Annotated in this window: 209 protein-coding genes, 1 other RNA gene and 2 pseudogenes (2 of these 212 cut by a window edge); 128 read left to right on the top strand and 84 right to left on the bottom strand. The window is 61.4% G+C overall.

Translation table 11 applies throughout. The features are described from left to right. The 5 genes from GTP45_RS03905 to GTP45_RS03885 form a co-directional block, all read left to right on the top strand. Nucleotides 1–1268, top strand: partial view of an efflux RND transporter permease subunit gene (locus GTP45_RS03905; RefSeq protein ID WP_161012544.1) — the 3' end only. 1921 nt of this gene lie to the left of the window's left edge; only the last 1268 of its 3189 coding nucleotides appear in the window; the start codon falls outside the window, past its left edge; the stop codon is at nt 1266–1268. Continuing rightward, entirely contained in the window at nt 1258–2382 is a 1125-nt protein-coding gene (locus GTP45_RS03900; protein WP_161012543.1) for an efflux RND transporter periplasmic adaptor subunit, read from the top strand. The genes GTP45_RS03905 and GTP45_RS03900 overlap by 11 nt, the downstream gene beginning before the upstream one ends. Continuing rightward, nucleotides 2379–3788 carry an efflux transporter outer membrane subunit gene (locus tag GTP45_RS03895; RefSeq protein WP_217363291.1) on the top strand — a complete coding sequence of 470 codons (1410 nt, stop codon included), beginning with the start codon at nt 2379–2381 and terminating at the stop codon, nt 3786–3788. Before GTP45_RS03900 ends, GTP45_RS03895 begins: the two co-directional genes overlap by 4 nt. Before the next feature lie 88 nt (nt 3789–3876). Next, on the top strand, nt 3877–5982 hold the full coding sequence (locus GTP45_RS03890; RefSeq protein WP_161012542.1) for a M56 family metallopeptidase: 2106 nt from the start codon (nt 3877–3879) through the stop codon (nt 5980–5982). A 27-nt stretch (nt 5983–6009) separates the two neighbouring features. Continuing rightward, complete coding sequence (locus GTP45_RS03885) at nt 6010–8310, top strand: UvrD-helicase domain-containing protein (RefSeq protein ID WP_161012541.1); 2301 nt, start codon at nt 6010–6012, stop codon at nt 8308–8310. On the opposite strand, the gene GTP45_RS03880 is transcribed toward GTP45_RS03885, so the two are convergent. The 3 genes from GTP45_RS03880 to GTP45_RS03870 are packed head-to-tail and all read right to left on the bottom strand — an operon-like array spanning nt 8307 to nt 10450. Next, the gene (locus GTP45_RS03880) at nt 8307–9083 is read right to left on the bottom strand and encodes a BPSS1780 family membrane protein (protein WP_161012540.1); all 777 of its coding nucleotides are present in this window, start codon (nt 9081–9083) and stop codon (nt 8307–8309) included. The genes GTP45_RS03885 and GTP45_RS03880 overlap by 4 nt on opposite strands. After that, nucleotides 9083–10039, bottom strand: a complete 957-nt coding sequence (locus GTP45_RS03875; RefSeq protein ID WP_161012539.1) for a homoserine kinase — start codon at nt 10037–10039, stop codon at nt 9083–9085. The genes GTP45_RS03880 and GTP45_RS03875 overlap by 1 nt, the downstream gene beginning before the upstream one ends. Nucleotides 10040–10069: 30 nt before the next feature. Continuing rightward, nucleotides 10070–10450, bottom strand: coding sequence for a hypothetical protein (locus GTP45_RS03870; protein WP_161012538.1), 381 nt, complete (start codon nt 10448–10450; stop codon nt 10070–10072). A 108-nt stretch (nt 10451–10558) separates the two neighbouring features. Here GTP45_RS03870 and polA point away from each other — a divergent pair, with 108 nt between their 5' ends. Further along, nucleotides 10559–13324 carry a DNA polymerase I gene (gene polA, locus GTP45_RS03865; RefSeq protein WP_161012537.1) on the top strand — a complete coding sequence of 922 codons (2766 nt, stop codon included), beginning with the start codon at nt 10559–10561 and terminating at the stop codon, nt 13322–13324. Nucleotides 13325–13500: 176 nt separating this feature from the next. Next, a complete protein-coding gene (locus tag GTP45_RS03860) occupies nt 13501–14208 on the top strand; it encodes a ZIP family metal transporter (protein WP_371874411.1) in 708 nt (235 codons plus the stop codon). A gap of 5 nt (nt 14209–14213) precedes the next feature. Here GTP45_RS03860 and GTP45_RS03855 read toward each other — a convergent pair whose 3' ends face one another. Continuing rightward, entirely contained in the window at nt 14214–17354 is a 3141-nt protein-coding gene (locus GTP45_RS03855) for a S8 family peptidase (protein WP_229258319.1), read from the bottom strand. Between the two features lie 320 nt (nt 17355–17674). On the opposite strand from GTP45_RS03855, the gene GTP45_RS28520 reads away from it, so the two are divergent. Both GTP45_RS28520 and GTP45_RS03845 read left to right on the top strand, forming a co-directional pair. Continuing rightward, nucleotides 17675–18568: a PEPxxWA-CTERM sorting domain-containing protein gene (locus GTP45_RS28520; RefSeq protein WP_229258318.1), complete on the top strand. Its 894-nt coding sequence runs from the start codon at nt 17675–17677 to the stop codon at nt 18566–18568. A 27-nt stretch (nt 18569–18595) separates the two neighbouring features. Further along, entirely contained in the window at nt 18596–19474 is an 879-nt protein-coding gene (locus GTP45_RS03845) for a PEP-CTERM sorting domain-containing protein (RefSeq protein ID WP_161012536.1), read from the top strand. On the opposite strand, the gene GTP45_RS03840 is transcribed toward GTP45_RS03845, so the two are convergent. From GTP45_RS03840 to GTP45_RS03830, 3 genes are read right to left on the bottom strand one after another with little or no spacing between them, the layout of a single operon-like run. Beyond that, nucleotides 19471–20322: a sulfurtransferase gene (locus GTP45_RS03840; RefSeq protein WP_161012535.1), complete on the bottom strand. Its 852-nt coding sequence runs from the start codon at nt 20320–20322 to the stop codon at nt 19471–19473. The genes GTP45_RS03845 and GTP45_RS03840 overlap by 4 nt on opposite strands. Nucleotides 20323–20333: 11 nt before the next feature. Then, nucleotides 20334–21257, bottom strand: a complete 924-nt coding sequence (locus tag GTP45_RS03835; RefSeq protein ID WP_161012534.1) for a DMT family transporter — start codon at nt 21255–21257, stop codon at nt 20334–20336. Between the two features lie 9 nt (nt 21258–21266). Next, nucleotides 21267–22367 (bottom strand): aromatic ring-hydroxylating oxygenase subunit alpha, encoded by a 1101-nt coding sequence (locus GTP45_RS03830; protein WP_161012533.1) that lies wholly within the window; start codon nt 22365–22367, stop codon nt 21267–21269. Between the two features lie 230 nt (nt 22368–22597). Here GTP45_RS03830 and GTP45_RS03825 point away from each other — a divergent pair, with 230 nt between their 5' ends. The 4 genes from GTP45_RS03825 (at nt 22598) to GTP45_RS03810 (ending at nt 26453) form a co-directional block, all read left to right on the top strand. After that, nucleotides 22598–22861 carry an exodeoxyribonuclease VII small subunit gene (locus GTP45_RS03825; RefSeq protein ID WP_161012532.1) on the top strand — a complete coding sequence of 88 codons (264 nt, stop codon included), beginning with the start codon at nt 22598–22600 and terminating at the stop codon, nt 22859–22861. Beyond that, nucleotides 22858–23748 carry a polyprenyl synthetase family protein gene (locus tag GTP45_RS03820; RefSeq protein WP_161012531.1) on the top strand — a complete coding sequence of 297 codons (891 nt, stop codon included), beginning with the start codon at nt 22858–22860 and terminating at the stop codon, nt 23746–23748. Before GTP45_RS03825 ends, GTP45_RS03820 begins: the two co-directional genes overlap by 4 nt. Further along, nucleotides 23749–25620 (top strand): 1-deoxy-D-xylulose-5-phosphate synthase, encoded by a 1872-nt coding sequence (gene dxs, locus GTP45_RS03815; protein ID WP_161012530.1) that lies wholly within the window; start codon nt 23749–23751, stop codon nt 25618–25620. Nucleotides 25621–25706: 86 nt separating this feature from the next. Continuing rightward, nucleotides 25707–26453, top strand: a complete 747-nt coding sequence (locus GTP45_RS03810; protein ID WP_161012529.1) for a M48 family metalloprotease — start codon at nt 25707–25709, stop codon at nt 26451–26453. Here GTP45_RS03810 and GTP45_RS03805 read toward each other — a convergent pair whose 3' ends face one another. After that, nucleotides 26454–27008, bottom strand: coding sequence for a cob(I)yrinic acid a,c-diamide adenosyltransferase (locus tag GTP45_RS03805; RefSeq protein WP_161012528.1), 555 nt, complete (start codon nt 27006–27008; stop codon nt 26454–26456). 6 nt (nt 27009–27014) lie between these two features. Beyond that, a complete protein-coding gene (locus GTP45_RS03800; protein WP_161012527.1) occupies nt 27015–27572 on the bottom strand; it encodes a suppressor of fused domain protein in 558 nt (185 codons plus the stop codon). 103 nt (nt 27573–27675) lie between these two features. Between GTP45_RS03800 and GTP45_RS03795 the strand changes: the two genes are divergently transcribed. The 3 genes from GTP45_RS03795 to glcF are packed head-to-tail and all read left to right on the top strand — an operon-like array spanning nt 27676 to nt 31431. Further along, nucleotides 27676–29154, top strand: coding sequence for an FAD-linked oxidase C-terminal domain-containing protein (locus GTP45_RS03795; RefSeq protein WP_161012526.1), 1479 nt, complete (start codon nt 27676–27678; stop codon nt 29152–29154). A gap of 2 nt (nt 29155–29156) precedes the next feature. Beyond that, nucleotides 29157–30215: a glycolate oxidase subunit GlcE gene (gene glcE / locus GTP45_RS03790; RefSeq protein WP_161012525.1), complete on the top strand. Its 1059-nt coding sequence runs from the start codon at nt 29157–29159 to the stop codon at nt 30213–30215. After that, complete coding sequence (glcF, locus tag GTP45_RS03785) at nt 30205–31431, top strand: glycolate oxidase subunit GlcF (RefSeq protein ID WP_161012524.1); 1227 nt, start codon at nt 30205–30207, stop codon at nt 31429–31431. The genes glcE and glcF overlap by 11 nt, the downstream gene beginning before the upstream one ends. Here glcF and GTP45_RS03780 read toward each other — a convergent pair. The 4 genes from GTP45_RS03780 to GTP45_RS03765 all read right to left on the bottom strand — a co-directional run bounded on the left by GTP45_RS03780 (nt 31423) and on the right by GTP45_RS03765 (nt 36755). Next, complete coding sequence (locus tag GTP45_RS03780; RefSeq protein ID WP_229258317.1) at nt 31423–33918, bottom strand: putative bifunctional diguanylate cyclase/phosphodiesterase; 2496 nt, start codon at nt 33916–33918, stop codon at nt 31423–31425. The two genes, glcF and GTP45_RS03780, sit on opposite strands and share 9 nt — an antisense overlap. Nucleotides 33919–34080: 162 nt before the next feature. Next, nucleotides 34081–34566 (bottom strand): glutathione peroxidase, encoded by a 486-nt coding sequence (locus GTP45_RS03775; RefSeq protein ID WP_161012522.1) that lies wholly within the window; start codon nt 34564–34566, stop codon nt 34081–34083. Continuing rightward, nucleotides 34566–35702: a PilT/PilU family type 4a pilus ATPase gene (locus GTP45_RS03770; RefSeq protein ID WP_161012521.1), complete on the bottom strand. Its 1137-nt coding sequence runs from the start codon at nt 35700–35702 to the stop codon at nt 34566–34568. The genes GTP45_RS03775 and GTP45_RS03770 overlap by 1 nt, the downstream gene beginning before the upstream one ends. 9 nt (nt 35703–35711) lie before the next feature. Further along, nucleotides 35712–36755, bottom strand: coding sequence for a type IV pilus twitching motility protein PilT (locus tag GTP45_RS03765; RefSeq protein ID WP_161012520.1), 1044 nt, complete (start codon nt 36753–36755; stop codon nt 35712–35714). Between the two features lie 49 nt (nt 36756–36804). On the opposite strand from GTP45_RS03765, the gene GTP45_RS03760 reads away from it, so the two are divergent. Beyond that, the gene (locus tag GTP45_RS03760) at nt 36805–37509 is read left to right on the top strand and encodes a YggS family pyridoxal phosphate-dependent enzyme (protein ID WP_161012519.1); all 705 of its coding nucleotides are present in this window, start codon (nt 36805–36807) and stop codon (nt 37507–37509) included. Between the two features lie 3 nt (nt 37510–37512). After that, nucleotides 37513–38334, top strand: a complete 822-nt coding sequence (gene proC / locus GTP45_RS03755) for a pyrroline-5-carboxylate reductase (RefSeq protein ID WP_161012518.1) — start codon at nt 37513–37515, stop codon at nt 38332–38334. On the opposite strand, the gene GTP45_RS03750 is transcribed toward proC, so the two are convergent. Then, a complete protein-coding gene (locus GTP45_RS03750; protein WP_229258316.1) occupies nt 38331–39470 on the bottom strand; it encodes an SO2930 family diheme c-type cytochrome in 1140 nt (379 codons plus the stop codon). The genes proC and GTP45_RS03750 overlap by 4 nt on opposite strands. Next, entirely contained in the window at nt 39467–40729 is a 1263-nt protein-coding gene (locus tag GTP45_RS03745; RefSeq protein WP_161012517.1) for a parallel beta-helix domain-containing protein, read from the bottom strand. Before GTP45_RS03745 ends, GTP45_RS03750 begins: the two co-directional genes overlap by 4 nt. Before the next feature lie 110 nt (nt 40730–40839). On the opposite strand from GTP45_RS03745, the gene GTP45_RS03740 reads away from it, so the two are divergent. Together GTP45_RS03740 and GTP45_RS03735 are read left to right on the top strand one after the other, a co-directional pair. Further along, complete coding sequence (locus GTP45_RS03740; protein WP_217363289.1) at nt 40840–41070, top strand: addiction module protein; 231 nt, start codon at nt 40840–40842, stop codon at nt 41068–41070. Beyond that, nucleotides 41067–41357: a type II toxin-antitoxin system RelE/ParE family toxin gene (locus GTP45_RS03735; protein WP_161012515.1), complete on the top strand. Its 291-nt coding sequence runs from the start codon at nt 41067–41069 to the stop codon at nt 41355–41357. Before GTP45_RS03740 ends, GTP45_RS03735 begins: the two co-directional genes overlap by 4 nt. Before the next feature lie 5 nt (nt 41358–41362). On the opposite strand, the gene GTP45_RS03730 is transcribed toward GTP45_RS03735, so the two are convergent. The 4 genes from GTP45_RS03730 to GTP45_RS03715 form a co-directional block, all read right to left on the bottom strand. After that, nucleotides 41363–41845, bottom strand: a complete 483-nt coding sequence (locus GTP45_RS03730) for a hypothetical protein (RefSeq protein WP_161012514.1) — start codon at nt 41843–41845, stop codon at nt 41363–41365. A gap of 81 nt (nt 41846–41926) precedes the next feature. Further along, the gene (locus tag GTP45_RS03725) at nt 41927–42265 is read right to left on the bottom strand and encodes an ElaB/YgaM/YqjD family protein (protein WP_161012513.1); all 339 of its coding nucleotides are present in this window, start codon (nt 42263–42265) and stop codon (nt 41927–41929) included. Nucleotides 42266–42290: 25 nt separating this feature from the next. Further along, nucleotides 42291–43145: a 4-hydroxybenzoate octaprenyltransferase gene (gene ubiA, locus GTP45_RS03720; protein WP_161012512.1), complete on the bottom strand. Its 855-nt coding sequence runs from the start codon at nt 43143–43145 to the stop codon at nt 42291–42293. A gap of 55 nt (nt 43146–43200) precedes the next feature. Next, nucleotides 43201–44136: a hydrogen peroxide-inducible genes activator gene (locus GTP45_RS03715; RefSeq protein WP_161012511.1), complete on the bottom strand. Its 936-nt coding sequence runs from the start codon at nt 44134–44136 to the stop codon at nt 43201–43203. A gap of 109 nt (nt 44137–44245) precedes the next feature. On the opposite strand from GTP45_RS03715, the gene GTP45_RS03710 reads away from it, so the two are divergent. The 5 genes from GTP45_RS03710 to GTP45_RS03690 are packed head-to-tail and all read left to right on the top strand — an operon-like array spanning nt 44246 to nt 47960. Then, entirely contained in the window at nt 44246–45427 is a 1182-nt protein-coding gene (locus GTP45_RS03710; RefSeq protein ID WP_161012510.1) for a PilT/PilU family type 4a pilus ATPase, read from the top strand. 2 nt (nt 45428–45429) lie between these two features. Beyond that, the gene (gene rfaE2 / locus GTP45_RS03705; protein ID WP_161012509.1) at nt 45430–45909 is read left to right on the top strand and encodes a D-glycero-beta-D-manno-heptose 1-phosphate adenylyltransferase; all 480 of its coding nucleotides are present in this window, start codon (nt 45430–45432) and stop codon (nt 45907–45909) included. Further along, a complete protein-coding gene (locus GTP45_RS03700) occupies nt 45906–46193 on the top strand; it encodes a hypothetical protein (RefSeq protein WP_161012508.1) in 288 nt (95 codons plus the stop codon). The genes rfaE2 and GTP45_RS03700 overlap by 4 nt, the downstream gene beginning before the upstream one ends. Continuing rightward, entirely contained in the window at nt 46190–46927 is a 738-nt protein-coding gene (locus GTP45_RS03695; RefSeq protein WP_161012507.1) for a helix-turn-helix transcriptional regulator, read from the top strand. The genes GTP45_RS03700 and GTP45_RS03695 overlap by 4 nt, the downstream gene beginning before the upstream one ends. Before the next feature lie 58 nt (nt 46928–46985). After that, complete coding sequence (locus tag GTP45_RS03690) at nt 46986–47960, top strand: DMT family transporter (protein WP_161012506.1); 975 nt, start codon at nt 46986–46988, stop codon at nt 47958–47960. A 16-nt stretch (nt 47961–47976) separates the two neighbouring features. Here GTP45_RS03690 and trmL read toward each other — a convergent pair whose 3' ends face one another. Continuing rightward, a complete protein-coding gene (gene trmL / locus GTP45_RS03685; RefSeq protein ID WP_161012505.1) occupies nt 47977–48447 on the bottom strand; it encodes a tRNA (uridine(34)/cytosine(34)/5-carboxymethylaminomethyluridine(34)-2'-O)-methyltransferase TrmL in 471 nt (156 codons plus the stop codon). 18 nt (nt 48448–48465) lie between these two features. After that, nucleotides 48466–49338 (bottom strand): ComF family protein, encoded by an 873-nt coding sequence (locus GTP45_RS03680; protein ID WP_161012504.1) that lies wholly within the window; start codon nt 49336–49338, stop codon nt 48466–48468. Nucleotides 49339–49434: 96 nt separating this feature from the next. On the opposite strand from GTP45_RS03680, the gene GTP45_RS03675 reads away from it, so the two are divergent. From GTP45_RS03675 to GTP45_RS03650, 7 genes are all read left to right on the top strand, one after another. Beyond that, nucleotides 49435–50358, top strand: a complete 924-nt coding sequence (locus GTP45_RS03675; RefSeq protein ID WP_161012711.1) for a methyltransferase domain-containing protein — start codon at nt 49435–49437, stop codon at nt 50356–50358. 339 nt (nt 50359–50697) lie between these two features. Then, the gene (coxB, locus tag GTP45_RS03670) at nt 50698–51921 is read left to right on the top strand and encodes a cytochrome c oxidase subunit II (RefSeq protein ID WP_161012503.1); all 1224 of its coding nucleotides are present in this window, start codon (nt 50698–50700) and stop codon (nt 51919–51921) included. A 15-nt stretch (nt 51922–51936) separates the two neighbouring features. Next, nucleotides 51937–53526: a cytochrome c oxidase subunit I gene (ctaD, locus tag GTP45_RS03665; protein ID WP_161012502.1), complete on the top strand. Its 1590-nt coding sequence runs from the start codon at nt 51937–51939 to the stop codon at nt 53524–53526. 2 nt (nt 53527–53528) lie between these two features. Continuing rightward, nucleotides 53529–53636, top strand: coding sequence for a cytochrome oxidase small assembly protein (locus GTP45_RS28340; RefSeq protein WP_217363287.1), 108 nt, complete (start codon nt 53529–53531; stop codon nt 53634–53636). A gap of 1 nt (nt 53637) precedes the next feature. Then, entirely contained in the window at nt 53638–54174 is a 537-nt protein-coding gene (locus GTP45_RS03660; protein ID WP_161012501.1) for a cytochrome c oxidase assembly protein, read from the top strand. Then, the gene (locus GTP45_RS03655; protein ID WP_161012500.1) at nt 54175–54369 is read left to right on the top strand and encodes a DUF2970 domain-containing protein; all 195 of its coding nucleotides are present in this window, start codon (nt 54175–54177) and stop codon (nt 54367–54369) included. A gap of 21 nt (nt 54370–54390) precedes the next feature. Further along, nucleotides 54391–55260 (top strand): cytochrome c oxidase subunit 3, encoded by an 870-nt coding sequence (locus GTP45_RS03650; RefSeq protein WP_161012499.1) that lies wholly within the window; start codon nt 54391–54393, stop codon nt 55258–55260. A gap of 205 nt (nt 55261–55465) precedes the next feature. On the opposite strand, the gene GTP45_RS03645 is transcribed toward GTP45_RS03650, so the two are convergent. Then, nucleotides 55466–55672, bottom strand: coding sequence for a twin transmembrane helix small protein (locus GTP45_RS03645; RefSeq protein ID WP_161012498.1), 207 nt, complete (start codon nt 55670–55672; stop codon nt 55466–55468). Between the two features lie 33 nt (nt 55673–55705). Between GTP45_RS03645 and GTP45_RS03640 the strand changes: the two genes are divergently transcribed. From GTP45_RS03640 to cyoE, 4 genes are read left to right on the top strand one after another with little or no spacing between them, the layout of a single operon-like run. After that, a complete protein-coding gene (locus GTP45_RS03640) occupies nt 55706–56437 on the top strand; it encodes an SURF1 family protein (protein ID WP_161012710.1) in 732 nt (243 codons plus the stop codon). After that, complete coding sequence (locus GTP45_RS03635; protein WP_161012497.1) at nt 56409–57038, top strand: SCO family protein; 630 nt, start codon at nt 56409–56411, stop codon at nt 57036–57038. Before GTP45_RS03640 ends, GTP45_RS03635 begins: the two co-directional genes overlap by 29 nt. A 7-nt stretch (nt 57039–57045) precedes the next feature. Next, complete coding sequence (locus GTP45_RS03630; protein ID WP_166454513.1) at nt 57046–58206, top strand: COX15/CtaA family protein; 1161 nt, start codon at nt 57046–57048, stop codon at nt 58204–58206. 14 nt (nt 58207–58220) lie between these two features. Beyond that, nucleotides 58221–59117, top strand: a complete 897-nt coding sequence (cyoE, locus tag GTP45_RS03625; RefSeq protein WP_161012496.1) for a heme o synthase — start codon at nt 58221–58223, stop codon at nt 59115–59117. 4 nt (nt 59118–59121) lie between these two features. On the opposite strand, the gene GTP45_RS03620 is transcribed toward cyoE, so the two are convergent. Next, nucleotides 59122–59388 carry a hypothetical protein gene (locus GTP45_RS03620; protein WP_161012495.1) on the bottom strand — a complete coding sequence of 89 codons (267 nt, stop codon included), beginning with the start codon at nt 59386–59388 and terminating at the stop codon, nt 59122–59124. Nucleotides 59389–59464: 76 nt separating this feature from the next. Between GTP45_RS03620 and GTP45_RS03615 the strand changes: the two genes are divergently transcribed. Next, nucleotides 59465–60058 carry an SCO family protein gene (locus GTP45_RS03615; protein WP_161012494.1) on the top strand — a complete coding sequence of 198 codons (594 nt, stop codon included), beginning with the start codon at nt 59465–59467 and terminating at the stop codon, nt 60056–60058. 4 nt (nt 60059–60062) lie between these two features. Then, nucleotides 60063–61100, top strand: a complete 1038-nt coding sequence (locus GTP45_RS03610; RefSeq protein ID WP_161012493.1) for an AI-2E family transporter — start codon at nt 60063–60065, stop codon at nt 61098–61100. Here the strand turns inward: GTP45_RS03610 and GTP45_RS03605 are convergent. Genes GTP45_RS03605 through nhaR form a run of 3 tightly spaced genes read right to left on the bottom strand, consistent with a single transcriptional unit; the run spans nt 61097 to nt 64222 of the window. Further along, nucleotides 61097–61900 (bottom strand): substrate-binding periplasmic protein, encoded by an 804-nt coding sequence (locus GTP45_RS03605; protein ID WP_161012492.1) that lies wholly within the window; start codon nt 61898–61900, stop codon nt 61097–61099. The two genes, GTP45_RS03610 and GTP45_RS03605, sit on opposite strands and share 4 nt — an antisense overlap. Before the next feature lie 30 nt (nt 61901–61930). Then, nucleotides 61931–63268, bottom strand: a complete 1338-nt coding sequence (locus tag GTP45_RS03600; RefSeq protein ID WP_161012491.1) for a hemolysin family protein — start codon at nt 63266–63268, stop codon at nt 61931–61933. Between the two features lie 48 nt (nt 63269–63316). Beyond that, a complete protein-coding gene (nhaR, locus tag GTP45_RS03595) occupies nt 63317–64222 on the bottom strand; it encodes a transcriptional activator NhaR (RefSeq protein WP_161012490.1) in 906 nt (301 codons plus the stop codon). Nucleotides 64223–64323: 101 nt separating this feature from the next. Here nhaR and GTP45_RS03590 point away from each other — a divergent pair, with 101 nt between their 5' ends. The 4 genes from GTP45_RS03590 to GTP45_RS03575 all read left to right on the top strand — a co-directional run bounded on the left by GTP45_RS03590 (nt 64324) and on the right by GTP45_RS03575 (nt 67346). Continuing rightward, a complete protein-coding gene (locus GTP45_RS03590) occupies nt 64324–65373 on the top strand; it encodes a DUF475 domain-containing protein (protein ID WP_161012489.1) in 1050 nt (349 codons plus the stop codon). A gap of 83 nt (nt 65374–65456) precedes the next feature. Further along, nucleotides 65457–66032 (top strand): TerD family protein, encoded by a 576-nt coding sequence (locus GTP45_RS03585; RefSeq protein ID WP_161012488.1) that lies wholly within the window; start codon nt 65457–65459, stop codon nt 66030–66032. Nucleotides 66033–66056: 24 nt separating this feature from the next. After that, nucleotides 66057–66755: a TIGR00266 family protein gene (locus GTP45_RS03580; RefSeq protein ID WP_161012487.1), complete on the top strand. Its 699-nt coding sequence runs from the start codon at nt 66057–66059 to the stop codon at nt 66753–66755. A 9-nt stretch (nt 66756–66764) separates the two neighbouring features. Beyond that, entirely contained in the window at nt 66765–67346 is a 582-nt protein-coding gene (locus GTP45_RS03575; RefSeq protein ID WP_161012486.1) for a TerD family protein, read from the top strand. Between the two features lie 64 nt (nt 67347–67410). Here the strand turns inward: GTP45_RS03575 and GTP45_RS03570 are convergent, their stop codons facing one another. Beyond that, on the bottom strand, nt 67411–68730 hold the full coding sequence (locus GTP45_RS03570) for a porin (RefSeq protein WP_161012485.1): 1320 nt from the start codon (nt 68728–68730) through the stop codon (nt 67411–67413). A gap of 89 nt (nt 68731–68819) precedes the next feature. On the opposite strand from GTP45_RS03570, the gene GTP45_RS03565 reads away from it, so the two are divergent. The 7 genes from GTP45_RS03565 to GTP45_RS03535 all read left to right on the top strand — a co-directional run bounded on the left by GTP45_RS03565 (nt 68820) and on the right by GTP45_RS03535 (nt 77066). Continuing rightward, nucleotides 68820–70223, top strand: coding sequence for a DHA2 family efflux MFS transporter permease subunit (locus GTP45_RS03565; protein WP_229258315.1), 1404 nt, complete (start codon nt 68820–68822; stop codon nt 70221–70223). Nucleotides 70224–70230: 7 nt separating this feature from the next. After that, nucleotides 70231–71049 carry an HDOD domain-containing protein gene (locus tag GTP45_RS03560; protein WP_161012483.1) on the top strand — a complete coding sequence of 273 codons (819 nt, stop codon included), beginning with the start codon at nt 70231–70233 and terminating at the stop codon, nt 71047–71049. A 125-nt stretch (nt 71050–71174) separates the two neighbouring features. After that, a complete protein-coding gene (locus GTP45_RS03555; protein WP_161012482.1) occupies nt 71175–71927 on the top strand; it encodes a FadR/GntR family transcriptional regulator in 753 nt (250 codons plus the stop codon). A 146-nt stretch (nt 71928–72073) separates the two neighbouring features. Then, complete coding sequence (kdgD, locus tag GTP45_RS03550; protein ID WP_161012481.1) at nt 72074–72985, top strand: 5-dehydro-4-deoxyglucarate dehydratase; 912 nt, start codon at nt 72074–72076, stop codon at nt 72983–72985. A 78-nt stretch (nt 72986–73063) separates the two neighbouring features. Then, nucleotides 73064–74641 (top strand): aldehyde dehydrogenase (NADP(+)), encoded by a 1578-nt coding sequence (locus GTP45_RS03545; RefSeq protein ID WP_161012480.1) that lies wholly within the window; start codon nt 73064–73066, stop codon nt 74639–74641. Continuing rightward, nucleotides 74629–75507 carry an SMP-30/gluconolactonase/LRE family protein gene (locus GTP45_RS03540; RefSeq protein ID WP_161012479.1) on the top strand — a complete coding sequence of 293 codons (879 nt, stop codon included), beginning with the start codon at nt 74629–74631 and terminating at the stop codon, nt 75505–75507. Before GTP45_RS03545 ends, GTP45_RS03540 begins: the two co-directional genes overlap by 13 nt. Nucleotides 75508–75542: 35 nt before the next feature. Further along, nucleotides 75543–77066 (top strand): glycoside hydrolase family 43 protein, encoded by a 1524-nt coding sequence (locus GTP45_RS03535; protein ID WP_229258314.1) that lies wholly within the window; start codon nt 75543–75545, stop codon nt 77064–77066. Here GTP45_RS03535 and GTP45_RS03530 read toward each other — a convergent pair whose 3' ends face one another. The 6 genes from GTP45_RS03530 to GTP45_RS03505 all read right to left on the bottom strand — a co-directional run bounded on the left by GTP45_RS03530 (nt 77067) and on the right by GTP45_RS03505 (nt 86575). After that, complete coding sequence (locus GTP45_RS03530; protein ID WP_161012477.1) at nt 77067–77561, bottom strand: hypothetical protein; 495 nt, start codon at nt 77559–77561, stop codon at nt 77067–77069. A gap of 76 nt (nt 77562–77637) precedes the next feature. Further along, nucleotides 77638–79476 (bottom strand): glycoside hydrolase family 28 protein, encoded by a 1839-nt coding sequence (locus GTP45_RS03525; RefSeq protein ID WP_161012476.1) that lies wholly within the window; start codon nt 79474–79476, stop codon nt 77638–77640. Nucleotides 79477–79486: 10 nt separating this feature from the next. Next, on the bottom strand, nt 79487–82099 hold the full coding sequence (locus GTP45_RS03520) for a pectinesterase family protein (protein ID WP_371874408.1): 2613 nt from the start codon (nt 82097–82099) through the stop codon (nt 79487–79489). Next, nucleotides 82096–82878, bottom strand: coding sequence for a rhamnogalacturonan acetylesterase (locus GTP45_RS03515; protein ID WP_161012475.1), 783 nt, complete (start codon nt 82876–82878; stop codon nt 82096–82098). The genes GTP45_RS03520 and GTP45_RS03515 overlap by 4 nt, the downstream gene beginning before the upstream one ends. 69 nt (nt 82879–82947) lie before the next feature. Continuing rightward, nucleotides 82948–85665, bottom strand: coding sequence for a TonB-dependent receptor plug domain-containing protein (locus GTP45_RS03510; protein WP_161012474.1), 2718 nt, complete (start codon nt 85663–85665; stop codon nt 82948–82950). Nucleotides 85666–85876: 211 nt separating this feature from the next. Continuing rightward, a complete protein-coding gene (locus GTP45_RS03505; RefSeq protein WP_161012473.1) occupies nt 85877–86575 on the bottom strand; it encodes a FadR/GntR family transcriptional regulator in 699 nt (232 codons plus the stop codon). A 281-nt stretch (nt 86576–86856) separates the two neighbouring features. Here GTP45_RS03505 and garD point away from each other — a divergent pair, with 281 nt between their 5' ends. Together garD and GTP45_RS03495 are read left to right on the top strand one after the other, a co-directional pair. Further along, nucleotides 86857–88419 carry a galactarate dehydratase gene (garD, locus tag GTP45_RS03500; RefSeq protein WP_161012472.1) on the top strand — a complete coding sequence of 521 codons (1563 nt, stop codon included), beginning with the start codon at nt 86857–86859 and terminating at the stop codon, nt 88417–88419. A 20-nt stretch (nt 88420–88439) separates the two neighbouring features. Then, complete coding sequence (locus tag GTP45_RS03495; protein WP_161012471.1) at nt 88440–89246, top strand: NAD-dependent epimerase/dehydratase family protein; 807 nt, start codon at nt 88440–88442, stop codon at nt 89244–89246. On the opposite strand, the gene GTP45_RS03490 is transcribed toward GTP45_RS03495, so the two are convergent. Next, nucleotides 89243–90145 carry a LysR family transcriptional regulator gene (locus GTP45_RS03490; RefSeq protein WP_161012470.1) on the bottom strand — a complete coding sequence of 301 codons (903 nt, stop codon included), beginning with the start codon at nt 90143–90145 and terminating at the stop codon, nt 89243–89245. The genes GTP45_RS03495 and GTP45_RS03490 overlap by 4 nt on opposite strands. 104 nt (nt 90146–90249) lie before the next feature. Between GTP45_RS03490 and GTP45_RS03485 the strand changes: the two genes are divergently transcribed. Further along, a complete protein-coding gene (locus GTP45_RS03485; protein WP_161012469.1) occupies nt 90250–90642 on the top strand; it encodes a RidA family protein in 393 nt (130 codons plus the stop codon). Here the strand turns inward: GTP45_RS03485 and GTP45_RS03480 are convergent. From GTP45_RS03480 to lepB, 3 genes are read right to left on the bottom strand one after another with little or no spacing between them, the layout of a single operon-like run. After that, entirely contained in the window at nt 90620–92914 is a 2295-nt protein-coding gene (locus GTP45_RS03480) for a CPBP family intramembrane glutamic endopeptidase (RefSeq protein ID WP_229258313.1), read from the bottom strand. The two genes, GTP45_RS03485 and GTP45_RS03480, sit on opposite strands and share 23 nt — an antisense overlap. A 32-nt stretch (nt 92915–92946) precedes the next feature. Beyond that, complete coding sequence (locus GTP45_RS03475; RefSeq protein WP_161012467.1) at nt 92947–93687, bottom strand: ABC transporter ATP-binding protein; 741 nt, start codon at nt 93685–93687, stop codon at nt 92947–92949. Nucleotides 93688–93745: 58 nt separating this feature from the next. Beyond that, entirely contained in the window at nt 93746–94423 is a 678-nt protein-coding gene (gene lepB, locus GTP45_RS03470) for a signal peptidase I (protein ID WP_161012466.1), read from the bottom strand. Between the two features lie 91 nt (nt 94424–94514). On the opposite strand from lepB, the gene GTP45_RS03465 reads away from it, so the two are divergent. Then, a complete protein-coding gene (locus GTP45_RS03465; protein WP_161012465.1) occupies nt 94515–95303 on the top strand; it encodes a cytochrome P450 family protein in 789 nt (262 codons plus the stop codon). Here GTP45_RS03465 and ggt read toward each other — a convergent pair. From ggt to GTP45_RS03430, 7 genes are all read right to left on the bottom strand, one after another. Further along, nucleotides 95300–97030: a gamma-glutamyltransferase gene (gene ggt, locus GTP45_RS03460; RefSeq protein WP_161012464.1), complete on the bottom strand. Its 1731-nt coding sequence runs from the start codon at nt 97028–97030 to the stop codon at nt 95300–95302. The genes GTP45_RS03465 and ggt overlap by 4 nt on opposite strands. Before the next feature lie 11 nt (nt 97031–97041). Next, the gene (locus GTP45_RS03455; RefSeq protein WP_161012463.1) at nt 97042–97542 is read right to left on the bottom strand and encodes a hypothetical protein; all 501 of its coding nucleotides are present in this window, start codon (nt 97540–97542) and stop codon (nt 97042–97044) included. Nucleotides 97543–97697: 155 nt separating this feature from the next. Then, nucleotides 97698–98585: an RNA polymerase sigma factor RpoH gene (rpoH, locus tag GTP45_RS03450; RefSeq protein WP_371874407.1), complete on the bottom strand. Its 888-nt coding sequence runs from the start codon at nt 98583–98585 to the stop codon at nt 97698–97700. A gap of 244 nt (nt 98586–98829) precedes the next feature. Further along, entirely contained in the window at nt 98830–99750 is a 921-nt protein-coding gene (gene ftsX, locus GTP45_RS03445) for a permease-like cell division protein FtsX (protein WP_161012462.1), read from the bottom strand. Next, nucleotides 99747–100403 (bottom strand): cell division ATP-binding protein FtsE, encoded by a 657-nt coding sequence (gene ftsE, locus GTP45_RS03440; protein WP_161012461.1) that lies wholly within the window; start codon nt 100401–100403, stop codon nt 99747–99749. The genes ftsX and ftsE overlap by 4 nt, the downstream gene beginning before the upstream one ends. A 10-nt stretch (nt 100404–100413) precedes the next feature. Beyond that, nucleotides 100414–101442 carry a signal recognition particle-docking protein FtsY gene (ftsY, locus tag GTP45_RS03435; protein WP_161012460.1) on the bottom strand — a complete coding sequence of 343 codons (1029 nt, stop codon included), beginning with the start codon at nt 101440–101442 and terminating at the stop codon, nt 100414–100416. A gap of 127 nt (nt 101443–101569) precedes the next feature. Beyond that, nucleotides 101570–102517, bottom strand: coding sequence for a MerR family transcriptional regulator (locus tag GTP45_RS03430; protein ID WP_161012459.1), 948 nt, complete (start codon nt 102515–102517; stop codon nt 101570–101572). Nucleotides 102518–103078: 561 nt separating this feature from the next. Between GTP45_RS03430 and GTP45_RS29130 the strand changes: the two genes are divergently transcribed. The 3 genes from GTP45_RS29130 (at nt 103079) to GTP45_RS03415 (ending at nt 107089) form a co-directional block, all read left to right on the top strand. Continuing rightward, nucleotides 103079–104707 carry a methyl-accepting chemotaxis protein gene (locus GTP45_RS29130; protein WP_161012458.1) on the top strand — a complete coding sequence of 543 codons (1629 nt, stop codon included), beginning with the start codon at nt 103079–103081 and terminating at the stop codon, nt 104705–104707. 702 nt (nt 104708–105409) lie between these two features. Next, entirely contained in the window at nt 105410–106486 is a 1077-nt protein-coding gene (locus GTP45_RS03420; RefSeq protein ID WP_161012457.1) for a porin, read from the top strand. Between the two features lie 69 nt (nt 106487–106555). Further along, nucleotides 106556–107089 carry a hypothetical protein gene (locus tag GTP45_RS03415; protein ID WP_161012456.1) on the top strand — a complete coding sequence of 178 codons (534 nt, stop codon included), beginning with the start codon at nt 106556–106558 and terminating at the stop codon, nt 107087–107089. Here GTP45_RS03415 and GTP45_RS03410 read toward each other — a convergent pair. Continuing rightward, nucleotides 107084–108787, bottom strand: coding sequence for a thiamine pyrophosphate-binding protein (locus GTP45_RS03410; RefSeq protein ID WP_161012455.1), 1704 nt, complete (start codon nt 108785–108787; stop codon nt 107084–107086). The genes GTP45_RS03415 and GTP45_RS03410 overlap by 6 nt on opposite strands. Nucleotides 108788–108905: 118 nt before the next feature. Here GTP45_RS03410 and rnpB point away from each other — a divergent pair. The 23 genes from rnpB to GTP45_RS03295 all read left to right on the top strand — a co-directional run bounded on the left by rnpB (nt 108906) and on the right by GTP45_RS03295 (nt 132817). Then, an RNA gene (rnpB, locus tag GTP45_RS03405) (RNase P RNA component class A) lies at nt 108906–109237 on the top strand. An 11-nt stretch (nt 109238–109248) separates the two neighbouring features. After that, nucleotides 109249–110745 (top strand): glycerol kinase GlpK, encoded by a 1497-nt coding sequence (glpK, locus tag GTP45_RS03400; RefSeq protein WP_161012454.1) that lies wholly within the window; start codon nt 109249–109251, stop codon nt 110743–110745. Nucleotides 110746–111543: 798 nt separating this feature from the next. Beyond that, nucleotides 111544–111972, top strand: a complete 429-nt coding sequence (gene mraZ, locus GTP45_RS03395) for a division/cell wall cluster transcriptional repressor MraZ (RefSeq protein ID WP_161012453.1) — start codon at nt 111544–111546, stop codon at nt 111970–111972. An 11-nt stretch (nt 111973–111983) separates the two neighbouring features. Further along, complete coding sequence (rsmH, locus tag GTP45_RS03390; protein WP_161012452.1) at nt 111984–112946, top strand: 16S rRNA (cytosine(1402)-N(4))-methyltransferase RsmH; 963 nt, start codon at nt 111984–111986, stop codon at nt 112944–112946. Then, entirely contained in the window at nt 112943–113218 is a 276-nt protein-coding gene (gene ftsL, locus GTP45_RS03385; protein WP_161012451.1) for a cell division protein FtsL, read from the top strand. Before rsmH ends, ftsL begins: the two co-directional genes overlap by 4 nt. Next, on the top strand, nt 113215–114990 hold the full coding sequence (locus GTP45_RS03380; protein ID WP_161012450.1) for a peptidoglycan D,D-transpeptidase FtsI family protein: 1776 nt from the start codon (nt 113215–113217) through the stop codon (nt 114988–114990). Before ftsL ends, GTP45_RS03380 begins: the two co-directional genes overlap by 4 nt. Continuing rightward, nucleotides 114987–116543 carry a UDP-N-acetylmuramoyl-L-alanyl-D-glutamate--2,6-diaminopimelate ligase gene (locus tag GTP45_RS03375; protein WP_161012449.1) on the top strand — a complete coding sequence of 519 codons (1557 nt, stop codon included), beginning with the start codon at nt 114987–114989 and terminating at the stop codon, nt 116541–116543. Before GTP45_RS03380 ends, GTP45_RS03375 begins: the two co-directional genes overlap by 4 nt. Continuing rightward, nucleotides 116543–117952, top strand: a complete 1410-nt coding sequence (locus GTP45_RS03370; protein ID WP_161012448.1) for a UDP-N-acetylmuramoyl-tripeptide--D-alanyl-D-alanine ligase — start codon at nt 116543–116545, stop codon at nt 117950–117952. The genes GTP45_RS03375 and GTP45_RS03370 overlap by 1 nt, the downstream gene beginning before the upstream one ends. Before the next feature lie 2 nt (nt 117953–117954). Continuing rightward, complete coding sequence (gene mraY / locus GTP45_RS03365) at nt 117955–119124, top strand: phospho-N-acetylmuramoyl-pentapeptide-transferase (RefSeq protein WP_161012447.1); 1170 nt, start codon at nt 117955–117957, stop codon at nt 119122–119124. Further along, a complete protein-coding gene (gene murD / locus GTP45_RS03360) occupies nt 119124–120656 on the top strand; it encodes a UDP-N-acetylmuramoyl-L-alanine--D-glutamate ligase (RefSeq protein ID WP_161012446.1) in 1533 nt (510 codons plus the stop codon). The genes mraY and murD overlap by 1 nt, the downstream gene beginning before the upstream one ends. Next, nucleotides 120656–121876 (top strand): putative lipid II flippase FtsW, encoded by a 1221-nt coding sequence (gene ftsW / locus GTP45_RS03355; protein ID WP_161012445.1) that lies wholly within the window; start codon nt 120656–120658, stop codon nt 121874–121876. The genes murD and ftsW overlap by 1 nt, the downstream gene beginning before the upstream one ends. Beyond that, complete coding sequence (murG, locus tag GTP45_RS03350; RefSeq protein WP_161012444.1) at nt 121873–122940, top strand: undecaprenyldiphospho-muramoylpentapeptide beta-N-acetylglucosaminyltransferase; 1068 nt, start codon at nt 121873–121875, stop codon at nt 122938–122940. The genes ftsW and murG overlap by 4 nt, the downstream gene beginning before the upstream one ends. Then, a complete protein-coding gene (gene murC / locus GTP45_RS03345) occupies nt 122937–124328 on the top strand; it encodes a UDP-N-acetylmuramate--L-alanine ligase (RefSeq protein WP_161012443.1) in 1392 nt (463 codons plus the stop codon). The genes murG and murC overlap by 4 nt, the downstream gene beginning before the upstream one ends. Before the next feature lie 3 nt (nt 124329–124331). Beyond that, complete coding sequence (locus GTP45_RS03340; RefSeq protein ID WP_371874406.1) at nt 124332–125294, top strand: D-alanine--D-alanine ligase; 963 nt, start codon at nt 124332–124334, stop codon at nt 125292–125294. 7 nt (nt 125295–125301) lie between these two features. Further along, nucleotides 125302–126090 carry a cell division protein FtsQ/DivIB gene (locus tag GTP45_RS03335; RefSeq protein ID WP_161012442.1) on the top strand — a complete coding sequence of 263 codons (789 nt, stop codon included), beginning with the start codon at nt 125302–125304 and terminating at the stop codon, nt 126088–126090. Nucleotides 126091–126105: 15 nt separating this feature from the next. Beyond that, complete coding sequence (gene ftsA / locus GTP45_RS03330; protein ID WP_092278992.1) at nt 126106–127338, top strand: cell division protein FtsA; 1233 nt, start codon at nt 126106–126108, stop codon at nt 127336–127338. A 112-nt stretch (nt 127339–127450) separates the two neighbouring features. Next, complete coding sequence (ftsZ, locus tag GTP45_RS03325) at nt 127451–128677, top strand: cell division protein FtsZ (RefSeq protein ID WP_161012441.1); 1227 nt, start codon at nt 127451–127453, stop codon at nt 128675–128677. 83 nt (nt 128678–128760) lie between these two features. Further along, nucleotides 128761–129264 carry a peroxiredoxin gene (locus GTP45_RS03320; RefSeq protein ID WP_161012440.1) on the top strand — a complete coding sequence of 168 codons (504 nt, stop codon included), beginning with the start codon at nt 128761–128763 and terminating at the stop codon, nt 129262–129264. 41 nt (nt 129265–129305) lie between these two features. Beyond that, on the top strand, nt 129306–129995 hold the full coding sequence (locus GTP45_RS03315) for a response regulator transcription factor (protein WP_161012439.1): 690 nt from the start codon (nt 129306–129308) through the stop codon (nt 129993–129995). Further along, nucleotides 129988–131166, top strand: coding sequence for a sensor histidine kinase (locus tag GTP45_RS03310; RefSeq protein WP_161012438.1), 1179 nt, complete (start codon nt 129988–129990; stop codon nt 131164–131166). Before GTP45_RS03315 ends, GTP45_RS03310 begins: the two co-directional genes overlap by 8 nt. A gap of 55 nt (nt 131167–131221) precedes the next feature. After that, nucleotides 131222–132079 carry an extracellular catalytic domain type 1 short-chain-length polyhydroxyalkanoate depolymerase gene (locus GTP45_RS03305; protein ID WP_161012437.1) on the top strand — a complete coding sequence of 286 codons (858 nt, stop codon included), beginning with the start codon at nt 131222–131224 and terminating at the stop codon, nt 132077–132079. Nucleotides 132080–132158: 79 nt separating this feature from the next. After that, nucleotides 132159–132545: a hypothetical protein gene (locus tag GTP45_RS03300; protein ID WP_161012436.1), complete on the top strand. Its 387-nt coding sequence runs from the start codon at nt 132159–132161 to the stop codon at nt 132543–132545. After that, the gene (locus GTP45_RS03295) at nt 132542–132817 is read left to right on the top strand and encodes a type II toxin-antitoxin system RelE/ParE family toxin (RefSeq protein WP_161012435.1); all 276 of its coding nucleotides are present in this window, start codon (nt 132542–132544) and stop codon (nt 132815–132817) included. The genes GTP45_RS03300 and GTP45_RS03295 overlap by 4 nt, the downstream gene beginning before the upstream one ends. 21 nt (nt 132818–132838) lie before the next feature. Here GTP45_RS03295 and GTP45_RS03290 read toward each other — a convergent pair whose 3' ends face one another. After that, nucleotides 132839–133615 carry a class I SAM-dependent methyltransferase gene (locus tag GTP45_RS03290; RefSeq protein ID WP_161012434.1) on the bottom strand — a complete coding sequence of 259 codons (777 nt, stop codon included), beginning with the start codon at nt 133613–133615 and terminating at the stop codon, nt 132839–132841. Between the two features lie 79 nt (nt 133616–133694). On the opposite strand from GTP45_RS03290, the gene GTP45_RS03285 reads away from it, so the two are divergent. The 5 genes from GTP45_RS03285 to GTP45_RS03265 all read left to right on the top strand — a co-directional run bounded on the left by GTP45_RS03285 (nt 133695) and on the right by GTP45_RS03265 (nt 136798). Continuing rightward, entirely contained in the window at nt 133695–134468 is a 774-nt protein-coding gene (locus GTP45_RS03285) for a helix-turn-helix transcriptional regulator (protein WP_161012433.1), read from the top strand. A 107-nt stretch (nt 134469–134575) separates the two neighbouring features. Beyond that, nucleotides 134576–135133, top strand: a complete 558-nt coding sequence (locus tag GTP45_RS03280) for a hypothetical protein (protein WP_161012432.1) — start codon at nt 134576–134578, stop codon at nt 135131–135133. 66 nt (nt 135134–135199) lie between these two features. Next, complete coding sequence (locus tag GTP45_RS03275; protein ID WP_161012431.1) at nt 135200–135445, top strand: DUF7660 family protein; 246 nt, start codon at nt 135200–135202, stop codon at nt 135443–135445. A 95-nt stretch (nt 135446–135540) separates the two neighbouring features. Further along, nucleotides 135541–136035 (top strand): hypothetical protein, encoded by a 495-nt coding sequence (locus GTP45_RS03270; protein ID WP_217363285.1) that lies wholly within the window; start codon nt 135541–135543, stop codon nt 136033–136035. A 70-nt stretch (nt 136036–136105) separates the two neighbouring features. Continuing rightward, nucleotides 136106–136798, top strand: coding sequence for a hypothetical protein (locus GTP45_RS03265; RefSeq protein ID WP_161012429.1), 693 nt, complete (start codon nt 136106–136108; stop codon nt 136796–136798). Nucleotides 136799–136876: 78 nt separating this feature from the next. Here the strand turns inward: GTP45_RS03265 and GTP45_RS03260 are convergent, their stop codons facing one another. After that, complete coding sequence (locus tag GTP45_RS03260) at nt 136877–137239, bottom strand: type II toxin-antitoxin system PemK/MazF family toxin (RefSeq protein WP_161012428.1); 363 nt, start codon at nt 137237–137239, stop codon at nt 136877–136879. Then, complete coding sequence (locus tag GTP45_RS03255; protein WP_161012427.1) at nt 137236–137499, bottom strand: hypothetical protein; 264 nt, start codon at nt 137497–137499, stop codon at nt 137236–137238. Before GTP45_RS03255 ends, GTP45_RS03260 begins: the two co-directional genes overlap by 4 nt. Nucleotides 137500–137691: 192 nt before the next feature. Here GTP45_RS03255 and GTP45_RS03250 point away from each other — a divergent pair, with 192 nt between their 5' ends. Both GTP45_RS03250 and lpxC read left to right on the top strand, forming a co-directional pair. After that, entirely contained in the window at nt 137692–138534 is an 843-nt protein-coding gene (locus GTP45_RS03250) for a DMT family transporter (RefSeq protein ID WP_161012426.1), read from the top strand. A 23-nt stretch (nt 138535–138557) separates the two neighbouring features. Continuing rightward, nucleotides 138558–139493: a UDP-3-O-acyl-N-acetylglucosamine deacetylase gene (gene lpxC / locus GTP45_RS03245; protein ID WP_161012425.1), complete on the top strand. Its 936-nt coding sequence runs from the start codon at nt 138558–138560 to the stop codon at nt 139491–139493. A gap of 9 nt (nt 139494–139502) precedes the next feature. Here lpxC and GTP45_RS03240 read toward each other — a convergent pair whose 3' ends face one another. Then, on the bottom strand, nt 139503–139988 hold the full coding sequence (locus GTP45_RS03240) for a DciA family protein (RefSeq protein ID WP_161012424.1): 486 nt from the start codon (nt 139986–139988) through the stop codon (nt 139503–139505). A 178-nt stretch (nt 139989–140166) separates the two neighbouring features. Here GTP45_RS03240 and secA point away from each other — a divergent pair, with 178 nt between their 5' ends. The 4 genes from secA to GTP45_RS03220 all read left to right on the top strand — a co-directional run bounded on the left by secA (nt 140167) and on the right by GTP45_RS03220 (nt 147938). Further along, nucleotides 140167–142950 carry a preprotein translocase subunit SecA gene (gene secA, locus GTP45_RS03235; protein ID WP_161012423.1) on the top strand — a complete coding sequence of 928 codons (2784 nt, stop codon included), beginning with the start codon at nt 140167–140169 and terminating at the stop codon, nt 142948–142950. Between the two features lie 86 nt (nt 142951–143036). Beyond that, the gene (locus tag GTP45_RS03230) at nt 143037–144239 is read left to right on the top strand and encodes a sensor histidine kinase (RefSeq protein ID WP_161012422.1); all 1203 of its coding nucleotides are present in this window, start codon (nt 143037–143039) and stop codon (nt 144237–144239) included. A gap of 191 nt (nt 144240–144430) precedes the next feature. After that, the gene (locus tag GTP45_RS03225; protein WP_217363283.1) at nt 144431–147004 is read left to right on the top strand and encodes a glycoside hydrolase family 3 C-terminal domain-containing protein; all 2574 of its coding nucleotides are present in this window, start codon (nt 144431–144433) and stop codon (nt 147002–147004) included. Between the two features lie 16 nt (nt 147005–147020). Then, complete coding sequence (locus GTP45_RS03220) at nt 147021–147938, top strand: alpha/beta hydrolase (RefSeq protein ID WP_161012420.1); 918 nt, start codon at nt 147021–147023, stop codon at nt 147936–147938. A gap of 16 nt (nt 147939–147954) precedes the next feature. On the opposite strand, the gene GTP45_RS03215 is transcribed toward GTP45_RS03220, so the two are convergent. The 3 genes from GTP45_RS03215 to GTP45_RS03205 all read right to left on the bottom strand — a co-directional run bounded on the left by GTP45_RS03215 (nt 147955) and on the right by GTP45_RS03205 (nt 151667). Continuing rightward, the gene (locus GTP45_RS03215) at nt 147955–149910 is read right to left on the bottom strand and encodes a sensor histidine kinase (protein ID WP_229258312.1); all 1956 of its coding nucleotides are present in this window, start codon (nt 149908–149910) and stop codon (nt 147955–147957) included. A gap of 111 nt (nt 149911–150021) precedes the next feature. Continuing rightward, nucleotides 150022–150420 (bottom strand): type 2 periplasmic-binding domain-containing protein, encoded by a 399-nt coding sequence (locus GTP45_RS03210; RefSeq protein WP_371874405.1) that lies wholly within the window; start codon nt 150418–150420, stop codon nt 150022–150024. Nucleotides 150421–150452: 32 nt separating this feature from the next. Next, nucleotides 150453–151667 (bottom strand): porin, encoded by a 1215-nt coding sequence (locus tag GTP45_RS03205; protein WP_161012417.1) that lies wholly within the window; start codon nt 151665–151667, stop codon nt 150453–150455. A 279-nt stretch (nt 151668–151946) separates the two neighbouring features. Between GTP45_RS03205 and argJ the strand changes: the two genes are divergently transcribed. The 6 genes from argJ (at nt 151947) to GTP45_RS03175 (ending at nt 156382) form a co-directional block, all read left to right on the top strand. Beyond that, nucleotides 151947–153185 carry a bifunctional glutamate N-acetyltransferase/amino-acid acetyltransferase ArgJ gene (gene argJ / locus GTP45_RS03200; RefSeq protein WP_161012416.1) on the top strand — a complete coding sequence of 413 codons (1239 nt, stop codon included), beginning with the start codon at nt 151947–151949 and terminating at the stop codon, nt 153183–153185. Between the two features lies 1 nt (nt 153186). After that, nucleotides 153187–154056, top strand: coding sequence for an ATP-binding protein (locus tag GTP45_RS03195; protein WP_161012415.1), 870 nt, complete (start codon nt 153187–153189; stop codon nt 154054–154056). Beyond that, nucleotides 154053–154448 carry an NUDIX domain-containing protein gene (locus GTP45_RS03190; protein WP_161012414.1) on the top strand — a complete coding sequence of 132 codons (396 nt, stop codon included), beginning with the start codon at nt 154053–154055 and terminating at the stop codon, nt 154446–154448. Before GTP45_RS03195 ends, GTP45_RS03190 begins: the two co-directional genes overlap by 4 nt. A 107-nt stretch (nt 154449–154555) precedes the next feature. Then, nucleotides 154556–155092, top strand: coding sequence for a DUF3455 domain-containing protein (locus tag GTP45_RS03185; RefSeq protein WP_161012413.1), 537 nt, complete (start codon nt 154556–154558; stop codon nt 155090–155092). A gap of 19 nt (nt 155093–155111) precedes the next feature. Beyond that, the gene (locus GTP45_RS03180; RefSeq protein ID WP_161012412.1) at nt 155112–155666 is read left to right on the top strand and encodes a sigma-70 family RNA polymerase sigma factor; all 555 of its coding nucleotides are present in this window, start codon (nt 155112–155114) and stop codon (nt 155664–155666) included. Continuing rightward, complete coding sequence (locus tag GTP45_RS03175; RefSeq protein WP_161012411.1) at nt 155663–156382, top strand: anti-sigma factor; 720 nt, start codon at nt 155663–155665, stop codon at nt 156380–156382. The genes GTP45_RS03180 and GTP45_RS03175 overlap by 4 nt, the downstream gene beginning before the upstream one ends. A gap of 5 nt (nt 156383–156387) precedes the next feature. Here GTP45_RS03175 and GTP45_RS03170 read toward each other — a convergent pair whose 3' ends face one another. From GTP45_RS03170 to GTP45_RS03155, 4 genes are all read right to left on the bottom strand, one after another. Then, entirely contained in the window at nt 156388–156561 is a 174-nt protein-coding gene (locus GTP45_RS03170; protein ID WP_161005266.1) for a DNA gyrase inhibitor YacG, read from the bottom strand. A gap of 9 nt (nt 156562–156570) precedes the next feature. Beyond that, complete coding sequence (zapD, locus tag GTP45_RS03165) at nt 156571–157326, bottom strand: cell division protein ZapD (protein ID WP_161012410.1); 756 nt, start codon at nt 157324–157326, stop codon at nt 156571–156573. A 106-nt stretch (nt 157327–157432) separates the two neighbouring features. Next, nucleotides 157433–158041 carry a dephospho-CoA kinase gene (gene coaE / locus GTP45_RS03160; RefSeq protein WP_161012409.1) on the bottom strand — a complete coding sequence of 203 codons (609 nt, stop codon included), beginning with the start codon at nt 158039–158041 and terminating at the stop codon, nt 157433–157435. After that, nucleotides 158038–158910, bottom strand: a complete 873-nt coding sequence (locus tag GTP45_RS03155; protein WP_161012408.1) for a prepilin peptidase — start codon at nt 158908–158910, stop codon at nt 158038–158040. The genes coaE and GTP45_RS03155 overlap by 4 nt, the downstream gene beginning before the upstream one ends. 154 nt (nt 158911–159064) lie before the next feature. Between GTP45_RS03155 and GTP45_RS03150 the strand changes: the two genes are divergently transcribed. After that, entirely contained in the window at nt 159065–159856 is a 792-nt protein-coding gene (locus GTP45_RS03150) for a sensor histidine kinase (RefSeq protein ID WP_161012407.1), read from the top strand. On the opposite strand, the gene GTP45_RS03145 is transcribed toward GTP45_RS03150, so the two are convergent. After that, nucleotides 159853–160506: a response regulator gene (locus GTP45_RS03145; protein WP_161012406.1), complete on the bottom strand. Its 654-nt coding sequence runs from the start codon at nt 160504–160506 to the stop codon at nt 159853–159855. The genes GTP45_RS03150 and GTP45_RS03145 overlap by 4 nt on opposite strands. Nucleotides 160507–160669: 163 nt before the next feature. Here GTP45_RS03145 and GTP45_RS03140 point away from each other — a divergent pair, with 163 nt between their 5' ends. Then, nucleotides 160670–161302 carry a cysteine hydrolase family protein gene (locus GTP45_RS03140; protein WP_161012405.1) on the top strand — a complete coding sequence of 211 codons (633 nt, stop codon included), beginning with the start codon at nt 160670–160672 and terminating at the stop codon, nt 161300–161302. Here GTP45_RS03140 and GTP45_RS03135 read toward each other — a convergent pair. From GTP45_RS03135 to uraH, 8 genes are all read right to left on the bottom strand, one after another. Next, nucleotides 161299–162516 (bottom strand): type II secretion system F family protein, encoded by a 1218-nt coding sequence (locus GTP45_RS03135; protein ID WP_161012404.1) that lies wholly within the window; start codon nt 162514–162516, stop codon nt 161299–161301. The genes GTP45_RS03140 and GTP45_RS03135 overlap by 4 nt on opposite strands. A 10-nt stretch (nt 162517–162526) precedes the next feature. Continuing rightward, nucleotides 162527–164257, bottom strand: a complete 1731-nt coding sequence (gene pilB, locus GTP45_RS03130; protein WP_161012403.1) for a type IV-A pilus assembly ATPase PilB — start codon at nt 164255–164257, stop codon at nt 162527–162529. Nucleotides 164258–164388: 131 nt separating this feature from the next. Then, a complete protein-coding gene (locus tag GTP45_RS03125; RefSeq protein WP_161012402.1) occupies nt 164389–165669 on the bottom strand; it encodes an HlyC/CorC family transporter in 1281 nt (426 codons plus the stop codon). Between the two features lie 60 nt (nt 165670–165729). Beyond that, nucleotides 165730–166404 carry an Abi family protein gene (locus tag GTP45_RS03120; protein WP_161012401.1) on the bottom strand — a complete coding sequence of 225 codons (675 nt, stop codon included), beginning with the start codon at nt 166402–166404 and terminating at the stop codon, nt 165730–165732. Between the two features lie 196 nt (nt 166405–166600). Next, nucleotides 166601–168805: an OsmC domain/YcaO domain-containing protein gene (locus tag GTP45_RS03115; protein ID WP_161012400.1), complete on the bottom strand. Its 2205-nt coding sequence runs from the start codon at nt 168803–168805 to the stop codon at nt 166601–166603. A gap of 72 nt (nt 168806–168877) precedes the next feature. Continuing rightward, nucleotides 168878–169642, bottom strand: coding sequence for an APH(3') family aminoglycoside O-phosphotransferase (locus tag GTP45_RS03110; RefSeq protein WP_161012399.1), 765 nt, complete (start codon nt 169640–169642; stop codon nt 168878–168880). A gap of 2 nt (nt 169643–169644) precedes the next feature. Next, nucleotides 169645–171138, bottom strand: coding sequence for a tetratricopeptide repeat protein (locus GTP45_RS03105; RefSeq protein ID WP_161012398.1), 1494 nt, complete (start codon nt 171136–171138; stop codon nt 169645–169647). 20 nt (nt 171139–171158) lie between these two features. Then, on the bottom strand, nt 171159–171512 hold the full coding sequence (gene uraH / locus GTP45_RS03100) for a hydroxyisourate hydrolase (RefSeq protein WP_161012397.1): 354 nt from the start codon (nt 171510–171512) through the stop codon (nt 171159–171161). Nucleotides 171513–171621: 109 nt separating this feature from the next. Between uraH and puuE the strand changes: the two genes are divergently transcribed. The 10 genes from puuE to GTP45_RS03050 all read left to right on the top strand — a co-directional run bounded on the left by puuE (nt 171622) and on the right by GTP45_RS03050 (nt 188297). Then, on the top strand, nt 171622–172575 hold the full coding sequence (puuE, locus tag GTP45_RS03095; RefSeq protein ID WP_161012396.1) for an allantoinase PuuE: 954 nt from the start codon (nt 171622–171624) through the stop codon (nt 172573–172575). Between the two features lie 7 nt (nt 172576–172582). Continuing rightward, nucleotides 172583–174052 carry a xanthine dehydrogenase small subunit gene (xdhA, locus tag GTP45_RS03090; protein ID WP_161012395.1) on the top strand — a complete coding sequence of 490 codons (1470 nt, stop codon included), beginning with the start codon at nt 172583–172585 and terminating at the stop codon, nt 174050–174052. 11 nt (nt 174053–174063) lie between these two features. Then, nucleotides 174064–176397, top strand: coding sequence for a xanthine dehydrogenase molybdopterin binding subunit (gene xdhB, locus GTP45_RS03085; protein WP_161012394.1), 2334 nt, complete (start codon nt 174064–174066; stop codon nt 176395–176397). 1 nt (nt 176398) lies between these two features. After that, nucleotides 176399–177418 (top strand): xanthine dehydrogenase accessory protein XdhC, encoded by a 1020-nt coding sequence (xdhC, locus tag GTP45_RS03080; RefSeq protein ID WP_161012393.1) that lies wholly within the window; start codon nt 176399–176401, stop codon nt 177416–177418. 30 nt (nt 177419–177448) lie between these two features. Continuing rightward, complete coding sequence (gene guaD / locus GTP45_RS03075) at nt 177449–178756, top strand: guanine deaminase (protein WP_161012392.1); 1308 nt, start codon at nt 177449–177451, stop codon at nt 178754–178756. Nucleotides 178757–178769: 13 nt separating this feature from the next. Further along, entirely contained in the window at nt 178770–180206 is a 1437-nt protein-coding gene (locus GTP45_RS03070; RefSeq protein WP_161012391.1) for an amidohydrolase family protein, read from the top strand. A 588-nt stretch (nt 180207–180794) separates the two neighbouring features. After that, complete coding sequence (locus GTP45_RS03065; protein WP_161012390.1) at nt 180795–184235, top strand: TonB-dependent receptor; 3441 nt, start codon at nt 180795–180797, stop codon at nt 184233–184235. A 77-nt stretch (nt 184236–184312) separates the two neighbouring features. Then, a complete protein-coding gene (locus GTP45_RS03060; protein ID WP_161012389.1) occupies nt 184313–185998 on the top strand; it encodes a bifunctional metallophosphatase/5'-nucleotidase in 1686 nt (561 codons plus the stop codon). Between the two features lie 17 nt (nt 185999–186015). Next, the gene (locus tag GTP45_RS03055) at nt 186016–187239 is read left to right on the top strand and encodes a phospholipase D-like domain-containing protein (RefSeq protein ID WP_161012388.1); all 1224 of its coding nucleotides are present in this window, start codon (nt 186016–186018) and stop codon (nt 187237–187239) included. Beyond that, the gene (locus tag GTP45_RS03050) at nt 187236–188297 is read left to right on the top strand and encodes a S1/P1 nuclease (protein ID WP_161012387.1); all 1062 of its coding nucleotides are present in this window, start codon (nt 187236–187238) and stop codon (nt 188295–188297) included. The genes GTP45_RS03055 and GTP45_RS03050 overlap by 4 nt, the downstream gene beginning before the upstream one ends. Here GTP45_RS03050 and GTP45_RS28950 read toward each other — a convergent pair whose 3' ends face one another. Further along, the gene (locus GTP45_RS28950; RefSeq protein ID WP_267876184.1) at nt 188298–188429 is read right to left on the bottom strand and encodes a hypothetical protein; all 132 of its coding nucleotides are present in this window, start codon (nt 188427–188429) and stop codon (nt 188298–188300) included. 31 nt (nt 188430–188460) lie between these two features. Then, a complete protein-coding gene (locus tag GTP45_RS03045; protein WP_161012386.1) occupies nt 188461–189216 on the bottom strand; it encodes a DeoR/GlpR family DNA-binding transcription regulator in 756 nt (251 codons plus the stop codon). Nucleotides 189217–189293: 77 nt separating this feature from the next. Between GTP45_RS03045 and GTP45_RS03040 the strand changes: the two genes are divergently transcribed. Both GTP45_RS03040 and GTP45_RS03035 read left to right on the top strand, forming a co-directional pair. Next, entirely contained in the window at nt 189294–189872 is a 579-nt protein-coding gene (locus GTP45_RS03040; protein ID WP_161012385.1) for an NUDIX domain-containing protein, read from the top strand. A gap of 155 nt (nt 189873–190027) precedes the next feature. Further along, nucleotides 190028–190390 carry a c-type cytochrome gene (locus tag GTP45_RS03035; RefSeq protein ID WP_161012384.1) on the top strand — a complete coding sequence of 121 codons (363 nt, stop codon included), beginning with the start codon at nt 190028–190030 and terminating at the stop codon, nt 190388–190390. On the opposite strand, the gene GTP45_RS03030 is transcribed toward GTP45_RS03035, so the two are convergent. The 5 genes from GTP45_RS03030 to tal form a co-directional block, all read right to left on the bottom strand. Further along, nucleotides 190387–191358 (bottom strand): ABC transporter permease, encoded by a 972-nt coding sequence (locus tag GTP45_RS03030; protein ID WP_161012383.1) that lies wholly within the window; start codon nt 191356–191358, stop codon nt 190387–190389. The two genes, GTP45_RS03035 and GTP45_RS03030, sit on opposite strands and share 4 nt — an antisense overlap. A 7-nt stretch (nt 191359–191365) precedes the next feature. After that, the gene (locus GTP45_RS03025; protein ID WP_166454510.1) at nt 191366–192439 is read right to left on the bottom strand and encodes an ABC transporter permease; all 1074 of its coding nucleotides are present in this window, start codon (nt 192437–192439) and stop codon (nt 191366–191368) included. Further along, a complete protein-coding gene (locus GTP45_RS03020; protein WP_161012382.1) occupies nt 192436–193965 on the bottom strand; it encodes an ABC transporter ATP-binding protein in 1530 nt (509 codons plus the stop codon). The genes GTP45_RS03025 and GTP45_RS03020 overlap by 4 nt, the downstream gene beginning before the upstream one ends. A 75-nt stretch (nt 193966–194040) precedes the next feature. After that, nucleotides 194041–195036 carry a BMP family lipoprotein gene (locus GTP45_RS03015; RefSeq protein ID WP_161012381.1) on the bottom strand — a complete coding sequence of 332 codons (996 nt, stop codon included), beginning with the start codon at nt 195034–195036 and terminating at the stop codon, nt 194041–194043. Between the two features lie 88 nt (nt 195037–195124). Further along, a complete protein-coding gene (tal, locus tag GTP45_RS03010; RefSeq protein WP_161012380.1) occupies nt 195125–196198 on the bottom strand; it encodes a transaldolase in 1074 nt (357 codons plus the stop codon). A gap of 371 nt (nt 196199–196569) precedes the next feature. Between tal and GTP45_RS03005 the strand changes: the two genes are divergently transcribed. The 4 genes from GTP45_RS03005 (at nt 196570) to pcp (ending at nt 201241) form a co-directional block, all read left to right on the top strand. Further along, a complete protein-coding gene (locus GTP45_RS03005; RefSeq protein ID WP_161012379.1) occupies nt 196570–198843 on the top strand; it encodes a TonB-dependent receptor in 2274 nt (757 codons plus the stop codon). A gap of 68 nt (nt 198844–198911) precedes the next feature. After that, a complete protein-coding gene (locus GTP45_RS03000) occupies nt 198912–199598 on the top strand; it encodes a DUF969 domain-containing protein (RefSeq protein WP_161012378.1) in 687 nt (228 codons plus the stop codon). After that, complete coding sequence (locus GTP45_RS02995; protein WP_161012377.1) at nt 199595–200551, top strand: DUF979 domain-containing protein; 957 nt, start codon at nt 199595–199597, stop codon at nt 200549–200551. Before GTP45_RS03000 ends, GTP45_RS02995 begins: the two co-directional genes overlap by 4 nt. Before the next feature lie 39 nt (nt 200552–200590). Next, nucleotides 200591–201241, top strand: a complete 651-nt coding sequence (pcp, locus tag GTP45_RS02990; protein WP_161012376.1) for a pyroglutamyl-peptidase I — start codon at nt 200591–200593, stop codon at nt 201239–201241. A 4-nt stretch (nt 201242–201245) separates the two neighbouring features. On the opposite strand, the gene GTP45_RS02985 is transcribed toward pcp, so the two are convergent. The 4 genes from GTP45_RS02985 to GTP45_RS02970 form a co-directional block, all read right to left on the bottom strand. Next, nucleotides 201246–205082 carry an Ig-like domain-containing protein gene (locus GTP45_RS02985; RefSeq protein ID WP_161012375.1) on the bottom strand — a complete coding sequence of 1279 codons (3837 nt, stop codon included), beginning with the start codon at nt 205080–205082 and terminating at the stop codon, nt 201246–201248. A gap of 100 nt (nt 205083–205182) precedes the next feature. Continuing rightward, complete coding sequence (locus GTP45_RS02980; RefSeq protein ID WP_161012374.1) at nt 205183–206082, bottom strand: LysR family transcriptional regulator; 900 nt, start codon at nt 206080–206082, stop codon at nt 205183–205185. Between the two features lie 18 nt (nt 206083–206100). Then, nucleotides 206101–207015 carry a pseudouridine-5'-phosphate glycosidase gene (locus GTP45_RS02975; RefSeq protein ID WP_161012373.1) on the bottom strand — a complete coding sequence of 305 codons (915 nt, stop codon included), beginning with the start codon at nt 207013–207015 and terminating at the stop codon, nt 206101–206103. Between the two features lie 4 nt (nt 207016–207019). Then, complete coding sequence (locus GTP45_RS02970; protein ID WP_161012372.1) at nt 207020–208150, bottom strand: carbohydrate kinase; 1131 nt, start codon at nt 208148–208150, stop codon at nt 207020–207022. A gap of 222 nt (nt 208151–208372) precedes the next feature. Between GTP45_RS02970 and xapA the strand changes: the two genes are divergently transcribed. The 7 genes from xapA to GTP45_RS02935 all read left to right on the top strand — a co-directional run bounded on the left by xapA (nt 208373) and on the right by GTP45_RS02935 (nt 216879). Further along, nucleotides 208373–209212 (top strand): xanthosine phosphorylase, encoded by an 840-nt coding sequence (gene xapA / locus GTP45_RS02965; RefSeq protein ID WP_161012371.1) that lies wholly within the window; start codon nt 208373–208375, stop codon nt 209210–209212. A 50-nt stretch (nt 209213–209262) separates the two neighbouring features. Next, nucleotides 209263–210456: a phosphopentomutase gene (locus GTP45_RS02960; protein ID WP_161012370.1), complete on the top strand. Its 1194-nt coding sequence runs from the start codon at nt 209263–209265 to the stop codon at nt 210454–210456. Further along, on the top strand, nt 210453–211406 hold the full coding sequence (gene deoC / locus GTP45_RS02955) for a deoxyribose-phosphate aldolase (protein WP_161012369.1): 954 nt from the start codon (nt 210453–210455) through the stop codon (nt 211404–211406). The genes GTP45_RS02960 and deoC overlap by 4 nt, the downstream gene beginning before the upstream one ends. Before the next feature lie 17 nt (nt 211407–211423). Continuing rightward, complete coding sequence (locus tag GTP45_RS02950; protein ID WP_371874404.1) at nt 211424–213805, top strand: aldehyde dehydrogenase family protein; 2382 nt, start codon at nt 211424–211426, stop codon at nt 213803–213805. 124 nt (nt 213806–213929) lie between these two features. Further along, nucleotides 213930–215252 carry a thymidine phosphorylase gene (deoA, locus tag GTP45_RS02945; RefSeq protein WP_161012368.1) on the top strand — a complete coding sequence of 441 codons (1323 nt, stop codon included), beginning with the start codon at nt 213930–213932 and terminating at the stop codon, nt 215250–215252. After that, a complete protein-coding gene (locus GTP45_RS02940; protein WP_161012367.1) occupies nt 215249–215656 on the top strand; it encodes a cytidine deaminase in 408 nt (135 codons plus the stop codon). The genes deoA and GTP45_RS02940 overlap by 4 nt, the downstream gene beginning before the upstream one ends. After that, the gene (locus tag GTP45_RS02935; RefSeq protein WP_161012366.1) at nt 215656–216879 is read left to right on the top strand and encodes a nucleoside deaminase; all 1224 of its coding nucleotides are present in this window, start codon (nt 215656–215658) and stop codon (nt 216877–216879) included. Before GTP45_RS02940 ends, GTP45_RS02935 begins: the two co-directional genes overlap by 1 nt. Here GTP45_RS02935 and GTP45_RS02930 read toward each other — a convergent pair. After that, entirely contained in the window at nt 216876–218324 is a 1449-nt protein-coding gene (locus GTP45_RS02930) for an HD domain-containing phosphohydrolase (protein ID WP_161012365.1), read from the bottom strand. The two genes, GTP45_RS02935 and GTP45_RS02930, sit on opposite strands and share 4 nt — an antisense overlap. A gap of 114 nt (nt 218325–218438) precedes the next feature. Between GTP45_RS02930 and GTP45_RS02925 the strand changes: the two genes are divergently transcribed. The 3 genes from GTP45_RS02925 to GTP45_RS02915 are packed head-to-tail and all read left to right on the top strand — an operon-like array spanning nt 218439 to nt 220310. Then, nucleotides 218439–219041: a hypothetical protein gene (locus GTP45_RS02925; RefSeq protein ID WP_161012364.1), complete on the top strand. Its 603-nt coding sequence runs from the start codon at nt 218439–218441 to the stop codon at nt 219039–219041. Beyond that, nucleotides 219019–219591, top strand: coding sequence for a cytochrome b/b6 domain-containing protein (locus tag GTP45_RS02920; RefSeq protein ID WP_161012363.1), 573 nt, complete (start codon nt 219019–219021; stop codon nt 219589–219591). The genes GTP45_RS02925 and GTP45_RS02920 overlap by 23 nt, the downstream gene beginning before the upstream one ends. Next, nucleotides 219588–220310 carry a molybdopterin-dependent oxidoreductase gene (locus tag GTP45_RS02915; RefSeq protein WP_161012362.1) on the top strand — a complete coding sequence of 241 codons (723 nt, stop codon included), beginning with the start codon at nt 219588–219590 and terminating at the stop codon, nt 220308–220310. Before GTP45_RS02920 ends, GTP45_RS02915 begins: the two co-directional genes overlap by 4 nt. On the opposite strand, the gene GTP45_RS02910 is transcribed toward GTP45_RS02915, so the two are convergent. The 5 genes from GTP45_RS02910 to GTP45_RS02890 all read right to left on the bottom strand — a co-directional run bounded on the left by GTP45_RS02910 (nt 220286) and on the right by GTP45_RS02890 (nt 223390). Further along, nucleotides 220286–220726 (bottom strand): VOC family protein, encoded by a 441-nt coding sequence (locus tag GTP45_RS02910; RefSeq protein ID WP_161012361.1) that lies wholly within the window; start codon nt 220724–220726, stop codon nt 220286–220288. The two genes, GTP45_RS02915 and GTP45_RS02910, sit on opposite strands and share 25 nt — an antisense overlap. Before the next feature lie 55 nt (nt 220727–220781). Further along, entirely contained in the window at nt 220782–221543 is a 762-nt protein-coding gene (locus GTP45_RS02905; RefSeq protein ID WP_161012360.1) for a LytR/AlgR family response regulator transcription factor, read from the bottom strand. Next, nucleotides 221540–222469 carry a sensor histidine kinase gene (locus GTP45_RS02900; protein ID WP_161012359.1) on the bottom strand — a complete coding sequence of 310 codons (930 nt, stop codon included), beginning with the start codon at nt 222467–222469 and terminating at the stop codon, nt 221540–221542. The genes GTP45_RS02905 and GTP45_RS02900 overlap by 4 nt, the downstream gene beginning before the upstream one ends. Then, the gene (locus tag GTP45_RS02895; RefSeq protein ID WP_161012358.1) at nt 222466–222720 is read right to left on the bottom strand and encodes a hypothetical protein; all 255 of its coding nucleotides are present in this window, start codon (nt 222718–222720) and stop codon (nt 222466–222468) included. The genes GTP45_RS02900 and GTP45_RS02895 overlap by 4 nt, the downstream gene beginning before the upstream one ends. Before the next feature lie 103 nt (nt 222721–222823). After that, entirely contained in the window at nt 222824–223390 is a 567-nt protein-coding gene (locus GTP45_RS02890) for a GNAT family N-acetyltransferase (protein ID WP_161012357.1), read from the bottom strand. Between the two features lie 69 nt (nt 223391–223459). On the opposite strand from GTP45_RS02890, the gene GTP45_RS02885 reads away from it, so the two are divergent. The 3 genes and pseudogenes from GTP45_RS02885 to GTP45_RS29405 form a co-directional block, all read left to right on the top strand. Continuing rightward, the gene (locus GTP45_RS02885) at nt 223460–224539 is read left to right on the top strand and encodes a collagen-binding domain-containing protein (RefSeq protein ID WP_229258311.1); all 1080 of its coding nucleotides are present in this window, start codon (nt 223460–223462) and stop codon (nt 224537–224539) included. A gap of 68 nt (nt 224540–224607) precedes the next feature. After that, a pseudogene (locus GTP45_RS02880) lies at nt 224608–225399 on the top strand (choice-of-anchor A family protein); the annotation flags it as partial. A 42-nt stretch (nt 225400–225441) separates the two neighbouring features. Beyond that, a pseudogene (locus GTP45_RS29405) lies at nt 225442–225534 on the top strand (FxDxF family PEP-CTERM protein); the annotation flags it as partial. Here the strand turns inward: GTP45_RS29405 and GTP45_RS02875 are convergent. Beyond that, nucleotides 225503–226153, bottom strand: coding sequence for a TetR/AcrR family transcriptional regulator (locus GTP45_RS02875; RefSeq protein WP_161012355.1), 651 nt, complete (start codon nt 226151–226153; stop codon nt 225503–225505). The pseudogene GTP45_RS29405 and the gene GTP45_RS02875 overlap by 32 nt on opposite strands. Then, nucleotides 226141–227568: an aminotransferase-like domain-containing protein gene (locus tag GTP45_RS02870; RefSeq protein ID WP_161012354.1), complete on the bottom strand. Its 1428-nt coding sequence runs from the start codon at nt 227566–227568 to the stop codon at nt 226141–226143. Before GTP45_RS02870 ends, GTP45_RS02875 begins: the two co-directional genes overlap by 13 nt. A gap of 177 nt (nt 227569–227745) precedes the next feature. On the opposite strand from GTP45_RS02870, the gene aptA reads away from it, so the two are divergent. Beyond that, on the top strand, nt 227746–228591 hold the 5' portion of the coding sequence (gene aptA / locus GTP45_RS02865; RefSeq protein ID WP_161012353.1) for an omega-aminotransferase AptA. Its footprint extends 471 nt past the window's final position; 846 of the gene's 1317 nt are visible here — the first part of the coding sequence; the start codon lies at nt 227746–227748; the stop codon falls past the right edge of the window.

Here is a 228591-nt window from a genome sequence, read left to right as displayed (position 1 = left end):
TCATCAACCTGAACGACGGGCACACGCCGGTGGCGGAATTGACGCACCAGCTGCGCAAGAAGCTTAACGCCGACTTCCCCGACGTGACCTTCTCGTTCCTGCCAGCCGACATCGTCGGCCAGATCCTGAACTTCGGCCTGCCGTCGCCGCTCGATATCCAGATCAGCGGCTTCAACGTGAAGGCCAACCGCGAGTTCGCCAACAAGCTGCTGCAAAAGCTGCGCACCGTGCCCGGCGCCGCTGACCTGCGCATCCAGCAGGAGAATGATTACCCGCAAATCGACGTGGACGTCGACCGCAGCAAGGCCGCGCTGCTGGGCATGACCGAGCAGAACGTTGCCAGCAACCTGCTGGTGTCGCTGTCGGGCAGCTTCCAGACTTCGCCTTCGTTCTGGAACGACCCGAAGAACGGCACCCAGTACAACGTGGTGACGCAGACCCCGCAGCACCAGCTGCAATCGCTGAATGACCTCGGCAACACGCCATTGACCGTGACCAACGGCGGCCAGCAGCAACTGCTGTCGAACGTTGCCAGCGTCAAGCGCAATGCCTCGCCGACGGTGGTCAGCCATTACAACGCGGTGCCGACCATCGACATCTATGGCACTACCGAGGGCCTGGATCTGGGCTATGTCTCCAAGCAAATCAGCCAGATCGTCGAAGAGTCCAGGAAGGACTTGCCGAAAGGCTCGAAGATCGAAGTGCGCGGCCAGGTGCAGACCATGCACGCCTCGTTCAACGGCCTGCTGTTCGGCCTGGCCTGCGCGATCCTGCTGGTGTACCTGCTGATCGTGGTGAATTTCCAGTCGCTGGTCGACCCGCTGATCATCATCTCGGCGCTGCCGGCGGCATTGGCCGGCATCGTCTGGATGCTGTTCCTGACCCGCACGCCGGTGAGCGTGCCGGCATTAACGGGCGCCATCATGTGCATGGGCGTGGCGACCGCCAATAGCGTGCTGGTAGTGAGCTTCGCACGCGAACGCCTGAATGCCGGCGACAGCGCCTGGCAGGCCGCGCTGCAAGCAGGCTATGGCCGTCTGCGCCCGGTGATGATGACCGCGCTGGCCATGATCATCGGCATGCTGCCGATGGCGCTGGGCCTGGGCGACGGCGGTGAGCAGAACGCTCCGCTGGGCCGCGCCGTGATCGGCGGCTTGATCTTCGCGACCATCGCCACCTTGTTCTTTGTTCCTGTCGTATTTTCCGTGGTCCGCGGCCGTTTCGCCGCGCCGGCCGCATCCAACCTGGAGGTATCCCATGTCTCGTAAAGCTTTGATTATTTTGCCGGTGGCCGCACTGGTGCTGGCGGCGTGGGGCATCAGCACCCGCCTGCAGGCGCGCGATGCGCTGGCGCAGGATGCCGCCAGTGGCGCCGTCATCAACGTCGTTGTCGCCAAGCCGGTGCACAGCACCGGCGGCGACGAGCTGGTGTTGCCGGGCAGCGTGCAGGCGCAGACCGAGGCCACCATCTACGCGCGTACCAGCGGTTACTTGAAGGCCTGGCACCCCGATATCGGCGCCAGCGTCAAGAAGGGCGAGCTGCTGGCGGAAATCGATACGCCGGAAATCGATCAGCAACTGCGCCAGGCCAGCGCCGACCTGGCCACCGCGCAGGCCAACTATGCACTGGCGAACACCACCAGTGAGCGCTGGAAAGGGCTGCTGGCGACACAGTCGGTCTCGGCGCAAGACGCGGACCAGAAGCTCGGCGACGCGCAGGCCAAGAAGGCGGCGGTCGACGCAGCAGCGGCCAACGTCGCCCGCCTGCGCGATCTGGAATCGTTCAAGCGCGTGGTGGCGCCGTTCGACGGCGTAATTACCGCGCGCCGCACCGACACCGGGGCGCTGATCAACGGCGGCCAGAGCGCCGGCAGCGAATTATTCCGCCTGGCCGACACGCGCAAGCTGCGCATCTACGTCCAGCTGCCGGGCAAGTACGCGGCGTTGGCCAAGCCCGGCTTGCCGGCCGAGCTGCGCTTCGATGAGCGTCCCGGCAAGAAGTACGAGGCCCAGGCAGTGCGCACCTCGCGCGCGCTGGATCCGGTGTCGCGCACCTTGCAGGTGGAACTGGCGCTTGATAATGCCGACGGCGAGCTGTTCCCCGGCGCATACGTCGAGGTACATTTCAAGTTCCCGGATGCGGCGGAGACGGTGCGCCTGCCGGCCAACACGGTGCTGTTCCGCTCCGCCGGCCTGCAGGTGGCCACGGTTGGCGCCGACAATCGCGTCAAGCTCAAGAGCATCAAGCAGGGCCGCGATTTCGGCGCCACCATCGAGGTGCTGGACGGCTTGACCGCAAATGACGTGGTGATCCTCAATCCACCCGATTCGCTGGTCGACGGCGCGACGGTGAAAACCACGCCGCAAAAGGTGAAGCCATGATGCGGCCATTGATATTGGCGCTGCTCGCGGCCGGGCTGGCCGGCTGCTCGCTGGCGCCGGCTTATCACGTCCCGGAATCGGCGGCCCCGGCTGCCGCTTTCCAGGAAGCGGCGGGCTGGAAACAGGCGCAGCCCGCCGACGCGCTGGCGCGTGGCCAGTGGTGGAAGGTGTACGGCGACGCCGGCCTGGACGCGCTGCAAGACAAGATCAGCGTGGGCAATCAGGGCTTGCAGGCCGCGCTGGCGCGGCTGCAACAGGCGCGGGCGCAAACCCAGTTCGCCGGCGCCAACCGCTACCCAACGGTGGAGGCAAAAGCCGGCGCCACGCGCGCGCGTACCTCGGTGAATGCGCCGGGCTTCAAGCCGGGCGCGGAGCCGGTGGGGAACAACTACAGCCTCGGGCTGGACTTGTCGTACGAGCTGGACGTGTTTGGGCGCGTGCGTAATCAAGTGTCGGCGGCGGAGGCGGGCGAGCAGGCCAGCACCGCGGACGTGGCGACGCTGGAATTGTCACTGCGCGCCGAGCTGGCGTCGGACTATTTCAGCTTGCGCAGCGATGATGCGCAACAACTGCTGCTGGAGCGCGTGGTCGAAGAATATGCCAAAGCGCTGCAACTGACCGAGAACCTGTTCAAGGGCGGTGCGGCGGCATCCATCGACGTCGCGCAGGCGCAGGCACAGCTGGAGACGGCGCGCACCAAGGCGGCTGACCTGCGGCTGCACCGCGCGCAGACCGAGCATGCCATTGCCGTGCTGCTGGGCGAAAATCCGAGCAGCTTCAAGCTGGCGCCGCGGGCGCTGGCAGAGAGCGTAGCGCCACCGGCCATCGATCCCGGCCTGCCGTCGGCGCTGCTGGAGCGCCGTCCCGACGTGGCGGCGGCCGAGCGCCGGGTGGCAGCAGCCAACGCCAGCATCGGCGTGGCCAAGGCGGCTTACTTCCCGGTGTTCAGCTTGGCAGCCGCATTCGGCTACGACAGCACGCAGACCGGTAGCTGGTTGCAGGCGCCGAGCCGCGCGTGGTCGGTGGGCCCGCTGGCGGCGCTGACCCTGTTCGACGGTGGCCGCCGCAACGCGCAGAACCAGCAGGCGCAGGCGGCTTACGACGAACAGGTGGCGAATTACCGTAACACGGTGCTGGCGGCGTATCGCGACGTCGAGGACAGCCTGGTGGCGCTGCGCGAGCTGGAGCAGCAGGGCGCCAGCCAGGCAGCGGCGGCTGCGGCGGCCGGCCGTGCGCTGGAGCAGTCGAATTATCGCTACAAGGGTGGAGTGGCGACCTATCTGGAGGTGGCGGTCAGCCAGAACGCGGCCTTGCAGGCGCAGTTGGCGGCATCCGCCATCCAGCTGCGGCGCATGCAGGCCAGCGTACAATTAGTCAAAGCGCTGGGAGGCGGCTGGCAGGTTTGATGCTGCACCCGGCTTGGATGTAGAAAAAAAATTCTAGACATCGCGATCTAGATAATTTATTCTACATCCATCATTTGGGAGTGCGGCAATGAATCAAGAACTGACTTCGCTGTTACCAGCGCTGGTGCCTGCCACCGGCTGGGCGCTGCTGCACTTTGTCTGGCAGGGGCTGCTGATCGGCTGGGCGCTGACGCTGGCCATGTATTTGCTGCGCAAGGCGCGGCCGCAGACGCGTTATGCCGTGGCTTGCGGCGCGCTGCTGCTGTGCGCGGTGTTGCCGCTGTCGAGTATTTTGATGCAACTGGCTGATGCGCGTGCCGTTGCCGCCGCCGGCGCGGCCAAGGCGGCCACTGTGGCCGTCTCGGCCGACAGCAGCTCCGTCGTATTCTCCGTTCTGGCACCTGCTGCGCATGGCATCATCGATAACGGCACGCTGGACGCCGCGCAGAATGTGTTGCGCCGCCAACTGCCATGGATCGTCGGCTTGTGGCTGGCCGGTGCCGCGCTGATGGCACTGCGCTTGGCAATCGGCCTGAAATGGGTTGCGGATCGCACGCGCCCGGACGAATTCACCAACAATCCTTACTGGCAGCGCCGCTTGTCCGAGCTGGCGCGCCGCTTCGGCATTGAGCAGCACGTGCGTCTTGGCGTGGCCGACCAGCTCGATAGCCCGATTACTGCCGGCTGCTTCAAGCCCATCGTGTTGGTGCCGGCCGCGCTGATCACCGGCATGCCGGTCGATCTGCTGGAAGCGCTGCTGGCGCATGAACTGGCGCACATCAAGCGTCACGACTACCTCGTGAACCTCATACAAAGCGCGATTGAAATCGTGCTGTTCTATCACCCTAGTGTTTGGGCCATATCGCGCAGGATACGGATTGAGCGAGAACAAATCGCCGACGACCTTGCCGTGGATATGCTCGGCCAGCCGCACAAGCTGGCGCAAGCCCTGTCGCAACTGGATCGCTTTCAGTTCGACACTACACAACTAGCCCATGCGGCTCACGGAGGAAATCTCATGTCTCGTATCAAACGCCTGCTGCGTCCCGATGTTGAACCGGTTAGCTGGAAGATGGCCGTACCGTTGGCCGGCCTGCTGGCGGCCGGCGCCGTATTCTATGTTCACGCCGCACCGCAGCCGCCGGAACCACCGGCCCCGCCAGAACCGCCTGCACTGGTTGAACCGGCCGCACCGCCTGCGCCGCCGGCCGTGGCCAACTTGCCTGAACCTGCCGCGCCACCGGCTCCGCCAGCACCGCCGGCGCGTGTCGCGCAGCTTGATCCGGCTGCACCTGCCTTGCCTGCCGTTCCGGCCGTGCCAGCCATCCCGGCCACGCCGGCACTGCCTGCGGCTCCTGCTACGCCAGCCATTCCTGCGACACCGGCCTTGCCAGCTTTGCCTGCTGGCCAAGTCAAGCTCAAGATTGACCGCTTTGCCTACAGCCCGGAACCGGTGAGCGGCAACTATGCCATCGTCCGCAGCAACCGGGAGGCCATCACGGTTTCCGCGTCAACAATGGATATCCGCAAAGTTGCAGCCCTGCGCGACAAGGTGAAGGGCGACTTCCTCTGGTTCCGCGAGGGCGACAAGACTTACCTGATCCAGGATCCCGCCGCGATGGCCAAGATCGACAGTGCCTGGGCGCCGGTCAACAGCATTGGCGAACAAATGGAGGCACAGGGCAAGAAGATGGAAGCCCAGGGCAAAATCATGAACGCCATCGGCGAAGAGATGAACAGCGCTGCCGGCCAGTTCAGCAAGCAGGCCGAGCGTGAAGCAGCGGTGCATCAGCGCCAGATGGAACAATTGGCGCGTGAGCAGGAAAAAGTCGCTCGCCGCATGGACAGGGCAGCGCGTGAAATCAGCGCTGACAACACGCCTGAAAAGTCCCGCGAATTCGCCCAGAAAATGGCGGCCCTGCAAGCGGAAATGGCGCCACTGCAAAAGCAGATGAGCGAGTATCAGCGCGAGCTGAGCGCGAAGATGTCCAAGCTGCACGAGCAGGACGGCCCTATGAAAGCGCTGAACCAGAAAATGGCCGAAGCCAGCCGTCCAATGGGCGAGATGAACGTGCGCATGACCGAACTCAACGTCAAGCACTCTGAAGCCGTGCGCGAAGCTGAACGCGTGCTGCGCACTCTGATGCAGGAGAGTTTGCAAAACGGTAAGGCCGTCCCGGCACCATCGGCCTGATGACACGCATCCCGGTATAATCACGGGATGCAAAATCTTCTCCATAACCTCAACGACGAGCAGCTTGCCGCTGTTACCTTGCCCGCCCAGAGCGCCCTGATTCTGGCGGGCGCCGGCTCCGGTAAAACCCGCGTTCTGACCACCCGTATCGCCTGGCTGATTCAAACCGGCCAGGTGTCGCCTTCCGGCATTCTGGCCGTGACCTTTACCAACAAGGCCGCCAAGGAAATGCTGACCCGCCTGTCCGCCATGCTGCCGATTAATACGCGCGGCATGTGGATCGGCACTTTCCACGGTCTTTGCAACCGCTTGCTGCGCACTCATCACCGCGATGCCGCGCTGCCGCAGACCTTCCAGATTCTGGATTCGCAAGACCAGCTGTCGGCCATCAAGCGCTTGCTGAAAGCCAATAACGTCGATGACGAGAAGTTTCCGCCGAAGGAGGTGATGTACTTCATCAACGGCGCCAAGGATCAAGGCCTGCGCGCCGATAAGATCGATCCGTACAACGCCGATGAGCGCAAGAAGGTCGAGCTGTATCAGCTTTACGATGACCAGTGCCAGCGCGAAGGCGTGGTCGATTTCGCCGAGCTGCTGCTGCGCACCTACGAACTGCTGGTGCGCAACCAGCCGCTGCGCGAGCATTACCAGCAGCGCTTCCAGCACATTCTGGTCGACGAGTTCCAGGATACCAATGATCTGCAATACAAGTGGCTGAAGCTGATGTCCGGCCACGGCAGCCAGAACGGCGGCGCGCTGTTTGCGGTGGGCGACGATGACCAGTCGATTTACGCCTTCCGTGGCGCCAACGTCGGCAATATGAGCGCTTTCGAGCGCGAGTACAACGTCAAGAATCTGATCAAGCTGGAGCAGAACTACCGCTCGCACGGCCACATTCTGGACGCGGCCAACGTGCTGATCGCCAATAACAGCAAGCGTCTCGGCAAGAACCTGCGTACCGACGCTGGCCACGGCGAGCAAGTGCGCGTGTACGAGGCCAATTCGGATCTGTCCGAAGCATCGTGGATTATTGAAGAGACCAAGAACCTGATTCACGACGGCGCATCGCGCAGCGAAATCGCCGTGCTGTACCGTTCGAATGCGCAGTCGCGCGTGATTGAACATGCGCTGTTCTCGGCCGGCATTCCGTACCATGTGTACGGCGGCCTGCGCTACTTCCAGCGCGCCGAGGTCAAGCACGCCATCGCCTACCTGCAACTGATGGACAATCCGCACAACGATTCGGCCTTCCTGCGCGTGGTGAATTTCCCGGCGCGCGGTATCGGCGTGCGTTCGATCGAGACGCTGCAAGCGGCGGCCGACCAGTACGGCATTTCGCTGTATGCGGCGGTGCCGTACGTGACCGGCAAGGCCGGCACTTCGCTGGCCGGCTTCGTCAAGCTGATCGAAGGCACGCGTTTTGAAACGCAGCAAATGGCCCTGCCGGAGCTGGTGCGCGTGGTGCTGGAGCAGTCCACACTGCTGAGCCACTACGCCACTGAAAAAGAAGGCGCAGACCGCATCGAAAACTTGGAGCAGATGGTCAGCGCGGCCACCCAGTTCGTGTCCGAAGAAGGCTACGGGCAGGGCGCGCCTGCGCACCTCGGCCCGCAGTCGCAGGCTGCGTCCGGCATGGCAGTGGTCAATGAAGACGGCTTTGAGATTCTCGACGCCGATGCGCCGCTGGCAACCGTAATGTCGCCGCTGTCGGCCTTCCTGTCGCACGCTTCGCTGGAGGCCGGCGACAATCAAGCCACCATCGGCCAGGAAGCAGTGCAGATGATGACGGTGCACTCGGCCAAGGGCCTGGAGTTCAACAACGTCTTCATCACCGGCCTGGAAGAGGGCTTGTTCCCGCACGAGAGCAGCTCGCGCGAGCATGACGGCGTGGAAGAAGAACGCCGCCTGATGTACGTGGCGATTACGCGCGCGCGCCAGCGTCTGTACCTGAGCTTTGCGCAGACCCGCATGTTGCATGGCCAAACCCGCTACAACATGAAGTCGCGTTTCTTTGATGAGCTGCCGGAAGATGCGCTGAAATGGCTGACGCCGAAGGTCCAGCCTAGCTGGTTCGGTGCGAAGAAATCGGCGTGGGATGAAGCGCCGCTGGTGGGCTCGGACAAGGCGCTGGCGCAGAAGATTGCCAGCAAGGCGGCGGAAGCCAGTTCGGGCTGGCGCCTAGGTCAATCAGTGGCCCACGCCAAGTTTGGCGAGGGCGTGATTGTGAATATCGAGGGCAGCGGCAACAACGCCCGCGCTCAGATCAACTTTGGCGCTGCCGGCATGAAAGTGCTGGATCTGAGCATCGCCAAGCTGGAACGGCTTTAAAGCTTGTTAAGATCGACCGTCGCAGGCGCTGCCGTCTGCGGCGGGCCGAAGATCTGGCGGTAGGCAGCATACAAGCTGCAATGCATCACCACGATCAGCATCAGGATGATACTGAAGATGGCCGCAAACGCCAGCTGCGGTGAACCGAACAGCAGTAGTGGAATCACGCCCATCAGCTGGCACAGCGCGTACAGCGACACCATCATCACGGCAAACGCCTTGATCTCGCGCACCACCGTCACCACGCTGAAGAACAGCGCCTTACCCAGCGCCATTTTCTGCCAGTAGATCAGCGGCGCAGCCAGGCAAGTCAGCATCCAGCCGCCCATATAGATCAGCGACGCCGTGAACGCCGCGCCCTGCAAGCCGCTGACCATTTTTGGATCGAGCTTGCCCGGATTCTCGTTGATCTGCGCGATAGCGTCCGCGCCCAGCAGTTGCAGCGCGAGGAAGGCCACGCCCACCACCGCCACATACACCACGCCCAGCAGCAGCAATTGCTTGCTCATCGGCGACTTGAAACCGGCCACCAGCAGATTCGGCATGGCGCGCTTGCCGTTGTCGATGTCGGCGCAGCCTTGCAACAGGGCGATGCTGAACATCGGCGCCAGCAAGGCCGGCAGCAACACGCCGACCACCGGCAAGATGGTCGACAGCAGCGACACGAACATGCAGCTGAACAGGATGGCCATCAAGGCGCCGGGCTGTTTGCGGAATACCGCGAAGCCTTGCTTGACCCAGTGCCAGCCTACGCGTGCGGGTAATTTTTCCATCAGAACAGCTCCGGCGCCGGCGTGGCGATGCGTTCACGCAGGATGCGTTCGAAGTGAGTCGGATCGTGCGGCGTCAGCATTTCAGCCTCGCGCGGACGGTAGAAATCGTACAGGCGCGACAGCCAGAAGCGCAGCGCACCGGCGCGCAGCATGGTCTGCCATGCGTGCGTTTCGGCTTCCGTGAACGGGCGCACGGCGTGGTAGGCGTCCAGCATGGCGCGCACGCGGGCTTCGTCCAGCACGCCGGTATCGAGGTTGATGCACCAGTCGTTGACGGTGACGGCCACGTCGAACAGCCAGGTATCGCAGCCGGCAAAGTAGAAGTCGAAGAAGCCGGTCAGGCGCTCGCCGTCGAACATCACGTTGTTGCGGAACAGGTCGGCGTGCACCGGGCCCACTTGCAGCTGCTTGTAATGATCGCAAGCGGCAAAGGTTTCCTGGTAGTGCACTTCGGACTTCAGCAGTTGCGCCTTGTCTTCCGGGATATAAGGCAGTACCAGCGGCGTGGTTTCATGCCACCAGTCGAGGCCGCGCAGATTCGGTTGTTGCAGCTTGTAGTCGAGACCGGCGAGGTGCATCTTGGCCAGCATGGCGCCTACTTCGGCGCAATGCACCGGCTGCGGCGACATCTGCGAGCTGCCTTCCAGCTTGGTGACGATGGAGGCCGGCTTGCCGTGCAGCGCCGTAATCAGCTCGCCCTTGTCGTTGGCGATCGGCGCCGGCACCAGCACGCCGCGGTCGGCCAGATGGCGCATTAAATTGAGGTAAAACGGCAGCTGTTCAAACGACAGGTTCTCAAAGATGGTGAGCACGTACTCGCCGCGCTCGGTCGTCAGGAAGAAGTTGCTGTTCTCGATGCCGGAACTGATGCCTTTGAGCTCAAGCGCTTGGCCGAGCGGAAATTGGGTGATCCACTGGGTGACATCTTCCAGCGATACCGGGGTAAAGACTGCCATGTGAAAGTGTAATGAGTTCGGTGAATCTGGTTATTTGGTGGTGGGCGGCGGTGGCGGCGCGTTTTCCTGCACTGCCTCTTCGTCCGTTTTCTTTTTCTTCTTGCCGATGTCGAACTCTAGCACCGTCCACATCGGGCCGCGGTTGGTACCGTTGGTGGTATCGCCGGGCGGGTGGTTGGGACGCAGGGTGTAAGTGCTTGGGCCGCTTTTGACGGTCGCTTCGGTGACATTACCGCTGTTGTCGCGTTTTTCGGCAATCTTGCCTTCCGCGTTAGGCTTGGCGGTGACCGTAATCGGGTCTTCGACGAATTCTTCGATCTTTTCCAGCTTGGGCGGCGCCTGGCTCGGCGTCGACTGGGCAAACGCCGTTTGGGCAACCAAGGCCAGGAGGATGAGAGAGATGCGCTTCATGATGGCTCGCCTTTAGCAGAGAGAAAGCTTGGTATTTTTTTGTGTATGATCCATTGTAACACCTGCGATAATGTTGCATTCACGCGTCATCCTCATCATATAGTTCCTATGCAAAATACCCTGTTGTTAGTAGACGGCTCCAGCTATCTTTACCGCGCTTTCCACGCGCTGCCAGACCTGCGCAGCCCGGACGGCCACCCGACCGGCGCCATGCACGGCATGGTCAATATGCTGCGCCGCCTGCGCGCGGATTTCCCGGCTGCCTACATCGCCTGCGTATTCGACGCCAAGGGCAAGACCTTCCGTGATGATATGTACCCGGAATACAAGGCCACCCGCGCGTCCATGCCGGATGACTTGCGCTTGCAGATCGAGCCGATCCACGAGGCGGTCAAGGCCATGGGCTGGCCGATTTTGATGGTGGAGGGCGTGGAGGCCGATGACGTGATCGGCACTTTGTCGGTGGAGGCGGCCAAGGCCGGCATGAACGTGGTGGTGTCCACCGGCGACAAGGACTTGGCGCAGCTGGTCAACGACAAGGTCATGCTGATCAATACCATGACCAATGAGAAGATGGACGAGGCGGGCGTGCTGGCCAAATTCGGCGTGCCGCCTAACCGCATCATCGATTACCTGACCCTGATCGGCGATACCGTCGATAATGTGCCGGGCGTCTCCAAGTGCGGCCCGAAAACCGCGCTCAAGTGGCTGACCCAGTACGATTCGCTGGACGGCGTGATCGCCAATGCCGCCAACATTACCGGCGCCGTCGGCCAGAACCTGCGCGATGCGCTGGAATGGCTGCCGAAGGGCCGTGAGCTGATTACCGTGAAACTGGATTGCGATTTGTCGGGCCACATGGTGTCGATCAGCGAATCGCTGGTCGCCCGCGAGGAAGACAAGCCGGCGCTGTTGGACTTCTTCAGCAAATACGGCTTCAAAACGCTGCTGCGCGAACTGGGCGCGGCGGCGGCTACTGGCGGCCCGGCTGCCACCGTCAAGGTGTCGCTGGATGCACCGGTGGGCGGCGCGGCGTCGGTCAACGGCGACCTGTTTGCGGAACCGGTGGTCGCCACCTACGAAACCGTCTACACGGAAGAGCAGCTGGACAAGTGGATCGCGCTGATCAACGCCGCCGAGCTGACCGCCGTCGACACCGAGACCACTTCGCTGGAGCCGATGACGGCGCAGCTGGTCGGCATTTCGCTGTCGGTGAAAGCGGGCGAGGCTTGCTACATTCCGGTGGCGCACGCTTACCAGGGCGTGCCACAGCAGCTGGAGCGCGAGCATGTGCTGGCCAAGCTGAAGCCATGGCTGGAAGACGCCACCAAGCTGAAGGTCGGCCAGAACCTCAAGTACGACAGCCACATCTTCGCCAACCATGGCGTGTCGCTGCAAGGCATCCACCACGATACGCTGCTGGAATCGTACGTGTTTGAATCGCACCGCTCGCACGATATGGATTCGCTGGCGCTGCGCCACCTGAACCACACCACGATTCCGTTCGCGGACGTGTGCGGCAAGGGCGCCAGCATGATTACCTTCGACCAGGTTGCCATCGACCGCGCTACCGAGTACGCGGCGGAAGACGCCGACATCACGCTGCGCCTGCACCAGAGCATGATCGGCGAAGTGGAGAAGGACGAGAAGCTCAACTTCATCTACCGCAATATCGAGTTGCCCACCGCCGTGGTGCTGCAAAAGATCGAGCGCAACGGCGTGCAGATCGACGCCGCGCTGCTGGAAACGCAATCGGCGGAATTGGGCGCGCGCATCGCCGAACTGGAAGCCAAGGCGCATGAACTGGCCGAGCAGCCGTTCAACCTCGGCTCGCCAAAGCAGATCGGTGAAATCTTCTTCGAGAAACTGAAGCTGCCGGTGGTGAAGAAAACGCCTAGCGGCGCGCCGTCGACCGACGAGGAAGTGCTGCAAAAGCTGGCCGAAGATTACCCGCTGCCGAAAGTGCTGCTGGAATACCGCAGCCTGTCCAAGCTGAAATCGACCTACACCGACAAGCTGCCGAAGGGCATCAACAAGCAAACCGGCCGCGTGCACACCAACTACGCGCAAGCGGTGGCGGTGACGGGCCGCCTGGCGTCCAACGATCCTAACCTGCAAAACATTCCGATCCGCACCAAGGAAGGCCGCCGCATCCGCGAAGCCTTCGTGGCGCCGGCTGGTTCGCACATCGTGTCGGCCGACTACTCGCAAATCGAACTGCGCATCATGGCGCACATTTCGGAAGACGAGAACATGCTGCGCGCGTTTGCCGAAGGCGTGGACATTCACCGTGCTACCGCCGCTGAAATCTTTGGCGTTGCGCCGGAATCGGTGGAAAGCGAGCAGCGCCGCTATGCCAAGGTGATTAACTTCGGCCTGATCTACGGCATGAGCGCGTTTGGCCTGGCCGGCAATCTCGGCATCGAGCGCGGCGCGGCGCAGAGCTACATCGAGCGCTACTTCGCCCGCTTTGCCGGCGTGAAGCAGTACATGGACGACACCCGCCTGCAGGCCAAAGCGCGCGGCTACGTCGAGACCGTGTTCGGCCGCCGCCTGTGGCTGCCGGAGATCAATTCGCCGAACGGCCCGCGCCGCCAAGGTGCAGAACGCGCGGCAATTAACGCGCCGATGCAGGGCACGGCGGCGGATCTGATCAAACTGGCAATGGTTGCGGTGCAGGGCTGGCTGGAAACCGAAAAGCTCGGCACCAAGATGATCATGCAAGTGCACGACGAACTGGTGCTGGAAGTGCCGGATGCGGAGCTGGAATTGGTCAAGCAAAAGCTGCCGGAATTGATGGCCGGCGTGGCGCAGCTGAAGGTGCCGCTGATTGCCGAAGTGGGCGTGGGCGCGAACTGGGATCAGGCGCATTAATCCCGGAATTGGGCCGGTTAATGCAACACACTGTCATTTGAGGGTAAAATAGCGTCCCCGGCCCGCGCGGCAGCGCGCGCGGCTTCAGTACCAGAGGCTATACCATCGATCCCGTACTCATTTCTATCATTCTGGCCACCACACTGGCTGGCGTAGTGAGCATCACTGCGGCAGCCGTGTTCTCGTTTACGCTGCTGTCCAAGGTGGTCGAGCGCATGGTCAGCCTGTCGGTCGGCATTATGCTGTCGACCTCGCTGCTGCATGCCTTGCCGGAAGCGTTCGAGTCGCAGGCCAGCGCGCGCAGCCTGTTCGCCACGCTGCTGGGCGGCTTGCTGGCGTTCTTCCTGCTTGAAAAATTGGCTATCTTGCGTCATTCGCATCATCACGAGCATGACGGCCACCACCATCACCATGGCCACGACAAGCACGAAGCGGGCAAGGCGGGCTGGATGATCCTGGTCGGCGACGGCATGCACAACTTCACCGACGGTATCTTGATTGCGGCCGCCTTCATGGCCGATCCGCAGCTGGGCTTGATTACTGGCCTGGCGATTATCGCCCACGAGATTCCGCAGGAAATCGGCGACTTCATCGTGCTGCTGAATGCCGGTTTCTCGCGTACCCGCGCTTACGTCTACAACTTGCTGTGCAGCCTGCTGGCGATTGCCGGCGGCTTGCTCGGCTACTACACGCTGGATCGCGCCAGCAGCCTGATTCCCTACGTGCTGGTGTTTGCTTCGTCCGGCTTCATCTACATCGCCGTGAGTGACCTGATGCCGCAAATGCAGCGCCGGGCCACCCTGCGCGAATCGATTCCCCAGGTACTACTGATCGCCGCCGGCGTGGCGATCGTGCTGTTCCTCACCGGCGGCGGACGCCACTGAGCTGCTTACGGTTCAATCTCAATATTAGTGGGCTTGGCGTACGCCACGCCGCTGGACGGCGTCACGTCACGCGTATCGACGTTGATCTCGGTGACCGACTTGATGCCGCCCTGCGGGTTGTAGAACAGCACGCCGCCGAGGTAGTGCTTGCCTTTTTCCAGTCCGCTCCAGCTGACGTCCACCGTGGAGGTGCCGCCAATCTTGACCGAGGACGGCAGCGCCACTTTCACGTTGCCCTTGGTGTCGTTCGGGATTGCGGTGGCCCATGACAGCGTGTAGTTGGTGCTGGCGCCGTTCTTCAGCTTGTAGCCGACCACGCAGGCTTTTACGATGCCCATCGACAGGTTGTGCAGCGTGATGCTCTCGTTGGAGTCGGTGTGGGCGCTGGCGGCGATCAGGCGGTTCGACTGATCGAACAAGTACAAGTCGAGGTCGTCGTCGGCGCCGCCCGAGGTCTCCAGGTTGGTCAGCTCGAAGCGCGCCACGATGGTCTTGTTCGGGATGGCCAGCGAAGTCGTCTTGACGCCGGGGCCGCGCTGCACGCAGGCCTGCGCCACGGTTTGCAGCGTTTCCGTCGCGCTCCGGGCCGCCTGTGTCACGGTTTGCGCCAGACGGGTGTACTCGCGCATGCCGCCGCGCTCGGCGGCCAGCTGGCCTTCGAAGCCGGTCTGCACCTCGACCTGGCGGCTGCCGCTGGTGGTGGTGGCGGAGACCCGCTCCGGTGCTTCCACGCCGTCGTTGTAGCGCGCCTGCAGCGGGCTGCGCACGTTGTGCTCGCCGTCGCTCCACACCAGTTCCCCCATTTGCCACACGCCCGGCATGGCCGTGTCGCGCGACAGGCTGACCGTGTAGCTCTGGGTCTCGCCCGGCGCCAGTTGCAGCGACGGCGGCGAGATCGAGACATCGAAGCCGTCGAGGCGCACGTTCGGCGTGTAGATCGCCAGCTTGTCGCCCACGTTGGTGACGCGGCGGCTGACCGACTTGTTGCCCACCACGCCCGGCACGGTGATCGAGGCCAGGTTCAGCGCGTAGCCGTTGAGTGCGCCGTTGGCGCAGTCGGTCGGGTCGGTGGTGACGCCGCACAGGTATTTCTGGTAGTCGGTGCTGCCCATGTCGTACACCAGGCCGGGATCGGCGGCGCCGTTCGGCAGCACCAGGCCAGCGCCCTGGCCCCACGGCAGGGTGCCGTCCTGATCGCCGCTGAGGTCGGTCGGCAGCACGGTGCGGGTGCTGGTCATCAGCGCCGACTTGATGGCGGCCGGCGACCAGCCCGGGTGGCGTTGCTTGAGCAGCGCGGCCAGGCCGGCCACGTGCGGCGTCGCCATCGAGGTACCGGACATATAGGCCGACTGGCTGTAGGCCGGCGCGCTGCCGGCGATCACGGCGCTGCGCTGGGCGGCGCTCAGGCTCGGCGCGATGCCGGCCAGGATGTCGACGCCGGGCGCGGCCATGTCCGGCTTGAGCACGCCCGGGTCGAAGCGATTCGGGCCGCGCGACGAGAATGCGGCCAGGGTCGGGCCGTAGGTCGGCACCTGCTCGCTGGCCGACATGGCGGCGGTGGCGCCGCTGCTGGTGGCGTAGGCGCGGATGGCCTGGCCGTCGGCCTGGTCGACGTGGATGGTCGGCACGCTGTACATGTCGATCAGCGGGCCGTTGCCGTCGTCCAGCATGATCATGCCGATGCCGCCGGCCTCCTTGACGGCCTCGGCCTTGTCGGTGCGCGGGTTGTTGCCGCGCTGGCAGGCGACGATCTTGCCGCTGACCTTGGCCGGGTCGAGCTGCGGCACGCCGCCGGCGGTGGCTTTGCTAAGGCACTGCTCGGCGAAGCTGGCGCTGCCGCCCGCCGCCAGCGCCGCGCCGCCGTAGATCAGCGCCGTGGCCGGCAGCGCCTTGGTGCTGATCGAGATGCCGCTATAGTACTGGCCGTTGCCAAGCGCGATGCGGGCGCGCTGGGTGCGGTCGTGAGCGGCGGCAGCCACCGTGGTCAGCCACGGGGCGACGTGGTTGACCTGGTTAGCCGGGCCGTCGTTGCCGCCGGCGGCGGCCACGAACACGCCCGCCTCCACCGCGTGACGGAACGCTTGCTCGACCGGCTCCAGCGGGCTCTCGCCGCCGCTGATCGAAAAGTTCAGAACATCGACGCCGTCGGCCACGGCCGCCTCGATGGCGGCCACGCTGTCGCTCTCGAAGCAGCTGTTCTTGATGTCGCTGTCGGTCGGCCGGTAACTCCAGCAGACTTTGTAGACGGCCAGTCGCGCACGCGGCGCGATGCCGGTGCGCACGCCGAGCTTGTCGCCGTTGCCGCCCACCGCCGGCACCTTGGCGTTGCCGGCCGCCGTGCTGGAGGTGTGGGTGCCGTGGCCGCCGTCGCCGGCCGGCCCGCTCAGGGAATCGCGCGGCGAGCGGAACTCGCTCCAGTGGATCGGCGCCCCGTAGGCGCGGAAGCCCTTGTCGAAATAGCGCGCGCCAATCAGCTTGTTGTTGCAGTCGTCGGTGGTAAAGCCCTCGCCGGTTTGGCAGGCGCCCTTCCAGCGCGCCGGCGGCGCGCCGTAGGCCAGCGTGCCGCTGCTGTCGAAGGTCGGCTGGCCGTCGCCGTCGACGCGGTCGGCGTAGGACAGGTTTTCCGGCCAGACGCCGGTGTCGATCACGCCGACGATGATGTCCTCGCCGGCCTTGTCCTTGCCGCCCAGTTGCTCCCACAGGCCGCCCGGTTGATCGAGGCCGAGGAAGGTTGGGGTGTAGTTGGTGACCACCTCGTGGCGCTCGTCCGGGGTGATGCTGGCAACCCGGCCGCTGCCCTTGAGCATGGCGACCTCGGCTTCGCTGAGGCGGGCGGCAAAACCGTTGAACACCAGCTGGTACTGGTGGCCGACGGCGTCGGGGCGCAGCAGTGCCTTGGCCTGGGCCTGGCGGCTGTCGAGGTAGGCGCGGTACAGGCGCGCGGCGGCGCTGTTCGGGTCAAGGCGCTGGCCGGCCGCCGCCTTGGTGGCGCGCATGCCGTTGAGTCCGCCGGTGTAGGTGGCCAGCGGCTGCTCGGTCAGTTGCACGATGTAGGACTTGCGGCCGTCGTCGGCGTGGGCGAGGGTGGTGCAGGCCAGTGTTACCGCTAACATCAGCGGCTTGAGACTCAGGTGATTCGATGCCATTGAAGCGCTCCCGTGAACGTGGTGGATATAGGTTTTTGGAAAATACTATAGGCTTAAACTATAGCAACCTCGTCAACTAAGTGATCATAAATTTAATTAAAGTTATTTCGGAGTCACATTAATACAACGGATGAACAATATATTTTAGTCAATAAAAATGGCGTGATAATTGGCGAGTTTCATAGGGAAAGTGGGCAGCGCTACAGGGCCAAAAAAGGCGATTTTTTGACCGTTTGTAAAAATTAAAAAATCCCGCACTGTATAGACGAGTCAAATCGTGCTGTGCATACTTGGCTACTTGTTAACTCAAGGGAGGACCAATGAAACTCGTACGCAAAGCGCTGGTTGCCGCCTGTTTGGCGGCGGCCGCCGGCTCGGTATTTGCCGATGCCCAGAGCACCACAACGTTCGGCAATCTCAAGATCACGCTGATCGATCTCGACCCCAACGACGGCATTGCCGCCGGCATCAGCTTCCTGCCCGTCCCGCAAAAATTCGCCGACGGCGCCTTCCTCAGCGGCTCGGCGGTTACCTGGGTGACGCCGGATGGCTGGGAAGACCTGCATGCCCAGCACACGCAGAAGACCGGGGCCTGGGGTAGTTCCAGTGTCAGCACCGGGGTGCACACTGCGACCGCATCGATGTCCGCCAGCCTGACCGCCTCGGCGGATGGCCATGGCTTCGACGCGCTGAACGTGACCGGCGTGGCGCAGGCGACGCCGGGCCACCTCAGCTCTTTCAGGGGCGAGGTCAGGGTGCCCGTGTACGGCGCCGACCTGCGGTATTTCACCCTGTCGGCCAATACCCAGGTCGTGTTCTCGGTCGATGTTTCGATGGGCGTGAGCACCGGCTTCACGCCGGTTTCCGGGGAGTTGCGCAATGAAATGGCGTCGGCCTACGCTTCGCTGGAGGTGGCCGGGCTGGCTGCTGACGGCTACACCCAGCTGTTCGACCTGCAAGAGCACGAAATCAGCGTTGGTTATCCCGGCGACGCGATCCCGAGCGGTGGTTCGTCCAGCTGGAGCGGGGTGCTGTCGTCCAGCTTTAGCAACCTCGGCAGTGAGGAGACGCTGGGCGCGTTTACCACCTCTGCGCTCATCGAGGGCCAGTCGCTGATTTCGGCCGTGCCGGAGCCATCCACCTACGCCATGTTGCTCGGCGGCCTGGGACTGATCGGTGCGGCTGCGCGTCGCCGCCGCAATGTCGCGGCATAAACAAGTTTGCTTAATACAGGAGAAGTTATGAAGCGTCTCGCAATGCATACCTTGGTCGCCGGCTGCTTGGCCGCAGCCGTTGGCCAGGCGTCCGCCACTGCCGCCAGCAGTGCCATTACCAGCAATCTGAACATTACCCTGTTCGACCTGAATCCGACCGACAGCACGACCCCGTGGCTGAAGTTCGCGCCGAGCCAAGTGGCCACGGTGCACAACGACGCAGTGGGCGCGGGCGATGCGCTCGAGTCATACAGCAGCGACGACTACGCACCAGGGCCCAAGCGGGACGGCATGTTGACGGCCGGACTGACGACCGACTGGTCTTCCACCACCGGCTCGGTGGCCACGGCTGCCAACGCCGCGGGCTTCACGGCGATGTCCTCGCAAGGGATCGCGAATAGCGGGCTCGACGGTAGCGGCTCCTACCGCAACTTCATTGCCAACAGCAACGGCGGCCAGAATTTCTTCACGCTGTCGCCGATGACCAAGATCACCTTCAGCATGACGGCCGACTTGAAGGCGTTCACCAGCATGGGCTACAACCTCGACGCCGACATGGGGGAGTTCGCCATTGCGCGCAGCTTTTTGAACATCTCCGGCACGGTGAATGGCGTCGACCAGTTTGATTCGCAGGAGCAGGGCCTCTGGGTCTACTACAACGTCAACGACGACAACACGGTGTCGGGTGTGAGCGAGAGCTGGTCGGGTACCCTGGAGGTGTCGTTCTACAACTATGGCAGCACGGCAACCGACGTGCGGCTGCACGCCTTTGCCGGAACCGAGGGCCGGTCGGCGATATGGGACGGCGTGACGCCGGTGCCGGAACCATCCACCTACGGCATGATGCTGGGCGGGCTGGGGCTGCTCGGCGCCGCCGCGCGCCGCCATCGCAGCAAGGCGGTTTAAGCGCCGGTAGCGACTGGGCGGGTAGTGTCGGCGCACCACTCGCTCCACGAGCCAGGGTAGAGTGCCGCGCCCGGCAGGCCCGCCACTTCCAGCGCGAGCAGGTTGTGGCAGGCGGTCACGCCGGAGCCGCATTGCATGATGGCTTGCGATGGATCGGCAAACAGCGGCGCGAATTCGGCCTTCAGCTGCGCGGCGTCCTTGAAGCGGCCTTCTGCGGTCAGGTTGTCTTTGAAGAAGCGGTTCCTGGCACCGGGGATGTGGCCACCGACTGGATCGATGGTTTCGTTCTCGCCGCGATAGCGGTCGTTGGCGCGGGCGTCAATCACGGTGCGCGATTGGCTGTCGATATTGGCCAGCACCTCGTCCACCGATACCGTCGACACCAGCGAAGCTTTCTCGCTGATAGTGCCGGCCGGACGGCCTTCGGTTTGCGTCACCATGGACTGGCCGGCCGACTGCCACGCCACCAGGCCGCCATCCAATACCGCCACCGCCGGATGGCCGACCCAGCGCAGCAGCCACCACAAGCGCGCCGCGAACATGCCGCCGTGTGCGTCATAGGCCACCACTTGCGTGTCGTCGTTGATGCCCCATCCGCGCAGCGTTTCAATCAAGGCCGCGCGGCCCGGCAGCGGGTGACGGCCGAGGAACTTGCCATCCGCGCCCACCTTCGCGCCCGACAAATCCGTGTCCACATTGGCAAACTGCGCACCGGCGATATGGCCGATGGCGAAGCTGTCGCGCCCCGCGTTCGGATTCAGTAAATCGTGGCGGCAATCGAGGATGACCCACTTTGGATCATTCAGGTGCTGGGACAGGGTAAAGGCGTCGATCAGGGTAGTGTGCATGGACTGGTTCCTTAAACTTCGCTTGCGATAGGATCGGTATTGGCAATCGCCTTACCGCGTTCGGTGTTGCGGGTATTGTAGAACGTCGCGGCCATGCCCGACGCCAGGATGATGCCGATGCCCGCCCAGCTATGCCAGTCGAACACGTCGCCGAAAATGAACACGCCCCACACGCTGGAAAACACGATGCCGGTGTACTGGAGATTCGCCACCACCAACGTATTCCCCAGGCGGTAAGCACGCGTCATCGCAATCTGCGCGCTGGTGGCGCACACGCCGATGGCCAGCAACAGCAAGCCGCTGCGCCAGCTGCCAATCGGATGGAATACCGGGCCGTCGCTGCCGCCGGTGACAAACACGCCGACGATGCCGGCCACGAGATTCATCACGGTGAAGTAGAACACCACGCGGTTTTCCGGTTCGCCGGCCAGGCCCATTTTGCGAACCTGCATGTAGGCGGTGGCGGTAATCACGCTGGAACCCAGCGCGATCAGCGCCGGCGTCAATTGGTTGGCGTGGAAAGCAGGGCGCAGCAGCAGCGTCACGCCGACAAAGCTCAGGCCCACGGCCAGCAGCAGCGGCCACTTGATGTCGTTCTTGGCGTGCCACCAGCCCATCGCAAACAGCCACACGGCGATCCAGATCGGCGACATGTAATTGAGGGTCATGGCGGTAGCCAGCGGCAGCTGACCAATGGAGTAGTACCACAGCCACAGGGAGATCACGCCGATGATGCCGCGCCACAGGTGGGCGCCCGGCATGGCGGTGCGGAAGGTTTCGCCGGACAGCTTGATAATCGTGCCGAGGGTGATCACGCCGACCACGCCCCGGTACAAGACCAACTCGGATGTTGAGAACTCCACGGAAGCCAGCTTCACACAAACGCCCATGACGGCAAACATGAAACTGGCAAACAACATCCAAAGTGACTGCATTGTGCAACCTTATAAACTCATCTTACGTTGGTACCACTCGTGGAAGTGCTGCATGCCGTCTTCCATCGGTGATTGATACGGCCCGCCGTCCGTTTCGCCGCGCTCCATCAGGGCTTTGCGGCCGGCGTCCATGCGCTGGCCGATCTCGTCGTCCTCGATGCAGGTTTCCATGTAGGCGGCGCGTTCGGCCTCGATGAATTCCCGCTCGAACAGCACGATTTCTTCGGGATAGTAGAACTCCACCACGTTCTTGGTGCGGTTCGGGCCTTCCGGCCACAAGGTCGATACCACCAGCACGTGCGGATACCACTCGACCATGATGTTAGGGTAGAGCGTCAGCCAGATAGCGCCATACGGCGGCGGCTCGCCGCCGCGGAATTTCAGTACCTGCTCCTGCCAGTGCTTGTAGACTTCCGAGCCGGATTTTTGCAGGCCCTTGTGTACGCCCACGGTTTGCACGCTGTACTCGCGGCCGAATTCCCAGCGCAGATCGTCGCAGGTGACAAAGCTGCCGAGGCCCGGATGGAATGGCTCGACGTGATAATCCTCCAGATAGACTTCAATAAAAGTCTTCCAGTTGTAATCGCAGTTGTGCACTTCCACGTGATCGAGCATGTAGCCGCTGAAATCCAGATCCTTGGTGACCGACAGCTCGTTCAGCGCTTCCATGACGTTGTAGCCATTTTGCTCGAATAGCAAGCCATTCCAGCTTTGCAGCTGGGTCTTGGGCAGATTCAGGCAAGGCGTTTCAGGGAAGTGCGGCGCGCCGATCAACTCACCCTTGAGGTCATAAGTCCAGCGGTGCAGCGGGCAGACAATGTTGTTAGCATTGCCACGGCCATTGAACATCAGCGCTTGGCGATGGCGGCAGACATTGGACAATAGCTCCAGACCATTGGCGTTGCGCACCAGCATGCGGCCTTCGTTTTCGGCTGTCAGGGTGGCGTAATCGCCGACATTCGGCACCATCAGCTCATGCCCGACGTAGCGCGGGCCGGCTTTAAATAATTGCTGCATTTCGCGCTGCAGTAGCGCTTCGTCAAAATAGACGTTGACTGGAAGTTGCGCAGTTGGCCGCGCTAGCTTGGCGTGGGTACCCAGATCGGACATCCAAACCCCCCTTAATTAAAAATCAAACCAAGAAGAGACAGAATCCGTAAAGACGACCCGCATTCGAATGCGTTGAGGTGGTATTTAGGACAGAACCGGCGATTATACCGTCTTTTGCACAATTCGGGGGCGGGGCCGGCAATTGCGATAAAATCTAGTGTTGGGCTCTAATGTTCCACCGGATAAGGTGGTTTGCTCTAAAATATCGGGCTAAGATAACCGAGTGACCTATGTCTAAGAAATTAACTGCCGACGCGACCGCCGCCGCCCCAGCTCCCGCTTCGTTTGAAGAAGCGATGGCGGAACTGGCGCAACTGGTCGCCCAAATGGAAGCGGGTCAATTGCCGTTGGAAGCTTCGGTGGCCGCCTATGCACGCGGCTCGGAGCTGGTGAAATTCTGCGCCGCCCAGCTGGAAAAGGTGGAGTCGCAAGTCAAAGTATTGGAAGGCGAGATGCTTAAACCCTTCGTAGTCACCGGCGAGGGCGAGCAATGAACGCCGCCTTCGACGATTGGATGAAAACCGTGCAGGCCGGATCTGAAAACGATTTATCCGGTTTCCTGCCTGCTTCTGATGTGATCCCGGCCAAGCTGCACGACGCCATGCGCTATGCGCTGCTGGGCGGCGGCAAGCGCGTGCGCCCGCTGCTGGTGTACGCGGCCGGTGCGCTGTTCGGCGCCGACGCCGCCACCTTGAGCCGCGCGGCGGCCGCGGTGGAAATGATCCACGCTTACTCGCTGGTGCACGACGATATGCCGTGCATGGACGATGATGAACTGCGCCGCGGCAAACCAACCGTGCACGTGGCCTACGACGAAGCGACCGCGCTGCTGGTCGGCGACGCACTGCAGTCGCAGGCTTTCATGGTGTTGTCCGAGGCGACCGCTGTGCCGCCGGCGCGCGTGCTGGCGATGGTGCGCTTGCTGGCCACTGCATCCGGTTCGGCCGGCATGTGCGGCGGCCAGGCGATTGACCTCGATAGCGTCGGCATCAGTTTGACGCTGGAGCAGCTGGAGCAAATGCACCAGCTGAAAACCGGTGCTTTGCTGCGCGCCTCCGTGGTACTGGGCGCGCTGGCCGGCAAGGACTTGACCGAAGACGAATTGAACGGACTGAATGTCTACGCGCGCGCCATCGGCCTGGCGTTCCAGGTGGTGGACGATGTGCTCGACGCGACGGCCGATTCGGCCACGCTGGGCAAGACTGCCGGCAAGGACGCCGCCGATAACAAGCCGACCTATGTGTCGATCCTGGGTCTGGAACCATCGCGCGCACTGGCGGAAAAATTGCGGCTCGACGCGCACGCAGCGCTCGCGCCGTTTGGAGAAAAAGCTCTGCGATTACGCGAACTCGCGGATTTGATCGTGCAGCGGAAGGCTTAAATGAACTTGCTCGAAAAAATAGACTCACCGGCCGATGTACGCAAACTGGCGTACACCCAACTGACGCCGCTGGCGCACGAACTGCGCGCCTACCTGCTCGATTCCGTGTCCAAGACCGGCGGCCACTTGTCGTCCAATCTGGGCACGGTGGAATTGACGGTGGCGCTGCACTACGTGTTCAACACGCCGCACGACCGCATCGTGTGGGATGTGGGCCACCAGACCTACTCGCACAAGATCCTGACCGGCCGCCGCGAGCGCATGCACACGCTGCGCCAACTGGGCGGCATTTCGGGCTTCCCGAAACGCGACGAATCGGAATACGACACCTTCGGCACCGCGCACTCGTCGACCTCCATCTCGGCGGCGCTGGGCATGGCGCAAGCGGCCAAGATCAAGGGCGAGCATCGCCATGCGATCGCCGTGATCGGCGACGGCTCGATGACGGCCGGTATGGCGTTCGAGGCGCTGAATAACGCCGGCGTGCAGGAAGACGTGAATCTGCTGGTGATCTTGAACGACAACGATATGTCGATCTCGCCGCCGGTTGGTGCGTTGAACCGTTACCTGGCGCGCCTGATGTCTGGTAAGTTCTACGCCGCCGCCAAGAACGTCGGCAAGTCGGTGCTGCCTGCGCCGGTACTGGAACTGGCGAAGAAACTGGAAGAACATGCCAAAGGCATGGTGGTTCCGGCCACCATGTTCGAAGAATTCGGCTTTAACTACATCGGCCCTATCGACGGCCACGATCTGGATTCGCTGATCCCGACGCTGCAAAACATCAAGCAGCTGAAAGGCCCGCAATTCCTGCACGTGGTGACCAAGAAGGGCCAGGGTTACAAGCTGGCCGAGGCCGAGCCGATTCTGTATCACGGCACCGGCAAGTTCAATCCTGCGGAAGGCATCAAGCCTGCTGCTGCGCCGTCGAAGAAAACCTACACTGAAGTATTCGGCGATTGGCTGTGCGATATGGCGGCTGCGGACAAGAAGCTGGTCGGCATTACGCCGGCCATGCGCGAAGGTTCGGGCATGGTGCGCTTCGATCAGGAATACCCGGATCGCTACTTCGACGTCGGCATCGCCGAGCAGCACTCGGTGACTTTCGGCGCGGGCTTGGCCTGTGAAGGAATGAAACCGGTGGTGGCGATTTACTCGACCTTCCTGCAACGCGCTTACGATCAGCTGATTCACGACGTGGCGCTGCAAAATCTGGACGTGACCTTTGCGCTGGATCGCGCAGGCCTGGTGGGTGCGGACGGCGCGACCCACGCCGGTAACTACGATCTGGCTTACCTGCGCTGCATCCCGAATATGGTGGTGATGGCTGCGTCGGACGAAAACGAATGCCGTCAAATGCTGACCACCGGCTACCACTACAACGGCCCGGCAGCGATTCGCTATCCACGCGGCGCAGGCGTTGGCGCGGCGATTTCGAAGGAACTGACGTCGATTGAAATCGGCAAGGGCGAAATCAAGCGCACCGGCCAGAAGATCGCCATCCTGGCCTTCGGTTCGATGGTGGCGCCTTCCGTGGCGGCCGGCGAAACGCTGAACGCCACTGTCGCCAATATGCGTTTCGTCAAGCCGCTGGACGTGGAACTGGTCAGGCAGCTGGCCGCCGATCACGATTACTTCGTGACTGTCGAAGAGGGTTGCATCATGGGTGGCGCCGGCGCTGCCGTGGCGGAAGCGCTGGCGGCGGAAGGCATCGTCAAACCGGTGCTGATGCTTGGCCTGCCGGACAAATTCATCGACCACGGCGACCCGTCCAAGCTGCTGGCCAGCGTGGGCCTGGATGCCGCCGGCATCACCGCTTCGATCAAACAGCGCTATGCTGGCGACGAGCCCCGGCTTGTTGTGAATAACGCCTAAAAAAACCGCCTTCGGGCGGTTTTTTCTTGCCTGCTCCCGGTTCGTGTCCTACATTGATATAAACAGTTTATGCCGTTTATATCGCCATGGATGCCCCCGTAGCTATCTTTGCCGGTTTGCTGCTTGCCTGCGGCTCAGTGTGCGCGCAGGTGCCGGAATCTGGCCGGACGCAGGAACTGCGCTTCAGCGCGGACGAGGTAGATGCCCGCATGGAGGATCGCTATATCGACCGCACGGTCGGTCTGGCGGCGGCAGGGCGGCTGGATGAAGACCGTGCGCTATTGGCGCGGCTGCGCTACATCAGCGCGGAGTTGATCCGCGCCGCTGTTGAGCTGAAGCCGGAAGCGGCGCAGTGGCAGTGGGAAGTGCATACCACCAGCGATCCCGAGGTGGACGCCATCTGCATGGCAGGCGGGAAAATCCTGGTCGGCAGCGCCTTCGTGCATCAATTGGACTTGACGGATGGCGAGCTGGCGACGCTGCTCGGGCACGAGGTGGCCCACGTGGTGGCGGAACATCATCGTGAAACCTTCTCCGAGGCGATGCTGCTGAACCGCTTGCCGGTGGTGCCGCTCGATGTGGTGATGGCGCGGCTGGACAGCGACCTGTCGCTGCAAATCCGCTTGTCCAAATTATCCAGCATGCAGGAGTCGGAAGCCGATCATTTAGGCATGGTGCTGGTGCATCGCGCCGGCTGGGCGGCGCAGGATATGGTCAGTTTTTATCGCAAGCTTGCAGCGAGCGAGCAATCGGCGCTGGTGTCCAGTGCTTATCCGGCCACCGCCTCGCGTCTCAGCATGGCGCAAGGGATGGCGCGGCTGTTCGGCGAGTGATTAGCCGCGCTTGCGCTCGTGCTGCCACAGCACGTCGCTGCCGCCGGCGTAGCGGTTCAACACGCGCGACAGCACAAACAGCAAATCCGACAAGCGGTTCACATATTGGCGCGGATGCTCGTGGATGGTCTCCGCTTTGCCCAGCGTGACAATCGCCCGTTCGGCACGGCGGCACACGGTGCGGCAGACGTGCGCCTGCGACGCCGCGCGCGAGCCGGCAGGCAGAATGAATTCCGTCAGTGCCGGCAAGGTGGCGTTGTACTTGGCCAGCAATGCGTCCAGGCGTTCTACGTGCGCCTCCATGATCATCTGGTAGCCAGGGATGCACAACTCGCCGCCCAGATCGAACAGATCGTGCTGGATGCTGACCAGTTCTTCGCGCAGGTCGGCCGGCATGTCCTCGCACAGCAGCAGGCCGAGATGCGAATTCAGCTCGTCCACCTCGCCGATGGCGGTAATGCGGACGCTGTCCTTGTCGGTGCGGCTGCCGTCACCGAGGCCGGTGGTGCCGCCGTCGCCGGTGCGGGTAGCGATTTTCGAGAGTCGGTTGCCCATGATGGATCAGCCCTTCGGTGCGATGCTGGCGCGGCGCGGATTGTAAGGATCGAAGCCCGGCGTATTCCAGAATTCCTGGATGCCCTTGGATTCGTACATCGGCACTTCCTCATCGTACATCGGGAACAGGCCGGCCAGGAAGATGGTGCGGTCGGGCAGTTCGAACTTGATCTGCTCTTCGTTCATGAACTGCGGACGGTAGACGAAGCAGGCGTTCATGGCGCTGTCCTTGGACATCGGCTGGTCGATCTTGAACGACGCCTGGTAGTGGAACGAGCTATCGTTAAAAAACGACTGCGCGATGTAGGCGGCGGCGCTGCCCCAGCCGGTGTCGGTGGTGTGCAGCGTGAAGCTCAGTTCCGGCTTGCCGTTCACCCAGTTCGGGTGGTTGGCGTTGGACAGGCCTGCGGTGACAGCGGTGAGCATGCCTTGGGCCGGGAAATCCTGAAAATAGTAGATCAGCATGCGCGGCAGGTTAGCCAGCGCCACTTGGCCGATCTTGGCCTGCACGCCGAACCGTTCTTCCAGCGCGAGGAGCCAAGCTTGTTCGAAATTGTGTTCCATAACTCTGTTCCAGTAAGTGAAGTAGCTGCGCCCGAAAGAATACAACAAATCAGCGTTTGTGCTTACAATCGTGTCTCAATCTGTGTTTTCAGGCGCGTAACCCATGAACACTATTTCTGATCCTGGCGCTCGGCGGGAAGCCGTGGCGGCGGCGTTGCAGCGGGTGCTGCCGGCGCGGGCCGTGCTGTCGGCGGTGGAGGATACTCGCCCCTACGAATGCGACGGACTTGCCGCGTATCGCCAGTTGCCGATGATCGTGGTGCTGCCCGATAGCGAAGAGCAGGTAGTGGCGGTGCTGGCCGTTTGCCGTGAACTTGGCGTGCCCGTGGTGCCGCGCGGTGCGGGCACTGGCCTCTCCGGCGGTGCGATGCCGATTGCAGATGGCGTGGTGCTGTCGACCGCGCGCCTCAATCGCATTTTGCGCATGGATGCGTATTCGCGAACGGCGATGGTGCAGCCGGGCGTGCGCAACCTGGCGATCTCGGAAGCGGCGGCGCAGTATGGCTTGTACTATGCACCCGATCCATCGTCCCAGATCGCATGCACCATCGGCGGCAACGTGGCCGAGAACTCTGGCGGCGTGCATTGCCTGAAGTACGGCCTGACGGTGCACAACGTGCTGCGCGTGCGCATGGTGACTATCGATGGCGAGGTGGTGGAACTGGGCAGCGAGGGGCTGGATGCGCCGGGGCTCGATCTGCTGTCGGTGTTTATCGGCTCCGAGGGCATGCTGGGCATCGTCACCGAGGTGACGGTGAAGCTGGTGCCAAAGCCGGCCACCGCGCGCGTGATCATGGCCTCGTTTGACGAGGTGGTGAAGGGCTGCCACGCGGTTGCCGCGCTGATCGCTGCCGGCATTATCCCGGCTGGTCTGGAGATGATGGATCAGACTTCCTCGCGCATGGTGGAGCCGTTCGTCAAAGCTGGCTATGACACCGAGGCCGCCGCGATTCTGCTGTGCGAAGCCGATGGCACGATCGAGGAAGTGGAAGAGGAAATCGCCCGCATGACGGCGGTGCTGAACACTGCGGGCGCGATTGCCATCGCGGTGTCGCAGTCGGAAGCGGAGCGCCTGAAGTTTTGGTCGGGCCGCAAGAATGCCTTCCCGGCTGCCGGCCGCATTTCGCCCGATTACTACTGCATGGACGGCACCATCCCGCGCAAGCGCCTGGGCGAAGTGTTGTCCGGCATCGCGGCGATGGAGGTCAAGTATGGCCTGCGCTGCGCCAATGTATTTCATGCGGGTGACGGCAATCTTCATCCGCTGATTCTGTTCAACGCGAATATCCCGGACGAGTTTCATCGCGCCGAAGCGTTTGGCGCGGAGATTCTCGCGCTATGCGTGGAAGTCGGCGGCACCATCACCGGCGAACATGGCGTCGGCATCGAGAAGATCGATTCGATGTGCGTGCAGTTCAAGCCTTCCGAGTTGGCGGCGTTCTTCTCCGTCAAGCGCAGTTTTGATCCGGCCAGCTTGCTCAATCCCGACAAGGCGATTCCCACGCTGAACCGCTGTGCTGAATTCGGCAAGATGCAAGTCAGTGGCGGTGCGCTGCCGTTCCCCAACCTTCCTCGTTTTTGACGATGACCATATACGACGAATTTGCTGACCGCATTCGCGCTGCCAAGGTGCCGTTGCGCATACGTGGCGGCGGCACCAAGGACTGGTACGGACAAGCGTTGCAAGGCGAGGTGCTGGACACGCGCGTTAATAGCGGCGTCATTTCCTACGAGCCGACGGAGCTGGTGATCACGGCGCGCTGCGGCACGCCGCTGGCGGAGATTGAGGCGCTGCTGGCGCAGCATAGTCAGATGCTGGCGTTTGAGCCGCCGCGCTTTGGCCCTGAGTCGACGATAGGCGGCGTGGTGGCGAGTGCGCTTTCCGGCCCGCGCCGTGCCAGTGCTGGTGCGGTGCGCGACTTTGTGCTCGGTGCGGTGTTGATGGATGGCCGTGGCGAGGTGCTGCGCTTCGGCGGACAGGTAATGAAGAACGTGGCCGGTTATGACGTATCGCGTTTGTTGGCTGGTTCGCTGGGCACGCTGGGACTGATACTGGAGGTGTCGCTCAAGGTACTGCCGGTGCCGTTGCGCCAAGCCAGCTTGCGGTTTGAGATGAGCGAGATTGACGCGTTAACGCGGCTCAATGAATGGGCCGGGCAGCCGTTGCCGTTATCGGCCAGCTGCTGGCACAGCGGCGTGCTGTCGCTGCGTTTGTCCGGTGCGGATGCGGCGGTGGTTGCGGCACAGCGCAAGCTTGGCGGGCAGGTGTTGGCGGATGCCGAGGCAGCGGCGTTCTGGACTTCCTTGCGCGATCAGACGCACGGCTACTTCAACGGCGGCACGTTGTGGCGCATGTCGGTGCCGTCGCACGCCAGCGCGATTATTTTGCGTGGCGAGCAGTTGATCGAGTGGGGCGGTGCGCAGCGTTGGCTTAAGGTGGAGGATGATGGCGAGGAGCGCGCGGCTGCGATACGGCGCACGGTCGCTGCGGCGGGCGGCCATGCGACGCTGTTCCGTGGCGGGGATAAAAGCGTCGGCGTGTTTCATCCGCTGGCGCCGGCAGTGGCGAAAATCCATGAGCGGCTAAAGCAGTCGTTTGATCCGGCAGGCATCTTCAATCCGGGGCGCATGTATGCAGACTAATCTCGCTGACTTCATCAAGCACACGCGCGAAGGCGAAGAGGCCGAAGCGATCTTGCGCGCTTGCGTGCACTGCGGTTTTTGCACGGCCACTTGTCCGACCTACCAGCTGCTGGGCGACGAATTGGATGGGCCGCGTGGCCGCATCTATCTGATCAAGCAGGTACTCGAAGGCGCAGAAGTCACTGCCAAGACGCAGACGCACCTGGATCGCTGTCTCACTTGCCGCAACTGCGAAACCACCTGTCCGTCCGGCGTGAAGTATGGCCGCTTGGTCGATATTGGCCGCAAGGTGGTGGAGGAGCGCGTACAGCGCCCGCTCGGTGAGCGCGTCAAGCGCAAGGTGCTGGCGGAGGGCTTGCCAAACAAGGCATTGTTTGGCGCGGCGCTAAGGGCAGGGCAGATGGTGCGGCCGTTGTTATCGCCAGCCTTGCAGGACAAGATGCCGCAGCGGCAGAACGCAGGGGTGTGGCCGACGCGCGAACATGCGCGCAAGATGCTGGTGCTGGACGGCTGCGCGCAGCCTGCCATGGCGCCCAATATCAATGCCGCCACCGCGCGCGTGCTCGATGCGCTGGGCGTGCAATTGATCGTCGCTCCGAAAGCGGGCTGCTGCGGCGCGGTGCGTCACCATCTCAACGAGCAGGCAGAAGCGCTGGACGATATGCGCCGCAATATCGACGCGTGGTGGCCATACCTGGAACAAGGCGCGGTCGAGGCCATCGTGATGACGGCATCGGGCTGTGGCGTCACGGTGAAGGAATATGGCCACCTGCTGGCGCATGACAGCGCGTATGCGGCGAAGGCTGCGCGCATTTCGGCGCTGACGAAAGACCTCAGTGAAATCATGCCGCAGTTCGAGGCCGAACTGGCGCAGCGCGTGCGCGTCGGCGCGGTAGGCCGCGTGGCCTACCATCCTCCCTGCACGCTGCAACACGGCCAGCAAATACGCGGCAAGGTCGAAGGCGTGCTGCGTGCAGTTGGCGTCGACGTGGTGCTGTGCGCCGACAGCCATCTATGCTGCGGCTCGGCCGGCACCTACTCGCTGCTGCAACCGGAACTGTCGCTGCAACTGCGCGACCGCAAGCTGGCCAGCCTTGAAGACACCGGTGCAAAAACCATCGTCTCCGCCAATGTCGGCTGCACCGCGCACCTGCAATCTGGCACAGAAACGCCGGTACTGCACTGGATCGAATTGATAGACCGCGCTTTAAATTAAGGCCAACTGCGAAGTGCCGCCGGCCGGATCGCCGTGCAGACTGACGATAGGCGGCAGAACGGCGGCCGCCTGCCACACGGCGGCCGTATCAAAGCTGGCCACCCACGACAACACATCATCCGCCGGCATCGGCCGCGCAATGCCGTAGCCCTGCGCTAGGTCGCAGCCAAGGCGCATCAGCATCGCGCCATGCTCAATGGTTTCCACGCCTTCCGCAATCACGCCTAAACCGAACGAGCGCGCCAGCCCGATTACCGCGCTAACCAAATGCAGATCGTCCCGATCCACCAGCATATTGCGCACGAAGCTCTGATCGATCTTCAGCATGTCCGCCGGCAGGCGCTTCAAATACGACATTGACGAATAGCCCGTGCCAAAATCATCGAGCGCAAAGCTGATGCCCAGCGCCTGGCAATCGAGCATGATGCTGCGCACATGCGCGATATCGCTGAGCGCCGACGATTCCAATATCTCCAGCTCCAGCATATGCGGCGGTACATCAGGGAACTCGCCCAGTATCGTCTTCAAGCGCTCGACAAAATCGTGGCGCTGGAAATGGCGCGCCGCGATATTTACGCTGATAACCCACGCCGGATCAAACGCCCGCCACGACTGCAACTGCCGCAACGCTTCGCGCAGCACCCATTCGCCGATATCGACGATCACATCGCTGTGCTCCACGATCGGCAGGAAATCGCCTGGTGAAATCGTGCCGCGCAGCGGATGCTCCCAGCGCAGCAGCGCCTCCATGCCGATGATGCGGCCCTTGCGCATATCGAGCTTGGGCTGGTAGTACAGCACCAGCTCATTGGCGCGCACCGCATTCCACACCTCGGTGCGGCGGTTGTGGTGCGTGCGCACCTGCTCATCGAGATCCGCATCGAAAAAGTGATAGCGGTTGCGGCCCGTGATCTTGGCCTGATACAGCGCTTGATCCGCATGGCGCAGCAAGCTGTCCGCACTGATATCGCTGCCGGTATAAACCGCGATGCCGGCGCTGGCGGACATGCTGACCGCCTTGCCTTCGCAGATGTAATCGCGCGCCAGCGCCGTCATCAACTTGCTCATGGCGTAATCGATGGCGGCGCGGTCATCCAGCTCCGGCAGCAGCAGGACGAATTCGTCGCCGCCCAGGCGCGCCACGTAGTGACGCTGGCCGGCAAAATCGTGCAAGCGGCTGGCGGCCTGCTTTAAAACCTCATCGCCCACGGCTTGGCCCAGTGACTGGTTCACATGCTGGAAGTGATCGAGGTCGAACAGGCAGACGGCCAGCAGATAGTTATGCTCGCGCGCGCGTTCCACTTCCTGCTCGAAGCGCTGCGCCAGCGCACTGCGGTTGGGCAGGCCGGTGAGGATGTCGTGATTGCTCTGCCACGAAATCTGCTGCATCAGCTGGCGGCGCTCCGTCACGTCGCGGAACACCAGCACCGAGCCTTGCACCTCGCCGCGTGCCGTGCGGATGGCGTTGGCGGTGTACTCCACGGTGCAGGTTTGTCCCATGCGATTGCGCAGGCTTTGATTGCCAACCTTGACCACTTCGCCACCGGCATAAATCGCCTTCATCGCTTTCAGCAGCGAGTGCTGGCCGAAGTTATTCGCCAACACAAACACCTGGTGCAGCTCCATGCCGCGCGCACGCGACTCCGCCCAGCCGGTCAACTGCTGCGCGGCTTCGTTGATGGTCTCAATGCGGCCGGTCATATCGGTGGTGATGACCGCATCGCCGATGGAAGTCAGCGTGACTTCAATGCGATCCTTCTCCACCTGTAGCTGCTGCTGCGCCAGCAGGGTGCGCGTCAGCTGTGCACTGAGATCGTTCTGGCTTTGCTGTAGCTTGTAGACCAGCGCCTGCACGCGCTGCGCCATGTTGTTGAAGGTGGAGGCCAGCATGCGCGCCTCCAGCGTGCCGCTGACCGGCAGGCGCACATCGTGATCGCCGTTCTGAAAGCGGTTGGTCGCTTCGGTCAAACGGCGCAGCATGCGCTTGTTGACGAAGATGATAATCCCCAGCAACGTGTAAATGATGGTGATGTTTGCCAGCGTGATGATCGCTTGCCGGTGCACGGCGCGCCACACCTGCTCCAGTGGCCGCGTCGGTTCAAAGCTCAGCGCCAGCGTGGCGGCGCCAAGATTGATGTTGTAGTTGGCCGGCGTGATGGCGCTAAAGCGCGGGAACCACGCCGGATAGGTTGGTTCGGCGTGCGCAGTGCGTAGCGCCTCGAGATGGCCGCCGGCGTAATCGAGCCGCGCCGCCGCGAGGTCGGCGTTCAGCAGCAGGGCGGAGGACAGCGTCGCGTCAAGGCTGCCGCGATCAGGCGTGCTCAGAGCCGGTTGCAGCGTCTTGCGCAGATGCGCGCCTAGTTCGGCGGCGTCGCTCTTGTAGCGCGCCTGCGCATAGCTGGTTTCCGACTCCAGCATCAGGTGATAGCGCACCACCACCACGACCGCGATGATCACGAAAATGGGCAGGAACAGCCGGGAGTACATCCCCATCCCTAACCACCGCGATACAAGTTTTCCCCACAAGGACATAGGCAACTGATTTGAAAGGAACCAAAGTCCATTATTACTTAAAAGTTAAACTTTTTGATGTTTTTTGGAAAACGTTTTCGAAATTTTCCGCTTGTCGTGGACATTTTGTTGCGGCAATTATTCGGCCAGCAGCTTTTCGATGTCGGCAATCAGCTCTTCCGGCTTGGTGGTGGGGGCGTAGCGGTTGTAGACGGTGCCGTCCTTGCGGATCAGGAACTTGGTGAAATTCCACTTGATGCCCTCGGTGCCGAGAATGCCGGGCGCGTCCTTCTTCAGCTTTTGAAACAGCGGGTGGGCGTTGTCGCCATTGACGTCGATCTTGGCGAACAGCGGGAAGGTGACGCCGTAATTCTTCTCGCAGAAGGCGCCAATTTCCTCGGCCTGGCCCGGTTCCTGCGCGCCGAACTGGTTGCACGGGAAGCCCAGCACTTCCACGCCCTTGTCCTTGAACTGCTGGTAGACCGCTTCCAGGCCCTTGTATTGCGGCGTGAAGCCGCACTTGCTGGCGGTATTGACGATCAACAGCACCTTGCCTTTGTACTGGGCAAGGCTGACGGGCTGGCCGGACAGGCTGTCGGCGGAGAGGTCGAAAATAGTGCTCATTAAACGATTCCTAAATGTTCGGTGCCGGCCGACAGGTCGCGGTTTTTCGCGGCCTTGCCTTCCAGCTTGATGGCGAGGCGCAGGTCGTTGACCGAGTCGGCGTTGCGCAGGGCGTCTTCGTAGGTGATGAGGTCGGCTTCGTGCAGGTCGAACAGGGACTGGTCGAAGGTCTGCATGCCGAGCTCGCGGGATTTCTTCATCAGCTCTTTAATTTCGTGGACTTGGCCCTTGAAGATCAGGTCGGAAATCAGCGGCGAATTGAGCATGATTTCGATGGCGACCGCGCGGCCCTTGGATTCCTTCTTCGGAATCAGGCGCTGCGAAATCATGCCGCGCAGGTTGAGCGACAAGTCCATCAGCAGTTGGGCGCGGCGCTCTTCAGGGAAGAAGTTGATGATGCGGTCGAGCGCCTGGTTGGAGCTGTTGGCGTGCAAGGTGGCCAGGCACAGGTGGCCGGTTTCGGCAAAGGCAATCGCGTGATCCATGGTTTCGCGGTCGCGGATCTCGCCGATCTGGATCACGTCGGGCGCCTGGCGCAGCGTGTTTTTCAGCGCCACTTCCCAGTCCTCGGTATCGACCCCGACTTCGCGCTGGGTGACGATGCAATTCTTGTGCGGGTGGACGTACTCGACCGGATCTTCAATCGTGATGATGTGGCCGTAGCTGTTCTCGTTGCGGTAGCCGAGCATGGCGGCCAGCGTGGTCGACTTGCCGGAGCCGGTGGCGCCGACCATGATCACCAGGCCGCGCTTGGACATCACCACATCCTTGAGCACCTCGGGCAGGCCGAGGTCTTCCAGTTTCGGGATTTCCGAGGTGATGGTCCGCAGCACCATGCCGACCGAGCTCATCTGCACAAACGCGGAGACGCGGAAGCGGCCGATGTCGCCGGGGCTGATGGCGAAGTTGGCCTCCTTGGTCAGCTCGAAATTGGCGGCCTGCTTATCGTTCATGATCGAGCGGGCGAGGTCGAGCGTGTGGGCCGAGGTCAGCACCTGCGACGAGACCGGCGTCATCTTGCCGTCGATTTTGATGGCGGGCGGGAAGCCGGCGGTGATGAACAAGTCCGAGCCCTTCTTGGCCAGCATCAGGCGCAGCAGGTCGAACATGAATTTAGAGGCCTGGTCGCGTTCCATGGTGAATCCTTAGCCGGGGAAGTTTTCCGGGGTTTTGGCGGCGTTGCGGGCGGCGGCAGCGCTGATGATGTTGCGGCGAACCAGGTCGGTCAGGTTCTGATCCAGCGTCTGCATGCCGACGCCGCTGCCGGTCTGGATCGCCGAGTACATCTGCGCTACTTTCGCTTCGCGGATCAGGTTGCGGATGGCCGGTGTCGCCACCATGATTTCGTGCGCGGCCACGCGGCCGGCGCCGTCCTTGGTTTTCAAGAGGGTCTGCGAGATCACCGCTTGCAGCGACTCCGACAGCATGGCGCGCACCATTTCCTTTTCATCGGCCGGGAACACGTCGACGATACGGTCAATGGTCTTGGCCGCCGACGAGGTGTGCAGGGTGCCGAACACCAGGTGGCCGGTCTCGGCGGCCGACAGCGCCAGGCGGATGGTTTCCAGATCGCGTAGTTCGCCGACGAGGATGGCGTCCGGGTCTTCGCGCAGCGCCGAGCGCAGCGCGTTGTTGAACGACAGCGTGTGCGGCCCCACCTCGCGCTGGTTGATCAGGCATTTCTTGGATTCGTGCACGAATTCGATCGGGTCTTCGATCGTCAGGATGTGGCCGTATTCGTTTTCGTTGAGGTGATTGACCATCGCCGCCAGCGTGGTCGATTTGCCGGAGCCGGTCGGGCCGGTCACCAGCACCAGTCCGCGCGGCTTGAGCGCAAACTCGGCAAAAATCTTTGGCGCGTTCAGGTCTTCCAGGCTGAGGATTTTGGACGGAATGGTCCGCAGCACCGCCGAGGCGCCGCGCTCCTGGTTGTAGGCGTTGACGCGGAAGCGCGCCAGGCCGGGAATCGCAAACGAGAAGTCGATCTCCAGCATTTCCTCGTACACCTTGCGCTGGCCGTCGTTCATGATGTCATAGATCATGCCGTGCACGTCCTTGTGCTCCAGCGGCGGCAGGTTGATGCGGCGGACATCGCCGTGCACCCGGATCATCGGCGGCAGACCGGCCGACAGGTGCAAGTCCGAGGCTTTGTTCTTGACAGAGAATGCGAGTAGTTCGGAGATGTCCATTTATAATCCCTGCTTTAGTGGCCGGTTTAACGTTTTTTACTCAATGATTATGTCCCTGATCCGCCAGAACTTGCAAGCAATCACCGCGACTATTGTTGCCACAGCCCAAGAATCGGGCCGGCAGCCGGACTCTGTGCAACTGCTGGCCGTGTCCAAGACCTTTGGCCCGGAGGCGGTGCTGGAGGCGGTCGAAGCCGGCCAGCGCGCGTTTGGCGAGAATTACCTGCAAGAGGGATTGGACAAGATCCGCGCCGTGCAGGAGACGGGCGCGCCGGCGCTGGAGTGGCATTTCATCGGCCCGATCCAGAGCAACAAGACGCGCCCGATCGCGGAGAACTTCGCATGGGTGCACACGGTCGAGCGCGAGAAGATTGCGCAGCGGCTGTCCGAGCAGCGGCCGGCCGGCATGGCGCCGCTGCACATCTGTTTGCAGGTGAATATCAGCGGCGAAGCCAGCAAGAGCGGCGTCGCCCCGGAAGAAGTGGCGGAGCTGGCTCACAAGGTCGCGGCGCTGCCGAATCTGACCTTGCGCGGCCTGATGGCGATCCCCGAGCCGGCCGTGGAGTTTGCGCAGCAGCGCGCGGCCTTCGCCCGCCTGCGCGCGTTGTACGAGCAACTGCGGGCCGATGGTCTGGCGCTCGATACGCTGTCGATGGGCATGTCGGCTGACATGCGGGCGGCGATTTTCGAAGGCGCGACCATCGTGCGCGTGGGCAGCGCGATTTTTGGCGCACGAAACTATAACAAGGTTTGAGACATGAAAATAGCATTTATCGGCGGCGGCAATATGGCTGCAGCCTTGATCGCGGGATTGGCCAACAAGTTGACCGACGGCGCGAATATTCACGTGATTGATCCTAACGCGGAGGCGTTGGAGCGTTTGCATAAGCAGTATGGCGTCACCACCTCGCCATCGGCCGACGCGGTGTTATCTGGCGCGGATGTCATCGTGCTGGCAGTCAAACCACAAAACATGCGCGAAGTAAGCGCGCAACTGCTGCCGTTTATCGCTCAAGCCAAGCAGCCGCTGATCGTATCGATTGCCGCCGGCATCCGCAGCGCAGACTTGTCGCGCTGGCTGGGCGGCTATGGCGCCATCGTGCGCTGCATGCCGAATACGCCGGCGCTGATCGGCATGGGCATCACCGGCATGGTGGCGATGGCGGGCGTGAGCGAGGCGCAGATCAAAGCAGCCGACGACATCCTGCGCGCAGTCGGCCCAACCGTCTGGCTCGATGACGAAAGCAACATCGATGCAGTGACCGCCGTATCGGGCAGCGGCCCGGCCTACGTGTTCTACTTCATCGAAGCGATGCAGCAGGCGGCTGAGGAAATGGGCTTGAGCGCGGAGCAGGGCACGCAACTGGCGCTGGCGACCTTTGCTGGTGCGGCGCAACTGGCCAACCGTTCGTCGGAGCCAGTGTCGCTGCTGCGCGAACGCGTCACCTCCAAAGGCGGCACCACCTACGCCGCGCTGACCAGCATGGAAAGCAGCGGCGTCAAAGCCTCCATCATCACTGCTCTCAAAGCCGCCGCCGCCCGCGGCAAAGAGCTCGGAGACGAGCTCGGCGCAGCTTAAGACTTGCTGTCGCAGCCTTCCTTCATGGCTGCGATCCATTCGCGGATCAGGGCCACGCCTTCTTTGTGGACTGAGCCGCGTCCCAGTTCCGGCATCATCACGCCGGGTTCGGCCGAGTTCAATCGATACAGCATGATGGAATCGTCCGGCTTGCCGGGAGCGATGTCGTGGCTGCGGCCGCCGGTGCCTGCGCCGGCGGCGACTGGCGGTTTGCACAGGCCGAGATGCAAGTCGGCCGGTGCGCCAATATTCAGGTGCAGTGCGGTGGTATTGGCTGCGCCTTTGTCGTTGTGGCAGTGGGCGCAGTTGATGTCGAGGTAGGCGCGCGCGCGCGCGTCTACGGTTTGCCTGCTGTCGCTCCAGACGGCGTTGTGCGGCGCGGCCGTGGCAGCATTGGCAGGCAAGCCGTTCAGGTAGCCCACTTTCGCCAGGTATGCCAGCTGGTTGGTGCTGACGCCTTCATACGTGTAGCTGCGGTTCAGGTGGCGCGCTTTCGGGCCGATCGGCTGGAACTGGCGCGACTTCACATCGGCCACGTGGCAGGACGCGCACTGGTTCACGTTCGGCACCACGTAGGTCAGATTGTTGACGCTCTGGTCTTGGTGCACCACTTCCAATGGAATTTGATCGCCGGTGCGCGATAGCACGGCCTCGGTTTGCTCGGCATTCCAGACGTAGGGCAGGGCGATCCAGCCGCCTTCGCGCTTCACCAGCAAACGCGTTTCGATCAGGCGCACTTTGCTGGTATCGAGCTGATCGCCTTCACTGTCGTAATTGGCCAGCACGGTTTTGCCGTCCGCGCCTTTCGGATAGTAGAAGGTTTTGCTGATGATGGTGCCGACCGGGAAGTCGAAGGCGTTGTCAGGGTTGTAGACTGCGCTTTGACCCTTCGGCATCCAGACCGTGCGCAGCTTGTGGGCGTAGTCGGTGAACAGCGGCGTGTTGAGGTCGTATGGCACCACGTCTTTGTTCAGATGGAGCTTGCTGCCGGAGACCGCCATCAAATGCCAGTCGCTGAGTTTTTCCGGGTTGCCTTCGGCGATGAAGCTGACAGGCGGCTGGCTTTGCGTGCAGGCGGTCAGCGCGAGCGCGCACGCCGCCGCCAGCAGCGGACGAGTTACGGTTTTAAACATCATGACTGTGCGGCGAGTTGAGCGATGGTGACAGGTGGCAGTTTGGCCAGTTCGCAGCGGAAGGCCGCGGCGTCCTTGCTCGGGTTTTTGTACTTGTTGGGGCCGTCGGCGTTGAGCACGTCGGCATCCTTTTGCACACAGATGCGATGCTCGGGCGGCAGCGCGCCTTTGACCAACAGCTTGGTGTCGATATAGCCGTCCCACAGCACGTCCGGCAGGTGGCCGCTCAGGCCATACATGGCGATCTTCAGCGCTTTCAGGTCGAAGCCATCGGGCGAATCGCCGCCGCCTTTGAAGCGGTTGCCGTAGACGTAGATCGCTTTTGGATACGGATCGTAGCCAGCGGCCACGCCTTTCTCGGTAAAGTAGCCGGTCGAGTGGTAGCTGGAGATGATGACGTTGGCGGTTTGGTTGTCGGTCACATCGTTATCGAAAATCTCCACCTTGGAGTTGGAGTTGATGACGATGCCGGAACCCGCCGGCACGCTGGCCACAGCGGTGCCGCGCGCAGCAAAGTTACCGAGGTTGTTCTTCTCAACCTTGTTCTTGTACACGCGGGTGCTGTGACCGGCTTGCGACAGGTTAGGCATGTTGAACACCAGGATGCCGCCGGTGTTGTTGGTGGCGACGTTGTCGTAGACATCGGCGTTGACGGTGTTCTCGATCTCGATGCCGGCCACGTTGCCTTCGGCACGCGAGCGGCGCACGATCACGCCGTTCGATTGGCCGACGTAGATGCCGGCGTCGGAGGCGCCGATGGCGACGCTGTCCTCGATCAGCACGTTTCTGGTTTTGACCGGGTAGATGCCGTAAGCGCCGTTGGTCACTTTCGGGCCGCCGGTCCATTGCACCTTGACCTTGCGGACGGTGATGGTGTCGCCATCGTTAATCTTCAGGCCATCGCCCTTGGAATCTTCAATGGTGAGGTTTTCGATGGTGAAGCCGTTACCGTAGACCAGCAAGCCTTCCGGCCCGGTGACTTGGCCCTTGAACGAGAGTACGGTTTTCTCCATGCCGGCGCCGCGTATCGTGACGCCGTCGCCGCGCAGGGTGAGGCCGGAGGTGAGGTGATAAGTGCCGGCCGGGATTTCGATCACGCTGCCGGGCTTGGCGTCCAGCAGCTGCTCTTGCAGCTTCTTCTGGAACGCCGCATCAGCGCTGACCTTTTCCGCCGAAGGGGCGGGGCCATCGGTCTTGGTGCAGGCGCTCAACAGCATGCCCATGGAACCACATAATGCAAGTACGCGTAACGCCTTGTTCATCTGCCAGTCTCCCCAAATTTTGATTTTTATGAATCGAGTATAACAGTATGTTTTGCGCAAGTTGCAAGCTTTCTGTTGCGTGATAGACTGAACTTTCGATGTGGAGGCCCATGATGAAAGTAGATTTATTGGCGCAGGCAAAAGCGTTGCCAGTTGACGACCAAATCGCGCTGGCCGAGGCAATTTGGGATGCGATTGTCGACAGCGAATCGGTGCCGCCACCGACCCAGACGCAACAAGAGGAGCTAAAACGACGTCATCAACGTCACCTGGCAAACCCGAACAACGTTATGTCGCTGGAGGAAGTCACTGCGGCAGTTGAGAACAGTTTGCGCAAATGACTTTGCCGATCACCTTTGATCCGGCAGCGACGGCGGATGTCGTCGATGCGGTTCATTGGTACGAGGGGCAGCGCAAAGGCTTAGGAGCGAGGTTTTACGCCGAGATGACCCGCGTGGTTAAACTGGCTGCGGCGCATCCCCTGCGCTATCCACTCACCCAGTCCGATATCCGTCGCATATCCTTGCACCGGTTTCCCTACTCAATCTATTTTCGTGTCGAGCCTAAGCGGCTCGTTGTGCTGGCGGTTTTCCACGCTCGTAGAAACCCATCGCGGCTGACGCCGTAATTTGTTCAGGCGCTAGTCGTTTTGCAGCGTTTGAGGTCGAGGGCGAGGGCGGCTTCGCGCAGGCGGCCATTGCGGCGCAGGTAGGCGAAGGCGGCGCGGGTGTCGTACATCAGCTGGTAGTGGTAGTAGTTGATTTGCTCCGCGATCACCAGCGCGAGCACGCAGCCGGTCCAGCCCAAGTCCGCGCTGGTGACTGCCGCGCTGCGGCTGGCGACCAACGCCAGCACGGCGCCGATGGCGATCACGTTGGAGTACTTGAATGTGGTGTAGAGCTGCTGGAAGTAAGCGGGAAGGGGCCGGTGCCCGGCGAAGGCTTGCAGCTTCAGCCCCCAGTACAGCGCGCCTTGCAGCAGGATGTAGCTCATCAGCGCGGTCGCCGCGATGCGCAGATCCCACGCCACCGGCTGCTCGGACTTGCGCCAGTCCAGCCAGAAAACCAATGGCAGGAAAAACGCGCAAAACGCCTCGGCATTGCGCAGGTATTTCATTCGAGACTGTATCGCGTGCATGCCCATCTCTCCGCTACTGTTATGCAGCGCAGGATAGCATGTTGGCAATGTTTTGGGACGCTATTTGCGCGCCAGCAGCATGCCGATCACGGCGCCCACGGCAACGCCGATGCCGACGGCTTTCCATGGATTCTCCTGAACGTAGAGGTTGACGCTGTCGGCCACGACGCGGCTGTGGGCGAGGAAGCTGTCTTCCAGTTTGTGCAGGTCGCTCTTGGCGGTGCGCAGGGCGTCGTCAAAGCGCATCCGCGTTTCGCTGGCCTCTGGGGTGTCGGCGCTATCGTCCAGCCACTTCTCGGCTTCGCTGATGATGTGCTGGAGATCGTCCATCAGGCGGTCGCGCACGTTGCCGGCGGCGGCCTGGGCTTCTGCTTTGTCGTTGGGTGGAGTCTGTTCCATGATGATGACCTCGTCTCTATCGTGCTTAGCGCAGTGCATAATCTAGCACTACGCCTGCAAAGATAGCGCCGCCTAGCCAGTTATTATGGCGGAAGGCGTACAGGCAAGGGCCGGGCTCGCGGTTGCGGATCAGGGTGTAGTGGTAGATGGCCAGACCCGCAGCCACCGCCAGTCCAGCCAGGAACCAGGTGCGCAAGCCTTGCTGCCAGCCGCACACCAGGACGATGGACAAGTGCAGCACGTAGCACAGCATGATGATGGCAACGTCGTAGCGGCCAAAGGTAATGGCGGAGGTCTTGATGCCGATCTTCAGGTCATCTTCGCGGTCGGCCATGGCGTACGCGGTATCGTAAGCCAGCGTCCAGAATACGTTCCCGATCAGCAGCATCCACGCCACTGGCGGCACATGGTTATGGATCGCCGCGAACGCCATCGGAATGCCGAAGCCGAAAGCGATGCCCAAATAGGCTTGCGGGATGGCGAAGAAGCGCTTGAAGTACGGGTAGGTGCCGGCAAGGATCACGGCCGCTACCGACATCTGCTTGGTCAGCGCATTCAACGGCAGGATCAGGCAGAAGGCGATCAGGGTCAAGACCAAGGCAATCGCCAGCGCTTCCTTGCCGCTGACACGGCCGCTGGTAATAGGCCGCTCGGCGGTGCGCCTGACGAATTTGTCGATGTCCTGATCGGCGTAGTCGTTAATTGCGCAGCCGGCTGAGCGCATCAGGAACGTGCCGAGCGTGAAGATGAGCAGCAAGTGCCAATCCGGCACGCCGCCGGATGCCATCCACATCGCCGACAGGGTCGGCCACAGCAGCAACACGGTGCCGATAGGTTTGTCTGCCCGGATCAGGCGAAGGTAGAGCTGCAGCTTGGTCATATGCGACGTTGGATAACAGGAAAGCGGTAATTATCGCAAATCCCGGCCAAGCCCGTCATTCGTCGGCGCAGAGGGTAGTAATGCCGGGCAGGTTGCAGGACGCCACCACCTCGCACACGGCATCGATGGCCGCCTTGCGGGTGAAGCTTTTACGCCACACGATCACCACGCGGCGCGACGGCGCCGGTTCGTCGAACGGGCGGAATTGCAGCATGCCTTCCTTGGTGTCCATGTCCGGCACCGAGGCGCGCGGCAGCACGGTCAGGCCGATGCCGCTGGCCACCATGTGACGAATGGTTTCAAGCGAGGAGCCTTCAAAGGTGCGCTGCATGCCATTGCCCGGCGCAGAGAAACGCGCCATCTCGGGACATACTTCCAGTACCTGATCACGGAAGCAGTGTCCGTTACCAAGCAATAGCATATTTTCGGTTTTCAAATCGTCAGCGGGAACGCTCTTGCGCTTGGTCCATGGGTGGGCCGACGGCATGGCGACCACGAACGGTTCGTCATACAACACTTGCATCGCCATACCGTGTTCCGGCAGCGGCAGCGCCATGATGGCGGCATCAAGCTCGCCCTGGCGCAGCATTTCCAGCAGCTTGACGGTGAAGTTCTCTTGCAGGATCAAGGGCATCTGCGGCACTTTGTCGATCATGCCTTTGACCAGCGGCGGCAGCAGATACGGGCCGATGGTATAGATCACGCCAAGGCGCAGCGGGCCGGCCAGCGGATCCTTGTTCTGCTTGGCGAGTTCCTTGATGGCGGCGGTTTGTTCCAGCACGCGCTCGGCCTGGGCAACGATTTGCGCGCCCAGCGGGGTGACCGAGATTTCAGCGCCGCCGCGTTCAAACAGGACGACGCCCAATTCATCTTCGAGTTTCTTGATGGCGACCGAGAGCGTCGGCTGGGCGACGTAACATGCTTCGGCCGCGTGTCCGAAGTGCTTCGCCCTTGCAACGGCGACGATATATTTCAGTTCGGTCAGTGTCATGAAGTTATTTGAACACAGGCGATGCTGGGATGCAATATAGGAACGCCAAGTTGAGCTATTGTAGCGGAATGCTGTCTTTATAATGCAGCGTATTCTTGAAAGGCGATGTATGTCCTCCACATTTGGTCCTGAAGAAGCGCAGGCTTATCTGCACAAGCTGCTCAAGGTGATGCACCACACCGGCGGCTCCGATTTATTCATTTCGGCTGATTTCCCGCCGAGTATGAAATCGCAAGGCGCGATGAAGGCGCTGAGCCAGCAGAAGCTCACCGGCAGCGTGACGCGCGCGCTGGCGCTGTCGATCATGAACGAGAAGCAGCAGGCCGAGTTCGAGTCTGAACTGGAATGCAACTTTGCCATCTCGCTACCGGAGGTGTGCCGCTTCCGCGTCAACGTCTTCGTGCAGCAGCAGAACGTGGCGATGGTGATCCGCACGATTGCGTCCGAGATTCCATCGCTGGAAAAGCTGGCGCTGCCGGAGGTGCTGAAGGACATCATCATGACCAAGCGCGGCCTGGTGCTGGTGGTCGGTGGTACCGGTTCCGGCAAGTCGACCACGCTGGCGGCGATGATCGATTACCGCAACGCCAATTCGGCCGGCCACATCATCACGGTGGAAGATCCGGTCGAGTACGTGCACAAGAATAAGGGCTGCTTGATTACGCACCGCGAGGTCGGCGTCGATACGCGCTCTTGGCATAACGCGCTGAAGAACACGCTGCGGCAAGCGCCGGATGTGATTTTGATCGGCGAGATCCGCGACACCGAAACCATGGAGCACGCGATTGCGTTTGCCGAGACCGGCCACCTGTGCCTTGGCACGCTGCACGCGAATAACGCCAATCAGACCATGGATCGCATCATCAACTTCTTCCCGGAGGAGCGGCGCAACCAGCTGTTGATGGACTTGTCGTCGAACCTGCGGGCGATTGTGTCGCAGCGCTTGATCCGCACCGAGGACGGCAAGGGGCGCAAGGCGGCGATTGAAATCCTGCTCAATACGCCGACGATTGCCGAGATGATCTTCAAGGGGAACTTCCAGGCGATCAAGGAAATCATGCACAAGTCGCGCGAGCTTGGCATGTGCACTTTCGACCAAGCGCTGTATGAACTTTATAATAAGGGCTATATCGCCTACGAAGAAGCGCTGCGTAATGCCGATTCGGCCAATGGCCTGCGCTTGCAGATCAAGCTGCACGGCGGCCGGCCGGAGCCGGGCGAGGGCGGTAGCGCGTTTGGTGCCTTAAGCATCGAAGAAGAAAAAACTGAAGACGAAGAACCTAAGACTTAACTATGCCTCAATTTGAAGACAAGATTTGTACCCGCGCCGAATTGGCTGCGCGCGTGGCGGCGCTGCCGAAGCCGGTGGTGCTGACCAACGGCGTGTTCGATATTCTGCATCGCGGCCATGTGACCTATCTGGCGCAGGCGCGCGCGCTGGGCGCGTCGCTGGTGGTGGCGGCCAATACCGATGCGTCGGTCAAGCGGCTGGGCAAGGGCGATGATAGGCCGCTGAACAATTGCGGCGATCGCATGGCGGTGCTGGCGGCGCTGGAGTCGGTCAGCCTGGTGGTGGACTTTGACGAGGACACTGCGCTGGAAGTGGTGCAGGAAGCGCGTCCAGAAATCTACGCCAAGGGCGGCGATTACCAGATGGATGCTATCCCGGAAGGCAAAGCGGTGATCGCTTACGGCGGCGAGGCGGTGGCGATCGACTTCGAGCATGACCGCTCGACGACCAAGTTGCTGGCCAAGGTGCGGTCGTTCAAATGAGGATCATCCTGATCTTGGTGGCGGTGTTGGCGTTCCTGCTGGCGTTGTGGGGGCCGCCGCTGATGGTCGCGCGCAAATATTGGCTGCGTCAGAATCCGTGGGCCTTCCGCAATTTGCGCTTTGTGCTGCCGGCGCAGCTGGTGACGGCGGTCGTGCTGGCGTTTGCGGCCGAGTTTTCAGGTTTGCGGAATCCGGCTGCCATCATGGCCGGGACTACTGTGCTGGTCGGCTTACTGGGCGCGGGCTTGCTGGCGCTGCTGGCCGTGTGGGGCGCGCGGCGATGAGCGCGACCGAAATCGATTTGCGCAGCTACGACGATCCGTTCTCGGATGCGCACGATTTCGCTCAGATGGTTTTACCGTTGCGCGGCAAGCTGACCTTGGACATCAATGGTCAAGGCGACTTGCTGCATCCGCTGCGGGCCGCCTTCATTGCACCGGGGCTGGTGCATACGCAGTTTTCTCACGAGCCCAACGCCTCATTGATTTTGGATTTTGATTTGGCTGCCGTGCCTGACGAGACGGCGGGCTTGCTGGCGGCGCGGCCGTTTGCGCCGGTTAGTGCGGCCACCGCCAAGCTGATCGATTTCATGGGCCTGCTGCAGGAGCAGGGCGCGGCCAGCGCCGGCGTGCTGGCGAATTGGACGCCGTTGCTGCTGGAATCGGTGACCAGGCAGCCGTTGCGCCCTGCATCGCGCCTGCAAGCGGCGCTGACGCAGTTTGAAGCGGCGCCCGGCCGCGCGTGGAATACCGAGAGCATGGCGCAAGTGGCTTGCTTGAGCGTGAGCCGTCTGCATCGCGTGTTCCGCGAGGAGTTGGATACCACGCCGCTGGCTTGGCTGAATGCGATGCGTCTGCGCTTCGTGTGCCGGCAGTTGGTGGAATCATCGTTGCCGATTGCGCAGTTGTCCATCTTGGCCGGCTACGCCGATCAAAGCGCGCTGACGCATGCGATGCGGCGCGCCATGGATATCACGCCGCTGGCGTATCGACAGCAGAATCAGACAAAAATGCGCTAGTCCTGCACAATCTTTAATGGCCGCGTGCCGCCACACTGTCTCCCGAAAGGAGACTGTTATGTGGTATGGCGTTTTGTGCGGCCTGGCGGCCGGTGCCTTCTGGGGCATGATTTTTGTTATGCCGCGCTGGCTGGCGGAGTTCTCGCCGGTGGAGCTGGCGCTGGGGCGCTATCTGGCGTATGGCTTGATTACCCTGGTGCTGATGATGCCGCGTTTGAGCGGCCTGCTGCGCCGGCTAACGCGCGACGATTGCCGGGTGCTGCTGCGGCATGCGCTGGCGGGGAATATCGTCTACTACTTGCTGCTATCGACTGGCGTGCAGTTGGCCGGTGTGGCGGCGGCCTCCCTGATTATCGGCTTGCTACCGTTGAGCGTGACCTTGCTGGGACGGCGCGATCATGGCGCGCTGCCATTGCGCCAGTTGGTTTGGCCGCTGGCGCTGGTGGTGGCGGGGATTGTGTGTATCAACGTTGACGTGTTCACGCATGCCGCCGCGCGGCAGGCGGCGTGGACGCAGGTCGCACTGGGCATGCTGTGTGCGTTTGGTGCGCTGCTGTGCTGGACTTGGTACGCGGTGGACAACGCGCGCTTCCTCAAGCGCAATCCGCATTTCAGTGGCGCGGCGTGGTCGGGCTTGTATGGCTTGAGTACCGGCGTGGTGGCGTTGCTGATGGCGGTTGTGGCTTATGCATGCGGCTGGGCCGGCGGGCCGGGCGAGAGTGGCGCCGTGCGCGATTGGCTGCGTTTCTGGAGCGTGGTGTCGATAGTCGCGCTGGGCGCGTCGGTGATCGGTAATCAGCTGTGGAATATTGCGAGCCGGCGCGTGCCGGTGACCCTGTCGGGGCAGCTACTGCTATTCGAAACCTTGTTCGGGCTGCTGTACGGTTTCTTGTATCAGCACCAAGCGCCTCGCCCGTTGGAGCTGATGGCGATTGTGCTGCTGATTGCCGGTGTGTCGGGCTCGGTGTGGCTGCATGCGCGCCCGCAATTCAGGGTCAGCTCTGTCATTCGGACACGCGCACAGGATCTTTGAGCTGCCTCAATACGTTTCAGGCGCCGCCGGCGTAGCCGTTTTGGCGCCACGCTTCGAACACAACCACAGCGACCGTGTTGGACAGGTTCATGCTGCGGTTGTCCGGGCGCATCGGCAGGCGGATGCGCTGGGCTGGTGGGAAGCTTTCGCGTAGCGCTACCGGCAGGCCGGCGGTTTCGGAGCCGAATACGAACACGTCGCCCGGCTGGAAGACGCATTGGCCGAACGGTGAGCTGCCGTGCGTGGTCATCGCGTACATGCGGCTTTGGTCGGGCTGGACTTCGGCCAGGAACGCTTCCCAGTTCCTGTGCACTTTCATGCGCGCGTACTCGTGGTAATCGAGGCCGGCTCGCTTGAGCTTGGAGTCTTCCAGCGGGAAGCCCAGCGGCTCGATCAGGTGCAGCTGCGCGCCGGTGTTGGCGCACAGGCGGATGACGTTGCCGGTGTTCGGCGGGATTTCTGGGTGAACCAAGACTACGTGGAACATGCTGTTTTCCTTTTTAAATCAATTCGGCGGCGTACGGGCAAACACCAGGTTGCTCACTTGCGCCGCGCCGTGGCGCTTTAGCGTTGCCGCCAGTTCGTTCAAGGTGCGGCCGCTGGTCATCACGTCATCGACGACGCCGATGTGGCGGCCTGCCACCAGTGCGGCGTCCGGCACGGCAAAGGCGCCGGCGATGTTTTGCCGGCGCTGCTCGGGCGCGACGCTGCTCTGGGCCGCGGTTTCGTGGACTCGCACCACCAGTTGCGCGTGCAGGGCGACGCCCATGCTGCGCGCCAGCGGTCTGGCGATTTCCAGTGCCTGGTTGTAGCCGCGCTCGGCCAGCCTGCGCGGCCCCAGCGGCACCGGGCACAGCAGGGCGGGCAGCGTGTAGTCCGGTTGGGACAGCACGGCGTCGCGCAGCAAGCGGGCGCACAGCGGGGCCAGCGCCAAGCGGTGGCCGAATTTTAGCTGCAACACCAGCTGGTCGACCGGCAAGGCATAATCGGCAGCGACCAGCGTGCGGTCAAACGCTGGTGGGCTGGCGAGGCAGCTGCCGCACAGCTGACCGCCGAGGCCGTGTGCGATTGGCAGAACTGACCCCGACTTTCCCTGCGGCCCACCGCCGAGCTCGTGTCCGAATGACAGAGCTGACCCTGAATGCTCAGGCTGCGGGGTTCCCGGTAGCGGGTTGGCGCAGCGGGGGCAGCGGGCGATGGCGGCGGCGGGACCGAAGAACTGGGCGTTGCAGCCGGGGCAAAGCGCGTCGATGCTGGTGCCGCCGCATAGGGCGCAGTCGTTCGGCAGCAGCAGCGCCAGCAACGCACCGGCGCTGCGGCGGAGCAGTTCGCGCAGCCCGGCTGGGCGTGTTGCCGTTCGATTTATCTTGCCATTCATGCCACGCTCCCGCTATGAAAACCGGCCCGGCCGTCGTCGCGATGGCGTGCAACCATGTACACTGCCGACATTATCGCATTACAACGACTCTTCACCATGCAAGTCCCTGCTAATCCCCCTAAACTCAGCGCCCCGATCGACCTCGAACGCGTGCGCAAGCTGTTTTCCCGCCCTGAACGCATCGCGCCCGCCGATTTCCTGCGCCGTGAAGTATCTTCGCGCATGTTCGATCGGCTGGAATTGATTAAAATAGCGCCTCAGCGCGTTTTGGACGCCGGTTGCGGAACCGGCGCCGATTTGCCCTTGTTGCAAAAATCGTATCCCGCCGCCCAGATTCTCGGTTTGGACGCCGCCGAAGCCATGCTGCACGCCGCCCAGGCGCCGGGCCCCAGGTCTTCCTCGCTGAATCAGCTGATCAGCAAGTTGCTGCCGTCGAAAAGTGGCGTCGACCTGCTGTGCGGCGATTTTGCCGAGCTGCCGCTGGGCCCGAACTCGCTGGACCTCGTGTGGTCTAACCTGGCTTTGCACTGGCACCCGCAGCCGGACCGCGTGTTTGCCGAGTGGCGCCGCGTGCTGCGCGTGAATAGCTTGCTGATGTTTTCCACCTTCGGCCCGGACTCGCTGCGCGAGCTGCGCCATGCGTTTGCCGAAGCCGACCTCGCGCCGCATGTGTTGCCTTTCGTCGATATGCACGATTTCGGCGATCAGCTGGTTGAAGCCGGTTTTTCCACCCCGGTTTTGGACATGGAAACCATCACGGTGACCTATGAAACGCCACAAGCGTTGCTGGCAGACGTACGCGCACTGGGCGGTAATCCGCTGACAACGTTGCGCCGCAGCATGATGGGCAAGGCCGCCTGGCAGCGCATGCTGGAGTCGCTGGAACGCGGTCGTCGTTCCGATGGGAAACTCGGCCTGACCTTTGAAGTTATCTACGGTCACGCCTTCCGGCCTGCCCCGAAGGTGACTTCCAAGGGCGAAGCCATTATCCGTTTTGATCCGCCGCGCAAGCCGCGCTAAGAGTGGATTTCATGTTGCCATGCGGCGTAAGGCCGCTGGCAACACGATAGTTGTGAAATCGATTATTTGTTGATGTGCATCGTTTTTGTTCTATATAATCATTCACTAATTTTGCCAGCATGTCACGTCGCCAGCTATAAACCCGCGACCCCCGGCGAAATCAGGTTACATCGAGCACGAACGAGCAGTTGAATTAAGCAGAATCGAGCGCCAGGGTTGTTCCTCAGCAGTACGAACAGGCCGGCGTGAGTTGTTTAAGGAGCGTCGCCGGTTCAGTTCACCGATAGCCGGTAAGACGTTAAAAAAATTATTTTAATTTCTTGGGCAGTTGGGGAAAACATGAAACATGCGAAGCGACTTCAAGCGTTGATGCTCGGACTGTCGATGCTGGCAGCAGGATTGCCGGCGTGGGCAGCTGAGACCGCAGCAAGCACTGGCACCTACGCCGCAGCCACCGGCGGCACCGGCGGACCAATCGCCAATGAACTGAACCTGCAACCTCCCGCCACCCAAATCGCCACCGAAGTTTATAGCCTGCATAACTGGATGATGGGCGTCTGCCTTGTCATCTTCATCGCAGTGTTTGGCGTGATGTTCTATTCCATCTTCAAGCACCGCAAGTCGCTGGGCCACAAGCCGGCCACTTTCCACGAATCGACCGCCGTTGAAGTCGCGTGGACTATCGTGCCGTTCCTGATCGTGATCGGGATGGCGCTGCCTGCCACCCGCACCGTGGTCGGCATGAAGGACACCTCCAACGCCGACATCACCATCAAGGTCACCGGCATGCAGTGGAAGTGGGGCTACGATTACCTCAAGGGCGAAGGCGAGGGCATCAGCTTCCTGTCCACCCTGTCCACCCCGCGCGCGCAAGTGGGCGCACCGGGCTTCGAGCCAACTGAGAAGCGCGGCGACAACTACCTGATGGAAGTCGACAACGAGGTTGTCGTGCCAGTCCACCGCAAAATCCGCCTTATCACCACCGCCAATGACGTGATCCACTCGTGGTCGATCCCGGCCTTCGCCGTCAAGCAAGACGCGATTCCGGGCTTCGTGCGCGACACCTGGTTCAAGGCCGAACACACCGGCACCTTCCGCGGCTACTGCTCGGAACTGTGCGGCAAGGAGCACGCCTTCATGCCTATCGTGGTGCGTGTGGTAACCGATGCCGAGTACAAGACCTGGGTCGACGGCAAGAAGAAAGAAATGGCCGCATTGGCCGATGATCCAAACAAGGTCTGGACCATCGACGAACTGAAAACCAAGGGCGAAAAAGTCTACAACACCAACTGCGTGGTTTGCCACCAGGCCAACGGCAAGGGTGTGCCGGCTGCCTTCGCGCCGCTCGATGGTTCGGAAGCTGTGAATGGTCCTAAGGCCGAACAAATCAACGTTCTGCTGCACGGTAAGAAGAGCGGGAAATATCCTGCCGAAATGCCAGCTTGGAAGCAACTGTCGGATACGGATATCGCGGCTGTGATTACTTACACCCGCAATAGCTGGTCGAACAAGGCCGCCGAGAACATCGTTCAACCAGCCGAAGTCCTGGCTGCCCGTAAGTAATCAGGAGCGTTACACATGAGCACGAGCACTTTGGATCACGCACACGATCACGACCACGCACACGACCATCCGCATGGTCTGTCGCGCTGGCTGTTCGCTACCAACCACAAGGATATCGGCACGCTGTACCTGTGGTTCTCCTTCGTCATGCTGCTGTCGGGCGGCGTGCTGGCGCTGGGCATCCGTACCGAGCTGTTCAAGCCGGGCCTGCAATTCTTCCAGCCGGAGTTCTTCAATCAGCTGACCACCATGCACGGCCTGGTGATGGTGTTCGGCGCCATCATGCCGGCCTTCGTTGGCTTCGCCAACTGGATGATCCCGCTGCAGATCGGCGCGTCCGATATGGCGTTCGCCCGCATGAACAACTTCTCGTTCTGGCTGCTGCCACCGGCAGCGCTGCTGCTGGCGACTTCGTTCCTGGTGCCGGGCGGTGCGACTGCTGCAGGCTGGACCCTGTACGCGCCGTTGTCGACCCAGATGGGCGCCGGCATGGACATGGGTATTTTCGCGATGCACTTGATGGGCGCATCGTCGATCATGGGCTCGATTAACATCATCGTCACCATCCTTAACATGCGCGCGCCTGGCATGACCCTGATGAAGATGCCGATGTTCTGCTGGACCTGGCTGATTACCGCCTACCTGCTGATCGCTGTGATGCCGGTTCTGGCAGGCGCCATTACCATGACCCTGACCGACCGCCACTTCGGCACCACCTTCTTCAACGCGGCCGCCGGCGGCGACCCGGTCATGTACCAGCACATCTTCTGGTTCTTCGGCCACCCAGAGGTGTACATCATGATTCTGCCGGCGTTCGGCATTGTCTCGCAGATCCTGCCGGCGTTTGCACGCAAGCAGCTGTTCGGCTACGCGTCGATGGTGTACGCCACCGCGTCGATCGCGATCCTGTCGTTCATCGTGTGGGCGCACCACATGTTCACCACCGGCATGCCAGTGACCTCGCAGCTGTTCTTCATGTACGCCACCATGCTGATCGCGGTGCCGACCGGCGTGAAAGTGTTCAACTGGATCGCCACCATGTGGCGCGGTTCGATGACGTTTGAAACGCCGATGCTGTTTGCCGTCGGCTTCATCTTCGTGTTCACCATCGGCGGCTTCACCGGCCTGATCCTGGCCGTGACCCCGATCGACATCCAGCTGCAAGACACCTACTACGTGGTGGCGCACTTCCACTACGTGCTGGTGGCCGGCTCGCTGTTCGCACTGTTCGCCGGTTTCTACTACTGGTCGCCGAAATGGACTGGCCACATGTACAACGAGACCATGGGCAAGGCGCACTTCTGGCTGTCGCTGATTACTTTCAACATCACTTTCTTCCCGATGCACTTCCTGGGTCTGGCCGGCATGCCGCGCCGCTACGCCGACTACTCGGCGCAGTTCACCGACTTCAACATGATTGCCACCATCGGCGCTTTCGGTTTCGGCCTGTCGCAAGTGTTCTTCCTGTTCGGCGTGATCATCCCGACCATCCGCGGCGGCAAGAAAGCGGAAGACAAGCCATGGGAAGGCGCGGAAGGCCTGGAGTGGACTGTGCCGTCGCCGGCGCCGTTCCACACCTTTGAAACCCCGCCACAGTTCAAATAATCATGAGCGGCCAACCTAAGCCGAATAACTTGCGCACCGCCCTGATTCTGGGCGGGCTGGCCTTGTTCTTCTTCGTGTCGGTGTTTGTTAAACGGATGTGGCTGAGCTGATATGGGTAATCGCGCGTTACTGGGCAAGCTGGCGATCTTCGCGGTACTGATGTTCGGCTTTGCCTATGCGCTCAACCCGTTCTACCGCCAGATCTGCGAAGCGCTGGGCTTGAACGTGTTGACGCAAAAGGATGGCACGGTCGAATTCGACAAGAACACGCAGGTGGATAAAACCCGCAGCGTGACCATCGAATTCGACGGCAATGCGCAAGGCCCATGGCGCTTCCGGCCCACGGTCAACAGCATGACGGTGCATCCGGGCGAGCTGACCACGGTGATGTACGAAGTGGTCAACACGCAAAAGCGCGAGATGAATGCGCAAGCCATCCCAAGCTACGCGCCGCAAAATGCGACGCCGTATTTTTTAAAAGTTGAATGCTTCTGCTTCAAGCAGCAAACCTTGAAGGCCAATGAAGCACGGCAGATGCCGGTGGTGTTTTACATCGATCCGAAACTGCCGAAGGACGTAAAAACGATCACGCTGTCGTACACCTTCTTTGAAGTGGGCGGCGGCTTGGTCAAGACGGCGGCCAATTAAATGAGCAAAAAGCCCGGCTTCCTGTATTCGGTGAAGGCTGTGCTGTGGTCGTTTGTCGGCCTGCGCCGCAAGCGTGATTTTGATGAGGACCAGCAGGGCTTGAACCCGTTCCACATCATCATCGCGGCCTTGCTGGCGGTGGCTGTGTTCATAGGATTACTGATAACTATCGTCAAACTCGTAGTAGCTAAATAAAAGTTGATTAGGGAGATGAAGATGAGTTCCACACATACACACGGCGGCGCCGCACCGTACTACTTCGTACCGGGCCCATCGCGCTGGCCGCTGCTGGCGGGCTTGTCCTTGCTGCTGACCATGGCTGGTGCTTCCGGCTGGGTGAATGATGCACCTTGGGGCCCTGCGGCCAATCTGATCGGCATCGCCTTCACGCTGGTGGTGCTGTACTTCTGGTTCGGCGATGCGATCAAGGAATCCGAAGGCGGCTTGTACAGCCAGCGGATTGACCATTCGTATCGCTGGTCGATGGGCTGGTTCATCTTCTCCGAGGTGATGTTCTTCGGCGCGTTCTTCGGCGCGCTGTTCTACGCGCGTACCATCACCATGCCGTGGCTGGGCGATCTGGATCACAAGTTCATCTGGCCGGACTTCGCTGCGCACTGGGGCGGCGCCAGCCCGGCGGGCACGGTGGAAGAGTTCAAGACCATGGGGCCGTTCCCGATCCCGACCATCAATACCGCGCTGCTGCTGACCTCGGGCGTGACGCTGACCTTGTCGCACCACGCGCTGCGTGCCGGCCATCGCGCGCAAACGGCGATCTGGCTGTTTGCCACGATTCTGCTGGGCGCGGTGTTCATGGGCTTCCAGGCCTACGAATATCATCACGCTTACACTGAGCTGAACCTGAAACTGACCTCGGGCATCTACGGTTCCACTTTCTTCATGCTGACCGGCTTCCACGGCTTCCACGTGACCATGGGCGCGATCATGCTGTCGGTGGTGCTGTACCGCGTGCTGCGCGGCCACTTCACGCCGGATCACCACTTCGCGTTTGAAGGCGCGGCCTGGTACTGGCACTTCGTCGACGTGGTTTGGTTAGGCCTGTACGTGGTGGTCTACTGGCTGTAATATCCAGAGACACAAAAGCCGCACTCCGGTGCGGCTTTTTTGTTGGGGCTGACGTTGCTTGTTGCCTAAATCGCGCGCGGCACCAACCCAACCCGCAAACCGCTGCGGCCAGGGTCTGACCCCGTACGGGGTCAGACCCTTTCGTTAGGGGTGCTTTTCAGGACTGATAGGTAAGCGTCAACGAGTACTCATGGTGAGCAACCCGTTATCCCGCGCGGATGCCGGTCGGGTGGATGTAGCCCATGCGGTAGGCCAGCAGGATCAGCAGGAACAGGGTGATCGACAAGGCCACGCGTACCGCCAGCGCGCGCACGGTGTTGTTGCTGCGGCCTTTGTCGCGCATCAGGAAAAAGAACGCCGCGCCCAGACTGCCGAGGATCAGGATGAACGCGATGGCGACGGCAATTTTCATGTCTTTAGGGAGTGGCGATTTGATCGAGGTTCCATTGTAATGGTGTTCCGCTTTAAATTGATTCCTTTCGTGGCTACGGTACTGGTGGTGGCCTTGGGCGTACAACTCGGCAATTGGCAATCGCGCCGCGCCGAGCAAAAAATCGCGCTGCAAGCCAAGCTGGCCGAAGGTGCGCAAGCCGCGCCGCTGGAACTGAGCGGTGCGCCGCTGGCGGCTGATGCGGTGGTTTACCGCCGCGTCACTCTCAACGGCGAGTTCGTGCGCGGCTGGCCGGTTTATCTCGACAATCGGCCATATCAAGGGCGGGCAGGGTTCTATCTGCTGATGCCGTTTAAAATATCGGGTTCGAATATGCACGTACTGGTGGCGCGCGGCTGGCTGCCGCGCGATCCGGCCGTGCGCGACAAGCTGCCCAACTATGCCACGCCCGAAGGCACGGTCACGCTGCAAGGCGTGGCGCGACTCAACGCCGGCCACGTGATGCAGCTGGGCGATGCGCCGCCGCTGGCGCCCAACGCCATCGTGCAAAACGCCGATCCGCTGCAACTGGCCAAGGATAGCGGCCTGACCATGCAGCCGTTTGTGGTGGAGCAGGGCGCTCCAGCCCAGCCTGCCGGCGACGATGCACAGATGGTGCGCGACTGGCCTGCGCCGTCGCTGGGCGTGGAAAAACATCAGGGCTACGCCTTCCAGTGGTACGCGCTGGCGGCGATGGCGGTTATCTTTTTTGTAGCGAATGGATTCAGACGTGGAAAAAACAAGTAAGCAACAACGTGGCCGCTGGAAGCTGTTTGCCGTATTGGCCGTGTGCGCGGCGCCGCTGATTGCGTCATACTTCACCTATTACGTGATTAAACCCAAGGGCGGCGTGACCAATTTCGGCGCGCTGATCGATCCGCGCCAGTATCCGATTCCGGCCATGGCCAGCACCACGCTGGACGGCAAGCCGGCCAAGCTGGAGGATTTCAAGGGCAAGTGGATTATGCTGAAGGTAGGGCCGTCCGACTGCCAGCAGGAGTGCCAAGACCAGCTGTTCGCCATGCGCCAGCTGCGCACCATGCAGGGCAAGGAGATGGAGCGCATCGAACGGGTGTGGATGATTACGGACGATCAGCCACTGGAAACCATGCTGCTGCGCGTGAACGACGGCACCCGCATGCTGCGCGCGCCTGCCGCGGTGCTGGAGAAGTGGCTGCCGCTCGAAGAGGGCGCGGCGGATCGGGCCTCCGATCATGTGTATTTGATCGACCCGCTGGGCAATTTGATGATGCGTTTCCCGAAAGGCGCGGTGTCCAGCGATATCGAGAAGGTCAAGCGGGTCCATAAGGACATCGCGAAATTGTTGAAGGCTTCGGCCATAGGTTAAATATTGTATGCATCTCACTCTTGCTCAAATGGCCATCACGGCGCTGTTGATTGCGCTGCTGCCGGCTGCCATCGTCTGGACTTCGTCGGACGCCAATAAGTACCGCAAGCTGGTGTGGGTCAGCGTGTTTTTGACGTTTGACCTGATCGTGTTTGGCGCTTTCACGCGCCTGACCGATTCCGGCCTCGGTTGCCCGGACTGGCCGGGCTGCTATGGCGCTGCCAATCCATTCCTGGCGCATGAGCAGATTGTGGCTGCGGAAACGCTGATGCCTACCGGTCCCGTGACCGTGGTCAAGGCGTGGATCGAGATGATCCACCGCTACCTCGCCATGTGCATCGGCGTGCTGATCGTGGCGATGATGGCGCAGTCCTGGTATCAGTGGAGCAAATCGCAAGGCAGCCGCGCCGAATACGCGCCTTGGCTGCCGACGGCCTTATTCTTTTTCGTTTGCTTGCAGGGTGCGTTTGGCGCGTGGACGGTGACCTTGAAACTGCAACCGGTGATCGTCACCATCCATTTGCTGCTGGGTATGGGCTTGCTGGCGTTGCTGGTATGGTACGGCGGCCGCCAGAACCATCTGCACGCGCCGCGCACCGTGGTCAGCGCCTCGCCGCCGGCCATGCGCAATATCCGCGTGCTGGCCGGCGTGGCGGCGGCGCTGCTGCTGGTGCAACTGGCTCTCGGCGGCTGGACCAGCACCAACTACGCGACCCTGGCCTGTACCGACTTCCCGCTGTGCGGTGGCAAGGCGATCCCGGAGATGGATTTTGAACACGGCTTCACCCTGTGGCGCGAGCTGGGCAAGACGGCGGCCGGCCACTACCTGCCGTTTTCGGCGCTGACCGCCATCCACTGGGTGCACCGCAACTTCGGCTTCATCGTGGCGCTGGTGTCGGGCTACGCGGCGTGGCGCGCCTGGGGCCATGACGTGCTGCATAACACCGCCCGCAACATCGCTTTGACGCTGGGTGCGCAGATCCTGACCGGTGTGGCGACCATCTACCTGAGCTTCCCGCTGACCATCGCCGTGCTGCATAACGCCGGGGCGGCGCTGCTGGTACTTTTGCTGACCATGTTAAACTACAAGGCTAAGTACCAGTACGACATTGCAAAAAAGGCAGCTTCGAGCGCTTCGCATCCTCCCACGTCGACGGTACGGCATTGATTTAAGTACCTCACATGACCACGCAAACCGTTAGCAGCAAATCTCAGAGCCGCGCCTCGCAATTTTGGGCGTTGACCAAACCCCGCGTCACCATGATGGCCGTGTTCTGCGCCGTCATCGGCATGTTCCTTGGCACCGCGGAAGGTTTGCCGAGTCTGTCGCTGGTGCTGTACGCGACGGTCGGTATCTGGCTGCTGACCGGTGCGGCGTTTGCTGTGAACTGCCTGGCCGAGCGCGAAATCGATGCGCGCATGGCGCGTACCGCGCGCCGTCCTATGGCGCTGGGGAATATTTCGGTCTCGCAGACCGTGGTGTTTGCGCTGGTGATCGGCGGCGCGGGCATGTGGGTGCTGTACACCTTGGTCAATCCGCTGACCATGTGGCTGACCTTTGTCACCTTCCTCGGTTACGCGATTATCTACACGATGTTCCTGAAACCGTCGACGCCGCAGAACATCGTGATCGGCGGCCTGTCGGGCGCGATGCCGCCGGCTTTGGGCTGGGCAGCGGTCGCCAATGACGTGCCGATGGAGGCATGGCTGCTGGTGCTGATCATCTTCGTCTGGACGCCGCCGCACTTCTGGGCGCTGGCGCTGTACCGCCGCGATGACTACGCCAAGTCCGGCCTGCCGATGCTGCCGGTCACGCACGGCATGAAATTCACCCAATTCCACGTCTGGCTGTACTCGATCGCCCTGGCCGCGACCACCTTGATGCCGTACGCGGTGCAAATGAGCGGCCTGATCTACCTGGTCAGCGCGATCATCCTGAACGCCGTGTTCCTGCGCCACGCCTGGAAAATCTACCGCCACTACACCGACCTGATCGCCCGCAAAGCCTTCGCCTGGTCGATCATCTATCTCGGCCTCCTGTTCCTCGCCCTGCTGGTCGATCACTACATCAAAATCTAAGCGGCTATACTCCGATTTTGTTTGCGAACGCATCTAGCCACAGCCGCTTCCAAGCTGAATCGGCTAGGTATTTTTCTCTGGTGGTAAAGACGGACCGTCCTTGTGCATTGGTACGGTAGGCTCGTAAGAAGCTGCCGCTTGTTTCAAGCAAGATGAGTACCGTTTCCAAGGGGATATTTGTTTCCCTGACTAGGCTGATCGGTGTGCGCCAAACGTATTTGGATTCGCGGATGGCGATGCGGATTTTTTCTTTCGCGTCCTGTTCGTCCATGACGGCCTCCTCTAGCGGTATCATGTTGCTTAGACTAAGTTCAAGCTCAACAAGTTCAACCGAAAGATCCATGCTGATGAAAAAAGTTCTCGCCTTTGCTTTGATTGCTGTTTCCCTGTTGGCCGGCTGCGGCGAGAAGAAGGGGGAGGCGCCGAAGGTGGCGTTTCAGAGTACCGACCTGACCGGCGCTTCGTTTGCCAAGGACTTTGCGCTCACCGACCATACCGGCAAACCGCGCACCATGGCTGACTTCAAGGGCAAGGTGGTGGTGATGTTCTTCGGCTATACCCAGTGCCCCGACGTGTGCCCAACCACCATGGCGGAAATGACCGAGGTGCTCAAGCAGCTCGGCCCGCAAGCCGACCAGGTGCAGGTGCTGTTCGTGACCGTCGATCCCGAGCGCGATACGCAGAAGCTGCTGGCCGAGTATGTCCCGGCCTTCGATAAGCGTTTCATCGGCCTGTATGGCACGCCGGAGCAGACCGCCGCCGTCGCCAAGGAGTTCAAGGTGATGTACAACAAGGTGCCGGGCAGCACCAAGGATGGCTACACGGTCGACCACACGGCCGCCAGCTACGTGTTCGACAAGGAAGGCAAGCTGCGCCTGCTGCTGCGCTCCGGCCAGGGCGTAGCGCCGGCCGTGCATGACCTCAAACTGTTGCTGGGCTGATCCCATGCAGCAGCGCTTCCAGCCCTTTACCCGCCTCGCCGCCATCATCCTGCTGGTGATCGGCTGCCTGATCGTGCTGCGGCCGTTCCTGGCCGCCATCCTGTTTGCCGCCGCCATTACCATCTCCAGCTGGCCGCTGTACCTGCGCCTGCTGGCGCGCTTGAAGCAGCGCCGCACCGTCGCCGCGCTGGTGATGAGCATCGGCCTGACGCTGCTTATCATCGTGCCGCTGACGCTGGTGACGTGGAATATCGCCGATAACGCCTCCGGCCTCTACGACCAAGTGAAGGCCGGTCTCGGCAGCGGCACGCTCGATCCGCCGGGCTGGCTGAAGGATATCCCGGTCGTCGGCGAGGCCGCCTACACCTACCTCGGCAAGCTGCTGCACAGCCGCGAGGAATTGCTCAACGCCGCCAAGAACATGCTGGAACCGGGCCGCCGCGTGCTGCTGGGCGGCGGCATGGTGCTGGGCAGCGGCGTAGCGCAGGTCAGCCTTGCGGTGTTCGTCAGCTTCTTCCTGTACCGCGATGGCCAAGCGATTTTGCAAGCGCTGGCCAGCGGCATGGACAAGCTGATCGGCGAGCAGAGTGTCAGCGTGGCCGACACCGTCAGCCGCACCGTGCGCGGCGTGATGTACGGCATTCTTGGCACCGCGCTGGCGCAGGCCGTGGTCGCGGCGGTGGGCTTCCTGATTGCCGGCGTGCCGGCGGTGGCGCTGCTGTCGGTCGCCACCTTCCTGTTCTCGCTGATTCCGGTCGGGCCGCCGCTGATCTGGGGCGGCGCTACTATCTGGCTGTTCAACCAGGGCAGCACCGGCTGGGCCATCTTCATGCTGGTATGGGGCATGTTCGTGATCAGCGGCGTCGACAACGTGGTCAAGCCGATGCTGATCTCGCGTGGCTCCAGCTTGCCGTTCATCCTGGTGCTGCTGGGCGTGATGGGCGGCGTGCTGGCGTTCGGCTTTGTCGGCCTGTTCATCGGCCCGACCCTGCTGGCGGTCGGCCTCGGCCTGCTGCGCAACTGGACTGCCGGCGCGGCTTAGAAGTTCAGCAGCCTGGCTGCCAGCTCAGCGTCGAGATGGCGCTCGAAGATGCGCTTGAGCGTGCCGTCTTCGCGCATGGCGCGGATGGCGTGGCTGAAGCGCGCCGCCAGCGCTTCGTCAACGTGCTGGCGCGACAGGATCAAGCCGCCGACCACCGCATCCTTGGGCGGCGCCCAGTCCATGATGCGGTAGTTGCCGGCCATCTGTTCCTGCTTGATCAGCGGATACCAGCCGGTGCTGATCGCCATCACTGCCTGCACGCGGCCCACCTTGAACAGGCGCAGCATGGCCTCGTAGTCGGGCGCTTCGTAGACGCGGCCCTGCGCGCGCAAGCGCTCCAGCCACGCATCGTAGACCTTGCCATGGCGGAAGGTCTTGATGACGCCGATCTTGATGCCGGGTGCGGCCAGGAAATCTTCCATGCTGCGGATGCTGGGGCTGACATCCTTGTTGAGCAACACGTAGTTACGCTCGGAGAGGTAGGGAATCACGCGGCCGAATTTCTCGCGCTCCGGGGTCGACATGGCCGACACCGACAAATCGATGCTGCCGCCGTTCAGGCCGGCCCAGATGCGCACGCGCGAGTCGGTGCTGGGATCGATGGTGCAGCCGAGGCGGCGCGCCACCTCGTCGACCACGTCCTTGTCGATGCCTGTCCAGCTGCCGTCGGCGGCCTTGTAATACAGCGCGCCGTATTCGTAGAACGCGCCGCGCAGATGGCCGCAAGGGGTATTGGTTTCGGCGGCGGCCGTGCCGCTCAACGCAAGCAGGGCGCCACACAGAATAAGCCGGACTAGCATGTCTCCTCCGTGGCGCTGCTGGGGCGCCGGTCAATCCTGGTCGGCGTTGTCCTCGGTATCGTCTTTCGGGATCACCTTGACCAGCAGGATGCGCGGACCGTTCATTTTCTTGGCGACGATGTCAAAACTGCGGAAGCTGATGCGTTGGCCCTGTTTCGGGATGTCGCCCAGTTTCAGCATAATCAGGCCGCCCACCGATTCTACCTCTTCCAGCCCCAGTTCTTCATTTTCGATGTCGATGCCGAGCGTGCGTTCGAGCGAGAAGATCGGCAGGCTGGCCTTGCCGATCAGGGTGCCGTCCGGCTGCTTGAGCCAGTCGTTTTCGTTGAGGCGGAATTCGTCGTGGATTTCGCCGACCATGGCGCCGAGCAGATTGTCGAGCGTGATGAAGCCGACCGGGCGCTTGCCCTTTTCGCCGATCAGCGCAAAGTGCGGCGCGCCGTCGCGGAAGCGGCGGAACTGTTCCAGCGCCGGGGTGCGGGCCGAAATCGTCTCGACCGGGCGCAGGAACGGCACCAGGTCGGTAATCGGCTTGCCGGACTGCATGGCAAAGAACAAATCCTTCAAGTGCACCACGCCCAGCACGGTATCGCCATCCTTGTCGTAGTAAGGATAGCGGCTGAAGCGGTTGCGCAGCATGGTGTCGAGGTTGTCGTTGAGCGAGCGGGTGGCGTGCAGGCTGATCACCTCGTTAATCGGGCGCATCAGGTCGGACACCGACAGATCGCTGAAGTCCAGCGAGTGGGCCAGGATGTTGCGCTCGTCCTGGTTGAATTTTTCGCCGGGCTGGCTGGTGCGCAGGATCAGCTTGAGCTCATCCACCGAGTAGTGGCTGTCGTGGCCGCCCTTGCCGGACAAGCCGGCCAGGCCCAGCACCATGTTGGCGCTGGCGTTGAGCAGGTAGATGAACGGGTACATGGCCCAGTAGAAAGCGTACAGCGGCAGCGCGGCCCACAGGCCGACCGCTTCCGGCATGCGGATCGCCAGCGACTTCGGCGCCAGCTCGCCCACCACAATGTGCAGGAACGAGATCACGCCAAACGCGAACACGAAGGCGATGCCGTGCACCAGCTCGGGCGAGGTGATGCCGATGAAAGTCAGCAGCGGTTCCAGCAGGCTGGCGAAGGCCGGCTCGCCAACCCAGCCCAGGCCCAGCGAGGCCAGCGTAATGCCCAGCTGGCAAGCGGACAGATACGCGTCCAGCTCGCCGTGTACTTTGCCGAGGATGCGCCCCTTGAGTCCCTGTGTTTTAGCGATCGCGCGCACCCGCGTTTTTCGCAATGTGACGATACCGAATTCGGCAGCGACGAAGAAACCGTTCAAAGCAACCAAGAAGATAGCGAGAACGACAAGCAGGAAGTTTTGCATAGGGGCCGAGCGGCGTTTTACGTAGTTGAAACCTGCATCTTAAACGATTTAAGTTGCAAACAGGCCGGAGTGCACTTCATTCAGGATAGCTTCGATGGCCGGGTGGGTGATTTTGCGGGCGTTGGAGATGGCGTAGAAGTGTTCGCGCAACTCGGGCGCATCGCCGACCAGCACGGCGCCGAATTGGTCTTCGATGTCTTGCGCCAAGGCCGACGGCGCGAAGAATAAGCCCAGGCCGTTGCGGCCGAAGGTGTTGAGCATGGCGTTGTCCTCAAACTCGCCGACGATCTCCGGCCGCACTTGATGCCGCACCAGCCACGCGTCGATGCGGCCACGCAGCGCGTTGTTGCGGGTCGGCACCAGCAACGGTGCGCCGTCCAGGCTGGCCGGGAAGTTGCGGCGGTATTTGCGCGCCAGCTTCGGTGTGCCGAATAGTTTCATATCGCTTTCGCCGAGCAAATGGCTGAATACTTTCAGACTGCCGCCTGCGCGCACGGTGCGGTCGGTCAGCACCACGTCCAGCTTGCCCAAGGCCAGTTCGGCCAGCAGATTTTCAAATTCGTCTTCCATGCAGACCAGCCGCACTTGCGTGTCCATGGTTTGCGTCGCTTGCAGCAGGCGGTAGGCAATCAGCTTGGGCAGCGAGTCGGAGATGCCGACGGTGAGGCGCATCTTGCCGGTGTCGGCTTCTTCCAAGGCATCTTGCAACTGGTCGCCCAGCAGGAAGATTTGGTCGCAATAGTTGAGCGCCATGCGGCCCGCCTCGGTCGGCACCAGGCGCCGTCCCTGCGGCTCCAGCAGCTGCTTGCCGATCGATTGTTCCAGCGACGCCAGCTGCATGCTGATGGTTTGCACGGCCAGTCCCAGCTTCTCTGCCGCACGCGTGACGCCGCCTTCTTTCGCCACCATCCAAAAGAAATACAAGTGTCTGAAATTCAATCCGCTGGTTTTCATGGTTCTGCTTTTTCGAAGTAATACTTCAATTATCTTCTATTTTTTAAAGTGCCGGTTTTCTTTACACTGCGTCGATCGACTAATAACTATGAGAGAAAACGATGAAGCATTTCAGAATTTCTTTCCTCGTCAGCTTTATCTGCTTAGGGTTGGCAGGCTGGTGGGGCTATGAACTAGCAGGCTGGGGCGGCGCGCTGTCCGCGTTCGGTATTGCGCTGATTCTTGCCGCGATGGAAGTCTCGCTTTCGTTCGACAACGCGGTGGTGAATGCCTCCGTGCTGAAGACTTGGGATGAGTATTGGCAGAAGCTGTTCCTCGGCGTCGGCATCATTATCGCGGTGTTCGGTATGCGCCTGGTGTTCCCGCTGGTGATTGTGGCGGTGGCTGCCGACATGAGCATCGTTGATGTCTGGACGCTGGCACTGAATGATCCGAAAACGTATTCGACGCACCTGACCAATCACCACGCTGAAGTGGCGGCATTCGGCGGCATGTTCCTGCTGCTGGTGTTCCTGAACTTCTTGCTGGACTCGGAAAAGGAAACGCACTGGCTCGGTAACTTCGAGAAGAAACTCGGCTCGCTAGGCAAGGTCTCTTCGATCTCGGTAATGATTTCCATCGGCGTGCTGCTCGGCTGTATGGGCCTGGTGGAAGAAGGCCAGAAGCTGGTGGTACTGATTTCCGGTCTGTGGGGCATCCTGATTTACGTCGGTGTCGACGGCATCAGCAGCCTGCTGGAGAAGGAAGAAGAAGGCGGCGGCAACGTCGGCGACATGGTGAAGCGCGGCGGTATCGGCGGCTTCCTGTACCTCGAAGTGCTCGATGCTTCGTTCAGCTTCGACGGCGTGATCGGCGCGTTTGCGATTACCACCGACGTCGTGATCATCATGCTGGGCCTGGCGATCGGCGCGATGTTTGTCCGCTCGATGACGATTTATTTGGTGAAGAAGGGCACGCTGGACAAGTTCCTGTACCTCGAACACGGCGCCCACTACGCGATCGGTATCCTGGCCGCGATTATGTTGGCAAGCATGAAGTTCCATGTGCCTGAGATCTTCACCGGCTTGATTGGTGTGGCGTTTATCGCGGCATCGGTGTGGTCTTCGATCCGCCACCGCCGCCAGCAAGAAACTCTCGCCGTCACGGCGTAAAGCATACGGCGGGCCGTTCATTACGGACAACGGCTCGCCGCCCAGCAGTACCTAGTCCGGTTTTCATTTTAGGAGTATCACAAATGGCAATCAGTCTGCAAAAAGGCGGTAACGTTAATCTGAGCAAGGAAGCTCCTGGCTTGAGCAAGATCGTGGTCGGTCTCGGTTGGGACGCACGCTCCACCGACGGCAGCCCATTCGACCTGGACGGCTCGGCCTTCCTGTTGAAAGTCGATGGCAAGGTGCGCAATGACCTCGACTTCATCTTCTACAACAACCTGAAATCGTCCGACCAGTCGGTAGCCCACTCGGGCGACAACCGCACCGGCGCCGGCGATGGCGACGACGAAACCGTCACCATCGATCTGGCCAAGGTGCCGGCCGATGTGGAACGCATCGCAATCTGCGCCACCATCCACGAGGGCGATGCACGCCGCCAGAACTTCGGCATGGTGCAGAAGGCTTTCATCCGCACGGTCAACGCCGGCAATAATTCGGAAATCGCCCGCTACGACCTGTCGGAAGACAGCTCGACCGAGTCGGCCATGATTTTCGGCGAGGTGTATCGCAACGGCGGCGATTGGAAGTTCAAGGCCGTCGGCCAGGGCTTTAAAGGCGGCCTCGGCCCGCTGGCCGGCTCGTTCGGCGTCGGCGTTTAATTCACACGGAAAGGACTCGTAATCATGCCTGTATTTTCGATCACTGGTGACGTCGATCCCTTCCTGCATGTCTCGATGCGGCAGGGGGAAAAAATCTACTGCGAATCGGACGCGATGGTGATGATGGAAGCCGCGCTCGATTTGAAGGGCAAGATCACCGGCGGCATCGGCGCTGCCATCATGCGCCGCTTTGCCAACGGCGAGTCCTTCTTCCAGCAGCACATCGAGGCGGTGCGCGGCGACGGCGATTGCCTGCTGGCGCCAACCCTGCCCGGTGCGATGCAGATTCTGGACGTCGGCAACCAGCAGTACATGCTGAGCGACGGCGCGTTTGTCGCCGCCACCTCCAGCGTTGAACTGAAGGTGCGCACGCAAAGCGTCGGCAATGCGCTGTTCGCGCAAAGCGGCGGCTTCTTCATCACCGAGACCAGCGGTGTGGGCCAGGTGGCGGTGTCCGGCTTCGGCGGGATCTCGCAACTGGAAGTGGAGCCGGGCCGCGACATCATTATCGATAACTCGCACGTGGTGGCATGGGATAGCGCGCTGCGCTACGAAATCTCGGTGACCACGGGCGGCAACAGCGGATTCCTCAGCAACCTGGTGAATAGCCAGACCAGCGGCGAGGGCATGGTGCTGCGTTTCTCGGGCAAGGGCAAAGTCCTGATCTGCTCGCGCAACAGCACTTCGTTCCAAGCCTGGCTGCTGCGTCAATCCGCGCAATAAGGAGCAACTATGTCAGTCAATTTGAGCAAGGGCCAGAAGATCTCGCTGGACAAGGAAGCCGGCGGCACGCTGGGCCGCGTGACCATGGGCCTGGGCTGGGACGCCATCAAGACCAAGGGCTTCCTTGGCTTTGGCGCCAAGACCGAAGCAGTCGACCTGGACGCCTCGTGCGTGCTGTTCGATGAAGGCCATCGTCCGGTGGACGTGATTTTCTTCCGCCAGCTGAAGAGCAAGGACGGCAGCGTAGTCCACACCGGCGACAACCGCACCGGCGCCGGCGATGGCGACGATGAGCAAATCAACGTCGATCTGAACGCCGTGCCATCGAATATCAAGAGCCTGGTATTCACGGTGAACAGCTTCACCGGCCAGACTTTCGCGCAGGTGGAGAATGCATATTGCCGTTTGCTGGATGCGGCCAGCGGCAAGGAAGTGGCGCGCTTTAACCTGTCGGTGCAAGGGCCGCACTCGGCGCAGATTATGGCCAAGCTGTATCGCCACAACGGCGAGTGGAAAATGCACGCCATCGGCGAGAACGGCAACGGCCGTACTTTCGATGATCTGCTGCCGCAGATTGCCGTGCACTTATAAATAACGATTTCGGCTGTGTGTCTTTTAGCGGAGTACTGTACCGGCAGTACTCCGCTTTTTTTCGTCAGAACGAGTGGCGAATGCCGAGGCTGACCATGGTGGTGCGGGCGTCGATATTCTGGCCGGCGCCCGAGAACAGCGGCACTTCCTGCGTGCCCAGCGGGATCAGGATAGCGCCAGGGCCGCCAGCCAGCGGCAGCGGGGTAGCGCTGCTGACCACGGTGTTGCCGCGTTTATCCTTGATGCCGCCCGCGCGCAGGTAGATGGCGGTGCGCTTGGAGAAGTTGTAGTCCGCGCCCAGCATCAGGCCGCGATCCTTGCCCTTGGTGTAGTTGGTGAAGTAGGTGTTCAGGAACACCGCCGTCAGGTCGAACGCGCCGACCGGATGTTTGAGGGTAGCAGTCCAGGTACGCACTTCAGGATCGGTATTGCCGCGCAGCGTGAACTGGGCGTTGTGGCCCGCCACCGCGATCGAGGTGCCGACACCAGGGAAGGTGTATTTGGCCGCCGCCATGAACGAGGTGAAGTGCTCGCCGTAGAACAGCGGCACCAGCGTGGTGCCCGACACCACGCCGATCGGCACGTTGTCGAAGTTGTTGCGGTGGTAGGACGCCAGCGCCACCAGGTCGTCGGTGCGGTAGGCCAGCATGGCGCCGGTAGTTTTGCCGCGGCCGCTGGCGGTTTCTGCACCGGCCGTCAAGCCGCCGACGATCTGGCCAGTGGTGCCGGTTGCAACCGGGGTCGACGAAGTGGCCACCGAGCGCGCTGCGCTGATGCCGCTGCCGATGCCGGAGTTAGTCGCGTAGGACAGGATGGCAGTCCATGGGCCTTTCTTGATCGCGTAGCTGATCTGATTGTCCTGCCACGTTTGCACGGTGTTGACCACCAGGCCGGCGCCGAACAAGTCGGTCGAGCCCAGCGCTTCCGGCGTGACCAGGTAGTAGGAGATCAGCATCGGGCTGGCCTGGCGGCCCAGTTTGACTTCGCCAACCGGCGTGGTCAGGCCGACGTAGGCTTGGCGGCCGAACAGGCGGTTGTCGTTGGCGAGGCCGCCGTTATCGATGGTGACGCCGCCTTCCAGCACGAACAGGCCGCGATAGCCGCCGCCCAGGTCTTCTACGCCTTTGAAACCGATATTGCTCTGGCGCGTGTGCGACGGGGTCAGGCGGGTGGAAATGGTGGCAGGTGCAGCGATGCGGTTCGGCACCGGCGTGGTGCCGCTGACGCCGAACACCGTGCCCTGCACATTGCCTTCGCCTTTGTCGACGCGGTCGAGGCCGACGTCCAGGGTACCGTACATGGTGACGGAGGATTGCGCGGCAGCATGGCCCGAAAGTAAAGCAAGCGCGGACAGGCACGCTGCATAGGCGGCAGTTCTCTTCATGTGGTTGTCTCCATTGTTGTGTTGTGTTTGTAGCTAGACTCTATAGCAGTGCCGTAGAATTAGCACGTATGTTCGCTTCGGAGCGTGGTTTGAAAAACACACTTAACAATCTGAACCCACGCAGCCGCTCGATTGCCCTGCTGGTGGCGGGCGCTTTTTTCATGGAGAATCTGGACGGCACGGTCATCACGACGGCGGTGCCGGACATCGCACAGACCTTTGGTGTAGCGCCGCTGGCGCTCAATATCGGCGTCAGCGCCTACCTGCTGACGCTGGGCGTATTCATTCCGATCAGCGGCTGGGTGGCGGAGCGCTTCGGCGCGCGCCGCGTGTTTGCGGCGGCGCTGGCGATCTTCACGCTGGCTTCGGTACTGTGCGGCATGGCCAATAGCTTGACTGAGTTTGTGTGGCTGCGCGTGCTGCAAGGCGCGGGCGGGGCGATGATGGTGCCGGTCGGCCGGCTCGTAGTGCTCAACAACACGCCCAAGGAAAAACTGATCGCGGTGATCGCCACGCTGACCTGGCCGGCCTTGGTGGCGCCGGTGCTGGGCCCGCCGGTGGGCGGTTTCATCACCAGCTATGCATCGTGGCGCTGGATTTTTTATCTGAACCTGCCGCTGGGCGTGATCGCGCTGGCGCTGGCGTGGTGGCTGATTCCCGACAAGCGCGCAGCCGAGCCGCGTCCATTCGATTTGCCCGGCTTCCTGCTCAGCGCTAGCGCCTTGCTGTTGCTGACGTGGGGCGCGGAAGTGGTCGGCGGCCAGAACCCGGATTGGAACGAGGCCGGTGCTTGCCTCGTGATCGGCGCGCTGCTGCTGGCCGTGCTGGGCTGGCACTTGAAGCGCGCCAGGCATCCGCTGATCGACCTGTCCTCGTTTGCGATTCCCACCTTTGCCATCACCATCGTCGGCGGCTCGCTCTTCCGCATGGCAATCGGCGCTGTGCCGTTCCTGCTGCCGCTGATGTTTCAGCTCGGCTTTGGCCTCGACGCTTTCCATTCCGGCCTGCTGGTGATTGCCGTCTTCGCCGGCAACCTGATGATGAAGCCGGCCACCACGCCGATCTTGCGCCGCTTCGGCTTCAAGCCGGTGATCCTCGTGAACGGCCTTGCCAACGTCAGCGCGCTGGCCGCCTGCGCCTTGCTGACGCCGGCCACGCCGGTATGGCTGACCGCCGCCGTGCTGTTCGTCGGCGGCCTGACGCGCTCGATGCAGTTCAGCGCCTTGAACACCATCGCCTTTGCCGATGTGCCGCAGCCGCGCATGGCCGCCGCCAACACCTTGTTCAGCACCGCCTTCCAGGTCGCGCTCGGCCTCGGCGTGGCGTTGGGCGCGACCGGCGTGCGCCTCGGCCACTGGAGCGCGCAGCAGTTTGGCATCGCCGATTGGCCGGCCATCGATTACCGCCTGGCCTTCCTGCTGGTGGCCTTGGTGAGCCTGCTTGGACTCATCGATGCCTTGCGTCTGGATAGTAATGCCGGTCACGGGCTATAATATTTCCATGGAAAAATTAAAAGACTTCTCGCAGATCGTGGATCAAGCCGCGCGTGGCGAGCTGGTCTTTCCCACCAGCGTGAATGCGGCGCTGCGCCTGCAATTGGCGCTGGCCGATCCCGATTGCGACATGGAAGACGTGATCCGCAAGGTGCTGGGCGAGCCGCTGCTGGCGGCGCGCACCGTGGCGCTGGCCAATGCGGCGGTGTTCAACCGCAGCGGCACGCCGGTCACCAGCGTGCGGGCGGCGGTGCAGCGGGTCGGCTTCCGCAATCTGTACACCATGGCGGCGGCGATGGTGGTGCGCCAGTTCGGCGCGCGCATCCGCGACGATCACTTGCGCCGCCAGGCTGACCAGCTGTGGCGCCACACGGCGCACACGGCGGCGCTGGCCCACGTGATCGGCCGCAAGCTGACTTCCACCGATCCTGATACCGCGCTGTTTGCCGGCATCGTGCACGAGGCCGGCGGTTTCTATCTGCTGTCGCGCGCCGACGAAATCCCCGGCCTGCTCGACGATCCAGCCGAGTGGATGGGCGCGGCGCAGGAAATCATCTCGCGCGAGATGATGAAGAAGATGGCCATCCCCGAGCCGGTCAGCCAGGCCATCGTTTCGCTGCGCGGCGCCACGCTGACGCCGCCACCGCTGGGCCTGCGCGACACCTTGCTGCTGGCCAAGCGGCTGTCGCCGGTGCCGTCGCCGCTGGCGGCAGGGCAGGGCCATCCATCGCTGAATGGCTTCGTGGAAGACAACGCGCTGCTCGACCAGATCCTGCTGGAATCCGCCGACGAGGCCGCCTCCATGAGCGCTGCGCTTCTGGTGTAAGCACACTAATCTGTGGCAAAAATGATGTTGAATACACACTAGAGGCCCAACCTCTGGCAAACTGCGCATCGCTTTATGCAGCAATGCGTGTATCCTAATAGTCGTCATACAACAGCAAAACCGCCATGAATCAGATCGCCACACCGGCCGCCGTATCCCCCGTACCGCCCAAGAAGAAGCACCGCAACCTCGCGCAGGGCGTGGTGGAGGGCTTCACCAACAGCATCCAGGCCGGCACGCTGAAACCGGGCGAAAAACTGCCGACCGAGTCCGTCATCATGGAAATGCACGGCGTCAGCCGCACCGTGGTGCGCGAGGCGATCTCGCATCTGCAAGCTGCCGGGCTGGTGCAGACGCGCCACGGCATCGGCACCTTTGTGCTTGAGCCGCAGCCGTCGAATATTTTCTCGTCCGACACCATCCGTACCATCGGCGACGTGCTGGCGATCCTCGAGCTGCGCATCAGCCTGGAAACCGAGGCGGCATGGCTGGCCGCTACCCGCCGCACCGACGAGCAGGTCGAGCTGATGGACGCGGCGCTCAAGCGCATCGTCGCTTCGCAAAACCGTCCGGGGGCAGTGGAGTCGGACAAAGCCTTCCACTTGCTGATCGCGCAGGCCACCGGCAACCGCTATTTCGTCGATATCTTGAGCGACCTCGGCAACACCATCATCCCGCGCGCGCGCCTCGACTCAGCGCAACTGGCGCACGATGACCCGATCGCCTATCAGGAGCGCGTCAACCGCGAGCATGACGATATTTACAACGCCATCCTGCGCAAGGACGCCGAAGCGGCCCGCGCCGCCATGCGCACCCACCTGAGCAACAGCCGTGAACGCCTGCGCCGTGCCCAGCAAGAGGTCGGCGCGCCGCAGTAACACTTCTGCAACGCCTGGGCAGGCGATTTGACGGGAAACGTGAAATCGCTTGCTTCCATTTAGATCTAGTTGTACGATGTCATACAACAAGGCGCAAGAGCGTCCATCCCTCATCCTCACACCAGACGTCAACATTGGAGACTGTAATGCAACCGAATGACCTGAAAAAAATCCTTTCCTCCGGCCTGCTGTCGTTCCCGGTCACCGACTTTGACGCCGAAGGCAACTTCCGCAAGTCGACCTACATTGAACGTCTGGAATGGCTGGCTCCGTACGGCGCCAGCGCACTGTTCGCCGCCGGCGGCACCGGCGAGTTCTTCTCGCTGACCCCGCAAGAGTACCCAGAAATCATCAAGACCGCGGTTGATACCTGCCGCGGCCAAGTGCCGATCCTGGCCGGCGTCGGCGGCCCGACCCGCGTGGCTGCTGCCTACGCCAAGGAAGCCGAAAAAGCCGGCGCGCAAGGCCTGCTGCTGCTGCCGCATTACCTGACCGAAGCGTCGCAAGACGGCCTGATCGAACACGTTGCAGAGGTTTGCAAGGCCACCAACCTCGGCGTGGTGGTGTACAACCGCGCCAACTGCCGCCTGAGCCCAACCTCGCTGGCGATCCTGGCCGACCGTTGCCCGAACCTGATCGGCTTCAAGGACGGTATCGGCGACATCGAACTGATGGTCTCGATCTGGCGCAAAATGGGCGACCGCTTCAGCTACCTCGGCGGCTTGCCGACCGCCGAAGTGTACGCCGCCGCGTACAAGGCACTGGGCACCCCGGTGTACTCGTCGGCCGTGTTCAACTTCATGCCGAAACTGGCGATGGACTTCTACCACGCTGTCGCATCGGACAACCACGCCGAACAGAACCGCATGATCGACGAATTCTTCCTGCCGTACCTGGAGATTCGCAACCGCAAAGCAGGCTACGCCGTGTCGATCGTCAAGGCCGGCGCCAAGCTGGCCGGCCACGACGCCGGCCCAGTGCGCGCACCGTTGACCGACCTGACCGCCGAAGAAACGGATATGCTGCACAAACTGATGCTCAAGCAGGGCGCCCAATAATCGGTTAAGCTATTAGTTGAATCGAAAAACAAATTCAAGCGCGGCTCGTCCGCGCTTTTCACACATACGGAGCCAAAAATGCAAGTAGCAGGAGAAATGATTATTGGCCGCAGCGCGGTCTACGGTAAAGAAGGTTCGATGAAAGCAGTCGATCCGTCGCGCAATGTGGAAATCGAACCAGCGTTCGGTTTGGCCGGCGCTGCTGACCTGCAACGCGCTGTGGAACTGGCTAACGCCGCGTTCGACGTGTACCGCGAAACCAGCCTGGAAGTGCGCGCCAAGTTCCTCGAAACCATCGCTGACCGCATCATGGATCTGGGCCCGACCCTGATCGAACGCGCAATGCAGGAAACCGGCCTGCCGCAAGCCCGCCTGGAAGGCGAGCGCGGCCGTACCTGCAACCAGCTGCGCCTGTTCGCAAAGGTCGTGCGCGATGGCCGCTTCCAGACCGCGACGCTCGATAGCGCGCTGCCGGATCGCGCACCTGCGCCGCGTCCTGACCTGCGTCTGCGCAAAATCGGCCTCGGCCCTGTCGCCGTGTTCGGCGCATCGAACTTCCCGCTGGCGTTCTCGGTAGCCGGCGGCGATACCGCCTCGGCACTGGCTGCCGGCTGCCCGGTCATTGTGAAAGCGCACTCGGCCCACCTGGGCACTTCGGAACTGGTGGGCAAGGCCGTAGCGCAAGCTGCTGCCGAATCGAATATGCCTGAAGGCGTGTTCTCGATGCTGATCGGCTCGGGCCAGACCATCGGCCAGAACCTGGTGGCGCATCCGTTCATCAAGGCGGTAGGCTTCACCGGCTCGCGCGCCGGCGGCATTTCGCTGATGCACACCGCTGCTGCACGTAAAGAACCGATCCCTGTGTATGCAGAGATGAGCTCGATCAACCCTGTGTTCCTGCTGCCGGGCGCGCTGGACAATCCTAAACTGCCGCAAGCGTTTGCCGATTCGCTGACCCTGGGCTCGGGCCAGTTCTGCACCAACCCAGGCCTGCTGATCGCGCTGAAGTCGGACAAGCTGCAAGCCTTCGTGGCCGCCGCTGCCGGCACCATCGGCGCCAAGCCAGCCACCACCATGCTGACCCCTGGCATCCACAAAGCCTACAACGGCGGCGTGAAAGGCCTGGCAGCGGTGGAAGGCGTGCAGCAAGTTGCTGCCGGCCAGACCAACGATCTGCCATGCGGCGCGCAAGCGTTCCTGTACCAGGTTGACGCCAAGCGCTTCCTGGCCGACCCGGCGCTGGAAGGCGAAATCTTTGGCCCAACCTCGCTGCTGGTGGTCGCCGAAGACGAAGCGGAACTGCTGGCTGTTGCCGAGCACCTGGAAGGCCAGCTGACCGGCGCCGTGCACGCAACCGCCGACGACAAGGCGCTGGCGACCAAGTTGCTGCCGATCCTGGAGCGTAAAGTGGGCCGTATCCTGTTCAACGGTTTCGGCACCGGCGTGGAAGTGGCGCACGCCATGGTTCACGGCGGCCCGTTCCCTTCGACCTCGGACAGCCGCAGCACCTCGGTGGGCGCGTCGGCGATCGACCGCTTCCTGCGTCCAGTGTCGTATCAAGACGTGCCTGCGTACCTGCTGCCTGAATCGCTGGCAGACGCCAATCCACAGAACATTCCGCGCGTGGTGAACGGCGACCTGGTATGGAACGGGTAAGCGGCGTTAGCTGCACGGTGGGCGAAAGCCCGACGTGGAGCGCGGCCGAAGGCGCCTGGTACTGGGTCGATATCCCGGCCAGGCGCGTGTGGCGCATGGACGGCTCGACCGGCGCGGCGCGCTATTGGGACAACGCCGAGATGGTCGCCTGCGTGGCGGCCAAGGCCGGCGGCGGCCTGATTGCGGGCATGGAGAGCGGCATCTTCAGCTTGTCGCTGGGCGCTGAGCAGACCGCAGCGGCGCTCAAGCTTGCGACGCCGGCTGCCGGCTTGGGCGAGGGCATGCGCTTCAACGACGGACGTTGCGATCGTCAAGGACGCTTCTGGGCCGGCACCATGTTCATGGACATGAGCGCGGCGCGCGCGGTGGGCCAGCTGTATCGCTACGATGCGGCGCGCGGCATCTCGGCGCCGTTCGTGTCGGAGCTGCTGACGCAGAACGGCACGGCGTTCTCGCCGGATGGCCGCACCATGTACCTGTCGGATTCGCATCCGCAACGGCGCATGGTGTGGGCGTTCGATTACGACATCGCTGATGGTGTGCCGAGTAATCGCCGCGTGTTTGCCGATATGACGAAGGAAGCGGGCCGTCCTGACGGCGCCGCGGTCGATGCCGATGGCTGCTACTGGATCTGCGCTAATGACGGCGGCTACCTCCTGCGCTATACGCCGGAAGGCAAAGTGGATCGCCGCGTCGAGGTGCCGATGCTGAAGCCATCCATGTGCGCGTTCGGCGGCAAGGATCTGGACACGCTGCTGGTCACCTCCATCGTCTCCGGCAAGCCGGAAGATGCAGAGTGGGGCGGTTCGGTGGTACTGCTGCGGCCTGGCGTTAAAGGCGTGGCTGAAACGCTGTTTGGAGCGTGATGATGGGGCGGATACTTCAACGGTGTCTGCCCTTTTTGTTTGCGGCCTTGCTGGCCGCTTGCAGTACTGCGCCGGTGCAGTATCAAAATCCGGTTATCCACGCTGACTATTCCGATCCCGATGCGATCCGCGTCGGCGATATGTATTACCTGGTTTCCTCAAGTTTTAACAGTGCGCCCGGCTTGCCGCTGTTGCAGTCGCCGGATCTCGTCAACTGGACGCTGGTTGGCCACGCCTTGCAGCAGCAGGTGCCGCTCGATGTTTTCGCCAAGCCGCAGCATGGCAAGGGCGTGTGGGCGCCGTGCCTGCGCTACCACGACGGCAAATTCTGGATCTTCTATCCCGATCCTGATTTCGGTATCTACGTGATGACGGCGAAAGACTTCGCCGGCCCGTGGAGCGCGCCGCATTTGCTGGTCGGCGGCAAAGGACTGATCGATCCGACGCCGCTGTGGGACGATGATGGTCAAGCCTATTTGCTGCATGCGTGGGCCAGGAGCCGCGCCGGTTTCGCCAACGTGCTGACCTTGCGCCGCATGGCGCCGGACGCCAGCCGTCTTTTGGATGATGCGGGCAAGATCATCATCGACGGCAACAAGCTGCCCAAGTACACCACGCTGGAAGGGCCGAAGTTCTACAAGCGCGATGGCTACTACTACGTGTTTGCACCGGCGGGCGGTGTGGAATTTGGCTGGCAGTCGGCGTTCCGTTCGCGCAGCATCGACGGGCCGTATGAAGATCGCATCGTACTGGCGCAGGGCAGCTCGCCGGTGAACGGCCCACACCAAGGCGCGTGGGTGCAGACGCCGCAAGGCGAAGACTGGTTCATCCACTTTCAAGACAAGCGTGCCTATGGCCGCATAGTGCATTTGCAGCCGATGATCTGGCGCGATGGCTGGCCGTTGATCGGTGAGGACGTTGGCGGGGCTGCGGGACAGCCAGTGGCGCGTTATCGCATGCCGGTTTCTGGCCACGCCAAGGCTGCGCCGCCGACCAGCGACGAATTCAATGGTTCTAAACTTGGCTTGCAATGGCAGTGGAATGCGAACTGGCAGCCGTCGTGGTACGCGCTGGGTGACGGCAAGCTGCGTTTGTTCTCGCAATCGCGCACTGGCAACCTGTGGGATGTGCCTTCGCTGCTGCTGCAAAAACTGCCGGCCGAAACCTTTACCGTGACGACCAAGCTGGATGCGGGCGGTTTGTCAGATGGCGGCGTCGCGGGACTCGTGATGTACGGCTCCGACTACATCTGGCTAGGCACGCGCCGCAACGACGGCAGAACCCAGCTGGCGCTGGTCAGCTGCTATAAAGCCGACGCCAACTGCCACGAACAGCAGGAGGCGGGCGTGGATCTGCCATCCCCGCAAGTCTGGCTGCGCATGCAGGTAATCGCCGGCGGCGTAACGCAATTCTCATACAGCGCAGACGGCGTTAAATACACACCAATCGGCGCCCAATTCACCGCCAAAATGGGCCGCTGGGTCGGCGCCCAAATGGGCCTCTTCAGCTCAGGCGTCGGCGGCCACGCCGACATCGACTACTTCCGCGTCGCCCCGTAGTTACTGCTTCTTCAAGGTCATCTTGAATTGGGTAACCCATTTGTCTTTGACGTACATTTCGCTGAAGGCTTCGTACGAGTCGGTGCTCACTGTCCATTTGACACGGTAGGGGAGGGTGAGGCCGTTGGCGATGTAGTTCGTTTCGGGGAATTCGAGGCCGTCGGTGGCGGGCTTCATGGTGCCGCGGCTGTAGCCGCCGCTGTTTTCCACGTAGAGATAGGACACGACCTTAGCTGACCAGTCGTAGTAGTAAATCGTCTCGCCCACGTAGTCGGGCTTGCCCGGCGTGCGCACGGTGTGCACATCGCGCAGGGAGTGTCCATCCTGTGCCCATTGGAAGCAATGCTCGTCGGTTTGCTTCGAGCCGGGAAACTCGCCTTTCCAGCAATGGCCCGCCAGGAATGCCATTGGCTTCAATGCTTCGGCAGGTGCAGCTTGCACGGCGATGGAGGACAGCAGCAATGGCAGCAGCGGTAGCGTGAGCAGTGGACGCATGGCAGATCTCCCGGTAAAAGTCCGGCCAGTATATGCCAAGGCCCACGCCATGCGGTTGCGCCGATGCGACGCTTGCTTACACCGATAAAGTCGTGTTGTGCACCTTGTCGCCGATGGTGACGTTCTTTAGCGTGAGGTTCTTCACGTTGTAGAGGAACCATGGCGCTGCGGTGTTCACCGGCGTGCCGAAATCGCAATCGCTGATCGACACGTTCGTGACCGGGAACACCGGCGGCATCGGCCCCGGGCCATTGTAGTCCGACGCCACCGGCCCCAGGATCACAATCGCCTGGAAGCACGACGCGGTCTTGCCGTCCTTGGTGACGTTGCCTGCCTTGATGTTGGAGATCTGGATGTTATCGACCATCGGTGGGCGCGTGCGCACGTTGTCGCTGATCGGCGTGTAGTCGCAATCGAAGGTGACGATGGCGCCGGCCGCAGTCGCCACGGTCTTCGACTGAATCGGAGACCCCGGCAGCGATGCGTAGAACGACGGCGAAATCTGCACGCCGTTTGGCACCGTGCAATCACGCACGTAGAAATTGCGCAGGTAGCCGCCGCGATTCAAATTGGTCTTCATGCGAATCGCCGTGTTGAGCGGATTGGTTTTCCAGTTGGCGTTTTCAAATACCAGCTTTTGCGCGTACACGTTCTGGATACCGCCCGCCATCTCGCTGCCCAAGGTCACGCCCCCATGGCCGCTGTGCATGATGCAGTTCTGGATGACGATGTTCTGCGATGGGCCGTACTGCGTATCCAAATCCTTGCCGGCTTTGATGGCGATGCAGTCGTCACCGGTATCAAAGGTGCAGCCTTCCACCAGCACGTGATCGCACGCTTCAGGGTCGAAGCCGTCGCTATTTGGGCCGTGGCTGTGCATCTCCACATTGCGGATCACCAGATTGCGGCAGTGGACTGGATGGTGCTGCCAGAACGGCGTGTTCTGCACGCGGTAGCCTTGCAGCAGCACGTTGGTGCAGCCGATCAGCTGGATCATCGGCGCGCGCAGATAATGGCCGATGCCGAAGATGCGCTTGGACAGCGGCACACCCGCTTCCGACAGCGCCGGCAGATACTGCGCATCCCAGCGCCACTTATCGCCTTCGCCTTGAATCAGCAGGCGCTCTGCTTCCGTCAGCGCCGGTGCAATGATGGACAGCGACTCCACGTTCAGCGGATTGACGGTGTTCTCCGACATCTTGCCAGCTTTGAAGTTAGGCGTGGTGCCTTGGCCGATGGAGTTGATGGTTTTTTGCTTTCCCTTCCAAGTCCACCAGCAATCGCCAACGTCGTTGAATGGTACGCCGCCTTGGCCGTCGAGAATCGCAGTCCAATCGTCGCCGGTCAGCGCGATGTTGTCTTGGCCGTAGGCGTAGACCATCGGCGAGTAGTTCAGGCAGTCGTTGCTCTGCCAGCGCGAGATGGTCAGCTTACCGTGCTTGCCGCAATCGATATCGCCGTACTTGGCGTAATCGGCTGGGTTGTGGCTGAAGTAGACGTGCGCGCCTTTGTTCAAGTGGACGTTCACATTCGACAGCAGCACGATAGGGCCGGCCACGAACCAGTCGCCAGCCGGAATCACCACGCGGCCGCCGCCTGCCTCGTGGCAGGCTTTGATCGCGGTCTTGATGGCGGCGTAATTGTCATGCGAACCGGCAGCGGGCGTGCCCAGTTCTTCCTGATCTTCGTGTGAGACCCACGCTTTCACCTTGGTCAGCTTGCAGGTCTTGGCGCCGTAAGCGGTGATGTTGAAGTCCTGCTTGCGGAATTTGCGCGGACGCGATACGTGATCAACGATGGCTTGCGCTTGCAGCCACGGATCGGGCGCAGTAGCGGCAGCGGCAGGGAGGCCAATCGACAGGCCCGCCGCAGGCAGGGCTTTCATCAGGTTGCGGCGCTGGGTATTGAAGGTCATGCTGTGATCCTTATTCATCCGAATTGTTGAATTCACCGAGGAAGACATCGGCCGGTGTTGGTCGCTTGCTGTAGCCGAGATCCTTGACGGGATCAATGCCGGCTTTAATCAGGTTGTTCCAGTGGTCGTCCGAGTTGTACTGAACGGGGCGATACGAGATCGTGCCTTTCTTGTTCCAGTCCGACCAAGGCTGCTGTTTGTTGATGTGCGCACCGATGCGCGAATTCAGCACCGCCATTTTTCCGACCGCTTCCAGCGATACGCGTGCGACGGTGCCGGTTGGCGCCTTGTAGCCATTGGTCGGGCCGTAGGTGCAGCTATAGCCTTCCACCGCCAGCGGCGCGTACGGCGTGCAGCGCGAGCTATGGAACCATTGGCGCAGCAAATAGAAGTTACCGGTCTTCGCGCCTTCATGCGTGAAGCGCACGTTGTCGAATACGAATCCGTACCTGGTCTTCACGTGGGTATCTGGCGCGGCGACGTAGGACACGCCGCGATCGCCCAGCGTGCGAATCTCGCTTTGATAGAAGTAGGCCGTGCTGTCGCCGAAAATGAAATCGACATCACCTTCAATGTAGGACTTATTGAAGAAGCTGCGCACCGTGCTGCCGGGCTGCGGCGACTTCAGGTACAGCGTGTCCTGGAAGCCGATCAGGCGGATATTCTCGAACTGCGCTTTGTCGGCGCTGTCCACACTCAAAGCCAGCGCTTGATGATGGACGTTGTTGACGTTCGGGAGTTCCTCGGCGCGGGCATTGCCGGTGTCCTTGTTGTAGCCGTTTTCGAAGGTCAGGTTGCGCGCCTGGAAGCCATTGTTCTGCGCCCAAACGGTCTGCGTACCGAAGGTGCCGATTTGCGGTCGATCCTTGATGGTGGCGTACATCGCTTGCACTGCCGGTGCGGCCTTGGCGAACTGTGGGCCGTATTGCGCGTCGTAGGAAGCACCGGTGATCGAGGCATCCAGCTTGGCGGTGATGCGCGTGGCGGCTGCGTCCTTGCCTTCGCCATACATGGTGATCGGCGCGGCAGAGGAGGGGATGTAGACCAGCTCCGAATACACGCCCGGTTTCAGCAGCAGGTACAGGCGCTTGCCTGGCCGTGCCGTGCTGTCCAGCACTATGCGGCTGACGGCCTCCTGCACGGTGTTGAAAGTGCGGAAGCCATCGGCGCGTGCCGCCTTGTCGACAATATAGTCCGGCGTGAACGCCGCCCCTTTGGCCAGTGGATCGGACAGCGGATCCCACGGATCAACCGTCTCCTTGCCTGCCACGCCGACGTACTTCAGCACTTCGCTGTAAGAGAACTGCTTGGCCTGTTCCAGCGTCAGTTGCGGACGCGTGCCGGCCGCCATCACTTCTGGGAAGGGCGCGAAACGGTTGGCGCAGGTGCTGGTGTCCTTGCTGCTGATTGCATCGCCCGACAGATTGGCGAACTCGATCTTGCGGTCACGCCTGCCGGCGATGCTGACGTTGCGTAGCTTGAGCTGAACCTGATTCTGGACGTCGTAGCCCTGAATGATGATGCGGCCCGGTGTCACGCTATGCACATCGTCCAGCATGATGTTGCTATAGGCCGGCACCAGTGCACCTTCCGCGCGGTTGTCGTAGTGGGTGTCGATGTCGATCGGCGTTTTTACATTGCGCAGGCAGACATTGCGATAGCTGATTTGATCGACTACGCCGCCGCGCGAGACGTCGCTCTTGATGCGCAAGCCAGAAGTGGTTCCGTCCATGCTCAAGTCCTCTACCAGCACGCGCCGCACGCCGCCATTGGTTTCGCTGCCGATGGACATGCCGTGGCCGCTGTAGAAGCGGTTGTGCAGAATGGAGATGTTCTCGGTAGCGCCGTTGTTGCCAGCCTTGATGGCGACGTTGTCATCGCCAGTGCGGATATGGCTGTAGGCGATAGTGACGTTGCGCGAAGAGATAGGATCGATGCCGTCGGTATTGCGCGCAGTGGCTGGTGTATCAATGCGCACGTTCCACGCGGTGAAGCCATCCACTTTATTGAGCGTGACGTGGAAATTGGGCGAGTTGCGCAGCGTGATTTTGTGCAGCGTGATGTCTTGCGCGTTGGTGACTTCGATCAGGCGCGGGACGTTTTGACGGGCGTCTTCCTTCTGCGCGCGGCGGGCCAGCTGCCACCATGATTCTGAATCGCCGTCGATTACGCGTCCACCTTGGCCGTCGATGATGCCTTCGCCGTAGATGCCGCTGGACTTGGCGTTGTCGATGGTGATGAAGGGTTTGCAGCCGCGTCCTTGTTTGTCGATGGTGCCGCAAGTGTTGGCGCCACGGTCGTACAGTTTGGGATTGAGGCTGGCTTGCAGCGTTGCGCCCTCATCGACCAGCAAACTAACACCGCTGCGCAGCTTGAGCGGGCCGGCAGTGAAGCGCTGCTTCTCGTTGCTGCCGACCAGCCGTACCGAGCGCCCGGCAGGGCATTGGTCGATGGCGGCTTGAATGCGGGAGGTGTCGTCTGCATTTGCCATCGCAGCACCGGCGGTCAGCACCACGCAAGCTGGCGGCGGCACCGGCTCGTTGACCTTGCGCGAGTCCTGCGCGTGCGTGACGCCGGCAGCGCACAGCATCGCTGCCACTGCGGAGAGACGGCGATAAATCACTGCTCGCTCTCCGGCTTGAATTGGCCCGCCACTTCTGGCAAGGCGCGCTTAATCTCTTCCATCACCATGCGCGAGAAATAGGCCGCGCCTTTGGCGCCAACGTGGGTGCGGTCAAATGCGGATTTAGCTGCGCCGGCCACTTCGACCTTGCCCGCTGCCGGTGCAGCGCCATAGTCGGCTGGACGCGGCACCATGGCCAGCGTATCCGCTTCGTCCTGTCCCATGGCCTGCACAGCGGCGTAGCTCTCCGCATTCAAATCCAGCAGCGGCGTTTTCTGCGCGGCGGCGGTGGCGCGAATCACGTCGGCCCACGGCGCTAGGTTGTTCTCCAAAACGCCGTCTTTGAAGGTGCGGCGCGTCAGAGGCGTCATTAGCACCGGTACACCGCCCAGCGCTTTCACTTCCTGCGCATAGCGCGCCATGTTGACAGGGAATTCGGTTTTCAAATCGGTAGAGCGTCCGGGCTTACCCGGTTGATCGTTATGGCCGAATTGGATCAGCACATAAGTGGCGCTGTAAGCAGCCGCGCCGCGCAGCAAACCTTCCACCTCGTCCCAGCGGCCCTCGGCGCGGAAACTGCCGGAACTGCGGCCGCCCTTCGCAAGATTGAGACAGGTGTTGGCGCGATTCACGCGCGCGCAAAAGGCATCGCCATAGCCGCTGGTGTTGGCCATGGTCGAATCGCCGACGAGAATAAAGCGGATCGGTTTGTCCGCCGCAGATGCGCTACCAGCCCACACGGTCGCTGCGGCGGCTAAGCAGGAGATGAGGTGTTTCATGTGATATCCCGGCAAAAAAAAGGCGCCGGCCGTGATGTTGGCCCGGCGCCTTTGCTCAAGCGAAGTGCATTAGAAGGTGTAGGTTGCGCGCACGTTGTACGCACGGCCGATCGGGCTGGCCGCGCTGCTCAAGTAACCAAAGCTGTACAAGCTGCTGTTGGTTGCCGGTGGTTCGGCGTTGAACAGGTTGGTGATGCCGGCGGTGACCTGGATGTTTTTGAAACCGTTGTAGGTCGTGGTCAGGTTCCACATCTTCATCGAGTTGATGTCGCGCCAGTACTGCTTCGCCACCAGGTTCTGGTCGGTGTACTTCGAGTTGTAGTTCTGGGTCAGGGTGCTGTTCCAGTTACCCGAGGCCCAGTTCAGGCGCAGCGTGTGCTTCCAGCGATAGGTGATGATCGGGAAGCTCGACGTGGTGCCGTTGCTGGCCAGGCCGAACTGGCCGATGTTCGACACGAATGGGCTGCCGTCAAACAGCTGGTTGTCGAACTGGGTCAGATACGTGCCGTCCAGGTTCAGGCGGAAGGTGCCGAACGAGGTTTTCGGGAAGGTGTACGAACCCGATACGTCGATACCTGCCGCCTTCTGGCCGCCCAGGTTCATCGTGGTGTTGTTGATGTAGTTGATGGTGCCATCGGCATTACGCACGAAGTAAGAGGCGTACTTGACCGGGTCCAGGAAGTACACCTGCTCCGGCAGGTTGGCCAGCATGTCGGTCATGCGGATGTTCCAGTAGTCCAGCGACAGGGTGGTGTCCTTGAACGGTTCCATCACCACGCCCAGCGTGAAGCCCTTCGACTTTTCCGGTTTCAGGTTGGCGTTGGAGCCGGTCTGCTTAGGCAGCTGCACGTTGCAGACGTTGGCGGTGACCTGGCCTGGCACTGCGGTGCCGGTGCCTGCCACGCCTGGGGTGCCGCCAGGGCACAGTACCGGGTCATCCCACTTTGCGGCGGTCAGGCCGGTGGCGCCTGGCAGGCGGTAGCCGTAGGCGTCAAACAGGGTCGGTGCGCGGAAGCCGGTGTTGGCCGAGCCGCGGAACATCAACTGCTTCATCGGCTCCCAGCGGAAGCTGATTTTTGGATTGACCGTGGTGCCAAAGTCGCTGAAATGGTCGGCACGTACCGCGCCGTTCAGTTCCAGAGTCTTGGTGACTGGCGCGTTGATCTCGGTGAACACCGCGGCGATGTTACGGCCACCTTCGCCGTGCGAAGGGCTGGTGTTGGCGTAGGTGACGTCGCTGACGATGGCCAGCTTGGTATCCTCGGTGGTGTCGCGGTGCAGGTCTGCGCCCACCGCCAGTGCCAGCGAGCCGCCCGGCAGATCCATCAGCGCCTTGCTGGCGGTCAGGTCGACGCCGGTGAAGGTCGATTTCGAGGTACGGTTCTTGGCGCCGTCCACGCTGATCGAGGCCAGGTAGGCCTTGCCGTCGGCATCCTGCAGGCCGAATGGATTCAGCTTGCCGTTTTTCAGGCCGTCGAGCAGGCCTTGGCCGGTGACATAGCCCTTGTAGTAGTAGTTGTCGCGCTCGGAGATGCCGATCACCAGGCCGGCCTTGTAGTCCCAGCCGCCGATCACGCCTTCGTCGGTGACGGCGATGCGCTGGTTCAGCTGCACGTCCTTGGTGGTGGCCAGGCCCAGATCGGCCACGGCCCAGGTCACGGTCAGTGGTGCATTGTTCAGGCCTGCCACGGCAGGAACGCCGCCGCTACCGCCTGGATACCACTTGCTGGTGGACGGCAGGATAGGCGCAACGCCCTTGACCGCCAGTGCATTGGTCGGGTTGCGGGTGGCCTTGATGAACTCCTCGCCGCGCGAGTAGTCGATCGACACGATGTGGTCTTCGCTCAGCTTCATGGCGCCGCGCGCATAGAAGGTGACCTGCTGGTTGGCGTACAAGGCGGTGCCGTACTCGTTGTTGTCGATGACGCAGGTGCCTTTTTGGCCTGGGATCGAGTAGGGCGCCAGACAGCCGGTGGCGCCGTATGGGTTCTGCGCGTTCTTATTGGTCGGCGTAGTGAAGTTGGCCGGGGTGGCGTTGCCGCCGGTGCCCAGCGTCGGTGCGCGACCCAGTGCGGTCAGTTTCTCGACGGAGCTCAGATAAGCGCGGTCCGATGCGGCCAGGCGCGTACGCTGGTGCGCGTCGACGGTGGCGTAGAAGCTCCAGCCGTCGCGTTCCAGATTGCCCTTGCCCCAGGTAGCGGTCAGGCGCTGCTCGTCGCCGCCGCCTTTTTTCTCAGGCTGCACGGCTTGCGCGGTCAGCTGCGTGCCTTCGAACTGGGTCTTGGTGATGAAATTGACCACGCCGCCGATAGCGTCGGAGCCGTAGATCGACGAAGCGCCATCGCGCAGCACTTCAACGCGCGCGATCGCGCTCATTGGAATCACGTCCAGGTTGGCGTAGCCGTCGGCGATCGCCTCGTTGGCGAGACGGCGGCCGTTCAACAGCACCAGCGTGCGGTTCACACCGAGGCCGCGCAAGTTGATGTTGGTGCCGGAACCGGCGTTCGATGGAGCCAGCGATGCCGATTGCGGCAGCGCCATCATGAAGTCTGCCAGGGTGGTCATGCCTTGCTTGACCAGGTCTTCGGCTTTAACGCTGGTGACTGGCAGCGAGGCTTCGTTGGCGACGCGCTTGATGCTCGAACCGGTCACTTCGACGCGGGTCATGTTGGCATCGTCGCTTTGCGCGGCGGCTTGATTGGTCAGCGTCAGCACGGCCAAGCTAATGGCGGACAGCAGCAGGCGGGGTTGTGCAGAACGGTTCTGGACCGGGTGCTCGGACTTCATGGTGTTGTCTCCTTCGTCTCTTGAATAAAGTTATACGCAGCGCTGGAAAGCACTTGCGTGAGTGGAGCACCTCGCGTACTCCGTGCCGCTGGGACGAGGGCCGTGGCGCCGTGCGTGGAGCAGGGGCGGGCCGAGGTCGAGTCGGTCAATAACTTGATTGCTTTATTTACGCGGCCGGCATCGAGGCCGGTCCTGCGTTACTACGATTCTGTTATCCGCGCGAGAAAGTGCGGGTCACGCGTTCAAGGTGGGCGCGCATGGCTTTGCGCGCTGCCGCCGGATCGTGGGCGGCAATCGCCTCCAGGATGCGGCGGTGGTCCTTCAGCGTTTCCTGTCGAAGTTCCTCGGTTTGGAAGTGTTCTTTGAGCTTGTGCCACAGGCGGCCGCGCTGATCCCACAGGTAGTTCAGCGATCCCACCAGGGCGCTGTTGCCGGTGGCGCGCGCGATGGCAAGGTGGAAGTTGCGGTCCGAATGCTCGTTGCTCGAATAATCTGCGTGGTGCTTTTCCATCTCCACCACCGCTTGCAGGATGGCGTCGATGGCGCTGTCGGTGGCGACGCGGGCGGCGATGGCGGCGATCTCGGATTCGATCAGGCGGCGCGCGGACAGCACTTCAAATGGACCGGGACCAGCTTCCGGCAGATCGGTTTCTTCCGGCAGTTCGCTGACGTAGACGCCGGAGCCGCCGCGCACCTCAATCACGCCGCCCAGTTCCAGGGCGATCAGTGCTTCGCGCAGCGAGGCGCGGCTGACACTCAGCTTGGTGGCCAGGTCGCGCTCGGACGGCAGGCGCTCGCCGGCGGCGATGTTTTCGTTGCGGATGAGTTCCTGAATGCGGTCGGCCACGACGCGGTACAGGCGCGGTTCGTGGGCGTTGCTATCGGCAGGGAGTCCGGTCTTTTTCAACATTGGTGTCTCGTTAATATTGCGTGGCTTATTGATTTGCCATCTGGTCAGGCCATTCTAAGGTGGTCAGACCAAATACGCAATGTGGACTAGCCAAATTAATTTTTCAATGGCATACTGATTTCATGGAAGAGCCACCTGCGCCCTGTAGTTGTAGGGCTTAAACCCTTGAAAATATGCGGGTTTCAGGGTGTGGCGCAGAGGCCACAACAGCATGCCGGCCGGCCAATAACAGAAGTGGTCAGACCACTTTGCGAGACTAAAAAACAACGTAGGAAAGCCAGATGAGCACATCGCCGAGCGCAAACACCCCGCGCTACATCCTCATGCACGACAACGATAACGTCGCGATTGTCGTCAACGACGGCGGCTTGCCTGCCGGCGCTGTTTTCCCCAATGGCTTGACGCTGTTGGAAGCGGTACCGCAAGGCCACAAGGTGGCGCTGCGCGATCTGGCCAAGGGGGACAAGGTCATCCGCTACAACGTCACCATCGGTTTTGCGGCCAAGGATCTGCCGGCGGGCAGCTGGCTGGCCGAACACAATGTCGAAATGCCTGCCGCGCGCGAGCTAACGGGTTTGCCGATTGCGACTGTGAAGCCTCCCGCGATGGAGCCGCTGGAGGGCTACACCTTTCAAGGCTATCGCAATGCCGACGGTAGCGTCGGCACCCGCAACATCCTCGCGATTACCACCACCGTGCAATGCGTATCGGGCGTGGTGGATTTTGCGGTGGAGCGCATCAAGAATGAACTGCTGCCGAAGTACCCGAACGTCGACGACGTGGTGGGACTGGAGCACACCTACGGCTGCGGCGTAGCGATTGACGCGCCGGGCGCCAACATCCCGATTCGCACCATTCGCAACATCGCGCTGAATCCTAACTTCGGCGGGCAGGCAATGGTGGTCAGCCTCGGTTGCGAGAAGCTGCAACCTACGCGCCTGTTCCCGAAAGGTTCGATCCCGATTCAAAACGCCGGCGGCGCCGATCCGGGCCTGGTCTGTTTGCAGGATGCGCAGCACGTCGGCTTTATGTCGATGATCGAATCGATCATGAAGCAGGCCGAGACCAATCTGATTGAACTGAACAAGCGCCAGCGTGAAACCGTGCCTGCTTCTGAGCTGGTGGTTGGCGTGCAATGCGGCGGCAGCGACGCCTTCTCCGGCGTGACGGCGAATCCTGCGGTGGGCTTTGCCACCGACCTGCTGGTGCGTGCCGGCGCCACCGTGATGTTCTCGGAAGTGACCGAAGTCCGCGACGGCATCGATCAACTGACCTCGCGCGCCACCACGCCGGAAGTGGCAGACGCCATGATCCGCGAGATGGCGTGGTACGACAATTATCTGACGCGCGGCGGCGTAGACCGCAGCGCCAACACCACGCCGGGCAACAAGAAGGGCGGCTTGTCCAACATCGTTGAGAAGGCCATGGGCTCGATCGTCAAATCGGGCAGTGCGCCGATTTCCGGCGTGCTGTCGCCGGGCGATAAGCTGACGCAGAAAGGCCTGATCTACGCGGCCACGCCGGCCAGCGATTTCATTTGCGGCACGCTGCAAGTGGCGGCCGGTATGAATCTGCATATCTTCACCACCGGCCGCGGCACGCCGTATGGTTTGGCCGAAGTGCCGGTGATTAAAGTCGCCACGCGCAACGATCTGGCCAAGCGCTGGCATGATCTGATGGACGTGAACGCGGGCCGCATCGCCAGCGGCGAAGCCACCATCGCGGAAGTGGGCTGGGAGATGTTCCAGCTGATGCTCGACGTGGCCAGCGGCCGCGAGACCTATGCCGAGAAATGGAAACTGCATAACGCACTGGTGCTGTTCAACCCGGCCCCAGTGACCTAACAATAAAGCGAGACACAAACATGGCAAAACCATTCAAACGATTGCTGCTGACCGGCGCTGCCGGCGGGCTGGGGAAGATTCTGCGCGAGCGCATCAAGCCGTGGGCTGATGTAGTGGTGCTGTCCGATATCGCCGATATGGGCGTGGCCGGCGAGGGTGAAGAAATCGTGCAGTGCGACCTGGCCGACAAGGCCGCCGTGCTGAAATTGATGGAAGGCGTGGAGGCGGTGCTGCACTTCGGCGGCATCTCGACCGAGAACACCTTCGAGAACATCATGCAGGCGAATATTCTCGGCACGGCTAATTTGTATGAGGCCGCGCACAAGAAGGGCGTGAAGCGGATTATCTTCGCCAGCTCGAATCATACGGTGGGCTTCTATCGCAACACCGACTACATCGACGCCACTGCGCCGACCCGTCCAGATTCGTTCTACGGCGTGAGCAAGTGCTTTGGCGAGCAGCTGGCGAGCTATTACTTCGACCGCACTGGACTGGAGACCGTGTGCCTGCGCATCGGTTCTTCGTTCCCGGAGCCGGTGGATCGCCGCATGATGGTGACGTGGCTGAGCTACGACGATCTGGTCGAAGCGCTGCACCGTTCACTGTTTGCGACGCGCGTGGGCTTCACCATCTTGTTCGGCATGTCGAACAACGACGTGGCATGGTGGGACAACAGCAAGGCATCGCACATCGGCTTTAAACCGAAAGACAGCTCGTCGCAGTTCGACGGCAAGTTCCCGGACAGCGGCGAGTACCCATCGCCCAACGCCTCCGTCACTTACCATGGCGGCGGCTTCGCACTGGCCGAGATCCGCTACAAGGACTAAAGCTTTGCCATTAACTCGTCTATCCATGCCATGAAGACGCGCAGCTTGGCGCTGATGTGGCGGTTTTGTGGATAGGCGAGATACATCGGCATAGGGTCTATCGACCAGTCTTCCAATAGTGGCGTGAGTTCACCGCGCGCCGCGTGTGGCTCCGCCATGTAGCGCGGCAGCCAGAGTATGCCCATCCCTGCCAGGCCAGCCGCCAGATAGGCGTTGCCATCGTCGGCTGCGACGACGTAACGCCCGTTGATCTGGATAGGCTCTTCTCCGTCCCGATGCATCTTTGCTGCGCTAACCGTGCCGCTGCTGGAGCGCAGGAATCCGACAATGCGGTGTTCCTCGCTTTCGATGTCAATCGGGTGCTGTGGCGTCCCTGCGCGGCACAAGTAGTCTGGCGCTGCGTAGAGGCCCAGCTGCAAATTCCCGATGTGCTTTGCCACCAATGACAATGCGGTGATTTCGCCGCCACGCACCACGCAGTCCACGTTTTCGCCGATGACATCTATATTGCGGTCGCTGACGCCCATATCGATCTGGATTGCCGGATAGCGCTGATGGAAGTCCGGCAGCGCGGGCATGAGGATGAAGCGGGCGAATGGCGTGGGCACGTCGATGCGTAACCGTCCGCGTGGCGCCGCCAGTTCGCCCGCAAGATCGGTATCGGCGTCTTCCAGATCGCCCAGCACACGTACTACGCGATCGTAGTAGGCCGCACCTTCGGCAGTGACCTTGACTTGCCGCGTGGTGCGCGTGAGGAGTTTGACTTGCAACCGCGCTTCCAGCTGCTGCACCAGCTGCGATACGGTGGTCTTACTCATGTGGAGCGTTTGCGCCGCCTTGGTGAAGCTGCCGGCTTCCACCACGCGCACGAAGGCCAATAGAGTGTCAAATCGATCCATGGTCAGATTGTTTGGTATATCCAAACAGTGATTGTACGACTTGCGTGTTTATCGCGTGCCGGCGAGTGTTTACAGTCTCGCCATCACTTAACGAGGAGTTCATCATGACTGCACGCGATGTTGTTTTTCCACCTGGCCGCCAAGATTTGTATGAGCGTTACCATTATTCGCCTGCCATCCGTTCCAACGGCTTCCTGTTCGTGTCCGGGCAGGTCGGCAGCCTGCCTGACGGATCGCCAGAGCCAGACCTGGAACAGCAGGTACGGCTGGCTTTCCGCAACCTGAACGAGATTCTGGCAGCGGCGGGAAGCAGCTTTGAAGAGGTGGTTGATGTCACCGTTTTCATGATCGATCCACACACCCGCTTTGAGCGCATTTGGGCCGTGGTGCCGGAGTTCTGGGGCAGCGCGCCGTATCCGAATATCACCGCCGTCGGCGTCACCTGGTTGGCTGGTTTCGATTTCGAAATCAAGGTCATTGCCAAGGCTGGAGGCTAAGGATAACGGCGTTGTACACCGCGTGGACCAGCATCGGCGCCAGTAGGGTTTTGCTGCGTTCATAGGCCCACGCGGCGCACAGGCCCAGCACGAACACAGGCAGCATCGATATCGGCGGGTGCACCACCGCGAATACTGCGGCGCTCATCACCATCGCTGGCGCGGCTTTCATCGAGCGGCGCAAGCCGCCGTAGATTAGGCCACGGAAGATGAATTCTTCGCACAGCGGTGCGGCTATCACGGCTAGCGCCAGTATCCAGCCGCGCGAGCGCGCTGTCATTGCGGCGGCTTTCTGCAGGTCGGCCCACAGCGCGGTGTGGTGGAGTACTGCCATGTAGCCAAGTCCCACGGAGCATGCGATGACAGCAGCGATGGCCGCGCTGCGCGCCGAGACTAGCCAGTTCATGCCACGCAGGATGGCCGGTACGCCGGCCGTCTTGCTGCGCCAGTAGACCAATCGCATCAGGCAATACACGGTCAATCCAGCGATGCTGAAGGCGATGGTGAGCGCCGGCATGCTCACCTTGCGGAAGAACAGCATCACGATGCCTTGCAGGATGAAGAAGGCGGTGGCGGCGATCAGACCATCGGCGGTGGAGACGCGCGCTGGTGGCGCTGCGGCCGGATCGAGCAAATAGGGCAGCGAGTCACGCGCCTTCTGCCACAGGGCCAGCGCCATCGATGCGGTCAGCACTAGCACCACCAGTTTTTGTGACCACACACTGCTATAAATCGACCAAGTGTAGAAGCTGGCCAGCAGCATGTACAAGTAGACGTAAGTGGGACGCACGCGCGTGCGTACATCCACCGCTTGCGGATCGCAGGCGAACACGCCCAGCGAAACGGCGATCATCGAGTAGATTGGAATGCCGGCCGCCACGGTCAGTACCAGCACCAGCATGCTCCACTCCACGTGCGTGGTGTAGTAAGCGGTGATGCCAAGAACGGCCAGCGGATAGACCATGGTCAGCACGCCCCACAGCTGCGCTTTTTCTTTCAACACGCTTTCGATGGAACGCGGCACGGTGTACAGCAGCCAGAGGACGTGGCCCTCGTTGTTCAGTGTCTGGAAGGCCGACAGCATCAGCACATACACGCCGAGGCCGAACGCAATCGCCGCAGCCAGCGTGTGATGTTCTCCCAGCTCCGACAGGCTATTCAGCTTACCGTTGAAGACCATCTGGCTGCCGATGATGATGATCGGCAGTAGCAAGGTTTGGAACATGAAGTTGCGGTCGCGGCTTAGTAAGCTTAGCTCGCGGCGCTTGATTGGCGAAAGCCAGTCGCGCCATCCAGCGACTGGTGCGGCATCGGCACGCGGCACACGCCGTACACTTTCGCGCGCGCCGGAATTGACCACGCCATGACGCAGCTGGTAGCGCAGCAGCGCCATGCCGCCCCACAATAGCAAGCCGGTTTGCGCCAGCAGCAACGCGGCATAGGCAGCAAACTGCGAGAGGCTTTGCGCCTGTATCGCTTTCAGCACGATGCCGGGCGGTGTCCAGCTTGCCCAGCCAGGGAAGCTGCGCGCCCACTCCATCACAAAGCCGTTCGCTTGCGGCATGCCGAGCGCCATGACGAAGTAGATCAGCGGCAGATTGAGTAAGCCTGCCACCGCTTGCAGATTGCGCAGCTGCGACGCAGGAAGCCACATGCGCAGGCCGGTGTCGGCCAGCGTGTAGAGCATCGCCGCCAGCGGCAGCAGCACGACGGCAGCCAGAATGGCAATCGGTAGCGCCGTCCACGTGTATCCCGAGTGCCATGCGATCACGCCGAAGGCCGGCAGGAACGCGAACCAGCCGAAGATGTTACTGGCGCTGCGTTCAAGTACGCGTCCCCACAGCAGCGTGCCGCGTTCGACCGGCATGGTCACCAGCCATTCGAGATCCCAATCCGGCTGCGCCATTTCCTTATTCCCGAGCGGTAGTATCACGGCGATCAGGAAGAGGGCGGTGAGCTCCAGCGTCACGCCATTCAGTAGCGGTGCGGAGAAGGGGGCATTGGCTAATTCTTCAATGGCGGCATGCTGGTTGGTGCGCGGATCGCCGTTCTTGCCGGTATAGCTGCATTCGCTGGCCGGGTCGAGATGGCACTGCATGTTGAGCAGTACGTTGACCGACATGGCGGTGAACGAAAACGCCATGAATACCGTCATCAGCGCCGTCAGTATCCACAGGTTTCTGCGCTTGGCCGCGATACCGTCGCGCGGTTTTTTCTTCTTGAAGCGGAACAGGTTATTGAACAGCATATTGCGCTGACGCGTCAGGCGCATTCTGGTCATCAGCCAAATGGTGTAGGCCGGTGTCATTGCTCGGTCTCTTCTGCGGCTTCGTCGGTGATCTTCAAGAACACATCTTCCAGCGAGCCGCTGGCCGAAGCTTCGGCGCGGATTTCATCGAGCGTGCCGGTGGCCACCAGTTGGCCATGATGGATGATGCCAACGCGGTCGCACAGCTTTTCCGCCATATCCAGCAAGTGAGTTGAAACGAAGATGGTGACGCCGCGCGCGGCAGCCGCCAGCAAGCGCTCCTGCACATCGCGCGAGGCACGCGGATCGAGGCCGTTGATCGGTTCATCGAGAATTAGCACAGCCGGATCGTGGATCAGCGCGCAGGCCAAGCCGAGGCGCTTCTTCATGCCGAGCGAGTAGTTGACCGCGTAGTCTTCGCCCGCTTCCTGCAAACCGAATTCCGCCAGCAGGCGCTTGCTGCGTTCTGCTACTTCTGCGCGCGGCAGGCCGTGCATCTCGCCGACGAATTGCAGGATCTCGCGGCCGCGCAGGTAGTCGTAGAACACCGGCGTGTCGGGCAGGTAGCCGACGCGCCGCTTCACTTCTGCCGGCTCGGCGTGGCAATCGAGGTTGTCGATTAAGACGTGGCCGCTGGTCGGCACCAGAATCCCCATCATCATGCGGATGGTGGTGGTTTTGCCGGCGCCGTTGGGGCCGAGGAAGCCGAACACTTCGCCGCGCTGCACGGTCAGCGACAGCGGCTTCACGGCGTTGAAGCTGCCGTAGACTTTGGACAGGCTTTGAAACTCGATCATCGTGGCACCGGCAATGTTATGAAAATACTACGCCATCATAACACCGCCGGCGCGCGGATTACTGCTTTGGGTAGAGGCTCATGCCAAAGCGTTCGGTGCGCGGCATCCAGTTGCCGGTGATGTCGGCCGACGCCAGCACGCGCTCGGCGCGGCCTATTAGCAGCGCGCGCGGCACCAGGCCGATGAAGCGCGAGTCTTCGCTGTTGTCGCGGTTATCGCCCAACATCATGTACTGGCCGGGCGGCACCACGATGGGATCGAAATTGCGGCGCGCCTGTATCTGCGGCAGGAACTGGATGGCGTGGCTGCGATCACCGAGCGATTCGTCGACGCGCACGGCGGTCAAGTTGCCCACGCCCTTGATGTTTTCGACCGCCTCGCTGGCGATGCCGTAGCCGGCCGGCTTACCGTTGATGATGAGCTGCTCGTTGCGCATTTCAACGCGGTCGCCCGGCAAAGCAATCACGCGCTTGATCAGGCGCGTGCCGTTGCGCGGCGAGGAGAAGGTGACGATATCGCCGCGCTGCGGCTCGCCGGTCTGGCTGATGACGATGTCGGTCAGCGGCACTTTGACGTTGTAGGCGAGGCGATTGACGAACACCACGTCGCCTTCCAGCAGATTGGGATGCATGGATGAGGAGGGGATAGGATTCCAGTCGGCGACGGCGGTGCGGAACACGCCGAACAGCATCAGGAACAGCAAAAAGCCCTTGTTGGCGCGTGCCCAGTTTTTCATGTCTTCCCCCAAGTGAGTGATAGCGTAGCGTTTCGGCGAGCAGTAATATTGTGAGCAAATTCTTAATCATGGCTTAGCTGCCGGAGCGATTATGAAACCCAACGATCTGCCATTCCCGCACGCGGTGGCCGCTGTCACCCACGCGAATCCTTATCCATATTACGACGCGCTGGCGGCCACGCACGGCTGGCATTTCGATCCCTGTCTCGAAATGTGGGTCGCCGCCAGCGCCGAACGCGTGGATGAGGTGATGGCGCACGCCAGTTGCCAAGCGCCGTCGCCGGCCGTGCTGGCGGATGTTGATCCGGCAGCAGCACGCTTGGCCGCAGAGCGCATCGGCCATCGCTTATGGCGCGCCGACAAGCTGGCGCAGTGGATGACATGCGTGCCCGAGTTGGCGATGGCCGGCGTGGGCGGCCTGCATTTGCCGGCCTTGGCGTACGAGGAAGCTACTGGCTTAATCGGCAGCGCGGTGCTGGCGCTGTTGCGCGAGCCGGAGGAAGAACGCTGCGGCAGCGAGGATATGCAAGCGCTGGTGTGCGCCGTCAGCCGCTTCGATCCGCCGGTGCAGAACGTGCGCCGCACGGTCACGCAAGATTGCGACATAGGCGGCGCGCAGCTGAAGGCAGGGCAGAAGATTTTGCTGGTGCTGGCCGCAGCGAGCCGTGACGCGCGTGGCTGCGGCAGCTATGGACTGGGCTTTGGCGTTGAGGATTGTCCGCATCACGCGCTGGCTTGTGCGCTGGCGGCGGGCGCTTTGCAAGGCATGCTGTCAGCCATCCGCGATCAGAAGGAAGGCCCGTCGTTACAGGCATGGTTGCAATCGCTGGCGTGGCGTTACCGCGCCTCCGCCAGCTTGCGCATTCCACAATTTGCTTAGTGCGCGGGCTTCTGCACCAAGGCGCTGCCGACGCCGTGGCGATGGCCTTCGCTCACCGCCGTCACGGTGCCGTCCGGGTTGAACACCAGCGCGTTGGCGGCGCCGATTTCTTCCGGCGTTTTATTCCAGTGCTGGCCGGTTTTCTCCAGCGCCTGCGCTTGCGCGCTGCCGGGGAAGCCCGGTTCAATATCGGTGGCCAGGCCGTTGCGCTCCGACAGGCGCGGCGCGTTCACCGCATCCGGCATCGACATCCCCAGATCGACGTAGTTGAAGATGGTTTGCAGCACAGTGGTGATGATGGTCGCGCCGCCCGGGCTGCCGATGGTGAAGGCCGGCTTGCCGTTCTTGAAGGCGATAGTCGGCGACATGCTGCTGCGCGGACGCTTGCCCGCTTCCGGCACGTTGGGCGCGGGGCCGGAGAAGTCGAAGTCGGTCATCTCGTTATTCAGCAAGAAGCCGTAGCCCGGCACCACGATGCCGCTGCCGCCCCACGATTCGATGGTGTAGGTGTAGGAGACGATGTTGCCGTCCTTGTCGGACACTGTGAGGTGGGTGGTGTGTGCGCCTTCTGCAATCAGCTTGTTGGCATTGGGGCGCAGCGGCACGCTCACGTCGTCCTGGAACGGGTACGGATCGCCGGCCGGCGCGTGCGCGCTGGCTTGTTCTGGGTTGATCAGTTCACGGCGACGCGCTGCGTAGTCCTTGTTTAGCAAGCCCGCTACCGGCGCGTCGACAAATTCAGGATCGGCGAGGTAGGCGTTGCGGTCGGCGAAGGCGAGGCGGCTGGCTTCAAGGTACAGGTGCTCGGCCTTTGCGCGCGGCAGCGATTTGAGGTCGTAGCCTTCCAGGATGTTGAGCGCTTCGGCCACCGCGACGCCGCCGCTGCTTGGCAGCGGCATGCCGTACAAATCATAGCCGCGATAGGTGCTGTGCACCGACTGGCGCAGGCGCGCTTCGTAGTTGGCTAAATCGGCCAGCGTGATATTGCCGCTGTTGGCGTTGACCGCATCGACCATAGCGCGTGCCATTTTGCCGCTGTAGAAAGCCTTCACGCCGCCCGCCGCCAGTTCGCGGTAAGCCTTGGCCAGGTCGGGATTGCGCAGGGTCGTGCCGGCGGGCAGCGCTTTGCCGTTGCGCAGATACAGCGCGGCAGTGGCGGGGAACTTCGCAAACTTGGCCTCGTTCTCCTGCACCAGGTGCGAGAAGTTGTCGTTGACCTTGAAGCCCTTGGTGGCGACATCAATCGCCGGCGCCAGCACCTGCTTGAACGACATCGAGCCGTAGCGATCCAGCGCCTCGTGCCAGCCGCGCACGGTGCCCGGCACGCCGACCGAGCGGCCGCTGGCCACTACGGTTTCGAAATCCATCTCCTTGCCGTCTTTCAGGAACACGCTCGGCGTGAAGCTGGCCGGCGCGGTTTCGCGGTGGTCGATGGTGATCACGCGCTTGTCTTTGGCGAGGTAAATCACCATGAAGCCGCCGCCGCCGATGCCGCAACTGAACGGATCGGTCACGCCCAGCGTAGCCGCCGCCGCAACGGCCGCATCGACCGCGTTGCCGCCCTTGTTGAGAATCGCAATCGCCGCTTGCGAGGCGGGTTCGCTGATGGTGGCGACGGCGCCGCCGGTGCCGGTGGCAACCGGCGTCTTGGCGAAGGCTGGCAGGGTCAGGGAGAGGATGATCGAGGAAACGAGAACGGTGCGGGCGGGACGAGGCAGAGTGGTCATGTGGGCAAGGTTCAAGGTGAGTTAATGTTGCTCACCTTTAAGCTTACCTGATAATCGGGCATGGTTTCATTTTTTGCCGGCACCTGCTGCGGCTCGAAGCCGCTCAGCGTGAAGCTCAGGCCGTTGCGCGTGACGCTGGCGGTACCGTTGGGCATGTTGTCGGACAGGACGAAGTTGCTGGCGCTGCCATCGGGTTGCTGCAGCACGAAGCTAAAGCTGATGTAGCCGGCCCAGACGCATACAGCGCCGGTGCGGCAGCGACTGTCGTTGACGCGCTCCAGCCGCAATACCGGCGCGACCGGCGCCATGCTGGCGTTGCCGGACGCCGATGCGACACCGGCTGGCGCGATTAGCACGCTGCCGCCTTGGCGCAGCACGTAGTTGGTGGTGAACGGCGCCGGTGCGGCGGCGGTTTTCGGGGCGGCGTTGATGCTGCCGCAAGCGTATAGCGCGGCCATCACGGCCGCCAGCAGAGGCAGCACAATGAACTGCCGCAAGATTGTTGTTTTCATAGAGAACTCCTGCATCCTTTGTAAGCAAGCTTAACAAAAAGACCATGTTGACGGCGCACGAACGGCACGCGGTCAGCGCCATGTCAAAGGACGCGCAAAAAAAAATGCCGCGCGGCGCGTACGCCGGCGGCATTCCGGGGGAGAGCGGGGATGGCTTACACGTAGGCGGCCAGCGCGCCCTTCATTTTCTTCAGCGCGGCTACTTCGATTTGGCGGATGCGCTCGGCCGATACGCCGAACTCGTCAGCCAGTTCATGCAGCGTGGCGCCCGAACCGTCGTCGTTGGCCAGCCAGCGCGATTCGATGATGCGGCGCGAACGGGCGTCCAGCTTGCCCAGCGCTTCCTCCAGGCCTTCCGATTGCAGGCGGGTCACCTGTTCGGCTTCCAGCACGCGGGTCGGTTCGCTGGCTTCCGACGACAGGTAGGCGATCGGCGCGAACTTGTCGTCTTCGTCATCGGTTGGCGATTCCAGCGCGATGTCGCGGCCGCTCAGGCGGGTTTCCATCTCGATCACTTCCTCGCGCTTGACGTCCAGCGTCTTCGCCAACTGATCGATCTGGGCCGGAGTCATGGCGTCCAGGCCTTGCTTGTGGCTGCGCAGGTTGAAGAACAGCTTGCGCTGGGCCTTGGTGGTTGCCACCTTGACCAGACGCCAGTTCTTCAAGATGTATTCATGCATCTCGGCCTTGATCCAGTGCATGGCGTAAGACACCAGACGCACGCCCTGATCAGGGTCGAAACGCTTGACTGCCTTCATCAGGCCAATATTGCCTTCCTGGATCAGGTCGCCGTGCGGCAGGCCGTAGCCCAGATAGCCGCGGGCGATCGACACCACCAGGCGCAGGTGCGACATCACCAGGCGCTCAGCGGCGCCCAGATCGTTTTGTTCTTTGAGGCGCTTGCCCAAGGAAACTTCTTCTTCGTGCGTCAGCATCGGCAGGCGATTAACGGCCGAAATGTAGGCATCCAGGTTACCCAGGTTGCCAGTAAACCCGAGTCCCAGAGCACTGTTTTTTGCAGGTACCACGGACATCATAGTCATTTTCGTTTCCTTCGCTTGAGATTGCTTGTGAGCACTACTGTACTCTGTCGAACATATATTAGCACTCTCTGTCGTTGAGTGCCAATCATCCGATTTCTATGGGCTTCATAGTAAAAATACTATGGGGACTTCTGTTGTATTTAGAATGCTTGATGGATCTTAGGGCGGGCTTAACGATAAAAAACATCGTAGGCCGGTCAGAGCGCGCGTTCCGTGCGGGTGCACACGGAACGGCCCGGGGAGATTAGTTTAAGCGCGCGGTGTGGCGTTTGACGGAGAGGCGTGCGCCGATCAGGCCGAGGCCGGCGGAGAGGGCCAGCAGGGCCACCACGGCCAGCGGCTGCAGCGGAGCCAGCTGGAATTCCGAGGCATACAACCTTGCAAATTCAGCAATCGCGGTGTTCAGCGGGCGCAGCGCCAAGGTCACTGCGGCCAGCGCCACGCCGCCGGCACAGATGCCCAGCAGGGCGCCGGTGTAGTAGAACGGGCGGTGGATGAAACTGTCGGTCGCGCCGATCAGCTTGGACACCAGGATTTCCTCGCGCTGGGTCAGCACTTGCAGGCGGATGGTATTGAAAATCACGGCCACCACCACCGTGCCCAAGGTTGCCGCCAGCAGCAGCAGGGCCAGGCGCAGGATATTGAGCAGCGCGGCCAGACGTTTTACCCATGCTGAATCGACTTGCACGGTATCGACGCCGGGTAGCGCGCGGATCTGCTCGGCCAACTGGTCGACATCGCCGCCGGCCTGCGCATTGCGGAAGGCGTCCAGTTTCAGCACGTAGCTGTCCGGCAGCGGGTTGTCGCCCAAGGTGGCCAGTACGTCGGCCAGGCCGTTCTTGTCCTTCAAGTTATCCAGCGCTTTTTCGCGCGGGGTGAAGATGATCTTGGCTTGCTTGTCTTTGACCGTTTGGCGCAGCAGCACGGCCAGGCCCTCGGCTTGCTCGCGCGGCGTTTCCTGTTTCAGGAACACGCTGATTTCTGGATCGACCGACAGCGTTTCCGACATCGGGCGTACGTTGTCGAGCAAGGTCACGCCCATGAAGGGCAGGGCCAGCGCAATCGCCACCACCAGGATGTTGAACAGGAAACCGCCCGGCGAGCGGCGCAGATGCACCAGCGCAGCAGCCAGTGCGTAGCGGTGTTGGCGGAACCAGTAAGTCATGCCGCCACCTCCAGTTGGCCTTGGTTGAGATGGATGACGCGCGCGGCCGAATCCAGCATTTGCTCGTCGTGGCTGGAAATCAGGCAGGTAACGCCGACCGAGTTGAAAGCCTTCAGCGCATCCAGCACTTTGTTGGCGCTGGCGCGGTCGAGATTGGCAGTCGGCTCGTCGGCCAGGATCACTTGCGGACGGTTGACGATGGCGCGCGCAATCGACACGCGCTGCTGCTCGCCGCCGGACAGGGCCAGTGGCTGCGCATTGGCGCGGTCGCCGAGGCCGACTTTGTCGAGCGCGGCGCGGGCGCGCTGTTCGGCTTGGCTGGACGAAGCGCCAGTCACCAGCAACGGCAGCATGACGTTGGCCAGCACGCTGCGATCGGTCAGCAAGCGCTGCTGCTGGAAGATCAGGCCCAGGTTGCGCCGCAAGAAGGGCACGGCCACCGGCTTGATGCGGCTGATGTCCTGGCCGTTGACGATCACCTTGCCGGAGCTGGGACGCTCCATGGCCGCAATCATTTTCATCAGGGTGGATTTGCCGGCGCCGGAGGGGCCGGCCAGAAATACCAGTTCGCCTTTATTTACCGTGAATGAAACGTCGCGCAGCGCCGTCACATCGGAAGAGTATTGTTTCGAGACGTTCTGGAATTCGATCATAGAGGTCTGATTATCCAAGCAGTGCTTCTACAAATTCGGCAGCCACAAACGGCTGCAAGTCTTCAATCTTTTCGCCGACGCCGATGAAGTACACCGGCACCGGCCGCACGCGCGCAATGGCCGCCAGCACGCCGCCCTTGGCGGTGCCGTCCAGCTTGGTGATGACGAGGCCGCTCAGCTTGAGCGCATCGTCAAAGGCTTTCACCTGCGCCAGCGCATTTTGCCCGGTATTGCCGTCGATCACCAGCAGAGTTTCGTGCGGTGCGCCTTCCATGCCCTTGCCGATCACGCGCTGGACTTTTTTCAATTCTTCCATCAGGTGCAGCTGGGTCGGCAGGCGGCCGGCGGTGTCGACCATGACCACGTCCACGCCCTTGGCCTTGCCGGACTGCACGGCGTCAAACGACACGGCGGCCGGATCGCCCGAGGCTTGCGAGATCACGGTGATGTTGTTGCGCTGGCCCCAGACCATCAGCTGTTCGCGGGCGGCGGCGCGGAAGGTGTCGCCGGCGGCCAGCAGCACCGATTGGCCGTGGGTCTGCATGTGCTTGGCCAGCTTGCCGATGGTGGTGGTCTTGCCGGCGCCGTTGACGCCGGAGATCATCATCACGGTAGGGGTGTGGCGGCCCAGCTCGAATGGGCGCTCCAGCGGTTGCAGCAGTTCCAGCAGCAGTTGCTTGAGCGCGGCCTTGACGGCGGCGGCGTCCAGCAGCTTGTCTTCCTTGACCTTGCGCTTGAGGGCGTCGAGCAGGTAGCTGGTGGCGTCGACGCCGGCGTCGGACATCAGCAGGGCGGCTTCCAGTTCGTCGTACAGATCGTCGTCGATCTTGGCGCCGACGAACAGCACCGACAGGTTGTTGGAGGTCTTGGACAGGCCGGCTTTCAGGCGCGACATCCACGATTGCTTCTGCGCCGGTTCTTCGATTGGCAGCAGGTCGGGCACATCAGGAACGGCGGCGGGAGCGACGGGAGTGGGGGCGGCAACAGGCGCCGCAGGCGCTTCGGGAGCGACAGGTTTTTTCTTGAAAAAGCTGAACATGGATATGAATTTGGGGTGCTGGCCAGCACGAAGTAGGACTATTTTACCAGAGCGTCAACCCGCACCGCGATAGAGGGGTCTGACCCCGTACGGGGTCAGACCCCGCCGCAGACCGTAGTGCGGGGTACTAACCGGCGGACAAGGAGGTATGTCTCGCTCGCCATTCGGCGATCGCACCCGCCAAATCGGCCAGCTCAAATACCCCCACATACGCCGGCTTACGGCGCTTGAGCGCGGCATTGCTGCCACCGGCCCACAGCTCGGCGCAACCGCCCAGCCGCGTGTGCAGCTCGGCCAGCCCATCGAGCGCCTGGCGCGGGTTCATGGCGACCGAGAACGACAGCGCAATAATATCCACCCGCTGCACGCGCGCCGCTTCCACGATATCGAGCAGCGGCGTCTGCACGCCGAGCGAAATGCACTGCGCACCTTCGGCCACGCACATGGCCTCGGCCATCAGCAGCCCCAGACCATGACGTTCCTGCGGCAAGGTGGTCAGCAAAATGCGCGGCGTACCGAGATTGCTGGCGTTGGCTTGCGGCATGGCGAAAATCGCACTGCGCATCACCACCGTCAGCGACTCTGTATATAAGTGTTCTTCAAACGTGGCCAACTGGCCACTGGCCCACGCCTCGCCGATCAGGGTGGTCAGCGGCGCCACCAGCTCGATCACGAAACTCTTCAAGCCCATCATCAGCAGCGCTTGCGACAGCTTGCGGCGCATGGCTTCCATTTGATGGCTCTTGCACAATTCCAGATAGCTGAGCAGTTCAGGCGCGGGCGTGACCGGGCCGTTGCCGAGGCCGGTCGCCTTGCCGGTCAGCGCCTGCAATTCCTCGGCGCTGAATTTAATTACTTTGCCGGGACGGAAGCCAAGGTCGATCAGGCGCTTCACCAGCCGCAGCTTGTGAACTTGTTCGAGCGGGTACACGCGCTCGCCATTGGGATCGCGCAGCGGCTGTGGGAAATCGTAGCGGCGTTCCCACACGCGCAAGGTTTCCTTTGCCACGCCGGTATCGCGCTCAACGTCGCTGATCGTGCTAGGAACTGGTTGTGAGGGAACTGTATTCGTCATCTGCGTAAGCGGCTGCGGGATTGGGGCAGTCGCGTGGGTTGGCACGGGGTCCGGGTGCACGGTGCTGCATTCTACATTTGTTTTAAGGACGAAAACACGCACACGGCAGGGCCACTTTTTACACCTTAGTCCTTGGCAAACTACTTGTCCACGACACAGGGTTGACATACGGAACTATTCAGCTGAAACCCTGCTTTACCCGGTGATTGTCCATGACAAAAAAATTTGGCAAGACTGCGAAAAAATTAAGACCGTTGTAACTGGACTACTGGTAGCGATATAAGGCATTGCGTTTTCATAATAAATGTGTCCATGTGGAAACTACCTAGTGTTTCTTTGTGCGGGACGGTGAGCAGCTGCGCCAAAGCCCCGGTTTTCATAGGAAACCGATACCGGACAAGCGCCAAAAAATTGCTTATTGCACTAACTCAACGCGTCCGACGCAAAAACCGGCAATGCGCTAATATTTCGCCTCAGAAAATTATATTTCCCAAATACAACATAACCGACTGCGCCTAAACAACGCGCAGCCGGCTATCCGCTTTAAGGACTCGAAAAAAAATGAAATGGCTATCTGATTTAAAACTCGCAACCAAACTGGGGCTGGCGTTTGCGCTGGTGTTGCTGCTGGCGGCAGGCGTGGGCGCGCTGTCCGTGGTTAAACTGGCGCAGGTGAACGGCACGGTCGACGAGTTGTCGTCGCGCTGGATGCCGGCCATGCGCGTGGTGCAGGATCTCAAATCGCAAATCGCCCGCGTCCGCACCCGCGAATTCCAGTACATCATTTCCACCGAACTGGACGAGATGGACAAGTATGACAAGGTGATCGCCAACGACCTGGTCGATCTGAAGAAAATGCAGGACGATTACGCCAGGCTGATCGCGTCCGACGAAGAGAAGGCGCTGTACGGCGAATTCCTCGCCATGTGGGATCGCTACATGGTGGAAGACGCCAAGATCCGCGCCGCCATGCGCGCCGGCGACGTGGGCGTGGCAAAGGCCCTGATTCGCGGCGAATCGAACAAGCTGATCGTGTCGCTGCGCGGGCAGGTCGACAAGCTGGTCAAGCTGTACGGCGACGGCGGCATCGCGGCCGCCGAGCGTGGCGATGCCCTGTACGAAGCGGCGCGCAGCTGGATTATTGCCCTGCTGGTTGGCTCGGTGGTGCTGGGCGCGCTGTGCGCGTTCCTGATTACCAACTGGCTGGTCAAGCGCCTCGGTGGCGAGCCGGACTACGCGGTCGAAATTGCCGGCCAAATCGCTGCCGGCCAGCTGTCGGTGCCGGTGCACACCCGTCCCGGCGACCAGCACAGCATCCTGTTTGCCATGAAGTTGATGCGCGACAGCCTGGCCGGCCTGGTCGGACAGGTACGCTCCGGCACCGATACCATTGCCAGTGCCTCGCAGCAGATCACCATTGGCGTCACCGACCTGTCGGTGCGTACTGAGCAGCATGCGGCAGTGCTGGAGGAAACGGCGGCCTCGATGGGCCAGTTGATCGATGCCGTGCACCAGAACGCGGCCAGCGCCGATGCCGCCAACCAGCTGGCGCTGAGCGCCTCATCGGTAGCCCAGAAGGGCGGCGCCGTGGTGGCGCAAGTGGTAACCACCATGGGCTCGATCAACAGCGCCTCGCGCCAAATCGTCGACATCATCAGCGTGATCGACGGCCTGGCGTTCCAGACCAATTTGCTGGCCTTGAATGCGGCTGTGGAAGCGGCCCGTGCCGGTGAGCAGGGCCGCGGTTTTGCGGTAGTGGCCACCGAGGTGCGTAACCTGGCCAAGCGCTCGGCCGAGGCGGCCAAGGAAATCAAGGAGTTGATCAATAATTCGGTGGAGCAGGTCGAGACCGGCAGCAAGCTGGTGGAGCAGGCCGGCGCCACGATGGAAGAGGTGGTCAGCAGCGTGCGCCGCGTGACCGATATCATGAGCGAGATCACCGCCGCCGGCGAGCAGCAGCGCGACGGCATCGCCCAGCTCAGCGCGGCCATTACCGGCATGGACGCGGTGACCCAGCAGAATGCCGCGCTGGTGGAGGAGGCCGCCGTCGCCTCGCAAAGCATGGAAGAGCAGGCCGCGTCGCTGGCGCAGCAGGTAGCCGTATTCCAGCTCGACGAGCGTGCCGCCGCCCGCCGCAGCACCCGCCGCCCGGCCACGCCAGCGCGCTTGATTGAATCAGTTTCATACTAACAAGCAACGAACGTTCGCTCGAATCCGCACTGAAATGGTGCAAAAACGCAAGTGCTTGCACTATTTTGTGGCTCCAATACAACAGGTAGCAATTTCTTACAAATCGGTAACCTGATGCAACTTACTGCTGTTTTGACAAAATTTACTTCACAACTAAAGCTGTAATACTAGGAGCAAAGTTGGTTTCGGGGCCATTTTGCGGGATAAAGCCGCCGAACAAACTCCGGGGTTGTTAGCTTATTACCATTTGGTAGAGGCAATCGTGCGGGGCGTTCAGTATAAAATAGCGTCAGAAATAGCAAAGTGGCTATTTTTACTTAGTCCGAAGAGCAGTGGTACAACCACCGTGTTCCTCGTGCGGAAATCCCGGCCCGTTTCGCTTGCTCGGCAGGAAATATTGCGATGCGGTAAAATGCTCTTGCTTTGGAAAAACGACAAGAATGTTCGCTGTTCAGTATGAATGGTTTTACACTTGTTGAAGTTTCTAAGCATCAGTATAGTGCCGCCTCCGGCGCTCCACGAGGGCGCTGCGACAAGGCCGGCGTAGATTTATCGGCCGCAACAGTGAACGCATCCCATTAGCGGGTGCACAGTGGCAGCTGGGGAGTTTGCCCTCACGCACAAACGGCTCAGGCCGAGACGCACCGAACACGCCGTACTACTGGCTTATTTTTACAGCAACACAACTGAAGGAAACACGTAATGAAAAAATCCCTTATCGCTATCGCCGTACTGGCAGCAACCAGCTCCGCTGCATTCGCTCAATCGAACGTCACCATCTACGGCATCCTGGACGCCGGCATCGTCGCTGAGCGCGGCGGCAAAGACGGCAACGTCAGCAAAGTGACCAGCGGCGCCGCTTCGGCATCGCGTATCGGCTTCAAAGGCACTGAAGATCTGGGCGGTGGTCTGAGCGCCATCTTCAAGCTGGAAACCGGCGCCCGTGTCGATGACGGCACCCTGGACAACACCACCAGCACCCTGTTCAACCGTGAAGCCTTCGTTGGTCTGTCGTCGAAAACCGCCGGCACCCTGACCCTGGGCCGCCAGTACACCCCGTACTACGAGACCCTGCGCGACGTTGGTGATCCATTCGCCATGGGCTACGCTGGTACCGCGAAAAACCTGTTCCCAGTTGCCAGCTTCATGACCCGCAACTCGAACGCCATCGTGTACAAAACCCCTAACCTGCAAGGTTTCACCGGCGCTGTTTCGTACAGCCTGGGTGAAGTTGCTGGCGACTCGTCGGCTACCCGTCAAGTGGGCGCATCGCTGGGTTACAACAACGGTCCTCTGAACGTTGCAGTTGCTTACAACAGCAAAAACAACGACACCCTGACCCTGAAAACCGCTGGCATCGGCCACAACGGTTTGATCGCTGCTAACTACGACTTCAAAGTAGTGAAAGTGTTCGGCGCCTACTCGAAAGACAAGGGCCTGAACAGCGCTCCTCTGAACGGTTCGGCTACCGCCTACAGCGGCCTGACCTTCGCTGCTTCGCAAGACAGCACCGACGCCCTGATCGGCCTGACCGCACCAGTATCGACCGCTGGCACCATCATGGCTTCGTTCATCCGCAAGAACGACAAAGAAGTTGCTAACCGTGACGCTGACCAGTGGGCAATCGGCTACAACTACGCCCTGTCGAAGCGCACCAGCACCTACGTTGCTTACGCTAAGATCAAGAACAAGAACGGCGCTGGCTACACCGTTGGTAACAACAGCGAAGCCGGTTCGGGCGACAAAGCCTTCAACCTGGGCCTGCGTCACTCGTTCTAATCTGATTATTCAGGTTTAGGATCAACAACGGCTGCCTCGTGCAGCCGTTGTTCTTTTCTGGAAGCGAAAATGACTCGACGAGTTTTTCTTGCCGGCGCCATCCTGCTGGCGTCGTGCGCCGTATTTGCCGCGCCGAAGAAAGCGGCCAAGCCCGGCGTCTTGCCGCGCTACGGCATGCTGGTGTATTCCGACCTGTGCATCCACGCCGACAGCGGCGAGTTCGGCGGCCAGCGCATCACGCTGCAACGCTTTGCCGAAGTCGATACGGTGCTGTACGAATTTACCGCCGGCGGCTTGAGCTGGCCGGTGGTGGCCAGCGACGTGACCATCGATCCGCGCGGCCAGCAGTTTTATTTCACGGTGCAGCCGCCCGACGAGGAAGAGCGCACCATCAGCGGCAAGCTGGCCGACGGCGGCAAGACGCTGGTGCTGGAAGGCGGCTATTGCGAGGATCAGTCGCTGCCGATGCGGCTGCCGCTGGTGACGGATTTCAGCCGCAAGGCCGGCGCCTGCCGCGCCTGCCCCGCGCCGAAAGTGAAGAAGGAAAAAGAAGAAGACAAGCCGGTGATCGACACCGGCTCCACCACGACCGCCGGTTTATGAACCGGCTTTGGCTGCCTCTGCGTTTTTACGGATGGTCTCCAGCGTCGCGCCCGGCGTGATCAGGTTGCCGTCGTAGCGCAGCTCGATCAGCGCCGGCAGATTCTTCTCGCGCGTGTAAGCCAGCGCGCGTTCCAGTGCTGGGGCGAACTCCTCGGTCTTGACCACCACCTCGCCGCTGCCGCCATACGCCACCGACAGCGCCGCAAAATCAGGATTGTGCAGCGTGGTGCCGGACACGCGGCCCGGATACTCGCGCTCCTGGTGCATGCGGATGGTGCCGAACATGGCGTTGTTAAACACGATGATGACTACGCCCGCCTGGTACTGCACTGCCGTCGCCAGCTCCTGGCCGTTCATCATGTACTCGCCGTCGCCTGCAAAGGTGATCACGGTGCGCGCCGGATCGATAATCTTGGCGGCCACGCCGGCCGGCACACTGTAGCCCATCGCACCGCTGGTCGGCGCCAATTGCGTGCGCATGCCGCCGTAGCTGTGGAAGCGGTGCGCCCAGGTGGCGTAGTTGCCGGCGCCGTTGGTGATGATGGTGTCGTGCGGCGCGATCTTGTCGATCTGCTGCACCACCTGCCACAAGTCCAGCGGCGCCTTGCCGTCCTTGAAGATGGCTGGCTGCTGCTTCCACGCCGCGTAGTCCGCGCGCGCTTCCGCCACGCTGCCGGCCCATGCCGATGCATCGACCGGCGCCATGGCTGCCAGCATCGCTGCGACTTGCGGCATCCCGCTGTTAATCATCAATTCCGCTTGATAGACGCTGCCCAGTTCTTCGGCGTCGGCGTGCACATGGATCAGGCGCTGCGCCGGCACCGGGGAGGCCAGCAGCGAATAGCCGCTGGTGGTCATCTCGCCGAGGCGCGGGCCGATAGCCAGGATCACGTCGGCCTCGCGCACGCGCGCCGCCAGTTTCGGGTTGATGCCGATGCCGACATCGCCGATGTAGTTAGGGTGTTCGTTGTCGAGCAAGTCCTGGAAGCGGAACGCGCACGATACCGGCAGCTGGTTGGCTTCGGCAAAGCGCTGCACGTCGGCGCAGGCTTGTTCATTCCAGCCGCCGCCGCCGAGCAGCACCAGTGGCTTCCTGGCCGAGGCCAGCATGCTGCGCACGGTGTCGATCTGCGCGGCCGACGGCGAAGCTTGCACCGCTTGATAGCTGCGGGTATCGGCCACCACCGCCTTGGTGGTCAGCATATCTTCCGGCAGTGCCAGCACCACCGGGCCCGGACGGCCGCTGGTGGCGATCTGGAAGGCGCGCGCGATGTATTCCGGCATGCGGTCGGCGCGGTCGATTTGCGTGACCCACTTGGCCATCTGGCCGTACATGCGGCGGTAGTCGATTTCCTGGAAGGCTTCGCGGTCGATAAAGTCGCTGCCGACCTGGCCGATGAACAAGATCATCGGGGTGGAATCCTGGAACGCCGTGTGCACGCCGATCGAGGCATTGGTGGCGCCCGGCCCGCGGGTGACGAAGCAGATGCCCGGTTTGCCCGTCATCTTGCCGTAGGCGTCGGCCATGAACGCGGCGCCGCCTTCCTGGCGGTTGATGATGAAGCGGATATCGGAATCATGCAGGGCGTCGAGCACGTCCAGATAGCTTTCGCCGGGTACGCCGAAAGCGGTGTCTACGCCGTGGATCTTCAGGGCATCGACCAAAATCTGGCCGCCGGTGCGGGATGGTTGCGTCATTATTGTGAGCCTCGTGGGTGAATTATCCGAGCATTCTACGGCGGCGGCGGGAGGGCGGCTTTTGGAATGGCGACACCAAATTTCAGATTTGGAGGGCCGGGCTGGTACAATATCGCCTGAAGCAAGCCAGACAGCCGCTGGTCAGTGCGTAAGGCCTGACGGGAGGAAGGTCCGGACTCCATAGAGCAGGGTGACGGTTAACGGCCGTCCGTCGAAAGCCTTCGGGTATAAGGCGAGGAATAGGGCCACAGAGACGAGCGTATTAAGTTACGGTGAAACGCGGTAACCTCCACTTGGTGCAATTCCAAATAGGCACGCGATGATGTTGCTCGCGGAGCGTGCGGGTAGGAAGCTTGAGCGCTGGAGTAATCCAGCGCCTAGAGGAATGGCTGTCATAGCGCAGGTTCGCCTGCGCCGTAACAAAATCCGGCCTATCGGCTTGCTTCAACTAATTACACGAGATGAAAAAATTCATACTCGCCCTCGATCAGGGCACGACCAGTTCGCGCGCAATCCTCTTCGACCATCAAGGCCAGATCTGTGGCAGCGCGGCGCAGGAATTTCCTCAGCACTTCCCGCATCCCGGCTGGGTCGAGCACGACCCGATGGATATCTGGCATAGCCAGCTCAACGTCGCCCGCAAGGTCTTGGCCGACAATCACGTCGATCCGCATAATGTGCTGGCCATCGGCGTGACCAACCAGCGCGAGACCACCGTGGTGTGGGATCGCAAGACCGGCGAGCCGATCGCGCCGGCCATCGTCTGGCAAGACCGCCGCACCGCCGACCTGTGCGACGCGCTGCGCGCCGACGGCAAAGCCAAGAAAATCACCGACATCTCCGGGCTGGAACTCGATGCCTATTTTTCCGCGACCAAGCTGAAGTGGCTGCTCGACCATGTGCCCGGCGCGCGCGCGAAAGCGGAGCAGGGCGGGCTAGCGTTTGGCACCGTCGATAGCTGGCTGGTCTACAAGCTGACCGGGCAGCACGTCACCGACGTCAGCAACGCCTCCCGCACCATGCTGTTCAACATCCACCTGATGCGCTGGGATTACGACTTGCTGCACCTGTTCGGCATCCCGGAGGCGGTGCTGCCGCAGATCGTGTCATCGAGCGAGGAGGTGGGCAACACGCACCACAGCCTGTTCGGCGCGGCGATCCCGGTGGCCGGCATTGCCGGCGATCAGCAGGCTGCGACTTTCGGGCAGGCGTGCCACCAGCCGGGCATGGTCAAGAATACCTACGGCACCGGCTGCTTCATGCTGATGCATCTTGGTAAGCATGCGGTGGCTTCGCACAACCGCTTGCTGACTACGGTTGGCTGGCGGGTCGATGGCGCGACCGATTATCTATTAGAAGGCAGCGTCTTCATGGGCGGCGCCACGGTGCAGTGGCTGCGCGACGGCCTCGGGATTATCAAGTCATCGGCGGAAGTGGAAGCCTTGGCGGCCAGCGTGCCGGATAGTGACGGCGTGTTCATGGTGCCGGCCTTTGTCGGCTTGGGCGCGCCGCACTGGGACTCGTACGCGCGTGGCTCGCTGTTCGGATTGAGCCGAGGCAGCACCCGCGCTCACATCGCGCGCGCCGCGCTTGAAGCGATTGCCTACCAAAGCGCCGAGCTGATGGCGGCCATGCAAAAAGACGCATCTGTGCCGCTGGTTGAAGTCCGCGCCGACGGCGGCGCCGCCCGCAACGACCTCCTGATGCAATTCCAGGCCGATCTGCTGGGTGTGCCGGTAGTCCGTCCTAAAGTCACCGAAACCACGGCCTTGGGCGCAGCCTACCTTGCTGGTCTGGCTGTCGGCTTCTGGGAGACGCAAGAAGAAATCGCCGCCCAATGGCACTGCGAACGCCGCTTCGAACCCTCAATGAGCGCCGACCGCCGCACCGAACTCCTCGCCAAATGGTCGCGCGCCGTAGAACGCACGCGCGGCTGGGAAGTGGCTTCTGCGGGTTAAAAGAGCGCCGTCCCTGATGGCGGTGCTGAGCGTTTTTCGCATTGGCGGCACGCGGCACCACCCCAACCCGCACACCGCTGCGGCCAGGGTCTGACCCCGTGCGGGGTCAGACCCTTTCGTGCGGGGTGTGCTTGGCGCTGTCTACTGAACCCTAGTTGCTGCTCGCACTATCAACCCGCCGCGAAAACGCCCTAATCTCCAGTCGTTTCGAGCTGAATTCAAAGCGTATAATGACGGTGATGCAGCTCAAAATTTGTATAGACAAGTTGCGTTCATGCTGTTGCTGTTGAGTAAATGCTGAAGTTCGTTGTGGCTGTTTTGTGAAGGTTCCTCATTCCTCTTGAGCGCGCTACTGGTGCGCTGTACTGGCGTTTTCCCTCTCCGATACCCGCGTTTTCCATCCTCCCGCCCATGTTGTCCATTTGATACTGCAATGTTGGCTGTTTGCAACTTTATGCTTTTAATTCAATTTTTTTATATAAGCATTTTCAGCATTAAACACATGGGTATAGATGAGGTGACACCTTCACAACCTTACATAAGTACTTAATTTATTAGGTAATTTTATTTCTAGCTGGCTTCAAGGAATCGCGCTAAGTCCTTAATTTCATTACTAAAATCCCCGTTTCGATTGGCTGAAAGCGCTTGACCACTGTTATTGCTTCCTCTAAAGTGGGCATCTGTGTGAAAAAGTGTCTTTTTGTGGGAGATTTTGCCTGACTTAGCGGACAGGGAAGATCCAAATCAAGAAGCCAGTTTCTCAGACTCCGCTAACCAACTGAGGTAAAAGGTATTCACGTGTTTCAAGGCGCGTCCGCAATCAATCTCGATGCTAAAGGCAGGATGTCCATCCCTGCCAAGCACCGTGACGCGCTCTCGATCCAGTGCGAAGGCCGCCTCACCCTGACGCGCCATCCCGACGGCTGCGTCATGCTGTTCCCCCGTCCTGTGTGGGAACAACACCGTCAACAGATCTCCACCTGGCCTATGCAAGCGCGCGCCTGGCAGCGCATTTTCCTCGGTTACGCCACCGACGTGGAAATGGACACCGCCGGCCGCATCCTCATCTCGCCCGAACTGCGTGCCGCCGTCGGCATCGACAAAGAGGTGATGATGATGGGCATGGGCTCGCACTTCGAGATCTGGGACGCCGCCAAGATGGCGGAAAAAGAGCTGCAGGCTATGGAAGCCGGCACCCCCGATGTACTCGCTAATTTCTCTTTCTAAGGCCCCGTCACATGACCACGACAACGGTGCCTGAATTCCAGCATCGCACGGTGCTGCTAGACGAAGCAGTCGATGCGCTGGCGCTCGATGGCGCGCGCGCCAACGGCGTCTTCGTCGACGGCACGTTTGGCCGCGGCGGCCACTCGCGTTTGATCCTGTCGAAACTGTGCGCCAATGCACGCCTGATCGCTTTCGACAAGGATCCGCAAGCCATCGCCACCGCCGAACAAATCAAGGATCCGCGCTTCACCATCGTCCACGACAGCTTTGCCACCATGCGCGAAGCGCTGGCTGAACGCGGCATTAATCAAGTCGACGGCATCTTGCTCGACCTCGGCATCTCCTCGCCGCAGGTGGATGATGCCGCGCGCGGCTTCAGCTTCCGTAACGATGGCCCGCTCGATATGCGCATGGACACCACGCGCGGCATGTCGGCGGCGGAGTGGCTTGCCACTGAAACCGTAGAGACACTGGAAAAGGTGATAAAGGAATATGGGGAAGAACGGTTTGCTTTTCAGATTGCAAAGGCGATTGTTGCTCGCAGGGCAGTCGAGCCAATTTCAACCACACGACAGCTTGCCGGCATCGTGGCAGGCGCGGTCAAGACTCGGGAAAAGGGCAAGGATCCGGCAACCCGCACATTTCAGGCTATCCGGATTTTCATCAATAAAGAGCTTGAAGACCTTGAAGTCGGTCTGAACCGCGCTTACGACAGCCTGGCGCCGGGCGCGATCATGGCCATCATCAGCTTCCACTCGCTGGAAGACCGCATGGTGAAGCGCTTCTTCGCGTCCAAGGCCAATGTCGAGCAGCCGGATCGCCGCTTGCCGATCCGCGCGGTCGACTTGCCGCAGCCGGAACTCAAGCTGCTGTCCAAGATGAAGCCTTCCGATAAAGAAGTCGACGAGAATCCGCGCGCCCGTTCGGCGGTGATGCGCGTCGCCCGTCGCTTGCCGATCCCGGGGGGCGCATGAGCGGCAAGATCAATCTGGTGCTGACGATTTTGCTGGTCGCTTGCGGCCTGTCGCTGGTGAATGCCCAATATCAGGCACGCCACTTGTTCATTGAACTGGAACGCACCCAGTCGCAGGCCCGCCAGCTGGATATCGAATGGGCGCAGCTGCAGCTGGATCAATCCACGCTGGGCAAGCACGCGCGCATCGAAGACATCGCGCGCCGCGATTTGAATATGACGCCGCTGACCGCAGCGCGCACGCAGTATCTGACGCCGGAGGCCTCCAAATGAGCCGCGGCAGCAATGTGAACACCTCGCGCGTGGCCGCCTCCAAAGGCGTGGCCTTCTCCAAGAGCCCAGTATTGGCAGTCCGCTTGCCGACCTGGCGCTCGCGCGTTGTGCTGTTCGTATTGTTTGCCGCATTCGCCGCATTGGCCGGCCGCGCCCTGTGGCTGCAAGGCTTGTCGACCCAGTTCCTGCAAAAGCAGGGCGAGATCCGTTACGCGCGCACGCTGGAACTGCCGGCCACGCGCGGCAAGATCACCGACCGCGATAATCAGGTGCTGGCATCGTCGGTGCCGGTGAAAGCCATCTGGGCGATCCCGGATGATGTGCAGGAAGCGCCGCCGGCCAAGCTGAAACAGCTGGCCAAGCTGCTCGACATGAGCGACGCCGAACTGCAAAAGAAACTCGATTCCGATCGCAGCTTCGTCTACCTGAAACGCCAGGTGGAAGAGGACGTGGCCTCGCAGATCACCAAGCTCGGTATCGACGGCATCCAGACCCGCAAAGAATACAAGCGCTTCTACCCGCAGGGCGAAGTGACGACCCACGTGGTCGGCTTCACCAACGTGGAAGACCAGGGCCAGGAATCGATGGAACTGGCGCAGCAGAAAACGCTGCAGGGCGTGACCGGCAGCCGCCGCGTGATCAAAGACCGCCTTGGCCGCATCGTCGAAGACATCGAGTCGGTGCGCGAGCCGCACGACGGTAAAGATCTGACCCTGTCGATCGACAGCAAGATCCAGTACATCGCTTTCACCCAGGTGAAAGACGCGGTAGAGAAGTTCCACGCCAAGGCTGGTGCAGCGGTGGTGCTGGACGTGCACACCGGCGAAGTGCTGGCGCTGGCCAACTGGCCTACCTACAATCCAAACGACCGTTCCAAGCTGACCGGCGAACAGCTGCGCAACCGCGTGATGACCGACACCTTCGAGCCGGGTTCCTCGCTCAAGCCGTTCACCGTGGGCCTCGCGCTGGACGAAAAACGCATCAAGCCGCACACCATGTTCGACACCGGTAACGGCTCGATGGTGATTGCCGACCGCGTGATTCACGACACGCACCCGCACTACATGATCGACGTGCAGGGCATCATCCAGAAGTCGTCCAACATCGGCACGTCCAAGATCGCGCTGGGCATGCCGGCCGAAGATATGTGGGAGATGTTCACCAAGGTCGGCTTCGGCCAGCAGCCGAAGTGGGGCTTCCCCGGCGCCGTCGCTGGCCGCGTGCGTCCTTACAAATCCTGGCGTCCTATCGAGCAAGCCAATATGAGCTTCGGCCAGGGTATCTCGGTATCGCTGATCCAGCTGGCACGCGCTTACATGATCTTCGCCCGCGACGGCGACATCATTCCGCTGTCGTTCCAGAAGCTGCACGAAGCGCCGCACGGCACCCAGGTGATCAGCGCCAAGACCGCTGCCGAAATGCGCGAGATGCTGGAGATGGTGACGCAGCCGGGCGGTTCCGCCGTGAAAGCACAAGTGCCGGGCTACCGCGTCGGCGGCAAGACCGGTACGGCACAGAAGGTAGTCAACGGCCGCTACTCGCAAACCAAATATATCGGTAACTTCGTCGGCATGGCGCCGATGTCGGATCCACGTTTCATCATCGCCGTCATGATCGACGAACCGGGCGGCCCGGTGCACGTCGGCGGCGACGTAGCAGGCCCGGTGTTTTCGGCATTGGCGGCGCAGGCACTGCGCGCCAAGAATATCGCGCCGGACTCGGATCTGACCCATATCATCATTCCTGAATCAGCAGCACAGGGGAACATGTGACGACTTCTACTTTCGACCCAATCGCGATTGCTTCCGCGATCCGCAAGCTGGCGCCAACGGCGAACCTGGCTTCGGATTCGCGCCGCATTAAGCTGGGCGATGTGTTTTTTGCTTATCCTGGCGATGCCGGTGATGGGCGCAGCTTTATCGAAAGCGCCATCGAGCACGGCGCAGCGTTGATCGTGCTCGATCCAGCAAGCTTTGCGTGGAACGACAAATGGGCCGTGCCTTATCTGACGGTTGAGAACCTGAAGGCCAACGCCGGCGTGATCGCCCACGCGTTCTATCAGCAGCCGGATGCCGGCATGTTCACCGTCGGCGTGACCGGCACCAATGGTAAAACTTCGAGCGCCGTGTGGCTGGGCCAAGCGCTGTCGCGCGCCGGTGAGCCGGCAGCGGTCATCGGCACGCTGGGCGTGGGCGTGTTCCGTCCGCGCGGCGAAGTGGAATACGACGTTACCGGCTACACCACGCCGGACGCGGTACTCTTGGCGCGTAACCTGTCCGACCTGCGCGAGCAGGGCGCAACCGCGCTGGCGATTGAAGTGTCGTCCATCGGTCTGGAACAAGGCCGCGTATCGGGCATGCACTTCGACGTGGCGCTGTTTACCAACCTGACCCGCGATCACCTCGACTATCACGGCACCATGGAAGCCTACGAGGCCGCCAAGGTCAAACTGTTTAACTGGCCGTGCCTGAAAACGGCGGTGGTCAACCTGGACGATCCGGCAGGCCTGCGCCTGATCGCGCACCTGAAAGGCAAGGCGCCGTTGGCTGGTAACATCCCGCTGATCGGCTACACGCTGCAAGACGCAGCAGCGCAGCCGGACATCGACGGTGTGCTGATGCTGCGCGCTAGCCAATTGCGCGCAGGCCGCAGCGGCGGCACCGAATTCCATCTGGACTGCCCGCTGGGCGTGGCGCAAGTGCGCACGCATCTGGTGGGGGGCTTCAATATCAGCAACGCGCTGGGCGTGATGGGCGCGATGATCGCCAAAGGCCTGGGCCTGCGCGCCGCCATCGATGCGGCCGAAGCGCTGGAGCCAGCGCCGGGCCGCATGCAGCAAGTCGGCGGCCATGAAGCGCCGTTGATCGTCATCGACTACGCGCACACCCCGGACGCGCTGGAGAAAACGCTGGCCGCGCTGCGTCCTGTGGCCAACGACCGTGGCGGCCAATTGTGGTGCGTGTTCGGCTGCGGCGGCGACCGCGATCCGGGCAAGCGTCCGCAGATGGGCAAGATCGCGCAAGCGGCGGATCACGTGCTGGTTACGAGCGACAATCCGCGCAGCGAAGATCCGCACGCCATCATCGAACAAATCCTGGCCGGCATGGATCAGAACAACCCTGCATCCACGGTGCAGACGCTGGACGACCGCGCTGCCGCCATCCTGTCCGCGATCAAGCACGCCGGCAAGCCGGACGTGATCCTGCTGGCAGGTAAAGGCCATGAGCCGTACCAGGAAATCAAGGGCAAGAAACTGCCATTCTCCGACGCCGATCACGCGCAACTGGCGCTGTCGGCCCGTTTAACCATGATGAGGACGAATTAATGCGTGCATCAGTCGCACAAATTCTGCCTTCTCTGACCGGCGCCCGTTTCGTGGGAGCCGGTGCGCAGTTGCACGACCTCGTATTCAACGGCGTGTCGACCGACAGCCGTAGCGTAGCCGCAGGTGCTTTGTTCGTCGCTTTGCGCGGCGAAGTTTTCGACGCCCACAACTTCCTCGCGCAAGTCGCGGAGAAGGGCGTTGCCGCTGTCGTTGTTGAAGAAATGCCGGAAGGTTTCCCGCTGCCGGCTATCGTTGTTCCAAACACGCTGGTGGCGCTGGGCCAGATCGCCAACTACTGGCGCAAGCAGTTCAGCATCCCGGTGATTGGCGTCACCGGCAGCAACGGCAAGACCACGGTCAAGGAAATGATCTCCGCGATCCTCGCCGCAGCCCATGGCGAAGAAGGCCGCTTGGCCACGCGCGGTAATTTGAATAACGAAATCGGCGTGCCGCTCACGCTGTTCCGCATGGATGCGCAACAGCAGTCGGCCGTCATTGAGATGGGCATGAATCATCCGGGCGAAATCGGCCGCCTGGCCGCCATCGCCGGCGCGAACATCGCCATGGTCAACAACGCCCAGCGCGAGCACCAGGAATTCATGCACACCGTGGAAGCGGTCGCGCGCGAGAACGGCTCGGTGCTGTCCGCGCTGCCGACCGACGGCGTAGCCGTGTTCCCGCATGGCGACGAGTTCACCTGCATCTGGGAAGAACTGTCGGCCGGCCGCCGCATGCTGCGCTTCGGCCTGACCAAGGATGCAGAAGTGAGCTGCACCTACCGCGCCAGCGATTTCGAAAGCGAGATGTTCATCACCATCTGCGAAAGCGAAGCAGACACGCGCCAGTTCTTCGTGCGCCTGCAAGCCGCTGGTGAACACAATGTTCGCAATGCGCTGGCCGCAGTGGCGTGCACCTATGCCGCCGGCGTGCCGCTGGAAAAAATCAAGCTGGGACTCGACACCTTCGCGCCGGTCAGCGGCCGTCTGCAGAAGAAGCAGGCCGCCAACGGCGCCGTGGTGATCGACGATACCTACAACGCTAACCCGGACTCGGTACGCGCCGCCATCGACGTGCTATCGAAAGCCGCCGCGCCGCGCGTGCTGGTGCTCGGCGATATGGGCGAAGTCGGCACGCAAGGCCGCGAGTTCCACGAAGAAGTAGGCGCATACGCGCAGGACAAAGGCATCGATACGGTGCTGGTAACAGGCGAACTGGCCGCTTTCATGGCAAATGCGATGCAAGGCGCGAACATTCGTCATTTTGAAAACTTTGGCGATTTGCTGTCTGCGGTGGACGCAGCGGTGTCGCCCGATGCAACTGTATTAATCAAGGGCTCCCGTTTCATGAAGATGGAGCGGGTCGTGCAGCATTTGATTGGGTCGCAACAAGCTAACAAGGAAGGTCACTAATCATGCTGCTCTGGCTCGCACAATTTTTCCAGCAGGACGTCGGGATACTCCGCGTCTTCAACTTCATCACTTTCCGCGCGGTGTTTGCTACCGCGACGGCGCTGTTTATCGGCCTGGCCGCCGGCCCGTTCGTGATCCGCAAACTGACCGCGATGAAGTACGGCCAGGCCGTGCGTACCGATGGCCCGCAAACGCACTTGAAAAAACACGGCACCCCAACCATGGGCGGCGTGCTGATTCTGCTGTCGATCGCGATTGCTACGCTGCTGTGGTGCGACCTGTCGAACCGCTTGATCTGGCCGGTGCTGATCGTCACGCTGGGCTTCGGCGCAGTGGGCTGGGTGGATGACTACCGCAAGGTGGTGTATCAAGACCCGGAAGGCATGCGCTCGCGCGAGAAGTATTTCTGGCAGTCGCTGGTTGGTATCGCCGCTGCGCTGTACCTGGCTTTCTCGGTGTCGGCCACCAGCACCGCGCAAGTATTCGAACTGTTCTTCGCGTGGGTGCGTTCCGGCTTTGAAATGGATCTGCCGCCGAAGGCTGACTTGATTGTGCCGTTCTTTAAAACCATCAGCTACCCGCTGGGCGTGTGGGGCTTCATCGCGCTGACCTACTGTGTCATCGTCGGCTCGTCCAACGCCGTTAACTTCACTGACGGCTTGGATGGTCTGGCGATTATGCCGACGATTATGGTCGGCTCGGCACTGGGCCTGTTCGCTTACCTGACCGGTAGCTCGACGTATTCGAAGTATTTGTTCATTCCGCACATTCCTGGCGCGGGCGAATTGATTATCTTCTGCGGCGCGCTGGCTGGCGCGGGCTTGGCGTTCTTGTGGTTTAACACCCATCCGGCGCAAGTGTTCATGGGCGACGTCGGCGCGTTGGCGCTGGGCGGTGCGTTGGGAACTATTGCGGTGATTGTGCGTCAAGAGATTGTGTTGTTCATCATGGGCGGCATCTTCGTTGCGGAGACGGTGTCGGTGATGATTCAGGTGGGCTGGTTCAAATACACCAAGAAGCGCTATGGCACCGGCCGCCGCGTGTTCCTGATGGCGCCGCTGCACCACCACTTTGAACAAAAAGGCTGGAAAGAGACCCAAGTCGTCGTGCGCTTCTGGATTATCACGATGATCTTGGTACTGGTTGGACTCTCGACGTTGAAACTGCGCTGATGATTTACGAAGGCAAAAACGCACTGGTACTCGGGCTGGGTGAATCCGGCCTGGCGATGGCGCTATGGCTCGCCCGCAGCGGCGCGCGCGTGCGCGTGGCCGATACGCGCGAGTCGCCGGATCGTTTGCCTGCGCTGAAAGAAGCGCTGCCGGAAGCGGAATTCGTCGCCGGCCCCTTCGGCGCATCGCTGCTGGAAGGCGTGGACTTTGTGGCCGTCAGCCCTGGCCTGGCGCCGAACCGCGAGCTGGCAGAGATTAATCCTGCCGCCATGGCCGCTGGCATTGAAGTGTGGGGCGAGATCGAGTTGTTCGCGCAGGCGCTGGAATCGCTGAAAGCATCGCACAGCTACGAGCCGAAGATCATCGCCATCACCGGCACCAACGGCAAGACCACGGTGACCACGCTGGTCGGCCAACTGTGCGAACGCGCTGGCAAAACTGTACGCGTGGCCGGCAACATCAGCCCAGCGGCGTTGGACGTGCTGCGCGAAGTGCTCGATAAAGAAACGCTGCCGGAAGTCTGGGTACTCGAACTCTCATCTTTCCAGCTGCAGACCACCTTCACGCTGGAAGCCGACGCGGCGACCGTGTTGAACGTCACGCAGGATCACCTGGACTGGCACGGCGACATGCCATCCTACGCTGCCGCCAAGCACCGCATCTTCGCTGCCAACACTGTGCGCGTGTTGAACCGCGATGACGCCACCACCATGCGCATGGCCAGCGCCACCGGCCATAATGTCACCTTCGGCACCGACGCGCCAACGCTGCGCGACGACCTTGGCCTGAACAACGAACGCGGCGTGCTGTGGCTCGCCACCGCCATCCCGGCGGAAGAAGAGGGCGAACCGAAGAAACGCAAAAAGAACGATCCACCACCGCCACCGGTCGAGTGCATCGTCAAGAACCTGATGCCTGCCGACGCACTGCAAATTCGCGGCGTGCACAATGCCGCCAACGCATTGGCCGCGCTGGCGCTGTGCCGCGCCATCGACCTGCCACTGGCGCCGCTGCTGCATGGCTTGCGCGAATATCGCGGCCAGCCGCACCGCGTTGAACTGGTCAGCGCCATCAACGACGTCGAATATTACGACGACAGCAAAGGCACCAACGTCGGCGCTACCGTGGCCGCATTGAATGGCCTCGGCAAAGCCTTCACCGGCGAAAACCAGCGCCTGGTCGTCATCCTCGGCGGCGACGGCAAGGGACAGGACTTCGCGCCGCTGGCCGAACCAGTCGCCCGCTATGCCCGCGCCGCATTGCTGATCGGCCGCGACGCCCCGCAAATCCGCGCCGCGCTGGAATCGGCCGCGCGCGAGCAGGGCGTGGTGTTGGCGTACGAACTGGAAGACTGCGGCACCGACCTGCCGCAAGCGGTCAAGCGCGCGAGCGAACTGGCGCAAGCCGGCGACGCCGTGCTGCTGTCGCCCGCGTGCGCCAGCATGGACATGTTCAAGAACTACGCGCATCGCGCCCAGGTGTTCATCGACACCGTGCGCGACATCGCCCTCGACGCGGGACAGGAGATCTAATGGCCTTCCAGCTGCCGTTCCGCTTTGGCTCCAAGTCGGCTGAAACGCCGATGGAGAGTCGCGCGCGGCAGTCGAAGATGATGGAGTATGACCAGCCGCTGGTCTGGGTCACGCTGCTGCTCATGCTGCTCGGGATGGTGATGGTGTATTCGGCCTCGATCTCGCTGCCGGATTCGCCGAAGTTCGCCAACTATGTGCGCTGGCAGAACACCTACTTCCTGCAACGCCAGATGATGTTCATCGCTGTTTCGCTGGTGGTGGGCTTGTTCGTATTCCGCATCCGCGTCGCCGATTTGCAGAAGGCGGCGCCGTACCTGTTTATCGGCACCTTGGTGCTGCTGGTGCTGGTGCTGATTCCCGGCGTCGGCGTGGTGGTCAACGGCGGCCGCCGCTGGCTGTCGCTCAAGGTATTCAACGTGCAGCCCTCGGAACTGATGAAAGTCGTGGCCGTGCTGTACGCCGCCGACTACACCGTGCGCAAGCAGCAGTATATGCACAAGCTGACCAAGGGCTTTATGCCGATGGCGGCGGCGGTTGGTTTCGTCGGCCTGTTGCTGCTGCTGGAGCCGGATCTCGGCGCCTTCGGCGTGATCGTCTGCATCGCGATGGGCATCCTGTTCCTGGGCGGGATCAACGCGATCTGGTTCGGCGGCATCGGCGCGGTGCTGGTGGTGATCTTCGGCTCCATCATCGCGCTGTCGAAATTCCGCCGCGAGCGTTATTTCGCGTACCTCAATCCGTGGGAAGAGGACAACGCATTGAACAAGGCCTACCAGCTGACCCACTCGCTGATCGCTTTCGGGCGCGGCGAGCTTTTTGGCGTTGGGCTGGGCGGCAGCGTGGAAAAACTGCACTACCTGCCGGAAGCGCATACCGACTTCCTGCTGGCGGTGATCGGCGAAGAACTCGGCCTGGCCGGCGTGCTGGTGGTGATCGCGATGTTCTACTGGATTATCAAGCGCGCTTTCGATATCGGCCGCCAGGCCATCGCCATCGATCAGACCTTCGCCGGCCTGACGGCCAAGGGCATCGGCATCTGGATCGGCGTGCAGACGTTTATTAACATGGGTGTAAACCTGGGCTTACTGCCAACCAAGGGCTTGACCCTGCCGCTGATGAGCTATGGCGGCACGGGCGTTGTAATTAACTGCATCGGACTCGCGATTCTGCTCAGGATCGATTACGAGAACCGGGTTCTGATGCGTGGTGGCAGACTATGAAACGATTAATGATTATGGCGGCCGGTACGGGCGGTCATATTTTCCCAGGCCTGGCGATCGCGCAAACCATGCGTGCGCGCGGCTGGGAAGTGAGCTGGCTGGGTACGTCCGCCGGCATGGAACAGGACTTGGTGCCTAAGAGCGGCATCGCGATGGATAGCATCAACTTCACCGGCATGCGCGGCAAAGGCCTGAAGCATACGGTGAGCGGCGCGTTCAAGATGGTGAAGGCGTTTGCCGACTGCTTCAGCTTTATCGGCAGCCGCAAGCCGGACGTGGTGATGGGCATGGGCGGTTATGTGACTGTGCCGGGCGGTTTGATGGCGCGCCTGCGCGGCACGCCGCTGGTGCTGGTGAATGCCGATGCGGCGCTGCTGCTGTCGAACAAAACGCTGGTGCCTGCGGCTTCGCGCGTGTGCTTTGGCTTCCCTGCCAACTTCGGCAATGCTGCGGGCAAGGCAGTCGTCACCGGCAATCCGGTGCGCAAGGAGATTCTGGACATGGCATCGCCGGCCCAACGCTTTGAAGGCCGCGAAGGCCCGCTGCGTATTCTGGTAGTGGGCGGCAGCCTCGGTGCGAAAGCGCTGAACGATGCGCTGCCTGCGGCGTTGGCGCTGATCCCTGAGGCACAGCGTCCCCTGGTGACCCACCAGTCGGGCAAAAAGAATATCGATGCGCTGCGCGCGGCGTATCAGCAGGCCGGCGTGACGGCCAATGTGGTCGACTTCATCGACGACATGGCCACCGCCTACAGCAATGCGGACGTGGTGATCTGCCGCGCCGGCGCCATTACCGTTTCCGAACTGACGGCAGCTGGCGTGGCCAGCGTGCTGGTGCCGTTCATGGCATCTACCACCAGCCACCAGCGCGACAACGCGCAGTGGATGGCGAAACAAAAAGCGGCGATTCACATGCCGCAGACGGAATTAAGCGCGCAATCCGTTGCTGCGCTGTTGGAAACGCTGACCCGCGCGTCCTGCCTGGCCATGGCCAACGCAGCGCGTGAAGTCGGCAAACGTGACGCAAACGACGCGATCGCAAAAGTATTGGAAGATTTAGCATGAAGCATAAAGTACAGAACATACACTTCGTCGGCATCGGCGGTAGCGGCATGAGCGGCATTGCAGAAGTGCTGCTCACGCTGGGCTACTCCGTGTCCGGCTCGGACTTGGGCAGCAACGCTGTGACCCAGCGCCTGGCCGATATGGGCGCGACTGTGTATCAAGGCCACGCGGAATCCAACATCGGCAACGCCGATGCCGTCGTGACCTCGACCGCTGTACAGCAGGACAACCCTGAAGTAGTAGCGGCACGCAGCCGTAAAATTCCTATCGTCCCGCGCGCAGTGATGCTGGGCGAGTTGATGCGCCTGAAGCGCGGCATCGCCATCGCCGGCACGCACGGCAAGACCACTACCACCAGCCTGGTGGCGTCGGTGCTGGCACAGGGTGGCCTCGATCCGACCTTCGTGATTGGCGGCCGTCTGACCGCAGCCGGCGCCAACGCCAAGCTGGGCACCGGTGAATACCTCGTCGCCGAAGCCGACGAGTCGGACGCCTCGTTCCTGAACCTGACGCCGATGATCGAAGTCATTACCAATATCGACGCCGATCACATGGAAACCTACGAGCACGATTTCGAAAAGCTCAAGCAGGCCTTTGTCCACTTCACGCACCGCCTGCCGTTCTACGGCCGCGCCATGCTGTGCATCGACGATCCGCATGTACGCTCGATCCTGCCGCACGTAACCAAGCCAGTCACCACCTACGGTTTCGCCGAAGACGCCGAAGTGCGCGCCGTGAACGCGCGTGCCGTTGGCGTGGAAATGCACTTCACCGTCAAGCAGGAAGGCTATCCAGACCTGGACGTGGTGCTGAACCAGCCAGGCCTGCACAACGTGCAGAATGCCTGCTCCGCCGTGGCCATCGCCCGCGAGATCGGCATTGAAGACAGCGCAACGCAAGCGGGCCTCGCAGGCTTTGCGGGCGTGGGCCGCCGCTTCACCAAGTATGGCGACGTCGCCATTCCGGGCGGTGGTACGTTCACGCTGGTCGACGACTTCGGCCACCATCCGCTGGAAATGGAAGTGACCATGGCCGCAGCGCGCGCCGCTTATCCGGGCCGCCGCCTGGTGCTGGCGTTCCAGCCGCACCGCTTCAGCCGCACGCGCGACCTGTTCGAAGATTTCGTCAAGGTGCTGGGCACGCCGGACGTGCTGGTGCTGGGCGAGGTGTACGCCGCCGGCGAAGCGCCGATTGTCGCCGCCGACGGCCGCGCGCTGGCGCATGCGCTGCGCGCACGCGGCAAGACCGAACCAATTTTTGTTGAGGCGATCGGCGATATGCCGGAAACCATCATGGGCGTGGTACGCGACGGCGACGTTGTGATGACCATGGGCGCAGGCTCGATCAGCGGCGTCCCAGCCAAACTGACTAATTATCCAAAGGTCTGAATCGTGAGTACCATCGTTAATCCACAAGACGCAAAATCGTTCGGCAAGGTCGGCGTGCTGTTCGGCGGCCGTTCTGCGGAACGTGAAATATCCAATATGTCCGGCTCCGGCGTGCTGGCCGCGTTGCAAAGCAAAGGCATCGACGCTCACGCTTTCGATCCGGGCCAACGCTCGCTGGCCGAACTGGCCGCGGAAAAATTCGACCGCGTGTTCATCGCGCTGCACGGCCGTTTCGGCGAAGACGGCAGCCTGCAAGGCGCGCTGGAACTGCTGGGCATTCCATACACTGGCAGCGGCGTGACCGCCAGCTCGGTAGGCATGGACAAGATCACTACAAAGATCGTGTGGCTGCACCAAGGATTGCCGACGCCGCGCTACGCGGTGTTGAACGCGCAATCCGATCTGGCCGCAACCGCTGCTGATCTGGGCCTGCCGCTGATCGTGAAGCCGCCGCATGAAGGTTCGACCATCGGCATCACCAAGGTGACCGAGGCCGCTGAATTCCAGGCCGCGTACGACAAAGCCGCCGCGCTGGACGACTCGGTGCTGGCGGAAGAATTTGTCACCGGCCGGGAATTCACCGTCGCCATCCTGGGCAGCGGCGCACAAGCACGCGCGCTGCCTATCGTGGAGATCGTGGCGCCGGAAGGCAATTACGACTACCAGAACAAGTACTTCACCGACGACACCAAGTACTTCTGCCCAGCCGCGCTGCCGGACGCGCTGACCGCAGAGATGCAGCGCATCGCCGTGGAAGCTTACCGCGCGCTCGGTTGCGAGGGCTGGGGACGCGTTGACGTGCTGCTGCGCGAACGCGATCAAAAGCCGTTCCTGCTGGAGGTGAATACCTCGCCGGGCATGACCGGCCACTCGCTGGTGCCGATGGCGGCGCGCGCGGAAGGCATTAGCTATGAAGACCTGTGCGTGGAAATCCTGCGCAGCGCGCGTTTGAAGATGAAGGGCTGAGTGGTAGATGTGGCATGACGCGAAGGCTTTGAATGCAACCGCCAGCGGCCTGTTTGCGCTGACCGTGTTGGCATGCATAGCGTCCGGCGTGTGGTGGGTGTCGCAGCGTCCGATGTTCAACCTGCGCACGATTCGTATTGAAACGATTAGCAGTGACGAAGAACTGAAGCATGTGAATCACCTGACGCTGCGTAATAACGCGTTGGGCCGTATCAAGGGCAACTTCTTCACCACCAACCTGGACGCGGTGCGCCAGGCGTTTGAGTCGGTGCCCTGGGTACGCCGCGCAACCGTGCGGCGCGAATGGCCCGACCAGCTGATTGTGGCGCTGGAAGAGCATGAAGCGCTGGGCACGTGGGGCGAGGACGGACGGCTGTTGTCGACCAAGGGCGATGTGTTCACCGCCAACCTGGCCGAAGCGGAAGAGGATCACGCGCTGCCGGAGTTTGAAGGGCCGGAAGGCAGCGAGAAGGAAGTGTTGTCGCGTTACGGTGAGCTGCGCGCGTGGTTTGCGCCGCTCAAGCTGGTGCCGGAAACGCTGTCGCTGTCCAGCCGCTATGCGTGGACGGTGAAGCTGAATAATGGAATGAGCGTGGCGCTGGGACGGGAACAGACCAGCACCACGTTGAAGGAAAGGGTGGATCGCCTGATCGGAATTTATCCGCAACTGGTGGAGCACCTGCCGAATATTGAAACGATAGACATGCGGTACCAGAACGGCTTGGCGCTTAGTGCGAAGGGATTGAAGATTCCGGCAGAAGGCGCGAAACCAAAATCGTTAGTGAAAAAACCGTAAAGCAGGCAAAGAGAAATGACTAAAGACGCGAAAAACCTGATCGTCGGCCTCGATATCGGCACCTCCAAGGTGGTGGCCGTGGTGGCCGAAGTGATGGGCGATGGACGCCACGAAGTGATCGGCCTGGGCCAGCACGAGTCCAAGGGCCTGAAGAAGGGCGTGGTGGTCAACATCGAAGCGACCGTGGAATCGATCCAGCGCGCGCTGGAAGAAGCGGAGCTGATGGCCGACTGCAAGATCCGCAATGTCTATGCCGGCATCGCGGGCAGCCATATCCGCAGCTTCAACTCGAGCGGCATGGTGGCGATCAAAGATAAAGAAGTGACGGCGACCGACGTAGCGCGCGTCATTGAAACGGCAAAGGCGGTTAACATTCCGACCGACCAGCAGCTGCTGCATACGGTGCCGCAAGAGTTCATCGTCGACAGCCAGGAAGATGTGCGCGAGCCGATCGGCATGAGCGGCATTCGTCTGGAAGTGAAAGTACACATCGTGACCGGCGCGGTGTCTGCGGTACAGAACATCGTCAAGTGCGTGCGCCGTTGCGGCCTTGAAGTGTCTGACCTGATTTTGCAGCCGATGGCGTCCGCCGATGCGGTGCTGACCGGCGACGAAAAAGAATTGGGCGTAGTGCTGATCGATATCGGCGGCGGCACCACCGACGTGGCAGTGTTCTCCGACGGCGCAATCCGTCACACCGCTGTGATTCCGATTGCCGGCGACCAGATCACCAACGACATCGCGATGGCGCTGCGCACCCCGACCACGGAAGCGGAAGAGATCAAGATCCGCTACGGCGTGGCCAAGCAAGTGCTGGCCGATCCGGGCGAATCGCTGGAAGTGCCGGGCCTGGGCGACCGCGGCCCGCGCAATCTGTCGCGCCAGGCGCTGGCCGCCGTGATTGAGCCGCGTGTGGAAGAGCTGTTCGCGATGGTGCACCAGGTGGTGCGCGAATCGGGTTACGAAGGCGTGCTGTCGTCGGGCATCGTGCTCACCGGCGGCACCGCAATCATGCCTGGCATGGTCGAAATGGCGGAAGACATTTTCCTCAAGCCGGCGCGTTTGGGGACGCCGGATTACCGTGGCCAGCTGGCCGACGTGGTGCGCAGCCCGCGCTACGCGACCGTGCTTGGCCTGCTGTTGGAAGCGAAAAAGCAGTACCTGCGTGGCCATATCGTCACGCGGCAGGATGGATCGGTTAAGGCAGTTTGGCAGCGTATGAAGGAATGGTTCCTCGGGAATTTCTGAGGCAGTACGAAAGATCTCAATTTTTTATATTAAACCGCAGTTTTCAATCTCCAGTTCTCCTACAATTATGAGGACTGGCGCTTGAAAACCGCATTCTGATAGGGAGTACATCATGGAGTTCGATATGGTCGATAACGCAGCTTTGGGTACCGTCATCAAGGTCGTTGGCGTCGGCGGTGCGGGTGGCAATGCGGTGCAGCACATGATCAACAAAGGCATGTCCGGCGTGGAGTTCATCGCCGCGAACACCGACGCGCAAGCGCTGTCGACTTCCAAGGCCGATAACATCATCCAGATCGGCGACACCGGTTTGGGCGCAGGGATGAAGCCTGACGTCGGCCGCAAGCTGGCGGAAGATTCGCGCCAGCGCATCGAAGACTCGCTGCGCGGCGCGCACATGGTCTTCATCGCTGCCGGCATGGGCGGCGGCACCGGCACCGGCGCCGCACCGATCGTCGCGGAAGTAGCGAAGTCGCTGGGCGCGCTGACCGTGGCCGTGGTTTCGAAGCCGTTCTCGCACGAAGGCCAGAAGTGCATGGACATCGCCGACGAAGGTCTGGAACAGCTGTCGGCCAACGTCGACTCGCTGATCGTGATCCTGAACGAAAAGCTGGAAGAGATCTACGAAGACGAATCGCTGATCGAATGGCTGCAACACGCTGACGATGTGCTGAACAACGCCGTTGCCGGTATCGCCGAGATCATCAACGTGCCAGGCCACATCAACGTCGACTTCAACGACGTCAAGACCATCATGGGCGAGCAAGGCAAAGCCATGATGGGCACCGCTACCGCTTCCGGCGTGGATCGCGCACGCATTGCTGCTGAACAAGCCGTGGCTTCGCCGCTGCTGGACGGTGTCGACCTGTCGGGCGCCCGCGGCGTGCTGGTGAACGTCACCGCATCGCGCGGCCTGAAAGGTAAAGAGATCAAGGAAGTCATGGCCGCTGTGCGCGCGTTCGCCGCACCAGATGCGTCGATCGCGCAAGGTATTGCGTACGACGACGACATGGGCGACAACATCCGCGTGACCGTGGTGGCTACCGGCCTGGGTAAAGCCAAGAAGCATGTGCAACTGGTTCCGCAGCAAATGCTGCGCACCGGCACCCACAACAGCCCGATGATGCCATCGGCTGCGATGGGTGGTGCGGCTGCTGCGCAAGGCATGTCGATGGGCGCAACCGGCGGCATGGGTGGCGGTGCATCGCCAGCCTTCGACGGCATGAAAGCGCCGGCAGTATGGCGCCGTGAATCGGCATCCGAGCAAGTGCGCGCGATGGAGAAAAACGGCATGGAAACCTACGACATTCCAGCTTTCCTGCGCAAGCAAGCCGATTAAGGCATACTTCGGGTTCTATCCGAGGGAAGAGCCGCACCTTGGTGCGGCTTTTTTACATTCCATTTATAAATAAGGAGTCATCCATGACCATCAAGATCGGCGACAAACTGCCAGAAGGCACTCTGTCCGAATTCATCGAAACCGAAACCGAAGGCTGCTCGCTCGGCCCTAACACCTTCAACGTGCAAGACCTGGTCAAGGGCAAGAAGATCGCCATCTTCGGTCTGCCGGGCGCTTACACCCCAACCTGCTCGGCACAGCACGTGCCAGGCTACGTCAAGCTGGCAGCTGAGCTGAAAGCCAAGGGCGTGGATGAAATCTGGTGCATCTCGGTCAACGACGCCTTCGTGATGGGCGCATGGGGCCGCGACCAGAAAGCTACCGGCGTCGTGCGCATGATGGCCGACGGTAACGCCGCTTACTCGAAAGCACTGGGTCTGGATGCAGACTTCAGCAAATTCGGTATGGGCACCCGCTCGCAGCGCTACTCGCTGCTGGCTGTGGACGGCGTGGTCACCCAGCTGAACATCGAACAAGGCGGCAAGTTCGAAGTCTCCAACGCTGAAACCCTGCTGGGCCAGCTGTAATACATCAAACGGCGCTGCGGCGCCGTTTTTCTTTAGGCGCCATGAATCGTAGCCCGCTCAGCATATTGGTGGTGGAAGACCATCCGACCATCGCACGCCAAGTCGTGGAATTCCTGGATGGCTTGAAGTGGCAGACCGACCATGCTGCCAATGGTGCGCTGGCCATCGAGCTGGCGATGCGCGAGGCTTACGATGTAGTGCTGCTCGATCTGAATCTGCCTGATATCGATGGCCTGGAAGTGTGCCGCGCAATCAAAGCGCGCGCGCCGCGCAATGTGCCGGTGCTGATGCTGACGGCGCGCGATGCGTTTGAAGATAAAGCGCGCGGCTTCAGTGAAGGCGCGGATGACTATCTCACCAAACCGTTCGATCTGCGCGAGCTGGCCTTGCGCTGCGAGGCGCTGGCGCGGCGCGGGCAACCGCATCTCGATCAGGAGATGCGTGTCGGTCCCTTGACACTGTTGCTGCGCGAGAAGCGCGCGCTGCTTGACGGCGCGCCGCTGGCTGTGACGCAGGCTGGTTTTAAAATTTTGCTGGCGATGTGTAGTGCGTACCCGCATGCCGTGTCGCGTTCTTCTTTGATGCATGCGCTGTGGGGTGCCGAGCCGCCGGATAGCGATGCGCTCAAGTCGCACATCTACGCCTTGCGCAAGCAGTTGGAGTTGCTTGGCGCGGCGAAGATGATCGTCACGATTCCTCAGTTGGGCTATCGCCTGGTGCTCGATGTTTAGCTCGATCCGGCATGGCCTGTTTGTTGCACTGGCCGGATTCACGGTGCTGATTTGTCTCGTCTATACCGGACTGGCGCTGGTTATTTCATACGTGACGGAAGATATGCTGGTAGACCGCTTGCTGGAGCGGGAGGCGCAGTACTTCAGCCAACACGGCACACTACTTTCACCTAATGATGATCTGATCCGCATCTACCGTAGCGCCGATGCGTTGCCTGCGGAGGTGCGCGAGCAAGTGGGTGGGGGCCGCGTGCGTGCCGAGATTTCAACCAACAGCGGGCCACATTACCATCTGCGCACGCTCGATTTGCCGGATGCGCAGCGCCTCTACCTGCTGGCCGATGTGCGGCCGTTGCTGGTGGTGTCGAAGCTGTTTCAGGAGGTTGGCGGTTTGCTGACAGCGATTGCGCTTGGCTTGATCGCGTTGGCGCTGTTGCTGGCGTACTTGCTGTCGCGGCGCTTGGTTGCGCCGTTGCAGGTGCTGGCCCGCGAGGTGCGGAGCTTCGCGCCGCAAGGCGCAGCCGCGTTCAGCGCTGCGGGACGGCGTGATGAAATCGGCTACCTCGCGCAAAAGCTCAGCGCCACGCTGGCCGAGCTGCACGCAGCGCTGGAGCGCGAGCATGCCTTCACGCGCGACATCAGCCACGAGCTGCGCACGCCGCTGACGGTCATGCACAACACCTTATCGCGCCCGCTGGCCGAGCCGGGAGTCGCACAGCTGCAGGCCAGTCTTGTTGAAATGGGCAACACCATCAACGTTCTATTCGCATTGGCGCGTGCTGAGCACATCGCCAGCGAGACTTTCGACCTGCGCGGCTGTATCGAGGATAGTTTGCTGAGCCTACTGCACGAGGATGCCCCGTTGGTGATGGACTTGCCCGACCGGTTGGCGGTGGTGGGCAACCGCCACTTGTCCACGCTGCTGATCAATAACTGCGTGAGCAATGCACTGTTCCATGGTGGGCCGGGATCGCAGTTATCGCTATCGTTTGCTGGTGGCGTTCTAGTGGTGGAGAACACCGTCGACGCGGCGCATCCAGCGGCTATGCAGGGCTTTCAACACGGCCAGAACCTGCTGCTGCGTATCGCTGACGCGATACATTGGCAAATCCGCTTCCACGCCGGTACGGCCGCGTATCGCGTCGAAATTACCCCGCAGATTTCACCTTGATTTCACCTGCGGTTTTTTATGCTGTGTATTCCTCAATCATCAACGAGTACACATCATGAAATTCCTGATTGCCTTGATCCTTGGATGTGCAGTGCTGCCTGCGTTCGCGCAGGTGAAATCGCTGGTTCACAAAGAAGAGAAGCGGCGCTACATCGTCTACACGCCGGCATCCTACGACAGCCAGCCGCAGAAAGCCTTCCCGGTCGTCTTCAGTTTTCACGGCAGCGGCATGACCATGGCCGAGCAAATGCTGTACACCCAGATGAACCGCGCGGCGGATCGCCACCAGTTCATCGTGGTCTACCCATCGGGAATCAAGCAGGATTGGAATGTCGGTTTCGGTACATCCTACCTTGAAGGCAGCGACGATATCGGCTTTGCCGAAGCGCTGCTGACCAAGCTCCAGCAGGACTACCGCATCGACAAGCAGCGCGTGTACGCAACCGGGCTATCGCGCGGCGGCTTCTTCGCGCTGCGCATTGCCGCAGAATTGCCGCAGTTGTTTGCTGCCGTCGCCTCAATCGGTGCGCCGATGCCGGAGCCGGTGATACAGCATCACACCAAGTCCGGCAAAGTTGGCGTACTCCTGATCCACGGCACCGCAGACCAGGTAGTCGCATATGGCGGCAAGCCAAGCGGCTACTTATCGGCCGAAGACAGCTACCGCTACTGGCTGAAACGAAACGGCATCAACGCCGCCGAAGCGAATCCCCGCACCATCGGCGGCGCGGACGTCGCTCTGCGCGAACAAAGCAACGGCAGCCAAAGCGTCGCACTGGCGACCATCCAGGACGGCGGCCACACATGGCCCGGCGCCGATCCCTTCAACATCGGCCTCCCCATCGGCAAAACCACCACCAGCATCGACGCCAATGAAATCATCTGGCAATTCTTCGCTAAGCAAACCCGTTAGCCTAATTTTGATCCGCGGCAATAGTTTGTTTCAGTAGCGGCTTTACCATGGTCTTAGTACACTGTGATTAGGAGGCGTGATGAAACTGTTGAATATGACCGAGCTGCAGCGCGTTTATGCCTCGGGAGATATATCCTCTGTAACGCTGTTTGCCGATGGGGATGTGTTTGAGGTGCGGATCATCACCGCTGATGGTGTGACTCAACTTGCACAAGACGATGGCGTTGCGATATGGCGTGATCCAGGTGAAGTCCTGCTTTTGCTGAAGCAGATGGGGATCGCCAACGTCAATGTCGATACTGCGGCGTGGCGTCCCAACCTGCGCTTGCCTACGCACGATGAATGGGTAACACGCAAAGTCGAAGCTTCATTGACCGGATTGAAAGATGGCTCCAACCGCGTATTCTCAGCGGAGGAGTGGGCTGCGATCCGAGCCGCTAAGAAGGTAAGCCGCGGTGCGTCATGAAGCAGGTGGCCCGGAGTGCGGGCTACCTTGCGGATCTGGATGCCATAGAGCGCTTCATCGCACGCAGCAACCCCGTCGCCGCGAGCCAACTATTTGATCGCATCGATGATCAAGTAGAGCAGCTTGCCGATTCCAATTTTCCTCGTAGGCGAGGCCGCGTTCCCGGAACGTTTGAGCTAGTCGTTCATAAACACTACGTTGTTGTATTCATTGAAACACCAACGGTCGTGACTGCGCTAAACGTCATCCATACCAGCCGCAACTATCCTTAATAGTGCGGTCAGTGCTTTGTGTTAGTAGATATTGCCGAATTCGTGCTGAGCGCGGAACAAGGTTGAGTCAATGGTGAAGGAGTCGTCGGCTTGCACGGCGAAGTAGTGGCGGGTTTCTTCGGGGGCGGTGCGGAGCAGGCTGCGGATGGCGGTTACTCGTTCGGCGGGTGTGCGCATGCGGGCTGTCCAGTCGTCGAATTGCATTTGCAGTTTCCAGTCGCTCACACGCTCGCTTTGGAAGCCGGCATTGCTCAGCATTTGCTGCCACTCGGACGGACGATAGTCGCGCACGTGCGAGCCGTCGCGCAGCAGTTCGACTGCTTGCAGGGTGGTGTCGTGCAAGGGCGCTTCGGGGGCGGTGATGTCGATGATGGCCAGCACGCCTTTCGGCTTCAGCACGCGCTTCACTTCGCGCAATGCGGCCGGCACGTCGAGCCAATGATGCGCCGAGAAGCGAGTCACTACCATGCAGAAGGAGGCGTCGGCAAACGGCAGGCTGGCGACGTTGCCTTGCTGGGTGCTGATGTTTTCCAGTCCACGTTCGCGCGCCGCGCCGGCCACCACCGCCAGCATCTCGGGCGACAAATCAAACGCCGTTACCGATTCCGCCACCGGCGCCACCGCAAAGCTGGCGTGGCCCGCCCCGCAGCCGAGGTCCAGCACTACCGGCCACTTGGGCAGCACGGCCGCCATCTCGCGCAGCATGCCCAGATCCGCGCCTTGTGCATGTACGCTGCTGGTGAGGTAAGCGCTGGCGGTATTGCCGAACTGCTGGGCGACGACGGCTTGCTGCTGCATGATGTTCTCCTCAAGATGGGTAAGTCAGTGCAGAATAGAGGGATCGCTATCCTGTAACAAGACAAGGACTTATCCCAGTATGACGACTACCACGCTAGGCGAGTTTATCCGCGCTCATCGCGAACGCACCACGCCGCAGAGTGTCGGCCTGCCATCCATCGGCCGCCGCCGCACGCCAGGTCTGCGGCGTGAAGAACTGGCGCAGCTGTGCGAAGTCAGCCCGACCTGGCTGACGTGGCTGGAGCAGGGCAGGGGCGTATCGGCTTCCGGCAAGCTGCTGGCGCGCATCGCTGAAGTGCTGCATCTCACCGCCGCCGAGCGCACTTACCTGTTTAGCTTGGCCGAGCGCCTCGATCCACAGCATGACGAGGACGAGGCCGGCGCGGACCAATCGCTGCAAGCCATTGTCGACGCCATCGACGGCCCGGCCTACATGCTGAACCGGCAGTGGGACGCAGTGGCATGGAACGAGCACGCACTAGCCCTGTTCGGCGGCTGGCTCGACGTGGAAGAAAGCGCACCCGCCAAGCCCAACCTGTTGCGCTTCATGTTCCGCAGCCCCGCCGCGCGCGGCCTAATCGTCGATTGGGAGGAACGTGCGCGCCGCCTGGTCGCAGAGTTCCGCGCCGACACCGGCAAGCACGCCGCCCAGCAACCGCTGGCCGCGCTGATCGCTGAACTGAGCAAAGACAGCGCTGAATTCCGCGCACTGTGGCAATCACAGGACGTTGTCAGCCGCGAAGGCGGCCAGCGCCGCTTCCACCATCCACGCGCCGGTGAGCTGATCTTCAACCAAATCACCTTTCACCTCGCCCAGCGCCATGATCTCAAACTGGTAATCCTGCTGCCGTGATTGATGATTAATCTGACACAAACGACTAGATGAGTTAGAGTTTTAAACGACTGTTCTCGGCCAACAGCAGACCTTTAATTATAAAAAAATATTTGGAATTTTAATAAATGAACGTTCCTCGAATTTCGCCGGATCAGCTTCAGAAGGCATGGCGATGTGCAGCTGAATGCGACTCCTCGATAACCTCTAAAGATTGGCTAAGGGCATTCTGGTATGAGCCGAACTGGGCAGACGGGATTGTGATGGCTAAATACGATAACGGTGCTGGAGACAACGTTGTAGCGTTCTTCAGGGGGGATGGGAGAACAGTAATCAAAGGGTTCGATCACGAATCCGAGGTTAGCCCTCACGCACGTGAAGAATACGGAATTTGGCCAGGAATCTACGATGGTATGCCTTCAAATCTTCTAACCTTGTTAAGTGACGAAGCCGCTGAATACGAAGATGTTACTTTCTGCTGCTGGAGCGAAGATGGTAAATCATGGAAGACCGGGGAGGCAGTAATTCATGAAGACATTGATGACGGTTCGGCACGGCTGCTTGACATGATTCAGATGAACGCCGAACAGTTTATAGAATGGGCAAGATCTTATTATGAGAAAGATTTCGAGCGAATTGGAGAACATGGCATTCTCACAGTGTTCAAAAATGAGGCGTCTTTCTGACGAAGTGAACATTAAAGGCTGACATCGGCCAAAAGCGGACGGCCTCAAATTATCTTGGAAACAGATATGCAGTTGCACGAAAAACTTGAAGTGGTAACTGATGAGGCCACATTCTTGGCGTTTGTCCAAGCCCTCGCACACGACCGGCGCGCTGATGGCAAGACTTGGGAAAATGATTCAATTGAAGACTTTTTAGAAGCTGCTGGCAGCTGGGCTGATGATTCTGGATTCGGAGCTAGCCAGGGGCTCTCAGCAGCATCACCATGGAAGAAGTTCGCTGTGTTCCTTTACTGCGGCAAGATATATGAGTAAGCGTGCAGCTTTGACGCCGGCATACGGCCAGTAGCTGCCCTTTCGAAAGCCCTAGGTTAAATTGGAAAAGCATGTCGTTAAGTGAGAAGAATTCATTGCCAGAACTGCTGAGCCAGGTTAATCAGCTGCCATATGACTACGCCGACGGTGATGGCATCGACTTTGAACCGTATGATGTATTTCTCTCAGTCGATGAGACGTCACACTGGTTTAGGGCTTGGACTGGCAATTCTGATGCTGATGCATCCAAATTCCGAGTCTTTGGACAAGACGGCACCGGTGGTTATGTCGCGTTTTGGACCGTGCGGAACACGTCAGATTTGTTAGCACAGCCGATAGTGTTCATGGGCTCCGAAGGTGAAACCGCAGTCCTGGCTCGCAATTTCTACGATTACCTTTGGCTTCTTGCTGATGGAATGGGGCCTTGCGAAGCGACGTCATTTCCCGAATCTGCGCGCGTGCCACAGCCCGAATTAGAAAGGTTTGCGCTGAAGAATTCGGTGCCCGCCCGCAAAGCCGCAGAGGTGTTACGCGACGCAAGGACAGAATTTCCTAGCTTCGTCCAAGATGTAGAAGCTAAGTGCCGATAACGGCCAAAAGCAGGCAATCAACCGATTCAACATCAATGAGCCCAAAGGCGGACACTACGATACTCTAGCTATGAGAAATGAAAAAGTCCCACGTGAATGGCTTAAGCTCACTTACTACCGGCCCAGACTTATCCTGGATGGACTCAGACGAATTGAGAGAAGCGGGCTACTAGACAACCTGCCGTATAAGACTGCGGCACTGCGTACTCACAAATTGAAGCCTTATTTAGAGGGGCGTCAAGCTGCTCTTTTTTGTCATGGTATGAGTACACGAATCGGCCAAGATGTGTCCTTCGCACTTTTCGAGTCTTCAGACTATGACATTGTCGCCAAATTCGAATCCGGCGATGTCACCAGAATGGTGCCAGTTCAGTTAAAAGAATTTCCTCCGTCAAAGGTCAATCCAAATATTCAACTCCAAGATATATTAGATAAGCTCGGGGAGAGGCTTAAAGATTCGAAGGATCTAGTGGTTGCCATTCACATCAATCGAGATGTAAAAGAACTTCGTCCAGCGGAGCTTAGATTGCCGACTGCACTTGGCGAGATCTGGCTGTACGGTGCAAAAGACCATACACAGCAAGCTTGGTATTTGATCGGAGACTTACTGAAGGATCCTAATCTTGTAAGCAATTTTGGCTATCCTTCGAGCCGGATCTATTCGGCTAATTGGCAACAGAATATATTTGGTCGTCGCTTAGGGGATATAACTTTATCTTTCGGACCATTATCCATGTATCGGCAAGAAAAAAAGATAAGCTGATTTCGAAGGTCCGATTTCTGGCGGTAGCGGTCTGTCAGCTCTGCTGAAGCGTGCTAGATCAGTTTGATCGCCCAGTCGTTAGCAGACAGCGATGATGTAGTTGAGGTTTGCACATGCCATTGCAAAGGCATCGGCGGGTACTTTCTTCAATTGATGTGGATGGGCACGGCGGTTTCGCCAGTCCAGTGATTTCGGCTGCGATGCCAGTATGTAGCGAACTGTGCCATTAGCCCATACGGTCTTGACGGCGAATTGATTGGACTCATTGAAGGTGGCGGTAGTCATGGGCAGTCCGATGACCAGGCCGGTCTGCTCATTAAAGGCATTGTTCGAAAGTACGACCATTGGATGAATGTCCTTCATCTCGGTGCCGACATGCGGGTTGAAATCGATCCAGATTATGTCGCGCCGGTCCGGCTTCCAGATTTGCTGGCGTTTCATTTAATGATCTCCCGCCCTTCCAAGGGATAGGCCATCACTTCGCCGCCGAATTTGTCGGGGTCATAATCGGCCAGCATTTGCTCCAGTGTTGGGGCGTTTGCGGCGGCCTCTGCAAGGGCTATCTCTTCCGCCGTTCTGAGGATTTTTAGTTTGATGAGCTGGCCCGCGGCGAGCTTTTTCTGTGCTGCGATATCTTCTGGAATGCAAACCACGAATTGCCCGTTTAGCTGCTGAACTTTTAGAGTAATGGTTTTGCCCATGATCGTCTCCTGCGAGGACACCCATGGTACGCCGCTTTTGGGCAGCGCAGTTTGATGTAAGCCAGCCGGGCTATAATGATGACTATGGTGACCAGCGCGCCATGCTGGCTCCCAACGTCGCCATGATGACGTTTTTTCGTCAAGGAGCTTCCCCTGTCCAGCCGTAACGAAAATCTGCACAGCATTTACGCGATGCTGATTGCCGTCGCCATGTTCTCCTTCATGGATACCACCATGAAGCTGCTATCCGCTCACTATCCCGCCACGCAGGTAACCGCTATGCGCGCGCTGAGTTCGCTGCCACTGCTGTGCGCTTACATGTTGTATCGCGGCGCGTTCAAGGGCATCTTTAACGTGCGCTGGCCGATGCATTTGTTCCGCAGCGCGCTGGGCGTCGGCATGCTGACCATGTTCGCGTTTGGCCTTAGCATGCTGTCGCTGGCCGAGGCGTATTCGATCTTCTTTATCGCGCCGGCGCTGATTACGGCGCTGTCGGTGTTTGTCCTGAAAGAGAAGGTCGGCAAGGGCCAGTGGGTCGCCATCGCGGTAGGCCTGATCGGCGTGATTGTGGTGCTGCGTCCTGAAGGTACGGGCTTTCTGTCGATCGGCGGCTTGGCGATTCTGGCGTCGGCTGCGTGTTACGCCACCACTGCCATCGTCAGCCGCGTGTTGGCGCGTACCGATAGCAATGAATCGATGATGTTCTGGTATTTGATTCTGATGTCGGCAGGCGGCTTGACGATGTCGGTTCAGCACTGGGTGCCGGTGCGCGCCGAAGATGGCTGGGTGCTGCTGGCCTTGGCGCTGAGCGGCTTCTTCGGCCAGTTGGCCATCACCCGCGCTTTCAGTTCGGGAAAGGCCTCGGTGGTGGCACCGTTCGAGTACACGGCGCTGGCGTGGGGCGTGGCCATTGACTGGCTGTTATGGCAAGTGCTGCCGGACGGTTACACCCTGCTCGGCGCCGGCATCATCATCGGCAGCGGCATCTATCTGGTACGGCGCGAGGCCGTGCATGTTGAAGCCGAGCACCCTTAACCACAGTTCGTTATAATCGTCAGATGTTAAAACAACGCACTATCAAAGAACTGGTCCGCACCACGGGTGTCGGATTGCACTCCGGCACCAAGGTCGAGCTGACCTTGCGCCCGGCCGCGCCGGATACCGGCATCGTGTTCCGCCGCGTCGATCTCGATCCCATGGTGGAGTTCCCCTCCAGCGCCATGGCAGTGGGCGATACCCGCATGGCTTCGGTACTGGTCAAGGAAGGCGCGCGCGTGTCGACCGTCGAGCACCTGATGTCGGCCTGCGCCGGCCTTGGCATTGACAATCTGTACATTGAAGTCAGCGCCGAAGAAATCCCGATCATGGATGGTTCGGCCTCGTCCTTCGTATTCTTGTTGCAACAAGCGGGCGTGCTGGAACAGCCGGCCGCCAAGAAATTCATCCGCGTGCTAAAGCCGGTCGAAATCCGCGAAGGCACGGGCGAGAAGGAAAAATGGGCGCGCCTGCTGCCGCACGACGGCTTCAAGCTCGACTTCTTCATCGAATTCAACCACCCGGCGGTGGACGGCACGCAGCAGCGCGCCCACGTCGATTTTGGCGATGTCTCCTACGTGCACGACGTGGCCCGCGCCCGCACCTTCGGCTTCATGCAGGACGTGGAAATGCTGCGTGGTATCGGCCTGGCCCGTGGCGGCTCGCTGGAAAACGCGATTGTGATGGACGAGTACCGCATCCTGAATTCGGACGGCCTGCGCTACGAAGACGAGTTCGTGCGCCACAAGATTCTCGACGCGATCGGCGACCTGTACCTGGTCGGCCACCCGCTGCTGGCCAGCTACGAAGCGCACAAGTCCGGCCACGCGCTGAACAACCAGCTGCTGCTGGAACTGCTCAAGCACCCGGATGCCTATGAAATCGTGACGTTTGACAGCAATGACGCCGCGCCGCAATCGTATGTGCGCCAGATGGCGCGCGAGTGGGCGCTAACTTAACGGCTAGCCTTAGCCGCCACCGGCGCGGCGGCGGGCCACCATGGCCTTCACCGCGTCGATCAGCGCGCTGTTCTGCGGCGTTGCCTCCAGCGCGGCGCTGAGCTGGTCAAAGGCCTCCACTGCCGCGCCGGGCAACTCCAGCGCCCGCATCTTTTCCTTGATCTCGGCCGGCTTGGCCATTTGCACCTTCAATTTCACGCTGTGCACCTGCCAGCCGCGCTGGGCCAGCGTATCTTGTAATTTCGGCAACTGTTGCTTGAGCTTGGCCGCCAGCGCCGTGGTCGGCAGCGACAGCAGCAGCTGGCCGTCCTCAAACGCCAGGATTTCGCAGTGCTTGAACATGGTGGGCAGGCACTGGGCGCAGTCTTTTTGCAGGCGCGCCATGCGCTCGACGGCCGGCAGCAGGGCGGCCATGCGGTCGTGGCGGCGCAGGAAGTCGGTGGCGCCTACCGCCGTTGGCCGCTTGAGGGAAATGTTGGAAGAGTTGAAGCGCATGCGGCGAACCTTATCACAGCACCCCAAAATCGTCACCACCGGTTAAAATCGATTGATTTTGTGACATTGTGTACGGTTGGGCTATTGTTATATCGGCCAATAACCCAATGTAGCTCCGAGCGCGTGATAAAATCACCGTCTTTTGTCGTAGTCGAACCTTTAACCGGCCTTATTAAGCATGTCCTTTCTGACCAAGATTTTCGGCAGCCGCAACCAGCGCCTGCTCAAGCAATACCAAAAAACGGTACGCGAGATCAATGCGCTCGAACCGGCCATGGAAGCACTGTCGGACGCCGAGCTGCAAGCCAAGACGCCGGCCTTTAAAGAACGCATCGCCAATGGCGAGACGCTGGATCAGATCCTGCCGGAAGCGTTTGCGGTCTGCCGCGAAGCGTCCAAGCGCGTGATGAAGATGCGCCACTTCGACGTGCAGATGATCGGCGGCATGGTTCTGCACTACGGCAAAATCGCTGAAATGGGCACCGGCGAGGGCAAAACCCTGACCGCAACCCTGCCGGCCTACCTGAATGCGCTGTCCGGCAAGGGCGTGCACATCGTGACCGTCAATGATTACCTGGCCCAGCGCGACGCCGACACCATGGCCAAGCTGTACAGCTGGCTGGGTCTGACCACCGGTGTCAACCTGTCGCAAATGCCGCACGCCGACAAGCAAACCGCCTACGCCTCGGACATCACTTACGGCACCAACAACGAATTCGGCTTCGACTACCTGCGCGACAACATGGTGTTCGACGCCAAGGATCGCGTGCAGCGCGTGCTGAACTTCGGCATCGTCGATGAAGTTGACTCGATCCTGATCGACGAAGCCCGTACCCCGCTGATCATCTCCGGCCAGGCCGAGAATCACACCGACCTGTACTACAAGATCAATGAAGTGCCGCGCCTGCTGACCCTGCAGATCGGCGAAGAAACCGCCGACGGCAAGGGCAAGATTGAAGTGCCGGGCGACTACACCAAGGATGAAAAATCCCACCAGGTGCTGCTGACCGAAGCCGGCCATGAAAAAGCCGAAGGCATCCTGACCCAGATGGGCCTGCTGCCGGAAGGCGCGTCCCTGTACGACTCGGCCAACATCACCCTGGTGCACCACCTGTACGCGGCGCTGCGCGCGCACGCGCTGTACTTCAAGGATCAGCACTACGTGGTGCAGAACAATGAAGTGGTGATCGTCGACGAATTCACCGGCCGCCTGATGACCGGCCGCCGCTGGTCGGACGGCCTGCACCAGGCGGTGGAAGCGAAAGAGGGCGTGAAGATCCAGAACGAGAACCAGACGCTGGCCTCGATCACCTTCCAGAACTACTTCCGCATGTATGCCAAGCTGTCCGGCATGACCGGTACCGCCGATACCGAAGCGTACGAGTTCCAGGAAATCTACGGCCTCGAGACCGTGGTGATCCCGCCGAACCGTCCTTCGCAGCGTAAAGACCGCCAAGACCAGGTCTACAAATCGGCGCAGGAAAAGTACAACGCCATGATGCTGGAAATCCGCGAGTGCTACGACCGCGGCCAGCCAGTGCTGGTGGGCACCACCTCGATTGAAAACTCGGAACTGCTGTCGGGCATCCTGACCAAGGCCGGCCTGCCGCACAACGTGCTGAACGCGAAGCAGCACGCCCGCGAAGCAGAGATCATCGCCCAGGCAGGTTCGCCGAAAGCCATCACCATCGCCACCAACATGGCCGGTCGCGGTACCGACATCGTGTTGGGCGGTAACGTTGAGAAACAAATCCAGTTCATCGAAGCCAATCCTGACCTGAGCGACGAAGAAAAAGCCAAGCAAGCCAAGGCGCTGCGCGACGGCTGGCAAGCGCTGCACGAGCAAGTGGTGGCTGCGGGCGGCCTGCACATCGTCGGCACCGAGCGTCACGAATCGCGCCGCGTGGACAACCAGCTGCGTGGCCGTGCCGCGCGCCAGGGTGACCCGGGCATGTCGCGCTTCTTCCTGTCGCTGGACGACCCGTTGCTGCGCATCTTCGCCGGCGACCGCGTGCGCGCCGTGATGGATCGTTTGAAAATGCCGGAAGGCGAGCCGATTGAAGCGGGCATCGTGTCGCGCTCGATCGAGTCCGCACAGCGCAAGGTGGAAGCGCGCAACTTCGATATCCGTAAGCAGTTGCTGGAATATGACGACGTCTCCAACGACCAGCGTAAAGTCATCTACCAGCAGCGTAACGAACTGCTGGAAGCGACCGATATTTCGGAACTGATCCAGTCGCTGCGCCACGGCGCCTTCACCGACCTGGTACGCGAATACGTGCCGGAAGAATCGGTGGAAGAGCAGTGGAACATCAAGGGTCTGGAAGCCGCACTGGCAGCCGAGTGGCAAATCGACGTGCCGTTGCGCGCCATGCTGGAAAAAGACGCCAACCTGAACGACGAAGAAATCCTGGAAGCTGTATTGGCCGCAGCCGATGCGCTGTACCAGTCGAAAGTGGACATCGTCGGCAAGGAATCGTTCGGCGGTTTCGAGCGCAACGTCATGCTGCAATCGGTGGACTCGCACTGGCGCGAACACCTGGCGGCACTCGATCACCTGCGCCAGGGTATCCACCTGCGCGGCTACGCTCAGAAGAATCCGAAGCAAGAGTACAAGCGCGAAGCGTTTGAACTGTTCGGTCAGATGCTGGACATGATCAAAAACGAAGTCGTTAAACTGATCATGACCGTACGTATCCAGTCGCGTGAAGAGATCGATGCAGCGGAAGCCGCGATGCAGCAGTCGCACGTGGACAATGTCAGCTACCAGCACGCCGACTTCAACCCGAACGCCGCGCCGGAAGACCTGCTGGCGCCGCCGCAATTCACCGGCCTGCCGCCGGAACTGCAAGGCCTGAGCGGCGAGCAGCTGATGGAACTGGGCCTGAAAGTCGGCCGCAACGATCCATGCCCATGCGGCAGCGGCAAGAAATACAAAGCCTGCCACGGCAAGCTGGCGTAATCGCCAGGGCTGCAAAGATGAACCCGTAAAGTTGTGAAGCTTTACGGGTTTTTTTTATTCGGTTCGAGCATTAGCAGGAGACGAGTATGAGTCAGACCCTGGAAGCGGATATCGCGACGATAGCCCAGATTAGCGCGGTGCCTACCATATTGGAGGCGGTGTCCGAGATGACTGGTCTCGGCTTCGTCTGCATTGCGCGGGTGACCGCCGACTCGTGGCATTCCTGCGCAGTGCTGGACAAGTTGAATTTTGGCTTGAAGGTAGGCGCGGCGCTGGATATCACCACCACGTTGTGCGAAGAGGTGCGCGACAATAACGCCGCCATCATCATCGACTCGGTGTCCGATAGCGACCAATACCGTGACCATCACACGCCGAGGATGTACGGCTTTCAAAGCTATTTCTCGATCCCGCTGTACCGGCCCAGCGGCGAGTATTTCGGTACTTTGTGTGGACTCGACCCGGCCAAGGCCCAGCTCACGGAAAAGACCACGCGCAATACCTTGATGCTGTTCGCCGAGCTCATCAGCCGTCAATTGGCGAGCGAAGTGGTGCTGGTCGAGACCCAGGCTGCGCTCACCGATGAAATGAAAACCGCCAAGATGCGCGAGCAGTTCATTGCCATGCTCGGCCACGATATCAGGACGCCGCTGAGCACCCTCATGAACGGCACCGAAATCCTGCGCCACCATGCGCCGCCGTCGCTGAAGCCGCTGCTGGATACCATGAGCCGCAGCAGCCAGCGCATCGCCACCTTGGTCGATGAGGTCACCGATTTCACGCGGGGCCGCATGGGCGGCGGCATTTCGCTGAATCTGCGCCATGAGAACCAGCTGGAAGTGCCGCTGCAGCAAGCGATCGCGGAATTGCGCAGCGTGCATCCGCAGCGCGAAATCATCGCCGAGCTGCCGGCGGGGCTGGCGCTGCTGTGCGACGCTTCACGCTTGGTTCAGCTGCTATCCAACTTGCTGAATAACGCCATCGTGCATGGCGATCCTTCGGCGCCGGTGTACGTCAACGTCCAGCAGTCGAATGGCATTTTCGAATTGGCGGTGACCAACAGCGGCAGTGCTATCCCGGAAGGCGTGCAGGCGCAGCTTTTCAAGCCATTCTGGCGCGCTAATCAGGCTGAGGCGAGGCAAGGCTTGGGGCTCGGCCTGTTTATCGCGTCCGAGATCGCCATCTCGCACGGCGGCGTGTTGGAAGTGGTGTCCTCCGACAGCGCGACCACCTTTACCTACCGCTCTTACGGCGCCGAATTTGTCGAACGCCGCACGCTGATACGCTGATACGCTGATATCCATTGCGGTATCAGTTCGGCTAAAAAAGTTATTGGTTCTCCACCAACTCCCGCAGTACAGTCTAAAATGTTATCGCAAACATTTTTCGGGTCGCTAACATTGGGAGTAACATGGAGAATCTGGCAGGAGACAAAAAAAGCCGGCTACGACTGGCAGCAACATGCGGTGCACTGATGCTGATGGCGGCCTTTCCGGCAGTCGCGCGCAGTGCCGACGTACTGGCCGAGGCCGATGGACGGGCCCGTGCCTTGATCGCACAAATGACGCTGGACGAGAAGATCGACCAGCTGCTGAACGTGGCGCCGGCCGTGCCGCGCCTTGGCATCCCGGCATACAACTGGTGGACTGAATCGCTGCACGGCGCGCTGGGGCCGCTGCCGACCACCAACTTCCCGGAACCAATTGGGCTGGCCGCCAGTTTCGATGCGCCGCTGGTGCAGCAGGTGGCTGGCGCCATCAGCGTCGAGGTGCGCGCACTGCACACGCTGGGCCGCGAGACCGGCCACCTTGGCCGCATCGGCACCGGCCTCAACACCTGGTCGCCGAATATCAACATCTTCCGCGATCCGCGCTGGGGACGCGGGCAAGAGACGTACGGCGAAGATCCGCATTTGACGGCGGCGCTGGGCGTGGCCTTCATTCGCGGCATGCAAGGCGCTAACCCGGATCTGCCGGACGTGATCGCCACGCCCAAGCACTTCGCGGTGCACAGCGGGCCGGAATCGACGCGGCACTATGCCGACGTGTTCGTCTCCGCGCGCGACCTTGAGGATACTTATCTGCCGGCCTTCCGCGCCGCCATTGTCGACGCCAAGGCCGGCTCCATCATGTGTGCCTACAACCGCATCAACGGCCAGCCGGCCTGCGGCAGCGAGCTGCTGATGAAGCAGCACTTGCGCGGCGCTTGGGGCTTCAAGGGCTATGTGGTGTCTGACTGCGACGCGGTGACCGACATCTCGGAACAGCACAAGTACGCGCCCGATCCGGCCGCCGCAGTCGCGGTCGCCCTGAAGGCCGGCACCGACAACGAGTGCAATACCAAAACGCTGGGCGATACGCCGAACCTGAGCGCGCGCTACCGCGAGGCATGGCAGCGCGGCTTGATCAGCATGGGCGATATCGATCAAGCGCTGGTGCGGCTGTTCTCGGCGCGCTACCGCAACGGCGATCTGGCCGGACTGCCGCAGCGCGATGGCAAGGCGGTACCGGTCAGCGCCATCGGCAATGCGGCGCACCGGCAGCTGGCGCTGGAGTCGGCCACCAAGAGCCTGGTGCTGCTGAAGAACGACGGCGTGCTGCCGCTCAAGCCGCGCGTCAAGCTGGCCGTGATCGGCCCGCTGGCCGACGCTACCCGCGTCCTGCGCGGCAATTACTCGTCGTCGCAGTCGGCGCCGCCGGTGTCGGTGATCGACGGCCTGCGCCGCGCCATGCCGCAGGCGCAGATCAAGCTGGTGCACGCCGGCGCCTCGATTACCGACGGCGACCCGGTGCCCGCCAGCGCCTTGCGCACGCCGGACGGCAAGCAGGGCCTGCGCGTCGACTACTACAACCGCAACGACGGCAAGTACGACAGCAAGCCCACCGTCACGCGCGTGGAGCAGGGACTGGAAGCGCACGCGCTGGAATTGAAGGCGGTGGCCGACAAGCACAAGGTCACGTGGAACGGCTTCCTGGTTGCGCCGGAGACGGGCACTTACCGCCTTGCCGTCAGCGGCGTGAAGGGCACGCTGACCATCAACGGCCAGCCCGGAATCAACGCTACCGAGTATTCGAAATGGGCCGAGCCGCTGCAATTGCAACAGGCGCGCCTGGAGAAAGGCCAGCGCTACCCGCTGCAATTTGAAGCGGAGACCGGCGGCACCGGCGTGCCGGGCCTGTTCTGGAAACGCATCTCCACCGATCCCGAAGCCGACCTGCTGGCGGGCACGGCCGACGCCGACGTTATCGTCGCCGTGGTCGGCCTGACCTCGGATCTGGAAGGCGAGGAGATGGCGATCAAGATCGAAGGCTTCTCCGGCGGCGACAAGACCTCGCTCGACCTGCCTGCCGAGCAGCGCCGCTTGCTGGAGCGCGCCAAGGCGCTCGGCAAGCCGCTGGTGGTGGTGCTGATGAACGGCAGCGCGCTTGATTTGTCATGGGCCAAGGACAATGCCTCCGCCATTTTGGAAGCATGGTATCCGGGCCAGTCCGGCGGACTGGCGGTGGCGGACGTGCTGTCGGGCCGCGCCGATCCGGGCGGCCGCTTGCCGTTGACCTTCTACCGCGGCCTGTCCGACCTGCCGCCGTTTGACGACTACGGCATGCAGGGCCGCACTTACCGCTACTACGCCGGCACGCCGGTGTATCCGTTCGGCGCGGGCCTGAGCTACACCAGCTTCCGCTACGCGCCGCTGGAAGTGACGCCTATCGACGGCGCAGCGGAAAACGGCGTGATGGTCAGCACCGAGATCAGCAACACCGGCGCTCGCGCTGGTGACGACGTGGCCCAGCTGTACCTGGCGCCGCCGGCCTTCGAGGGCGCGCCGAAGCTGGCGCTGCGCGGCTTCCAGCGCGTGAGCCTGAAGCCGGGCGAACGCCGCAAGATCAGCTTCCGCCTGTCGCCGCGCGACCTGAGTTTTGTCACGCGTGACGGCGTGCGGCAGCTGCTGCCGGGGCAATACAAGTTGAGCGTGGGCTCAGGCCAGCCGGCCACCGGCGTGGCAGGGCAGGAGACCACGCTGCAATTGCAGCGCAGTGTGACCTTAGACCAATAAACCAGGAGACCATCCAATGATGATGAAAAAAATAGCGGCAGCGCTCACCCTGATGGGCGTGCTGGCTGCGCCCGCCATGGCGCAGAACGACAAGATGACGCCGATCGCGGCACCGGCCCAGCCCAACGCCATCACGCTGAACACGGGCGAACTGCCCGGCGCCAGCGTGAAGGAAAGCTGGCACAGCCAGTACGGCAGCGTGTTTGCCCGCAACGTCACGGTGGCAACGCTGACGCCGTTCCTGCCCGATCCGGCCAAGGCCAGCGGCGCGGCCGTGATCGTGGCGCCGGGCGGCGGCTTCCGCACGCTGTCGATGAACAACGAGGGCTGGGACGTGGCCACGGCGCTGGCCAAGCAGGGCGTGGCCGCGTTCGTGCTGAAGTATCGCTTGATCCAGACACCGGCGGATCTGGACGGCTTCAACCGCGCCATGGCCGAGCTGTTCTCGAAAGGCGGGCGCGCCGCCGATACCTCGGTGCAGGAAGAGCCGGCTGTCACCTTTGCGCCGCAGATCGCCGACGCGCGCGCCGCCTTCGCCTTGGTGCGCTCGCGCGCGCAAGAGTGGAAAGTTGATCCGAACCGCATCGGCATGATCGGCTTTTCCGCCGGCGCCATGCTGACCATGGTGACCACGCTGCATGGACAGGATGCCAAGCCTGCTTTCATCGGCAACATCTACGGCCCGCTGATGTCGTTGAAAGTGCCGGCCGATGCGCCGCCAATGTTCGTGGCGCTGGCCGCCGACGATCCCTTGTTCGGCAATGGCGGCTACGGCTTGATCGATAGCTGGCGCAGCGCCAAGCGGCCGGTGGAGTTCCACCTGTACGAGCAGGGCGGCCACGGCTTCGGCATGTATCCGAAAACCACCACCAGCACCGGCTGGTTCGACGCCTGGGTGCGCTGGCTGGGCATGCATGGCTACCTGCGCAAGTAAGATGGCTTAATTGCGCTCAGGCGCGCTGCGGTGCGATGCGCGGCAACAGCATGCGCACCGCCGTGCCGATGCCGGGCGCGGAGTCGATGGTGATGCGCCCGCCCAAAATGCCGGTGACGATGTTGTAGACGATGTTCATGCCAAGGCCGGTGCCGCCCTGGCCCATCTTGGTGGTGAAGAAGGGATCGAACACGCGCTTGAGCACGTCGTCGGTCATGCCGCAGCCGTCGTCGCTGAACATCAGCTCGATGATGTCGTCGTCCACGGTTTCGGCGCGCACGGTGATGGTGCCGCCCTTGCTGTGCTCGAACGCGTGGTTGATGGCGTTGTTGATCAGGTTGTTCAGGATTTGATACAGCCCGCCCGGATAGGAATCGAAGCTCATGCCATCCGGGATTTGCAGCACCACTTCGCACGGCACGCGGCGCAGGCGCGGCATGTAGGTGGCGATGGTGTCGTGCACTGCCGACAGCAAATCAAAGGTGCGCCGCTGGTCGTTGGTCTGGTCGACCGCAATTTGCTTGAACGAGGAAATCAGCTCGGCGGCTTTGTGCAGCGAGCCGGAAATCAGTTCGCTTGCCATGCGCACTTCTTCCAGATGCGCGGTCAGTTCCGAGCGACGCAGAGCGCCGGCGGCAACGTGGGCGTCAAACTCGTGCACACGGTCGCGCAGGGCAGTGGAGGCCAGCAGGCTGTTGCCGATCGGTGTATTCAATTCGTGCGCGATGCCGGCCACCAGCGATCCCAGCGACGCCATTTTTTCCGACGCCAGCAATTCGTCCTGCGTGTGCTGCAAGGTTTGCAGCGCGGCGCTGAGGTCGGCGTTGGCGCGTTCCAGCGCGGCCGAGCGTTCGCGCACGCGGCTTTCCAGCGAGACGTTGAGGTCTTTCAGTTCGCGCTTGGCGTTCAGTTCCTCGGTCAAGTCGAGCAGCGCCCAGATGATGGCCGGGTTGCCATCCAGGGTCAGCGAGGACGACCAGATCGCCACGCTGCCCACGCTGCCGTCGGGCAGCAGCACGCCGGCAATCGCGCCGTGCACGGCGCCTTCGTCGCGGTACATTTTCCAGATGCGTTCGCGCTCCACGGTGCTGGCCCAGAACGGCACTTCATCGCTGCGCTTGCCGATCAGCTGGGTGGCGGCGGTGCCGAAGGTATGCGACAGCGCGCGGTTGGCGGCCATGATGCGGCCATCGCGGTCGGACACGGTCAGCGGCAGCGGCGCCATATCGAACAGGGTTTTGAAGCGCGCTTCCGATTCCGACAAGCGCTGCTGCGATTGCTCCAGTTGCGCAATCCGTTCGCGCAGGGCCGCGCTCATGGCGTTCAGGGTGCGCGTGAAAACGGCGATCTCGTCGTCGCCATGGACTGGCAGCGCCTTGCTGTAATCGCCTTGCGCAATTTGCTCGGACTCGCCGGTCAGCGCTTGCAAGCGCCGGCCTATGCCCTGCGTGAAGATGAAGAACATCAGCATGCCGGCCGCAAAGCCGATCAGCGAAATCAGGCCGCCTTGCAGCATCACTTCATCGCGCGCCTGCTTCAAGTCTTTGGTGGTGAGGCCGAAGTTGATGCTGCCAATGCGGTTGTCGGCCAGCAGCAGCGGCGAGCGCGCGTGCAGCGTCACGTCGCTGATGATGGTGCGCACACCCTTGAAGCTGGTGCCGCCGCCTTGTTTCAAGATCGCCGGCAGCGGCATGTTGCGCTTGCCGACCGAGATGATGGGCTGTTCGTTTTCGTCGAGGATAGTCAGGTAGCGCAGGAAGCTGTCGTCCGGGTCGGACAGCATTTCGGCCAGGTAGCTATTCAGCTCGGGCAAGCGCCCGCCGACGGCATAAGGACTGAGGGAGAGATTGAGGGTGACCGCGTATTCCTGCGCCACCCGTTCGGCGTTGGTGTTGACGGCGTGGTTCATCAGGCGCTGGCTGTTCCAGATCAGCAGACCAACCACCAGTGCCTGGATAATTGCACTGAGCATCAGGAACCGCGCGCGTAACGAAAGACTCAAAACGTTCACTCCAAGTTAGAGGCCAGGAGCTCACGCGCCCACCGCGCGGATAGCGCGGCAGGCTGGCAGGGCGACCTGAGTTTAAGGCAGGGTCAAAATTACTTTGACAGTATCGTCAACTGCCGATTTATCAATATACCCGATTGCTTTCGGATCGGCAGCAACTGCTTTCTTCACCTCGGCGCTGTTCGGATATTCTTTCGGCGGCGTGGCTTTACCGGTGAACACCAGCTTCGACCACAGCGCCTTGACCTGCGCCGCATCCTTGTCCGCGACCTTGTGGTAGAACTCGTTGCGGATGGCCGAACCGTCGGCTTGATCGACCGGCGTGAACAGGTTGGATTTGCCGAGGAAGAACTGCGAAGCCTGTTCCGAGAACATGCGGGTCGCCGGATTTTGCTTGCTGACGATGACGACGATTTCAGCGGCCGAAGCCTGTGCTGCTACTGCGGCCAGTGCCGACAGCACGAGAGCGCTCATGAGTTTTTTCATTATTATGGTCTCCCGATCCATCAGAATACGAAGTCGAGGCCGGCGGCGACCACGGTGACGTTCTTGTTGTAGCCGGCGGCCGGCACGTTAATCAGCAGGCCCGACTTGGCGCCCGGCTTGACGCGATCCACCTGGACTTTCAGCGCCAGTTGCTTGGCGAAGTCCCAGCGCACGCCGACGATGTCGGAGGTTTGCTCGGCGGACGCCAGCAGGCCGGTGACGCCGGCGTTCAGGGCAGGGATCTTGGCCAGGGCAGCCGGCACGGTAACCGAACTGCCTGCGCCTTTGGCCGAAGCGTGCGCGTAGTACGGCAGCACTTTGCCGAAGCGGTAGCCGAGCATGGCGTACCAGGCGTTGGTGTCCGGCAGGTAGACGGCTTCCTTGGCGCGGCGCTGCGCGTACTCGGCTTGGCCGACGATGTTGTTCCAGTCCACGGTGCCGCCGATCGAGGTGAAGGCGATCTTCTTGCCGCTGCTGAAGGTGATGTCCGACGCCAGCTGGGTGAAGCCGACGCTGGCCAGGGTGTTGGTCAGGGCGTTGATCGGCTGGATGTCGTTGATCTTCATGTCGGCGCGCGCGTGGGCGAAGCGCAGCATGAACGGGCCGTATTCGCCGGCCACGCTGAAACCGGCGGCAGGCGCGCGGTAGGTGGCGGTCGAACCAGCGCCCGAGGAGACGAACAGCTTGCCGCGGCTGACGCCGGCGAAGGCCTGGGCGGTGAAGTTCAGGTCGCCGAACGCGTGCTGGTAGTTGATGTCGGCGCCGTCCGAGTTTTCGATCGGGGCCTGGCCGTACATTTCAATCGGCGGACGCATCATGGTGTTGGCGTAGCCGACGTTCTGGTAATCGGAAATCAGGAAGGTCGGCACGACTACGCGGCCGATACGCACCGAGACTTCATCGTTGATGCGGGCTTTCAGGAAGGCCCAGGTCAGATCGGTGGTGAAAGTGTGTTCGGTGGCTTTGCGGGTCAGCACTTGCGCGGTGCCGGACAGCCAGTCGTTGATCTTGTAGGTGGCTTGCAGGCCGAGGTTGGTGTCGAGGCCGAGGCGGGCGCTGTCGCCGACGCCGTCAGCCTGGTTGTAGCGGGCGAATTTCACATCATCGGTATTGCTCTTGGCGACGCCGACGGTGCCGAAACCGCTGATGCTCAGGTTGCCATCATCCAAGGCGCCGGCCTGCGCCATGGCGGCGGTGGCGGCGAGTACGGCTGCAGCTAACAATTGCTTTTTCATGTATGTAGTCCAGTGGGGGTTATTGTTGGTATAGACGGTTGTGCCGTCTGGTGCGTCTCGGAACAATGCGGGGATGGGGCATTCGGTTCACACCTTAGACTAATTTCCGCAGAGCATGAAATGGGAAAACGTTAAACCGAACGATAGTGCTAATTTTTGTGGTTTTTATGCAAAAAGTCTGAAAAAACAGGAAGTTGTACGATATCCGGGACTAGCTGCGCAGGTGGGGCGCGAGGTATTACAATAGCGGCTCCTCTTTCCACCCACGAGATCACGAATATGGCCGTCAATTCCCCCCTGCCCATTGCCTCCGAACTGAAGCCTGTCGCGGGCGTTGAAATCGGCTTTGCCGAAGCCGGCATCAAGAAGCCGAACCGCAAGGACGTGCTGGTCATGAAGCTGGCGCCGACCGCCACCGTGGCCGGCGTGTTCACCCTGAACCGCTTCTGCGCCGCACCGGTGCAAATCGCCAAGGCGCACCTGGCTGCCGCTCAAACCAGCGGCAAGCCGATCGCGGCGCTGCTGGTCAACACCGGCAACGCCAACGCCGGCACCGGCGAACTGGGCCTGTCGCTGGCCAATGAAACCTGCGTGGCCTTGGCCGCGCAACTGGGCGTGGACGCAGCGCAGATTCTGCCGTTTTCGACCGGCGTGATTCTGGAGCCGCTGCCGGCTGCCAAAGTGATCGCCGGCCTGCCGCAAGCCATCGCCGGCCTGAAGGCCGATAACTGGTACAACGCCGCCGAAGCCATCATGACCACCGACACGCAGCCGAAAGCCGGCTCGCGCACCGTCACCATCGGCGGCCACTCGGTAACCATGACCGGCATCTCGAAAGGCGCGGGCATGATCAAGCCGAATATGGCGACCATGCTGGGCTACCTGGCGCTGGACGCCAAAGTGGCGCAGCCGGTGCTGGATCAGCTGGTCAAGCACGCTGCCAACCAGTCGTTCAACTGCATCACCATCGACGGTGATACCTCGACCAACGATTCCTTCATGCTGATCGCCACCGGCGCCGGCTCGCTGGAAATCACCTCGGTCGATCAGCCGGAATACGCTGCGCTGCGCGACGCAGTGACCGAACTGTCGCTGTTCCTGGCGCAAGCAATCGTGCGCGACGGCGAAGGCGCGACCAAGTTCATGAGCATCATCGTGGAAGAGGGCAGCAGCGTGGAAGAGTGCCGCAAGATCGCTTACTCGATCGGCCACTCGCCGCTGGTGAAGACCGCGTTCTTCGCTTCCGATCCTAACCTGGGCCGCATTCTGGCTGCCATCGGTTACGCCGGCGTGGACGATCTCGACGTCTCGAAGCTGAACCTGTACCTGGACGACGTGTGGGTTGCCAAGAACGGCGGCCGCAACCCGGACTACAAGGAAGAAGACGGCCAGCGCGTGATGCAGCAAAGCGAAATCACGGTGCGCGTGAAGCTGGCGCGCGGCGCGGCATCGGCCACGGTCTACACCTGCGACCTGTCGCACGATTACGTGTCGATCAACGCCGACTACCGTTCCTAAGATGGCGACGCCACTCGAACAATTCCTGGTCCGAGCCGAGGCGCTGCTGGCGCGCGTGGAGGCGGTGTTGCCGCAAGCGCCGCGCGAGCCAGACTGGCGCTTGGGCTTTGCCTTCCGTTGGAGGAAACGCGGCAACGGCCCGAGCTACTTGCAAGCAGTGGCGCACGTATCGTCGATTGCGCTGGACGATTTGCAGCATATCGGCCCGCAGAAAGAACAGATCGAGCAGAACACCCGCCAGTTCGTGGCGGGCAAGCCGGCCAACAACGTGCTGCTGACTGGCGCGCGCGGCACCGGCAAGTCCTCGCTGATCAAGGCGTGCCTGAACCAGTTCGGCAAGGACGGCCTGCGCTTGATCGAAGTGGACAAGGCCGATCTGGCCGAGCTGCCGGATATCGTTGACCTGGTGGCGGGCCGTCCCGAGCGCTTCATCATCTTCTGCGACGACCTGTCGTTTGAAGAGGGCGAGAGCGGCTATAAGGCGCTGAAGGTGGCGCTCGACGGCAGCATCTCGGCGCAGTCGGACAATGTGCTGATTTACGCCACCTCGAATCGCCGCCACCTGCTGCCGGAGCGCATGTCCGACAACATGAGCTACAAGCACGATGAAAACGGCGACCTGCACCCGGGCGAAACGGTGGAAGAGAAAATCTCGCTGTCCGAGCGCTTTGGCTTGTGGCTGACGTTCTATCCGTTCAAGCAGGATGATTATCTGGCGATTGTCGGCCACTGGCTGTCGTCGCTGGGCTGTACCGAAGAGCAGATCGAGGCGGCACGCGGCGACGCCTTGCGCTGGGCTTTGCAGCGCGGTTCGCGTTCGGGGCGTGTGGCGTGGCAGTTTGCCAAGGACTACGCGGGGAAGCTCGCATGAACAAGCCTGTTGATGTCGCAGTTGGCGTGCTGATCAAGCCGAACGGTGATCTGCTGCTGGGCCAACGTCCGGCTGGCAAGCCGTATGATGGTTATTGGGAATTCCCGGGCGGTAAAGTCGATCCGGGCGAGACCATTCTCGAAGCTTTAAAGCGCGAGTTTGTGGAGGAGTTGGGTTTAACCATCCACAGCGCCGAAGAGTGGTGCGGCGTGGAGTACGTCTATCCGCACGCGCATGTGCGGCTGCACTTCTTCATCAGCCGCGACTGGTCAGGCGAGCCCCAAAGCTTGGAAGGGCAGGCGTTTGCTTGGCAGGGAACCGTCGGCGTCGAGCCGCTGCTGCCAGCCACCATTCCTTTGCTGGAGTGGTTAGAGCAAGTTCGCTACGTCTGAAAATTTATTTGCATCGCGCTGCATCCAAACGGCGCGCTGGCGGGTAGTAAGGGTATCAGCCGCGATTGTCGCGCACTGATCCCTTATCACTGACCAGGAGCTACGCCATGCAAACATCCCCAACCATTGCTGTTATTGCCGCCGTCCTGTCGCTATCTGCTTGCGCCGGCGCGCCAAAGTTCAGCCAGCAATCCCTGCCGGAAGCCGTTCAGGTGCCGGCTGGCCACCGTGTAGCCATGGAGACCGTCGGCGCCGGTGAAATTACCTACGAGTGCAAAGCCAAGAAAGATGCCGCTGACCAGTTCGAGTGGGCTTTCATCGGCCCGGATGCGGTGCTGAGTGACCGCAGCGGTAAGGCCGTGGGCAAATACTTCGGCCCACCGGCTACTTGGCAGAGCAACGACGGCTCCAAAGTGACGGCCACCCAGTTGGCAGTGGCGCCGGCCGGTGCTGGCAACATCCCTTACCAGTTGGTGAAGGCTAATCCATCGATCGGCAGCGGCGAGATGTTCGGCATCAGCCACATTCAACGCGTCTCGACCAAGGGCGGCGTGGCCCCGGCCGCAGCCTGCACCGCCGCCAACGCCGGCAGCCGTCAGAAGGTTCAGTATCAGGCCGACTATATCTTCTGGAAAGCGGCATAACTGTCGTTATAATCGGTTGATGCCCAACGCTGCCGACGCTTTCGATTACGACGCTGTGCTGCGCGCCTGTGCCCAAGGCGAGCAGCAGGCCCTGCATCGTCTATATCAGCAGGACGGCCGCCATTTGCTTGGGGTCGCGCTGCGTATCGTGCGCCGGCGCGATCTGGCCGAGGACGTGCTGCACGATGCCTTTGTCAGCATTTGGCAAAAGGCCGGTAGCTACGATGCAGGGCGCGGCGCAGCGCGCGGCTGGATTTATAGCGTGGTGCGGCATCAGGCCCTGAACGCCTTGCGCGGCAGCGAGCGCGAAGTGTCGGCAGACGCCGAAATGCTCGACGCCTTACAGGAAGCGCAGGCCGATCCGGTCATGGAGCAGTTTGAATTGCAGGCTAGCATGGGGCGCCTGCATGATTGCCTCGAGCATCTCGATAGCGCCAAGCGCAACAGCATCGTCTGCGCCTATGTTGACGGCTGCAGCCACAGTGAAATCGCGGCGCGTCTGAATGCGCCGCTGGGCTCGGTCAAGGCCTGGCTCAAGCGCGGCCTCGCCGCATTGCGGGAGTGCATGGGATGAATGAAACGCCCGAACAATTACAGCATCTGGCTGGCGAGTATGTGCTGGGCACGCTGTCGGCTGCGGCGCGGCGTGAGGTCGCGCAGCGGCTGGCGCATGAGCCTTTGCTGCGTGCCGAAGTCGATGCATGGGAACAGCGCCTGCTGCCCTTGACCGCGCTGGCGCCGGAAGCGGCGCCGTCGGAGCGCTTATGGCCGCGGATTGCCGCCAGCTTGACGGTACGTCCAGCGCTAGCCGGCGTGGCTGGGCCAGCAGCTGCCAATGGCTGGCGCCGCTGGTGGGACGATCTGCGCTTGTGGCGCGGACTGGCTGGCGGCGCCGTCGCGGCCAGTTTGGTGTTGGCGCTGCTGCTGGTGTTGCGGCCGACCGCGCCGGAAGCCGCCTACATGGTGGTGCTGGTGGCGCCGCAGGATCAGGGCGCCGGCTGGGTGGTGCAGACCAGTATGAACCGCCAGTTGACGCTGACGCCGTTGCGGGGCACGGTGGTGCCGGATCGCAAGGCCTTGCAGTTTTGGACCAAGGCGCCGGGATGGAGCGGCCCAGTATCGCTGGGACTGGTGCAGTCGAATCGTTCGCTAAAGCTGGCGCTCGATCAATTGCCGCCGGTGCAGCCCGATCAGCTATTTGAGATCACGCTGGAACCAGCTACCGGCTCGCCCATCGGCAAGCCGACTGGGCCAGTGCTGTACATCGGCAAAGCCGTGAAAGTGATGTGACGGGCTTATTCTTCTTCGTGAGGATCTTTAGGCGGAGCCGCAGGAATTACATACTTTTCCTCGGCCCAGGCGCCTAAATCGATTTTTTTGCAGCGTTCCGAGCAGAACGGGCGGAATTTGTTTTCCGGCTTCCACTCCACTTTGGCGGAGCAGGTCGGGCATTCAACTACAGTGGTCATGAGCTTACGTTAGAAGTTACAAAGGGTAAGCTCGAATGGTACATCATCTTCCAGCGGCTTGGGTTTCAGGTCGCCGCCCTGCGAGGTGAATCGCACCCACAGCATGTATTTGTTGGCCGAAATTTCCGGGATCGCACCCTGCGATTCATCGAGCGTCAGGCGCAGCATCTGGTACACCTTGCCCTGCAACATCTGCTGGTAGCTGCCGGCCACGGCAATCATCTTGACCGGGCCGCCCGAGTCGCGCAGCAGGCGCAGTACCAGGCCCAGCGCATCAAACAGCGGCGCCAGCGGCGTGAACCAGGTGATGATGTCGTTGAAACGCTGCTCGGCCGGGCGCTGCTGCCAGGCGTAATAGGACGGCAGATCGAACTCGCAAGCGCCGCCCGGAATAATGGTGCGGCCGCGGATGCTCATCAGCCATTCATTGTCGCGCACGTTCTGGCCGGTCTTGCCCTGGGCCGCGACCAGCGCGCTGCTGACGCCGTCCAGTTCATTGAGGATGGCGTCCAGCGTTTCCGCTTGCACGTTGGGATTCATGCGGTAGCCCAGCAGCGTTTGGCGCTGGCGCTCCAGTTCTTGCAGCAGGTCGGATTTGAGGTCGGCGCGGCCGGCTACTTCGAGCATGTCGAAAATAGTGGCCAGCGCAACGTGGTGCTGCATGGGGTGTTCTTGATGCACAAAGAACTTGAATTTCTCGTACAAATCCTCCAGGCGCAGCAACGTGCGGATGCGCTCGTTGAAAGGATATTCGTAGACGATCAAAATAACATCCCTCTATAGATGGACCTGCAAAGAATTCTCGTGATTTTGAAGCAAGCCAAGCAAAATTACAAACGTTGCGAAGGCATTATTGCCGTTCTACGCCAAATTACCAGCGAATTTGCAGATATAAGGCGTGTAAACGGTCGACTTGCGCCTCCAAAGCGTCGATTCCTGCATTATTGACAATAACATCATCGGCTGCCGCCAGCCGTTCCGCCCGGCTTACTTGCGCCGCCATGATGGCCCGTACTTGTGCTTCCGGCAGGCCGTTGCGCGCCATCACGCGGGCCACCTGCACATCTTCCGAACAGTCTACCGCCAACACGCGCGTGACCCGTGCACGCCACGTCCCCGATTCGATCAGCAGCGGCACCGCGTAAATCACGTAGCTGCCGGTCGCGGCGGCGGCGGCGGCCAAGGCGGCGTCGCGGATGCGCGGATGCAGGATGGCTTCCAGCCTGGCCTTGGCGCCGGCGTCGCTGAATACCAGCTGGCGCATGCGGGCGCGATCCATCGCGCCGGAAGCATCCGCAAACTCGGGGCCGAATTCGGCGATGATGGCTGGCATGGCGGGGCCGTTGGGGGCGGTCATGCTGTGGGCGATCAGGTCGGTATCAACGATGGTGGCGCCGCGCGCCGCAAACATGTCGGCCACGGTGCTCTTGCCGCTGCCGATGCCGCCGGTCAGGCCGATGGCAAACGGTGCTGCGCTCATGGATGGACGACGTTCATGGTGAAAGCCGACAGCGGGCCGCCGTACAGCAGGGCGATCAGGCCGGCCGCCGCGAGGTAGGGGCCGAACGGAATCGGATTGTTGCGGCCGCGTTTGGCAAACACGATCAGCGCGATGCCGACCACGGCGCCCACCACCGAGGACAGCAGGATGATGGTCGGCAGCATGGCCCAGCCCATCCACGCGCCGAGGGCGGCCAGCAGCTTGAAGTCGCCGTAGCCCATGCCTTCCTTGCCGGTCGCCAGCTTGAACAGCCAGTAGATAGCCCACAGCGCCAGGTAGCCGGCCGCAGCGCCGATCACTGCGTCTTGCAGCGGCACGAAGGTGCCGTTCACGTTCATCAGCAGGCCGGCCCACAGCAGCGGGAGGGTCAGGTCGTCCGGCAGCAACTGGGTGTCGGCGTCGATAAAGGTCATGGCGATCAGCGAGTACAGGAAGAACAGCGCCGACAGTCCGGCCCAGCCGCTGCCCAGCTTCCACACCACCAGCGCCGACAGCACGCCGGTCAGCAATTCCACCGCCGGGTAGCGGGCTGAGATCGGCGCTTTGCAGTTGCTGCACTTGCCGCGCAAGACCAGCCAGCTCACCACCGGGATGTTTTCCGCCGCCGTGATCTGGTGCTTGCAGTGCGGGCAGGCCGAGCGCGGCACGACAAGGTTGTAGCGCCCGGTGTGCGGCAGCGGCTTGTTGCTTTCGCTAGCCACATAGTTGTCCGACTCGCGCTGCATCATGATAGGCAGTCGGTGGATCACCACGTTCAGGAAGCTCCCGAACAGCAGGCCAAACAGGCCGGCGATCAGGCTGATGGCCAGCACGCCGGCAGGGGCGAACAACAGGGTAGTTTCCGACATGGCGTCAATATGCGTAAATTATCACAGGCCCAGTTTAAAGCATTACGGCAACATTGCGGACGCTTTTTCCAATTGCACTATCTCGTCGGGGGGATAGTAAAAAGGTTGAGGCAATGGCAAGGTGGGAGCTCTGTTTTTCCGCCCGGAGCCCTCCTTGTCGCCGCTTTCACAGACACCGCTATTCCTGATGCTCGGGCTGTTACTGGCATGCCTGACGTTTGCGGCTGCTTTTGTGGTCTGCCTGCGCCGCGTGCGGCGCGGCTACCAAGCCCGCATGCGCCTGCTGGCGGAACGCGAGCGCGTGGCTACCGGCTTGCACGACACGCTGCTGCAAAGCATGCAGGGCATGATCCTGCGCTTTCAAGGCGTGAGCCACCGGCTGGCGATCGACAGCCCGGAGCGTGCCACCATCGAACACATCCTCGACCAGGCCGATGAGGTACTGGCCGAGGGCCGACATCAAATTCTCGCGCTGCGCATGCCGGTGGTGTATGGCGATAATCTAGGTCAGGCGCTGGCCGCCATCGGTCAATCCTTGCAGGAAAATTTCAACAGCACTTTCCGCATGATTGTGAGCGGCAACCCAGCGCTGATTAACGGCGACCGTGGCGAGGAAATCTACGGCATCGCGCGCGAAGCGCTGTACAACGCCTTCCAGCATGCGCAGGCCAGCAATGTTGAACTGGAACTGGTGTATGGCTGCGAGTTCTTCATGCTCTACGTGCGCGACGACGGCAAGGGCATGCAGCAGCCGCCGCGCGGGCTGGCCGGCATGCACGAGCGAGCAGCGCGGCTGGCCGGCGCGTTGGAGGTGCTGAGCCTGCCAGAGCAGGGCACGGAAGTGATGCTCAAGGTGCCGGGCGAGATTTGCTACCAGGTGCCGCGCAAGCTGGGCTGGCAGCACCGGCTGGTGGCATGGCTAGGCCGTACCGATACGCGGCACTAGCTCAGGAGAGGGCGCGAGCGGGGGCGCATGCCGATGATGCCGCGTCCCAGTCCGATCAGCACCGCGTGGGTGCGGTCGTTGGCCTGTAGCTTGGACATCAGATTCTTCATGTGGACTTTGACGGTTTCTTCGGCGATGCATAGCTGGCGGCCGATCAGGCGGTTGCTCTTGCCGAGCGAGGCCAGTTCCAGCACCTGCACTTCGCGCGGGGTCAACGTGTCGCCCGGTAGTTGGCGCGCCACTGCCTGGATCAGCACCGGCGGCACATGGCGCTGGCCCGCGTGGATGGCGCGCATGGTGTCCAGCATTTCGCGCCGCGCAGCGCTTTTCAACAGGTAACCGGCGGCGCCGGCCTTCATGGCGCGCATCACCAGCGCGTCGCCTTCATAGGTGGTCAGCACGACGATGGCTGCGTTCGGGTATTCGTTGCGGATGATGTGGGTGGCCTCAACGCCGTCGAGGTCAGGCATTTGGATATCCATCAGCACCAGGTCGGGATGGCGGCTGCGATACAGTGCAATCGCCTCGCGGCCGCCGGCAGCCTCGGCCACCAACTGGAAGCCGGGATCGCTGGCCAGCACGCTGGCTATGCCCTGACGGAACACCGGGTGGTCGTCCGCCGTCATCACGGTAATCGGAACCTGCGCCATTTGCTGTCATGGATTTGGATTGGAAAGCATTACAGTGCCACAGGCGTGACCCTTTTGCTATAACTCCGTGGGGGTATCGGCAATTACCATCGTGCAGGGATGGCGGCGCGGTGGGCGGCTACTAAGCTGCCAGTTCAATCCCACCACTGTAAAGGACTGCCCCATGTCTACCTCCGCCCCGCGCCGCGCCCTCGTTGTGATCGATGTGCAGAACGAATACGTCAGCGGCAATTTCAAGATTGAATTTCCCGACGTGCAAGCGTCGCTGGTGCAAATCGGCCGCGCCATGGATGCGGCGACTGCCCGCAAGATTCCGATCGTGATGGTGCAGCACGTGCTGCCGCCCGATGCGCCGATTTTTGCCAAGGATAGTTTCGGCGTTGCCCTGCATCCGGTGGTGGGCGAGCGCCACTACGACAAGCTGATTACCAAGGATTTACCGTCCACTTTTGCCGGCACCGACTTTGGCGCGTGGCTCAAGGAAAACAATATCGATACGGTGGCCATCGTCGGCTATATGACGCACAACTGCAACGATTCGACCATACGCCAGGCCATGCACGACGGCTACCACGTGGAGTTCCTGCACGACGCGGCCGGTTCGCTGCCGTACCGCAACCGCATGGGCATGGCGACGGCGGCCGAGATTCACCGCGTGGAATGCATCGTGCTGGAATCGTCGTTTGCAGCGGTAGTCAGCACCGACGAGTGGATCGCCAACCTCGACAGCGGCAAGCACGCGCCGCGCGACAATATTTACTTGTCGAACCAGCGCGCGGTGTTGGAACGCGCTTAAACCACGGCGCCCAGCTTGAAGATCGGCAGGTACATGGCAACCACCAGGCCGCCGATCAGCACGCCCAGGATCACCATGATGGCCGGCTCCATCAGGCTGGACAGCGAGGCCACGGCCTCGTCGACTTCTTCCTCGTAGAAGTCGGCCACCTTGGCCAGCATGGCGTCCAGCGAGCCGGACTCTTCGCCGATGGAGACCATCTGCGTCACCATATTGGGGAATACGTCGGCGTTTTGCATGGCCGCCGTCAGGCTGGTGCCGGTGCTGACCTCGGTTTGGATCTTGCGCGTGGCGTCGAGGTAGACGGCGTTGCCGGCCGCGCCGCCGACGGAATCGAGCGATTCCACCAGAGGCACGCCGGCCGCGAACATGGTCGACAGCGTGCGTGTCCAGCGCGCCACCGTGGCCTTGCGGATCACGTCGCCAAACACGGGCAGCTTGAGCAGCAGCCTGTCCATGAAGCGCTGCATTTGCAGCGAGCGTTGCCATGCCCGGAAGAAGAAGTAGATGGCGGCAAACAAGCTGCCGAAGATGGCCCACCACCACTGCACGAAGAATTCCGACAGCGCCATCACGAACAGGGTCGGTGCAGGCAGGTTGGCGCCGAAGCTGGTGAACACTTCCTTAAACGCCGGCACCACCCAGATCATGATCACTGCCGTGACGATAAACGCCACCGCCAGGATCGACACCGGGTACATCAGCGCAGATTTGATCTTGGCCTTCATGGCCAGCGTCTTTTCCTTGTAGATGGCCAGCCTTGTCAGCAGATCTTCCAGGATACCGGCTTGTTCGCCCGCGCCGACCAGGTTGCAGAACAACGGATCGAAGTACAGCGGGAACTTGCGGAATGCCTGGTTGAGGCTGGTGCCGGTCTCGATATCGGCGCGCAAGTCCATCACCAGTTTTGAGACCGACGGATTGGCGTGGCCCTTGCCGACAATGTCGAACGATTGCAGCAGCGGCACGCCGGCCTTCATCATGGTGGCCAACTGGCGGGTGAACAGGGTGATGTCCTTGTCGGTGACTTTCTTGCCCGAGCGGTAGGCCTTCTTCTTGACCTTGGTGACCATGATGCCCTGGCGGCGCAGGGTAACGTTGACCACGGCCTCGCCGCCGGCCCGTAGCTCACCGCGCACGGTCTTGCCGGTTTTATCCTTGCCCTCCCAGGCAAAGACCGATTCCTTGACCTGATTGCCGCCCGATGTCGCCATGATCGCTATCCTATTCGTTGGTGCAGCCGAGCACTTCTTCGAGGCTGGTTAAGCCTGCCTTGACCTTGACCAAGCCGGATTGGCGCAGCGACTTCACGCCTTCTTCTTCGGACTTGGCAGCGATATCCATGGAGTTGCCGTGCGCGAGGATCAACGCCTCGATCGCCGGCGTGATCGGCATGATCTGGTAGATGCCGACCCGGCCCTTGTAGCCGCCGCCGTTGCAGCGCTCGCAGCCGACCGGGCCGTAGGGTTTCCAGGTGCCGTCGAGTTCCTCGGGCTTGAAGCCGGCTTTTACCAGCAGATCGGGTGCGATATCGACCGGTTGTTTGCAGCTGCACAGCCGGCGCGCCAGCCTCTGGGCCGTAATCAAAATCACCGACGAGGCGATGTTGAACGGCGCCACGCCCATGTTCATCAGGCGCGTCAGCGTCGACGGTGCATCGTTGGTGTGCAAGGTGGAGAACACCATGTGGCCGGTTTGCGCCGCCTTGATGGCGATGTCGGCGGTTTCCAGGTCGCGGATCTCGCCGACCATGATGATGTCCGGGTCTTGGCGCAGGAACGATTTCAGCGCCACCGGGAAGGTCAGGCCGGCACGGTCGTTGACGTTGACCTGGTTCACGCCGGGCAGATTGATCTCGGCCGGGTCTTCGGCGGTCGAGATGTTGATGCCGGGCTTGTTCAAAATGTTGAGGCAGGTGTACAGCGACACGGTCTTGCCGGAGCCGGTCGGGCCGGTCACCAGCACCATGCCATAGGGGCGCTGGATGGCGTCCAGCAGCAGCTCTTTCTGATCGGGATCGTAGCCGAGCGAGTCGATGCCCATCTGCGCCTGCGTGGCATCCAGGATACGCATCACGGTCTTCTCGCCGAACAGGGTCGGCAGAGTCGAGATGCGCAGGTCGATGGTCTTAGTGGGCGACACGATCAGGCGCATGCGGCCGTCTTGCGGCACGCGTTTTTCCGAGATGTCCAGCTTGGCCAGCACCTTGATGCGCGAGACCAGTTTTTCCTTGATCGAAATCGGTGGCTGGGCATGCTCGATCAGCACGCCGTCCACGCGGAAGCGGATGCGGTAGAACTTTTCAAATGGCTCGAAGTGCAAGTCGGATGCGCCCATGTTGACGGCGTCCATCAGCATCTTGTTGAGGAAGCGTACCACCGGCGCGTCTTCGACGTCGTTAGCACCGGGATCGGCAACGGTGGTGGGCGCTTCTTCTTCCTCGGCGAACTGGATGTCGGCTTCTTCGCCCGCCAGATCGGCGATGGTTTGCTCGCTACTCTTGTTGATGCGCGCCAGCAGTTGCAGCAGCGCGTCGTGCGCCACGATCACCGGCTCAACCGTGGATTCGGTCTGGAACTTGATCTGATCCAGCGCTTGCGTGTTGGTTGGATCGGAAATCGCTACCGACATCTTGTTGCCGCGCTTGGCCAAGGCGATGACGCGCTGGGTCTGCATCAGCTTGTTGTCGATGACCTTAGGCGGCAGCGCCTCCATGCTGAGGGCCGCTACGTCCATCAGCGGGTAGGCAAAGGTCTCGGCGCAGAATGAAGCCAGCGACTTGGAATCGATCGCGCCGCTGGACAGCAGCACGTCGATGAAGGCCAGCTTCTCCGCCACTGACTTCTTTTGCAAGCCCTCGGCTTGCGCGGCGGACAGGCGGCCGGCCTGCATCAATGCCCTCGCCAGCCCCGGCATTGGGGCGCCTGGCGCTGCGTTCGGTAGGACTGCTGCCATAGTCGCGTCTGTCAGGTTGGAGGAGGGCGATCACGAAATAATGCTCTTAGGCATTATTTTTGTAAAGCCCGCGCAACAATTTTACTCCGCTCTGTTGCACGCGCCCACGCGTTTGCTTGCTTTTACAGCGCTTAGCGGTCGGCGGGGCGTCTCAATTTGACGACTTTGATGGCTTGGTCGTGCACTTGCACCACTTCGACGATGCACTGGTCGACCTTGAGGCTGATCGGCGCGTCTGGAATTTCTTGCAACAGTTCCAGCAGCATGCCGTTCAGTGTCTTCGGGCCGTCCAGCGGGAAGTTCAGGCCGAGGCGCTTGTTGACGTCGCGCAGCGGCGTGGTGCCGTCCAGCAGGCACTCGCCGTTGGCGTCCCAGTCGAAGCTCTCCGCCTTGCTTGCGCTTGGCGTGGAGGTAGTGAACTCGCCGATCATCTCTTCGATGATGTCGTCCAGCGTGACCAGGCCCTGCACTTCGCCGTATTCGTCAACGATGATGCCGAGCCGTTCCTTGTTCTCCTGGAAGTACTGGAGCTGGGTGAATAGGCGCGTGTCTTGCGGGATGAAGTATGGCGTGGTCAGCAGCGCGCGCAGGTGGTCGGTGGTCAACTCGTCCTCCTGGTTGAGCAGGGCGACGGCTTTGCGCACGTGCAGGATGCCGATGATGCGGTTGATCTCGCCTTCGTAGACCGGCAGCTTGTTGTGGTAGCAGGTGGTCAGCTCGCGCATGATCTCTTCGACCGGCATCTCCAGATCCAGCGCTTCGATTTGCGCGCGCGGGGTCATGATGTCTTCCACCGAAATGGTTTCGAGATCGAACAGGTTGAGCAGGATGGACTTGTGCTTTTGCGGGATGAAGTTGCCGCCTTCCAGCACGATCGAACGCAGTTCCTCCGGCGATAGGCGTGGATCGTGCGCGTGCGAACCGGCCTTGATGCCGAACAGCTTCAGCAGCATCGACACGAACAGGTTGACGAACCAGATGACCGGCTTGGAAATCGCCATCAGCGGCTTCAGCACCATGCTGGTCGGCAGCGCGATTTTTTCCGGGAAACTGGCGCCGATGACTTTCGGCGAAATCTCCGCGAACACAATCAGCAGGAACGCCACGCCGCCGGTGGACAGCGTGATCACGTTGTCGTCGTGGCCGAAAGACTGGATGGCGATCGACGTCACCAGCGCGGTGGCGGCGGCGTTGAACAGGGTGTTGGCGATCAGCACCAGCGACAGCAGCTTATCGGTACGCTCCAGCAGCCACAGCGTGGTAATCGCGCGGCGGCTGCCACGCTTGGCCTCGTGGCGCAAACGATAGCGATTGGCCGCCATCAAGGCGGTTTCCGCCATCGCGAAGAAGGCCGAACACAGGATCAGAATAAAGAGTGCAAGAAATTGCACCCATAAGGGTACGGTATCCAAGGGGGATAGAGGAATGAGGAAGAGCTTTGAATTCTAAGGCAATGGTGGGTTGCATGCAAGTTACGCCCAAATACTGTCGGTTTGCCAGTTGGGTGGAAAACCCATACTAGCCTTGTCTCTTGCGAATACTGGCACTGAGGCAAACATAGTTGTCATAAATGGCTCAATGCCATCTGCAATTCCTTGCGCTTTGCAGCAAACCCGGAGCATCAGCAGATGTGAATACAGTCGATTGGGATGGCTAACATGAATAAAGTGTTTTCCTTTTAAACCCGATGGGTTCTTGAGATTGCGATTCCAGAGGCGGCTATGATGCGCGCATAGGTTTCTCAACTCAAGAATGCAACCCAGATTGCTAACCAACGATCCGTAGGAATTGAAGCCAAACGGTTGAGCGGCGCGGTTCAGTTTATTGTCGCCCGCAGAGACTAAGAAAGCTGGATGCTTGTCATTGAGGTTTTGGCAGACGCTGAGTAGCTGCTCGAGCGTGAAAATTTCGGAGATCAGCCAGAACGGCGGCATCCTTCGATAGTCATAAGACTGCCTGGTAAAGTACCTCGCGCGATAATGAGTAACGAACTCTTGTTTGCCATGGATGAAGCGCTGCTGCGCCTTCTTGAGTGTTCGTTCAGCATCCGAAAAATTTTTAAAGTATTCGGGGTTGATATACCAGAACGGATTGTTCGTGGTGCTTGTGATGACGTTGTCTACCGTCGCCCGAATTCTAACTTCCAAACCTGTCGCGGAGGGCGATATACGTTTTCCATATAGTCAGCATATGCGATACGGACGTTAAAAAGCCCATACAGACTGATCGCAAGAATTAACATTCTTGATTTGATGATCAGTCCAGCATGGGCGTTGTTACGTCGACTTTAAGTCTAATCGCGGAGCGCGTCAAGCAAGCTCAGGCCAAGCTTGCGTGAGCGCTTTAGCTTGATATCGCAGTCGCCTTGGCGCGCGCTTGGTGCAATTTGTTGTAACTGTCGATCAGGCGCTGGTGCCTGTCAAGCCCCTCCAATTGCATACTGGTCTCGAACAGGCCGTAGAAGCGCACGGTGCCTTCCAGCGAGCCCAGCACGGCATCCATGCGCTCGTTGCCGAACATGCGGCGGAAGTTGACTTCGTAGTCGTCCATGTCCATCTCGTCGTCCAGTTCGACTTCCAGCGCCACGTTCATGGCTTGGTAGAACAGGCCGCGCTCGACGGTGTTGTCGTTGTATTGCAGGAAGGAGCCGACCAGTTCGTGGGCTTCTTCGAACTGTTGCAGGGCAAGGTTGATCAGCAGCTTCAGTTCCAGCACGGTGAGCTGGCCCCACTCGGTGTTTTCGTCGAATTCGACGCCGATCAGGGTGGCGATGTCGCCGTATTCGTCCAGTTCGTTGTTTTCGAGTCGGTCCAGCAGGGCTTCGAGCTGGTCGTCGTCGAGGCGGTGCAGGTTCAGCACGTCTTCGCGGAACAGCAGCGATTTGTTGGTGTTGTCCCAGATCAGGTCTTCCACTGGGTAGACTTCCGAGTAGCCGGGCACCAGGATGCGGCAGGCCGTTGCGCCCAGCTGGTCGTAGACGGCGGTGTAGACTTCTTTGCCCATGTCGGCAAGGATGCCGAGCAGGGTGGCGGCTTCTTCGGCGTTGGCGTTGTCGCCTTGGCTGGTGAAGTCCCACTCGACGAATTCGTAATCCGACTTGGCGCTGAAGAAGCGCCACGAGACGATGCCGCTGGAGTCGATGAAGTGCTCAACGAAGTTGTACGGCTCGGTGACGGCTTCGCTGGCGAAGGTCGGGCGCGGCAAGTCGTTGAGGCCTTCAAAGCTGCGGCCTTGCATCAGTTCGGTCAGGCTGCGTTCCAGCGCCACTTCCAGGCTTGGGTGCGCGCCGAACGAGGCAAACACGCCGCCGGTGCGCGGGTTCATCAAGGTCACGCACATGACTGGGTATTGGCCGCCCAGCGACGCGTCTTTTACCAGCACCGGGAAGCCTTGCTCTTCCAAGCCCTTGATGCCGGCCACGATGCCCGGATATTTCGCCAGCACTTCTTGCGGCACGTCCGGCAGGGCGAGTTCGCCTTCGAGGATTTCGCGCTTGACCGCGCGTTCGAAAATCTCCGACAGGCATTGGACTTGCGCTTCAGCCAGCGTGTTACCGGCGCTCATGCCGTTGCTGGCGTACAGGTTCTCCACCAGGTTGGATGGGAAGTAGACGGTCTCGCCGTCCGACTGGCGCGTGTACGGCAGCGAGCAGATGCCGCGCTCGACGTTGCCGGAGTTGGTGTCGATCAGGTGCGAGCCGCGCAGTTCGCCATCCGGGTTGTAGATGGCCAGCGAGTATTCGTCCAGGATTTCTTTTGGCAGCGCGTCCTTGCGGCCCGGCTTGAACCAGCGCTCGTTCGGATAGTGCACGAACGGCGCGTTGGCGATCTCTTGGCCCCAGAAGGCGCCGGCGTAGAAGTGGTTGTTGTTGAGGCGTTCGATGTACTCGCCCAGCGCCGAGGCCAGCGCGCTTTCCTTGGTGGAGCCCTTGCCGTTGGTGAAGCACATCGGCGAGTGCGCGTCGCGGATGTGCAGCGACCACACGTTCGGCACGATGTTGCGCCACGAGGCGATTTCAATCTTGATGCCGAGGTTGGCCAGCACGGCGGTCATGTTGGCGATGGTTTGTTCCAGCGGCAGGTCTTTGCCGGGGATGTAGGTGCTGGTCTCGGCGGAGGTGCTGACGGTCAGCAGCGCTTGCGCGTCGGCGTCCAGGTTGGCGACTTCTTCGATGATGAAGTCCGGGCCTTCCTGCACCACTTTTTTCACGGTGCAGCGGTCGATCGAGCGCAGGATGCCTTGACGGTCTTTGTCCGAGATATCTTCCGGCAGCTCGACCTGGATTTTGAAAATCTGCTTGTAGCGGTTTTCAGGATCAACAATGTTGTTCTGCGACAGGCGGATGTTTTCGGTTGGAATATTGCGGGTATTGCAATACAACTTCACGAAGTACGCCGCGCACAGGGCGGACGAGGCCAGGAAGTAGTCGAACGGGCCGGGGGCCGAGCCGTCGCCCTTGTAGCGGATGGGCTGGTCGGCAATGACCGTGAAGTCGTCGAATTTGGCCTCGATGCGTAGCTTGTCGAGGAAGTTGACCTTAATTTCCATGGGGGTATTCCAGAATGCTCAAAATGATATAGCCGCTATTATCCTTTGTTTGAGCCGGGGCCGCCAAAGTTGCTAAAAGAGTTCGTCCAGTTGTTCGAAGAATTCACGCTTTTGGGGCGCGTCGGGGAAAGGGAGTTGGGCGAGGAATTTACGCGCGCTGGCGGCGGAGATTTCTTCGCTCAGGTTGCGGTGGACGAAGGCGATGTCGAGCCAGCGGTCAGCCTTGCCGCCTCGGCCCAGGTCGATGAAGTGGAGTTCGTCGTGGTCGGTGACGAAGATGTTGGAGTCGCCAAGGTCGCCATGCGAGAACACCAGGTCTTCTTGCGGCATGGTGGCGTGCAGGCGGGCCAGCAGGTCTTGTGGTGTGTGCAGGCCGGGCCACTGGTCGAAATCGAAGTCTTCGTCAATCAGACCTTGGCTGACGAGGAATTCCAGCTCGCGCAGGCGCACCGCAGCGGTGGAGTCGAACGGGCAGTTAGCAATCGATACCGATTGCACCTGCCGCAGCGATTCGGTGAATAGATCGAGCACCGGCTGCTTGGTCTCGATCAGCGCCGCCAACGGCTTACCGGGAACTGCGCGCGTGATCATGTACTCGCGCTGATCGTCCTGCGCGGTGAGCATCACTTCCGGCACGTTAATCCGACCCGATAGCCATTGCAGCACTGCGGCCTCGCGCAGCACGCTGTACGTGGTCTCCGCATAAACTGCCGGCGACGTCTTCAAAAAATAAAGTTCTTTCCCGCGTTGGAAGCTATGCACCTCGCAAGGCGATTCGCCTATCTCGTCGCGCCGCAGCGCCGCATCGCCGATGAACCGCTTGATATTGGCATCCATGCTTATCGGCTCATGATGATGGCGTGGGCGGCGATGGGGGCGCCATTTTCCTGGCGGGCTTCCATGGCTTGGGTGGCGAGGACTTGGAAGCCGGTGGCGGCGGCCAGTCGTTGCAGGTATTCCAGCGTGTGGGCGTAGCGGTTGGATGGGCGCAGCACGTAGTCGGCATCGTCGCCAGATTCGACCGAGAAGCAGAAGCGGCCGCCCGGACGCAGCGCGGCGTGGACGGCCTTGAACACCGGCGCAAGGTCTCCGATGTAGACGAAGACGTCGGCGGCTACCGCCAGATCGTAGGCGCCTTCGCGGGATGCCAAAAACGGAAGGAGGTCGTCGCAGGCTAGGTGGTCGTACAGATTGCGTTCGGTGGCTTTGTCCAGCATTTGCTGCGACAGGTCGACGCCGTGCAGGTGCTGCGAGTAGGCGCGCAGGTATGGGCCGCACAAGCCGGTGCCGCAGCCTAGATCGACTGTCTTCAAATCCGACGACGGCGCGACGTGGCGCAGCAGGGCGTCCAGCACGGCAGGTGTTTTGTAGCCGAGTACCTCGGTCAAGTGCTGGTCGAAGTGGTTGGCGTATTGGTCGAACAGCGAGCGCACATAATCGTTCGGCAGCGCGGCCGGTGTTTCGCCTTCGCCCACCGAGGCCAGTGCGAAGGCGATGGTTTCTGGATTGTCGCCATGCGCCAGCGCGGCGCGGTAGGCGGCGATGGCTTCTTCGCGCCGGTCCAATGAACGCAGCGCGTTGCCGCGATGGTAGTGGGCCAGCGCGTAATCGGGACGGTGCTTGAGCGCCTGGTCGTAGCTGTCCAGCGCCGCGCCGAATTCACCGAGTTTGAATAGCGAGGAACCTTGCGCGCTGTATGCCTCCGCCCAATCGGGCCGCAAGTGGATGGCGCGGTCGAAGCTCTCCACAGCCTCCGGCAGGTAGCGCAGGCAGTGCAGGGCGTTGCCGCGTGCGAGCCACGCATCGGCATAGCGATCCCTGATGTTGAGCGCATCTTCGGCTGCGCCCAGCGCGTCGAGATAGCGGCCCATGTCCTGCAAGACGATGGCGCGGTTGCAGTGCGCTTCCGCGTAATCGGGCTTGAACTGCAAGGCGCGCTGGTAGCTGTCCAGCGCCTCGGCCGGACGGGCAAGCTTGCGCAGCGCGTTGCCGCGATTGCTCCACGCCAGCGCATACGATGGATTCAAGGCCAGCGCGCGGTCATGGCTGGCCAACGCCTCTTCAGCGCGGCCCGCATCCAGCAAGGCCACCCCCAGATTGCAATGCGCATTGGCTTGCGCGCCGTCGATGGCAATCGCGCGCGAAATCAGGTCGATGGCGGCGGTAATGTCGCCTTGCTGTCGCGCGATCACGCCCAGCAGATGCAGCGCATCGAACTGGCGCGGATTGAGTTCAAGGACCTGCCGGTACAGCGCTTGTGCCGGCTCGAACCGTCCCTGCTGATGCAGCTCGACGGCTTGTTGAAGAAAGGATGCGGCCAGGGATTCAGTCATAGTGCCCGCATCTTATCAGGTCAGCTCCCGCGATAGGTCGAATAGGCCCACGGCGACACCACCAGCGGCACGTGGTAATTCTGATCCGCATGCGCCACGCCGAACGCCAGCGTCACCTCATCGATAAAGCGCGGTTCCGGCAGCGCCACGCCCTGCGCGGCGAAATATTCGCCGGCGCTGAACACCAGCTCATATTTGCCCTGTTTCAGTGCATCGCCCTCCAGCAGCGGGGTGGAACAGCGGCCGTCGGCGTTGGTGACGTCAGTTTTCAGCAGCTCGCGGCCCTGCGGCCCTACCGCATACAAAGCCACTTTAACGCCGGCGCCCGGCTTGCCTTGGGTGATGTCGAGAACGTGTGTACTGAGTTTGCCCATGATTGGTCCTATATTTGCTTGTAACAGGTATCTATTGTCTAAATCATATACTGCCACGCACGCAGGCATATATGATTAAGGATATAACCCCCATAGACTAAGCTGCGCCATGACCACCTACGATAACTACCCGCGCGACATGATCGGTTACGGCCCGAAACCGCCGCACGCCCAGTGGCCGAACAAGGCCCGCATCGCTGTGCAATTCGTCCTGAATTACGAAGAAGGCGGCGAAAACAGCGTGCTGCACGGCGATGCCGGCTCGGAGACTTTCCTGTCCGAGATTATCGGCGCGGCCTCGTTCAGCAATCGCCATATGAGCATGGAATCGCTGTACGAGTACGGTTCGCGCGCTGGTTTGTGGCGTTTGCTGCGCATGTTTGAAGACCGCAAGCTGCCGCTGACGATCTTTGGCGTGTCGATGGCGCTGAAGCGCAACCCGGAGGCGGTAGCCGCATTTAAACAGCTGGGCCACGAAATCGCTTGCCACGGCCTGCGCTGGATCAGCTATCAAAACATGGACGAAGCCACCGAGCGCGCCCACATGAAGGAAGCGGTCGACATCATCCGCGAACTGACCGGCAGTGCGCCGCAAGGCTGGTACACCGGCCGCGATTCGCCGCAGACGCGCAAACTGGTGATGGAGCATGGCGGCTTCCGCTACGACTCGGACCACTACGGCGACGACCTGCCATTCTGGCAAACGGTGGATTTCACCAATACCGACGGCCAGGCCGTAAGCGCGCCGCAACTGATCCTGCCATACACGCTGGACACTAACGATATGCGCTTCGCCGCCGCCCAAGGCTTCAACTCCGGCACGCAGTTCTTCGATTATCTGAAGGATGCCTTCGACGTGCTGTATGCCGAGGGCGATCCGAACGGCTTGAACCAGCCGAAGATGCTGAACATCGGCCTGCACTGCCGCATCGTCGGCCGTCCGGCGCGCGCGGCCTCGCTGGCGCGCTTCCTCGACTACGTGCAAAGCCACGACAACGTCTGGATCACCCGCCGTATCGATATCGCTGAACACTGGCGCACTGTGCACCCTTTTGCTGAATGAGATTGTGATGTCTGAACCGATTCGTTTTTACTTCCGTGGCGCAGTACAAGAAATCCACGACGCCGCACCGACCCGCACCGTGCTTCAGCACCTGCGTGAGGATTTGCATTGCACCGGCACCAAGGAAGGCTGCGCGGAAGGCGATTGCGGTGCATGCACAGTCATCGTCGGCAGCTTGAATGCGCAAGGCCAGCTGGAAATGAAGGCGGTGAATTCCTGCATTCAGTTCGCGCCCACGCTGGACGGCAAAGCGCTGTTCACGGTGGAAGACATGCAGCAGCCGGATGGCGCGCTGCATCCGGTGCAGCAGGCGATGGTGGAATGTCACGGCTCGCAATGCGGTTTCTGTACGCCGGGCTTTGTGATGTCTTTGTGGGGCATGTACCTGGATAAAGACGGCAAGCCTGCGCAGCGCAAGGAGATTGACGACTGCCTGTCCGGTAACCTGTGCCGCTGCACTGGCTATCGTCCGATCATCGATGCGGCGCATCGCATGACCGAGCTGCCGAAAGTATCGTTCGACCGCGCCGCGTTGGCCCAGCAACTGCAAGCCTTGCAGCGCGAAGCCGGTTCCACCTACTCGGCGCGCGGCCAGTCGTTCCACGCGCCACGCACGCTGGAGGAACTGGTGGCGCTGCGCACCGCGCATCCGACAGCGACGCTGCTGGCTGGTTCCACCGACATCGGCCTGTGGGTCACCAAGCAGATGCGCGAACTTGGCGACATTATTTACCTCGGCCACGTAACGGCGCTGCAAAGCGTGCAGCAGAAAGACGGCATGCTGGAAATTGGCGCGGGCGTATCGTTGAATGATGCGTATGAAGCGCTGTGCAAGCTGTATCCGGCGGAGCTGGGCGAGTTGTGGCAGCGCTTTGCTTCGCTGCCGATTCGGAATGCAGGCACGCTGGGCGGCAACGTCGCCAACGGTTCGCCGATTGGCGACTCCATGCCGTGGATGATTGCTCTCGGTAGCGAGGTGGTTCTGCAAGGCCCATCCGGCCAACGCGTGCTGGCGCTGGAAGCCTTCTATCTCGATTATCAGAAGAAGGACATGCAAGCCGACGAATTTGTCGTCGCTGTGCGCGTGCCGCTGCCGCGTGCCAACGTGCAGTTCCGTACCTACAAGCTGGCCAAGCGCTTCGATCAGGATATCTCGGCGGTGTGCGCGGCGTTTGCGTTTGCGCTCGATGGCGGCAAGGTTGTGGATGCGCGCATTGCGTTTGGCGGCATGGCTGCTACGCCGCGCCGCGCACCGCGTGCCGAAGCATCGCTGATAGGCCTGGGCTGGAACGAAGCCAATCTGCGCGTAGCGATGGATTTGCTCCAGCAGGATTACGCGCCGCTGTCGGATATGCGCGCGTCCAATACCTATCGCATGCAGACCGCGCAGAATCTGCTGCGCCGTTTCTGGTTTGAGACGCGCGCTGATGCACCGCTTGCGGCCGATGCCGTCAACGCCTTCGCTTGCCGCGCTTGAAAGGAGCCATCATGAATCAACCAGTTGCTCCATCTGCGATTGCGGAATCGGCTTGGAAAGCCGTGGGCGTCGCGCGCCCGCACGAATCGGCCGAGCTGCACGTGCTGGGCCAAGCTACTTACACCGACGATATCCCCGAGCTGCAAGGTACGCTGCATGCGGCGCTGGGCTTATCGTCGAAAGCGCATGCGCGCATTACGGCGATAGACTTGGCGCCGGTACGCAATGCGCCGGGCGTGGTGGCTGTGTACACGGCTACTGATATCGTCGGCACCAATGATTGCGGGCCGATTATTCACGACGATCCTATCCTCAGCGCGGGAGAGGTGATGTATGTCGGCCAGCCGATTTTCATCGTGGTGGCGGACACGCACGACAACGCGCGGCGTGCCGCGCGCAAAGCCGTTGTGACGTATGACGAACTGCCGGCCATCTTCACGCCACAGGAAGCCAAGGCAGCTAATTCGTACGTGCTGCCGCCGATGCAGCTCAAGCGCGGCGATTACCAGACGGCGTTTGAAATGGCGCCGCGCGTGGTTAAGGGCCAGCTATTCGTCGGCGGTCAGGAGCAGTTCTACCTCGAAGGCCAGATCGCCTACGCGATTCCGAAGGAAGACAATGGCATGCTGGTGCAATGCTCAACGCAGCACCCGAGCGAGATGCAGCACGTGGTGGCGCATGCCATCGGTGTGCATTCGCACAAGGTGCAAGTGGAGTGCCGCCGCATGGGCGGTGGCTTCGGCGGCAAGGAGTCGCAGTCGGCTTTGTGGGCTGCCTCGGCGGGCATTGCTGCGGCCAAGCTGCGCCGCCCGGTCAAGCTACGCGCGGATCGTGATGACGATATGCTGGTGACGGGCAAGCGTCACTGCTTCTTCTACGAGTATGAAGTTGGTTACGACGACAGCGGCAAGATCCTGGCGGCCAAGGTGGATATGACTTTGCGCGCAGGCTTCTCGGCGGATTTGTCGGGGCCAGTTGCGACGCGCGCGGTCTGCCACTTCGATAACACTTATTATTTGTCGGACGTGGATATTCGCGCCGGCTGCGGCAAGACCAACACGCAGTCGAATACGGCGTTCCGTGGTTTCGGCGGCCCGCAAGGTGCAATTGCGATTGAGTACATCATCGATGAAATCGCGCGCAATCTGGGTCGCGATGCGCTGGATATCCGTCGTCTCAATTTCTACGGTAAGACCGAGCGCAATGTCACGCCGTATGGGCAGGAGATCGTCGATAACGTCATCGGGGTGCTGACGGCGGAGCTGGAGCAGACCAGCGAGTACCGCGCGCGCCGCAAGGCGATTGAGACTTTTAACGCTAGCAGCCCGGTGCTGAAGAAAGGCTTGGCTTTCACGCCGCTGAAGTTCGGCATTGCATTCAACGTCACGCACTTGAATCAAGCCGGGGCGCTGGTGCACGTGTATGTCGATGGCTCGGTGCTGGTCAATCATGGCGGCACGGAGATGGGGCAGGGCATTAACACCAAGGTGATGCAGGTGGTAGCGCATGAACTGGGCGTGGATATGTCGCACGTTCGCGCCACGGCGACTGATACCAGCAAGGTGGCGAATACTTCGGCCACTGCGGCATCCACCGGCGCGGACTTGAACGGCAAGGCGGCACAGGATGCGGCGCGGCAGATTCGTGAGCGTTTGGCGGCGTATGCGGTCAAGCTGTATGGCGATGAGGATGGACAGCCGGTGCGGTTCTTCGATAATCACGTTCATGTGAACGGCCACAAAGTGGCTTTCCCTGAGCTGGTGCAGAGGGCGTATCTGGCGCGGGTTCAATTGTGGTCTGACGGTTTCTACGCCACGCCGGGCTTGCACTGGAATCCGAAGACGATGAACGGTCATCCTTTCTCGTACTACGCGTATGGTGCGGCGGTATCGGAGGTGGTTGTCGATACGCTGACCGGCGAGTGGAAGCTGCTGCGCGCGGATGCTTTGTACGATGCAGGGCGTTCGCTGAATCCGGCCATCGATATTGGTCAGGTGGAGGGCGCGTTCATTCAGGGCATGGGCTGGCTGACCACGGAGCAGTTGTGGTGGAATGCGGCGGGCAAGCTGATGACGCATGCGCCTTCTACTTACAAGATTCCGGGGATTTCGGATTGTCCTGAGGATTTCCGTGTGAAGCTGTTTGATAACGGGAATGTGGAGGATATTATCCATCGTTCCAAGGCGGTGGGTGAGCCGCCGTTGTTGTTGCCGTTCTCGGTGTTCTTTGCGATTCGCGATGCGATTTCCGCTGTGGGCGGGCATCGTGTGAATCCGCCGTTGAATGCGCCGGCGACCAGTGAAGAGATTCTGCGGGCGGTGTCCGCAGTGGAAATGGCGGCCTGAGATGAATGAGTGGCTGACAGCGCAGGTGTCGGAACCGGCAGTGCTGGTGACCGTGGCGATCGTGGAGGGCTCCGGCCCGCGCGAGCCCGGCGCCAAGATGCTGGTGACTGCGCACGGCCAGCACGATACGATCGGCGGCGGTCATCTGGAAATGTGCGCGATTGAGCTTGCACGCGAAATGTTATCCACCGGCCCGGTCGCTCGATTGGAGCGATACGCGCTTGGCCCGACACTAGGGCAGTGCTGCGGTGGCGTCGTGCACTTGGCATTTGAAAAGATCGATGAGCCGCTGAGCGATGTACTGGCCGTTCTGCGCGCACGCGGTCGTGAAGACAGCTGGCGGTTAAGCGCTATCGATGGCCCGGCGACCGCGTTGCTGCTCGACGCTAACGGCGCAATCGTTGCAGGCGCAGGAGAGGACGCACCAATGCTTGATCGCACACGCGGCACGCATGTTTTGCGTGATGCTGATGGCCGTCGCTGGCTTGCTGATCCTTGCTTTGCGCCGCGTGCGCATTTGGTTTTGTTTGGTGCCGGCCATGTTGGTGCTGCCATCGTGCGCATGCTGGGTGAGCTGCCTTGCACCGTCATCTGGGTCGATGAGCGTGAGGATATGTTCCCTGCCAGCGTGCCGGCCAACGTTACCGTCGAAGCGACCGATGCGCCGGAAGCGGCGGTGGCTGATGCACCGGCCGGCGCTAGTTACTTGGTTATGACCCACAGCCACGCGCTGGATCAGCGCCTCTGCGAAGCGATTCTCAATCGCGCAGACGTGGGCTGGTTCGGCCTGATCGGCTCCAACACCAAGCGCGTACAATTCGAGCGCCGCATGGCCGCGCGCGGCCTGCCGCAAGACCGCATCGCCAACATGGTTTGCCCCATCGGCCTACCCGGCATCACCAGCAAACTTCCTGCCGCCATCGCCGCCTCCGTGTGCGCGCAATTGCTGATGGTGTGGGAAGCCCAGCAAATCGCCGCGCTCAACGCCAGCGAACCTGCACGCCGGTTCGCATCGCGCTAATATTCGCATTCAGATTTAAGAAAGACCTCCATGACCACCAACCTGCAAGCCTACCGTGGCAGCTTGCTGCACTTTCTCGCGGATCCCGCCTTCAGCGACCAGTCCCACGACTGGCACGAAGACGGCCTGCTGATCGTCGCAGACGGCAAAGTGCAAGCCGCCGGCGACTACGCCACGCTGCACGCGACGCTGCCACCGGGCACGCCAGTGCATGACTACAGCGGCAAGCTGCTAATGCCGGGCTTTATCGACACGCACCTGCACTACCCGCAGACCGACATGATCGCCTCACCATCGGAAGGCCTGCTGCCATGGCTGAACACCTACACCTTCCCAACGGAGCGTCAATTCGAAGATAGCACTCACGCCGCCAACGTGGCCGACTTCTTCCTCGATGAACTGCTCCGCTGCGGCACCACCACCGCCATGGTCTACTGCACCGTGCACCCGCAATCGGTGGATGCTTTCTTCACCGCCAGCGAACAGCGCGGCCTGCGCATGGTAGCCGGCAAAGTCATGATGGATCGGAACTGCCCCGAGTTTTTGCGCGATACCGCCGAATCCAGCGCGCGCGATACCGAAGCGCTGATCAAGCGCTGGCACAAGCGCGGCCGTTCGCTGTACGCCATCACGCCGCGCTTCGCCCCAACATCGACGGAAGAACAACTGCACCTCGCCGGCGAACTGGCGCGCGCCTACCCGGACACTTTCATCCAGACCCACGTCTCGGAAAACGAAGCCGAATGCGCGTGGGTGCGCGAGCTGTTCCCGCAAGCCCGCAGCTACATCGACGTCTACGACAGCTACGGCATGATGCGCCCGCGCGCCATGTATGGCCACTGCATCTGGCTCAATGAGCGCGACCGCGAGCGCATGGCAGAAACCCAGTCCGCCGCCGCCATCTGCCCGACCTCCAATCTATTCCTCGGCAGCGGCTTGTTCGACTTCGAACGCGCCGACAAAGCAGGCGTGCTACTCTCGCTGGCGACCGACGTTGGCGGCGGTACGTCCTTCTCCATGTTGCAAACGATGAATGAAGCCTATAAAGTAGCGCGCTTGAAGGGCAGTTACTTGCCGGCCTTGCGCATGTTCTACCTCGCCACGCTGGGCGCTGCGCGCAGCATGCAGCTGGAAGGCGTGATCGGTAATTTCGCCAAGGGCGCGGAAGCGGATTTCATCGTCATCGATCCGCAAGCCACGCCGCTGCTGCAACGGCGCACCGCGCACGGCGGCAGCCTGGAAGAACTGCTGTTCGCATTGGCCTTGCTGGGCGACGACCGCGCGATTGCGGCCACGTATTCGGCCGGCCGCCAGGTACACGTCCGCGAAATGAATTAACCAAGGAAGAACCATGAAGAAAAACATCCACGCTATCGCCATGGCCGCCGCCGTGCTGTGCGCACTGCCGCAAGCGCAAGCCGCCAACGCCAACGAGGAAGCCACCAAGCGCCACTTCGCCTCGCTGGTCGCGCCGGGCAAGGAGCCGAAACTGGCCGAGCTGACGATGTTCTTCACCATGATGCCGAAGGGCGGCGACCTGCATCACCACTACTCGGGCGCGATCTACGCCGAGCAGTATCTGGAGTGGGTGGACAAGGAAGGCTTCTGCGTCAACAAGGCTAACTACACCATCGAGAAGAACAAGCCTGCCGGCGCTTGCGTATCCGGCCAGGATGTCATGAACGACAACACCGTGCTGGCGAACCTGCTGCAGCGCTGGTCGGACAAGGACTTCTACAACCATAGCGCGATTCAGTCGCCGCCAGACCGCCAATTCTTCGACACCTTCGCCTACTTTGGCCCGGTCTCGTCGACCAACACTGCCGACGGCCTGCAGCGCCTGAAGCAGCGCGCCATTCAGGAAAACCTGAGCTACATCGAAACCATCTTCGAGATCGCGCCGATTGCGCAAGACGTAGACTTCGACAAGAAAGCCCTGAGCGGCGGCGTGACCGATGCCGATTTCGCCGCGCTCACCGCCAAGCTGGATAAAGATCCTGCCTTCCAGGGCTGGATCGCCGGCTACATCGATAACGTGAACAAGTCCGGCGCCGGCATCGACGACGACCAATTCACGCTGCGTTACCAGCCGTTCGCGCTGCGCTTCCTGTCGCCGTCGCAGGTGTATTCGCAGATTCTGTCGAGCTTCAAGCTGGCGTCCAGCCATCCGAAAATCGTCGGCGTGAACATCGTCGGCCAGGAAAGCGTGAACGTCTCGATGCGCGATTACGCGCTGCACATGAAGATGTACCGCTACCTGAAAACCAAGTATCCGAAAGTCCAACTGGCGCTGCACGCCGGCGAGCTGTCGCTGGGCATGGTGGAGCCGGAAGGCCTGACCTTCCACATCAAGGACGCGATCGACGTCGCTGGCGCCAGCCGCATCGGCCACGGCATGGACATCGCCCACGAGAGCAATCCGCTGGCCATCATGAAAAAAATGCGTGATGCGAAGATCGCGGTCGAGGTTAATTTGAGCAGCAACGACTTCATTCTCGGCATCAAGGAACAGGCCCATCCGGTCACATTGTTCCGCAAATATGGCGTGCCATACGTGTTGTCGACCGACGACGCCGGCGTGTCGCGTAACAATCTGTCGGGCGAATACGTGCTGTACGCGGCCCGCTATCAGCCCGATTACGCCGAGGTGAAAAAGTTGTCTTACGACAGCATTCGCTATTCTTTCCTGGCCGATGCCGACAAACAGCGTCTTTTGAAGGCATTGGACGGCAAGTTCGCCAAGTTTGAGGCGGAGATTGCCGGTGCCCAATCCAAGGCCGGCCGCTGATCAAAACGGGGCATTTGTGGTGTGTAACCGACAAATGCCCCGATTGTTACAAACTCATTTCCATTCCAGCGCTATTCTACGCGCTGACATAAAACACAATAATTATCAAAAGCAAGTCTATTTCTGATAATTGTGTAGTCCGCCTGCGACAATAATTAGTGGTCTTCCTCGATATTTTTGTTTATTTTGCAATGAATTGATTTCATGCAGGCAAGGCTGACTTATAATTCCGCCCGCCTGTTGTCAGCCTGATACGCGTGTCATGTTTTTGTGACCCGCCTATGACTTATTTATACCTTTATCGTCTAAATTTATAAATTAAATCGTATTTGTCACGCATTTTTCCTTGCTTCATAGTTCACGGAAATGATCCAAAAAGGCAAGATTTTCGCCTTCTCAACGTGTTAGTTAATGTCATAAAGTTGTCATAAACACGTCACGGCCCTGACATATTTGGTCGTTACACTCACCCGCTGCCCGTGGCACGCCGGGATTTAACGGCCCAGACCAGTTGCAGCAAAAGTAAGAGGGAGATCCCTGTCACCAACGGGGTTCCATATAACTATTAGTCTTTTTTGAGGTTATACAATGATCAATCACAAGCGGCTCAAGCTGACGCAAATCGCGCTCAGCCTGTCTATCGCACTAGCGACAGCACCGGCCTTTGCACAGAACACCACTTCGGCAATCGGCGGCCGTATTTCGGCCACCGACGGCAAGCCAGCAGCCGGCGCGACCGTGACCATTACCCACGTTGAATCGGGTACCGTCAGCAACGTCGTCACCGACGCGGAAGGCCGTTATGTCCAGCGTGGCCTGCGTACCGGTGGTCCGTACACGATCACGATCACCAAGGATGGTGTGACCGAGAAACGCGAAGGCGTGTTCACCCAGCTGGCGGAAACCGCCAACGTGGATGCCACCCTCGGCGCTGCCGCAGTGCAATCGGTTACCGTGACCGGCACCTCGCTGGCCCGTTCCGAGCGCTTCAGCAAGTCCAACATGGGCGCCGGCACCAGCATCACCGCGACCGAACTGGCGATCCAGGGTTCGATCAACCGCAACCTGCAAGACTACGCCCGTTCCGACCCACGCGTAGCGCAGACCGACAAAGAGCGTGGCGAAATGTCCGTGGCCGGCCAGAACTCGCGCTACAACTCGCTGACCATTGACGGCGTGGCCGTGAATGACACCTTCGGCCTGGAGTCGAACGGCAGCCCAACCGCCAAGCAGCCGATCTCGATCGAAGCGATCCAGTCGGTGCAGGTGAACGTGGCTAACTACGACGTGACCCAGAAGGGCTACACCGGCGGCAACATCAACGCCGTTACCAAGTCCGGTACCAACAAGGTCAAGGGCAGCGTCTACTATGTGTTCCGTAACGACAAGCTGGCCGGCGACCGCTACAACGCTTCGACCGACACCTACAGCGCACCAGCGCCGTTCAAGGAAACCACCAAGGGTGTTACCGTTGGCGGCCCGCTGATCGAAGACAAACTGTTCATCTTCGCCGCCTACGAAAAACTGGAATCGACCCGTAACGCGCCGTCCTTCGGCCCGATCGGCAGCCAGTTCACCAACGTCGGCATTAACCCATCGGCCATCAGCGGCGCGCAAGATATCGCCAAGAACACCTACGGCATCAACATCGGCGACTCCAGCATGACCGCTGGTTCGGCCCTGACCGTGGATGACAGCCTGGTGAAACTGGACTGGAACATCAACGACAACCACCGCGCCATGGTGCGTTACTCGAAGACCAAGCAAGCCGAGCCACAATTCACCGGCATGAGCGCTACCGGCCTGTCGCTGAACTCGGAATGGTTCTCGCAAGGCAAAACCATCGAAACGCTGGTAGGCCAGTGGACCGCCGACTGGAGCCCAACCCTGTCGACCGAATTCAAAGTGTCGTCGCGCGACTATGACAGCGTGCCGACCCTGAACTCGAACCTGCCGCTGATTAACCTGTCGTTCACTGGCGCCAATGCAGCGGGCACCCCGGCTGCCGTGCCGACCACCGCCCGTACCCTGTCGTTCGGTACCGACAACAGCCGCCAGCGCAACATCCTGGGCACCAAGACCAAAGACGCCTACCTGGGCGCCAACTGGTCGGTGGGTGACCACGAGATCAAGTTCGGTGGCGACTACAGCAAGAACGATGTGTACAACGCCTTCCTGCAAAATATCTGGGGCAACTACACCTTCTCGTGCGTCAACAACTGGAGCTATGCTTTCCTGGGTGGCGCCACGCTGGCTGATTGCTCCAAGGTGAGCAATGCCGACATGCAAGCTGCTGTGCTGGAAAACTTCCGCATCGGCCGTCCATCGTCGTACACCGTGCAGATCCCTAACTCGGGCTACGACCTGAATCAAGCCGTATCGACCTTCAGCATGAAAAACGAAGGCGCTTTCGTGCAAGATACCTGGTCGGTTAACAGCAACCTGACCGTGAGCTACGGCTTGCGTCTGGACGCGACCCGCATGGGCGACCGTCCACTGCGTAACGCTGGTGTTGCTGCCGCTGTAGGCCCAGAAGTTGGCGGCCGCCAGACTGGTGGTTTCGGCATCGACAACACCCAGACCTTCGATGGTCAGAACGTGTGGCAGCCGCGTGCCGGCTTCAACTACAAGTTTGACAGCGCTCGTCCGATGCAAGTGCGCGGTGGCGCCGGCCTGTTCCAAGGTGCAGCGGCGACCGTGTGGCTGTCCAACCCGTTCTCCAACCCTGGCGTTGTGACCTCCAGCATCAGCTGCAACTCGTCGACCCGCGCTTGCCCAGCCGTTGGCGGCACCTTCACGCCTGATATCACCAAGCAGCCTACCGTGCTGAGCGGTGGTACCAGCGCAGCGCAGATCAACGTCGATGCACTGGCTCCTGGCCTGAAGCAGCCATCGGTCTGGAAGTCGAACATCGCGTTTGACACCGAACTGCCATGGTACGGCATCGTGCTGGGCCTGGAAGCGTTGAAGACCGACGTCAAGGATGGTATCTACTACCAGAACTTGAACTTGGGTAAGCCTACCAAGATCGGCACCGATGGCCGTGAGCTGTACTACACTGCCGGCGGCTACAACGCAGCTTGCTGGTCGGCGACCGGTTCGTTGACGACCACCGGCGCTGTCTGCGGCAGCACCGGCACTACGCCTGCACGTAACAAGGCTGGCAGCAACGCCGCCTACAACAACGTGCTGGTTGCAACCGGCACCCACAAAGGTGGCAGCAGCCAGGCGACCGTTTCGCTGAGCCGTCCGATGGTCAACGGCCTGCAATGGTCGGTGGCTTACACCTACACCGAATCGCGCGAAGTGTCGCCACTGACCTCGTCGACTTCGGGCTCGAACTTCTCGGGCCGCTCGGTACTCAACCCGAACGAAGAAGTCAACGCCAACTCGAGCTACCTGGTGAAGGACCGTATCAGCGCGCTGGTTAACTTCCAGAAGCGTTTCTTCGGTTCGTACAAAACCACCTTCGGCTTGTTCTACGAAGGCCGTACCGGTAAGCCATACAGCTGGACTATCAATAACGACATGAACGGTGATGCTCTGGCCGGTAATGACCTGATGTACATCCCTTCGGCGCCAGGTTCGGGCCAAGTGGTGTTCGCTGGCGACACCGCAACCAACCATGCCAACGAAGACAAGTTCTGGTCGATCGTCAATGCCAACTCGGTACTGAAGAAGGCTGCTGGCGGCGTAGTGGGCCGTAACACCGACTTCTCGCCATGGACCAACACCTTCGATCTGCGCCTGTCGCAGGAAATCCCAGGTTTGTTCAAGGGCCACAAGGCTTCGTTCACGCTGGATATGTTCAACTTCGGCAATCTGCTGAACAAGAAGTGGGGCCGTATCAACGAAGTGGGCTTCCAGTCGGCTGGTGCGCAAGCACGTAGCTTCGTCGACTACGTTGGCCTGGACGCTAGCGGCAAGTACATCTACAAAGTGCGCGATGCAGTTGAAGCGCTGGATGTACGCCAGGTTAAAGGCGAATCGCAGTGGGCAGTGCAAGCTACCGTTAAGTACGAGTTCTAATCTCTCGTCTGTAACGTAGTGAATCAAAACGGCTGATGGCAACATCAGCCGTTTTTTTATTTGTACAATACGCGACTATGAACAAATACCTGAGCCTCTTGATTGCCGTTGCGCTGGCTGGTTGCGCGTGGCGCAAACCTCCGCCGCCACCGGCCAATATCACCGAAGTTCAACTAGTGGCGTTGAACGATTTCCATGGCAATCTGGAAGCCAGCAAGTACACCTGGGACAGCGCAGCCGGCGGCGGCGAGCGCGTGATCCAGGCCGGCGGCATCGATACGCTGGGCGCAGCGCTGCAAGCGTGGCGCAAGCAAGACCCGGAACTGCTGCTGGTCGGCGCCGGCGACTTGATCGGCGCCAGTCCGGCCATCTCCTCGATGTGGGCCGACGAGCCGACCATCGGCGCGATGAATCTGCTCGGCCTGCGCGCGACGTCGGTCGGCAATCACGAATTCGATCAAGGCCGCATTGAGCTGCTGCGCCAGCAGAAGGGCGGCTGCGTGTCGCCGCGCGCTGATAAGGCCTGCAAATTTGAAGGCACCTATCAAGGCGCGCAGTTCCAGTACCTGGCTGCGAACGTGATCGATATGACCACGCGCAAGCCGGTGCTGCCTGCCTACAAAATCGAGACCTCGCACGGCGTGAAGGTCGGCTTCATCGGCACCGTGCTGCGCGAGACCGCTGAATCGGCGCTGGCCTCCGGCATTGCGGGCCTGGAGTTTGTGGACGAAGCGGATGCCATCAACCGCCAGCTGCCGGAACTGCGCAAGCAGGGCGTAGGCGTGTTCGTGGTGCTGATCCACCAAGGCGGCCGCACCATCGATAAATTCGACCAGCAGGATTGCGCCAATTTGAAAGGCCCGATCACCGACGTAGTGAAGCGCCTCGATCCCGCGATCCGCGTGGTCATTAGCGGCCACTCGCACCAGGGCTATTTGTGCAAGGTCGATGGCCGCACCGTGACGCAGTCCGACATGGGCGGCCACGTTATGTCGCGCATCAAGCTGACCGTGGATACCGAGACCAACACCGTGCGCAATGTCAGCGCCATGCAGGAAGTGATGGTGCCGGGCACGTGGCCGGCCGATCCCGCGCTGGATGCGTACTTGAAAAAGGCCCGTGAACGCAGCACCGCCGCGCTGGCGCAGCCTATCGCCACGCTGGCCGTGCCGAGCGTGAAGCGTGGAAAAGACCACGCGCGCGAATCGGCGCTGGGTGACTTGGTGGCGGACTCCATGCTGTATGCAGGCCGTCCTTTCGGCGCGCAAATCGCGCTGCAAAATCCGGGCGGTATTCGCCAAGACCTGGAAACCGCTGCAGGCAACCGCGTCACGCTAGGCCACGCAATGGCGGTGCTCCCGTTTGGGAACACCATGGTGGCGATGAATCTGCGCGGCTCGCAAATCGTCGAACTGCTGGAAGAACAGTGGATCGGCGGCCGCGATGCGAAGCGCGGCTTGCTGCAAGTGTCGGAAGGCTTCTGGTACGAGTGGGATCCGGCGCAGCCGGAAGGCCGCAAGATCGTGCCGGGCAGCGTGAAGCTGAACGGCATGCCGCTGCAGATGGAGTCGCAGTACCGCGTGGTGACGAATAACTTCCTGGCCGAAGGCGGCGATGGTTTCCCGGCTTTCACCAAGGGCAGCAACCGCGCGCCGACCGGCGTGCGCGATCTCGATGCGCTGACCAGCTATTTGATCAAGCGCGATCAGGATAAGAAACCGGCGGGTGCAGCCGCGCCGCTGGTGCGCTTCAAGAGCCTGTAAAAATTTTAGGAGTGAGCATGCGTCGTATTTTACTTTCGGCCTTGGTGTCGGCCGCCGTGCTGGCAGCGCCGGCGCGCGCCGAGTTTTCGATTCCCGGCTATGAACTGGTGCAGACCGCGCCGGTGGAAACCTCGCTGCACAGCGATGACCTGCGCAGCGCCGCGCAAGTGTGGACCGAGTTGTTCGATAACGCCAAGAGCGAAATCGTCATCGGCCAGTTCTACGCCGTGGTCAAGCCGGGCAGCGTGTTTGAAAAAGTGGTGGAGCGCCTGGAGGCCGCAGGTAAGCGCGGCGTGAAGATCCGCTTCCTGCTCGATCAAAAAGGCATCGGCTTGTCGGAGCAGCCCACCATTGAGCGTCTGAAGGCGATTCCTAACCTGGAGTTCCGCGTGCTGGACTTCAACAAGCTGACCGGCAACGGCATCATTCACGCCAAGTACCTGGTGGTGGACGGCGCCACGGCCTACATCGGCAGCCAGAATTTTGACTGGCGTTCGTTTGAACACATCCACGAAACGGGCTTGCGCATCACCGATGCGAAAGTGGTGGAGCAGGTACTGGCGATCTTCAATCAGGATTGGCGCGCGCAGGCCTTGACGTCGGCAGGGCAGGTGGCGCCGGTGCTGAATGTGCGCACGGCGATGGGCGATCTGCACCAGCATAACTTCCTGCTGTCCAGCCCTAATCAATACAACCCTGCTGGCGTCGGCGATTCCGAGACCGGCTTGCCGGCGCTGCTGGCGGAAGCCAAGAACGAAGTGCGCATCCAGCTGCTGGACTACGCGCCGTTGAGCTACGGCCCGAAAGGCACGCGTCCTTACTACGGCGTGATCGACAACGCGGTGCGTGCTGCGGCCCAGCGCGGCGTGAAGATCAAGCTGATGGTCTCCAACTGGAATCTGGAAAAGCCGGCGCAGGCTTACCTGAAAAGCCTGGCCGTGCTGCCGAACGTGGAGATCCGCGTGGTGACGCTGCCGGTGGCGTCGAGCGGTTTCATTCCGTTCGCGCGCGTCATTCACAGCAAGACCATGGTGATCGATAATCAGATCGCGTGGGTAGGCACCAGCAATTGGGCCGGCGGTTACTTCGACCTGTCGCGCAATCTGGAAGTGGTGATGCGCAACGAGAAGATGGCCCAGCGCGTAAGCGCTCTGCACGAGCAGACCTGGAGCTCGCCGTACGCGCAAGTCCTCGACATCAACAAGCAATATCCTAAGCCGTCGAAAGGCAGTCCTGAATGAAGAAGCTCGCATGTATCCTGGCGTTGAGCAGCGCCTTTGTGTCGTTTAACGCTCACGCCTGGGGCAACGACGGCCACCGCGCCGTTGGTGCGATTGCGGATCAACTGATCAAGGGCAGCAACGCTGAGAAGCAGGTGCAGGCTTTGCTGCTGCCGGGCGAGAGTCTGGCAGGTGTCGCGTCGTGGGCGGACTGCGTGAAGGGCACTTACTGCGGCCCGCAAACGCCGGAGATGGTGGCTTACACCAGCGCCAATCCTAAGCATAGCGAGTACCACTACACCGACGTGCCGTTCCAGTTGTCGCACTACGAAGACCATGGCGTCGGCACCACTGATCACGATATCGTGCAGACGCTCAAGCAGTGCATCGCCGTGCTGCAAGGGAAGGGCGACGCCACCACCAATCCGCATAACTTCACACCGCGCCAGGCCTTGTTGATGTTGACGCACTTGAGCGGCGATATCGCGCAGCCGCTGCACGTGGGCGAAGGCTATGTCGGCAAGAATGGCGGCTTTGTGCTGCCGACGCAGAAGCAGCTCGATGACAAGGAAGCTTTCGGTTCAACCGGCGGCAATAATCTGCAACTGGACGATATCAAGCTGACCGCCAATAGCGCGCAGCTGATTCCTGCGGAAGACAAGCCTGCTGCGCCAGCCGGTACGCCGGCGCGCGCGCCGCAGACCACGCGCGCCTTCCACTCGTACTGGGACAGCACGGTGGTGAACTACGCCTTCCGCCGCATCGGCGCGCGCACGCCGGAGCAGTTTGCGCAGATGGTCATTGCGGGCAATCCGGTGGTGGCGCCTAGCAGCGGCGACCCGGTGACGTGGCCGTATCAATGGGCCGATCAAACGCTGGTGGTGGCCAAGCTGGCCTACACCGACGTGGTGCCGGGGCCAATGGGGCAGCAAGCCAGCAAGACCACCGGTGAGATGTACAACGTGTGGCCGCTGGCGATCCCTGATAACTACCCTCTGCCATCATCGGCTGCGGCCAAGACCCAGTTGATACAAGGCGGCTACCACCTCGCTGCTGTACTCAAGGCCATTTGGCCCTGATCACTTCCCGGTGATGGGGGTGACGGCGGCAAAGCGCGGTAGATCGGCGCCGCGGATCAGGAACAGGCGGTAGCCGAGCAAGCCCTTATCGACCGGCAGGCGTACCGGCACGTATTGCTGCTCCAGCTCCATGGACGTAGCGCGGGCGAAGATGTTGAAACGTCTATGCCCTAGCGATGGCGATTCCCATGTTGCGATACGGCGCGACCAGCGCTTCCGGCGCATCGCCGGTGACGATGATGGTGTGGACTTGCGACAGCGGTGCGATTTGATAGGGCGAGGCGGTGTCCAGTTTTTCCGGCGACGCCAGTACCACGGTGCGCTGCGCCATGCTGCTGATGGCGCGCTTGACGCCCGCCTCGTCGAAATCGCCGGTGCTGATGCCGGTTTGCGGATGCAGGCTGCACACGCCCATGAAGTAAATGTCGGTGCGGATTTGCGTGATGGCTTCCAGTGCCGCTGGCCCCATCGCCACCACGGAGTGCTTGAATAACCGGCCGCCGATCAGGATCACATCAACCAGCGGATGCTCGACCAATTCCACTGCCACCGAGGGACTGTGCGTGACCACGGTGCAGCGCAAGTCTTGCGGCAGCGCGCGCGCCAGCTGCACGGCGGTGGTGCCGCCGTCGATGAAGACCACCTGGCCCGGCTCGATCATGGCGGCCGCGGCGCGGGCGATGGCGGGCTTGGTGTCGCTGGAAATCTGCTGGCGTTGCGCGAAGTTGCCCAGCGCCGGCGAGGGGGGCAGGGCGCCGCCGTGTACGCGTTGCAGCAAGCCTTCGCTGGCCAGTTCGCGCAGGTCGCGGCGGATAGTGTCCTCGGACAGGCCCAGCTCCTCGCTCAGCGATTTGGCGACGATCTGGCCGTCCTTGTGCAGGCGGGCGAGCAGCAATTCTTTGCGTTGGCGTGTCAGCATATGCATGAAATTTCTTGATATTGCACGATATTGCATGATATCGTAAATAAACGCAATGGGAGAAATGGGAGATCAACATGCCAGAAGACCGCGTTCGCATCCACAAGGTAGAAGTTTTGTCCGACGACTGGTTCTTGCTGCAAAAGACCACCTTCGACTATCGCCGCAGCGATGGCAGCTGGCAGCGGCAGACGCGCGAGACCTATGATCGCGGCAATGGCGCGACCATCCTGCTGTACAACCGCGAGCAGCGCACGGTGCTGCTGGTGCGGCAGTTCCGCTTTCCGACTTACGGCAACGGCCATGACGGCTTCCTGATCGAGACCGCGGCGGGGCTGCTGGATCAAGCCTCGCCGGAGGAGCGCATCAAGGCCGAGGTGGAAGAAGAAACCGGTTACCGCGTGGGCGAAGTGCGCAAAGTGTTCGAAGCCTTCATGAGTCCCGGCTCGGTGACCGAGCGCCTCTACTTCTTCGTCGCCGAATATGACCCTGCCAGCCGTCCCGGCGCCGGCGGCGGCATCGCCGAAGAAGGCGAAGACATCGAAGTGCTGGAATTAAAAATGGAAGACGCCCTGCAAATGATCGCCGACGGCCGCATCGCCGACGGCAAAACCATCATGCTCATCCAATACGCCGCTTTGCATCTGTTACGCTGAAGGCTGATTGAGCCGCGCCGCCAACCCAAAAGGTTGGGGTCTGACCCCGTATGGGGTCAGACCCCTGGTCGCCGCAGTGCGGGTTTTGCGATTCCCGCACACTCAGCAGAGAAACAGAACCTGAACCCGCTTGGTTTTCGCTTTGGGGTATTTGTATGAAGTTATATTTTTTAGCAGTGCTGCTGTTAGCTGGACAAGCCTGCGCCACAGGCGTGGGCGATCCCAAGAACGGCGCGTTTTTATTTCGGCGCTGTGCGTCTTGTCACGCGGTGGGGCCGTATGCGAGTGCGGGCTATGGGCCGCAGTTGAATGGGATTATTGGACGCCGTGCCGCTTCGACCAAGGACTACAAGTATTCGGAAGCGATGAAGAAGTCGGGATTGACCTGGGATGAGAAGACGCTAGCCGCCTACCTGCGCGCACCGCACGACGTGGTGCCGGGAACGAGTATGCGGTTCTGGGGAATCAAGGATGAACAGCAGGTCGCCGACCTGCTGTCCTATATGAAGACGTTTTAACGGGACTTCACGAACGGGGTGCCCAGGGCTTTAGGCGCCACCGATTTGGCCATCAGGCCGGCCAGCACGATCACGGTCAACACGTATGGCACCATCTGGATCAAGGCGCCCGGCACGCGGCCGATCACCGGCAACTCTACGCCTTCAATCTGGATCTGCACCGCGCCGAAGAAGCCGAACATCAGGCAGCCCATGAAGGTGTACAGCGGACGCCAGTTACCAAACACCATGGCCGTCAGCGCCAGATAGCCTGCACCAGCCGACATATCGCGCAGGAAGAAGCCGCTCTGTACGATCGCCAGGTAGGCGCCCGAGAACGAGCACAGGAAACCCGCGATCAGCATCGCGAAGTAGCGCTGGCGTTCGACGTTGACGCCGGCCGCATCGGCAGCATGCGGGTTCTCGCCGCAAGCGCGCAGGCGCAGGCCGAAGCGGCTGTGGTACACCAGCCAGTGCACCAGCGGCACCAGTGCAAACGCCAGGTACACCAGCACCGAATGGCCGCCGATCAGGTGCGCGTACAGCCAGCCGATGAACGGAATATGCTCCACCGCCGCAGAACCAGGCAGCACCACGTCGAACAAACGCGCCGAGCCCAGATCCGGCGTACGGCCGCCTTGCTGGAAGATGTACTGCGCCACCACGAAGGTCAAACCGCTCATGGCGATGTTGATGGCGATGCCGGCCACCAGCTGGTTGCCTTTTTGCGTAATGGCGATGTAGGCCTGCAAGCTAGCCAGCAGCATCGACACCAGCACGCCGGCCATCACGCCGTACCAAGGGTTCTGCGTGGTGAAGGCCACCGCCGCCGACACGAATGCCGACGCCAGGATCTTGCCTTCCAGGCCGATGTCGATCACGCCCGAACGCTCGGCAAACAAGCCGGCCATGGCGGCGAAAATCAGTACCGGCGCATTGCGCACGGTCGATACCAGGATACTGCCGATATGGAGATCATCAAAAGTCATATCGTTCTCACTTCTTCAATTTGAGCATTTTGGCGATAGCCGGCGCGTACAAGTATTCCATCGCGCCGCAGAACAGGATGACCACACCCTGCACCACAATCACCATCTCCGGCGGGATGTTTTGCTTTTCCAGCGACAGGTCAAAGCCACCTTGCGTCAGCGCGCCAAACAGCACTGCCGACAGGAAGATGCCGACCGGGTGCTGGCGGCCCATCAGCGCAATCGCGATGCCGATAAAGCCCGCGCCGCCGACAAAGCCCAGCGACAGGTAGTGGGTCGAACCCATGATGGAGTTGACCGAACCGAGACCGGCCAGCGCGCCCGAAATCAGCATCACGATGATGATCATCTTGCTGATGCGGATGCCGGCGTAGTGCGCCGCGTGCTGGTTCAAACCGGTGGCGCGCAGCTTGAAGCCCCACGCCGAACGCGTTACCACCACGCCGTAAATCACCAGCGCGATAATCGCGATGAAGAAGCTGATGTTGAGCGGCGTCTCGCCCAGCACCGGGAACCACTGGTTCAGGCGCGGCATTTCAGCGGCAGCGGAGAACACGCGGCTGGCCGGATTCTGTTCGCCTGGCGGCACCATTTGCAGCACCACACTATTCATCAGCGAGTTGGCGATGTAGTTGAACATGATGGTGGTCACCACCACGTGGCTGCCGCGCTTCGCTTGCAGGTAGCCGGGCAGGAAGGCCCACAGTGCGCCAAACAGCGCGGCGCTGACGATGCCGAGCGGGATCAGGATCCAGAACGGCAGCGAGCTATCGAACGCCAGCATCGACAAGGTCAAGCCCAAGCCGGCAAAGTACATCTGGCCTTCGGCGCCGATGTTGAACAAGCCGGCCTGCATGGCGATCGACACGGCCAGGCCGGTGAAGATGAAGGTCGACGCGTAGAACAGCGTGTAGCTCAAGCCTTCCGGGTTGATGACGGCGCTGTTGACCAAAATCTGCAGCGATTCAATCGGGCTCTCGCCGAGGAAGTGGATCACCAGCGCGGTCACCAGCAGTGCCGACAGCAGGTTCAGAACGGGCAATACAAACGCGGTTGCCCAGCGTGGCAGGTCTTTATTCATGATTTATGCTCGCCCCCCATCAGCAGGCCGATGCGGGTGGTGTCGAATTCTTCAATTTTCAGTTCGCCGGTAATGCGGCCGCCGCACATGACCAGGATACGGTCGGCCAGCGCGCGCACTTCTTCCAATTCCACGGAGACCAGCAAGATCGCCACGCCTTCATCGCGCAGTTTCAGCAACTGGGTGTGGATGCTCTCGATGGTGCCGATGTCGACGCCGCGGGTCGGCTGGCCGACCAGCATCAGCTTTGGCTGCGCCAGCACTTCGCGCGCGATCACTACCTTCTGCTGGTTGCCGCCGGAGAGCAGGCCGATACGCAGGTCGTGGTTATTTGGACGTACGTCAAAATTCGTCATCAGCTCTGCGCAACGCGCTGCGATGGCTTTGAAGTCCAGCAGGCCCCACTTGTTTTTCAGCTTGTCCTGGTAGCCGAAGATGGTGTTGTGCATGACCGAGAAGGCCTTGATCACGCCATCGCGCAGGCGGTCTTCCGGCACGTGGCCGATGCCCAGGTCGCGGAAGGTGCGCGGCAAGCCGTCGGCATCCGAGCGGCCTTTGAACGGCAGTTCCTTGCCGAGGAAATCGAGCTTGCCTTCGGTTGGCAAACGCATGCCCGACAGGATCTCCATCAATTCGCTCTGGCCGTTGCCGGACACACCGGCAATCGCCACGATCTCGCCGGCGCGCAGCGTGAAGCCGATATCGGCCAGCAGCTTGACGCCTTGATCGTCCAGCAGTTGCAGGCCTTGGACTTCCAGCACCGGCGCACCCGGGTTGTAAGGCTTGCGCGGCAGGTTGTTTTCGATCGGACGGCCGACCATCATATTGGCCAGGTCTTCCTTGGTGGTGCCGGCGGTCGGCACGGCGCCGATCACGCGGCCGCCGCGCATCACGGTGACGGTGTCGGTGATGTCGAGGATCTCTTGCAGCTTGTGCGTGATCAGGATGATGGTCTTGCCCTGTTCCTTGAACAGGCGCAGGATTTCAAACAGCGACTCGGTCTCCTGCGCAGTCAGCACAGCGGTCGGTTCGTCAAGAATCAGAATATTGGCGCTGCGGTAGATCTGCTTGAGAATCTCCACGCGCTGCTGCGCACCCACCGACAAATCGTGGATGGTGGCCAGTGGATCGACGTCGAGGCGGTAGCGCGCGCAAATCTCGCGCAGTTCCTCTTCCACCTGTACGCGCTTGGCCTTGAGCTTGAAGCTGCCTTCGCTGCCCAGCATCACGTTATCGAGCACGGTCATGTTCTCGACCAGCATGAAGTGCTGGTGCACCATGCCGATGCCGAGGGCAATCGCCTCCTGGCTGTTATGGATGCGACGCGCTTGGCCATCGAGCAGGATCTCCCCGCCGTCGGCGCGGTAGTATCCGTACAGGATGCTCATCAGAGTCGATTTGCCGGCGCCGTTCTCGCCCACCAGGCCGTGGATGGAACCCTTGGCGATGGTGAAGTTGACGTCCGTGTTCGCTTTTACAGCCCCAAAGTGCTTGGAGATGCCGCGAAATTCTACTGCTGGCTGCATAGGATCGTTTTTTATTTAAGTAAAACGCGCCGCGAGGGGAAAACCCCGGCGGCGCGCTTCGTGTTCAAACAGGTTTTAGACCGGGCAGGCAGCGCCCGAACGAATATCGATGACCTTGACCTTGCCATCGATGATGTCCTTGCGCGCGCCCATCACACGCTTCTCGATTTCCGGCGTGATCAGCTTGCGGTTGTGTTCATCCAGCGCCCAATCGACGCCGCCTTCTTTCAAGCCCTTGGCAGTGACGCCAGCCTTCCACGTACCGTTCTTCATTTGCATGAAGGAGTCGTAGACGGCGTTGTCGACGCGCTTGACCATCGAGGTCAGGATCGAGCCAGGGTACAGCGAGTTCTGGTTCGAATCGACGCCGATCGCCAGCTTGCCTTTTTCCTTGGCGGTTTGCAGCGTGCCCAGGCCCGAACCGCCGGCCACGGCAAACACTACGTCGACGCCGCGGTCAAACTGCGAGCGTGCCAGCTCGCCGCCCTTGGCCGGGTTGTTCCACGAATCGGAGGTGGTGCCGACCATGTTGGAGCTCACGTCGACTTTAGGATTGACCGCCTTGGCGCCCTGCGTGTAGCCGCAAGCGAAGGTGCGGATCAGCGGGATATCGACGCCGCCGATGAAGCCCAGCTTCTTCGACTTGGAGGCCATGGCCGCAGCCACGCCCACCAGGTACGAACCTTCTTCTTCCTTGAAGGTGATGGAGTTGACGTTGGCGCCTTGCGCCACGCCGTCGATCAGCACGAAGCGGACTTTCGGGAATTCCTTGGCGACCTTCTGCACGGCCGCCTGCTGGGCGAAGCCGATCGAGGCGATCAGGTCGAGGTTCTTGCGGGCGAGGCCGCGCAGCACCTGTTCGGCCTGGGTGTCGCTCGAAGCTTGCACCTCGATGAATTTGATATTGGTTTCCTTATTGAAGCGCGTAGCGCCTTCAAAAGCGGACTGGTTAAACGACTTGTCGAACTTGCCGCCTGCGTCATACACGATGCCCAGTTTTGGGTCAGCCGCGGACGCGCTGGCAGCGATAAACAGTGCTGCAACCGTCAAACTAAGTTGTGAAAGTTTCATGAATAGGCTCCTGGAAGATCGATATTGTATATTTTTATTGGCCGACAGGAGCAATTCCCTGCCGTTTAATTCCTCTAAATCCCTGATTTCACTCGGTAAGTGCTAGCAACTTGCTAAAAGCTTGCTCGAATTGCAGGAGGCCGGCGTCCAGCAATTGCTTGCCGATTGTTTCCAAATCGATACCTTGGTGCGCCAATTGCGCCAGTATGGCGCGCTCGGCCTGCACCTCCGTGCCCAGCGTCAGCGCGGCCACGCCGTGGTCGCGGAACGCCGCCAGCGTGGCGTCCGGCACCGTGTTGATGGTGTCCGGGCCGATCAAGCCCTCGACGTAGCGCACATCGCGCTCGGCGGCGGTCTTGGTGGCGGTGCTGGCCCACAGCAGCCATTGCGGCGTCGCGCCAAAGGCGGCAAACACGCCGAAACCGTTGTCGTTCTTGCTATCGGCGTAGACGATGCGGGCGGCGGCCATGGCGGCCTGCCCGCGCAGTTTGTCGCCTGCCGGCAGCAGGGCGTCGACCGCGACGTCGATGCGGCTGATGAACACGCTGGCCACGCTGGCAATGCGCTGTACCGATAATTTGTCTTGCAAACGGCGTGCCAAGCCGCGGCGGTGGGCGGCGCGCACGGCTTGCACCTGGCTGGCGCTGAAGATCAGGGTCATGTTGACGCTGATGCCTGCGTAGATCACGTCTTCCAGCGCGGCGATGCCGGCCGGCGTGGCCGGGATCTTGATCATGGCGTTGGGGCGGGCGATCAGCGCCCACAGACGCTGGGCTTCGGCCACGGTGCCGGCGGCATCATGCGCAAGGCGCGGCGCCACTTCAAAGCTGACAAAGCCGGCGCGGCCGTCGCTGTCGGCGTACAGCGGCGCGAACAGGTCGCAGGCGCGCTGCACGTCGGGAATCACCAGCGCTTCAAAACGCGCTTCCGGCGAAGCGTGCGCGGTGCGCAGCAGGGGCAGGGCGGCCTGGTAGGCCGGATCGTGCTGAATGGCGTGGTAAAAAATGGCGGGATTCGAGGTGACGCCCTGCACGCCGTCGTGGGCGATCAGCTCGGCCAGTTGGCCGGAGGCGATCAGTTGGCGGCTCAGGTTGTCGAGCCAGATTTGTTGTCCGAGGGCGCCGACTGCCTGCAGCCGGCTGTGTTCGAGCATGTTGTTCATCTACCGTTCCAAGAGTGTATGTCGCACTGCAACAACAGGCCCCACCGAATTAAATATTTTTGTATTGTTGCTTTTTTGTCCGATTGGAAAAACTTCCGCGCGCCGGCGGGCCGCTGGCGCCGTCCCTCTTTCATAGAGAAAGCGGCTGTACGCCCTATGTTTAGGACAGTCCACTACTATGCCCCAGCGCCGATATGTAGGACAAATTCGTTTTTTCTTCGCTATTTATATAAAATAGATATGAATCAATTCGAAATTTTTACGTGCTAGCATGATTGGTAATTTGTATATCGATATGCGAAATGGTTTAGTTTCGATGGACATTTAATAATTAAAACACTCACTTACACAATGCAAGGGAGCAGGACAATATGAGCAAGCAACGCAGTTTCGCAGTGCGATCGCTGATCGCCCTGGCCGTCGCCAGCGCTTTCCCGCTGGCGTACGCCGAAGACACCCCGGCCGAGAGCAAGGATAAAGACCAGCTCGAAACCGTGATCGTGACGGCCCAGCGCCGCGCGGAAAACATCAAGGACGTGCCGATGTCGATCGCCACCCTCAAGGGCGACAAGCTGGACGTGCTGACCTCGGGCGCCGCCGACATCCGTTTCCTGGCCGGCCGTTCGCCGTCGGTCAACGTGGAATCGGACTATGGCCGTACCTTCCCGCGTTTCTACATTCGCGGCCTGGGTAACACCGACTTCGATTTGAACGCGTCGCAGCCGGTCGGCCTGGTGATGGACGATATCGTGCAGGAAAACGCCATGCTGAAAGGCTTCCCGGTCTTCGACGTGGATCAGGTCGAGGTGCTGCGCGGCCCGCAAGGCACGCTGTTCGGCCGTAACTCGCCGGCCGGCGTGATCAAGTTCGACTCGGCCAAGCCGGTGTTCAAGACCGAAGGCTATCTGCAACTGGGCGTGGGCAACTACTCGGCCAAGACCGTGGAAGGCGTGTTCAACGTGCCGGTCAGCGACACCGTGGCGCTGCGCTTCTCGGGCACCAGCCAGCACCGCGACGACCGCGTGCACAACACCAACCCGAACAAGAATACCGCCACCCAGGACTTCGAAGGTTATGGCGACAACGCCTTCCGCCTGCAAGCACTGGTACAGCCGAACAAGGACTTCAGCGCCTTGTTCAACTACCACGAGCGCGACTACCACGGCAGTGCCACCCTGTTCCGTGCCAACATCATCAAGAAGGGCACCAACGATCTGGTGGACGGCTTCGACTACGGTTCCTACCCGACCGACGGCGTCAACTACCAGAAGCTGGAAACCAAGGGCGGCAACATTCGCCTGAAGTACAACATGAGCGACATCACGCTGCACTCGATCACCGGCTACGAAACGCTGAAGTTCAACAGCCGCGCCGACGTTGACGGCGGCTACGGCGCCGTGTTCGCGCCGCCATCGGGCCCAGGCTACATCCCTTTCCCGGTCGAGACCGCCGACCTGCTGCCTAACCACAAGCAGTTCTCGCAAGAGTTCCGCGCCGAGTCCAACTACACCGGCCCGCTGCAGTGGATTGGCGGCCTGTTCTTCTTCGACGAATCGATCCAGATCGACTCGATCAGCTTTGACTCGTTCACGCCGGGCAATCCGCAAAACGCCGCCTACGCGCAGCAGTTCCAGAACGCCAAATCGTGGGCTGCGTTTGGCTCGCTGAATTACACCGTGACCGACAAGTTCAAGGTGCGCGGCGGCCTGCGCTTCACGCACGACAAGAAAGAGTTCTCGGCCACCCGTGTCGAACCGCCTAAGAGCTCGGGCCCGTTCGAGATCGACAACACCTCGAAAAACACCAGCTGGGATCTGAGCGGCACCTACGAGCTGGACAAGAACACCAATCTGTTTGCCCGCGTGGCGACCGGCTACCGCGCGCCTTCCATGCAGGGCCGTCTGAATGGTCTGACCGACAAGCCATCGTTCGCCGGCGCCGAGCGCGCGCTGTCGTATGAAGCCGGTGTGAAGCAGGATCTGTTCGACAAGCGCGCGCGTTTGAGCGCAGCCGTGTTCCACTACCGCGTGAAGGACAAGCAGCTGACCGCCGGCAGTGGCTCGATCAATATGAACCAGCTGATCAACGCCGACAAGGTGACCGGCCAAGGTGTCGAACTGGATCTGCAAGCGAACCTGGGTGGTGGTTTCAGCGGCACGCTGGGCTACAGCTACAACGATACCGAGATCAAGGATCCTAACCTGTTCGTGCAGTACTGCGGTAACTACGGCAATAACCCGACCCACGCCAGCGGTTGCACCCCAACCAATGCCGCAGGCCCGTTTGCCGGCACGTCCAAGATCAACGGCAACCCGCTGCCACGCGCGCCGAAGTCGCAAGCTAACTTCACGCTCAAGTACAGCACCGACCTGGGCGATGGCGAGTTCTACGCTTACACCGACTGGACTTACCGCAGCAGCTACAACTTCTTCCTGTACGAAGCACCGGAGTACAAGGCCAAGCCACTCACCGAAGGTGGTCTGCGCGCCGGCTACAAATGGGGCAACGGCAAGTATGAAGTGGCTGCGTTTGGCCGCAACATCACCGACAAGCAAGTCATCATCGGCGCGATCGACTTCGACAACTTGACCGGTATGCTGAACGAACCACGCACTTGGGGCGCGACCTTCAAGGTCAACTTCTAAGCCGGGCTAGTTTAGAATCCCCGCACATCCGAAAGGAGTGCGGGGATTTTTACATTGGGAGACTGCTAGTGCATACCGTTGTTAATCTGTGGCCGCTGCTGGGCGTGGCCGTCATCATCGCCGGCTTCGCGCTGCGCGCCCATCCTGTGCTGGTGGTGATTGCCGCTTGCGCCGTGACCGGCATCGCCGCTGCCATGCCGGTCGATCAGCTACTGGCCACGCTGGGCACTGCCTTCATCAAGACGCGCAACCTGCCCTTGATTTTGCTGCTGCCAATTGCCGCCATCGGCCTGCTGGAGCGTCACGGTTTGCGCGAGCATGCGCAGGCATCGATTGCGCGGATCCGCTCCGCCACCACCGGCCGCCTGCTGATCGTCTACTTGGCGATCCGAGAAATCAGCGCCGCCTTCGGCCTGACCAGCATCGGCGGCCATCCAAACATGGTGCGTCCTTTGATCGCACCGATGGCGGAAGGCGCGGCCGAAGTGCGCTATCCCAACGTGCCGCAGGAAATGCGCTACCGCATCCGCGCCATGGCCGCCGCCACCGACAACGTCGGCCTGTTCTTCGGCGAAGATATTTTTGTGGCCTTCGGCGCCATCGTGCTGATGCAAACCATCTTGCGCGGCGAAGGGCTGGAGGTTGATCCGCTGCATATGGCACTGTGGGGCATACCGACGGCGGTGTGCGCGTTCATCATCCACTCGTGGCGCTTGTATCGTCTGGATGCGCAGATTGCACGGAGCGCCAAATGATCCTCCAGCTCGAATACTTCTACTACGTGCTGGGCGTCATGCTGCTGATGGTGGCGTGGATGGCGCTGCGCGACCAGCACAATCCCAAGCGCTACAGCAGCGCCTTGTTCTGGGCCTTGTACGCCGTGATCTACCTGGCCGGCAAGCAGTTGCCGCCCGTCGTAGCGGGCTTGCTGATGGTGGTGATGGCGCTGATCGCCGGTTTCGGCGGCGTCACGCTGGGCCGCTATGGCGACCGCAGCGACGAAGAGCGCCGCAGCAGCGCGCAGCGTCTCGGCCATAAGCTGCTGATTCCTGCGCTGCTAATCCCCATCACCACCGTGATTGGCTCTACGCTGTTCAAGGATGTGAAGTGGGGCGAGCTATTCCTGCTCGATCCGAAAAACCTGACGCTGGTAAGCCTCGGTTGCGGCTCGCTGTTCGCGGTGGCGACGGCATGCTGGCTGACGCGATCCACGCCGATGCAAGCGATGCGCGAGTCACGCCGCCTGATCGACCACTTGGGCTGGGCGGTGGTGCTGCCGCACATGCTGGCGGTACTCGGCTTGCTGTTCACCGAGGCCGGCATGGGCAAGGCGGTGGCGCACGTGGTCACCTCCTACATCAATATGGACGTGCGCCTGGTGGCGGTGGCCGTGTTCTGCATCGGCATGGCGCTGTTCACCATCATCATGGGCAATGGCTTTGCTGCCTTCCCGGTGATGGCGGGCGGTGTCGGCATTCCGGTGCTGGTTGGCGTGTACCATGCCAACCCGGCGGTGATGGCGGCCATCGGCATGTTCAGCGCTTACTGCGGCACCCTGATGACGCCGATGGCGGCCAATTTCAACATCGTGCCCGCCGCGCTGCTGGAGCTGCCGGATAAAAATGCGGTGGTAAAAATGCAAGTGCCGACGGCCTTGCCCTTATTGTTAGCAAATATTGCGCTGCTTTATTTTTTGATGAATATGTGAGACGCTTCCAAGGTTAGTTGCAAGACCGGAGCAGTCGAGATGAAAAAGATAATATTGTTAACGGGCTTTGAACCGTTTAACAAGGAGACCATCAACCCCTCGTGGGAAGCCGTGCGTCAATTGGACGGCTGGCACGAGGGCGAGTTCGTTGTCCATGCACGCCAGCTGCCGTGCGTGTTCGGGCATGCGCTCAAGGTGGTGCACCAGGCAGTGGAAGAACTACAACCGAGTATCGTGATCGCGGTCGGCCAGGCAGGCGGCCGTGTGGATATGTCGGTGGAGCGCGTGGCGATCAATATCGATGATGCGCCGATCCCGGATAACCAGCAGCGCCAGTTGGTCGATCAGCCGATTGTGAACGGCGGCCCGGCGGCGTACTTCTCCACCTTGCCGATCAAGGCCATCGTGCACGAGCTGCGCGAGGCGGGCTTGCCGGCATCGGTATCGCAGACGGCCGGCACCTTTGTCTGCAACCACGTATTTTATGGCTTGATGCACCAGGCGCACGAGTGGGGCACCACCATGCGCGCCGGCTTCATTCACATTCCATACTTGCCGCAGCAAGCGGCCCATCATCCGGGCACCGCCAGCATGAAGCTGGAAGACGTGGTGGAAGGACTGCGCATCGCCGTCCGCACCACGCTTGCCCATACGGTGGATTTGCGCGAGGCCGGCGGCCTCACGCACTAAACTACTACAGCAAAGTAATCGCCGCCTCTGCCAGCGAGGTCACGCCAACCAGCGTTACCTCGTGGCCTGCGCCGAAGTCGATCACAAAGTTTTTACCATCCACGTGGCCGAGCGCCACCACGTCGGCTGCGCTGTTCAGCGACAGGCCGTTGTAGTCGTGCGCCAGCACCAGGTGATCGCCGCCGGCGGCCGAGAAAGCGCTCACCTTGACCGCGCCTGCCTGGCTGTTCAGCACGAAGTTGTCGGCTGCGCTGCTGCCGGTGAGCGTTTGGCCGATGGCAGCCGGGTCGATGGTCAGGTTCAGCTTGGACGACGCTGCCGACACATTGCCCGCCACATCGGTCGCCTTGGCCGTCAAGCTGTGCGCGCCGGTGCTCAGCGATACCGACGACGTGATCTGCCACGCGCCGCTCTTGTCAGCAAGCGCGGTGCCCAGCAGCGTGTCGCCGTCGTACAGCGCGACGATGGCGTTGGCTTCCGCCTTGCCGCTGATGACCGGCGTGGTGATGGCGGTCTTGTTGTCGGTGCTGGACGTGCCGGTGTCATAAATGCTGAGCAGATCCAGCGAGGCCGGTGCATCCGGTCCCTTGGTATCGACCGTCAGCGCCAGTACCGGCGAAGCGGCGGAGATATTGCCGGCGATGTCGGTCACTTTCACCGTCAGCTTGTGCGCGCCTGCCGTCAGCGCCTTGGAGGTGATGCTCCAGTTGCCGTCGTTGTCGGCCGTCACGCTGCCGACCAGCGTGGAGCCGTCGTACAGCGCCACGCTGGCGCCGGCCTCGGTCACGCCGCTGACTTTCGGCGTGGCGATATTGGTGATGCCGTCGCTTTGCGAGCGGCCGCTGTCGGACAGCGTGTGGAGCAGCGGCGCGGCCGTCACCAGCACCGCCTTGGTGTCGGTGGTGAACACCAATTCATCCGACGCCAGCGAGACATTGCCTGCCACATCGGTCGCCTTGGCCGTCAAGTGATGCTCGGCGTCGAGCAGCTTGGTGGTGGTGATGCTCCACGAGCCGTTGTTGCTGGCGGTGGCCTTGCCCAGCACAGTGGCGCCGTCGTACAGCGTGATGGTGACGCCGGCATCGGCCTTGCCGGTAATGACCGGCGTCGCCATGCTGGTGATGTTGTCGCTGGTGGATACGCCCTTGTCGGATGCGGTGGCCAGGTCCAGCGCGGTGGGGGCGGCACACTTGGTGTCGATGGTCACGGCCAGTTCGGACGAGGAGGCGGAGGTGTTGCCCGCCACATCGCTGGCCTTGGCGGTCAGCTTATGCACGCCATCGGCCAGTAATACGCTGGAACTGATGCTCCAGTTGCCGCTGTCGTCGGCGATGGTGCTGCCGAGCAGGGTGGCGCCTTCGTACAGGGCGATGCTGGCATTGGCCTCCGCCTTGCCGGACACCACCGGCGCGCTGGCCGCAGTGAGGTTGTCCGTGTTGGAAACGCCGCTGTCGGCGCTTGCCACCAAGTCCAGCTTGCTTGGTGCGGCGGGTCCCTTGTTGTCGATCGTGACCGTCAGCGCCGCCGATGCGGCCGAGGTATTACCGGCAGCGTCGACCGCCTTGACCGTGAAGTTGTGCGTGCCCACCGCCAGCGCCTTGCAGGTGAAGCTCCATGCGCCCTTGTCGTCGGCAACCGTGGTGCCGATGACCGTCTTGCCGTCATACACGGTGACGGTGGCGCCTGCGTCGCTGGTGCCGCTCAGTTGCGGCGTGGTGACATTGGTGATGCCATCGCTGTGCGAGCGGCCAGTGTCGTACTGCGTCGCGAGCACCGGTGTGCCGATGCTGATCGTGGTGTCGACGGTGACCAGCAAGTCCGCCGATGGCGCCGACTGCTGGCCGCTGCTGTCCTGGCTCACGGCGCTCAGGTAATGTTTGCCATCAGCCAGCGTACCGGTCGTGAAGCTCCACGCGCCGGCGTCATTGGCGACCGCCGTGCCGATTTGCGTGAGGCCGTCGAACAGCAGCACGGTCGTGCCGGCCGCTGCCTTGCCGGTGATGGTCGGCGTGGACAGCTTGGTCACATTGTCGCTGTTGGCAGCGCCGGTGTCGGAGGCGGCCTGCAGGTCGGGAACGGTGGGCGTGGCAACTGCGGCCGTCGCTGCACTGACGCTCACGCTGAGCACGGCAGAGGCGGCCGACGTATTGCCGGCCAGGTCGGTGCTGGTGACGGTCAGGCTATGCTCGCCATCGGCCAGGGAGCTGGCGGTGATACTCCATAGGCCCTGGCCATCGGCCACGGCACTGCCGACGCGGTCAGCGCCGTCGTACAGGATGACGGTGGCGCCGGCCTCGGTGCTGCCAGTCAGGCGCGGCGTGGCGCTGTTGGGCAGGGAGGCCAGCGCCGGCACGTCCGGCGCAGCGGGCGCCTTGGTGTCGATGAGGATGATGGACTCGGCCGAGTGCGCGCCAACATTGCCGGCCTGGTCGGTGGTGACCGCGGTGATGTGGTGCTCACCTTCGCTCAGCCCGTACAGCTGCACCCCCCATTCGCCGGTCTTGGAGACATAGGACTGCGTGGCCCACGCAACGCCATCGACGTACACCGTGACCAAGGCGTGATCGTCGGCCTCGGTGGTGCCGTACACCGCCAGCGAGTTGACATTGGTAATCTGGTCGCTGGACGAGCTGCCGTAGTCGTCGCGGACGTCGAGCAGCGGCTTGGTCGAGACGGTCTTGGGACCAACGGTATCGACGGTCAGCACCAGCGTGCCGGAGACGGGCAATGCGTTGCCGTCCTTGTCGGTCGAGTGCGCGACCAGCTTGTGCTGGCCGTCGGCCAGCGGCGTGGTGGTGATGCTCCAGATGCCGTCGGCGCCGGCCACGCCGCTGCCGACGACTTTTTTACCGTCATACAGCACTACGCTGGTGCCGGGGGCGGCCCAGTTGGAGATGACCGGCGTGGACAGGTTGGTCATCTGGTCGCCGTGGATGCCGGTATCGGATGACAGCAGCGGCGCGTCGGTGTCGATGCTGAAAGTGAACACCTGCGGATCCGCCCTGTTGCCCGCGAGGTCGCTCGTCTGCACCACGATGTTGTGCTGGCCGTCGGCCAGCGCGGCGGCGGTGAAGGACCAGGTACCGTCCTTGCCGGCCACCGCGCTGCCGATTTTGTTGAGGCTAAAGTAGTCCCACTCGTAGAGGTCGACGTGGGCGCCGGCTTCGGCGGTGCCAGTGAAGGCCGGGCTGGCGTTATGGATGGTGGTCTGGCCGCCGATGATCTCGTCGCCTGCGTGCGGCACCAGTGCAATCGTGGCGTTCAGCGGCGCGCTGGTGTCGATGGTCAGCTTCATCACGGTGGATGGCGCCGAGGTATTGCCGGCACTGTCGTGCTCGATCACGCTGATGGTGTGCGCGCCTTCGCCCAGCGTATCGCCGCGCGCCTGCCAGTTGCCATTGGCGTCGACCGGCACGCCGAACTTGCCCTTGACGCCGTCGATGACCAGTTCCACAAACGAGCCCGGTTTGGCCTTGCCGATATATACCGGCAGCGTCACGTTGGTGACGTGGTCGGTGCTGGAGGCGCCGGTGTCGGTGTCCAGGCTCAGCTGCACCTCGGCCGGCGCCTTGATCTGCGTCTTGGGCGGGGTGCCGGCCGGCGCGTTGACGGTGACGTAGGTGGGAGGCGAGCGATCGGAGACATTGCCAGCCGCATCGGTAAGGATGACTGAGAAGGTGTGCAGGCCATTGGCCAGCTTGTCGCTGGTCACGCGCCAGGCGCCGGTGGCGTCTGCAACGGCCAGGCCGACCATGTCATCGCCATCGTACAGAGTGATCCATGCGTTCGGTTCTGACTTTCCGGCGAAGGTGGCGCGGTTCTGAGTAATGGTCGATGGCATGCAAAAACTCCCGGTTAATGATGTCGGGATATATTGCCATACGTAAACTCGAATTGCAAAAAATAGTTACAAAATATGCTACCAGCTTGCTATCCGCTTGCTACCCGCTTGGATTCAGGATGTTGAGGAAGGCCCGCACCACCGGCGCGTCGTCGGTGGTGGTGTAGGTGATGTACAGATTGGCCGATGGCGGATTGGTGCGGATCGGCAGGAACACCACGCCCGGCCAGCCGATGCGGCTGGTGGTTTCGGGAATCAGCGTCACCCCCAGGCCCGCGCCGACCATGGCCAGCAGGGTTTGCGGCTCGGACGCTTCCTGGAAAATGGTCGGCTGGAAGCCGGCCTTCACGCAGCACTGGATCAGGTAGCGCGGGAACGAGGACTTGTCGAGCGCCAGCGTCAGCATCGGCTCGTCGGCAATGTCGATCAGTTCAATCGCGTCCTGCTTGGCCAGCGGGTGGTGTTCGTTGATGGCCACGCACACGTCTTCACGGAAGCACAGCTCCTGGCGCAGGTTGTCGTTCTTGAGATCGTCCTCGTCCAGCTTGGGCTCGCGCCAGAAGCCGACGTCGATCTGCTTGGCGCGCAGCGCGTCGTACTGCAAGGTCGGGCCCAGTTCGTGGATAGTCCAGGTCACGCGCGGGAACTTGGTCTGGAATTCTTCCAATAGACTAGGAATCGGCCCCCACATGGCCGAGCCGACGATGCCCACGCGTAGCCGGCCCACTTCGCCGCGGTCGATCTGGCGGATGGTGTCGATGGTCATGCGCATCTTGCCCAGCAGTTCGGCGGCTTCCGTCATCAGTGCCTTGCCGGCCACCGTCAGCTCGAAGGTGCGGGTGGTGCGCGCGAACAGCTTCACGCCCAACTCGCTTTCGAGCTTCATGATCTGCTGGCTCAATGGCGGTTGCGAGATGTGCAGTCGCTCGGCGGCACGGCTGAAACTTTTTTCTTCAGCGACCGCGAGGAAGTACTTCAGTTGTTTCAGATCGATGGACATGGAGTCGGCCAGATTAGGTTAGTGCGCTGCTTGCATGGCAACGGCCAAGGCCGCGCCGCAACGGGCGTTGTTCTTCACCAGTGCGATGTTGGTGGCCAGGCTGCGGCCCTCGGTCAGCGCCTTGATGCGGGCCAGCAGGAACGGCGTCACGTTCTTGCCGGTGACGCCTTGCTGATCCGCTTCCTGCAAGGCTTGCTCGGTGATGCGGTCGATTTCTTGTTTCGGCATCGCTTCCGCCGCAGGCACTGGATTGCTGACCACCACGCCGCCTTTCAAACCAAGCTGCCACTTGGTGTGGATGAAGGCCGCTTGCTCGGCCGGCGTGTCGAGCTGGAAGTCGGCGTTAAAGCCGCTCTCGCGGGTGAAGAAAGCAGGGAAGCCGCGCTGGCCTACGCTGACCACCGGCACGCCGTGGGTTTCCAGGTATTCCAGCGTCAGGCCGATGTCCAGGATCGATTTCACGCCGGCGCACACCACCGCCACCGAGGTGTGCGCCAGTTCCTGCAAGTCGGCCGAGATGTCGAAGCTGGTCTCGGCGCCACGGTGCACGCCGCCGATGCCGCCGGTGACAAACACCTGGATGCCGGCCAGTTCAGCGCAAATCATGGTGGCGGCCACGGTGGTGGCGCCCAGCTTGTTCTGTGCCAGCACGAACGGCAAGTCGCGGCGGCTGACCTTCATTGCGTCGGGCGAGGTGCCCAGCAACTCCAGCTGCTCGTCCGACAGGCCGATGCAGATCTTGCCGCCGATGATGGCGATGGTGGCCGGCACGGCGCCGCCGTCGCGGATGATTTGTTCCACTTCCCGCGCCATCTGCACGTTTTGCGGATACGGCATGCCGTGCGAAATGATGGTCGATTCCAGCGCGACGATAGCTTTGCCGGCGGCGCGGGCGGCAGCCACTTCCGGCGAGAACAGTAAGTATTGGTGCATGGTTTTATCCTTTATTCGGGAACAGCGGGGCGCTTAAATCAAAATCGTGAATTTCGTCGAGGATGTCGGCGGCCAGTACCGGCGACACGGTCTCGGGGCTTTCCAGCGTCATGGCGGCGACTTTCAGGCCACGGCGGCAGGCCAGCGTCAAATCATTGCTGCCCTGGTACAGCGACCAGCAGACGGCGGCCGAGAACGCATCGCCGGCGCCGGTCACGTCGACCACATCAACCTGGTGCGCGGCCAGCCACACCAGTTCGCCGCCCTGCGTGTGGTACACGCCCTGGCTGCCGCAGGTAACGATGACGTCTTGCGCGCCTTGCGCCTGCACTTCGCGGCAGGCGGCGCGCACGTCGGCTTCGGTCGGCAGGCTGCGGCCGGCGCGGGTTTCCAGTTCGCCGCGATTCAAAATCAGCAGGCGCAGGCCTTTCAAGTCGGCCGGCAGGCGCGCCATCTTCGGTTGCGACACCGCCACAATCACCAAGGGCAGATTGTCGGTGCGCGCGCTTTCCAGCAGGATGGCAATGCTGGCGGCCGGCAGGTTCAGGTCGGCCACAGTCATGGCGGCGGCCGCGCGCTGCGGCTGGCGGCTGGCGAGGAACTCGGGTGTGATGCGGTCGTACAGCGCCATGTCGGCCAGCGCCACCACCAGCTCGCCCTTATCGTCGAGGATGGCGGTGTAGGTGCCGGTGGCAACGTCTTGCAGCTTGAGGCTGCCGCGCGTGTCGATGCCCGCTTGCTCGGCGTGGTCTTGCAGGCTGCGGCCAGCGGCATCGTCGCCAAGCGCGGTGAGCAGGGCGGTTGGCAGGTTCAGGCGGGCCAGGTTTTCGGCAATGTTGCGCGCCACGCCGCCGTAGACCTCTTCGGCGGTGGCCGGATTGGAGGTGCCCAGCTGCATGGATGCGATGGTGCGCAGCTTGCGGTCAAGGTTGGCGGCGCCGAGGCACAGCACCGGGCGCTTGTCCGGCAGCACGTAGGCGCGGCCCAGCAGGCGGCGTTCGCGAATCAAACCGGCTATGTGACCGGCCACGGCCGAGCGCGACAGGCGCAGCTCGACCGCCAGGTCTTGCTGGGAGATGAAGGGGTTGGCGCGGATCAGCTGGTAGAGCTGTTCCTTTTTGGAAGAGTCGGTCACGGTAGTGCCTTTGGATGCATGCTAAACATTTGTCCGCAATAGTAAACATTTGTTCTGATTGAGTCAAACGCGCGGCGGCGGCTAAGTTTCCCTTGGTTTATAATACTCCCGATTTATATCATTTTTATATAAATGGCTAAGAAAAATGGTATTTGCCATACATATGGACGATGATGCATAGTGTCAGCTTCCCCAGCCATATCAAAAAATCAGAGGATTCCCATGTCTAATAATTCCCCATTCCAGGCAGCCGACATCATTCGCGCCCGTCTCCCAGCGGGCTTCAAGCCGCGCGTAGCGATGATCCTCGGTTCGGGCTTGGGTGTGCTGGCGGAACAAATGACGGACGCCGTCACCATCAGCTACGACCAACTGCCGGGCTTCCCGATTTCGACCGTCCACGGCCACGCCGGTGAACTGGTGATCGGCACCCTGTCGGGCGTACAAGTAGTGTGCATGAAAGGCCGCGGCCACGTCTACGAAGGCTACGGCCTCGGCGTGATGACCAGCGCCGTGCGCACCATGAAGCTGCTGGGCTGCGAAATGCTGTTCGTGACCAATGCCGCCGGTTCGCTGCGCACCGAAGTGGACGCCGGTTCGCTGGTGGCGCTGACCGACCACATCAACTTCCTGCCGGGCACCCCGATGATGGGCCCGAACGACGAACGCTTCGGCCCGCGCTTCTTCAGCATGGCCAACGCTTACGACGCTGAACTGCGCGCGCTGCTGCACACTTCGGCCAAAGAGAAAAACGTCACCCTGCACGACGGCGTGTACATCGCCTACGCCGGCCCTAACTTTGAGACGCCTGCGGAAATCCGCGCGTTCAAGACCTTGGGCGCGGACGTGGTGGGTATGTCGGTGGTGCCGGAAGTGGTGTCGGCCCGTCACTGCGGTTTGAAAGTGGTGGGCGTATCGGCCATCACCAATCTGGCGGAAGGTCTGTCGCCGTTCCCGCTGTCGCATGAACAGACTCTGAAGTACGCTGCGGTTGCAGCGACCTCGCTGGTCGAAGTGATCCTCGGCTTCTTGGGTAACGTGGCAAAAACGCCGCAAGCTTAAGAGACCAAATAGGGCGGCTAGTCCGCCCTTTTGCTTTTTAGGAGTTCGTTATGAAACGCGCATTTATCCTGCTGCTCGATTCGTTTGGCCTGGGCGCCACGCCCGACGCGGCGAAGTACAACGACGCCGGCGCCAACACCTTCGGCCACATCGCCGAGCAAGTCGCCAAGAGCGGCAAGCCGATGTCGCTGCCGACCATGGAAAAACTGGGCCTGACCGCCGCCGCGCATTTGGCCAGCGGCGAGTGGGCCACCGGCTTCACGCAACGCGAAGGCTTCACCGCCGCCTATGGCGCGGCGCGTGAACGTTCGACCGGCAAGGACACGCAGTCCGGCCACTGGGAAATCGCCGGCGTGCCGGTGGAATTCGACTGGGGCTACTTCCCGAAAACCGTGCCGTCGTTCCCGGCCGAGTTGACCGCCAAGCTGCAAGAGCTGACCGGCGTGCCGGGCTTCCTCGGCGACTGCCACGCATCGGGCACGGAGATCATCAACAAGCACGGTGATGAACACGTCGCCACTGGCAAGCCGATTATCTACACCTCGGCCGACTCGGTGCTGCAAATCGCCGCGCACGAAGAATCGTTCGGCCTTGAGCGTTTGTACGAAGTGTGCGAGATCGCCTTCAAACTGGTTGAACCGTACAACATCGGCCGCGTGATCGCGCGCCCATTCCTCGGCGCGAACGGCAACTACACCCGCACCACCAACCGCCACGACTACGCTGTCGCACCGCCTGCGCCAACGCTGCTCGATCACGTGAAGAACGACGGCGGCGAAGTCATCGCGCTGGGCAAAATCAGCGACATCTTCGCTACCCAGGGCGTATCGCGCGTGGTGAAGGGCAAGGACAACATGGCGCTGTTCGACGCGCTGCTGAAAGTGGCCGACGAAGCGGGCGACAAGTCGCTGACCTTCGTGAACTTCGTCGACTTCGACCAGGCCTTCGGCCACCGCCGCGACGTCAACGGCTACTCGAATGCGCTGCACGAGATGGATGCGCGCCTGCCGGAATTCATCGCCAAGCTGCAAGCGGATGACCTGGTGGTGATCACCGCCGATCACGGCTGCGATCCAACCTGGCCGGGCTCCGACCACACGCGTGAACACATCCCGATGATTTTCTTCGGCCCGAATGTGAAGCCGCAGTCGCTGGGCATCTCCGAAACCTTCTCCGACATCGGCCAGACGCTGGCCCACCACCTTGGCGTCAAGCCACTTTCGAACGGAAACAATCTGTTATGAGCGACTTCAAACGCAACGAAGCAGTCCCACTGGATCTCGGCTGGATCAATCACATCCACGTCAACAAGTCCGCCGCCGACCGCCGCGCCGCCAGCCTGGCGAACCGCCGCACGGTGAAGAAGGAATACCAGGCCGCGTGGCTGGTCAAGGCCATCGGCCTGATCGACCTGACCACGCTGTCGGGCGACGATACGCCGGGCCGCGTTGAGCGCCTGTGCCGCAAGGCGCTGCGTCCGCTGCGCACCGATCTGGTGGAAGCACTGGGCCTGCAGGACGTCAACCTCGCCACCGGCGCGGTATGCGTGTATCACGAGATGATCAAGCCTGCGGTGGAAGTGCTGCAAGGCCGCCTGCCTATCGCTGCCGTGTCGACCGGCTTCCCGGCTGGCTTGACCAGCATGGAAACCAAGGTGCGCGAGATCGAACTGTCGGTGGCCGCTGGCGCAACCGAGATCGATATCGTCATCACCCGCCAGCACGTTTTGACTGGCAACTGGCAAGCGCTGTACGACGAGATGCTGGCTTACCGCAAGGCTTGCGGCGAAGCGCACGTGAAAGCGATTCTGGCGACCGGTGAACTGGTTACGCTGGAAAACGTGGCGAAAGCATCGTGGGTGTGCATGATGGCTGGCGCGGACTTCATCAAGACCTCGACCGGTAAAGAGCCGGTCAACGCCACTATCCCTGTGTCGCTGACCATGGTGCGCGCGATCCGCGAGTACCACGAGCAGACCGGCTTCAAGATCGGCTACAAGCCTGCGGGTGGCGTCGGCACGGCCAAGGCCGCGTTGCAGTACCTGACCCTGATGAAGGAAGAACTGGGCAACGAGTGGCTGGAGCCGCACCTGTTCCGCATCGGCGCATCCAGCCTGCTGACCGACATCGAGCGTCAACTGGAACACTACGTGACCGGTAACTACTCGGCCGCTCACCGCCACGCGCAACCTTAAAGAACACGGACACTGTCATGCCAACCATCAAAGAGATCCTGAACACCATGGAATACGGCCCAGCACCGGAAAGCACCAAAGAAGCGCAAGCGTGGCTGGAACAGCGCGGCCGCCAATTCGGCCTGTTCATCAACAACGAGTGGAGCGAAGCCGGTGAGCTGTTCGCTTCCATCAACCCAGCCAGCGGCGCCAAGCTGGCTGACCTGACCCAAGGCACCGCCGCCGACGTCGACCGCGCAGTTGCTGCTGCACGCGCAGCGCAACCGGGCTGGCAAGCACTGGGCGGCCATGGCCGCGCCAAGATCATGTACTCGATCGCGCGCCTGATGCAAAAGCACGCGCGCCTGTTCGCGGTGCTGGAAACGCTAGACAACGGCAAGACCATCCGCGAAACGCGCGACGTCGATCTGCCGCTGGTGGCGCGTCACTTCTACTACCACGCTGGCTGGGCGCAACTGCAAGCCGAAGAATTCTCCGACTACCGCGCCGTCGGCGTGGTCGGCCAGATCGTGCCGTGGAACTTCCCGCTGCTGATGCTGGCGTGGAAAATCGCTCCTGCGCTGGCTGCTGGTAACACCGTGGTGTTCAAGCCTGCTGAATTCACCTCGCTGACCGCGATGCTGTTCGCCGATATCTGCGTACAAGCGGGCGTGCCTGCTGGTGTGGTTAACATCGTCACCGGCGATGGCCGCGTGGGCGAAGCGATCGTCAAGCACGAAGGCATCGACAAGCTGGCCTTCACCGGTTCGACCGAAGTTGGCCGTTTGATCCGCGAAGCGTCGGCAGGCAGCGGCAAGAAGCTGTCGCTGGAACTGGGCGGCAAGTCGCCGTTCATCGTGTTTGAAGATGCGGATCTGGATGCAGCCGTTGAAGGCCTGGTTGATTCGATCTGGTTCAACCAGGGCCAGGTTTGCTGCGCAGGTTCGCGCCTGCTGGTGCAGGAATCGGTGCAGGAGAAATTCCTCGCCAAGCTGCGCGCGCGCATGGACAAGCTGACCCTTGGCTCGCCGCTGGACAAGTCGATGGACATCGGCGCGCTGGTCGATCCAGTACAGAAGCAGCGCATTGAAGGCCTGGTGCAATCGGCACGCGACGAAGGCTGCACCGTGTACCAGCCAGCATGCGAACTGCCGGCCGACGGCTCGTGGTTCCCGCTAACCCTGATCACCGGCGCATCGACTTCGGCTGCCGTGGCACAGGCTGAAATCTTTGGACCAGTGCTGGTGGCGATGAGCTTCCGCACTCCGCCGGAAGCCGTGCAACTGGCGAACAACACCGTGTACGGCCTGGCCGCTTGCGTGTGGACCGAGAACATCTCGCTGGCGCTGGACGTCGCTCCTGCGATCAAGGCAGGCGTGGTGTGGATTAACACTGCCAACCAGTTCGACGCTGCTTGCGGCTTCGGCGGCTACCGCGAATCCGGCTACGGCCGTGAAGGCGGCCGCGAAGGCATGTACGAGTACCTGACCGCCAAGGCGGAAGACGCGCGTCCTGCTGCTCCGGTCATCGAGCCGAAAGCCAAAGCCAAGGCAGCACCGGCAGCGGGTGGCGCATTCGCGATCGACCGCACCGCCAAGCTGTATATCGGTGGCAAACAGGCACGCCCTGACGGCGCTTACAGCCGCGCGATCCACGGCGCTGACGGTTCCTTCATCGCCGAAGTAGGCGAGGGCAATCGCAAAGACATCCGCAACGCCGTGGAAGCTGCACACAAAGCCACCGGCTGGACGAAAGCCACCGCGCACAACCGCGCGCAAGTGCTGTACTACATCGCTGAAAACCTGGCCGCGCGCGGCGAGGAATTCGCAGCCCGCATCGCCGCCATGACCGGCACCAAAAACGCCGAGAAAGAAGTGCAAGCGTCGATCGAGCGCCTGTTCTACTGGGCTGCCTGGGCCGACAAATACGACGGTCTGGCGCACCAGCCGCCGATGCACGGCATCACCGTGGCGCTGAATGAGCCGCTGGGCGTGATTGGCATCGTTTGCCCGAACGAAGCGCCGCTGCTGGGCTTCATCTCGCTGGTGGCGCCGGCTATCGCGCTGGGCAACCGCGTGGTGGTGGTGCCGTCGGAAGCGCATCCGCTGTCGGCGACCGACCTGTATCAAGTGCTGGACACGAGCGACCTGCCGGCTGGCGTGGTCAACATCATCACCGGTTCGGCCGATGAACTGGCGCGCACGCTGGCAACGCACTCGGATATCGATGCAGTGTGGCGTCACGACGGTTCGGCGGAAGGCTGTGCTGAAGTCGAGCGCCTGTCGGCTAGCTCGCTGAAGCGCACCTGGGTTGGTGGGGCGAAGGGGCGTGATTGGTATAGCACGTCGCAAGCTGGCGGCCGTGCAGTCCTCGCGCACGCGTCGCAAGTGAAAAACATCTGGATTCCTTACGGCGTGTAAAGCCCCCCTAACAGAAGGGGTCTGACCCCGTACGGGGTCAGACCCCGAGCTTCGTCGCAGTGCGGGTTTCGCGGGTGCCGCAAACTCCACGGCGACGTACCGATCTACAGAAACGGAGAAGCGCATGTTTCTACCCCAAGAGATTATTCGCAAGAAGCGTGACGGCGGCGTGCTGTCGGCCGAAGAGATTCAGTTCTTCGTCGGCGGCATTACCTCGGGCCGCGTGACGGAAAGCCAGATCGCTGCGCTGGCGATGGCGGTCTACTTCAAAGACATGAACATGGACGAACGCGTGGCCTTCACCTTGGCCATGCGCGATTCCGGCGAAGTGCTGGATTGGCGCTCGCTCGACCTGAACGGCCCGGTGGTGGACAAGCACTCCACCGGCGGCGTTGGCGACGTGGTATCGCTGCTGCTCGGCCCTATGGTCGCAGCATGCGGCGGCTACGTGCCGATGATCTCCGGCCGTGGCCTCGGCCATACCGGCGGCACGCTGGACAAGTTCGACTCCATCCCTGGCTACTCCACAGTGCCGGACAACGCGTTGTTCCGCAAGGTGGTGAAGGAAGTCGGCGTTGCCATTATCGGCCAGACTTCGTCGCTGGCGCCGTCGGACAAGGTGTTCTACGGCGTGCGCGATGTGACGGCGACGGTGGAATCGGTCGCCATGATCACCGGCTCCATCCTGTCGAAGAAACTGTCGGCCGGCCTGGATGCGCTGGCGATGGACGTGAAAGTCGGCAGCGGCGCTTTCATGCCAAGCTACGAGAAATCGGTGGAACTGGCCGAGAGCATCGTCAAGGTTGGCAACGGCGCGGGCATGGTGACTTCCGCCGTCCTGACCGACATGAATGAATCGCTGGCGCCATATGCCGGTAACGCCGTTGAAGTACGCGGCGCGATCGACTACCTGACCGGCAAGTCGCGTCCTGCGCGCCTGCACGAAGTCACCTTGGCGCTGTGCGCCGAGATGCTGGTGCTGGGCAAACTCGCCGCTGACGAAACCGAAGCACGCGCCAAGCTGCAAGCCTCGCTGGACAGCGGCGAAGCGGCCGAGCGTTTCGCGCGCATGGTGGTGGCGCTGGGCGGCCCTGCGGATTTGATGGACAACCCGGACAAGTACCTGGAACGCTCGCCGATCATCGTGCCGGCGCCGGCGCTGAAATCGGGCTACGCCGCGTCGGCCAACACCCGCGAAATCGGCCTGGCCGTGGTGTCGCTGGGCGGCGGCCGTCGCCGTGCCGCCGATCCTATCGACTACGCTGTTGGTCTGACCGGCCTGGTTGGCTTGGGCGATAAAATCGAAGCCGGCCAGCCGTTGGCGATGGTGCATGCGCGTACGCAGGAAGCTGCTGAACAAGCGATCCGCGAAATTCAAGCCTCGTACCAGATCGCCGATGCTGCACCGGCAGCCAACCCAGTTATTTATCGGACTATTCGCCCATGAACAAAGAAGAACTCATCGCCGAAGCCGCCGCCGCGCGTCTGAAAGCCTACGCGCCATACTCCAACTTCAAAGTTGGTGCTGCGCTGCTGACCAACGACGGCAAGCTTTTCCACGGCTGTAACGTGGAAAACGCATCCTATGGCCTGTGCAATTGCGCCGAGCGTACTGCCTTGTTCAGCGCACTCGCGCATGGCTACAAGCCCGGTGATTTCAGCCAGCTGGTGGTGATCGGTGAAACCGACGGCCCAATCGCGCCGTGCGGCGCATGCCGCCAGGTGATTCTGGAATTGGGCGGCAACGAACTGCCAGTCTTGCTGACCAACCTGAAAGGCGACATCTACGAGACCACCGCCGCCGAACAACTGCCGAACGCCTTCGGTGGGCAGGATCTCAAAAAGAAGTAATGGGCCTCAAGAAGAAGACGATTGATGTGCAGGCAGCGGTGGCAGTCGCCGCCGCTGAAGCTATCGCCGCCAAGACGCAAGGCACGTTCGGCGTCGGCGGCTTGATGCTCGACCAGCATGGCAACGTGCTGCAATCGCTGCACAACAACGTCGTCAAAGACGGCTTAATCTACGACCCGACCGCGCACGGCGAGCGCCAGTTAATCGACTGGTACTACGCCGAACGCGCCAAGGGCCGCGAGCTGCCGGAGCCGCAGGACATCACCATCGTTACCTCGCTTGATCCATGCTGCATGTGCAGCGGTGCGATTCTGGCTGGTGGCTTCAACGTGGTGGTGGCCGCGCCGGATAAAAACGCCGGCATCAACTTCGATCAAAGCGCCAGCTTCAACGCGCTGCCGGAAGCGCTGCGCGCGCAGGCCGGCGACAGCTTTAGTTATCCCGCCATTCTCGGCTCCTCGCTGTATTCGCGTACGGCCAGCGGTGCGACGCCGAAATCCTTCTTCATCGGGAAAACCATCTCCGAACCGACGCAGGCCTTATGCTCGCTGGTGTTCGAGGCCACATCGGCCGAAGTGATGGAGATGTTTAACACCGACCTGCCGCAAGAGTTGCTGAAAGATCCGGCCACACTGCCGGCCGATCACGCCATCGTGCGTGCACTGAAACAGCAGTACCCGGATGCCTTGACCTACCGCTGCAAGCCGCACCAGCCGGATGCCGGTCTAGCGCCATTCTTAAAACAAGCGATGGCGCGCGACCGTGAGCATGGCGGGGCAGGGGATGCGGTGGCATTGCTCGATTCGTTCGGCAACCTGCTGCTATGCATGCCGGGCCGCATGGCGCAATCGGGCATCCGCAGCGCCTTCATGGAAACCACGCGCGCCTACGCGCAGCTGCGCTACAAGCTAATGAACGGCGCCGCGCCGGCGCAGCAGGACGAAGTGCGCCACTACCTCGGCCATCCGAAAGACGGCACCTTCGTTTTCGCGCAGGGCCCGGACGCCAGCGCGGTCAGCTTCATGAACCTCGGCGCGTATGGCTCTACCATGGAAGGCCCGCTGCCATTGACGAATCCAGCCCAATTCCAATACGTGCTGCCCTCGATGCCGGAAGCCGAACTGGCCGCGCTGTGCGCCGCCATGCCGCCGCTCTACCGCAACGTCATCCGCATCCGGCCGACACGAGTGGCCGATGCCGCGCTGGTCGCCGCGCTGGGCTAAATCAGCCGCAGTGTCGACGCTTTCAGCGTCGCGGCAGCGCGGGTGTTGCAGCCTAATTTGCGGAACACGTTTTCCACGTGCGTGCGCACGGTGCTTGGGCTGATCGCCAGCACGCGCGCCACTTCCTTGTTGGTGAGCCCAAGGCTGATGCGGCGGAATATTTCAATCTCACGCTCGGTTAGCAGGATTTTGTCCTGTGCTTCGGCTGCCGCCGGCGATGCGCCGGTGACGGCACGCACGACGGCTTCACCAAAGCGGCCTGCAGCCGCTTCCTGTTTCAACAGGGCGCGGGCTTCATCCTCCGACATGGCCGCGCGCCAGGGACGCAGCGATTGCAAGGCCACCCACGCCGCTGCTGCGGCGACGACCTGGCCTTCCAGCGGTATCGCCGCCAGTGTGCAGCCGCGAAAAGCGCCGCTGCCGTCGAGACGTTCGCCGGTGTAAGAGCCGATATTGGCGGCGTCGCCCAGTGCACCGATGCGTGTGGCAGCGCGGCTAGTCCAATATGACGCCAGCCGCATTTGCTCGCGCGCGCCGGGACTAAGCCGCCCGCTGGTGTTCCACACCGCGTTGGGGATGGCCGCGCGGCCGATGCCATGCACCAGCGCCGCGCGATAGCAGCGTAGCTGCGTGTCCGCGTCGAGTCCCAGTTGGGCAGCGCCATCGAAGGCTGCCTGTGCGACGCGGCGCGAATAGCCGGTCATCCACGGCAGCTTGAGATCGATGACGTCGGCCAGCAGCTCCAGCGATACCGCTGCGCTGCCGGAGGCGGGTGCAAAGTCCAGTGCTGCCTGCCAATCATCGCCGTGATCCAGTAGCTCCAGCCACGCACCCGCGTGCCTTTCGGCGATGGATGCCAGCTCCTGCGGATAGGTCTTGCCGCTTTTGCGCGCGATGATTTCGAGTGCGGTGTCCAGGCCTTGCTCGCGGCCGAGGATTTCAATGTCGCTGGCCAAGGCCACGATGTACACGCTGTCCGGTACCTCGGCTTGCGGCTGGCTCGATGGCCCGTGGCCGTCGTAGGTGGAAAAGATGGTGCGCAAAGCCTTTTCCACGTCACCTGGCACTTGCAGCATGACGGCAATTTCTCCCGACACCTCGCAATGGATTGCCGCCAGCGGGTGGATCTCGCGGTATAGCCGCTCGGCGACCTGGGCGAACTGGGGATCTGGCCTTTGCGACAGCATTTTCGCGCGGCCCGCCACATCGTCGCCTATCAACGCGCTGAATTCCGGTGCATTGGCGGTACAGCCAGACCAGCGCAGCAAGGCCACCTGCTGCACCGCGACGCAACGGTCGCCACAGCCATGCATGGCTTCAGTGATGCGCGCTGCCAGCCAGGCCGTGCGCAGCGAGTGTTCGGTGGGCTGGCCCATGCTCAAGTCGCCGATATAGGCCAGCGTGCGCATGGCGTCGGCGATGGTGGCGGTAGTTTCAGGATACATGACGGCGATTATAGCGACCCCGGAGAAAACACCGGCATCGGATGTTTGACCGATGGCGCGCGCGGCGGCGCGGCAGCATAGTGCGTGTTCCGTTTCATTCATTCAAGGATAGTCATGAAATTGCTGAATTTACTGATCGCCAGCGCCGCGCTGGTCACTGCCACCGCCAGTTTTGCCGCCGATAGCCAGATTCACCTGCGCGGTGAAGTCAGCGCCGTCAGCGCCACCGAACTGACGGTCACCGACCGCAAAGGTGTGAAGACCATTGTCAAGCTGCCGGAGCAGGCGCAAGTACTGGACGTGTCGCGCACCACGGCTGCGGCGATCAAGGAAAACGCCTACCTCGGCATCGCCGCTGCGCCTGCGCCGCAGGGCAAGGTGCGCGCCATGGGCGTGATGGTGTTCCCTGAGCCGGCGCGCGGCATGAACGAAGGCCACTTCCCTTGGGATTTGGGCGACCGCAGCACGATGACCAATGCCACCGTCGCCAAAGTCAGCAAAAAGGCCAGCGCCACCGAACTGGAAATGCGCTTTGGCGGCAAGACCCAGCAAGTGGTGCTCGATAGCGCCACTGTCTACGGCCAGTTCGTTCCGGGCAAGCGCGAGCTGATCGTGGTGGGCGCCAAGGTACTGGTGATCGGCGCGGCGGGTGCGGATGGCGTTGCCACCGCCAATGCGGTACTGGTTGGCCGCGATGGCTTCTTGCCACCGATCTGATGAGGAGCGCAGCGCCGCGCTGGTTCATGGCGCGCCGCCGCTATGGGTGCGGCTGTGCCATTGGACGAACGCGGCGGTGTTCCTGGTGATGCTGACCAGCGGCTGGCAAATCTACAACGCCGATCCGTTCTGGATCGCTGGATTTGCCAGCAGCCTGACGCTGGGCGGCAGCTTGCCGGGCGCGTTGCTGTGGCATTTCGCCGGCATGTGGCTGCTGGCGGCCAACGGCATCGTGGCGGTGATCCTGCTGGTGGCGACCGGGCGCTTGCGGCGCCTGTACCTGCGCGACAGCGCGGAGCGCAGCCGCGTGCAAAGAGCTGCTTACCTGGGCGTGCTGATGCTGCTGACGTTGGTGATCCTGTCAGGCCTGGCGATCTGGAAACCGGTGCAATTGCAATGGCTGACACAGGCTTTCGGCGGCTACCAAATGGCGCGCCAGGCGCATTTCCTGTGCATGGGTTTGCTGGCTGCGTTTGCCGGCGGCCATATTGTGCTGGCGCTGTGCTCGCCGCGCCTGTTGCTGGCGATGTTGGGGATTAAAAAATCATGACGCAAACAATCTGGACAGGCCGTCGCAAGCTGTTGCGGCTGTCGCTGGGCGCAGCGGCCGCAACGCTGTTGCCGGGCTGCCGCATCAGCGAGAACGAGACGGTGGAAGCGGCGCTGAAACGCGTCTCGCGCTTTAACGATGCGGCGCAGGCGGCGCTGTTTCGTCCGCAGACGCTGGCGCCGACCTTCAGCCGCAGCGAGCTGACATTGCCATTCCGCTTCAATGCGTTTTATTCGTCGGCCTCGGTGCCCGAGATAGACGAATCGCAATGGCGCTTTAAAGTTGATGGACTGGTTCGCAAGCCGGGCGAGTGGACGCTGAAGGAACTCAAGGCGCTGCCGCCGCAGACGGAGATCACGCGCCTGGTCTGCATCGAAGGCTGGAGCGCCATCGGCCAGTGGACCGGCGTGCCGCTATCGCACTTCCTTGCGCTGATAGGCGCGGACACCAGCGCGAAGTACGTCGCCTTCCGCTGTGCCGATGGCTATTACACCAGCATCGACATGGCGAGCGCGCTGCACCCGCAGACCATGCTGGCGTTCAGCTTCAATGGGCAAGACAGTCTGCCCGATGAATTCGGTTTTCCGCTACGCCTGCGCATACCGACCAAGCTGGGATTCAAGAATCCCAAGCACTTGACCGGCTTGACGGTATCGAACGAATTCACCAGCGGCTACTGGGAAGACCTGCACGGCTATAACTGGTTTGCCGGCTTGTAGGGATCGTAGGTACCGATACTCCAGACGTGGCCTTCGGGATCGCTGCAGGTGAAGCCGCGCCCGCCGTAGTCTTCATCCTTGATGTCGAGCAGAATGCGGCCGCCGTTTTCCAGCACGCGGCCGTAGACGAAGTCCGCATCGTTCACCACCAGGTAGCTGCCTTGGGTGACGAAGCCGCCGATGTCGCCCGGCTGCTTGAGCAATCGCCCGTAGTCCGTATCGAAGGCGGAGCCCAGCATCACCATGCTGTTGCCAAAGGTCAGTTGCGCGTGGGCGATGCTGCCGTCTTCGTTGGGCACCACGAACTGCACGGTAAAGCCGAGCGTGTCGCGCAGCCATTCGATGGCGGCCGGTGCGTCGCGGTAGCGCAGGCACGGGATCACGCCGCAGAGAGTTTGCTTGGGTATGCTGGACATCGTTCCCTCCCTTCACAGAAGAGATCCATCATACGCCGATGCCCGGCGCGCACGCTTACATTTGCTGGAATAAATGCGTGTGGCCGCGGCTCACTTCCAACAACTCCGGGTGGTTGCGCACGCGGACCATTTGCCGCCCACGCAAATCGCGCGTGACTTCTTCGATTGCATCGACGCGCACCAGCGTGGAACGGTGGATGCGCCAGAATTCATTCGGGTCCAATTCGTCCGCCAACTCCTTCAAGGTCTTGCGGATCAAGACTTCCGATTGCTCGGTCTGCACGCGCGTGTATTTTTCATCGGCCTGGAAGAACAGCACCTCGCGCGTGGAGATCATGCGCAGGTTGGCGCCGACCACGGCTTGTATCCAGCGCAGGTATTCCTGCTTGGCCGCCGGCTTGCTGTGGTGCGATAGCAACTGGCTCAACTGCCGCTCGATGTTGGACGGCTGCTGGCCGATCAAACTCTGCAAGCGCGCGCAAGTAGTTTTCAAGCGCTCGCCGCCGACCGGCTTGAGCAGATAATCCAGGGCGCCTTGTTCAAACGCTTCAATCGCGTACTGGTCGTAAGCGGTGACAAACACCAGATGGCAGCGATTGAACAGCATGCGCGCCGCCTCGATGCCGGACAAGCCCGGCATGCGGATATCCAGGAACACGATGTCCGGCTGGTGCTGCCCGGCCAGCGCCACAGCCTCTATGCCGTTGGCAGCTTCCGCCACGATGTCGAGCGCCGGCCACGCGTCCTGCAAGCGGCTGCGCAGTTGCTGGCGCATGCCTTCTTCATCGTCGGCGATCAGGGCGGTAGGACGATTCATTTCGGAGTTCCTGCAAAAATATCGGGAGCGTAGGGCACGCGGATGCTGGCGCGGGTGCCGCCGGTCAGCGGCGCTTCAATCACCAGCTGCGCGCGGTTGCCGTACTGGATGCGCAAGCGCTCGCGCACATTGGCCAGGCCGACGCCGTCGCTGGAGAAGGGATTGAAACCGACGCCATCGTCGATCACATCCACTTGCAGCATCTGCCCATCGACCGAGGCGCGGATGTCGATGCGGCCGCCGTCGATCTTCGGTTCCAATCCATGCTTGATGGCGTTCTCGATCAAAATTTGCAGCATCATCACCGGGAAGGTGGCGCTGGCCATTTCGTCGGGCACGTCAATCGACACCGCCAGCCGCGAGCGCATGCGCGCCTGCATGATGGCGAGGTAGGCGCGCGACATTTCAATCTGGCGGCCCAGCGTACCCGCGCCCTTGGCGCGCATCTGCGGCAGCGTCGCGCGCAGGTAGTCGATCAGATTCTGGTGGATGCGCGCCGCTTGCGGCGGATCGGTCTCGATCAGCTGGCCGATCAGGGCCAGCGTATTGAATAAAAAGTGCGGTTCGACTTGCGCTTGCAGCGCCGCCATGCGCGCTTCGACCACGCGGCGTTCTATGCTTTCCTCGTCCGCATGGGACTCGGCGTGACGCGCTTCCAGCTCGGCCTTGCGCTTGCCGCCGGCCAGCACCTTCAAGGCCAGCGACAGCAAGATGAAGCCCCAGGCCTGCTCGGTAAAGTGGAACAGCGAGGCCGACAAAATCAACAGCAGCAGCCAGATGATCAGCAGCTTGCGCCACTCAACCTGCGCCAGCCAATCAAAGAAATGCCACCACACGCTGACTGCGGTTTCGCCGATCTCGCGGATGATGTCGAGCAGGCTCTTGGCATTGTTGTAGCCGGCCTGGGCCAGCCGATTCTTTTTCATTCGACGTCCTTGTACGGAGTGTAGCTTTGGCGGCGCTTGCCAATCACGAAGGCTCCCACGGCCAGCTTGATCAGCAAGAATACCGCGAACAGCACCAGTGCCAGCGGCAGGATCGAACAAATAAACGCCAGCACCAGCGCTGCACCCAACAGCGCCTGCGGCGACATGCGGCCGATCAGGCCGACGCCAAAGCGCAGCGTGCGCATGAAGGCTTCGAAGATTTCGTTGAACAGGGAGGTGACTTTATCCATCTGGCTTCTCCTTTAATGAGTGTTGCGATGGAGCCACTTTAGCAAGCGCCTGCTTGAGACGGCAGCGAAATCCGATCAACTGCAATTTTGCGGGTATAGCCGGTTAGCGCGCCGGATGAATGGCGGCTTCCCAATCCTTGCGCAGCAGGCCGTAGATCACGCTGTCGGAAATCTCGCCGCCGACGAACCAGCGCTCGCGCAGCAAGCCTTCTCGCTGGAAGTGCAAGCCTTCCAGGATGCGCTCGGAGGCAATGTTGTCGGGATGGATATCGGCCTCGATGCGGTGCAGTTCCAGCGCACCGAAACCGTGGGCGATCAGCGCCGGCAAGGCTTCCTGCATGTAGCGCTGGCCCCAGTGCGGACGCGCCAGCATGTAGCCGACCTGGCAGCGGTGGTTGCGGCGGTCGAAATCGTACAGGGTGACGGTGCCGATCAGTTCGCCGTCCGGCAACACCATGGCCAGCCGCAGCGCCGTGCCGTCGCGGTAGGCCTTGAGCGTTTGCTCGATGTTGTCGGCAGCCTGCGCCAGGTGCAGCCACGGCGTGCTGCTCCAGTAGCGCAGCGCCTCGGGATCGGAGAACAGGTGGAACAGGGCGGCCGCGTCGCCAGGCTCGACAAAACGCAACTTCAGGCGCGGAGTAATTAGTTCGAACGCTGAAAAAATATTCATAAAATTTGGAAACTAGTGATATACTTAAGGCAATTATATTTCCTATTTGTTATCTTGCCGAGGATTCCCATGACGCGTACTGTTGCTCTGACTGCCCTGATGCTGGCTGGTTCCGTCCAAGCCGCTGCCCCTGCACCATTGACTGCAAAGCAGATGTTGCAGCAATTTAACGTCGTTGTCACTGGTAGTTCCACCTCCACCTCCCACGTCCAGGGCCGTGCCTTCATCGGCGGGACTGCCAATGGCGGTGAATACATGCAGCTCAGCGCTGGCGTACCGGCATCGAATTATGCCGGTTTGACCGTCGGCGGCAGCGCGGACAATATCAAGGTCGATAACAAGGGCGGTGCGGTCATTGGCGGCAGCCTCACTGCCAACAACACCACCATCAATGGCGACGCCTATGTTGGCGGCTCGTCCACCAACGCGCATTACACCAACGGCGACGTCTGGATCAACGGCGCGGCCGATAACGTGCAGTTCGGCGGCCTGATCCACGCTGCCAGCTACAACAACATCAACCTCAACGGCAAAATCCTGAATGCGCCGACCAGCACCATGCAAAGCACGCTGGCCGCGTCGACCTCGACCGATTTCTCGTCGGTGTTGAAGGGCCTGTCCAGCCAGCTGGCTGCCTTGAAGAACAGCAACGGCGCCAGCGTCGCGTTCGCCAAGCAAGACAAGGACGTGACCTTCAACTTCACCGGTACCGGCAGCGTGGCCGTGTTTGACCTGACCGAATACGACACCCGGATTTTTACGGGCTCCCTGGTCGATTTCCACTTCAATCTGGGTAGCGCCACCACGGTCATCTTTAATACCGATAACACCACGCTGAACCTGAACGCCAACTTCAACAACGGTTCGAACCTGGGCAGCAAACTGATCTGGAACTTCACCGGGGAGAATACCGCTGTCACTATCGGCAACACCATGGCCGGCCAGGTGCTGGTGGCCGATGGCTCGTTCCGCAACAACAACGGCAACGTGGATGGCGGTGTGTACGCCAAGACGCTGTACCAGTACGGCGAAATCCACCAGCAAACCTTCACCGGCACCCTGCCGGCCGTGCCGGAGCCGGGCACCTACGCCATGTTGCTGGCCGGCCTGGGCCTGATGGGCTTCATGAAGCGCCGTTTCCGTGCGTAAATTGTTTTAAAGAAAGCTTCCACTGTGATATCCTGTGAGAAATTAAAGTTTCTCACAGGGAAAATCACATGGCCGCTGCTCTCAAGACCGCTGTTTCTGCTGTTGCTTTGACGTTTGCCGCGCTGGGCTCGGCCCAAGCTGCCGTTCTGGACTTGAGCTCGCTGATGGGCGGCGCCAATGTGTTTTCCTTCGGTAACTTCAGCGCACCAAGCGCGGACGTCGAAGGCTCCATCGTTGCCGCAGGCAATGTCTCCCTGAGTTCCTACACCGTCAACCAGAAGAACAAGGACGCCTACGGCCACTACGCGCTGATCGCGGGCGGCAGCCTGAATTTCAAGGGCGGCGACATCCTGAACGGCGACACCTATGCCGGTAAAGGCAGCACCATCTCCAACGCGACCACTGCTTCCAAGGTACAAAGCGGCAAGTCGCCGGTCGACTTTGCGGCGACCGAGAGCAAGCTGACTCAGACTTCCAAGTCGCTGGACAAACTTGCCACCACCGCCAAGGCCGAGGAAAAGTGGGGCGGCGTCTACATCACCGGTAGCAAGAAGGCGGTTGAAATCATCGACCTCAACGCCAGCTCGCTGCAGAAAAGCACTTATTTCGATATCTCAGGCATGGCCAAGGGCGCCACGCTGATCGTCAATGTCAGCGGCAACTCGGCCTTGTTCCAGGGCGGCTACCAGGCGTTTGACGGCTACAACGTGCTGTTCAACTTTGCCGACGCCACCTCGCTCAAGATCAACACCGGCGCCAACGTCAGCATCCTCGCGCCGAACGCGGTGGTTAGCGGCGGGCAGGGCGTCATCAACGGCAACGTGATCGTGGATGCGTGGGCCTCGCAAGTACAGATCAACGCCACCAACTTCTTCAAGTCCACCAACGTGCAAGGCTTTACCAGCCCAGTGCCGGAACCGGAAACCTACGCCATGCTGCTGGCCGGCCTGGGCGTGATCGGCTTTATGGCGCGCCGCCGCAAGACTGCACGCTGATCGCCGCCAGCACCATATCGACGATGACCTTCTCGGCATCGTCGAAGTCTTTTTTAGTCAGCTGTTTGCGGTTCAGCACCAGTGCCATTTGGGCCGAGAAGTCGGCATAAGACTGCGTCATCGCCCAAATCGCAAACAGCAGATGCGTCGCATTGACCGGCGCGATTTTCCCCGCGCTGATCCACTGTTCAAACACCTCGATATCCTTGCGTACCAGCGGCACCACGCGGCTTTGTATCTGGCCGCCGTATAGCGGCGCGCCGCTGATCACTTCCATCGCATACACGCGCGAGGCCCACGGATTCTCGCGCGAGAATTTCAGCTTGGCTTGCACGTAGGTGCGCAGCACTTCGCGCGGATCTTGATCGACTGCCGCGAGGCTTTCCATGCGCGCCAGCCATTCGTCCAATACTTCGTCCAGCACGCGCTGATACAAGGCCTGCTTGGTGGGGAAGTAGTACATCAGGTTCTGCTTCGACAGGCCGGCATTCTCCGCCACGGTGGCGATGGATGTGCCCTCGTAGCCGCATTCGGCAAACACGCGCACCGCTTCGGCGGTGATTTCGGCTTCGAGCTTGTCGCGGTTGAGCAGGCGGCGATTGATTTTTACTGTCGGCATATGCGCCTCAAGAAGGTTTGCAGTTGCGGGTGGTCTGCGTAGGCTACGTTGAAGCGGAACCAGATCGATTCCGGCGCGCGCAGCATGAAGAAGTCGCACGGCGAGAGCAGGATGCCATGCTTCAGCGCCTGGTCAGCGATGATTTTTCCGTTCCATTCGGCGGTTGGTGCGTCGTGCCAGCCGGCGCTGACGAACATGCCGCCGCGCGGGCGCGCCAGCAAGGTCATGCCGACGTCGCGCAGGCTGGCCATGGCGCGTTCGCGGCCGGCGTCCAGCTGTGTCACCAGCTTGTCCACCATGCGTCTGTAAGGGCGGGCGGTGATGGCGTGGTAGACGGCGCGTTCGTTGATCTCGGAGGTGGTGAGGCCGGCCAGCATTTTCACGCGCAGCAGTTCGGGAATCAACGAAGACGAGGCGCTGATTGAGCCGACGCGTAGCACCGGCGACAGCGTCTTGGAAAAACTGCCAACGCGGATCACGCGTCTTAAACCATCCATGGCCGCCAGCGAAGCTTCGCCGCGTGGCGCCAGTTCGCGGTAGATGTCGTCCTCCACCAGCCAAAAGTCGAACTGCTCGGCCAAGGCCAGCAAGCGATGCGCCTGCGCCACGCTGAGCGAGGTGCCGAGCGGGTTTTGCAGCACAGTGTTGACGAACATGAGCTTCGGCTGCATCTGGGCCGCCTGCTGCGCTAGCGCGTCCAGATCCAGCCCATTCTCGCCGCGCGGAATGCCGACAGCTATACAGCCATGGTGTCGTATCAGCGACAGCAAATTGCTGTAGCCGGGATCTTCTACGAATATGGTGTCGCCAGGTTTGGTCAGCGTTCTTAGTACCAGATCGAAAGCGTGAGTCGCGCCGTGCGTCAGCAGAATTTGCTCCGCCTCCACCGGGAATAACTCATCGCTGAGCGTAGCCGCCATCTGCTGGCGCAAAGTAGGGAAACCGAGCGGATGGCCGTAGCCGCGCAAGCGGTTGGCCGGGATGCGCATCGCCTGGCGTACCGCGTCGAGAATGGTGTCCTCGCCATACCACTCAGGCGGCAGCCAGCCTGCACCCACCGCCAGCGCCTCCGACACGCCGGAGTACAGCTCGGGCGTCAGCGCATCGATGGCATTTGGCGTGGCCTGCATTGCCGCCGGCAGCAAGGTGGCCGGTAAATCCTGCCGCGCCACAAAATAGCCGGAACCGCGGCGCGAGGACAACAGTCCAAGCGTGACCAGCCGGTCATAGGCCTCCACAACTGTAAAGGTACTGACGCCATTACACTTCGCAAACTGTCGCACTGAAGGCATTTTGGTGCCGATGTGCAACTCCCGGCGCGCGATCATGCTGCTGATCGCGGCAACGATCTGCTCTACCAGGCTGCCTTTCTGCCTGCGCTCAATCGCAACGCAGGGCCAACTTCCTTCTTCCATCCTCAACTCCAAAACTGTAGTGTTTTTGCTGCCAGTACGGTTGGACAGTTTGATGAAATGTGTATCTGTGCCATAGTTGTCCTGCTGTCTATTATTGCATCATCATTTTGCCAACTGGTAAATTTTTTTACGGTCTGTCAAAAAAATCCGAAAGCAGTTGTTTCATAGGAGATGTGCATGAACGAGTCCCGACCAGAATCGATGGCGTCCTTCTGGATGCCATTCACGAACAACCGCGATTTCAAGCAGCATCCACGCCTGCTGGTGTCGGCGGAGGGCATGTACTACAAGGACGTCGACGGCCGCAGCATCCTGGACGGCACGGCGGGCTTGTGGTGCGTACCGTGCGGCCACGCGCAGCCGAAGATCGTCGCCGCCGTGCGCGAGATGGTCGGCCAGCTCGATTTCGCGCCGACCTTCCAGATGGGCCACCCGGCTGCTTTCGACCTCGCTGAAAAGCTGATGGAGTACACCAACCATCGCTACGGCCACGTGTTCTACACCAACTCCGGCTCCGAGGCGGTGGACACGGCGCTGAAGATCGCGCTGGCGTATCATAAGGCGCGCGGTGAAGCGAGCCGCACACGCTTGATCGGCCGTGAGCGCGGCTACCACGGCGTGGGCTTCGGCGGCATCTCGGTCGGCGGCATCGCCGGCAACCGTAAGCCGTATGGCGTGATGCTGCCCGGCGTCGATCACCTGCCTCACACGCATAACCTCGAAAAGAACGCCTACACGCGCGGCGAGCCGGAACATGGCGCCAACCTTGCCGATGAACTGGAACGCATCGTTGCGCTGCATGACGCATCGACCATCGCAGCGGTGATCGTGGAGCCGGTGGCTGGTTCCACCGGCGTGCTGATTCCACCCAAGGGTTACCTCAAGCGCCTGCGCGAGCTGTGCACCAAGCATGGCATCCTGCTGATCTTCGATGAAGTGATTACGGGCTTCGGCCGTTTGACCACGCCCTTCGCCGGCGATTACTTCGACGTTGAGCCGGACATGATGACCACCGCCAAAGGC

It is taken from the genome of Duganella rivi, assembly GCF_009857435.1.
Lineage (GTDB): Bacteria > Pseudomonadota > Gammaproteobacteria > Burkholderiales > Burkholderiaceae_D > Rugamonas > Rugamonas rivi.
This window is presented reverse-complemented; position numbering and strand designations above follow the sequence as displayed.

Coding starts and splice junctions, on each gene's coding strand:
- GTP45_RS03900 (WP_161012543.1), top strand. CDS start 1,258: ATGTCTCGTAAAGCTTTGATTATTTTGCCGGTGGCCGCACTGGTGCTG.
- GTP45_RS03895 (WP_217363291.1), top strand. CDS start 2,379: ATGATGCGGCCATTGATATTGGCGCTGCTCGCGGCCGGGCTGGCCGGC.
- GTP45_RS03890 (WP_161012542.1), top strand. CDS start 3,877: ATGAATCAAGAACTGACTTCGCTGTTACCAGCGCTGGTGCCTGCCACC.
- GTP45_RS03885 (WP_161012541.1), top strand. CDS start 6,010: ATGCAAAATCTTCTCCATAACCTCAACGACGAGCAGCTTGCCGCTGTT.
- GTP45_RS03880 (WP_161012540.1), bottom strand. CDS start 9,083: ATGGAAAAATTACCCGCACGCGTAGGCTGGCACTGGGTCAAGCAAGGC.
- GTP45_RS03875 (WP_161012539.1), bottom strand. CDS start 10,039: ATGGCAGTCTTTACCCCGGTATCGCTGGAAGATGTCACCCAGTGGATC.
- GTP45_RS03870 (WP_161012538.1), bottom strand. CDS start 10,450: ATGAAGCGCATCTCTCTCATCCTCCTGGCCTTGGTTGCCCAAACGGCG.
- polA (WP_161012537.1), top strand. CDS start 10,559: ATGCAAAATACCCTGTTGTTAGTAGACGGCTCCAGCTATCTTTACCGC.
- GTP45_RS03855 (WP_229258319.1), bottom strand. CDS start 17,354: ATGGCATCGAATCACCTGAGTCTCAAGCCGCTGATGTTAGCGGTAACA.
- GTP45_RS28520 (WP_229258318.1), top strand. CDS start 17,675: ATGAAACTCGTACGCAAAGCGCTGGTTGCCGCCTGTTTGGCGGCGGCC.
- GTP45_RS03845 (WP_161012536.1), top strand. CDS start 18,596: ATGAAGCGTCTCGCAATGCATACCTTGGTCGCCGGCTGCTTGGCCGCA.
- GTP45_RS03840 (WP_161012535.1), bottom strand. CDS start 20,322: ATGCACACTACCCTGATCGACGCCTTTACCCTGTCCCAGCACCTGAAT.
- GTP45_RS03835 (WP_161012534.1), bottom strand. CDS start 21,257: ATGCAGTCACTTTGGATGTTGTTTGCCAGTTTCATGTTTGCCGTCATG.
- GTP45_RS03830 (WP_161012533.1), bottom strand. CDS start 22,367: ATGTCCGATCTGGGTACCCACGCCAAGCTAGCGCGGCCAACTGCGCAA.
- GTP45_RS03825 (WP_161012532.1), top strand. CDS start 22,598: ATGTCTAAGAAATTAACTGCCGACGCGACCGCCGCCGCCCCAGCTCCC.
- GTP45_RS03820 (WP_161012531.1), top strand. CDS start 22,858: ATGAACGCCGCCTTCGACGATTGGATGAAAACCGTGCAGGCCGGATCT.
- dxs (WP_161012530.1), top strand. CDS start 23,749: ATGAACTTGCTCGAAAAAATAGACTCACCGGCCGATGTACGCAAACTG.
- GTP45_RS03810 (WP_161012529.1), top strand. CDS start 25,707: ATGGATGCCCCCGTAGCTATCTTTGCCGGTTTGCTGCTTGCCTGCGGC.
- GTP45_RS03805 (WP_161012528.1), bottom strand. CDS start 27,008: ATGGGCAACCGACTCTCGAAAATCGCTACCCGCACCGGCGACGGCGGC.
- GTP45_RS03800 (WP_161012527.1), bottom strand. CDS start 27,572: ATGGAACACAATTTCGAACAAGCTTGGCTCCTCGCGCTGGAAGAACGG.
- GTP45_RS03795 (WP_161012526.1), top strand. CDS start 27,676: ATGAACACTATTTCTGATCCTGGCGCTCGGCGGGAAGCCGTGGCGGCG.
- glcE (WP_161012525.1), top strand. CDS start 29,157: ATGACCATATACGACGAATTTGCTGACCGCATTCGCGCTGCCAAGGTG.
- glcF (WP_161012524.1), top strand. CDS start 30,205: ATGCAGACTAATCTCGCTGACTTCATCAAGCACACGCGCGAAGGCGAA.
- GTP45_RS03780 (WP_229258317.1), bottom strand. CDS start 33,918: ATGTACTCCCGGCTGTTCCTGCCCATTTTCGTGATCATCGCGGTCGTG.
- GTP45_RS03775 (WP_161012522.1), bottom strand. CDS start 34,566: ATGAGCACTATTTTCGACCTCTCCGCCGACAGCCTGTCCGGCCAGCCC.
- GTP45_RS03770 (WP_161012521.1), bottom strand. CDS start 35,702: ATGGAACGCGACCAGGCCTCTAAATTCATGTTCGACCTGCTGCGCCTG.
- GTP45_RS03765 (WP_161012520.1), bottom strand. CDS start 36,755: ATGGACATCTCCGAACTACTCGCATTCTCTGTCAAGAACAAAGCCTCG.
- GTP45_RS03760 (WP_161012519.1), top strand. CDS start 36,805: ATGTCCCTGATCCGCCAGAACTTGCAAGCAATCACCGCGACTATTGTT.
- proC (WP_161012518.1), top strand. CDS start 37,513: ATGAAAATAGCATTTATCGGCGGCGGCAATATGGCTGCAGCCTTGATC.
- GTP45_RS03750 (WP_229258316.1), bottom strand. CDS start 39,470: ATGATGTTTAAAACCGTAACTCGTCCGCTGCTGGCGGCGGCGTGCGCG.
- GTP45_RS03745 (WP_161012517.1), bottom strand. CDS start 40,729: ATGAACAAGGCGTTACGCGTACTTGCATTATGTGGTTCCATGGGCATG.
- GTP45_RS03740 (WP_217363289.1), top strand. CDS start 40,840: ATGATGAAAGTAGATTTATTGGCGCAGGCAAAAGCGTTGCCAGTTGAC.
- GTP45_RS03735 (WP_161012515.1), top strand. CDS start 41,067: ATGACTTTGCCGATCACCTTTGATCCGGCAGCGACGGCGGATGTCGTC.
- GTP45_RS03730 (WP_161012514.1), bottom strand. CDS start 41,845: ATGAAATACCTGCGCAATGCCGAGGCGTTTTGCGCGTTTTTCCTGCCA.
- GTP45_RS03725 (WP_161012513.1), bottom strand. CDS start 42,265: ATGGAACAGACTCCACCCAACGACAAAGCAGAAGCCCAGGCCGCCGCC.
- ubiA (WP_161012512.1), bottom strand. CDS start 43,145: ATGACCAAGCTGCAGCTCTACCTTCGCCTGATCCGGGCAGACAAACCT.
- GTP45_RS03715 (WP_161012511.1), bottom strand. CDS start 44,136: ATGACACTGACCGAACTGAAATATATCGTCGCCGTTGCAAGGGCGAAG.
- GTP45_RS03710 (WP_161012510.1), top strand. CDS start 44,246: ATGTCCTCCACATTTGGTCCTGAAGAAGCGCAGGCTTATCTGCACAAG.
- rfaE2 (WP_161012509.1), top strand. CDS start 45,430: ATGCCTCAATTTGAAGACAAGATTTGTACCCGCGCCGAATTGGCTGCG.
- GTP45_RS03700 (WP_161012508.1), top strand. CDS start 45,906: ATGAGGATCATCCTGATCTTGGTGGCGGTGTTGGCGTTCCTGCTGGCG.
- GTP45_RS03695 (WP_161012507.1), top strand. CDS start 46,190: ATGAGCGCGACCGAAATCGATTTGCGCAGCTACGACGATCCGTTCTCG.
- GTP45_RS03690 (WP_161012506.1), top strand. CDS start 46,986: ATGTGGTATGGCGTTTTGTGCGGCCTGGCGGCCGGTGCCTTCTGGGGC.
- trmL (WP_161012505.1), bottom strand. CDS start 48,447: ATGTTCCACGTAGTCTTGGTTCACCCAGAAATCCCGCCGAACACCGGC.
- GTP45_RS03680 (WP_161012504.1), bottom strand. CDS start 49,338: ATGAATGGCAAGATAAATCGAACGGCAACACGCCCAGCCGGGCTGCGC.
- GTP45_RS03675 (WP_161012711.1), top strand. CDS start 49,435: ATGCAAGTCCCTGCTAATCCCCCTAAACTCAGCGCCCCGATCGACCTC.
- coxB (WP_161012503.1), top strand. CDS start 50,698: ATGAAACATGCGAAGCGACTTCAAGCGTTGATGCTCGGACTGTCGATG.
- ctaD (WP_161012502.1), top strand. CDS start 51,937: ATGAGCACGAGCACTTTGGATCACGCACACGATCACGACCACGCACAC.
- GTP45_RS28340 (WP_217363287.1), top strand. CDS start 53,529: ATGAGCGGCCAACCTAAGCCGAATAACTTGCGCACCGCCCTGATTCTG.
- GTP45_RS03660 (WP_161012501.1), top strand. CDS start 53,638: ATGGGTAATCGCGCGTTACTGGGCAAGCTGGCGATCTTCGCGGTACTG.
- GTP45_RS03655 (WP_161012500.1), top strand. CDS start 54,175: ATGAGCAAAAAGCCCGGCTTCCTGTATTCGGTGAAGGCTGTGCTGTGG.
- GTP45_RS03650 (WP_161012499.1), top strand. CDS start 54,391: ATGAGTTCCACACATACACACGGCGGCGCCGCACCGTACTACTTCGTA.
- GTP45_RS03645 (WP_161012498.1), bottom strand. CDS start 55,672: ATGAAAATTGCCGTCGCCATCGCGTTCATCCTGATCCTCGGCAGTCTG.
- GTP45_RS03635 (WP_161012497.1), top strand. CDS start 56,409: ATGGATTCAGACGTGGAAAAAACAAGTAAGCAACAACGTGGCCGCTGG.
- GTP45_RS03630 (WP_166454513.1), top strand. CDS start 57,046: ATGCATCTCACTCTTGCTCAAATGGCCATCACGGCGCTGTTGATTGCG.
- cyoE (WP_161012496.1), top strand. CDS start 58,221: ATGACCACGCAAACCGTTAGCAGCAAATCTCAGAGCCGCGCCTCGCAA.
- GTP45_RS03620 (WP_161012495.1), bottom strand. CDS start 59,388: ATGGACGAACAGGACGCGAAAGAAAAAATCCGCATCGCCATCCGCGAA.
- GTP45_RS03615 (WP_161012494.1), top strand. CDS start 59,465: ATGAAAAAAGTTCTCGCCTTTGCTTTGATTGCTGTTTCCCTGTTGGCC.
- GTP45_RS03610 (WP_161012493.1), top strand. CDS start 60,063: ATGCAGCAGCGCTTCCAGCCCTTTACCCGCCTCGCCGCCATCATCCTG.
- GTP45_RS03605 (WP_161012492.1), bottom strand. CDS start 61,900: ATGCTAGTCCGGCTTATTCTGTGTGGCGCCCTGCTTGCGTTGAGCGGC.
- GTP45_RS03600 (WP_161012491.1), bottom strand. CDS start 63,268: ATGCAAAACTTCCTGCTTGTCGTTCTCGCTATCTTCTTGGTTGCTTTG.
- nhaR (WP_161012490.1), bottom strand. CDS start 64,222: ATGAAAACCAGCGGATTGAATTTCAGACACTTGTATTTCTTTTGGATG.
- GTP45_RS03590 (WP_161012489.1), top strand. CDS start 64,324: ATGAAGCATTTCAGAATTTCTTTCCTCGTCAGCTTTATCTGCTTAGGG.
- GTP45_RS03585 (WP_161012488.1), top strand. CDS start 65,457: ATGGCAATCAGTCTGCAAAAAGGCGGTAACGTTAATCTGAGCAAGGAA.
- GTP45_RS03580 (WP_161012487.1), top strand. CDS start 66,057: ATGCCTGTATTTTCGATCACTGGTGACGTCGATCCCTTCCTGCATGTC.
- GTP45_RS03575 (WP_161012486.1), top strand. CDS start 66,765: ATGTCAGTCAATTTGAGCAAGGGCCAGAAGATCTCGCTGGACAAGGAA.
- GTP45_RS03570 (WP_161012485.1), bottom strand. CDS start 68,730: ATGAAGAGAACTGCCGCCTATGCAGCGTGCCTGTCCGCGCTTGCTTTA.
- GTP45_RS03560 (WP_161012483.1), top strand. CDS start 70,231: ATGGAAAAATTAAAAGACTTCTCGCAGATCGTGGATCAAGCCGCGCGT.
- GTP45_RS03555 (WP_161012482.1), top strand. CDS start 71,175: ATGAATCAGATCGCCACACCGGCCGCCGTATCCCCCGTACCGCCCAAG.
- kdgD (WP_161012481.1), top strand. CDS start 72,074: ATGCAACCGAATGACCTGAAAAAAATCCTTTCCTCCGGCCTGCTGTCG.
- GTP45_RS03545 (WP_161012480.1), top strand. CDS start 73,064: ATGCAAGTAGCAGGAGAAATGATTATTGGCCGCAGCGCGGTCTACGGT.
- GTP45_RS03540 (WP_161012479.1), top strand. CDS start 74,629: ATGGAACGGGTAAGCGGCGTTAGCTGCACGGTGGGCGAAAGCCCGACG.
- GTP45_RS03530 (WP_161012477.1), bottom strand. CDS start 77,561: ATGCGTCCACTGCTCACGCTACCGCTGCTGCCATTGCTGCTGTCCTCC.
- GTP45_RS03525 (WP_161012476.1), bottom strand. CDS start 79,476: ATGACCTTCAATACCCAGCGCCGCAACCTGATGAAAGCCCTGCCTGCG.
- GTP45_RS03515 (WP_161012475.1), bottom strand. CDS start 82,878: ATGAAACACCTCATCTCCTGCTTAGCCGCCGCAGCGACCGTGTGGGCT.
- GTP45_RS03510 (WP_161012474.1), bottom strand. CDS start 85,665: ATGAAGTCCGAGCACCCGGTCCAGAACCGTTCTGCACAACCCCGCCTG.
- GTP45_RS03505 (WP_161012473.1), bottom strand. CDS start 86,575: ATGTTGAAAAAGACCGGACTCCCTGCCGATAGCAACGCCCACGAACCG.
- garD (WP_161012472.1), top strand. CDS start 86,857: ATGAGCACATCGCCGAGCGCAAACACCCCGCGCTACATCCTCATGCAC.
- GTP45_RS03495 (WP_161012471.1), top strand. CDS start 88,440: ATGGCAAAACCATTCAAACGATTGCTGCTGACCGGCGCTGCCGGCGGG.
- GTP45_RS03490 (WP_161012470.1), bottom strand. CDS start 90,145: ATGGATCGATTTGACACTCTATTGGCCTTCGTGCGCGTGGTGGAAGCC.
- GTP45_RS03485 (WP_161012469.1), top strand. CDS start 90,250: ATGACTGCACGCGATGTTGTTTTTCCACCTGGCCGCCAAGATTTGTAT.
- GTP45_RS03480 (WP_229258313.1), bottom strand. CDS start 92,914: ATGCGCCTGACGCGTCAGCGCAATATGCTGTTCAATAACCTGTTCCGC.
- GTP45_RS03475 (WP_161012467.1), bottom strand. CDS start 93,687: ATGATCGAGTTTCAAAGCCTGTCCAAAGTCTACGGCAGCTTCAACGCC.
- lepB (WP_161012466.1), bottom strand. CDS start 94,423: ATGAAAAACTGGGCACGCGCCAACAAGGGCTTTTTGCTGTTCCTGATG.
- GTP45_RS03465 (WP_161012465.1), top strand. CDS start 94,515: ATGAAACCCAACGATCTGCCATTCCCGCACGCGGTGGCCGCTGTCACC.
- ggt (WP_161012464.1), bottom strand. CDS start 97,030: ATGACCACTCTGCCTCGTCCCGCCCGCACCGTTCTCGTTTCCTCGATC.
- GTP45_RS03455 (WP_161012463.1), bottom strand. CDS start 97,542: ATGAAAACAACAATCTTGCGGCAGTTCATTGTGCTGCCTCTGCTGGCG.
- rpoH (WP_371874407.1), bottom strand. CDS start 98,585: ATGACTATGATGTCCGTGGTACCTGCAAAAAACAGTGCTCTGGGACTC.
- ftsX (WP_161012462.1), bottom strand. CDS start 99,750: ATGACTTACTGGTTCCGCCAACACCGCTACGCACTGGCTGCTGCGCTG.
- ftsE (WP_161012461.1), bottom strand. CDS start 100,403: ATGATCGAATTCCAGAACGTCTCGAAACAATACTCTTCCGATGTGACG.
- ftsY (WP_161012460.1), bottom strand. CDS start 101,442: ATGTTCAGCTTTTTCAAGAAAAAACCTGTCGCTCCCGAAGCGCCTGCG.
- GTP45_RS03430 (WP_161012459.1), bottom strand. CDS start 102,517: ATGACGAATACAGTTCCCTCACAACCAGTTCCTAGCACGATCAGCGAC.
- GTP45_RS29130 (WP_161012458.1), top strand. CDS start 103,079: ATGAAATGGCTATCTGATTTAAAACTCGCAACCAAACTGGGGCTGGCG.
- GTP45_RS03420 (WP_161012457.1), top strand. CDS start 105,410: ATGAAAAAATCCCTTATCGCTATCGCCGTACTGGCAGCAACCAGCTCC.
- GTP45_RS03415 (WP_161012456.1), top strand. CDS start 106,556: ATGACTCGACGAGTTTTTCTTGCCGGCGCCATCCTGCTGGCGTCGTGC.
- GTP45_RS03410 (WP_161012455.1), bottom strand. CDS start 108,787: ATGACGCAACCATCCCGCACCGGCGGCCAGATTTTGGTCGATGCCCTG.
- glpK (WP_161012454.1), top strand. CDS start 109,249: ATGAAAAAATTCATACTCGCCCTCGATCAGGGCACGACCAGTTCGCGC.
- rsmH (WP_161012452.1), top strand. CDS start 111,984: ATGACCACGACAACGGTGCCTGAATTCCAGCATCGCACGGTGCTGCTA.
- ftsL (WP_161012451.1), top strand. CDS start 112,943: ATGAGCGGCAAGATCAATCTGGTGCTGACGATTTTGCTGGTCGCTTGC.
- GTP45_RS03380 (WP_161012450.1), top strand. CDS start 113,215: ATGAGCCGCGGCAGCAATGTGAACACCTCGCGCGTGGCCGCCTCCAAA.
- GTP45_RS03370 (WP_161012448.1), top strand. CDS start 116,543: ATGCGTGCATCAGTCGCACAAATTCTGCCTTCTCTGACCGGCGCCCGT.
- mraY (WP_161012447.1), top strand. CDS start 117,955: ATGCTGCTCTGGCTCGCACAATTTTTCCAGCAGGACGTCGGGATACTC.
- murD (WP_161012446.1), top strand. CDS start 119,124: ATGATTTACGAAGGCAAAAACGCACTGGTACTCGGGCTGGGTGAATCC.
- ftsW (WP_161012445.1), top strand. CDS start 120,656: ATGGCCTTCCAGCTGCCGTTCCGCTTTGGCTCCAAGTCGGCTGAAACG.
- murG (WP_161012444.1), top strand. CDS start 121,873: ATGAAACGATTAATGATTATGGCGGCCGGTACGGGCGGTCATATTTTC.
- murC (WP_161012443.1), top strand. CDS start 122,937: ATGAAGCATAAAGTACAGAACATACACTTCGTCGGCATCGGCGGTAGC.
- GTP45_RS03335 (WP_161012442.1), top strand. CDS start 125,302: ATGTGGCATGACGCGAAGGCTTTGAATGCAACCGCCAGCGGCCTGTTT.
- ftsA (WP_092278992.1), top strand. CDS start 126,106: ATGACTAAAGACGCGAAAAACCTGATCGTCGGCCTCGATATCGGCACC.
- ftsZ (WP_161012441.1), top strand. CDS start 127,451: ATGGAGTTCGATATGGTCGATAACGCAGCTTTGGGTACCGTCATCAAG.
- GTP45_RS03320 (WP_161012440.1), top strand. CDS start 128,761: ATGACCATCAAGATCGGCGACAAACTGCCAGAAGGCACTCTGTCCGAA.
- GTP45_RS03315 (WP_161012439.1), top strand. CDS start 129,306: ATGAATCGTAGCCCGCTCAGCATATTGGTGGTGGAAGACCATCCGACC.
- GTP45_RS03310 (WP_161012438.1), top strand. CDS start 129,988: ATGTTTAGCTCGATCCGGCATGGCCTGTTTGTTGCACTGGCCGGATTC.
- GTP45_RS03305 (WP_161012437.1), top strand. CDS start 131,222: ATGAAATTCCTGATTGCCTTGATCCTTGGATGTGCAGTGCTGCCTGCG.
- GTP45_RS03300 (WP_161012436.1), top strand. CDS start 132,159: ATGAAACTGTTGAATATGACCGAGCTGCAGCGCGTTTATGCCTCGGGA.
- GTP45_RS03295 (WP_161012435.1), top strand. CDS start 132,542: ATGAAGCAGGTGGCCCGGAGTGCGGGCTACCTTGCGGATCTGGATGCC.
- GTP45_RS03290 (WP_161012434.1), bottom strand. CDS start 133,615: ATGCAGCAGCAAGCCGTCGTCGCCCAGCAGTTCGGCAATACCGCCAGC.
- GTP45_RS03285 (WP_161012433.1), top strand. CDS start 133,695: ATGACGACTACCACGCTAGGCGAGTTTATCCGCGCTCATCGCGAACGC.
- GTP45_RS03280 (WP_161012432.1), top strand. CDS start 134,576: ATGAACGTTCCTCGAATTTCGCCGGATCAGCTTCAGAAGGCATGGCGA.
- GTP45_RS03275 (WP_161012431.1), top strand. CDS start 135,200: ATGCAGTTGCACGAAAAACTTGAAGTGGTAACTGATGAGGCCACATTC.
- GTP45_RS03265 (WP_161012429.1), top strand. CDS start 136,106: ATGAGAAATGAAAAAGTCCCACGTGAATGGCTTAAGCTCACTTACTAC.
- GTP45_RS03260 (WP_161012428.1), bottom strand. CDS start 137,239: ATGAAACGCCAGCAAATCTGGAAGCCGGACCGGCGCGACATAATCTGG.
- GTP45_RS03255 (WP_161012427.1), bottom strand. CDS start 137,499: ATGGGCAAAACCATTACTCTAAAAGTTCAGCAGCTAAACGGGCAATTC.
- GTP45_RS03250 (WP_161012426.1), top strand. CDS start 137,692: ATGCTGATTGCCGTCGCCATGTTCTCCTTCATGGATACCACCATGAAG.
- lpxC (WP_161012425.1), top strand. CDS start 138,558: ATGTTAAAACAACGCACTATCAAAGAACTGGTCCGCACCACGGGTGTC.
- GTP45_RS03240 (WP_161012424.1), bottom strand. CDS start 139,988: ATGCGCTTCAACTCTTCCAACATTTCCCTCAAGCGGCCAACGGCGGTA.
- secA (WP_161012423.1), top strand. CDS start 140,167: ATGTCCTTTCTGACCAAGATTTTCGGCAGCCGCAACCAGCGCCTGCTC.
- GTP45_RS03230 (WP_161012422.1), top strand. CDS start 143,037: ATGAGTCAGACCCTGGAAGCGGATATCGCGACGATAGCCCAGATTAGC.
- GTP45_RS03225 (WP_217363283.1), top strand. CDS start 144,431: ATGGCGGCCTTTCCGGCAGTCGCGCGCAGTGCCGACGTACTGGCCGAG.
- GTP45_RS03220 (WP_161012420.1), top strand. CDS start 147,021: ATGATGATGAAAAAAATAGCGGCAGCGCTCACCCTGATGGGCGTGCTG.
- GTP45_RS03215 (WP_229258312.1), bottom strand. CDS start 149,910: ATGCTCAGTGCAATTATCCAGGCACTGGTGGTTGGTCTGCTGATCTGG.
- GTP45_RS03210 (WP_371874405.1), bottom strand. CDS start 150,420: ATGAGCGCTCTCGTGCTGTCGGCACTGGCCGCAGTAGCAGCACAGGCT.
- GTP45_RS03205 (WP_161012417.1), bottom strand. CDS start 151,667: ATGAAAAAGCAATTGTTAGCTGCAGCCGTACTCGCCGCCACCGCCGCC.
- argJ (WP_161012416.1), top strand. CDS start 151,947: ATGGCCGTCAATTCCCCCCTGCCCATTGCCTCCGAACTGAAGCCTGTC.
- GTP45_RS03195 (WP_161012415.1), top strand. CDS start 153,187: ATGGCGACGCCACTCGAACAATTCCTGGTCCGAGCCGAGGCGCTGCTG.
- GTP45_RS03190 (WP_161012414.1), top strand. CDS start 154,053: ATGAACAAGCCTGTTGATGTCGCAGTTGGCGTGCTGATCAAGCCGAAC.
- GTP45_RS03185 (WP_161012413.1), top strand. CDS start 154,556: ATGCAAACATCCCCAACCATTGCTGTTATTGCCGCCGTCCTGTCGCTA.
- GTP45_RS03180 (WP_161012412.1), top strand. CDS start 155,112: ATGCCCAACGCTGCCGACGCTTTCGATTACGACGCTGTGCTGCGCGCC.
- GTP45_RS03175 (WP_161012411.1), top strand. CDS start 155,663: ATGAATGAAACGCCCGAACAATTACAGCATCTGGCTGGCGAGTATGTG.
- GTP45_RS03170 (WP_161005266.1), bottom strand. CDS start 156,561: ATGACCACTGTAGTTGAATGCCCGACCTGCTCCGCCAAAGTGGAGTGG.
- coaE (WP_161012409.1), bottom strand. CDS start 158,041: ATGAGCGCAGCACCGTTTGCCATCGGCCTGACCGGCGGCATCGGCAGC.
- GTP45_RS03155 (WP_161012408.1), bottom strand. CDS start 158,910: ATGTCGGAAACTACCCTGTTGTTCGCCCCTGCCGGCGTGCTGGCCATC.
- GTP45_RS03145 (WP_161012406.1), bottom strand. CDS start 160,506: ATGGCGCAGGTTCCGATTACCGTGATGACGGCGGACGACCACCCGGTG.
- GTP45_RS03140 (WP_161012405.1), top strand. CDS start 160,670: ATGTCTACCTCCGCCCCGCGCCGCGCCCTCGTTGTGATCGATGTGCAG.
- GTP45_RS03135 (WP_161012404.1), bottom strand. CDS start 162,516: ATGGCGACATCGGGCGGCAATCAGGTCAAGGAATCGGTCTTTGCCTGG.
- pilB (WP_161012403.1), bottom strand. CDS start 164,257: ATGGCAGCAGTCCTACCGAACGCAGCGCCAGGCGCCCCAATGCCGGGG.
- GTP45_RS03115 (WP_161012400.1), bottom strand. CDS start 168,805: ATGGAAATTAAGGTCAACTTCCTCGACAAGCTACGCATCGAGGCCAAA.
- GTP45_RS03110 (WP_161012399.1), bottom strand. CDS start 169,642: ATGGATGCCAATATCAAGCGGTTCATCGGCGATGCGGCGCTGCGGCGC.
- GTP45_RS03105 (WP_161012398.1), bottom strand. CDS start 171,138: ATGACTGAATCCCTGGCCGCATCCTTTCTTCAACAAGCCGTCGAGCTG.
- uraH (WP_161012397.1), bottom strand. CDS start 171,512: ATGGGCAAACTCAGTACACACGTTCTCGACATCACCCAAGGCAAGCCG.
- puuE (WP_161012396.1), top strand. CDS start 171,622: ATGACCACCTACGATAACTACCCGCGCGACATGATCGGTTACGGCCCG.
- xdhA (WP_161012395.1), top strand. CDS start 172,583: ATGTCTGAACCGATTCGTTTTTACTTCCGTGGCGCAGTACAAGAAATC.
- xdhB (WP_161012394.1), top strand. CDS start 174,064: ATGAATCAACCAGTTGCTCCATCTGCGATTGCGGAATCGGCTTGGAAA.
- xdhC (WP_161012393.1), top strand. CDS start 176,399: ATGAATGAGTGGCTGACAGCGCAGGTGTCGGAACCGGCAGTGCTGGTG.
- guaD (WP_161012392.1), top strand. CDS start 177,449: ATGACCACCAACCTGCAAGCCTACCGTGGCAGCTTGCTGCACTTTCTC.
- GTP45_RS03070 (WP_161012391.1), top strand. CDS start 178,770: ATGAAGAAAAACATCCACGCTATCGCCATGGCCGCCGCCGTGCTGTGC.
- GTP45_RS03065 (WP_161012390.1), top strand. CDS start 180,795: ATGATCAATCACAAGCGGCTCAAGCTGACGCAAATCGCGCTCAGCCTG.
- GTP45_RS03060 (WP_161012389.1), top strand. CDS start 184,313: ATGAACAAATACCTGAGCCTCTTGATTGCCGTTGCGCTGGCTGGTTGC.
- GTP45_RS03055 (WP_161012388.1), top strand. CDS start 186,016: ATGCGTCGTATTTTACTTTCGGCCTTGGTGTCGGCCGCCGTGCTGGCA.
- GTP45_RS03050 (WP_161012387.1), top strand. CDS start 187,236: ATGAAGAAGCTCGCATGTATCCTGGCGTTGAGCAGCGCCTTTGTGTCG.
- GTP45_RS28950 (WP_267876184.1), bottom strand. CDS start 188,429: ATGGAGCTGGAGCAGCAATACGTGCCGGTACGCCTGCCGGTCGATAAG.
- GTP45_RS03045 (WP_161012386.1), bottom strand. CDS start 189,216: ATGCTGACACGCCAACGCAAAGAATTGCTGCTCGCCCGCCTGCACAAG.
- GTP45_RS03040 (WP_161012385.1), top strand. CDS start 189,294: ATGCCAGAAGACCGCGTTCGCATCCACAAGGTAGAAGTTTTGTCCGAC.
- GTP45_RS03035 (WP_161012384.1), top strand. CDS start 190,028: ATGAAGTTATATTTTTTAGCAGTGCTGCTGTTAGCTGGACAAGCCTGC.
- GTP45_RS03030 (WP_161012383.1), bottom strand. CDS start 191,358: ATGACTTTTGATGATCTCCATATCGGCAGTATCCTGGTATCGACCGTG.
- GTP45_RS03025 (WP_166454510.1), bottom strand. CDS start 192,439: ATGAATAAAGACCTGCCACGCTGGGCAACCGCGTTTGTATTGCCCGTT.
- GTP45_RS03020 (WP_161012382.1), bottom strand. CDS start 193,965: ATGCAGCCAGCAGTAGAATTTCGCGGCATCTCCAAGCACTTTGGGGCT.
- GTP45_RS03015 (WP_161012381.1), bottom strand. CDS start 195,036: ATGAAACTTTCACAACTTAGTTTGACGGTTGCAGCACTGTTTATCGCT.
- tal (WP_161012380.1), bottom strand. CDS start 196,198: ATGAACAACATGCTCGAACACAGCCGGCTGCAGGCAGTCGGCGCCCTC.
- GTP45_RS03005 (WP_161012379.1), top strand. CDS start 196,570: ATGAGCAAGCAACGCAGTTTCGCAGTGCGATCGCTGATCGCCCTGGCC.
- GTP45_RS02995 (WP_161012377.1), top strand. CDS start 199,595: ATGATCCTCCAGCTCGAATACTTCTACTACGTGCTGGGCGTCATGCTG.
- pcp (WP_161012376.1), top strand. CDS start 200,591: ATGAAAAAGATAATATTGTTAACGGGCTTTGAACCGTTTAACAAGGAG.
- GTP45_RS02985 (WP_161012375.1), bottom strand. CDS start 205,082: ATGCCATCGACCATTACTCAGAACCGCGCCACCTTCGCCGGAAAGTCA.
- GTP45_RS02980 (WP_161012374.1), bottom strand. CDS start 206,082: ATGTCCATCGATCTGAAACAACTGAAGTACTTCCTCGCGGTCGCTGAA.
- GTP45_RS02975 (WP_161012373.1), bottom strand. CDS start 207,015: ATGCACCAATACTTACTGTTCTCGCCGGAAGTGGCTGCCGCCCGCGCC.
- xapA (WP_161012371.1), top strand. CDS start 208,373: ATGTCTAATAATTCCCCATTCCAGGCAGCCGACATCATTCGCGCCCGT.
- GTP45_RS02960 (WP_161012370.1), top strand. CDS start 209,263: ATGAAACGCGCATTTATCCTGCTGCTCGATTCGTTTGGCCTGGGCGCC.
- deoC (WP_161012369.1), top strand. CDS start 210,453: ATGAGCGACTTCAAACGCAACGAAGCAGTCCCACTGGATCTCGGCTGG.
- GTP45_RS02950 (WP_371874404.1), top strand. CDS start 211,424: ATGCCAACCATCAAAGAGATCCTGAACACCATGGAATACGGCCCAGCA.
- deoA (WP_161012368.1), top strand. CDS start 213,930: ATGTTTCTACCCCAAGAGATTATTCGCAAGAAGCGTGACGGCGGCGTG.
- GTP45_RS02940 (WP_161012367.1), top strand. CDS start 215,249: ATGAACAAAGAAGAACTCATCGCCGAAGCCGCCGCCGCGCGTCTGAAA.
- GTP45_RS02935 (WP_161012366.1), top strand. CDS start 215,656: ATGGGCCTCAAGAAGAAGACGATTGATGTGCAGGCAGCGGTGGCAGTC.
- GTP45_RS02930 (WP_161012365.1), bottom strand. CDS start 218,324: ATGTATCCTGAAACTACCGCCACCATCGCCGACGCCATGCGCACGCTG.
- GTP45_RS02925 (WP_161012364.1), top strand. CDS start 218,439: ATGAAATTGCTGAATTTACTGATCGCCAGCGCCGCGCTGGTCACTGCC.
- GTP45_RS02920 (WP_161012363.1), top strand. CDS start 219,019: ATGGCTTCTTGCCACCGATCTGATGAGGAGCGCAGCGCCGCGCTGGTT.
- GTP45_RS02915 (WP_161012362.1), top strand. CDS start 219,588: ATGACGCAAACAATCTGGACAGGCCGTCGCAAGCTGTTGCGGCTGTCG.
- GTP45_RS02910 (WP_161012361.1), bottom strand. CDS start 220,726: ATGTCCAGCATACCCAAGCAAACTCTCTGCGGCGTGATCCCGTGCCTG.
- GTP45_RS02905 (WP_161012360.1), bottom strand. CDS start 221,543: ATGAATCGTCCTACCGCCCTGATCGCCGACGATGAAGAAGGCATGCGC.
- GTP45_RS02900 (WP_161012359.1), bottom strand. CDS start 222,469: ATGAAAAAGAATCGGCTGGCCCAGGCCGGCTACAACAATGCCAAGAGC.
- GTP45_RS02895 (WP_161012358.1), bottom strand. CDS start 222,720: ATGGATAAAGTCACCTCCCTGTTCAACGAAATCTTCGAAGCCTTCATG.
- GTP45_RS02890 (WP_161012357.1), bottom strand. CDS start 223,390: ATGAATATTTTTTCAGCGTTCGAACTAATTACTCCGCGCCTGAAGTTG.
- GTP45_RS02885 (WP_229258311.1), top strand. CDS start 223,460: ATGACGCGTACTGTTGCTCTGACTGCCCTGATGCTGGCTGGTTCCGTC.
- GTP45_RS02875 (WP_161012355.1), bottom strand. CDS start 226,153: ATGCCGACAGTAAAAATCAATCGCCGCCTGCTCAACCGCGACAAGCTC.
- GTP45_RS02870 (WP_161012354.1), bottom strand. CDS start 227,568: ATGGAAGAAGGAAGTTGGCCCTGCGTTGCGATTGAGCGCAGGCAGAAA.